Source organism: Streptomyces sp. 2114.4, assembly GCF_900187385.1.
Lineage (GTDB): Bacteria > Actinomycetota > Actinomycetes > Streptomycetales > Streptomycetaceae > Streptomyces > Streptomyces mooreae.
This window is the reverse complement of sequence record NZ_FYEY01000001.1, coordinates 575134-804738: the sequence shown is the minus strand read 5'-3', so window position 1 is coordinate 804738 and position 229605 is coordinate 575134. Positions and strand designations below refer to the sequence as shown.

Here is a 229605-nt window from a genome sequence, read left to right as displayed (position 1 = left end):
CATACCGCCCTCGGCGTGCGGCAGCAGGACCGCCCCGGTCGCCGCCTCGGCCAGCTCCCGGCCCTTCTCCGCGACGACCGTGAGGGCGTTGGCGGTCGTCGAGCCGGTCTCGGGCCCGGCCAGCAGCGCCGTGGTGATGGATGCCGCGCCGTCGATCCAGCGCCGGCGCTGCCGGGCGGCGGAGTGCAGCCGGGCATTGCTCAGGGCGATACCGGCCTCGGTGGCCAGTATCCGCACCAGGTGCAGATCCGCGTCGCTGAACTGCCCGCCGTCGCCCTTCCCCGCGACGGACAGCGTGCCGAACAGCTCCCCCTGCACTTGGACGGGCACCTCCAGAAAGCCTCCGGCGGGCGGCTCACCTTCGGGGGGTGCGCCGTGGGTGACCGGCTCGCCGGGCCCGTTGCCGTCCTCGTCGCGGAGGCTGACGGCGGCGTGGCGCGCACCCGTGAGGGAGGCGGCGGTCTCGGCGATGCGGCCCAGGGCGCGGCCCAGGTCGTGGTCGGAGCCGACGGCCGCCATCGCCTCCAGCAGCTGCGGAAGCCGGGAGACCGGCCCACCGGCGAGCTCGCGCAGGCTCTGCGCGGTGCGGTTGGGGAGATCTCCCGCGGGCTCCGGCGGCTTCAGGACACACCTCTCACTTTCCGGCGGTCCGGACAGTGTAATTCGCCCGAAAGAGTGCTATTGGGGGCTCTCGGGATGCGTGCCCGGGTGGGGTGCCGGGGAGGCGTCGGTGGGCCGGTCACCTGGGTGGCGGTGCAAGGGGTACCCGGGATCCGACAGCCCGCGCTGCCGGTCAGGCCCCGCGGCCCGGCTCGTGGCCATCTATCTTGGCCACGCCCGCCAGGGGCGACTTTGAGACAACCTGAAGCTCAGGCGCACGCCGGGACTTTGAGGGCGCGGCCCGCGGGTAAGCCGTAGACAACTACGTGCACAGCAGCAGAAACACAGGGACTCAGCCGACACACCGCCGCACCACCGACGACCCGGTAACGGGCCGAACCGCCCGGATCGCGCCGGGCGCCCCCCACACCTTCCGAACATCTCCGCCGCAGACGCGTGGCCATATCCCGCGCCTCGGCACGAAAGTGGGCCGGGCCGATGGAAACAGGTCAGTACTACCCGAGACTCGTGGGGCCCAGCAGCGCCCCGGGCGGCACGACCGTGCTGGAACTCCGCGGTGAGCTGGACATTCTCGCCGTGTCGGTGCTGTCCGACCGGCTGGACGAGATCACCGGTACGCAGGGCACCGACCTCGTGGTCGACGTCCGCGCGGTCACGTTCATCGACTGCGCCGGACTGTCCCTGCTGAGCCGCGCCCGCTACCGGACGCGGCAGCGCGGCGGCCGGCTGCGGCTGACGGGCGTCTTCGGCGGCGGGAGCGTCGCCCGGCTGCTGCGGATGACCGGGCTGACCGGCAGCTTCGAGATCCTGTCCGACGAGACCGGGGGCGACGACGGGGGCGGAGCCGCCGGAGCATCCGGATCGACCGCAGTCACGGATACGGCCGCGGTGACGGCCGCGGTCCCGGACACGGCCACGGATACGGCCGCGGTGACGGCCGCGGTCCCGGACACGGCCACGGACGCCGCGGGCACGGCCGTCGCCTGACCCGCGCCTCGCCGCCCGGCCCCCGGACGCCAGGCCGCCGCCCGGCCGTATGCCGCAGAGCGCCGACGGACCGCCCCCGCCCACGGCCCGGCGGCGCGGCACCGGGACTCAGGCCGGCAGGGCCGCCTCGATGGCGGTGACCAGTTCCTCGGCCTCCGGCTCGGTGCGCGGCCGGAAGCGGCCCGCAACCCGGCCCTGGGGATCGATCAGGAACTTCTCGAAGTTCCACTGGACGTCACCGGCCGCCCCTTCGGCGTCCTCGGCGCCGGTCAGCGCCGTGTACAGCGGGTGCCGGTCCGCGCCGTTGACGTCGGTCTTCTCGAACAGCGGAAAGCTCACGCCGTACGTCGCCGAGCAGAAGGTGGCGATCTCCTCGGCGGTGCCGGGCTCCTGGCCCGCGAACTGGTTGCTGGGGAAGCCCAGCACACTGAAGCCACGGTCGGCGTAGCGCTGCTGCAGCCGCTGCAGACCGGAATACTGCGGGGTCAGCCCGCACTTGGACGCCACATTCACCACCAGCAGGGCCTTGCCCCGGTAGTCGGCGAGCGAAGCGGGCTCACCGGTCAGGGTGCGCAGGGGGATGTCGTACAGGCTCACGGGCATGCTCCTCGTCACGGGGCCGCGGATAGGGACGGCCAGCATCCGTGCCAACCGCGCCGCCCGTCCCGATCTTCCCCGGATCGTCGACCGGCCAGGACACGACCGGCCGGATCGCCCCCGCGCGCCACTCCTTGAGCAGCTGGTCGAAGATCGGCGTCTCCCCCTCGGCCGGGCGGCGCGCCTGCGGGGCGGGGGCGGCAGCGCAGGCGGCGGCAGGGCAGGCGGCTGGTGGGGGAGGGAGATCCGCTGAAAGGGGTGCGAGGCGGGCTTCTTGGCGTCCATGCCCGGACTCAACCGGAAATCGGCCCCCGAGTTGCGGGACGCGGCCGGGGCGGTCCCGAGATGCCCCTGCGGTGGTGACGGGCAGAAGATACGTTCGCGCGTGACGGAGGGGCCGGTGGATGTTCCACCGGCCCCTCCGTCAGCGACAGTCTTGTCCGTCACCCCACCCGGCCGCCGCTGTGGGTACGGGGCGGGGGTGCGCCGGGCGGGTCAGCTCCGGCACAGCAGCGCGGCAAGGACCTCCCGCAGCGCCGCCTCGGGGTCGGCCACCCGCCCCTCGGCCCGCCACGCCACGAACCCGTCGGGGCGCACCAGCACCGCACCCTCGGGCGTCGTCCCGTGCTTCTCGGCCCAGTCGGCGCCGTCCTCGGGAGCCAGGTCGTCGTTCGGACCGGTGCCGATCAGGTAGCAGTCCAGCCCGAGGGAGAACTCCTCGTTGGCGCCCTTGACCGCGGTGCGCCACATCTCGCCGTCCGTCCCGGTCAGCAGGACGAAGGACTTCTCGTACAGATCGAGGGTCGAGCGCCGCTCGCCGCCGGCCCGCAGCCACATGTGCGGGGCGCGGGTGCCCGGTTCGCCCGTGAGCCGCATCTGGTCGGGTACCACCGGCAGCGTGGGGTCGGCGCCGACGACCGCGCCCTGCGGATAGCAGTACCCCAGGGCGACGGTGAGCACCCCGCGCTGCCGGCCGCCGGCCGCCCCGGGGGCCGGTGCGTACCCCGGGTGGCTGTGCTCGGCCGAGCGCGCCGAGGCGCGGGCGCTGGTCTCCCGCGCCACCGGCTGCCGCTCCGCCTCGTAGGTCGCCAGCAGCTCCGGGCCCGCCGCGCCGTTGAGCACGGCGGCGAGCTTCCAGGCCAGGTTGTGGGCGTCCTGGATGCCGGTGTTGGAGCCGAACGCGCCGGTGGGGGACATCTCGTGGGCCGAGTCGCCGGCGAGGAAGACCCGGCCGTCCGCGTACCGCTCGGCGACCCGCTCGGCGGCGTGCCACGGGGCCTTGCCGGTGATCTCAACTGCCATGCCCGGTACGCCTGTTGCCCGGCGGATGTGGTCGATGCACCGCTCGTCGGTGAAGTCCTCCAGGGTCTCGCCCGTGTCGGGGTGCCAGGGGGCGTGGAAGACCCAGTCCGCCTTGTTGTCGACCGGCAGCAGGGCGCCGTCGGCCTCGGGGTGGGTCAAGTAGCAGGCGATGAAGCGGCGGTCGCCGACGACCTCGGCGAGCTGCGGCGCGCGGAAGGTGATGCTCACGTTGTGGAACAGGTCGCCGGGCCCCGTCTGGCCGATGCCCAGCCGCTCGCGGACCGGACTGCGGGGCCCGTCGGCGGCGATCAGGTAGTCCGCGTGCACGGTGGACAGCTCACCGGTCTCCCGGTTTCTCAGCGTCGCCCGCACCCCCTGCGCGTCCTGTTCGAAGGAGCTCAGCTCGGTGGAGAACCGCAGGTCACCACCGTGCTCGCGGGCACAGCGCACCAGTACGGGCTCCAGGTCGTTCTGGCTGCACAGGCACCAGGCGGACGGGCTGATGCGGGCCAGCCCGCCGCCCGGGTCGATCTCCTTGAACAGCCACTCGTGGTCGTCGCCGGTGAGCGAACGGGCCTGCAGGATCCCGTGGTTGTCGGCCAGGACCGACGCGGCCTCGCGGATCCCCTGCTCCGCGCCGGCCACCCGGAACAGTTCCATGGTGCGGACGTTGTTGCCCCGTCCGCGCGGGTGGCGGGAGGTGTCCGCGTGCTTCTCGACCAGCAGATGTCTGATGCCCAGGCGTCCCAGGAACAGCGACGCGGACAGGCCGACCAGGGACCCGCCCACGACGAGTACCGGCACCCGGTCTTCGACGGTGGGATTCATTGCGTGCTCCAGCTCCAGGGACGCTTACGGCAGATGGAGCACGAATGCCCGGCTCAGAGCCTGTTCGATCACGGTTCACCTGCATGGCTCACAGATCTCGCGCCACCCGTGGGTCGCGGCGACGATCGAATCCGGGACGCCCCCCGCGACACGCGGCAGGCCGTCCCCACCATCCGGCTCAGTCACCCGGATCGACCGGAACTGACGACGCACCACTGGGGCCATCGGGCCCCGAAGGAGATGCGTAGACGATGACAACGCTGTCGGAACGAATATCCCAGTCGGCCTTCGACGGCTCCCGGCTGAGGGTCGTGCTGCTGCTGGACCTCCACGACGGAGCCCAGCAGGACTTCCTCGAAGCCTACGAGCACCTGCGCAACCAGGTCGCGTCCGTCCCCGGACACATCACCGACCAGCTGTGCCAGTCCATCGAGAACCCCTCCCAGTGGCTCATCACCAGTGAATGGGAGAGCGCACCGCCCTTCCTGGCCTGGGTCAACAGCGAGGAACACGTCAAGATGGTCCAGCCGCTGCACGGCTGTGTCCGTGACACCCGGTCGCTGCGCTTCAGCGTCCTGCGCGAGACCTCGAACGTCGCCCGTCTCGCGCCCGAGCCTCCCAAGGGCCGCCTGCAGGCCAACCCCCGCGTCGGCGACGGGGTGGTCCGGCACGCGCTGACCTTCACCGTGAAGCCGGGCAGCGAATCGATGGTCGCGGACATCCTCGCCGGGTACACCTCCCCGGAGGCCCGGGTCGACGACACCACCCGGCTGCGCCGCACCTCTCTCTTCATGCACGGCAACCGCGTCGTGCGCGCGGTCGAGGTGCAGGGCGACCTGGTCGCGGCGCTGCGGCACATCTCCCAGCAGCCCGAGGTCCGGGCCGTCGAGGAGGCCATCAATCCCTATCTGGAGCAGGACCGCGACCTCAGCGATCCGAACTCCGCCCGGGTGTTCTTCACCCGCGCAGCCCTGCCCGCGGTGCACCACGTCGCCTCGGGCGGACAGCAGCCCGACGGCATCAAGCGGCATGCGCTGTTCTACCCCGCCAAGGAAGGCTGCGGTATGACGCTGGCCCAGATGCTCGCCCGCCAGGACGAGCTGGCCGCGGACGATGCGACCTGCCCCATCGCCGGCAGCACCATCTTCCAGCGCGACGACGTGGTCGTCCGCCTCATCGATCTCCGGATCCCGATCGAGAGCGATCCCGTGCTGGCGCTCGGCGTGCGCGGCCCTCGGAAGACGGCCGTGCTGCGGCGTCTGCTCGACACCGAAGTGGCCGGCGGTCTGTCCAACGACCGGGAACTCGCACATTTCCTGGAGCGCGCCGACATGGCCCTCATCACGGACCGCCGGGCACCCGGCGCCTGAACGGGCCCGGCCGCAGCAGGTCTCTCCCCTCATTCACCCCGGCCCCAGCCCCTGGAGGAAGCAGCCATGACCACGTACCGCCCACGCATCGTGGACCTCAGCGAGACCCAGCCCAACCGCCGGCGCGGAGGTGATCTGCGCGCCATGCTGACACCCAGCGCGGTGGGCGCCACGAGCGGCTTCATGGGCATGGCACTCGTGCAGCCCGGCGAGCGCATCGGCGAGCACTACCACCCCTATTCCGAGGAGTTCGTGTACGTCGTCCAAGGCGCGCTCGAAGTGGACCTCGACGGGGAACCGCACCCGCTCCGCCCTGACCAGGGGCTGCTGATCCCCCCGTACATGCGGCACCGCTTCCGCAATGTCGGAGACGTGGAGGCCCGGATGGTCTTCCACCTCGGCCCGCTGGCCCCGCGCCCGGAGCTCGGCCACGTCGACACCGAGGGCACGGAAGAGAGCACACCGGCCGCACCACCGGAACGCACGGAGCCCGTGTCATGACCCGCCGTGTGGCGGTCACCGGCGTCGGGATCGTCGCTCCGGGCGGTGTGGGTGTGCCCGCCTTCTGGGACCTGCTGTCCGCAGGCCGCACGGCGACCCGTGGCATCACCCTCTTCGACCCGGAGGGGTTCCGCTCGCGTATCGCCGCCGAGTGCGACTTCGATCCCGCGGCCCACGGGCTGAGCGAGGAGGAGGTGGCCCGCTCCGACCGGTACGTCCAGTTCGCGATGGTCGCCGCGGACGAGGCGCTGCGCAGCGCCGGCCTGGACACGGAGAGAGAGGACCCCTGGCGTATCGGGGTGTCCCTGGGCACCGCGGTCGGCGGTACCACGCGCCTGGAGCACGACTATGTCGCCGTCAGCAACCACGGTGCACGGTGGGATGTCGACCACCGGCCGGCCGGCCGCTATCTGGAGCGGGCGTTCTCTCCCAGTTCGCTCGCCTCCGCAGTGGCGGAGCGGATCGGGGCCCACGGCCCGGTGCAGACCGTCTCGACGGGCTGCACCTCCGGTCTCGACGCCATCGGGTACGCCTTCCACTCGATCGAGGAGGGCCGGGTCGATGTGTGCATCGCCGGCGCGTCCGACTCACCGATCTCCCCGATCACCGTGGCCTGCTTCGACGCGATCAAGGCGACCTCCGCGAACAACGACGATCCCGCCCACGCCTCCAAGCCGTTCGACGCCCACCGCGACGGATTCGTGATGGGGGAGGGCGGCGCCGTCCTCGTCCTGGAGGAGCTGGAACACGCCCGCGCCCGCGGTGCGACGATCCACTGTGAGATCCGTGGCTACGCCACCTTCGGCAACGCGTACCACATGACCGGTCTCACCCAGGAAGGCCTGGAAATGGCCGAGGCGATCAACCGGGCCCTGGGCGACGCCCGGATCGACGCCACCCAGGTCGACTACGTCAACGCGCACGGTTCGGGCACCCAGCAGAACGACCGGCACGAGACGGCCGCGGTCAAGCGTTCGCTCGGCGCACACGCCCGCAACATCCCGATGAGTTCCATCAAATCCATGGTCGGCCACTCGCTCGGGGCCATCGGTGCGATCGAGATCGTGGCCTGCGTGCTGGCACTCACCCATCAAGTGGTGCCGCCCACGGCCAACTACGAGACTCCGGACCCGGAGTGCGATCTCGACTATGTGCCCAGGACCGCACGGGAGCTGCCGCTGCGTTCGGTGCTCTCGGTCGGCAGCGGCTTCGGTGGATTCCAGTCAGCGGTGGTACTGACCCGACAGGGTGGGAGGGCATCATGAGCTCCCCGAAAACACGTCGTTCCGTCGTCACCGGCATCGGTGTCATCGCCCCCAACGGGGTGAGCACCGAGACCTTCTGGAAGGCGACGGTCGAGGGCATCAGCGTCCTCGACCGCGTCACCCGTGAGGGGTGCGAGCATCTTCCGCTCAAGGTCGCCGGCGAGGTCCGCGGGTTCGATCCGGCGGATCTGATCGAGGAGCGCTACCTCGTCCAGACCGACCGGTTCACCCACTTCGCCATGGCGGCGGCCAACCTCGCGCTGGACGACGCCCGGCTCGGCCGTGCCGACTACAACGACTCACCGTTCGCGGTGGGCGTCGTCACGGCCGCCGGATCCGGAGGCGGCGAGTTCGGCCAGCGGGAACTGCAACGGCTCTGGGGCCAGGGCTCCCGCCACGTCGGCCCGTACCAGTCGATCGCCTGGTTCTACGCGGCGAGCACCGGACAGATCTCCATCCGCGGCGGCTTCAAGGGGCCCTGCGGAGTCGTGGCCAGCGACGAGGCGGGCGGTCTGGACGCCCTGGCGCACGCCGGCCGCACCATCCGGCGCGGCACCGATGCCGTCGTCGTGGGTGCCGCCGAGGCACCTCTGGCCCCCTACTCGGTCGTCTGCCAGCTCGGCTACGACGATCTGAGCAAGCTCGACGATCCGGCCCGCGCCTACCGCCCGTTCACCAGCGGTGCCTGCGGTTTCGTCCCCGCCGAGGGCGGCGCGATGCTGATCGTCGAGGAAGAGGCGGCGGCCGTGAGCCGTGGGGCGAGCGTCCGGGCCGTACTGGCCGGGCACGCCGCGACCTTCACCGGAGCCTCCCTGTGGGAGGAGTCCCGGGACGGGCTCGCGCATGCGATCCGTGGCGCACTGGCGGATGCGCGGTGCGCCCCGGAGGAGATCGATGTGGTGTTCGCGGACGCGCTCGGCGTCCCCGCGGCCGACCGGGCCGAGGCGCTGGCGATCGCGGACGCCCTGGGCCGGCACGCCTCGCAGGTCCCGGTGACCGCACCCAAGACCGGCACCGGGCGGGCGTACTGCGGCGCCCCCGTTCTGGACACCGCGGCCGCGGTGCTCTCCATGGAACAGGGCGTCGTGCCGCCCACCCCCAACGTCGTCGACGTCTGCCACGACCTTGACGTGGTGACCGGCCGGGCCCGTCCCGCCGAGTTGCGGACGGCGCTGGTGCTGAGCCGGGGGCTGATGGGCTCGAACGCGGCAATGGTGCTGCGGAAGGGCTCCCCGTCCCCCTCGTGAGAAGGAGAACCGCACATGAACGCTCAACTGACGCTCAATGAGCTCGCCGCGCTGATGAAGTCCGCCGCCGGGCTCACCGTCGACCCGAAGGAGCTGGCGAACCGGCAAGATGCGACGTTCAACGAGTTCGGCCTGGACTCGCTCGGCCTCCTCGGCATCGTCGGCGAGCTGGAGAACCGGCAGGGCCGGCCGATGCCGACCGACGCGGAGCGCTGCAAGACGCCGCGCGACTTCCTCGCCCTCGTCAACGCCGCGCAAACCGTCCCCACCGTCCAAGAGAACGTGTCTACGACAGGAGCCTGACATGTCCGGCCACACCGAGAACGACATCACCATCGCGGCGCCGCTCGACCTCGTCTGGGACATCACCAACGACATCGAGAACTGGCCGCAGCTGTTCAGCGAGTACGCCTCGGTCGAGGTGCTGTCCAGGGAGGGCGACAAGACCACCTTCCGGCTGACGATGCACCCGGACGACAACGGCACGGTCTGGAGCTGGGTATCCGAGCGCGTCATCGACCGACAAAACCGCACCGTGCGTGCCCGCCGCGTGGAGACCGGCCCGTTCGCGCACATGGACATCCACTGGAAGTACGCCGAGATCCCCGGCGGCACCTCCATGCACTGGACCCAGGACTTCGCGATGAAGCCCGACGCCCCGGTCGACGACAAGGGCATGACCGAGCTCATCAACCGCAACTCCCGGATCCAGATGGAGCTCATCCGCGACCGCATCGAGCAGCGGGACCGCGAGCTTCGGTCCACCACCGTCAGCTGACGGCCCGCCAGGCCGCGTGCGGACCGCCGCCCGGCGGCAATGAAGGGATCTTTCCGATGCATCACGCTCTGATCGTCGCTCGTATGGCGCCCGGTTCGGCTCCGGACATCGCCGAGGTCTTCCGGGCCTCCGACCGTACGGAACTGCCGCAGCTGGTCGGCGTCTCGCGACGGACCCTCTTCCAGTTCGGTGACGTGTATCTGCACCTCATCGAATCCGACCGGCCGCCCGGCCCCGAGATCGCCAAGGTGACGGAACACCCCGAGTTCCGCGCCGTCAGCGACAAGCTGTCCGCCTTCGTCAGCGCGTACGACCCCGAGACCTGGCGAAGCCCCAAGGACGCGATGGCCCAGCAGTTCTACAGCTGGCAGCGCGACGGCAGCGGCTGACGCGTACGCGGAGCCGAGGCGATCCCCCGGTTCCCGCGCCGTCCCGGATACGGGCAAGGCCGCCCGGTGAGGAGCGCTCTCCTCACCGGGCGGCCTGCCGTGCCGGGTCATGCTCATTCGGGGACGGTGCACTCGAACGCGTGCAGGTACGGATTGACCTCCCGGATCTCGCCGACCTTGAGGCCGGCCTCCGCCATCCGGCTGACCAGGCTCGCCTTGGTGTGCTTGGCGCCGCCGACGTTGAGCAGCAGCAGCAGGTCCATGGCGGTGGTGAACTTCATCGAGGGGCTGTCGTCCACGAGGTTCTCGATGATCACGACGCGGGCGCCGGGGCGGGCGGCCGCGACGACGTTGTGCAGCGTCCTGCGGGTGCTCTCGTCGTCCCACTCCAGGATGTTCTTGATGATGTAGACATCGGCCCGGACCGGAATGTCCTCGCGGCAGTCGCCGGGCACGACCCGCACCCGTGGGGCGAGCGGGCCGCCGTCGCGCAGCCGGGGGTCCGGGTTCGCCACCACGGTGGGCAGGTCGAGCAGGGTGCCTTCGAGAGCGGGGTACTTCTCCAGCAGGCTGGCGAGCACATGCCCCTGGCCGCCGCCGATGTCCGCCACCGACGACGCACCGCTGAGGTCGAGCAGGTCCGCGATGTCCTGCGCCGACTGCTTGCTGGACGTGGTCATCGCGCGGTTGAAGACCTCGGCCGAGTCCCTGGCGTCCTGGTGCAGGTACTCGAAGAAGCTCTTGCCGTACAGGTCGTCGAAGACGCTGCGGCCGGTGCGCACCGCGTCGTCGAGCCGCGGCCAGGCCGCCCAGGTCCACGGCTCGGTGCACCACAGCGAGATGTACCGCAGGCTGTTGGGGGTGTCCTCCCGCAGCAGCCGGGACATCTCGGTGTGGACGTACTTGCCGTCGTCGGTCTCCTCGAAGATCCCGTAGCACGACAGGGTGCGCAGCAGCCGGTCCAGCGGACGCGGCTCGGTCTTGACTGCGGCGGCCAGTTCCTCCGCGGTGCTGGGCCGGTCGCCCAGTGCGTCGGCGACGCGGAGTTGCGCCGCCGCCCGTACGGCCGCCGCACAGGCGGCGCCGAAGACGAGCTCCCTGAGCCGCATGGCCGGCTGGGGGGTGGGACTTACGGTGGTCATTGCGCCTCTATTCTCCGGTTGAAGAGGGCTGCGCCTCGTGCGCCTCGTGCCGTCGGCACAGACCGGGCGGCTGTGAGGTCCGGCAGATGTTGTCGATGAACCGGTTTCCCTTGCCCTTGGGGTCGCGGTCGGCGAGGTCCACCGGCTTGTTGTGCAGCACGAGGTTGTCGATGATGAGGTTGCGTTCGTTGGTCGCCTTCACGAAGCTGTGGAAGAGCACGATGCCGCCGGAGAGCGGGGATTTGCCGACGTTGTCGCGGACCAGATTCCGCCGCACCAGCGTCTTCTCGGCGCCGGTGAGGACGATGCCGGACCCCTGGAGGAACGGCAGGCGGGGGTTGGCGGGGCAGTACTTGTTGTTCTTGACGACGGTGTTGTTCCGGACCGCCAGGGCTCCCGCCCGGGGCCGGGACTCGTCGCCGACGACGAAGACGCCGGCGCAGTTCCTGGTGATGGTGTTGTGGGCGATCACCAGGTTTCTGACGCGGCGTACCGTGATGCCGACCCGGTTCCTCGCGAGGTAGTTCTCGGTGACCGCGGCCCCCCGGGTGTCGGTGGCCCCGCCCTCCTCCTTGACCGTGTTGGCCAGGAAGATCCCGGAGTCGCCGTTGCCGGTGACGACGTTGTCCCGGAACAGTCCGCGGACGGACTTCTCCTGGGCGATGCCCCACACGCCGTTGTTCCGTGCGTACACGTGGCGCACGGCCAGCCGGTCGGTGCCGGAGGCCCAGAGGCCGTTCTTCTTGAAGCCCTTGACGGTCAGCGAACGGATGCTGACATCCCGCAGCGGCCTGCCCGCCGCGCCGATGACGCAGATGCCGTTGCCGGCCTTCGCGCACATGTTCCCGGCCCGCTTGCCGGTCGGGCCGATCACCGTCTTGGGGCCCGCACCGACCAGGCGCAGCCGCGACTTGCGGATGACCACGCTCTCCCGGTAGAGGCCGGGCCGGATGATGACGGTGTCACCCGGCTTCGCTCTGTCCACCGCCCGTTGGATCGACTGACCGGGGTGGACGACGAGTCGTTCCGTTGCGTCGCTCGGCGATGCCGCGCCCAGTCCGCCGACCAGCATCGCGGCGACGCAGCCCATGTATTTCATCTGTCGTAGCGCCATGAAGCGAAGCTATGGGCGATCACTTCCGCTCGCCACATGTGGTGACCCGATGATGACGGTGCGTGCAGAGGCCAGCTTTCGACACGCCGTCAAGTCCGCTGCCGGGCGCCGCACCGGAGGGCCGATCAGGGCCGGTCAGCGGGTTTCCGGCAGTCCTCGTCGGCAGCGTCGAACGCCTCGGCCCCCGGCCGGCAGCCGGCCGGGGCATCCTCACCTGACCGGGTATCGGACGGGGCGTCGGGCCGGACGTCCGACGGGTCGTCAGCCGATCCGTCCGGCCATGCCTCGGTCAGGAAGGCCGCGAGGCTGGTCGGCAGAAACCATGGACGGACGCGGGAAAAGGTCACGGAAGACCAACGCGTCAGCCCCGCCCGACGACACCCGCTCAGGGCCGCCGGCGCGTTTGATCACCCCAACGGCCCCGGGAGGTGGCGCCGAACGGGGGGCGGCGGCCGCTGGGAGCCTGCCGGGGAGCACCGCGTCCGGGGCCGTCCGGGGCATCCCGGGCCTTGGGGGCCGCCGGCGTCAGCCCGCCCGCTCCGCCGCGCTGCGCTCCACACGGAACGTACGAGGCGGCGTCCGGAAGGGGCTGGCCTCGCGGACGGCGGCTTCCCGGACGTGCAGGCGGCGAGGGGGCCTGCCCGGGTGTGCGGTAACTTGCCTGGTAAGCAGGTGAGTTCGCCCGATCCGGGTCCGGCACCACGGTCCGGGCGGACGGCGGAACCTGCGGCCCGGCGCCGACGGGGACGGAGGGTGCCGGGGTGGCGTCGGCCGGGTGGAGCGGGCGGCGCCGGGGCGTTCGCGCCGTGCGTGGCCCCGGTTTGTCCGGTACACCCATTCAAGTTGCCCGACCCCGTCGTCTACAGTTGCAGAATTCCGCAATTCAACAGATGACGCGACGGCCGGTCGGCCTGAACGCGGAGGATATGCGTGGGCGGTTTCGCCGAACCGGTAGGGATACGGCTACGGATACGGGTGCGCGCGGCGCGGTCCGGGCCCGGTCCCGGGAGCGGGGTGCGGGCATGAACGGTGCCTGGGTTCCGCGCTGTCAGGCCAAGGCCGACTTCTTCCGGATGCTGGGTCATCCGGTCCGTATCCGGGTGCTGGAACTGCTCCAGAACGGGCCGATGCCGGTGCGGGGGCTGCTCTCCGCGCTCGAGGTGGAGCCGTCCGCGCTCTCCCAGCAACTCGCCGTGCTGCGCCGCTCGGGCCTGGTCACGGCCACCCGCAGCGGATCCACCGTCGTCTACGAACTGGCCGGAGGCGATGTCGCGGAGCTGCTGCGCGCCGCCCGCCGGGTCCTCACCGAGGTGCTTGCCGGGCAGCACGCGCTCCTCACCGAGCTGCGGCAGGCCGAGGCGGGCGCCCGGCCGGCGCCCGGCGGGGTGGGGGCGGTCTCGTGATCCGCCTCTTTCGGGACCTCCGGCCCCTTCGGACCCCGCACCCCGAGGACGATGGCCGCGCGGGCAAGGTCCGCCCGTTCACCAGCGGAAAAGGGTGAAGCGGATGTCCGGATCACCACGGCGTAAGGGACCGCCGCCCTGGCGGGCGGTCCGCTCCCGAACCTGCATACCCACGCCCCTCGGACCGGGGACCGTACGGCCCTGCCGGGGACGTCCCCCCGGACGGGGGCCGCTGCGCACCGCTCGCGGACACGGCCGGGCGTGCCCGGAGAGCGTCGCCCGCCACCGCCCCCCGCCGCGCTGCGGCGTCCGCCGGGCCCGTGCGACCGCGGTGCGCCCCGGAACGCAGCTGGCGCGGCTGCCCGGTGCGGTACTGCTCGCCCACCGGGCTCCACGGCGCAGCCCATGGCGGCAGGTGCTGCTCTCCATCGTCGTGACCCATCTGCTGCTGGTCTTCCTGGCACTGGTCATCTATCTGGGCCGGCACGCCGGGACGTGACGCGGAGGCCGGCGAGCACCGGGGTGCCGATGCCCACCGCGGACGCCTGGCCCGCTCCGGTCCGCCACAGCCACGCCACATCGCGTCCGAAGGACCACACGAGGAGCCCCAGCGCCACGGCCACCGCGCAGGCCGCCGAGGTCCGCGGCAGGATCCCCGTACCGGCCACGACCAGTACGACACCCTGCAGCGCCGCCACGGTCTTGCGGGCCATGCTGGGCGGCAGGTCACCGCGCAGCCACGGCAGCACCCAGGACGCCGCGACGAAGGCGTACCGCATGAGGCCGATGGCCAGTACCCAGGCGCCCAGCGGGATCGCGACATGGACGCAGAGCACCAGGATCAAGAACGCGTCGACCTCCATGTCGAAGCGCGCCCCCAGCGGCGTCGCCGTTCCGGTGCGCCGGGCCACCTGTCCGTCGACCGCGTCCAGGACCAGCGCCACGGCGGCGAACACGATCAGCACGGTGACCGGTGTGTGCCGGGCGAAGGAGTCCGCCACCAGCGCGGTCACCCCGCCGACGAGGATGGTGCGGGCCAGTGTGACGCGGTTGGCCGGCCCGAACGACGTGGTCCACGTCCGGCGCAGTGCGACGGTGAGCACGCCCCAGGTGGCCACGGCGAAGAGGCACCCCGTGAACCACCCCACGGTGCCCAGACCGTCCACCCGGCACAGGACTTCCAGAACCAGCAGTTGAACACCCATACCGGCCGTAATGTCCGGTCCGAACGGCCTTGTGTCGTAGAGCTCTTGTACGGCCACCCTGCCTCCCGGGATGTGTAGCGGAGTCGAAGGGCGCCGCGTAGGGTGACGGCGTCCTCATGATCCCCAGCATCGATGAACCATCGCCGTAGCGTCCAGGAGGATCCCGATGCCGCGTGCCGCTTGTGCTTTTTGGCTAAGCGCTCCAGGTCAGGGCGAGATCCGGACGGAAGCCCTTCCGGAGCCCGCCGCCGGTGAGGTCCTGGTGCGCTCGGTCTGCTCCGGAGTGAGCCGTGGAACGGAGACCCTGGTCTTCCGTGGCGGCGTGCCCGAGAGTCAGCACGCCGTGATGCGTGCGCCCTTCCAGGAAGGCGACTTCCCGGCACCGGTCAAGTACGGCTACCTCAATGTAGGCGTGGTCGAGGAGGGCCCGCACGACCTGCTGGGCCGCACGGTCTTCTGCCTGTATCCGCACCAGACGCACTTCGTCGTCCCGGCGAGCGCCGTCACCCCGGTACCGGACACCGTCCCCGCCGCACGGGCCGTGCTGGCGGGCACGGTGGAGACCGCGGTGAACGCCCTGTGGGACGCCGCGCCGCTGGTCGGCGACCGGATCGCGGTGGTCGGCGCGGGCATGGTGGGCTGCAGCGTCGCCGCGGTCCTGGCCCGCTTCCCCGGGGTCCGGGTGCAGTTGGTCGACGCCGACCCCGCGCGCGCCGCCACCGCCCGAGCACTGGGGGTGGACTTCGCGCCGCCCGCGGACGCCCGGGGCGACTGTGACCTGGTCGTACACGCCAGCGCCACCGAACAGGGGCTGGCCCGCTCGCTCGAACTGCTCGCGCCGGAAGGCACCGTGATCGAGCTGAGCTGGTACGGAGACCGGCAGGTCAGCCTGCCGCTGGGGGAGGCCTTCCACTCCCGCAGGCTGGTCGTCCGCAGCAGCCAGGTGGGCACGGTCTCCCCGGCCCGGCCCCGCCGTACCTTCGCCGACCGCCTCGCGGTCGCCCTCGACCTGCTCGCCGACCGCGCCTTCGATGCGCTGATCACCGGTGAGTCGGCCTTCGAGGACCTGCCGCGGGTGCTGCCCAAGCTCTCCTCCGGCGACCTCCCGGCGCTCTGCCACCGCATCCGGTACGGGCCGGCGGACGGCTGACAACCGCCGGGGCAGCGCCCGCAATTCGCTTTCCGACGACACCTCACTGAGACCGACATCACACCGGAGGAACGGCCTTGTTCAGCATCACCGTCCGCGATCACCTCATGGTCGCCCACAGCTTCCGTGGCGCGGTCTTCGGCCCCGCGCAGCGTCTGCACGGCGCGACCTTCATCGTGGACGCCACCTTCCGCCGCGCGGAGCTCGACGCCGACAACATCGTGGTCGACATCGGCCTGGCCACCCAGGAACTCGGCGCCGTGATCGGTGAGCTGAACTACCGCAACCTCGACGACGAGCCCGACTTCGCCGGCATCAACACCTCGACCGAGGCCCTGGCCAAGGTCATCGCGGACCGGCTCGCCGACCGCATCGAGGCGGGCAACTTCGGTGCGGGCGCCCGCGAACTGGCGGGGATATCGGTCACCCTGCACGAGTCGCACATCGCCTGGGCGACGTACGAGCGCACCCTGTGACCCCGACCGGCGCCACCGCAGCGGCGGAGCGTGTGGTGCATGCCGTCCTCCCCGGTGACGTCGACGATCCGGCGGTGCCCAGCGGCGGCAACACCTACGACCGCCGGGTGTGCCGCGACCTCCCGGCGGCGGGCTGGCAGGTGCGCCCGTACGCGGCGCCCGGCAGCTGGCCGCGGCCGGACGCCGCCGCTCGCGCGGGGCTCGTGCGGTACCTGGCGGCGCTGCCCGACGGTGCGGTGGTCCTCCTCGACGGCCTGGTCGCCTGTGGCGTCCCCGACATCCTGGAACCCGAGGCGGGACGGCTGCGGCTCGCCGTACTGGTCCATCTGCCGCTGGCCGACGAGACCGGACTCGACTCCGCCGTGGCGGCGGAGCTGGACGCCCTCGAACGCCGCACCCTGCACGCCGTGGGCGCCGTCGTGGCCACCAGCGAGTGGGCGGCCCGCAAGCTCGTCGCCCACCACGGGCTGTTGCCGGCCCGGGTCCGGGTCGCCAGGCCCGGAGCCGATGCCGCGCCCCTCGCGCCGGGCACCGACGACGGCACCGGGCTGCTGTGCGTCGCCGCGGTCACCCCGCGCAAGGGGCAGCACCTCCTGGTGGAGGCCCTTGCCACCGTCACCGAGCTGCCCTGGCGCTGCGCCTGCGTCGGAGGACTCGACCGGGACCCCGCTTACGTCGCCCAACTGCGGCGCCGGGTCACGGAGTCCGGCCTCGACGACCGGATCGCCCTCACCGGACCGCGGGCGGGCGCCGACCTGGAGGCCCGCTACGCCGCGGCCGACCTCCTGGTCCTCACCTCGTACGCGGAGACCTACGGCATGGTCGTCACCGAGGCGCTGGCCCGGGGGATTCCGGTGCTGGCGACGGAGGTTGACGGCGTACCGGAAGCGGTCGGGCGGGCGCCCGACGGCAGTGTGCCCGGTCTGCTCGTACCGGCCGGCCGGCCCGCGGCCGTTGCCGGGGCGCTGCGTGACTGGCTGGGCGATCCGCACCTGCGTGATCGGCTGAAGACCGCGGCACGCGGACGTCGTGCCATGCTGGAGGGGTGGGAGATGACGTCGCACAGTCTGGCCGGAGCGCTGGAAATGCTTCGGGACGAGATCCGGAGCATACGGTGAACGCGCCCGAGAGGCCCCGATTCGCCCCGCGGTGGCTGGAGTTGCGCGAGCGCGCCGATGCCGCCGCCCGCGCACCCGAGCTGCTGCAGCCACTGCTGCAGTGGATGTCCGGGCGGCCCGCGGCCGCCGGCTCCGGGAGCACCGGGGATCTGGTGATCCGCGATCTCGGCTGTGGCACCGGCTCGATGGGACGCTGGCTCGCCGTCCGGCTGCCCGGCCCTCAGCACTGGATCCTGCACGACCTCGACCCGCTGCTGCTCACGCACGCCGGTGCGCGGTTGCCGGTCACGGCTGCCGACGGCACGCCCGTTGACACCACGACCCGGCGCGGCGACCTGGCCGACCTCACCGCCGACGATCTCGCCGGCACCTCGCTGGTGACCGCCTCCGCGCTGCTCGACCTGCTCACCCGCGAGGAGGTGGAGGCGCTTGCCGAGGCCTGTATGGACGCGGGCTCCCCCGTGCTGCTGGCGCTCTCCGTCGCCGGACGGGTCGAGCTGACCCCCTCCGACCCGTTCGACGCCGAGATCACCGAGGCCTTCAACGACCATCAGCGGCGCACGGACCAGGGCCGCGCCCTGCTCGGGCCGGACGCGATCGCGGCGGCGGTCACGGCGTTCGAGCGACGCGGTGCGACCGTGCTGGTGCGGCCCAGCCCCTGGCGGCTGGGCTGCGCGGAATCCGCGCTGACCGCGGAGTGGCTGCGCGGCTGGGTCGGCGCGGCGCACGCCCAGCGGCCGGAGCTGGCCCCTGAGGCGGTGGCCTATCTGCGCCGGCGGCTGGAGGAGTGCGCGGCGGGGGACCTGTCCGTCGTGGTGCACCACACGGATCTGCTGGCGCTGCCCGGGCCCGCTGCTGCCGGGAGCGCGGGGTGAACCGCTCCCGCTGGGCGGCGTGGCTCAGGCTGCTCGCGGGACTGGGCATCCTGGTGGCACTGGTGTGGCATCTGGGCTCCGACGCCTTCCTGGACGGACTGCGCAGGATCGACGCCGCCACGCTGCTGGCCGCCCTCGCCATCGGCCTGCTCACCACGGTGTTCAGCGCCTGGCGGTGGTGCCTGGTGGCCCGCGGCCTCGGCCTGCGGCTGCCGCTGGGCGGCGCCGTCGCGGACTACTACCGGGCGCTGTTCCTGAACGCGGCGCTGCCCGGCGGCGTCCTGGGCGATGTGCACCGCGCCGTACGCCACGGCCGGCACTCCGGCGACCTCGGCCGGGGCGTGCGGGCGGTGGTCCTGGAACGCACCGCAGGCCAGGTCGTGCTGCTGGTCGCCGGGGCGGTGGTGCTGCTAGCCCGGCCCTCGCCCGTACTGGCGCCGGTCACCCGCTTCCTCACCTCACCCGCCGTCGCACTGACCGCGGCCGCGGGGGGCGTGTTGCTGGTGGCGGCCGCCGCTCTGCTGCGCCGGCGGCGGGGCGCCTCGCGGGCCGAACGCGCCCTGCGCACCGTGCTGACCGAAGCGCGTCAGGGCCTGCTCGCCCGCGGTGTCTGGCCCGGCGTCCTGCTCTCCTCCGCGGCGGTCCTGGCGGGCTACCTCGGGATGTTCGTGCTGGCCGCCCGGGTCGCGGGAGCCGACGCACCGACCGCCGAACTGGTGCCGCTCGTGGTGCTGGCGCTGCTCGCGATGGCGCTGCCGCTGAACGTCGGCGGCTGGGGCCCGCGGGAGGGCGCCGCCGCCTGGGCCTTCGGCGCCGCCGGTCTAGGCGCGGCGCAGGGGCTCACCACCGCCGTGATCTACGGTGTGCTCGCCTTCGTCGCGAGCCTGCCGGGCGCCGGGGTGCTGCTGGTCCGCCGGTCCGCCGGACGGCGCACCGAACGCCCGCAGTTCGAGTTCGAAGAGCGTGTCCTCACCGAGCAGGGCCCGTCGCAGCGGCGGGCGTAGCGCCTCCCGCATCACCGGGTTACCGGGAAACCGCAGACCGGGCACGCCGTCGCCGAGCAGAACCGGCGCGACGGTGACATACAGCCGGTGCAGTGCCCGCTCCCGCAGGAAACGCGACACGGTGACACCGCCCCCCTCGATCAGCACCCGGCCCAGGCCACGCCGCGCCAGCGCCGACAGCACGCGCCGCGGGGCGAAGGCGTCCGCGTCCGGCAGGACCAGCACCTCGACACCGGTGCCGCGGGGCACGGCGGTGACCTCAGGACCCACCACCCACAGCGTCGGCGCCGCGCCGTCGGTGAACACCCCGCTGTGCAGTGGCACCCGTCCCCGCGGATCGAGCACCACCCGCACCGGATTGTCCCCGGTACAGGCACGCACGGTCAGCCGCGGATCGTCCGCCACCGCGGTGCCGGCCCCGACCACCACCGCATCGGCCAGCGCGCGCAGCCGGTGCAGATGACAGCGGTCCTCCGGGCCGGTGACATAGTCGGCGTCGCCGGTACGGGTCGCGATGAAGCCGTCCAGGCTCTGCCCGAGCTGCGCGAACGCGACCCGGGGTCCGGCCAGGCACAGCGGCAGGTAGCGCGCGGCGAGTTCCACCGCTTCGGGCGTGGCGGGCCGGTCCCAGTGCGGCCCGCCGGCCCCGTCGGTCACCCATCCGGCGGCCCGCGCCGCTTGTGCGGTACGGACCGCCCGCAGCCGCTCCCAGGCGGCCGCCGTGTCGAGCACCTCAGTCATGGTCTTCCGTTCCTGCGCCGAACAGCGCGGCATATTCGTCGAATGCCTCGACCAGGCCGGCCAGCAATTCCCGTCCCTTGCGGGCGGAGGCCAGCGACGGGCGCCCGATGACCCCGGATTCGGTATACGCCGACATGCCGAGCGTGAGCAGGTGCTTCCGGTCATCGGCGACGCAATCCGCCGATTCATAGCCTTCCTTGACCAATTCGGGATGGGCATACAGCAGAATGGACGTCTCGGCCTCTCCGGCATGCATATCGGTGTGCCCGGAGGTCTGCACCCCGGCTCGGGTGCGCGCGGCGTCCCAGTCGGCCGATCCGGGGAAGAGCGCCATCCGCATGCCGCGCCCCGCGGATTCCTGAACGACATTGCGCAGCACGTAATTTCCACCGTGTCCGTTCACGAGAATCAACGTGCCGATACCGGACTTGCGGAGCGAATCAGCGATGTCCGTGACGATCGCATGCAGGGTGCGCGCCGAAATGCTCACCGTCCCCGGCCAGGCGGCGTGTTCGTGGGAACAGGACACCGTCAGCGGCGGCAGCAGCTGCACGGGACGGCCGGCGGCCACCTCCCGCGCGATGGTGCAGGCGATGACGGTATCGGTGGTCAACGGCAGGAAGTCACCGTGTTGTTCGAGGCTGCCGATGGGCAGCACGGCCATCGTCGGCCGCCGTGTCCGTACGTCCTGTGTGGTGTCCGCCGGCAACAGGCCGGGCGCCGGAGTCGGGTGTCCCGAAGCGGTCATCGTGTGCTGCGGCCTTTCGTCGCTGACTCACCGAGTCATGGTTCTCGCAGCATACTTGTTGTGTTCTGAGTGACTACCGGCGATCCATTCCCACCGCGGGTACGATCGCGCCATGATGGACGCCGACAACGATGCCCGCCCCGACCTCCGTGTCGCAATCGATGACGCCCTCGGTCGCAAACCCGCTGTGGAACAGGTGGTGACGGCCAGGCTGCCCACCACATATGGTGAATTCCTCGCCGTCGGCTATCTGGACCGCCGTACCGGGATCGAGCAAGTAGCTCTGGTTTACGGTGATGTCGAGGGAGAGACGGTGCTGACCCGGGTGCATTCGGAATGCCTCACCGGTGATGTCTTCTCCTCCAGCCACTGTGAATGCGGCGATCAATTGGACGCCGCGCTACGGGCGATCGTGGCGGAAGGGCGCGGCATTCTGGTCTATCTCCAGGGCCACGAGGGCCGGGGGATCGGCCTGTTGGCCAAGCTCCGGGCGATGAAGCTGCAGGAGGGCGGGCTGGACACGGTCGAGGCGAACATCGCGCTCGGGCTGCCGGTCGACGCCCGTGACTACGCCGTCGCCGCGGAGATGCTGCTGGACCTCGGCGTCCGGTCCGTGCGGCTGCTGTCGAACAATCCGCGCAAGCGCGAGGCGCTGCTGCGGCACGGCATCGCCGTCGCCGAACAGGTCCCGCTGCTGATGACGCCCCGTGCGGAGAACATCCGTTACCTCCGCGCCAAACGGGAGCGCCTGGACCACGATCTGCCGCATCTGGACGGCATCCCCGGCCTGTCCTGACGAGGCGGGACGCCCCGTGCGTGCGGCCACCTGAGGACACGCCCCGAACCACGGGGGCCGCACCACGGGGACCGCACCACGGGAAAGGGCCCGCGACGTCCGGCGTCGCGGGCCCTTCCTCGGTAGCGCCGGATCAGGAGACGGCGGGTGCCGCCTTGGCCGCGGTGGCCTGGGACCGGGTCGGCACGACCCGCTCCGCGAGGTGGCCGAAGACCAGCCCGAAGGCGGTCCACAGCACCAGTTGAATGGTGATCGCCGACAGCCGGAACTGCCAGAGCAGCGTGGCCGAGAAGTCGTGCGGCACCTCGTTGACGGCCGGCAGGAACGCATAGGCGAGGCCGATGGCGACCACGAAGGCGGCGCCGGCCGCGACCGCCGCGTACCAGTTGCCCAGCTTCGGAGCCAGCCGCCGGCCGAGGATCGTGGCGGCGACGGCCAGCAGGATGCCGAGCAGCATCATCAGGAAGTACAGGGCGGTGCGTTTGCCGATCGTGTCGGGGTCACCGACGGACGGCGGATTGGCCGGGTACTTCAGGAACGGGACGAGGTAGACGGCCAGCAGCGCCGCGCCGGAGAGCAGCGCGGCCGTGGCGCGGGCACCGAACCTGCCGATCCGCCCGAGGGCGAAGCAGAAGGCGAGTGCGGCGATGCCGCCCAGCGCCACGCCGTAGACCAGCACGCCGGTGGCCAGGCCCGCCGTGGACTGCACACCGCGGCTGACGACCTCCATCTCGTGTTCGTGGCTGTGTGCTTCCTCGAACGCGATGGCGGCGTCCACCTGCGGTTCGCCCAGCAGATAGGCGACGACGAGGGCCAGGGCACCGGCGGCCAGACCGGCAAGCATCCCGCGCACCAGGAGGTTTCTGATGGTGACGGAGTTCATGGATGCGCCGTCCGATCAGTGGCAGGGGAAGCCGAGGAGGTGGCGCCCGTCGTGGACCCACTCGTGGACCTCCGTGCCGGAGAGCAGTGAGGTGGCGCCCTGCTCCGCGCCGATGAAGTACAGCAGAACGAGCATCAGGACGCCGAAGAACAGCGCCCAGGGGGCAATGGCTTTGAGGGGGAGCGGGGCCGGGGTGACGGCGCCGGTGGCCGGGGGTGCGATGGTCTGGGCCATGGCGGAACCTCCTGTGCGGGGAACTCGCGTCCCTGTTCGTGGGAGTGCGTAACGACATGCCGGGTCTGGCTCGCCCGGTTCCGGCCCTGCTGGGCTGGAAAAAACCGGACATACAGTGGCGCGACCGCGCCGGGATCCCACCGGCTTCCGTCATGTCGTCGTCAATATCATCGGGAACGTACCGCGAACCCGACCCCGGGCCAAGACCGCGGAGGGGGCGGAGTGGTGCAGGGCGCGGCGCGTGGGCCGGGCAACTCCCTTGTGCGGGTACGGCGTTGCCGGTGCCGGTGAACAACGAAAGAAGAGGTCATGACAACTCGGGTGATGTTGGTCTCACCGGCCGCGGGCGACGCCCAGCGCGAGGTGCGCTTCGACGACGACGGCCCGCTGAGCGAGGCCGGGCTGCGCCGTGTCCGGGAGGCGGCCGGAGCGCTGCCGAATGCCGGCCGGACCGTTGTCTCGCCCTCCGCCCGGTGCCGGAGCACGGCCGCGGAACTCGGTCTTCCGGTCCGTCCCGCGCCGGAGCTGGCGGGCTGTGCGATGGGCACCTGGCGCGGCCGCACCCTGGCGGAGGTCGCCGACGCCGAACCGCTCGCGGTGTCCGCCTGGCTGTCGGACCCGGACTTCGCGGGGCACGGCGGGGAGTCGCTGCGGCAGCTCTGCGACCGGGTCGGGGCCTGGCTCACGCGGATGGCGCCGGCCGCGGGCCGGGTGCTGGCCGTGGTCGAGCCGGATGTCGTCCGCGCGGCGGTGGTCCGCGCGCTCGGGGTTCCCGTGGAGGCGTTCTGGCGGCTGGATGTGCCGCCGCTGACCGTGACCGAGCTGAGCGGCCGCGGCGGGCGCTGGAATCTGGGTCTGGGGCGGGCGCCGGACCGCAGGTGACGGCGATACGGCCATTGTCCGGCAAAATTCGCTTGCCACTTCATCTACACATAAAGGCGACATAAGCGCAGAATTAAAAGTGCGAGGCCCGATGCCACGCGGAACGGCCAGACCGCGAGTGAAGGAGGCGAGTCGCATGGCCGACGTCTCACACCACAGGGGAGATCTCGCAGGTCACCCCGATGCTTCTGAGATGCAGGCTCGGTACGAGCGGGTGCTCGGCGGGCGTGACGTGGTACTCGTCGACGGGCCGGTGTTGCTGGTCGGTCTGTACTGCGCCGTCTCGCCCTGGATCCTCCACTTCACCGCCGCACAGCCGGCGCTCGTGACGCACAACCTCATCCTCGGTATCGCGATCGCCCTCCTGGCAGTCGGCTTCACCGTCACCCCGGAGCGGATGTACGGCCTGAGCGGCGCGATGTGCGCGATCGGTGTATGGATGATCATCTCGCCCTGGATCGTGGGCAGCAGCCCGGACGCCGGTGTCATCTGGAACAACGTCGTCATCGGTGCCCTGACGTTCCTGCTGGGTGCCATGTGTGTCGCCGCGGCGTCGAAGAGCCGTCGCGGCACGTGACGCGCCCTCCCCGAGGGCAGGCGCCAGCCGTCGGCCGCAGGCCCCTCACGGGGGGGTGGGCCGGTCGGCGGCCGGCCGCTGCGCACCCCGCCGGGAAGCGATCTCTGCACACATGCGATAACCCGGCAAATTCGGTTAAATCGGTTGCATGGGTCCGCCGAATGTGGCCCGCCTCCCCGGAGGGAGCGTTCCGTGACCGCTGCGCCCGTGGATGACCACCAGGACTTCGCCGACGCCGACCGTGGCTTCATCGCCGCGCTCGACCCGCCCCAGGTCACCGCGGGCGACGGCACGGTGATCTGGGACGCCGAGGCCTACGGGTTCCTGGCCGGGAACTGCCCCGAGACCGCACACGAGAGCCTGTGGCGGCAGGGCCGGCTGGTGTGCCGGCAGGGCCTCTACGAGGTCACCGACGGCATCTACCAGGCCCGCGGCCTGGACCTGTCCAACATGACGCTGGTCGAGGGCGACCACGGTGTCGTCGTCATCGATCCGCTGGTCTCCGCCGAGACCGCCGCCGCGGCCCTGGAGCTCTACCGCAAATACCGCGGCGACCGGCCGGTCACCGGTCTGATCTACACCCACTCACACGGCGAGCACTTCGGCGGCGGACGGGGCGTCCTGCCGCACGACCACCACCCCGTCCCGGTCCTCGCGCCGGCCGGCTTCCTCCGGCACGCGGTCCGCGAGGACGCCTACGCGGGGACCGCCCTGACCCGCCGCTCCGTCTACATGTACGGAACACAGCTGCCCAAGGGCCCCGAGGGCCAGATCGGCTGCGGTCTGGGCACCGCCCGCTCCACCGGCACCATGACGTTCATCCCGCCGACCGTGGACATCACCCGCACCGGCCAGGAGGAGATCGTCGACGGCGTACGCATCGTCTTCCAGCTCACTCCGGACACCGAAGCACCCGCCGAGATGAACTTCTGCCTTCCGGCGCACGAGGCGCTGTGCCTGGCCGAGAACGCCACCCACACCCTGCACACCGTCCTGCCGCTGCGGGGCGGCGCCGTCCGTGACGCCCGGGCCTGGTCCCGCTACCTGGGCGAGGCGCTGGCCCTCTTCGGCGACGAGGCGGAGGTCGCCTTCGCCTCCCACCACTGGCCCACCTGGGGCAAGGACCGTGTCAAGACCCTGCTGGCCCACCAGCGTGACCTGTACGCCTATCTGCACGACCAGACGGTGCGGCTGCTCAACGAAGGGCTCACCGGCGCCGAGATCGCCGAGGAGCTACGGCTGCCGCCGGCCCTGGAGGAGGACTGGTCCCTGCACGGCTACTACGGAGCGATCGGCCACAACGTCAAGGCGATCTACCAGCGCTACCTGGGCTGGTTCGACGGCAACCCCGCCCACCTGTGGGAACACCCGCCGGCCGAGCAGTCCAGACGCTATGTCGAGACCATGGGCGGCGTCGAGGCCACGGTGGACGCGGGCAAACGGTACGCGGCCGACGGCGATCTGCGGTTCGCGGCCACGCTGCTCAACCACGCGGTCTTCGCGGCCCCCGACAACCTCCGCGCCCGGCGCGAACTGGCCCTGGTGTACGAACGGCTGGGCCACGGCTGCGAGAACGGCACCTGGCGGAACTCCTACCTCACCGGTGCCATGGAACTGCGCGGCACCCTGGCCGGGGCCCGCCCGGACACCGCCGACCCCGAGATCGCGCTGGCCCTGACCGTCGACCAGCTCCTCGACACGCTCGCCATCCGCATCGACGGCCCCCGGGCGTGGTCCACCGCGCTCACCCTCGACCTCTACCTCCCCGAAGAGGACCGGACCTGGCAGCTGACGCTCTCCCACGGAGCCCTCACCCACCTCAGCTCACCCGGCGCCCCCACACCGTCCGGCGGACGCACCCCGGACCTCACGCTCACCCTCACCAAGCCCCAGCTGCTCGACCTGCTCGCCGGCCGCGGTCCCGGCGACGCCGTACCCCACGGCGAGACCGGGGCGCTGGACCGGCTGCTGAGCCTGGTCCGTACGCCGGACCCCACCTTCCCGGTCGTCACGCCCTGACGAGGACCGCCGTCCGGCCGGCGGCCGTCAACCTCGTGCCCCCGACCGCCGCACGGGACTCCGGCCGGCGCCGCGACTGGGGCAAACTGGCCCGGTGGCGAGCAACATTCCCGAGGAGCCGACCAGTTTCATCGGCCGGCGAGCCGAACTGCGCCGGATCGACGACGAGTTGACGGAGCACCGGCTGATCACCCTGACCGGCCCCGGCGGTGTGGGCAAGACCCGGATCGCGATGCGGGCCGCGCGCGCGGCGGCGGCACGGTATCCCGACGGGGTCTGCTGGGCGGATCTGTGGCCCCTGCACGGCGCGGGACGGCTGGTGGCCAGCGTCTGCGATGCCGTCGGGCTGGCCGACCACACGGCGCGGACGCCGGTGGCGGTGCTGTGCGAAGGGCTCGCCCGCAAACGGCTGCTGCTGGTGCTGGACTCCTGCGAACACCTCGTCGACGCCTGCCGCGACCTGCTCGCGGACCTGCTGACCGCCGCCCCTGGGGTGACCGTGCTGGCCACCAGCCGGCAGCCGCTGGGCCTCGTCGGCGAAGGGACCACCGAGATCGGCCCGCTGCCCTGCACGGGCGACAACGACGCACTGGCCCTGTTCACCGCACGCGCCACCGCCGCGGCCCCCGGACTGCGGCTGACCGCACCCCCGCACGCGACGGCCGCCGCCGTCATCTGCCGCCGCCTCGAAGGCATCCCGCTGGCCCTGGAGCTGGCGGGCGCCCAGCTGGCGAGCAGCTCCGTCGAGCAGATCGCCGAGCGGCTCACCTCCCGTCTCGACACCCTCGACGGTCACGGACCGGTGCGGCTGCCACGACACCGGACGCTGCGCTGCGCCATCGGCTGGAGTCATGAACTGTGCGCACCGCTGGAACGGCTGCTGTGGGCCCGGCTGTCCGTCTTCCGTGGCACCTTCGACGAGGAGTCCGCGAGCGCCGTGTGCGCCGGCGGACCGCTCGCCGCCGCACAGGTGCGCACCACACTGGAGGCACTGGCCGCCAAGTCGGTGCTCACCCGCGAGGGCCCGCGCTACCGCATGCTCGACACGCTGCGCGAGTACGGCCGGATGTGGCTGGCCGAACTGGACGAGACGACGGCACTGGCGGACCGGCACGCCGCGCACTTCGCCTCCTTCGGCCGCCGCGCCGAACGCGGCTGGCTGGGCCCCGAACAAGTCGGCTGGTACGGCAGGGTCGCCGAGGCCCATGTCGACCTGTGCACCGCACTGGACCACCTGCTGGCCACCGACCCGGAACGGGCCCAGGACCTCAGCGCGTCGATCGGCTTCTTCTGGAGCTGCTGCGGCCACCTCCACGAGGCCCGGGACTATGTGGCCCGCGCCCTGGCCGCCCACCAGGGGCCGGGCCCGGCACGCACCCGGGCGCTGTGGGCGCTCGGCGTGGCAGTACTGCTGCAGGGCGATCTGACGCTCGCCGACGACCTGGGCCTTCAGTGCGCACGCGCGGCACGGGCGGGTGACGATGCGGAGGCGCAGCTCCAGGCGGGCTACCTCGCCGGTCTCACCCATCTGATGGCGGGCCGCCCGATGTCCGCGCACTCCGTCGTGGAACAGGCGCTCGGCCCCGCGCGGTGCACCCCCTTCGACTCTCCCGGACGGCTGCGCTGCCACCTCGTACAGCTCTTCGCGCTGACCGGCCTGGGCAGGCTCACCGAGGCCCGTGCCGCGGCGGGCGCACTGCGCCGCGGGTGTGTGCAGCGCGGCGAATACTGGACCCGCTCCTACATCGACTACCAGCTCTCGCTGATCTCGCTGTTCCAGGGCCGGCCGGAGGAATCGGCGGACCACGCCCGGTCGATGCTCGCGGCCAAAGCGGGCATCGGCGACAAGTTCGGTATCGCGCTCGGCCTGGACCTGCTCGCGGCCGCGGTGGCGGCCCAGGGCCACGGTGCGGCCGCCGCCCGTGTCTACGGCAGTGGCCAGGCCCTCTGGCGGACCGTCGGGCATCCGCAGCGCGGCACCCCCGAGCTGCGTGCGGTACGCGAGGAGTGCGAGCGGCGGGCCCGCGCGGCGATCGGCGACCAGGCGTACGCGGACCTCTTCCACCGGGCCAGCGAGGAGCGGCCCCAGGCCTCGCTCGCCCGGATCCTGGCGGGCGAGCTGTGACCGGCGGCCCGCACCCGCTTGCCTCAGGCGGAGGGATCGCCGGCCAGCGCGTACAGCAGCTCGTAGGCGGTGCTGATCATCCCGCAGGTGCGGCCGCGGCGGGTGGCGAGTGCGACCAGGCCGGTGTGCGACGCCGGGTGATAGCCCAGGAACGCCTGCTGGCCGAAGGTGGCCCCGACGTGGAAGAGCAACGGCCCCTGCGGGGCCGGATGCTGATACCACGTCAGGGTGTGGGTGTGGCGCTTGCGCCAGCCGCGGCGCAGCAGCGGCACCTGGACCTCGCGCAGGGGCCCGGCCAGCGGCGTGCCGTCCGGGGAGAGGTGCGCTTCGAGGTAGGTGAGCAGGTCGCCGGGGGTGGCACGGACCGACCCGGCGGCGACGAAGGCGCCCATGTCGGCGCTGCCCACCGGCGTCACCCCGTTCGTACGGTGGCCGACGGCGTCGGTGCCGGTGGTGCCGGGGCCCAGCGTGGTCTCCGTCAGCCCGAGGGGGCGCAGCACCCGCTCGGCGAGCAGGGCGGGGTAACCGGCGCCCGCGGCACCGGACATGGCCGGACCCAGCAGCGCCAGCCCGAAGTTGGAGTAGCGCCAGCGGGTGCCGGGACGGTGCCGCGGCCGGGTGCGGGCGAAGATGCGCAGCAGCCGCTCGGTGTCGTAGCGGGCGTAGCCGTTGGCGTACGGGTGCACCAGCGCGCCGACGATCAGGTCCGGGGGGATCCGGGGCAGCCCGGAGGTGTGGGTGGCCAGATGCCACAGGGTGATCCGGCGCGAGTGCGGGTGCGGCAGGGGCAGCTCGGGCAGGCGGTCCACGAGCCGGTCGGCCGGGGACAGCACGCCGTCCCCGGCCAGCGCCGCGAGCAGCAGCACGGTGAACGTCTTGGACAGCGACCCCAGTTCGTAGCGCAGCGCATGGCGGGGGTGGGCGGCGCCAGCGCCGAGCCGCCGGTCATCACGGTCCGGCGGCCGTGGCGGGTCACCGCCAGCACGACGTCCGGCGCGTCGATCTCGGTGACCGCGTCCGCGAGGCGGTCACCGAGCGCCGGTCCGGGGCCGGCGGGGGTCATCCGACGGCGGACAGGGCCCGGGAGGTGGCCATCGCCGAGGCGAACGCGGCCACCAGGGTGGGGTGATGGACCAGGTCGAAGACCCGCGCCGGGTCACCCTCCGGCATCCCGCGCTGGATGGGCATCGCGCCGCTGGGCGACTGGGCCGCCGCGTACCGCTCCCACAGGTCCGCTTCCAGGGTGGGCCGCGGCAGGCAGGCGTCGACGACCAGGAGTTCGCCGAGCAGATCCCAGTGTTCGAGGTCCGCCCAGTCCTCCGACCAGGCGGGCAGGTACCGCGCGAGGTAGTCGGCGAGGGCCGGCGGGATGCGCTCGGGCGCCTCGCCCCAGTTGGTGAGGTGGAAGACGGTGTGGGTGAGGTCGTAGGCGATGTGCAGCTGGACCGTCCACGGCTCGGGCAGCCGCCCCAGCCAGGTGCGGTCCACGGCCTGGTCGAAGTCGCTGCTGGGCGGCAGGCCGAGCTTGCGCTCCGCGTTGAGCACGCCGAGCCGCCGGTTGGGCATCATCTCCAGCGCCGTCCAGGTGGCGGTGCGCCGGCAGACCGCCAGCGCGGCCTCCAGCCCCGGGTGGCGGTGGCCGAGCTCGTGGAAGGTCGCATAGACCTCCAGCGGCACGGGGGACAGCGGCTCGTCGTGCTGCAGCCGGGCCAGCACATTGCCGCCGTCCAGCAGCTCCCGCCAGGCGAAGTCCAGCAGCTTCCCGGCCCGTTCCTTCTGCCGGGAGCCGGCCACGCCCTCCCGGAACAGCACCTGCATATTGAGCGCCAGCTCCCCGATGGGCTTGAGCCGTTCGACGACCGCACCGTTGCCGGCGAAGTCGTCAGGGGTCAGCCGGAAGTGCTCACGGTGATCGTCGAGCCAGGTCAGGGCCCGGTCGCCGACACCGTGCAGCAAGGCGGGGGATGCGGCCGTCACGGTCATGGGGTGCTCTCGCTTTCGCAGGAGGTCCGCCCGCCCGCCATCGCCGTATCCCCGGCCGGCGGCCCGGCCTCGGCCTCGTCGGAGGCGATACGGGCGAGGGTGGCGGCGAACGCGGTCACCAGGGTGGAGTGATAGCAGGCCGTGAACGCCCCGGCCCGGTCGGCGGCGGGCGGCGCGGCGCCGATCTCGGGCACGCTGCCGTCGGCCGCCCGGGCGCCGGCCAGCCGCTGCCAGGCCTGTGCGGGGTACGGGGCCTGCGGCAGACAGGCCGTCACGGCCAGCAACTCGCCGGCCAGGTCCCACAGCTGCTCCTCCAGCCAGTTCTCCAGCCAGGAGGGGAGCCACAGCCGCAGATAGCCGGCGAGCTCGGGGGAGAGCCGCTGCCGGTTGCGCCCCCAGTCGGTGAGGTGGAAGACGTCATGGGTCACGCCGTACGCCGCCTTGCGGTCCAGCGCCCAGGGCTCCGGCAGCCCGCCGAGGCCGGTCAGGGCCAGGACGGCGCCGAAGTCGGCGTGCTGGCGCAGCCCGATCCGCCGCTCCGCGTTGAGCACACCGAGCGTCCGGGTGTGATCCTCGCGGGCCACCCGCCAGCCCCGCAGCCGGGTCGTGAGGTCCACCAGCTTGTCGGCCTCGGCATGGCGCAGCCCGGCCTGGGCGAACACGCCGTACAGCTCGACCGGATAGGTGGCGAACGGCTCACCGCGGATCAGCTCGGCGAACAGCTCGCCGTCGCGGGTCTCGTTCCAGGCGAACGCGAACAGCCCGCGGGCGGTCTGCCGGATCTCGTCACACGGGTGCAGCACGCCGATCAGCTGGGTCAGTTCGGCCAGCTCACCCAGCGGTTTGAGGGTCAGGTTGGGGTCGGCGTCCGTGGTGACGTTCGGGGGCAGCCGGAAGTGGTCGCGTGCCGCGTCCAGCCACCCCAGGCTGCCGTGGACCAACCGGTCCAGCAGCCCGGGGTCGCCCCGGCCGCCGCTCACCAACCCCGCCCGTAGAAACGCTGGGCGGCGACGATGTGCAGCGTCACCCGGGGGTCGTCGCCACCCATGTGACGGACGAACGCCAGCCCGCTGTCGAGTCCCAGGGTATGCGGTACGTCGGGCAGCCGGGACAGCCAGCGGCCCAGACCGGCCGCCTGCAGCCAGTCCCGGCGGCGGACCGCCCGGACGAAACCACGGGCCAGATCGTCGGTGCGTGCCGCCAGCTGCTCGGCGAGACCGGGCGCCAGCCCGGGCAGCGCGAGCGCGGCGAGCTGTGACACGCGATGCGCAAGCTTCGGCCAAGGGTCGGCTTCGACCCAGCCGGCCGCGGCCTCGGGCGGCGGCGGCCAGTGCTGTGCGCCTGCGGACAGAAACGCGTGCGAGGCCTCGACCAGGCCCCGGTAGGTCCACACCGACACGTCCGAGGCATCCGTGCCCGGTGGATAGGCCGAGAGCGCCTGCCGGACGACCTCGGCGTCGTCCCCGCCGACGGGCGCCGCGGGATGCGCGGGATGGTCCATTGCGTACGGCGCGAGCGCATCGGCGCCGAGCACCCGGAGGGCGGCCGGAGCCAGCGCATCGCTCTGCCGCAGAACGGCCGACAACGCATAAGGGTCGCCCTCGCCCCGCAGGGCGAGGGCGACCCCGGTTGCGGCATCGGCGATCACAGCGCTCAGCGGGACTGCTCCCGGCGTCTGTTCAGCCAACGCTTTCCCCTCAGCCTCAGCGAACGTCGGTCTTGGGCCGGGGGGTGGGCGGCGAGATCAGAAGCAGCGCGGCCAGCAGCAGCGCCCCTCCGCACTCGCGGGTATCGCGGAAGACACCGTCGGCCTCGGCGGGTTCGAGCAGTCCCTCGACCTCGGCGGCCAGGGCGGCCGTCTCGACCGGCGCTGTGCGATCCGTAACCATGCGATCAACTCCTTCGACGAATGGGATCCCAGATTCACATCGGCATATTTGCGCCGCAAGGGGAAAAATCTGACAAACGGCCACTCTTCGGGTGATGTCGAATGCCTCGCGACCGGCCTCGTGATCCGCAACTGCCGTGTGATGCCTGGATGATGGCGTTTCTGCCGACGCGGCAGACGGGCGCAGGGGGCGGGGCTCCAAGGGTGCCGGGGGCCGCACCGATGGGGGATCGGACTGCTCTGTTCGGATGCACGGCGCGGAGCGGGTGCCCGCCGTGGCGCTGCCGGGAGCCGCGGTGGTGCCGGGGCGCCCGTGGACGGCGATGAGGACTTCGCTCAGGCCGGGTCCGGGGCGCGCAAGCTCAAGGGGGTGTGACCCGTTTGGCGGGCGTCGGTCCCCTTCAGTACGTGTGCGGAATGCGGCAGCCGCAAGCGTGTCACCAAGGTGACCGTCGACGAGGTGATCGCCCAGGTCGAGATCCAGTCCGGCCCGCACCGGCTGGTGTCAGTGGTGAGCCGGGAGGCCGTCGAGGAACTGGGGACCGAGGTGGGGGTGCGGGCCACGCTCGGGTGAAGTCCACCGATGTGCACCGCGATCGAGCGGGCGAGCGCAGTGGAGCGGTCCTTCCGCCGCCCGCCGCTCCACCGTCGGCCAAGGGGCCGAAGTCCCCCGCGCCGCAGGGGACTTCGGCGGGTCCGCGGTCAGACCGCGGCGAGCGCGACCTCGGTCGACTTGACCAGCGCTGTGACCTCGGCACCGGCGGCCAGGCCCAGATCCTCGGCCGCGTCCCTGGTGATCGCGGCGGTCAGCTCCCCGCCCGCGACGGCGACCTTGACGCCCGCCATCGCGCCGCCGGTGGCGACATGGGTGACGGTGCCGGGGATCCGGTTACGGATGCTCAGACCGTTCACCGTGCCGGTCGCGAGCGCGACCTCGGTGGACTTGATCAGTGTGAGCACCGTGGAGCCCTCCTCGATGCCCAGCTCCTTCACCGCCTCCAGGGTGATCGCCGCGGTCATCTGCTGGCCGCCGTCCAGACGCACCTTGACGGTTGCCATGACCTCGCCGGGGGTGACGGAGAGAACGGTGCCGGAAAGCTGGTTACGGATGCTCAGGCTCATGGATGCCTCACCGGGGGAGTGGAAAGCGAAAGGTGGAATGTCGCGTTTTCCCTGCTCTGACATCTGCACCCTAACCACACAACGCGCCGCAGTCCGGGCGTGCATGGCAGATGCCGGGCAAATACCCGCATGCGCCTGGCAAATGTCCGCATGCGCCTGGCGAAACAGCGGAACGCGCGGAGAATTACACATGTCGTCCGGAGCAGGCACGGGCCGGCGGGCCGCCTTCGTTCCTTCCTTCAGCCGGCCTGGCATCTGCCATAGAGCTTCCCCCAAGGGATTGTAAATGCCAGCCGGTACCGCATACCTTGTCGCACATGCAGTCCTACACGATCGGCCAGGCGGCGCGGCTGCTGGGCGTCAGCCCGGACACCACCCGCCGCTGGGCGGACGCCGGCAAGGTCGCGACCCATCGTGACGACAGCGGCCGCCGCCTCATCGAAGGCCGCGATCTGGCCGCCTTCTCCGTCGAGGTGGCGCAGACCGGCACCGGCGAGGACGACGCCTCGTACACCTCCGCGCGCAACGCCTTCCCGGGCATCGTGACCGCCGTCAAGCTCGGCGATGTCGCCGCCCAGGTCGAGATCCAGGCCGGTCCGCACCGCCTGGTGTCCCTGCTGACCCGGGAAGCGGTGGAGGAACTGGGCCTGGAGGTCGGCATGCAGGCCACCGCCCGCGTGAAGTCCACCAGCGTGCACATCGACCGCGCCTGACCCACCGCGGTAACCCAGCCGATCCGCAACCACCGTCCCCCACCGGCCGGCTGCGCACACCAGCGGCGTCGCCTGTCCCGGCGCGGCTTTTCCCATCCGCTCGGACGACACCCGTCGTCCCGCGTTCCAAGGAGTCCCGCCCCATGTCCCAGCTCTTCACCGGACGCCGCGCCGCCGCCGCGCTCGTGACCGCCGCCCTCCTCGTTCCGCTCTCCGCCTGCGGTGGCAACGACGGCAAGAAGGACGAGGGCGCCGAGAAGTCCGGCGGCAGCGCCGCCCCCAAGGCGGACCTCACGGTGCTCGCCGCCTCCTCGCTGACCGATGTCTTCAAGAAGGCCGGTGCGGTGTACGAGAAGGAACACCCCGGCACCAAGGTGCACTTCTCCTTCGCCGGCTCCCAGGAACTGGCCGCCCAGGTCAGGGAGGGCGCCCCCGCCGACGCCGTGGTCACCGCCGACACCAAGACCATGGACGGGCTCAAGGCCGATGTCGGCGCGCCCACCGTCATCGCCAAGAACCGCCTGGTCATCGTGACCGGCGAGGGCAACCCGAAGAAGGTCGACAACCTCAAGGCACTCGCCGACAGCAAGCTGAAGGTCGTCCTCGCAGCCTCCGAGGTGCCGGTCGGCCGCTACGGCAAGAAGGTGCTGGACGCCCAGAAGCTGAAGGTCAAGCCGGTCTCGCAGGAGCCCAACGTCCGCGCGGTGCTCAGCAAGGTGGAGCTCGGCGAGGCCGACGCCGGCCTCGTCTACAAGACCGACGCCGCCACCGCACCCAAGAAGGTCGACGCCGTCGACATCCCCGATGCGCAGAACGCCGTCGCCTCCTACCCGGCCGCGACGGTGAAGGCCTCTCAGCACGCGGCCGCCGCGGCCGCGTTCGTCAAGTGGCTGAGCACGCCCGAGGTGCAGAAGCTCCTGCAGCAGGCCGGCTTCCAGAAGCCGTGATCCGGAGCGGCGCGCACGGACCGCCGGACCGGGGAAGCGGCCCCGGCCCGTGCGCGCCGCCGTACCCCGGCCCGGCCCGTGCGCGCCGCCGTAACCGGCCCGGCCCGCCCCCAATCCCAGGACCTCGATGAGACGCCCCCGCACCCTCGCCCGGCCCCCGGCAGGCAGGCTCCGCGTGCCCGGCAGCCGTGCCCCGGTCGCGCTGGCCGTGCCCGCGCTGGTCGCCATCGCGTTCCTGCTGATGCCCCTGGCCGGCATCCTTGCCCGCACCACCTGGAGCGACCTCGGCACCCACCTGACCAGCCCGGACGTTCTCGAAGCGCTCCGGCTGTCGCTGCTGGTGTCATTCTGCGCGCTGGGGCTCGCCCTGCTGCTCGGGGTGCCCCTGGCCTGGCTGCTGGCCCGGGTGAGCTTCCGCGGCAAGGCGCTGGTCCGCTCGCTGGTGCTGCTGCCGATGGTGCTGCCGCCGACCGTCGGCGGTGTCGCCCTGCTCATGGGTTTCGGCCGCCGCGGACTCCTCGGCCCCTGGCTGGAGGACACCTTCGGCATCGTGCTGCCGTTCCACACCTCCGGCGCCGTGGTCGCCGCCACCTTCGTCGCGATGCCGTTCCTCGTCATCAGCCTGGAGGGCACGCTCGCCGGACTGCGCACCAGCTACGAGGAGACCGCGGCCTCCCTCGGCGCCTCACCCGTACGGGTCTTCCGTACCGTCACCCTCCCCATGGTCGCGCCCGGCCTCGCCGCCGGCGCCGCACTGACCTGGGCCCGCGCGCTCGGTGAATTCGGCGCCACGATCACCTTCGCGGGCAATCTGCCCGGCACCACCCAGACCCTGCCGCTCCAGGTCTACCTGCTGCTCCAGGGGTCCCCGGAGGCCGCCACCTCGGTCTCGCTGCTGCTGCTCGTCATCGCCATGGGCGTGCTGGTCGCGCTGCGCGGCCGCTGGACCGCCGCCGCCACCACCGCCCGCACCGCCCGCACCGTCCCCACCACCGATGACACCGGCCTCGCGGCGCCGCCCGTGCCCCGCGCCGAGGAGCCCGTAACGACGCCGGCGTCGCCCCCGGAGAACTGGCCGTTGCACGCCGAGGTCACCGGCTTCAACCAGCTGACCCTGGACGCCGAACCGGGCACCACCCTCGCCGTCGTCGGCCCCAACGGCGCCGGCAAGACCACCCTGTTGCGCGCCCTGCTCGGGCTCACCCCGCGTGCCCGCGCCACGCTGCGCCTCGGCGGCACCGACGTCACCACGCTGCCCCCGCACCGCCGCGGCGTCGCCTGGGTCCCGCAGGACGGCGCCCTCTTCCCGCACCTGACGGCCCTGAGCAACACCGCCTACGGGCTGCGCGCCCATGGCATCCCCCGCGCCGAGGCCCGCCGTACGGCACAGCGCTGGCTCGACCGGCTCGGCGTCGGCCCGCTCGCGCACCGCAAGCCCGCCCAGCTCTCCGGCGGACAGGCGCAACGCGTCGCCCTCGCCAGGGCGTTGGCCGCCCGGCCCCGTCTGCTGCTGCTCGACGAACCGCTCGCCGCGCTCGACCAGACCACCCGCGCCCATGTCCGGCACACCCTGCGCGGCCATCTCGCGGGCTTCGGCGGCGTCTGCCTGCTCGTCACCCATGACCCCGTCGAGGCGGTCTCGCTCGCCGACCGCGTCCTCGTCCTGGAGGACGGCCGCGCCCTCCAGGACGCCCCGCCCGCCGAGGTCACCCGGCATCCGCGCTCGCCCTGGGTCGCCCGGATGCTCGGCCGCAACGCCTGGCCGGGCACCGCCACCGGCGACGGCCTGGCGCTCACCGACGGCGGCCGCCTCGTCGCCGCCGACCCGCTCCCCGACGGCGCCCGGGCACTGGCGATCATCGCCCCCGAGGCCGTGTCCCTGCACCTCGACAAGCCCACGGGCAGTCCCCGCAACGTCTGGCCGGGCACCGTCCGGGAGATCACCTCGGCGGGCAGCCGCCTGCGGGTCCTCGTCACCTCGCACGAGGCGCCCGACCTGGTGGCCGAAATCACCCCCTCGGCCGCCCTCGAACTCGGCCTCGCGGACGGCGTGTCCGTGTGGACCAGCGTCAAGGCCACCGAGGTCTCCCTCGTGACGCTCTGAGTGTCACGAGGGACCCGGAATCAGTGCGCCGTGGCCGCCGGCTCCAGGACGAACACCGGGATCTGCCGGTCCGTCTTCTTCTGGTAGTCGGCGTAATCGGGGTACGCCTCGACCGCGCGGCCCCACCACAGGGCCTTCTCCTCGCCGGTGACCTCACGGGCCGTCATGTCCTGCCGCACCGGGCCGTCCTGCAGCTCCACCCGGGGGTCCGCGACGACGTTGTGGTACCAGACCGGGTGCCGCGGTGCGCCGCCCATGGAGGCCACCGCGGCATACGCCCCGTCGTGCTCCACCCGCATCAGCGGACTCTTGCGGATCTTTCCGCTCTTCGCGCCCCGGGTGGTCAGGACCACGACGGGCAGCCCATGGATCGTGGTGCCTTTCGTACCGCCGGAGCCTTCGTACTCCTCGACCTGATCACGCACCCACTGCTCCGGGCTCGGCTCGTACTCACCCTGAAGAGGCAAACCGTCCATCCCCTCGACGACAAGCGTGGCGCCGGCCGCGGTGTTCACCGCGGCCGGCCTGACCTTCGCTCAACAACCGTCACGAGGGAAATCTTCCCGGCCCGCCGCCCGGCCGCCGTACGGAGAGGTGACCGTACCGCCGGGCGGCCGGTCGTCAGGACACCAGCTCCACGGCCCGCCGGGTACGACGGTGCTGCTCGGCCCAGTTCGTCAGCGCGGCACCGCAGGCGTGGTCGAGATGCCGCAGCCCGCTCAGATCGAGCTCCACCCCCCGCTCGGCGGGCAGCGCGTCGAGCTGATCGAGGATCTTGGGCAGCCGCAGGAACGTGGCGTTGCCGACGGCGCGGACCCGCACCGGCTCGTCCTCGTCCTCGGGGGTGTCGACCTCGAGGTGCACATGGGAGGTCTCCCACGCCGTCTTCGCGACCGCCAGCAGCAGACCGATGAGGACACCCTCGAACATGTTGACCGTCACGATCGCGAGGGCCGTGACCAGGAGAACCACCGCCTCACCGCGGTGTTCGCGCCACAGCGGCCGCAGCTCGCGCAGCGGGATGAGCTTGCAGCCCGCATGGACCAGCACACCCGCCAGCGCGGCCACCGGCACCACGCCCAGCGCGGCCGGGAACGCCGCGGCGAACACCAGCAGCCAGACACCGTGCAGCACCCGCGAGGCCTTGGTCTTCGCGCCCGCCTGGACATTGGCCGCGCTGCGGACGATGACGGCGGTCATCGGCAGCGCACCGAGCAGCCCGCAGACGGTGTTGCCCGCGCCCTGGGCCATCAGCTCCTTGTCGTACTCGGTACGCGGCCCGTCGTGCAGCCGGTCGACCGCGGCGGCGCTGAACAGGGACTCGGCGGACGCGATCAGCGCGAAGGCGAGGACTGTGCCGAGCACCCCGATATCGGTGAGCCGGCCGAGGTCGGTGAGGCCGGGCGGCTGGATCGCGTCCAGCAGCCCGCTGACCTCGACGCGTGCGACGGGCAGATCCAGCGCCCACACGGCGGTGGTGGCGAGCGCCACCGCGGCCAGCGGTGCAGGCAGGATCCGCGCGGCGCGCCGCCAGCGCGGCCACAGCACCAGGACGGCGATGGTGCCGGCGCCGATGGCGAGCGCGGACAGGGCCGTGGCCGACCCCGCGGTGGCGGTGACCAGGCCGGGTATGCCGCCGATATTGGCGAGTCCGCTGCCCGGCGCCTTGGCGTCCGCGAGGGCGTAGAGCTGTCCGGCGATCAGGACCAGACCGATCCCGGCCAGCATGCCCTGGACCACGGCGACCGAGATCGCCCGGAACCAGCGCCCCAACTTCAGGGCGCCCATCGCCAGTTGCAGTACACCGGCCGCCAGTACCAGCGCGCCGAGCGCCCCGATGCCGTACTCCTTGACAGCTTCGAAGACCAGCACGGTCAGACCGGCGGCGGGACCGCTGACCTGAAGGCTGCTGCCCGGGAGCAGACCGGTGAGCAGCCCGCCGACCACGCCGGTGACGAGCCCCAGCTCGGCCGGTACCCCGGAGGCGACGGCCACTCCGACACACAGCGGGACGGCCACGAGGAAGACGACGAGGGAGGCGGTGAAGTCCGCCCGGAAGGAGGTGAAGCGCTTCATGAGGTACCCACCCGCCTTCACAGCGGGAGGAACAGGTCGGTGGACGGGTGATGCGCGGCCACCAGGCCGGTGTGCACTTCGTAGAACCACCCGTGCAGATTCACTTCGCCGGCGTCCAGCCGCTCCTGGACACAGGGGTAGCCGCGCAGCCGGTCGAGCTGTTCGCGCACATGGTGCTGGACCGCGGCGGCGACCGTCGGCTCCTCGTCGGCGGGCAGGTGGTCGGACAGCTGCTGCGCCAGCCAGTCCCGTACGGCGGGCGCACCGGTCAGGTCCTCACCGCGGGCCTTGGCGCCGACCGCGCCGCAGTGCGAATGACCGCACACCACGATGTCGGCGACGCCCAGGACGCGCATCGCGTACTCGATGGTGGCCGCTTCCGCGCAGGCCGCCATGTCCTCGCGGTAGGCGGGCACGGCGTTGCCGGCGGTCCGCAGTTCGAAGAGTTCACCGGGCCGCGCCCCGGTGATCAGGGCCGGGACGACCCGCGAGTCGGAACAGGTGATGAACAGGGCGAGGGGGGACTGTCCGGCCGCGAGCCGGCCGTAGGTCTCCTGTTCCTCCCGCCGGTCGGCGATACGGGCCGTCAGGCCCCGGGCATGCTGAATGAAGGTCTCCACGAGGAGGTCTCCTGCTGATGAGTGGTGCCACTGTGGGGTGGTGGCGGAACGGTGCATGGTGCGGGGGTGGGGCAGGCCACCACACCGCTCTCAGCAGCGGAAGACGCAGTGCAGGACGGTGAATCCGGCCCCGGTGGACGCGGCCTTGGTGGAGCTGCCGGCCGCCGGGGCACCGGAGGCCGTCGTGGCGACGGGAGCCTTGGCGCCCGCGCTGAACGGCGGTAGCGGCCGTCCGGTGTGCTGGGGAACGCCGATGGAGGTCCGGGCGGTGCGCCGGGGCTGGCCGCGCTCGGCCTCGCGCTTCGCCTTTTCCTCTTCGTTCTCATAGCCGGGCTTGACGGCCGACGTGCTCGCGGACTTCGCGGCGGGCGTGGCGGAGAACGCGGTCTTCGCCGCACCGGGCGCCGCCGCACCACCACCGAGCAGGAAGGCCGCGACCACCAGCAGGGCGGTCAGCGACATACGGCACAGGCGCAGCACGGGTATGCCCGCTATGCAGGCGTTCTTCCGCATCATCGCCCCCCGTGGTTCGTCCGCACGGTTCCACTCTGCCGTCACAGTGCAGCATCCAGGTTTCGGCCGTGATAACGAGAAATGACGCCAAGTTTCCAGAATCCCCCGGAGAACAGCCGGGAACATCCGTCCGGCGAAAAGGCGTTCATGCCTGTTCCGTTTCCGTAGGGGGAGCCGTGGGGGAGGTGACGGTGCGCGGCGGCCGGCCGGCCGTCCACGCAAGGACGGGTACGAGCGCCATCGCGAGGATGCCGCCGGCCAGTGCCAGCGTCGGGTAGCCGCCCAGCACGACGACCGGGCCCGAGAGCATCCCCCCGGTGGCACCCGCGAGGGCGATGCCGACGTCCACCAGCCCTTGTGCCGACGCACGACGGGCGGGCGGCAGCGCGTCGGTGACCAGGGCGGTGCCGCTGACCAGCCCGAAGTTCCAGCCGAGGCCGAGCAGGACCAGAGCCGTGGCGAGCGCGGACACGGAGTCGGGTGCCGCGGCGGCCACCACACCGGCGGCCAGCAGGACCGGACCGGACGCGCCGGCGATCCACCGCCGGCCGAACCGGTCGACCAGCAGGCCGGTGAGCGGGGAGGGCAGAAACATCGCTCCGACATGGAGGGCGATGACCCAGCCGGCCGCCTGCGTGCCGTGGCCGTGTGCCTGCATGTGGACCGGCGTCATCGTCATGACGGCGATCATCACGAGCTGGGTGAGGATCATGATCCCGGTGCCGGTGACCACCCCGCGCCTCTCCGGCCGGGCATCCGGCCCGCCCCCGGCCTCGTCCGCGGGGCTCTCGGCCGCCGTCCCGGTCTGCGCCGCGGCCAGCTGCTCGGCCAGCCGCAGCGGGTCGGGCCGCAGCAGAACGGCCAGGACCACCGCGGCCGCCCCGAACGCGGCGACGGCCAGCAGGAACGGCCCGGCGAGCCGGGGGATGCCCCAGGAGTGTGCGACCTGCCCCGTCACCGTCACCAGGTTGGGGCCGATCACCGCACCGAGCGTGGTGGCGAAGAGCACGGTGCTCACGGCCCGTCCACGCCGGGCGGACGAGGCCAGATCCGCACCCGCGTAACGTGCCATCAGATTTGTCGCGGTGCCCGCTCCGTAGACGAACAGCGACGCGAACAACAGCACCGCGTTGCCGAGGGCGGCCGCCACCACGACCCCGAGGCTGCCCAGTGCCCCGACGGCGTACCCGAGCGCGAGACCGGGACGCCGGCCGCGTCGCCGGCAGACCTGGCCGATGCCGACGGCGCCCAGCGCGGCACCGGCGGTGAACAGCGCACTGGGCACGCCCGCCAGGCCGGTCGAGCCGAGCAATTCCTCGGCGAGCAGCGCGCCCACGGTGATCCCCGCGGCGAGACCTGCACCGCTGAGGATCTGGGAGAAGACCAGGACAGCCAGAATCCGCCGCTGTTGCGGTACTTCGGCCTCGGCGGGGTCAGCGTGGCGAGCCCTCATGATTCCCTTCGGTTCGCGGCGGACGGGGCCGGTGCAGACAGGCTTGACGACGCTCTACGCCGTTGCCGTTGCCGACTCCACCGGTTCCAGCGCCGCGATGTCGGCGAGCGACAGCCCCATGTGCTCGTGGAGGAAGCGCACCATGGTCCAGTGCGGCAGCGCTCCCTCGTCGAACGGCCCGAATTCCCGGCAGTACAGCGGAATCCAGCGCAGCGCCTCTTCGAGGGCCTGCTCGCGGCCCGGCTCCTGCTGGTAGTCCTCGTAGGCGATGCTGCGGTGTTCGATGAAGAAGCGTCCCGGCAGCCGTTCCTCGCACAGCGCCCGGTATTCGCGGGTCTGCAGGATGAGGTAGTGCCAGATTTCGTCGATGTCCTGCTCGACGGGCAGGAAGAGACCGCCGAGCCGGTCATGGTGCCGGGAGACGAGATAGAGGTAGCGCAGGCATTCGGTGACCTGGCGCTCCACGAACTCCCGCGGGGCGGTGCTCTTGCCGTCGAAATGCGTCACCACTTCGGTGTACAGCGCCTCGCCGAGCAGGTCTGCGAGCGCGTCGGGGGATATCCGCGGCGGGGTGGTCATGCTTCTCCTGTCCGGGTGAGGAAGACGTCCGGGAGCGGCAGGGGTCGGGTGGGTCAGTGGCCGGTCGTGAGCCAGGCGTACTTTCCCGACTTTCCGATGGGGAGGTGCGGGCGGTGGTCGAGCCGGCAGCGTCGCCCGGTCAGTTCACCGATGGCTTCCTCCAGCGCCGCGGCCCGTTCGGGATCGACGGGTGTGCCGTCGAACGTCGTGTACACCAGCTGCGCCGTCCCCTCGCCGGTTAGCTGCAACCGGTACACGAAGACCTGTGGGGACGCCTCACCGATGCACCGGTCGAGGTCGCCCTGTGCGACCGGGCCGTGCGGAGTGTCGAGCAATTCCTTTTCACGCCCGCAGAATTGGGAGATCTTCTCCGGGTCCGGGGTTCCGTCCACGGTGCGCACACAGTCGCCCGAGCGGTACCGGACCAGCGGCATGAAGGGATTACGCACACTGGTGACGATGAGCTGGTGGATCGTGCTGCCCTCGGCGACCGGATGGAGTTCGACGCTCATTTTGTCGAGATGCGGCCGGTAGGTGCCGCGGCGGTCGCTGAAGTAGAGATACCCGAGCTCGGTGCTGCCGAACAGGTCGATGACCGGGCAGGCGAAGTGCTGGTGCAGAAAACGCCGCACGTTGACCGGGGTGTATTCGTAGGCGTGAATGATGCTGGCGGGCGGCGGGAAATCGTCCCACAGCCCCCATTCGGCGACCTTTCGCAGCAGATGCGCCAGGTGATATCCGGAGCAGTCGAGGTGGTACCAGCCGCGCGGATGCGCTCGCGCGGCGGCCCGGATTTCCCGCAGCATCCGCACCACGTCGTCGCGCTCCCACAGCGCCGGATCGAGCCGCAGATTGAGGTAGCAGGTACGCGCATCGAGCTGCCGGTCGGCGAGGGCGGGCACCGGGTCCGGCGGAGTACCGCGCCGTGCGGCATTGACCCGCGCCACATGCTCCGTGGCCAGCACCGTGGTCAGGGAGACCCGTCGGCAGCCCGATTCCCAGGTGTGGGCGATATCGGGGTGTTCGCTCCACAGCCGGTAGTAGGAGTGCAGCAGGAAATACGGGGGCCGGATGATCTGCATCCGGGCGTGGTGGGTGCCGGTGGAGAGGACGAATTCCGCCTCTCCGGACTCCAGGGCCGCGGCCAGTCGGGGGGTCATCCAGTTGTCGGGGAAGCCGCGCGCGATCTGCGGCTTGTCGAGCAGGGGGAAGTGGCCTTTCGCCAGCGACGCACGGTAGATCGGTATGTCGCGGATCTGCTCGATGACCTCGGCGGTCGGCTGACCATCCATGGATTCCTCGTCCTTGGTCGGGAGGGCGGTGTCCACACGGGAAGGCAGGGGGTTGGTGCCCGGAGCGGGCCGGTGGCAGGGAAGGCGCGGAACGGCCCGCTCCCGGTGCTCGCCGGTTGGCTCCGGGCACCTGAGGCGCGAGGGTCAGGAGATGCAGCCGGCCTTGGGTGCGGCACTGATGCAGCCCGCCTTCGGCGCCGCGCTGATGCAGCCGTTCTTCGCCGCCTGCTGTGCGGAGTTGGCGGCCAGCCAGCTCTGCCAGACGTGGTCCTGGGCCATCTTCTTGATGAGCTGCTCCATGGGAACCTCCGGTGAGAATGCGGAAGACGAACCGGGCATACGACGCTGACCTGCACCGATGCCGCACCACCGAAGGTAAAAGTATAACCAAGTGAATGTCAATTAACGGCAATGTCGCGGTCCGTGGAAGCGGGTGGAGTGCGCCAACTTTGGCGGGATTCCGTCCAGATGATCTATCGACGGAACTAGCTGACGGATCGTCAAGTCAGGTCCCGCGTGGACATTGGGCCGCACGGCGGCCGTCGATCGGGTGACCCCGGCGCGGCTCGGGTGGCGGACGGCCGCCCGTGGGGAACGATCACGATCAATCACCCGCTGACCGGTTCCAGCTCCAGGGGAGTCCGCTGTGCGCATTCTGCTCATCGCCGGCGCGTTCAACAGCCTGACACAGCGCGTCTACGCGGAACTCGGCGAGCGGGGGCACCATGTGGGCGTGGAGCTGGTGACGCGTGAGACTCCGCTCCTCGAGGCCGTACGCCGGCACGCCCCCGAGCTGATCGTGGCACCGATGCTCAAGACGGCCGTGCCCCGCGAGGTGTGGTCGGCGTACACCTGCCTGATCGTGCACCCCGGTCCCGTCGGCGACCGCGGCCCGTCATCGGTGGACTGGGCGGTGCACCTGGGCGCCGCCCGGTGGGGAGTCACGGTGCTGCAGGCCAATGACGAGATGGACGCCGGCGACATCTGGGCCGCGGCCGACTTCCCCGTACCCGAGGTGGGCAAGAGCGACCTGTACCGCAACGAGATCGCCGATGGCGCGGTCGAGGCGGTCCTGACGGCCGTGGCCCGTGTGGCCTCCGGGACCCACCGGCCACAGCCGCAGGCCGCCCTGCCCGACGCCGCGCAGCCCGGCCGCCCCCGGCCGCCCTTCCGCCAGGAGCTGCGCCGCATCGACTGGCGGTCCGACTCCACCGACACCGTCGTACGCGCGCTGCGCGCCGCCGATTCGCAGCCCGGTGTCCGCGATGAACTCCTCGGCGAGAGCTGGTACTTGCACGGTGGCCACCCCGAGGGCACCCTGACCGGCCGCCCCGGTGAACTGCTCGCCACCCGGGGCGGCGCGATCTGCCGGGCGACGGCCGACGGCGCGGTATGGATCCCGGAACTGCGGGCACCCCGCGCGCCGGGGCAGCCCCGCACCCCCAAGCTGCCCGCCACACTGGCGCTGGGCGACCGCCTCCCGCGGCTCCCGGAGCTCCCGGCCCCGCTCGGCCCCGGCGACGACCCCCGTACCTGGAGCGACATCCGCTACCGCGAGGACGGCCCGGCCGGCTTCCTGGAGTTCTCCTTTCCCGGTGGCGCGATGAGCACCGGCCACTGCCGGCGCCTGCTCGCCGCGTACCGCCACGCCTGCGCCCGGCCGACCTCCGTGCTGGTCCTCGGCGGCCGCCGGGACTTCTTCTCCAACGGCATCCATCTCCATGTCATCGAGGCCGCCGCCGACCCCGCCGAGGAGTCCTGGGCCAATATCAACGCCATGGACGACCTGGTGCACGCCGTCCTGACCACCACCGACCGGCTGGTGGTCGCCGCGCTCGGCGGCAATGCCGCGGCGGGCGGGGCGATGCTGGCCCTCGCCGCCGACGAGGTGTGGTGCCGGTCGGCCGTGCTGCTCAACCCCCACTACCGGCTGATGGGCCTCTACGGTTCGGAGTACTGGACCTATACGCTGCCCGGCCGGGCAGGCCCCGAGGTGGCCGGGCAGCTGATGGCCCGCGCCCTGCCGATGACCGCGGCGGCCGGCGCACGGCTCGGCCTGGTCGACCGGATCCTCGACTGCACCGCGCAGGATTTCGCCGCACGGACCGCCCGCCTCGCCGTCCGGCTGGCCTCGGCGCCCGCGACCCAGGCCCGTATCGCCGCGAAGAAGGCATCGCGGGAACGCGACGAGGCCGAGCGGCCGCTCGCCGCGTACCGGGAGGAGGAACTGGCCCGTATGCACCGCACCTTCTTCGACCCGGACGAGCCGTATCACGCCCTGCGCCGGGCCTTCGTACGCAAGGAACCCGCGTCCGGAGCCCCCGCGCACCTGAACACCTCACCGGCCGGGGCCTGACCGAGCCTCCCCGTCCCGGCGGGGAGGGACGGCCGGGACGGTGACCGATATCCCTCGGTCACCGGCCCGCTGCCTGCGTCCCCGGAGCAGTGGTGGCGGGCTGGTGGCGGTTGCGGCGGCGCGTCAGCCGCAGCCGTCGGCCCGTGCGCCCGGCAGGTACTTGTAGCCGATGCCGAAGACGGTGCTGATGGAGTCGCGCAGCCCCGGCCCCAGACGCCGGCGCAGACGGGCGATGTGGACATCGACGGTGCGGGTGCTGGACTGGCAGTTGGGCCAGACGGCGGCCATCAGCTGTTCCCGGGTGAAGGCGCGCCGGGGGTGCAGCACCAGATGGGCGAGCAGGTCGAACTCCAGCCGTGGCAGGTCGAGTTGGCGCCCTCTGATGAAGACCGTCCGGGCCGCGGTGTCGATGTGGACCGGGTCGGGACGGGTGCGGCCGGCCGGAGGGTCCTCGGGGTGGGGCGGTTCCTCGCCCGGCGGCGCAAGGATGATGTGGACCTCGTCGGACGGCAGCCGGTGCACCGATACGGGTTCCAGGTCGTGCAGGGTCAATTGCCACTTTCCGTCGGGTAGCCGGTCGACCGCCAGGGGTGGCTCTTCGCCGGGCCCGGCTGTGAGCGGCCGGACGACGTCGGCGTCCGGACGCAACGCAAGCGGGGTCGTCGAGGAGTTCATAAACATGATCTGGGCCCATTCCTCTTGCAAAGCAGGCGTGTACGGACAGACATGGCGGTGCTCGACGTTCAGGGATGCTGAGGTGCTACGCAGCGATCGCGAGGCGGTCCGGTGGTCGTGCGGGGCGGCGGCCAGACACTTGTGGTGCAGGTGCGCCCATCGGCGACGATCGCTCCGCTCGTACCGCAAGAACGCTCGCGCCCATGCCCGTACCCAGCCGTGACGTGCTGTGAAGCCACGGCCTCCGGTCCAGTCGAACGCTACATGTAATCGCGTGCTTCCGGAAAGTAGCGTCCGCTAATTCGGTTGCTCTTGAGCCGACTTCGTGTTGGGGCGGCGCCCGCCCGGACGGCGGGGCGGCCCGTGGCATCCGGGTGCCCGCTGTTCGGTCGCGCAAGCGCGTCAGGAGTTCATTGCATGTTGATGATCCGGGGCGCTCGTGGCGCGCGGTGCGGGCCCGGTGGCGGTCTGTGCGGTGGCGGCGCGGGTGGGGGCGGAGCGGGTCTCACCTCCAGGGGAGAGGAGTGTGTCCGCCGGGGCGGGTGCGTGGCCGTCGGTCCCGGCCGCCGCGCCACCTCTGCCGGCATGGCCAAAAGCCCTGCGTGAACTGGCTGAGAGTCAGGGGGTGCGCTCGACATCCGGGGGAGCGGCGGATACGGAGGGGTAGCCAGTGGTGATGTCCGGTTGTGAAGGTGCTGTGGGCATGTGAATATGCCAAATAAATGCACGGTGATGAACAGGAGTGCAAAACAAGGAGGTTCGGAAGGTTGGCCGAGAAGTTGTTTCCTTTTCAATCTCATCAAGACTAAAAGGTGCGGAACCAGATATTCCAGGCGGCTTGTTTTCGCCGGGAGTTGGGGTGAGTAAGGTGTGGCTCGCTGTCACTTAACCGGTGGCAGGGTCCGGCTGAATTCGGCGCAGCCGGAATGTGGTGTGGGGGATGACGCCTTCGTGACCGGGAGGGGACCATGGCGGCCGGCTCTTTCGAGGGGCAGTACGTGTGGAGTCCGGCGGCCAATGACCGGGCGCTGGCGGGCGCGTGTATGGATGTGCGGGCCGGACGGTACTTGAGTGCGCACGAAGTTCTGCGGGAAGCCCGCGAGGATTTCGAGGTGCGCGCCCACCGGTCCCTGGTGCTGGCGTCCGTGGCGGCCGACTCGGATCTGGCCGAGCGCTGGCTCGCCGAGGAGCCGGGACCGGAGGCGGCGCTGCTCTGGGCGCGGGTGGCGATGGTCCGTGCGCTGCGTATGGCCGACGCCGGTGACCGGCGGCAGGGCGCGCTGGCCCGGATAGCGCGGTCGGCGTGTGAGCGGGCCGCGAAGCTGCTGCCCGAGGACCCCACGCCCTGGGTGGCGCAACTGGCGCTGACGCGCCTCGACCGACCGCAGGACCCGGCGCCGCAGGGGCTGCTGACCGCTCCGGCCGGGCCCTGGTACCTCTTCGCCCACATCCTCCGGCTGGACTCCTGGCACCGCGAGGCGCACCACCGCTTCCTGTCCTTCTTCTTCACCCGTTACGGCGGTTCGTCCAGTGCGAGCTGGGACGTTGCCGCGTTCCTGAGCCAGCGGGCCCCCGCGGCCTCGCCGCTGCGGCTGCTGCCACTCGTGGCGCTGGTCGAGGACTACAACCCGTCCGAACTGCTCGCGGACCACACCTGGGAGCAGCCGCAGTGGATCTCGGCGGCCATGGGTGTCCACCGGAACTGGTTCCCGCAGGTGGCCGGTTACCGCTTCACGCCGGTGCTGGATCTGGCCTATCTGGCTCACGCGCTGTACATGGCGAAACGCGAATTCGAGGCGCGGGAAGTCTTTACGGCCATGGGGCCGTATGCCTCGCGCATGCCCTGGAGTGCATTCGGTGATCCCGAAGAGCAATTGTCCAGGGCCAGGCGCTCCTGCGGACTACCCGTACCCCATGCCGGATGATTCCTGAGGAGGCCCGAGCCCTACGGAATGCGGCACCGCAAAAGGGCCGTTCCTTCCGCTTCACCCGTCCGATCACAGCGAACCGGCCCATTCTCCCTCCGCCCCTTCCCCCCGATTCCCTCAGAAAGGTTGCGGTTGTGTCCGAGCGTACGTCCCCAACTCGCTCGAAAACCCCCCACGCGGCAGATCCCCTCACCCTCGACGATGACGCCACGCTCCACGCCATGGGCTATCCGCGGAAACTCACCCGCCGATTCCGCGCGTTCGACAATTTCGCCATTTCCTTCACCATCATCAACATCATCTCCGGGATCTTCTCCTCCTTCGGCTTCGGCATGAACGCCGGCGGCCCGCGGATCCTGATCCTCGGCTGGATCGGTGTGTCGGTCATGGTGCTGTTCGTCGGTGCCGCGATGGGCGAGATCGCCTCCGCCTACCCGACCAGCGGCGCGCTCTACTTCTCGGCCGGCAAGCTGGCCAAGCGGCATCAGGGTGCCTGGTCCTGGTACACGGGCTGGCTGAACTTCGTGGGCCAGGTCGGCGGCACCGCCGCCACCAACTTCGCCGCCGCCACCTTCATCCAGGCGTTCGTCTCCATGCAGTGGCCGTCCTACGAGCCGACACCCCAGCAGACGGTCGGTATCACCGCGGCCATCCTGCTCGTCCAGGCGCTGGCCAACACCTATACGGTGCGGCTGGTTGCCGTAGTGAACCGTATTTCCGTGTGGTGGCTGCTGATCGGCATGGTGGTGATCGTCGGTGCGCTGGCGCTGATCCCCGATCATCACCAACCTCCTTCGTTCGCCCTGCACTTCGTCAACAACACCGGCTTCACCCATGCGTTGTACGGCGGAATGCTGGGTCTGCTCGTCACCAGCTGGACCTTCACCGGGTTCGACGGCAGTTTCCACATGTCTGAAGAAACGGTGAAGGCCACCGTCAATGCTCCCCGGGGCATCATGCGGGCGATCAGTTACTCCGCGATCACCGGACTGATCCTCATGCTCGCCCTGGTGTACGCGATCCGTGACTACGGCCATGCCGCGAGTGCCGACGCGCCGCCGGTGCAGATTCTCGTCGATGCGCTCGGCCAAAGCACCGCCCAGTTCCTGTTGTTGATCGTTATCGGCGCCATGCTCTTCTGCGGTCTCGCCAACATGACCAGCAATACCCGGCAGATCTTTGCCTTCTCCCGGGACGGGGCGATGCCCGGCTCCCGTTGGTGGCATTCGGTGTCCGCGCGCACCCGTACGCCCGTGAAAGCCGTCTGGCTCGCCGCGGCCTGCCCCCTGGTGCTGGTGCTGCCCGGCTGGTGGTCCCACACCGCCTTCACCGCCGTGGTGAGCGTCAATGTCGTCGGCCTGTTCCTCGCCTACGCCGTCCCCATCTTCCTGCGGCTGCGGCTCGACGACTTCCAGGCCGGACCGTGGAACCTCGGCCGCTACGGCAAGCCCGTCGCCGCGGTCGCCGTGGCCTGGATCCTGATCAGCAATGTGCTGTTCATGCTGCCCCAGGCGTCCCCGATCACCCCTGCCTCGTTCAACTACGCGCCCATCGCCCTGGCGGTGGTCCTGGTCATCGCCACCGTCTGGTGGTTCGCCACCGCCCGGCGGCGCTTCCAGGGGCCGGTGAGCTACGGCCGCCCCGACGAGGTCGCCGCGATGGACCTGATCTAGGGCCTGGGGCGGCGACCCCACCCCTGGAACGTCAGGAAGCCCGCCGCCACCGGTCACCGGTGGCGGCGGGCTTTCGCGGAGGGCTCCCTCAGGGGGGGGCCTCAGAGCGTCCTCAGGGGCCGACCGTGCCGTCGATGGCCTCGCGGAGGAAGTCCGCATGGCCGTTGTGGCGGGCGTATTCATGGATCAGGTGCAGCATCACCAGGCGCAGGGAGACATGTTCGCCCCATCGGGGCTGGTAGCCCGTGACATCGAGCGATGCCGCCTCGCGCTCGATGCGGCGGGCGTGTGCCACCTCGGTCTGCCAGGCGTCGAAGGCCTCCTCGCGGGTGGCCGTGGTCGCGTCGTACGCCACCTGGTAGTCGCCCTCGGCCGACCAGACGAGCGGAATGTCCTCACCGGCGATCACCCGGCGGAACCAGGTGCGCTCCACCTCCGCCATGTGCCGCACCAGGCCGAGCAGGGAGAGCGTGGACGGCGGGCTCGACCGGCGCCGGAGGTCTTCGTCACAGAGGCCGTCGGTCTTCATGGCGAGCGTGGCGCGGTGGAAGTCGAGGTAGGACCGCAGGGTCTCCCGCTCGCCCGCGCGGACGGGCGGCGAGATGCGTTCGGTGGTCACGGTGAGGTTCCTTTCCGCGCCGAGTCCCCGGGGGCTCGGCGGGTGGGCGGGTCGGCAGGGCTGTGCGACCCCCAGGTGGCCGCCGTCGAGGGGATCTTCCCCAGCGCAGGGGGCCGCCGCAAGCGATTTGCCGGAAGGCGCGGTGCAGAGGGCCGCGGCACCGCTCGCGGGGCGGGCCCACCTCCGTGCCCGTCCCGCTCGGCCAGCCGTCAGCCGTCAGCCGCCGGCCGTGAGCCGTCAACCCTCAGCCGCAGCCCTCAGCCGTCACGGCAGATACCGCTCGATGGCGCCGGGCCCCTCCTCGGCCATCAGGCGCCTGGCCCATTCCAGGCTCGACGGGGTGGGTTCGCGCCCGGAGGCCTTCACCAGGTCCTCCGGGTCGTAGGGCCGCTCACTACCGGTGTACAGCTCGACCGGGCGCCGCTCGGCCGACGTGTCACTGCCATTGGTCGTCACAGGTCCTCCTCTGTCCGCGCCCGCCGAGTCGCCGGGACCTCGCTTGGTTCCATCATGGGACCGCCTCCGAACACCCGCACGCCATGCGCCCGGCCGATCCCTGCCGGACCTCCTCAGGCCCGTCCGCCGGCCGGGCGCGGGGCTCCGGGGTAGTCCGGCGGAAACGCCTGTTCCGTCCAGATCGTCTTGCCGTACGGCGTGTAGCGCGTGCCCCAGCGCTGCACCAGTTGCGCGACGATGAACAGCCCCCGCCCGCCCTCGTCGTCGCTGGCGCTGTGCCGCAGATGGGGAGAGGTGTGGCCGGTGTCCGACACCTCGGTCAGCAGGGTCCGGTCGCGCAGCAGCCGCAGGTGCAGCGGCCCGGACGCATGCCGTACGGCGTTGGTGACCAGCTCACTGACCACAAGTTCCGTCGCGTAGGACAGTTCCGCCAGGCCCCACTCCAGCAGCTGCCCGGTCGCCCGCTCGCGGGCCTTGCCCACCGCGGCCGGCTCGGCGGGCAGTTCCCAGGCCGCCACCTGCCGGGCGTCCAGCTCACGGGTGCGCACCAGCAGCAGGGCCGAGTCATCGACGGCAGGGCCGTCCGGCAGCAGCTCCGCCAGCGTGTGGATGCACAGCTCGTCCAGCGGCCGGCGGTGATCGCTCAGCACCCGGCCCAAGATGGCCAGCCCCTCGTCGACGTCCCGGTCGCGTCCCTCGACCAGCCCGTTGGTGAACAGCGCGATCAGACTGCCGACCGGCAGCTCGATCTCCAGGGATTCGAACGGCAGGCCCCCGAGGCCCAGCGGCGGACCGGCCGGCAGGTCCGGGAAGTACAGGCCGCCCTCCGCATCGACGACGGCCGGCGGCAGATGCCCGGCCCGCGCCATGGTGCACCGCCGCGACACCGGGTCGTAGACCGCGTAGAGGCAGGTCACGCCGGTGGCCACATCATCCGGACCGGCGTCCGTGCCGACCGTGGCGGCCTGCTCCTCCGCGGTCTGTCCCACCAGGTCGTCCAGCCGGCTCAGCAGCTCGTCGGGGGACAGGTCCAGCCGGGCCAGGGCGCGTACGGTCGTCCGCAGCCGCCCCATCGTCACCGCCGCCTGGAGGCCGTGGCCGACCACGTCCCCGACGACCAGGCCGACCCGGGTGCCCGACAGACCGATGACGTCGAACCAGTCGCCGCCGACTCCGGCCCGCTCGTCGCTCGGCAGGTAGCGGTAGGCGAGATCGACGGCGGACTGGGCCGGCAGATGCTGCGGCAGCAGATTGCGCTGCAGGGTCAGCGCGGCGGTGTGCTCCCGGGTGAAGCGGCGGGCGTTGTCCAGGCACACCGCCGTCCGGATGACCAGCTCGTCGGCGAGCTCGATCTCCCCTTTGTCGAAGACCGACGGGGCCGCCCGGAGGAAGGTGACCAGCCCCATCAGGGCGCCGCCGGCCCGCAGGGGCACGACCACGGTGCCCTCCTCGCGCACCGTGCCGCCGGAGGACAGGCTGCGGTACTGCAGCGAGCCGGGCGGGTACTCGATGCGGTGCGGGCCCTGCAGCGGACCGTCCGGTGTGGCATCGGCAGTGCGGGTGGCCACCCGCACCAGGGCCGGCAGGGTGCCGTCGACGGCTTCCGGCTCCCCGCCGTGCAGCACGGACCACATCAGGTCGACGATGACCGTCGAGGCGAAGGCCGGCACCGCCACCTTGGTGATCTCCCGTGCGGTGACGGTCATATCGAGCGTGGTGCCGATCCGGGCGCCGGCCTCCACCAGCAGGTTCAGCCGGCGCTGCGCCTGGTAGCGGCCGCTGATGTCGAAGGCGTCCTCGCACACCCCGAGCACCCGGCCCTGGGCGTCCTGCAGCCGGTAGTAGGAGCAGGACCAGACGTGATCGGACCCCGGGGCGGAGGGCTGCTGGCCGACGAAGTGCAGGTCGAGGACCGGTTCGCCGCTGTCGAGGACCTGCCGCATCACCGCGTCGAGGGTGCGTGGATACCCCTCGGTCACAAACTCGCCGTCCGGGTACAGCTCATTGGCCCTGGCGCCGAGGAACTCGTCCACCGGCAGCCCGATCTCCCGGGTGTACGCACCGTTCGCCCAGATCAGCCGCAGTTCGGTGTCATAGATGCCCAGGCCCACCGGAGACTGGGTGGCCAGACCGTGCAACATCGCCTGGCGGGACTCCCACATCCGGTGCTCGTCCAGCGCGGCCGCCACCAGGACACGGGCCGGCTGCGTACCGGCGGTCCCGGACACCTCGGCGACCCCGCGGACGTCGGCGAGCGGGCAGCTCGTGACGGCCATCCGCAGCATCCGGCCGTCACGGTGCCGCAGCGTGTGCGCCTGGCTGCCGCTCGGCGAGGCTTCGGTCGCGGGGGAGGCCGGTGCCGGACCGGCCGGTACCAGCGTCTCCACGGGGCGCCCGATGATCTCCTGCGGGGTGTACCCGAGGAGCCGCTGGGCCGCCGGGCTCCACCCGATGATGCGGTCCTGGGCGTCCAGCACCGCTGTGGCCGCCCTGGTGACGTCGAGGGGACCACGGAAATCGGCGCTCTCCGCCGCGTTCCATGCGTTCATGGCATCAACCCAGCCCGGTTCAGTATTTACAGCATCGAGCCTGATCAAGAGCGGCACAACTGCGCTGCCGCCGGGGGACGCGCCCTTGGTGCGGCCCCGCCCTGTCGCTGGCAGAGTGGGAAGGGGCGCTGAGCAACAGGAGGCAGATGTCATGTCGGCCCATGGCCCGGCCACTCCGGTACGTGGCGCTCCGTGCTGGGTCAGTCTGATGGCGCGCGACCTGGAATCCGCGCAGGATTTCTACTCCGCCGTCCTGGGCTGGCGGTTCCGCCCGGCCAGCCTCGGTGAGGAGTTCTCCGTCGCGGTGGCCGACGGACAGCCGGTCGCCGGCATCGGTGCCCTCGCCCAGAGCTTTCAGGTCGCCGTGGCCTGGACCTCCTACTTCGCGGTGGAGAACGCCGACGACACCGCGGACCGGATCCGCGAGCGCGGGGCGACCGTCGCCGTCGGACCGCTCAAGCTCGGTCCCGGACGCGCCGCCCTCGCCGCCGACCCCGACGGCGCCACCTTCGGCTTCTGGGAGGGCCAGACCCTGGCGTGGTCGGTCGGACGCGGCGCCGCACCCGCCCTGCTCGAACTGCGCACCCGGGACGGGTTCGCGGCCGCCATCTTCTACGCGGAGGTCTTCGGCTGGGCCTCCGGGGAGCCGGGCGGCTGCGATGTGACCTACGAACACGACCAGGTCCTCGTCCGGGACGGTCGGCACACCCTCGCCACCCTGCGGGGCGGTGCCGTGGAGTCCGCCCCGGACCCGCGGGTGCGCCCCCGCTGGCACGTCCACTTTCCGGTCCGCGAGATCGAGAAGGTGACGGCCGCCGCGGTGGCCGCCGGCGGAACCGTCACCCCCGTGACGCCGACCCCGGACGGCAAGGGCCAACAGGCCGTCATCCGTGACCCGGACGGCGGCCTTTTCACCGTCGTCTCTTACTGAGGCCTGAGGCCTGAGGCCGCGTCCTGGCCCGAGGCCTCTTCCGGTTTGTGGCTCCCACGCTCAACGGCCCCGCCCGCCTGCGCAGTTGCAGGGGACGGGGCCGAGGAACAGAGGGGATCCCGGGGACCAGGGGATCAAGGGGCGCAAGGGCCCAGAGGTCAGTTCAGACCGTCACCGCTACCGCCGGCTCCCAGGTCCTGGGCACCCGTACCGGGGTCCTGGGCACCGGCACCGGCGTCTCCCGCGCCCGCGCTTCCGGCATCCCCGGCTCCGGCGCTTCCGGCACCGGCGTCGCCGGCCCCGGCGCCACCCGCTGCCGCGTCGCTGCCACCGGCCGCCGCGTCACCGCCGCCTGCTGCCGCGTCACCGCCACCGGCCGCGGCACCGCCGCCACCTGCTGCTGCGCCGCCCGCTGCCGCGTCACCGCCACCCGCGCCGCCGCCCCCGGCGCCGATCTCGGCTCCCGTGGCCTTGAGCGCGTCGGTGACCGGCTGGAAGAAGGTCTCGCCGCCCGCGGTGCAGTCGCCGCTGCCGCCGGAGGTCAGCCCGACCGCCGAGTCGCCGGAGAACATCGAGCCGCCGCTGTCGCCGGGCTCCGCGCAGACATCGGTCTGTATGAGGCCGTTGACGATGTCGCCGTTGCCGTAGTTCACCGTCGCATCGAGGCCGGTGACCGTGCCGTCGTGCAGGCCGGTGGTGCTGCCCGAGCGCTGCACCTTCATCCCGACGGCGGCCTCCGCGGCCTTGGTGATCTTCTGAGTGGTGCCGTCCCCCTTGTCGACCGCGCTCTCCGGCTTGGCGCCCTTGTCGTCGTAGGTGACCAGCGCGAAGTCCGTCTTGGGGAACTTGGAGTCGGCCACCGTGCCCAGCGGCTGGCTGCCGCCCTGGTCGGCCGTCCAGGTCTTGGAGTCGTTGCCGCAGTGACCGGCCGTCAGGAACGCCGGTGCGCCCTTGACCGTGACATTGAAACCCAGCGAGCAGCGTGCGTTGCCGCCGAAGATGGCGCTGCCACCGACCGGCCCCGCGGCCTGCCCGCCGCCGGCCCCACCGTCGCCGCCGGCACCGCCCGCAGCCTGACCACCGCCGCCGCCTGACGCTCCCGCATTGCCGCCACCTGCCGCGCCGGCGTTCCCGCCGCCCGCCGCGCCGGCGTTCCCGGCACCGCCCGCCGCCTGCCCGTTGCCTGCCGCGCCCCCCGCTGCACTCCCCGCGTTCCCGCCGTCGTACCGCTTGAACTCGCCCTGAGACCGCTTGACGGTGACCATGCCCGCGCCCATGCCCTGCGTGGCCTTGTTGAGCGTGGCCATCTTTGCGCCGGTAACCGTTCTGTCGGCGAGCACCACGATCTTGTTGGTCTTCGGGTCGATCGACCACGCGGTGCCGGGCACCGAGGCGGAGTCCCGCAGGGTCTTCGCTCCGGCCTTCAGCGCGGTCATGCTGTTGTGCACGACCTTGGCGACGGCGCCCTTGGCCGTGACGCTCTTGGCGTCGTCCTCCGACAGCACGTTCATGACCAGGTGGCCGTTCGCGCTGTCCAGATACCAGCCGGCGCCCTTGTCCCCCAGGTCCGCCTTCAGGGACGCCGCCAGCTGCGTGGCCGAGTGGGCGCTGAGTGTCTTCGGGGCCGCCCGCTGGTCCGTGCTCGCGTTGGCGTTGGGGAGCAGGATCGCCGCGGCCGCGACGGCGGCCACACCGGCGGTGGCGATGGCGCCGGTCCGAAGGCGCTTGTTCACATGTCGGTGGCTCAATTCACTGACCTCCAGGGACGCACAGGAACGAGGCACACGGGCGACCGCGGTGCGTCGCGTCAGCACCCGTGTGTTGCTGCCACTCAGTCCTACGTAGCCCCGTGCATCCGGGTCTCACGGCCACTCAAGCTGTGATGAATTCCGACGCTTGCGGTGGCGAACGTTTACACTCCCGCACCGGCCGCGCGGCCCCCGGCACCCTCCCGGGCGAGCTGCCCGATCACCTCACCCGGACCACCGGCACCGCCCCCGAGCTGCGCATTCGCCGGTGCGGCCGGCTTCGCGCGGTGCGTGACCGCCCTCACGTCCGCGGCCGTGCACCCCGTTGTCCATGGGGCGTAAAGGGCAACTGTGACCGTGCTTAAGAAATCCTCGATGGACCGGGCGGCCGTCGTAGGGAAGATTTCCTGACGAAGATCGGGTGGCCGGGGACGGCACCCGGCAGGGTCACACTCAGGTACGGGAGCCGTTGCGGTGAAGGCACTGGTCAAGCAGAAAGCGGAGCCGGGTCTCTGGCTCATGGACGTGCCGGAGCCGGCCGTCGGCCCGGGGGATGTCCTGATCAAGGTGCTGCGCACCGGCATCTGCGGCACCGATCTGCACATCCGCGCCTGGGACGGCTGGGCCCAGCAGTCCATCGGCACCCCGCTGACGATCGGTCATGAATTCGTCGGTGAGGTGGTGGCGACCGGCCGCGATGTGGCCGAGGTCAAGACCGGCGATCTGGTGAGCGGCGAGGGCCACCTCGTCTGCGGCAAGTGCCGCAACTGTCTGGCCGGCCGCCGCCATCTGTGCCGCGCCACCGTCGGTCTCGGCGTCGGCCGGGACGGCGCGTTCGCCGAGTACGTGGCACTGCCCGCCACCAATGTGTGGGTGCACCGCGTCCCTGTCGACCTCGATATCGCCGCCGTCTTCGACCCCTTCGGCAACGCCGTGCACACCGCGCTGTCGTTCCCGCTGGTCGGCGAGGACGTACTGATCACCGGCGCCGGGCCGATCGGCATCATGGCCGCCGCCGTCGCCCGGCATGCCGGGGCCCGCAATGTCATGATCACGGACGTCAGCGAGGCGCGCCTGGCACTGGCCCGCAAGGTCGGGGTCAGCCTCGCCCTCAATGTCGCCGAGTCGACCATCGCCGACGGGCAGCGCGAACTCGGCCTGCGCGAGGGCTTCGACATCGGACTGGAGATGTCCGGCCGGCCCGAGGCGATGCAGGACATGATCGCCAACATGACGCACGGCGGCCGGATCGCCGTCCTCGGCCTGCCTGCCGAACAGTTCCCCGTGGACTGGTCCCGGATCGTCACTTCCATGATCACGATCAAGGGCATCTACGGCCGGGAGATGTTCGAGACCTGGTACGCGATGTCCGTACTGCTCGAAGGCGGTCTCGACCTCGCGCCGGTGATCACCGGCCGCTATGCGTACGAGGACTTCGACGCCGCCTTCGACGACGCCGCCAGCGGCCAGAGCGGCAAGATCATCCTCGACTGGACCACCTGAGCACTTCCCGGCCCGGCCTCCGTCCCCGGCGCGCCCCTTCGCACCGCGCGCCCGCTTCCCCCGACTCCTGGAGACACCCCTGATGTTCGACTCCGTACGCGATGAACTGCGCGGCACCCTCGACGAGATCCGCGCCGCCGGCCTGCACAAGCCCGAGCGGGTCATCGGCACCCCGCAGTCCGCCACCGTGGCGGTCACCGCGGGAGGCAACCCCGGAGAGGTACTGAACTTCTGCGCCAACAACTACCTCGGCCTCGCCGACCACCCCGAGGTCGTCGCGGCCGCCCACGAAGCGCTCGACCGCTGGGGCTACGGCCTCGCCTCGGTCCGCTTCATCTGCGGCACCCAGGAGGTCCACAAGGAGCTGGAACAGCGGATCTCCGGCTTCCTCGGCCAGGAGGACACCATCCTCTACTCCTCCTGCTTCGACGCCAACGGCGGTGTCTTCGAGACCCTGCTCGGCCCGGACGACGCGGTCATCTCCGACGCCCTCAACCACGCCTCCATCATCGACGGCATCCGCCTGTCCAAGGCCCGCCGCTTCCGCTACGCCAACCGCGACATGGCCGATCTGGAACGCCAGTTGAAGGAGGCCGGCAGCGACGGCCGTAAGCTCGTCGTCACCGACGGCGTGTTCTCCATGGACGGCTACGTGGCGCCGCTGCGCGAGATCTGCGACCTGGCCGACCGCTACGGCGCCATGGTGATGGTCGACGACTCGCACGCGGTCGGCTTCGTCGGCCCCGGCGGCCGCGGCACCCCCGAGCTCCATGACGTCATGGACCGGGTCGACATCATCACCGGCACCCTCGGCAAGGCCCTCGGCGGCGCCTCCGGCGGCTATGTCGCGGCCCGCGCCGAGATCGTCGCGCTGCTGCGCCAGCGCTCGCGCCCGTACCTCTTCTCCAACTCGCTCGCCCCGGTGATCGCCGCCGCCTCGCTGAAGGTGCTCGACCTGCTGGAGTCGGCCGGCGACCTGCGCGAGCAGCTGCACGCCAACACCGCGCTGTTCCGCTCGCGGATGACCGAGGAGGGCTTCGACGTCCTCCCGGGCGACCACGCCATCGCCCCCGTCATGATCGGCGACGCGGCCGAGGCGGCCCGGATGGCGGAGCTGCTGCTGGAGCGCGGCGTCTACGTCATCGGCTTCTCCTACCCGGTGGTCCCGCAGGGCCAGGCGCGGATCCGCGTACAGCTGTCCGCCGCCCACTCCACCGCGGACGTCCACCGCGCGGTCGACGCCTTCATCGACGCGCGGTCCGCGCTGGGCGCCTGACGCCCCGCACCGGCGGGGCCTGCGAAACTGGGAGCATGATCGAAGCACGACGGCTGCACATCCTCCGTGCGGTGGCCGACCACCGAACGGTCACCGCCGCGGCCGCCGCGCTCTACCTCACGCCCTCGGCGGTCTCCCAGCAGCTCGCCGCCCTGGAAGCGGAGACCGGCCACCGCCTGGTGGAACGCAGCGCCCGCGGCGTCCGGCTGACCGCCGCGGGCGACATCCTGCTCGCCCACGCCAACGCCGTCCTCGCCCAGCTGGAGCGCGCCGAGTCCGAGCTCGCCGCCTACGGCTCGGGCGAGGCCGGCACGGTCACCGTCGCGGCCTTCGCCACCGGCATCGGCCTGGTCGTCGCGCCCGCGCTCACCGCGCTCACCCGCACCGCGCCCGGCATCCGGGTCCGCGTCCAGGACGCCGAGGGCGACGCCAGCCTGCTGATGGTCCTGGACCGGCAGGTGGACGTGGCGGTCGCCGTCGAATACCGGGGCGCGCCCCGCGCCGACGACCCGCGGCTGACCCGGGTCCCGCTCTACGCCGAGCCGTTCGACGCCGTGCTGCCGCCCGGCCACCGCCTGGCCGGCCTGCCGCAGGTGGCTCTGGCCGATCTCGCCGAGGACCCCTGGATCGGCCCCTATCCCGGCAACCCCTGCCATGATGTGGTCGTCCTGGCCTGCGAATACGCCGGTTTCGAGCCCCGGCTGGAGCATTCCTCCGACGACTTCCGGGCCGTCGTCGCCCTCGCCTCGGCCGCCGCGGGGGTGGCCCTCGTCCCCCGCTCGGCCCTGCGCGACATGGACCTCACGGGCGTGGTGGTCCGCCCCGTCGACGACGTCGCCCCCACCCGCCGGGTCTTCGCCGCCGTACGCCGCGGCGCCGAGGAACACCCGTTGCTCCGCCCGGTGCTGGCCGCCCTCAAGGAGACGGCGGCGCCGCAGGGGTGAGGCCACCGCGCGGCCCGGTTCACCCGGATGGCCATGCCTCCGAGGACGCGCCCGGCATGCCGTGGCGGACCGGTCGTGACAGGCTCGGCACGGCGGCGGCGAGGGAGGCGAGGCGATGTCAGCCGACTCCACCGGCCCGGCGGGCGAGACTCCCGCCACCGTGTACCGGGATCCCTACGCACTGGTGCGCACCCGCGGCTATCTGAAGCTCCTGCTGGTGGCGGCGGTGGTCGGCTTCCCGGTCTGTGCCGTCGCGTTCGGCTTCCTCGCGCTGGTGCACGAGCTGGAACCACTGATCTACACGGACCTGCCGCGGGCGCTGGGCCTGGCCGGGACGCCCCTGTGGTGGCCGGTCCCGATGCTCGTGGTGGCCGGCCTGCTGGTCGGCCTGGCCATCCGTCACCTGCCGGGCAACGGCGGCCATGAGCCGGCCGACGGGCTGGCGCTCAGCGGTGCGCCCCCGCTCTCCGCGCTCCCCGGCATCGTGTTCGCGGCGCTGGCCTCCCTCAGCTTCGGTGCGGTGCTCGGCCCCGAGGCGCCGCTCATCGCGCTCGGCGGCGGACTGGCCGCGGGCGCCGCACGGCTGCTGGGCCGGGGCCTGAACGCCCAGAGCGTCGCCGCGGTGGGCGCCGCGGGCAGCTTCGCGGCGGTGAGCGCACTGCTCGGCTCCCCGCTGCTGGGCGCGTTCCTCCTGATGGAGGTGGCGGGGCTGGGCGGCCCGATGCTGGGGATGCTGCTGGTGCCCGGTCTGCTCGCGGCGGGGATCGGTGCGCTGGTCTTCACGGGTCTGGGGGACTGGACGGGGCTCGGTACGTACTCCCTCGCGCTGCACGACGTCCCCCCGGCCGCCCAGCCGACGGTGCCGGAGTTCGGCTGGGCCCTGGTCATCGGCGTGGCCGCGGCCTTCGTCGCGACCGGCGTACGGCGGCTCTCGCTGTTCCTGAAGGGGCGGGTGGTCCGCCACCGGGTACCGGCCACGATGGTGATGGGCCTGGTGGTGGGCGCCTTGGCGGTGGTGTTCGCCGCGGCCACCGGCAAGCCCGCCACCGAAATGCTCTATTCGGGCCAGTCGGCGCTCGGTTCGCTGTTCCGGGACAGCGCGGGCTACTCGGTGGCGGCGCTGCTGCTGCTCATCGTGTGCAAGGGCCTGGCGTACTGCGCCTCGCTGAGCGCCTTCCGCGGTGGGCCCATCTTTCCCGCGCTGTTCCTCGGCGCGGCCGGCGGCGTCGTGCTGGCCCACCTGCCCGGCCTCTCGCTCACCCCGGCCTTCGCGATGGGTGTGGGCGCCATGTGTGTGGCGATGCTCCGGCTGCCGATGACGTCGGTGCTGCTGGCCACCCTGCTGCTGGGGAAGAGCGGGCTCACGGTGATGCCGCTGGTGATCGTCGCCGTGGTCGTCGCCTATGTCGTGGTGCTGCGGCTCACTCCCGCCACCGGCGCTCCGGCCGGCGGGGCTCCCGCCGGTGACGCTCCCGCCGGCGGCGCTCCTGCCCCCGCGCCGCACACCGCCTGACGGCCCGCTCAGGCCGGCCCGGAGGCGCGTCGCGGCGTCCGGCCGGTCCGGGTCCAGGTGGCCAACTGGCGCTGCGTCCAGGTGTTGATGACCCGGTCGGCAGGTACGCCACACTCCTCGGCGCGGGCACAGCCGTAGATCTGCCAGTCCAGCTGGCCCGGTGCATGGGCGTCGCTGTCGATGGCGAAGAGCGTGCCCGCCGCGAGCGCCTGGCCAAGCAGCCGGCGCGGCGGATCGAAGCGGTCGGGACGGCAGTTGATCTCGACGGCCGTACGGTGCTCGGCGCAGGCCGCGAACACCTCGGCGGCGTCGAACTGCGACTCCGGGCGCAGCTTGCCGGTGATCTGCCGTCCGGTGCAGTGGCCGAGCACGTCCACCAGCGGGTTGCGGACCGCGGCCAGCATCCGCCGGGTCATCGGCGCCTTGTCCATCCGCAGCTTGGAGTGCACCGAGGCGACCACCACGTCCAACCGGTCCAGCAGCTCCGGCTCCTGGTCGAGGGTGCCGTCGTCGAGGATGTCGCACTCGATGCCGGTCAGCAGCCGGAACGGTGCCAGCCGCTGGTTGACCTCCGCCACCAGCGACAGCTGCCGGCGCAGCCGCTCGGCGGTCAGCCCGCGGGCCACGGTGAGCCTGGGGGAGTGGTCGGTCAGCACACACCAGGCGTGCCCGAGGTCGCGGGCGGCGCGGGCCATGGCCTCGACCGGGCTGCCGCCGTCCGACCAGTCCGAGTGCAGATGGCAGTCACCGCGCAGCGCCCGCCGGAGCCGCTGCCCCAGCTCGCCCTCGACCAGCGGTCCGCCCGCTTCCTCCTCCAGATGGGACAGGTAGACGGGTCGTACGCCGGCGAACGCTTCCTCGACCACCCGGGTGGTCTTCGGGCCCAGCCCCTTGACCTGCCCCAGCGAACCGTCCAGGGCGCGCCGCCGCGCCTCGTCGGGGGGCAGCGCGCCGACCACCGTCGCGGCCGTGCGGAACGCCTGGACGCGGTAACTCACCGCCCCCTGCCGCTCCAGCAGGAACGCGATCCGCTCCAGCGCCTCGACGGGGTCCACGGACGGCTCCTTCCCGGGGCGCCGGCCCCGCGGTGTCCTTTCACGGTGCCGTACGCGGCGGGCGGCTGCCACCGGGCTGTCGGTGGCGCCCCTCAAAATCGCCCATTACCGACCGTTCCGAAGGCGCGGCGTTATGCGGTTATGTCCGTTCTCCGGTCACTCGATCCGTTTCCAGGGAATGGGGCACGTATAGTTCTGATGATTCCGTTCCATGCGTGCAACTCACCCGATGCCGCCCATGAACTCCGGGCGAATCGGGCACATTTCATGCCTCTGCAACATTCGGAGCGGCCCGCCCGGGGCGTGCTCCGGAGTTTCGTGACCGTGCTGTGCTCAGGTGCCGTAAAAATTGGCGGCCTTCAAAAAATCTGCACACCGAAAGCGCAGTCGGCACACGGTCTCCGGTGGCCCATCCCCGTGCTGACCTGCGGATCAATAGTTTGGTGCGGGAATGTCCAGTTCGCCGAACGGTCGGTTACCGATGAGTTGAAAGTGAAACTGGAGAACCTGTGAAGAAGCTGCCACCAAGTCATGGATGCACGTGCACTTCCGGTAATTCAGTGGGGCGTTGGGGTCCGGATCAGCGGTTCTCCGATTAGCAGCGCAACGCGCCCGCGTGCTTTGATCCTTCGCACCGCGGGAGTCACACCATCGGTTCCCGATTTCGGGTACCCGACTGCCGCAGCCGCGGCCGGACCACCCCACCGGACGGTTCGGACGCAGCATTTTTCGAGATATTCATCGAAGGGAAACACCATGAACTCCATCCCCCAGGTTCAGACCCAGGAAATCTCCGACGCCGACCTGGACAACGTGTCCGGTGGCCTCCTCAACGGCGTGGTCGGCACCGCCACCAACACCGTTGACTCCATCGCCCCGGTCTCGGGCGCCGTGGGCACCGCCACCGGCCTGGTCGACGGCGCCACCGGCGTCAACGCCTCGGGCATCGCCAACACCGCCACGGGCCTGGTCTCCGGTCTCTGAGTCGCTTCTGTGCCGCTGAGCGGCACAGCCGGCTTTGAACGGTGACAACGGCAGGTCGGCGCCCCCTCCTTGCCGACATGCCGGGCCGCGTGCCCCGGATCCCTGGCTGTGCCCGGGACCGGGGCGCACGGCCGCCGCCACCCGTCTGACAGACCATTGCAGTTGAGGGAAGAGTGTCGTGCAGTTCCGCCAACAGGCCCTTTCCAAGCTGCAGTCGCCCGAGGAAATCGATCTTCCGGTGCGCTTCGCCCGCCCCCAGGGCTGGCTCGTGCTCACCGTCACGGTTCTGTTCGTGATCGCCGCGTCCGTATGGGCGGTGACCGGAACCGTGTCGTCCACCCTCGGCGCGCCCGGAATCCTCACCCACGGGCAGGGCAGCTACATCCTGCAGAGCCCCGTATCGGGCCAGGTCACCGCAGTGCTCGCCCAAGAGGGCAAGCGGGTGGCCGCCAACACCCCGGTGCTGAAGGTCCGCACCGCCCGGGGCACCACCGTCGTCCGCACGCTCGCCGCCGGCCGGCTGACCACGATGGTCGCCACGATCGGCTCCGTCGTCACCACCGGCGCCGATGTCGCCTCCGTGGAGCGCGTCGCCCATGCCCGCGACCCCCTGACGGCCACGCTGTACGTCCCGGCCCAGAGCGGCGCCTCCGTCCCCGTCGGCGCCTTGGTCGACCTCACCGTCCAGTCCGTGCCGAGCCAGCAGTACGGCGTCCTGCGCGGGCGGGTCAAGGCCGTCGGCAGGACCGCCCAGACCCGCCAGCGGATCGGCGCCTACCTGGGCAACAGCCAGCTCGGCGAGGAGTTCTCGCAGCACGGCCAGCCCCTCGCGGTCCTGGTACAGCTCGACGCCGCCCCGCACAACGCGTCCGGCTACGCCTGGTCGGCCTCCGGCGGCCCGCCGTACGCCCTCGACTCGATGACGCCCGTCACTGGCGCCGTCCACCTGGCCGCGCAGCACCCGATCGATTGGCTGCTGCCATGACCGCCGCCGAAGACTCCGCTGCCCCGCAGCAGCAGCAGCTGCCGCCTCCCGGCCGCCGCCGGCACCGTCCCGAGCCCGCGCCCGGCGCCCGGCGCTCCCGCCGTGCCGCGCCCGCCCCCAAGCCCCGGAAGACGAAGACCGTCCGCACCCCCACCGTCCTCCAGATGGAGGCCGTGGAGTGCGGCGCCGCCTCGCTGGCCATGGTGCTCGCCCACTTCGGGCGGCACGTACCGCTGGAGGAGCTGCGGATCGCCTGCGGCGTCTCCCGTGACGGCTCGCGCGCCAGCAATCTGCTCAAGGCCGCCCGCAGCTACGGCCTGCAGGCCAAGGGCATGCAGATGGAACCGTCCGCGCTCGCCGAGGTGCAGGCGCCGGCCATCCTGTTCTGGGAGTTCAACCACTACGTCGTCTACGACGGCACCAGCCGCCGCTTCGGCCGCCGGGGCGTCCGCATCAACGACCCCGACAAGGGCCGCCGCTTCGTGCCGACCGAGGACTTCGACACCAGCTTCACCGGTGTCGCCCTGGTCTTCGAGCCCGGCGAGGACTTCCGCAAGGGCGGCCGCAAGCCCGGCGTGCTCGGCGCCGTGCCCGCCCGGATGCGCGGCACCACCGGCACCCTGCTGGCCGCGCTGCTCGCCAGCCTGCTGCTGGTCGCGGTCGGCGCGGCGGTGCCCGCGCTGAGCCGTACGTACATCGACATGTTCCTGATCGGCAACCAGACCTCGCTGCTGGGGCCGCTCTTCGCGTCGATGGCCGCGATGGTCGCGCTGACCGCCGTCCTGACCGGCCTGCAACAGGCGAACCTGCTGCGCGGCCGCATCATCTCCTCCACCCTGACCAGCGCCCGCTTCCTGCGCCACCTGCTCAGACTCCCGGTCACCTTCTTCGCCCAGCGCAGCCCGGCCGACCTGGTCCAGCGGCTGCAGTCCAACGACGCGGTCGCCGAAACCCTGGCGCGCGACCTCGCCGCCGCGGGCGTGGACGGGATCGTAGTCATCCTCTACGCCTTCCTGCTGTGGACCTACGACCCCCAGCTGACGGTCATCGGCGTGGGCATCGCGCTGCTCAACGTGGTCGCCATGCGGATCGTGATCCGGCTGCGGGCCACCCACACCCAGAAGCTGCGCGCCGACACCGCCCGGCTGACCAACACCTCCTACACCGGCCTGCAGCTCATCGAGACGATGAAGGCCACCGGCGGGGAGAACGGCTACTTCCGCCGCTGGGCCGGCCAGCACGCCACCACGCTGGAGGTGCAGCAGCGCCTCGGGGTGCCGAGCGCCGCGCTGGCCGTCGTCGCGCCCACCCTGGCCACGCTCAACAGCGCCCTGATCCTGTGGATCGGCGGTCTGCGGGCCGTCGAGGGCCATATCTCCATCGGTCTGCTGGTCGCCTTCCAGGCGCTGGTGACCCGCTTCACCGCGCCCATCACCCGGCTCAACGGCGTCGCCGGCCGCATCCAGGACTTCGCCGCGGACGTGGCCCGCCTCAAGGACGTCGAGAGCTTCCCCGTCGACACCCTCTACTCGCGCCCCGAGCCGGACGCCGACACCCGCCGCCTCAAGGGCCATGTGACGCTGGAGGACATCACCTTCGGCTACAGCCCCCTGGACAAACCGCTGCTCACCGGCTTCTCGCTGGCCGTCGGCCCCGGCCGGCAGGTCGCCCTCGTCGGCGGCTCCGGCAGCGGCAAGTCCACCGTCTCCCGGCTGATCTCCGGCCTCTACAGCCCCTGGGAAGGCACCATCCGCATCGACGGACAGCGCCTGGAGGACCTGTCGCGCAGCGCGCTGGCCGCCTCCGTGTCCTTCGTCGACCAGGACATCTTCCTCTTCGAGGGCACGGTCAGGGACAACGTGGCGCTGTGGGACCCGTCCATCCCGGACGACGCGGTCATCACCGCCCTCCAGGACGCCGCGCTCTACGACGATGTGATCGCCCGTCGCCCCGACGGCATCCACAGTCGCGTCGAACAGGACGGCCGCAACTTCTCCGGCGGCCAGCGCCAGCGGCTGGAGATCGCCCGCGCACTGGTCCGGCGCCCCAGCATCCTGGTCCTCGACGAGGTCACCAGCGCCCTGGACGCGCAGACCGAGCAGACCATCATGGACAACCTGCGGCGGCGCGGCTGTGCCTGCGTCGTCATCGCCCACCGGCTGAGCACGGTCCGCGACAGCGACGAGATCGTGGTCCTCGACCACGGCGTGGTCGTCGAACGCGGCCGGCACGAGAACCTGGTCGCCGCCGGGGGCCCGTACGCCGAGCTGGTCAAGGAGCACTGACGTGTCATCCATGCCCCCGCCCGCGGTCGTGGGACCGGGCGCCACCGACGCGGTGACCCAGGCGCTGGGCGGCCTCGGCACGCCCGTCGACTGCACCGGTCTGCGCAGCGTTCCCTTGGAGGGCCCGCATGTGCTGTGGCTCGTCACCGGCGGATCGCTCGACCTCTTCGCGGTCGACGCCGTCGAGGAAGGGCACTGGCACTTCCTCGGCCGTCTCGAAGCGGGCACCCTCCTGCTCGGACCGGTCGCCGGCCCGCACCACACCCTGCTCGGCCGGCCCTCCCAGGACTGCCTGCTGCGCCGGATCGAGCTGCGCGAACTGCCCCGGTACGACTACGGGGAGTACGGCGACACCGGTTCCATCCCGCAGTACGGCACGCAGGACGGCTACGGCTACACCGCCCACGACGGCCAGGGCGAGGCGCTCTCCGCGCTGGAACACGCCTTCGCGCTGGGCACCGCCCGCAGCCTGGGCGTGCTGTTCGAGGCACCGCTCGACGGCCGGCCCGCCGATGAAGCGGTGGCCGACGACGACATCCTGTGGATGCCGGTCCCGCCCGGCAGTGTGCAGTACGGCGCCTCCTACAGCGCGGAGGCGGCCGGCGACCTGCTGGTGGATCCCGACCTGTGGCAGCAGATGGTCAATCAGCAATACCGGCTGCTGTCCGCCGTCGACCGCTGGATCGAGCAGCTGGAGCGCGCCCACGAGGACCGCACGGCAGCCGGCATCAAGGCGGGCGAGGCCGTCCGCGAGCGGGCCGACCAGGCGCTGATCGCGTCCATCGGCCGCCAGGACCGGTCCGGGCGGGGCAGCGCCGAGACCGGCCGGGCCGGTGACGACGCCACCTTCGCGGTCTGCCGCACGGTCGCCGAGGCGGCCGGGATCACGCTGACCGAGCCCCCGAAGGGCGGCGCCGCCAACGACCGCATCACCCCCGTCGAACGCATCGCGGTCAGCTCGCGGATCCGCACCCGCGCGGTCCGCCTCCAGGGCCGCTGGTGGCGGACCGACACCGGCCCCCTGGTGGGCCACCGCGCCAAGTCCGGGGCCCCCGTGGCGCTGCTGTGGCGCCGGGGCCGCTACGAGGCAGTCAACCCGGCCTCCGGACTGCGGATGCGCATCGACAAGGACAACGCCGACGCCTTCGAGCCGCGCGCCGTGATGTTCTACCGCCCGCTGCCGGAGCGGCCCATGAGCCTGTGGCGGCTGATGCTCTTCAGCCTGCGCGGCTCCCGGCTGGACCTGCGGAACCTGGCCCTCGCCGGGCTGGTGACGGTGGGTCTCGGCGCCCTCGTCCCCCTCGCGACCGGCAAGGTGCTCGGGGAGTACGTCCCGAGCGCCGACAAGAGCCTGATCGTCCAGGTCTCGCTGGCCGTCATCATCACCAGCGTCGTCTCGGCCGCCTTCATGCTGCTGCAGAACCTCACCGTGCTGCGGATGGAGGGCCGGATCGAGAGTGCGCTGCAGCCGGCCGTGTGGGACCGGCTGCTGCGGCTGCCGACGAAGTTCTTCACCGAACGCTCCACCGGAGAGCTGGCCAGCGCCGCGATGGGCATCAGCGCCATCCGGCGGGTGCTGTCCGGACTCGGCCCGATCGCCGTGCAGGCCACGACGGTCGGCGCGATGAACCTGGTGATGCTGCTCCTGTACAGCGTGCCGCTGGCGCTGGCGGCGCTCGCGATGCTGCTCGTCATCGGTGCCGTATTCCTCGCCATGGGCCTGTGGGAGCTGCGCTGGCAGCGCCGGCTGGTCACCCTCGGCAACAAGCTCAACAACCAGGCGTTCCAGACCCTGCGCGGTCTGCCCAAGCTGCGCGTCGCCGCGGCCGAGAGTTTCGCGTACGCGGCCTGGGCCCGGGAGTTCGCCCGCTCCCGCGAACTCCAGCAGAAGGCCGGCCGGATCAAGAACCTGACCACCGTCCTCAACGCCGTCTACCTGCCGCTCTGTTCGCTCACCATGTTCATGCTGCTGGCCGGCCCGGCCCGCGGCAGCATGTCGGCCGGCTCGTTCCTCACCTTCAACACCTCGGTGACCATGCTGCTGACCTCGGTCACCCAGATCACCGGCGCCTTCATCTCGGCCGCCGCCGCGATGCCGATGTTCGAGCAGATCAAGCCGGTCCTGGACGAGAAGCCCGAAGTGCGCGGCGCCAGCGCCCAGCCCGGCATCCTGGCCGGCGGCATCGAGGCCAAGAAGCTGTCCTTCCGCTACAGCGACGACGGCCCGCTGGTCCTCGACGATGTCTCGCTGCGGATCCGACCCGGCGAGTTCGTGGCCGTCGTCGGCCCCAGCGGCTGCGGCAAGTCGACCCTGCTCCGGCTGCTCATCGGCTTCGACAAGCCGACCTCGGGCCATGTGCTCTACGACGGGCAGGACCTGACCGCCCTGGACCAGGCGGCGGTGCGCCGCCAGTGCGGCGTCGTCCTGCAGAACGCCCAGCCCCTCACCGGCTCGATCCTGGACTGCATCTGCGGCGCCGAGTCCTTCACCCAGGAAGAGGCCTGGGCGGCCGCCGAGATGGCGGGTCTGGCCGAGGACATCAAGCGGATGCCGATGGGCCTGCACACCATGATCTCCGGCGGCGGCGCCATCTCCGGCGGCCAGCGCCAGCGGCTGATGATCGCCCAGGCGCTGGTCCGCCGCCCGCGGATCCTGTTCTTCGACGAGGCCACCAGCGCCCTGGACAACGAGACCCAGCGCATCGTCATCGACAGCACCCGCAAGCTGAGCGCCAGCCGTCTGGTGATCGCCCACCGGCTGTCCACGGTCATGGACGCCGACCGCGTGATCGTCATGGCGGACGGCCGGATCGTCGAGCAGGGTGCCCCGGCCGAGCTGCTTGCCGACACCGGCGGAGCACTGCACGACCTGGTGCGGCGCCAGCTGACCTGACGTGCCCCCGTGCGGTACCCGCCGCCGCTCCGCCCGGCCGAGCCTTCCCGGCATACCGGCAAAGCACCCCATATCGTGCAGGGAGCGAGCGGAGGATGCGATGGCCAGCAGCAGAGACCTGTTCCACGGGATGCCGCCCGACCGGCGCCGGCGGCTGACCGACATCGCCGTCGAGGTGTCGCTGCCGCGCGCCACCCGCCTCTTCGAGGAGGGCCGGCGGGCGGACCACTTCTGGATCATCCGCAGCGGCCAGGTGGTGCTCGATCAGCGGGTCCCCGGGCGCCGCGCCGCGGTCGTCGAAACGCTCGGCCGGGACGAACTGCTCGGCTGGTCCTGGCTGTTCCCGCCCTACCTGTGGCACCTCGGAGCCCAGACCGTGGGCCCGGTCGAGGCCGTGGAGTTCGACGCCAAGGTGGTCCGCGCCCTGTGCGAATCCGACCCCGTCCTCGGCCGGGCGGTGTACCGCTATGTCGCCGAAACGGTGGCCGACCGGCTGCACGGCACCCGGGTCCGGCTGCTGGACCTGTACGGGCCCCAGGGCAGCGGCCTGGACGCGTGAGCACCGGCTGTCCGGCGAGGCCTCTCCGGCAACCGCTGCCGGGTACGGCCCGGCGTGACGTATGGCCTCTTTCATTCCGAGGGGGCCTTTGCCCGGACCTCTGCCCGGTCCTGTGCCGGCAGGGCGCCACCGCCCGGGACCGCCTCCGATGCCCGGCCGACTACCTGTGCGGGGTGCGCCTGCCTTCGGCCACCGGGCGGCTTCGGCCACCGGGCGGTGGGGCCCGCCGGGGGCGGGCGACCGGCGGGCGCACCCCGTCCCTCACCCGGCCACGAAGTGGCTCGGCCGGCCGTGGCGGAACACCAGCCGGCCAAGCCGCTCGGCATCCGCCCGGTGCAGCAACTCCCGGCGTCCGTCGCGGTGTTCGAGCACACAGGAGTGCCAGGGCGTCATCCACACATCGGGCGCGTCGAGCAGCCGTATCCCGAACTTGGCCGAACCCCGCGGCTGCGGATGAATGGAGAGCCGGATGGCGCCCGGGTGGTGCTCGCCGATCAGCTCGCCCCAGGCGCGGCTGCGCTGCATCACGCCGTAGGCGCGGCGGCGGCAGTCGCGCTGCCACGCCGAACGGGTACCGGTGAACGAGACCGAGTCCTCGGCGAGGAAGCGGGTGATGCCCTGGTACAGGCGGCGCGTGGGTTCGTCGCTGCGTGTCAGGGACCGCAGGTCCTCCAGGGCCGGGGCGTAGCGGTCGTGGACCAGGGCCCGTTTGGCGTCGTGTGACAGCCGCCGCCCGTAGACCTGGCGCAGGTCGAAGACGTCCAGCCGGGTCAGGCCCTCGTCCTGGATCAGTGCGCGCAGGGCGTCGGCGTAGGCATCGATGTCCCGGTCCGGCACGTGGATGAGATCGCTGAAGACATGCCCGTCCGAGCAGATGACCACCCGCGCCCCGGGCGGGTGGACGGCCTCGATCCGGGCACACAGGGCGTCCAGGAAGCGCAGCGCCAGCCGTTCGCCCTCGTCGGGGAGGTGGCCGAGCACCTTGGCCGGATGGGGTGACTTGCAGGGGAAACCCGGAAGGGTGAAGACGAGGGGCGCGCCCGCCGCCACCGGACCGGCTAGCTGCCGCAGTTGGGCGGGGTAGGCATCGGGGGTGTCCATGTCCCCGTTCCCGTCTCCGTCCCCATCCCCGTGGCCGGAGTCCAGGGTGCGGCGGTAGGGCAGCAGCTCGGTGAGCACCGCCGCGCAGCCGGCCGGGTGGCCGGCGGGCACGCCGGGAAGCGGTCGGGCCGGGCTGGTCAGCACGCGGCATCCGGTCCGTTCGTGACCGGACAGGTGGCGTTCGGCCCAGCGGTGACCGGACGAGGCGCATCCGGTCCGTCCTTGACCGGACAGGCGGCCTGCGCGCCGTAAGTCACCGGCAGCCGGTCGACCCCGCGCGCCAGTACCGCCGGGATCCAGTCCAGCTCGCCGTCCGGGACGGCGAGCCGCAGCTCGGGCAGCCGTCTCAGCAGGGTGCCGAGGGCGATCTGGAGTTCGATACGGGCGAGTGTGGCGCCGGGGCAGAAGTGGCTGCCGTGGCCGAAGGCGAGATGCGGGTTGGGGGTGCGGTCGAAGTGCAGGGCGTTCGCGTCGGGAAACCGGCGACCGTCGCGGTTCGCCGCACACAGCGACACGATGACGGAGTCGCCCGCCGGAATCCGGGTCCCGTGCAGATCGGCGTCCTCCGCGAAGAACCGCCAGGTGGTCAGCTCGAAGGCGCTGTCATAACGGAGGAGTTCTTCGACGGCGCGCGGCAGCAGCTCCGGCCGGCCGGCCAGCTCCGCCAGGTGGGCGGGGTGGCGCAGCAGGGTCACCAGGGCGGTGGTGATCTGGTTCGTCACCGGTTCCTGCCCGGCGACCAGCAGCTGGAAAATCATCGAATCCAGCTCCTCCTGCCCGAGCCGGCCGTCGTCGCGGGCGGCCACCAGCTGGGAGAGCAGATCCTCGCCCTGCGCGGCGCGCTGGTGGGCGACGAGATCGGCGATGTACTGCTGCAGCGCGCGCAGCCGTGCCTCGTACGCCGGACGGCCCGGATCCGACGGGCCGACGGGCTGCACCACCTTGCCCCAGTCCCGGTCGAAGCGCTCCTCGAACTCCGGTGGGAGACCGATGACTTCGGCAAGCACCCGGAACGGGAAGCGCCCGGCGAACACCTCGACCAGATCGGCCTCGCCGGCGTCCGGGAGGCCGTCGAGCAGGGCATCGGCCATCTCCTGGAACCGGGGGCGGAGCCCTTCGACGCGCTGCGGAGCGAAGGCGTCGGTGATCAGCCGGCGCAGCGCGGTGTGCCGCGGCGGGTCCTGGTGGAGCAGATGCACCTGGAGCTGGGAGTGCTGGGGCTCGGGCATGATCGAGGCGCGGGCCCGCCAGGCCGCGTTGCCCCGTGAATGGTGTTTGCCCAGCCGGACGTCGGTCAGCGCCTGGTGGGCGGCTTCGTAGCCGGTGACGAGCCAGGCGCACACGCCGCTGGGGAAGCGCACGCGGTGGACCGGGCCGCGGGCACGCAGCTCGGCGTACAGGGGATAGGGATCGCGGGTGTAATCCGGCCCGTACAGCTCCACGGGGTCGAGGGGGCGGTGGGCGCGACGGGGTTGACGGGGCCGACCGGGTCGGGCGATGTGGACATGGGTGTCCTCCTCAGCAGGCGTCGGGTGATGACGAACCGCGCCTGCGCGGCGCGGCGTTGAGGAGGTCGTGCGCGGGGTACGCCGAGTTCCCGCCGGGCGCGGCGGATTTCGGCAGAGAGGCGGCCTGCCGAGGCCGAAGAACGCACCGTGCAAACCCAGTTAGTCGGGCCCGGACGCCGGTGAGTTCCGGCGCGGGAGCGGGATGAACCTCACCCCCCGACGAGCCCCCGATCCGCCGCTCGGCACCGTCTCCACCTGCCACCATGACGCGATGCCACGCTCTTCGGCCGACCGCAGTCGGCCCCCTCTCCGCCAGGCCGTCGCACGGTTGCTGCCCGCCCGGCCGGTCCTCGGTTTCCTCCTGCTGCTGGCGCTGCTCGGCACCCTGTCGTACGCGGCCGGTGCCGTCGTCGGTCCGGTGGCCCCGGATCTGCAGCCGGCCGGCGGCACCCGTACGGGAGGCACGCCCGCCGATGACGGGGACATGGGCGGGATGCACGGTATGGGCGGGATGCGGGGCACGGCCCCTCGCCCCGCGCCGGGGGGAGTAGCGCGATGATGCCGCAGCCTGCGCCCGGCCCTTCGTCGCCCCCCGACGCGGCATCGGCCCCGCCCCACACCACCACCCTCACCATCGGCGGGATGACCTGTGCCGCCTGTGTGGGCCGGGTCGAGCGGAAGCTCGGCCGGCTCGACGGCGTCGCCGCCTCGGTGAACCTCGCCACCGGCCGGGCCACGGTCAGCCACCCGGCGGCGGTGTCCGTCACCGACCTCGTCACCACCGTCGAGGCGGCCGGCTTCACCGCCCGGCTCCACGAGCCCGCCCCTGCACCGGACGCGGACGGCCCTCGGGCGTCCGACGTCCGTCCGGGCGAGTCGCCGTCGTCCGATGTCCGCCCGGACGGCGGGGACGACGGCGGCCGCGCCGAGCGGCACCGGCTGCTGCTGACCGCGGCGCTCTCGCTCCCCGTCCTGGTGCTGTCGATGGTGCCCGGCTGGCAGTTCCGAAACTGGCAGTGGCTGTGCTTCGTGCTCGCCGCGCCCGTCGCCGTGTGGGGCGCCGCCCCGTTCCACGCCCGTGCACTGCGCGGTCTGCGGCACGGTGCCGCCACCATGGACACCCTGGTCTCGCTGGGCGTCGCCGCCTCCTTCAGCTGGTCCGCTTATGCGCTGTTCCTCGGCGGGGCCGGTACGCCCGGAATGACGATGCCGTTCAGCCTGCTGCCCGCGGCCGGTGACGGGACCGCGCACCTCTACCTGGAAGCCGCCGTCGGCGTACCGCTGTTCGTGCTCGCCGGCCGGCGGATGGAGGCCAGGGCCCGGCGCGGTACCGGAGCCGCGTTGCGCGCGCTGGCCGAACTCGCCGCCAAGGACGTCGAGGTACGCACGGCCGATGACAGGGAGCTTCCCCCGGGCGGACAGCGCCGGGAGCGGGGCAGGCGCATCCCCGTGGACCGGCTGCGGGCCGGTGACCATTTCCTGGTCCGGCCCGGGGAACGGGTCGCCACCGACGGCACCGTCGTCGACGGCACCTCCGCCCTGGACCTGTCCCTGATCAGCGGGGAGAGCCGCCCCGTCGAGGTCGGTCCGGGCGCGGCGGTCGTCGGCGGCGCGGTCAACTCCGGCGGTCTGCTGGAGGTACGGGCCGACGCGGTGGGCGCCGGTACCCAACTCGCCCGGATCACCCGCCTCGTCGAGGACGCCCAGACCGGCAAGACCAAGGTCCAGCGGCTCGCCGACGCGGTGGCGGCCGTTTTCGTCCCCGCCGTCCTGACCGTTTCGGTCACCGTCCTGGGCTTCTGGCTCGGTGCCGGAGCCGACCCGCAGTCCGCGATCACCGCGGCGGTGGCCGTCCTCGTCGTCGCCTGCCCCTGTGCGCTGGGGCTGGCCACCCCGACCGCGCTGCTGGCCGCCACCGGCCGCGGTGCCCAGCTCGGGATCCTGGTCCGCGGCCCGGAGGCGCTGGAGCGACTGCGCCGCATCGACACCGTCGTCCTCGACAAGACCGGCACCCTCACCACGGGCCGGATGAGCGTCACGGCCCTCACCGGGCGCACCGGCGGCCTGGACGCCCCGGAGGCACTTCGGCTGGCCGCCATCGTCGAGCAGGGCTCCGAGCATCCGCTGGCCCGCGCGATCGGCGCGGCCGCCGACGCCCGGCTGCAGGGAGAACCGCTGCCGTCGGGACACCCGCCGTCGTCGGCACAGCCACTGCCCTCGGGACAACTACCGCCCTCGGGACAACCTCTGCCGCCGGTGAAGGACTTCGGTGCCACCCCCGGATACGGCGTCCACGGCACGGCCGACCGGCGCCGGGTGGAGGTCACCCGGCCCGGCGACCTCACCGGCCTGCCTGCTCCGCTGCCGGACGCGGTGCACTCCGCGGAGGCGGCCGGCCACACCGCCGTCCAGGTCACCGTCGACGGCACCCCGGAGGCCGTCATCGCGGTCGGCGACGCCCTCCGCCCCGACAGCTACCGCGCCGTCGACCATCTGCGCCGTCTGGGGCTGCGGCCGGTCCTGGCCACCGGCGACCGGGACGCCACCGCCCGAGCCGTGGCCGGCCATCTCGCCATCACCGAAATCCACGCCGGGGCCCGCCCCGAGGACAAGGCAGCTCTCGTCACCACCCTCAAGGAGCAGGGCGGCCGGGTCGCCGTCGTCGGCGACGGCGTCAACGACGCGGCGGCCCTCGCCCTCGCCGACCTCGGGATCGCGATGGGCAGTGGCACCGATGCGGCGATCGGTGCCGCGGATGTCACCCTCGTACGCGAGGACCTGCAGGCCATCCCCGACGCGGTACGCCTGGCCCGGCGCACCCTGGGCACCATCCGTGCCAATCTCGTCTGGGCCTTCGGCTACAACCTCGTCACCGTGCCGCTCGCGGCCGTCGGCCTGCTCAGTCCGATGCCGGCGGCCGCCGCCATGTCCGCCAGTTCACTGCTCGTCGTGGGCAACAGCCTCCGGCTGCGCGCCTGGCGGCCCGGCAGGCCGGCCCGCCGCCCCCACGGACGACGGCCCCAACCCCGTGCGGAGACCTCATGAAACGGCCGTCCCTCCCCTCCTTCGCTTCCCTCCCGCCCCTCTCGGCCGTCGCCGTGCCGCTGCTCACCTGTCTGGTGACCCTCGGCGCGCTCACCGCGTGGACCGCCGGCGGCAACGCGGGAAGGCCCGCGGAGCTGACGATCCCCGAGGGCCGGGTGCTGATCCCCTCGGGGGCCGAGGCGACCGCGGCGTTCTTCACCCTCCGCAACACCGGCGGCGCCGATGACGTCCTGACCGGCGTCACCGGCCCCACCGGCCATCGCGCGATGCTCAGCCGCACCGTCGACATCGGGCACAACGCCCGGAGCATGGCGATGGTCCGCGGCGCCACCGTCCCGGCGGGCGGCGCCCTGACCATGACGCCGACCACCCTGGACGTCATGGTCAGCCCGCCGCCACGACTCGCGCCCGGCGACCGGCTCACCTTCACGCTGCACTTCCGCCACAGCCCGCCACGGACGGTACGGGCCCGGGCGGTACGTCCCGGCAGCTGAACCGAACGGCGAGCCCTACGCCATGGGCCGCACGCCAGGGGCTGCCGCCACGGGGCCGACACGTCACGGGCCCCACACGTCACGGGGCTCATGGACCGGCCCTTCGCCCGTCCATGAGCCCCGTCGCTCAGCCGCGTGCTCCGCGCCCCGTGCGCGGTGTCAGGCCACGGCGTCCGCGTAAACCCGCGGCCCGTGGGCCCTCTCCGGGCGCTTCCCTTCCGGGCGCTCGCCTTCCAGGAGCTCCCCTTCCGGGCGCTCCGCATCCGTCAGCAACCCGACCAGCGTCTCCCGGGCGCGCGCCACCCGGGACCGTACGGTCCCCACGGGACAGCCCATCACCCCGGCCGCCGCCGCGTACGGCAGCCCCAGCAACTGCGTGAGCACAAACGCCTCCCGCCGCTGGGGCGCCAGCGCCGCCAGCAGCTCGGCCAGCGCGATGCCCTCGTCGAATCCCGGCACACCCCGCGGCTGCACCCGCTCCGCGGCCGTCTGCCAGTCGTCGGTCGCGGCCAGCCGGGGCCGCACCGCGACGGACCGGATGCGGTCCGCCACGACCCGCCGGGCAATGGTCAGCAGCCAGGTACGCGCCGACGACCGGCCCTCGAACCGCGGCAGGCTGCGCAGCGCCCGGACATAGGTGTCCTGCATCAGGTCGTCGGTCGCCTGCGGATCACCGCTCAGATGCGTCACATAGCGCCGGACATCGAGCTGGGTGGCCCGCACGAACTGCTCGACGGCCCTCTCGTCCCCGGTACGGGCGGCCAGTGCCCAGCCCGTCACCGCCTCGTCATCCCGCATGCCGCGACCGCCCCTCGCCGCACCGCCGTGCTTCGGGGAGGATGGACGCATGCTCTGCTCGCGCATCCGTACGGCACTCTCCGCCCGCCTCGACGGCGAGGAACTGCCTCCCGGGCTCACCCCCGGCCGGCTCGACGACCACCTGGCCGGCTGCCGGGACTGCCGACGGTGGGACGCACAGGCAGGGGCCCTGACGACCGGCCTCGACCGCGCCGCCACCCACCCGGCGGACGACCCGGCGGCTGCCGCGTCGCTGCTCGCCCGACTGCGTGCGGTCTCCGCGGGACCGGAGATCTCCGGCATGGCGGACCTCGGGAGGGGAGACGCTGGTACGGCGGGTACCGGGACGGCGGACACCGGCGGTACACCCGCCGGTTGACGCGGTGGCCGGCGGGCGCCCGCCTCCGTCGGCCGGCGCGCCGGGAAGGGACGCGGGCGGCAGTGCCACCGGCGTCCGGACAGGAATCATCATCTGGAGTCCTTCGCATGATCCGGTCGCCGCGCGCGGCGGGGACCGGTGAAGTCGGAGCCGGGACGTCGTCGGGGTGCGCTCGGCACCCGGCCGTCCGCCGGCTCTGGAGTTCGTCCGTGCTGTCAGCCGACAGCCGGCTCCTGCGGTGGGCCCCGCAACGACCTCGTATACGCCAGCAGCAACTGCCGCACCGCACGCCGCGGCTCCTGCCGGGCGGCGCGGACGGCGGGCCGCGGATCGGGCAGCAGGATCCGCAGGACGAGCACCAACGGCGCGAACAACCAGGCCGAAAGGCTCCGTACGAGCTGGAACGCCGCCCGCTCGCCACCCCACAGCCACCCCGCGCTGAGCAGGGCGACCAGCAGGTGGGCTGCCAGCATGCCGGTGGCACTGCCGTGCATCCCCGGCATCTGACCCGCGTGAGCCATGCCGCTCATGGCGTCCATGCCGCCGCTCATGGAGCCCATGTGGCCCATGTGCTCCGTGTGCCCCATGCCGGCCATGTCCCGCAGCCGGCTCGCGCGGTCCATCGAGGGCAGGGCCGCCATCTGCTGATGCATCAGCTGGATCAACCGGGCGCTGCCGTGCCCGGAGAGTCGCGTCCCGTCCGCCCCGCACAGCCAGGTCTCCGCCCACCGGCGCGCGAGTGAGCTCTCACCCCCACCGGAACGGGCGACCGCCTGGCCCAACGAGAAGGCACTGTGCAAGGCCGCCTGGGTGCCGACGGTCAGCAACGCCACGAGCAGCGGCCCGCGTTCCCGGCCCGCGCAGCACCAGGCACCGGCCGCGGTCCCCACCCCGGCGACGAGCAGCATCCACGCGGGTACCACGGCATCCGACATCACCATGTGCCCCAGCGCGGCGAGCAGCACACACACCACCGCGAACACCGCGGCGCGTAGCCCCCTGAGAACCTGCCCCGCATCCATGACAGGCCCATCGTCGCACCCCTGCCCCGCAGCCGAGCGAGAGGGGCCCCGACGTGCACCGCCCGCCGACCGAGGAATGCGTGTCCGTGTCCCCGGCAATCACGAAGGCCGGACGAGGCAGTCGGGGTAAACCTGGCAAAGCGCACCCCGCCCGAACAGACACGACAGGCACGACGGACACGTCTGTCCGCCACCCCCGTGCAGCCGATCGCCTCGGCGGACGTCGCCCGTGCCGTAGCCGACGTGGCCGTCGGCAGCCCCCTGCGCGGTATCCACAGCGTCGCCGGTGCCGACGTCTTCTCGCTGGACGAACTCGGCAGGCTCACCCTCGCCGCCCGTGGCGACCGGCGCACCGTCACCACGGACAACAGCGCCGGAATGTTCGCGGCCGTCCCCGGCGACGCCCTCCTCGCCAAGGGCGACGCCCATATCGCTCCCACCCGCTACCGGGACTGGGTCAGCGGCGGGGACCGGCTCTAGGTGCCATCCTGCCCCGGCAGTGGGCCGCTCCGGGATGCAGTGCACCCGCATCCCGGAGGAGCCCGGTCGCCGGCCCCAGGAGGTTGGCGGCACCTCCCTCTCCCTACGGCCGGGGCCCGATGACCCTTTCTCCGTCCCGTACGGTGATCGCGACGGCCGGACAGACATCGGCGGCGTCCAGCGCGCGTTCGTCCTCGTCGATCCGCTCCTTGAGCGGACGGGCGTGCTCGCCGTCCAGGGCGAAGAGGTCCGGCGCGATGGCGGCGCACGACCCCGAGGCCATGCACTGCCCGGGGTCGATCTCCAGCTTCCAGGTCATTCGTTCACCACCCCACCGGCATGACCCGCGGGCCGCGCACCAGCATTTCGCTCTTCCACACCACATCGCCCGCCAGCCGCAGTTCCGGGAAGCGGGTGATCAGGGCGATCAGCGCCTCCTGGAGTTCCAGCCGGGCCAGCGGCGCGCCCAGACAGTGATGGACCCCGTGACCGAACCCGAGGTGCTGGGTTCCGGCCCGCGAGATGTCCAGCGTCCCCGGTGAGTCGAAACGCAGGGCATCCCGGTTGGCCGCGCCCACCGCCACCAGGACCGGGGTGCCGGCCCGCACCAGCGTCCCGCCGACCTCGACGTCCTCCGTCGCGTAACGGGGCTGGCTCGCACCGCTGCCGAGCGGTACGAAACGCAGGAGTTCCTCCACGGCCTGGCCGATCAGCTCCGGCTTTTCGCGCAGCAGGGCGAGCTGGCCCGGGTGGTCCAGCAGCGCCAGCACGAAGTTGGGAATCTGAGTGGCGGTGGTCTCGTGCCCGGCTACCAGGATGCCGACGCAGAGGTCGACGAGTTCGAGTTCGGACAGCCGGTCGTTGACGTCCCGGGCGTCGATGAGCGCCGTCATCAGATCGTCCTGTGGCGCGCGCCGGTGCTGCTCGATCAACTGCCGCATGTAGGCGCGGAGTTCTTCTTGATTGGCGTCGAATTCCGCCGCGGTGAGGGAACTTGTCGACAGGGCGGCGTCACTCCAGACCCGGAACCGCGGCCGGTCCTCGGCCGGGACACCGAGCAGGCGGCAGATCACCGCGACGGGGATGGGCAGCGCGTAACGGTCCACCAGGTCGGCGGGCGGCCCGGCCGCCGCGAGCTCGTCGAGCAGGTCGTTCGCCAGTTGCTTGACCTGCGGCCTGAGCTTTTCGACCTGCCGGACGGTGAACGCCTTGGCCACCAGGGTGCGCAGCCGGGTGTGGTCGGGCGGGTCCATGCCCAGGATGCCGCTGTCGCGCTGCCCTTCGGACTGCCGGGGCTCGTCGTGCCGGACGGCCTCGGCGCGGCTGAAGCGCTGATCGCCGAGGACGAACCGGGCCTCGGCGTACCGGGTCACGAGCCAGGCCGGCTCGCCGTACGTCATCCGGACTTTCAGCAGCCCCGGACGGTTGCGGGCGTGCTCGTACTCCTCGGCAAGCTCAAGGCTCTCGGGGACATTGAAGGGGTAGGAGAGGGGTGCTGTGTCGGCTGTGGTCAAGGTGACCTCCCTTGTGTAAGCACCTGCTTACATAAGGTAGGACGCCCCCCTCGGGCCGGTCAACGATCGATTGTGGCCGTCATCCTGACGGGCCAACGGAGAGGAGCGTGGCGATGGCCAAGTCCCCGCAGCACGGCGCGGAGAGCGCATACCGCCGTAGCGCAGAGGGCACCCGGCTGCGGTTGCTCGATGCCGCGTCGGAGCTGTTCGCCGAGCGCGGCTACGAACGGGCGACAGTGCGCGACATCGCGTCCCGCGCCGGGGCCAATCAGGCCCTGCTGTTCCGTTACTTCGGCTCGAAGCGGGCCCTGTTCGGGGAAGTCATGGCACGTGGCGGCCATGAGCAGCTGCGCACCACCCCCGCCGAGCGGCTGTTCGAGGTCGCCCTGCGCGGCATGCTGGCCGGCGGCGGAAAGGAGGGCACCGACCGCTCGCTGGAGGTGTGCCTGCGCTCCATCGGCGGCAGCGACGAGATCGCGGAGGCGCTGCGGGGGCTGGGGGAGGAGTACGCGGCGGTGCTCGCCACGCTCTCCGATTCCGATACCGGGACCTTGCGGGGCGATCTGGCGCTGTCCTGGCTGCTGGGAATTGGCCTGATGCGTGTGGTGGTCGGCAAGGAGCCGCTGGCGAGCGCCGACCCCGACACGGTGTGCCGGCTCGTGGTGGGCGCCCTGGGCGGCCTGTTGGAGAGCCTGCCGCGGACCGACGGGGCGGTGGCCGGGGAGAGCGGCCGGATTCCGGAGTGAATCAGGAGGGCCGCGGCGTGGGCTGTTGGAGTGCGTGCCGCGTTCCGGTGCGTGCTGCGTTCCAGTGATGCTGCGGCGGGTCGCGGGTCGAAGGAAAGAACCACCCTTATTGTCACTTTTGCAGAGAATATTCTTTTTCTGCAGAGTCGAGTGAAGGTGGGAACATGCACCCTTCGATCCCTCGCGGCCTCGCCGTGGCCGGCCTGGCCGCGGCTGCCCTGGTGGTGCCGACGGCAGGCGTCGCCACCGCCGCAACCCCGGTCCCCAGCAGCTCACAGAGCGCCAAGTGCTTCTCGCGCCACTGCGACAGGGGCCACTACGGCGACCGGCACCACAACCGGCACCACAACCGCCACCACGGCCACGGTCGCGGCCAGGGCCGTTTCGGTCACGGTGGCCACGACGGCTACGACGACTACGGCCAGGTCGGCGCCCGTGACGACGGCTTCGGCCGTGACAGCGGCTATGAGCGCGACGGCTTCGGGCGTGACGGCAACGGGCGTGACGGATCGGGCGCGGGCAGGAACGGTCTGGGCAAGGACGGGCTGCTCGGCCTCGGCCTGCTCGGCCTCCTCTAGGAACCGCCGGCTGATCGAGCGGAGGGCCCGGGATCGTGATCCCGGGCCCTCCGCATGCCGTGTCACATGCCGTGTCACATGCCGTTTTCCGCCGGTCTCCGTGGCGTGAGCGGGCCTGAGGCGGCGGCGGGTGCGGCGGGTGTGCGACCCGGCGGGAGCGCCCGGTCAATGGGGAGGAATGTATTCCGCCCGGCAGCCCCGCCGCATTTCAGCGTTCAACGTTTTTGGATTTCGGTGAATCGTTGTCACCAGACGTGCGGAGTGGCAGGATTGCGCTGTCACATCGCGAATGGGGGATTTGCGACCAACGCGGACGGGGGAGGAACGACCCCTTCTGCGGAGAGCGCACCTGACCCGTGCGCCGGCCAACAAGCCCATGGGTAACTCGCCACTGCGAGTGCACTTGCTTTGTGCTGCCCATTTTCCATGGTTTGGATTCTGGTCCAGCGCGACGCACGGGTGCTGGACGTCGGGCCGGAATACCCCTACGCAAGGCATCTCAGGAACCTGTCTGAGAAGGGGGGAGTCTGTCTTATACTCAGCTTCGGGACGGTCGCGGGAGAAACGGCCCGTCAGGTCTCCGTGTCGATGGGGGGAGGCGTTCCCGGAAAGGTGCGCGGCGCCTTCCAGGCCGGTCACAGGAATCCGAAGACTTCATCATTCCGGACAGCCGCCGCCTCCCCTACTTCCCACAAAAAAACCGGACTCCCGGATCACTGCACTGCCCGCATTCCCGGGCGAGGTCCGCAACTCCTCTTCCGGGAAATGTCGTTGAACGACCCGGAGAGCCCCACAGACCTCGTTGCCGACCTCGAACAGGCCCGTGAAAAGGCCGCTAAGGACAACCGTTGAGTTCCAGGACGCCCACCCCCCACCCCGAGGCCGCACCGCCGGACTCCTCCTCGCAGACCGGCGCCACGGGACCGGAAGGTACCGACGCACCCACGGCCGCCGGGCCGGACCGCCGCCCCGGCTTCTTGCGTGACGTCTCACTGTCCGCCGTACTGGCAGGCTTCGTCGCCGTCGTCGTGTCGTACTCGGGCCCGCTCGTCATCGTGCTCGCGGCGGCCTCCGCCGGGCATCTCGACACGGCCCAGACCAGCTCCTGGGTATGGGCCATCTCCATCGGCAGCGGCCTGACCTGCATCGGGCTGAGCCTGCGCACCAAGATGCCGGTGATCACCGCATGGTCGACACCGGGCGCGGCCCTGCTGGTCACCAGCCTGGGGGCCTACTCCTACGCGGAAGCCATCGGGGCCTTCCTGATCACCGGCCTGGTGATCACCCTGGTCGGCCTGACCGGCGTGTTCGGGTGGCTGATGCGGCAGGTGCCCACCGCCGTCGTCTCCGCCATGCTCGCCGGCATCCTGTTCTCGTTCGGCACCGGCGTCTTCACCTCCCTCAAGACCGCACCCCTCATAGCCGGTTCCGTCCTGCTCGCCTATCTCCTGGCGAAGCGGTGGCTGCCCCGGTACGCCGTACTCGTCGCCCTGGCGGCGGGCGTCCTCGCCAGTGCGGCAAGCTCCCGGCTGGACATCCACCTGGACCGGATCGAGCTGGCCAAGCCGGTCCTGACGACCCCGGACTTCTCGCTCGCCTCCCTCATCGGCATCGCGGTGCCCATGATCCTGGCGACGCTCGCCTCGCAGAACGCACCGGGCATGGCGGTACTCACCGCGTCCGGCTACCGGCCCAAGGACCGCCTCCTGATCGGTTCGACGGGCCTGGTCTCCACACTGCTGGCCCCCTTCGGCTCGCACGCCATCAACCTCGCGGCGATCACGGCCGCGATCTGCACCGGCCCGGAGTCCCACCGCGACCCCCGGCGCCGCTACGTGGCCGGAGTCTCCTGCGGAGCGTTCTACCTCCTCATCGGGGCGTTCGGCTCGACGCTGGTGGTGCTCTTCGCGGGACTGCCCAAGGAACTGGTCGCGGCGGTCGCCGGAGTCGCGCTGCTCGGCGCCCTGGCCGGCGGCCTGACCGGCGCGGTGAAGGAGGAGAAGGACCGCGAGGCGGCCCTGATCACCTTCCTCGCCACCGCCTCCGGCGTCACCCTCTTCGGCATCGGCTCCGCCTTCTGGGGACTGCTCTTCGGGGTCATCGCCCATCTCGCCCTGACCCGGTGGCGCGGTACGTCCGAGAAGTCCGCGGCCTGACCCGAGCCGCCGTTCACCGACGTCCGACGTCCGGCGCCGCGCCGGCCGGACGCGGCAAGGCCGACGGGCACGGCAAGGCCGACGGGCACGGCAAGGCCGACGGGCACGGCAAGGCCGACGGGAGCCGACGGGCGCCGGACACCCTCCGTATCCGGCAGCCCGCGTCGCCCGGCAGGCCTGGCCCCATCCGCCGTACGGCAGACGGGATTACGGGAAGATCAGCCGGAGCCGGAGCCGGAGCCGGAACTGGAGCCGGAGCCGGAGCCGGAGCCGGAGCCGGAGCCGGAACCGGAACCGGGCCCGGCACCGTCCCGCTTCAGATTCGTCACCTTCTGCGGCAGCCGCCCCGCACCGTCGGCGAGCGGGGGAGCCGAGCCGGGCGCGGTGGTCCCGTTCTTCAGGCTGTCGAGAATGGCCAGCCCCTCGCCGACGATGCCGGAGGCGATCTCATTGATCCCGTCGGTGCCGTTGAGGACGGTGAGCCGGGAACCGGACAGGCCCTCGGCCGCCGCCTTGGCGAGGGCGGGAAGGTTCTCGATGGTGCGATTGGCGGCGATCAGCTCCTGGTTGCCGTCCCGCAGCGAGCCCGCGAGGGCCGTGTTCGCGTCGGCCCGGGCCTGGGCGACCGCCCGTTCGCTGTAGGCGCGGGCATCCGCCTCGAAGCGGACCTGGTCACGCTGCGCCTCCGCCAGGGTGCGCAGCCGGTAGGCCTCGGCGTCCGCCGGGCGGCGCACCTCGGCCTCCAGCCGCTGGGCGGCGAGCGAGGCCTGCCGCTGGGCCAGCGCGGTCTGCTCCTCGATGACCTCCTGCGAGGCCCTGGCCTGCGACAGCGGGCCCGCCTGGGCGGCGCGGGCATTGGACTGCTCGGTCTCGGCGAGGAAGCCGGCCCGCTTGATCGCGGTGTCCCGCTCGTACTCCGCCTTCAGGGCCGCCGCCTGCTGCTCCCGCTCGGTGGCTTCCTGGTCGGCCTTTGCCTGCGCGATGCGGGCCGCGCTGGCGACCGCCGCGGCGTGCGGGGCGGCGAGATTGGTGATGTAGCCGGAGGTGTCGGCGATCTCCTGGATCTGCAGGGCGTCGACGACGATGCCCAGCTTCTCCATCTCGGAATGGCTGCCGTCCTTGACCTCCTGAGCGACCCGGTCCCGTTCCCGGATGATCTGTTCGACGGTCAGCCCGCCGACGATCGAGCGCAGGTGACCGGCGAAGATCCGGCCCACCAGCTCTTCCATGGTGGCCTGCTCGTCCAGGAAGCGGCGCGCGGCGTTGGCGATCGACGTCTGGTCGTCACCGACCTTGAAGACGGCGACCGCCCTGACCCCGATCCGGATGCCCTGCTGGGTGACGCAGTCCTCGGAGATCTCCGCCTCCCGCAGCGACAGCGCCAGCACGCTCGCCTTCTGCTTGACGGGCATGACCCAGCAGCCGTGGCCCGTGACGATACGGAATTGGGCGTCCCCGGTCCGGCGCTTCGAGCCGGAGATCAACAGCGCCTCGTTCGGCGCAGGAACATGCCAGAACAACATCGGAAGGCTCCTGGTCCGTTGCGACCGGCCCCGGCCGGTGTGCGGGGGCGGCCACGGGAAGGGAGTACTCGGGCGGCCGGCCGCGCTCTTCGGGACGGCCCGGTCACCCGGGCAGCGGCGCGACGATCACCGACCGCGCCGAGGTGTGGTCCACCACGATGACCTGGGTATGACGGGCGATGGGCTCGCGGGACCAGGCGGCGAAGGCCTCGGTTCCGCCGCGTACGGGCAGCAGCACCTCGCCGGGGCCGTCGGCCGGGATGGATACGGTCACCCGCCCGATCACACCGATCGGGCTGAAGTCCGTGTCATCCGTTGCGCTCACCCGGGCTCCGTCGCTGGTCAAAGCCGCTGCCGGGGCAACATCCCGGCAGCGGGAAATCCTCGACAACTCAACGGTACTCCGGCCGGGGCGGCGCTCGCGGCCGCACTGCCGGAACCGACGGCGGACGCCTGATTCAGGCGTCGAGGCGGGCGGAACGGGCCGCGGGGACCTGCTTCCGCGACGGCAGCACATCGGGCGCGCGATGGGGCCGCAGCGCCGTGAGGGCGGTCTCGGTCTCCTCCATCAGCGCGCGGTAGGAGACCAGCCGCTGCCACTCCGGATCGGCAACCCCGGGCACGGTGGCGGCGCGGTCCGTCCACTGCTTCACCAGCCCTGCGTACACCGGTGTCTGCCGGAGGATGTCCGCGGTGATCCACCGCGGCATCTGCCCGGTGCGGGGGAGGGGGGTTCGTCCATGGCCTGCGACGGTGCCGCCTGCGACGGTGCCGGAAGAGGGGTCGCTCATGGCCGTAGAAACGATTCTTCCGCCCTGGGGTCACTGCGTATTTTTACCGCGGCCCGTACGTCTGGCGTGGAGGCAAGGGCGTATCTCTCTCGAATATCACCTTATGCAGTGATCTATAGCTGGGAAGCAGTCCAATCCGGGCGAGGAAACGTTGTCGCAGTCATGGAACCGAGGGAGTTGTGGGAGCGCCATGCCGTACTCGCACAGGCGTTTTGCAGCAGCGATGACGAGGTCCGCCGTACGCAGGGACTCCTCGACGAGGCCGAGGCCCGCCGCTCGCGGACCCTGGCCGCCTTCGCCGTGACCGTGGGCAGCGACGCGGTGGTGGCGGAGCTGCTCGGCCTGGACGAGCGCGAAGTGCGCCTGGCCCGCCGCACGGTGGGCAAGGAGGACGCCCGCGCGGTCGCCAAGAGCCTGCTCGCCCAGACCACACGCGAGCAGCCCGCCGCCCAGCAGACCGCCACGCCTCCCGCCGCGCCTCTCGCGACACCTCCCACGGCACAGTCCACGACGCCCCCCGCGGCGCAGCCCGTGGGCCCGGCAACGACACCGCCCGCTGCCGCCCCCCACGCTTCCCCTGCCCCCCAGCCCCACGAGCCGGCCTGGGCGCCGGCCCTGGACGCGGTCCTGATGAGCAGCTGGCACAGCGGAGTTGACCTCAGTGCCCTCGCCACCGAACTCGGGCTCGATGTCCGGCTCCTTGTGGCACGCGCACAACAGCTCGCCGCCGAGAGCCGTCCGGTGCAGACCCCGCCGCCGGACCGTTTGGGCCGGCACCGCCGGCTGGCCCACCTCCCGCCCGCCCAGCAGCACGAGAGCACTTCGTCGACCTGGCGCGAGCGACCACAGCAACCCCCACGCGAGCCCTACGAGCAGGAGCCCTGGAAACAACAGCCGTACCAGAACTACCGGGACCAGCAGGAGTACCAGGACTACCAGGAGTACCGGGTGTACGAGGAGCATCCACAGCAGCACCCGCAGCACGTACAGCAGCACCCGCAACACCTGCCGAACCACCAGCAACAGCTACAGCAGAACCAGCAAAACTCACCGCACCAGCACCACTCACCGCATCAGCAGTATCAACAGGCCTCCCATCCCACCTGGGACGCCAACGCCATCACCGCCGCCCAGCACGACTGGGATGGCATCCTCAGCCAGTGGGAAGCCACCACCTCCCCCACGCCGCCGCTCTCCGCCCCTGGCCAAGGGGGTGTGTGACGGGGCCGGCTTCCCCGGGGCCACGGCGTCCGGACGTCGATTAGAGTGGGCGCCGGGCCGTGACTGGCGCTTGGGTGGAGTACCACCGGGGAGCGGCTCGGCCACTCCTGGCCGGTGCCGCGCGCCTGGGCGATCCGACACGACGCTCAGGAGCACCGATGACCCCGACCGCCCGCCTCATGGACGGCAGCGCACTGGCCCGCCGTATCGTCGAACAGGCCGCGGAACGTGCGGCGGACCTCACCCGGCAGACCGGCACGCCCCCGTGTCTGGCCACCGTACTGGTGGGCGACGACCCCGCCTCGGTGACGTACGTCCGCATGAAGCGGGCCCGTTGCGAGAAGGCCGGGATCCGTTCCCGGCACGTCGCGCTCCCCGCCGCCACCACGACCGCCGAGCTGGTCGACACGATCACCGCACTGTCGAACGACCGCGATGTCCACGGCATCCTGCTCCAGCACCCGGCCGGGCCGCACATCGACGAGCGCGCCGCCTTCGAGGCCATCGCCCCCGAGAAGGACGTCGACGGCGTCACCTGCCACTCCTTCGCCGCGATGAGCTTCGGTCTGGACGGCTTCGCCTCCTGCACGCCCGGCGGCATCCTCCGCCTCCTGGATCACTACGACGTCGACCTGGCCGGCAAGCATGCCGTCGTGGTCGGGCGCAGTGCGATCCTCGGCAAGCCCGTCGGAATGCTGCTGCTCGCCCGCAACGCCACGGTCACCTATTGCCACTCCCGCACCACCGACCTCGCGTCGATCACCCAGGACGCCGACGTCCTGGTCGCCGCCGTGGGGCGGCCCCAATTCCTGCGCGGCGAACACCTCAAGCCCGGGGCCGTCGTGATCGACGCCGGCTCCAACCCCGGCAACGTCGGTGACGTGGACTTCGACTCGGCGCGTACCCGCGCCTCCCTGATCACCCCCGTCCCCGGCGGCGTCGGCCCGATGACCATCGCCACCCTGCTCACCCAGACCGTCGACGCGGCTGCCGTCCAGATGACGGCAAGTTGACCGACACCGTTTCGCTGCGCTTTGCCTAGGTCCGTTTTCGGCTTTCGCGTCGTTGCGCGTGCGCCTGGCGGCGGGCCGTGCCGCTGCGCGGGGCGGGGTCCGCTGCGCGGGGCTGTCGGGGTGCGGTGACGGGCCTGCGCGGGTGGGTGTCCGGACTGCTTCGCTTACGCTCCGCTGCGCTCCGCCTTTGCTCTTTCTTGGAGCCTTCGGAAGCAAAGCCCGGCACCCCACCCGCTCCGGCCCGTCCCCTCCCGTTGGGGGGTGGGAAGAAGGCCGGTGGGGGTGTACCTGAATGGTCCGGTGCACCTTGTCGGCACGAGGAAATCGGCTACCACCGTGGCCAGCCCCCTCTGACGTTCACTTACTCCCCCACGGGAGGGGACGGGCCGGAGGGGCAGGGGTGTGGGACGTAAAGCGAAGCAGTCCCACACCCCTGCCCCGGAGGGCCGTCACCGCACCCACAGCCCCGCGCAGCGGACCCCGCCCGCCGCAGGCGAACGGCGGGCGCACCGCGCAGCGGGCGAAAAACGGCGAGCAACCCCCACGGCGGGAAAGCCGAAAACGTGGGCAGCGGCCACGCCTCAAGCGTCACGGTGGGACAGCCGAAAACATTTCGCGGCGCAAGCGCATGAACGGACGCGGGCGGTTGAGGGCGAGCACCGCGGTCGTGCGTCCGTCGCGCTCGTAACAGGCGAGGAAGCTGCGGTCGTCGGGGGAGCCTTCGAGGATGCGCGGCGTGTCGGTGGGCAGCCGGCGGCCGGCGAACTGGAGGCGTACGCCGTACTGGTCGGACCAGAAGTACGGCAGGCTGTGGTGGGTGGCGACGGTGCTGCCGGCCAGCAGGTTCTGTGCGGCGACGGCGGCCTGCTCGGTGGCGCTGGTCCAATGCTCGGCGCGGACGCCGTTCACCCGGGCGACGTCGCCGACGGCCACGACGGCGGGCAGCGGGGTGACGCAGCCCGCGTCGCACAGCACCCCGTCGTCGAGCGGCAGGGGGGAGTCCGCGAGCCAGTCGGTGTTGGGACGTACCCCGATGCCGGTGACGACCACCTCGGCGGGGAGCAGCCGGCCGTCGCTCAGCTCGACCCCGGTGACGCGGTTTTCGGTGCCGCCGCTGTGCAGCCGGGCGACACCGGTGCGGGTGAGCAGGGTGACACCGTGGTCCGCGTGCAGGGCGGAGCAGATCTCGGCCATGGCGTGGCCGAGTTGGGGGACGAGGGGGAGTGGGGCGGCCTCGACCACGGTGACGTCATGGCCGAGGGCGGCGCAGGAGGAGGCGACCTCGGCGCCGATGAAGCCGCCGCCGATCACCACGACCCGGACCGGCGCCGAGGACAGATCCGCACGGAGCGCCTGGGCGTCGTCGAGGGTGCGCAGGGTGTGGGCTCCGGCGGGCATCGGGCCGGGCAGCAGGCGCGGGGTGGCGCCGGTGGCGAGGACCACCCCGTCGGTGGTCAGGGAGCGGCCGCCGTCGAGCAGCACCGTGCGCCCGCCGGTGTCGAGCCCGGTGGCCCGGGTGCCCAGCAGCCATTCGGCGTCCAGTTCGGCGATCTCCTCGGCGTCGGCCAGGGCCAGTTGGCCCTGGCCGGTGGTGGCGCCGGTGAGGAAGTCCTTGGACAGCGGGGGCCTGTCGTAGGGGCGGTGGCACTCGTCCCCGACGATCACCAGGCGGCCGTCGAACCCCTGGGAACGCAGGGCCCGCGCGGTGTACAGGCCCGCCAGCGAGGCCCCGATGACAGCGACCGACTTCATGCGGCGGTGCCCTCCTCGGCGGCGTGGTGGACGTAGATCATGCCGTCCTGGACGGTCACGGGATGGGTGCGCACGGCCCGGCGGGCGGGCAGGCAGGTCGCCGCTCCGGTGCGCAGGTCGAACGAGGCGGCGTGCAGCGGGCATTCGACCAGGCACCCTTCCAGCCAGCCGTCGGACAGCGAGGCGTCCTGGTGGGTGCAGGTGTCGTCGATGGCGTAGAGCTGCCCGTCGGTGTGGAAGACGGCGATCGGCGGTGCGGTGTCGATGCGTACGGACTCGCCGGTCGGCAGGTCGGCGAGAGGGCAGACAGGAATCACAGGACCCCCCTGTTACTTTTCGGTATCATCGAGTTTCGCGTTGCGCACGATGAAGCGCTATGCGCAACAGAATCCCGATGGTGGGCGGATGCGTCAAGCGCATCCCGAAATCGCCGAACGATGGCCGGAACAACGGAGTTCGCTCTTCCTGGCCGTGTGCGGGGGCGCGGCAAGTCCTTTGCCAAGAGTCGGGGTGTACCCCCTTGACGCTGCCGATCCGGCGTTCCCACTATGTCTCTCATCGCGCAACCAGTCGTGCACTGCGCAACACTGAGGGGTAGGGCATGCCACACGAAGTCCATGCCGTCGTCGCGGCGAAACAAGGCGCACCCGTCGAGCTGCAGACGATTCTGGTGCCGGACCCCGGTCCCGGAGAAGTGCTCGTCGCCGTACAGGCCTGCGGGGTCTGCCACACCGATCTGCACTACCGGGACGGTGCGATCAACGACGGGTTCCCCTTCCTGCTGGGCCATGAGGCGGCCGGTGTCATCGAGGCGGTCGGCCCCGGCGTGACCGCCCTCGCCCCCGGTGACTACGTGGTCCTCGCCTGGCGGGCGCCGTGTGGCACCTGCCGGTCCTGCCGCCGCGGACGGCCCTGGTACTGCTTCGACTCCGCCAACGCCACCCAGCGCATGACGCTGCGGGACGGCACCCCGCTGGCCCCCGCGCTCGGCATCGGGGCGTTCGCCGAGAAGACCCTGGTCGCCGCCGGACAGGCGGTCAAGGTCGACCCCCACGCCCGCCCCGAAGCCGCCGGTCTCATCGGCTGCGGGGTGATGGCCGGGTACGGCGCGGCCGTGCACACCGGCGCGGTGGGCAGCGGGGACACCGTCGCTGTCATCGGCTGCGGCGGGGTGGGCAACGCGGCGATCGCCGGGGCGTCGGCCGCCGGGGCGCGCCGGGTCATCGCGGTGGACATCGACGACCGGAAGCTGGACGGCGCGACCCGTTTCGGGGCCACCCATACCGTCAACTCCCGTGGCACGGACCCCATCGAGGCGGTGCGCGGCCTGACCGGCGGCCATGGCGCGGATGTGGTGATCGACACGGTCGGCCGCCCCGAGACCTACCGGCAGGGGTTCTTCATGCGCGACCTCGCCGGGACCCTGGTCCTGGTCGGTGTCCCCGACCAGGACATGCGGATCGAGCTGCCGCTGATCGATCTCTTCTCGCGCGGCGGCGCCCTGAAGTCCTCCTGGTACGGCGACTGCCTGCCCAGCCGCGACTTCCCCGTGCTCATCGACCGCTACCTCAGCGGACGGCTCGACCTCGACGGATTCGTCACCGAGACGATCGCCCTGGACGAGGTGGAGTCCGCGTTCGACAAGATGCGCGACGGCCGGGTACTGCGCTCCGTCGTGGTCATCTGACGGCGTACCGCCCGCCGCCGACCACCCCGACCAGCAGGAGGAGGGTCATGTCCCGCACGCCCGCACACCGTTCCCGTGTGGTTGTCATCGGTGCCGGCATCGTCGGCTGCTCGCTCGCCGACGAGCTGACCGCCCGCGGCTGGACCGAGGTCACCGTCCTCGACCAGGGCCCGCTGCCGGCCCCCGGCGGCTCCACCTCGCACGCCCCCGGCCTGGTCTTCCGGACCGGCCCGTCCAAGACCATGACCGAGTTCGCCGCCTACACCGTCAAGAAGTTCAGCTCCCTGGAGGTGGACGGGCTGCCCTGCTTCCACCCCGTCGGCGGCCTGGAGATCGCCACCACCGAGGCCCGCTGGGCCGATCTGCACCGCAAGGCCGGACTCGCCGCCTCCTGGGGCGTACACGGTGAACTGCTCTCCCCGCAGCAGTGCAAGCGGCTGTGGCCGATGCTCGACGAGACCGTGCTGTACGGCGGTTTCCACACCCCCGACGACGGACTGGCCCGCGCGGTGCTCGCCTGCCGCGCCCAGATCACCCGGGCCGAGAGCCGCGGTGCCCGCTTCCTGGAGCGGCACACCGTCACCGGCATCGAGCGGGAGGACGGCCGCGTCACCGGTGTCGTCACCGACCGCGGTACCTTCCCCGCCGACCACGTCGTCTCGGCCGCCGGGTTCTGGGGCCCGGTGATCGGCGCGATGGCCGGGGTGGACGTACCGCTGCTGCCGCTGGCCCACCAGTACGCCACCACCGAGCCGCTGCCCGAGCTCGACGGGGTGGGCGATCCCCGTAGCGAGGCGAGCAAGCCCATCCTGCGCTTCCAGGACCGCGACCTCTACTTCCGCGAGCACACCGACCGGATCGGCATCGGCTCCTACGCCCACCGCCCGATGCCGGTCGACCCCTTCACCGTCCCCGCCTTCGACAAAGCTCCCCTGATGCCGTCCTCGCTGCCCTTCACCGAGGACGACTTCGCCCCGAGCTGGCAGGACAGCATCCAACTGCTGCCCGCCCTGGGCGCCTCGCGGGTGGCCGAGGGCTTCAACGGCGTCTTCTCCTTCACCCCCGACGGCATGCCGGTCCTCGGCGAATCCCGTGAACTGCGCGGATTCTGGCTCGCCGAGGCGGTCTGGGTCACCCACTCGGCGGGCGTCGCCAAGGCCGTCGCCGAGTGGATGACGGACGGTCGGCCGGGAATCGACATTCACGAGTGCGACCTGTACCGCTTCGAGGACGCCCAGCGCTCGCCCGCCTACGTCGCCGACCGCGGCGCCCAGAGCTTCATCGAGGTCTACGACGTCATCCACCCGCTGCAGCCCATGGAGCAGCCGCGGCCGCTGCGCACCAGCCCCTTCTACCCACGGCAGCAGGAGCTCGGCGCGTACTTCCTGGAGGCCGGCGGCTGGGAGCGCCCGCACTGGTACGAGGCCAACGCCCCGCTCGCCGAGGGGCTGGACCTCCCCGAACGCGACGCCTGGTCCGCCCGCTACTGGTCGCCGATCGCCGCCGCCGAGGCCAGGGCCACCCGCGAGAAGGTCGCCCTGTACGACATGACCCCGCTGCGCAGGCTGGAGGTCACCGGGCCCGGCGCCCTCGCCTTCCTCCAGCGCATGACCAGCAACAACCTGGCGAAGAAGCCGGGCGCGGTGACCTACACCCTGCTCCTGGACGAGACCGGCGGCATCCGCTCCGACCTCACCGTCGCCCGGCTGGCCCCCGACCGTTTCCAGGTCGGCGCCAACAGCGCAGCCGACCTCGACTGGCTGCTGCGGCACGCCCCGGACGGGGGCCCCTCCCGCTCGAGCGAAGCCGAGAGTGGGGGAGTACGGGTCCGTGACATCACCTCCGGCACCTGCTGCATCGGCGTCTGGGGCCCGCTCGCCCGCGACCTGGTCCAGCCGCTCACCCGCGATGACTTCTCCCACGAGGCCTTCGGCTACTTCAGGGCCAAGCAGACCTACCTCGGCCATGTCCCGGTCACCGCGCTGCGTCTCAGCTATGTCGGCGAGCTCGGCTGGGAGCTGTACACCACCGCCGACCTGGGACTGCGGCTGTGGGACACGCTCTGGGAGGCCGGCCGGGAGCACGGGGTGATCGCCGCCGGGCGCAGCGCCTTCAACAGCCTCCGGCTGGAGAAGGGTTACCGCTCCTGGGGCCATGACATGACCACCGAGCACGACCCGTACGAGGCCGGTGTCGGCTTCGCCGTCCGCCCCGCCAAGGGCGACTTCCTCGGCCGGGACGCACTTCAGGGCCGCAGCGAGGAGACCGTGGCGCGCAAGCTCACGTGCCTCACCCTCGACGACCCCGAGGCCATCGTCCTCGGCAAGGAACCCGTCCATGTCGATGGCTCCCCGGCCGGCTATGTCACCTCCGCCGCCTACGGCTACACCCTCGGCCGGGGCATCGCCTACGCCTGGCTGCCGGCCGCCGCGGCAGCCCCCGGCACGCCCGTCCACATCGAATACTTCGGCGAGAAGATCCCGGCGACCGTTGCCCGGGAACCGCTCTTCGACCCGCAGATGGCACGCATCCGCAGGTAGAGGTAGTACCAGGGCCCGTCCATGACCCACCGGTGATCCGCTCGTCCCCCGTACGCAGAAGGAGCAACCGCATGGCTCCCACCTACGACGTCATCGTCCTCGGCCTCGGCGGCATGGGCAGCGCCGCCGCCCACCACCTCGCCGCCCGCGGCGCCCGGGTCCTGGGCCTGGAGAAGTTCGGCCCGGTGCACCACCGAGGCTCCAGCCACGGTGGTTCCCGTATCACCCGGCAGTCCTACTTCGAGGACCCCGCTTACGTACCGCTGCTGCTGCGCTCCTACGAGCTGTACGAGAAGCTGGAGCGCGAGACCGGCCGCGAGATCGCCACCCTCTGCGGCGGGGTGATGATCGGCCGCCCCGACAGCCGCACCGTCGCCGGCAGTCTGGCCTCCGCCCGCCAGTGGGACCTCCCGCACGAGATGCTCGGCCCCGAGGAGATCCGCCGCCGCTTCCCGACCCTCACCCCCGCCGAGGACGAGGTCGCGCTGTACGAGGCACGGGCGGGCCTGGTCCGGCCGGAGTTCACCGTCGCCGCGCAGCTCCAGCTGGCCGGCCGGGACGGTGCCGAGCTGCACTTCGAGGAACCCGTCACCCGCTGGGAGGAGCTGCCCGGCGGCTCGGGGGTCCGCGTCCACACCCCCGAAGACACCTACACCGCGGGCCAGTTGGTGATCTGCCCGGGAGCCTGGGCACCCCAGCTGCTCACCGATCTGGGCGTGCCGTTCACCATCGAACGGCAGGTCATGTACTGGTTCGCCCCCGATGGCGGTACCGCGCCCTTCGTCCCCGAGCGGCACCCGATCTACATCTGGGAGGACGACCGGGGCGTGCAGGTCTACGGCTTCCCGTCGATCGACGGCCCCGGCGGCGGCGCCAAGGTCGCGTTCTTCCGCAAAGGCACCGTCTGCACCCCGGAGACCATCGAACGCACGGTGCACGACCACGAGGTACGGGCCATGGCCGACCAGATGCGCCCCCGCATCCCCGCCCTCCCCGGCCGCTTCCTCAAGGCCGCCACCTGCATGTACTCCAACACTCCCGACGAGCACTTCGTGATCACCCGGCATCCCGCCCACCCGGAGACCGTGACCGTCGCCTGCGGATTCTCCGGACACGGCTTCAAGTTCGTCCCCGTGGTCGGCGAGATCGTCGCCGACCTCGCACTGACCGGGGCCACCGCGCACCCCATCGAGCTGTTCGACCCCCGCCGGCCCGCCGCCGCGGCCGCTTGAGGAGACCGCCATGACGACCACCCACACCGAGTCCGCCCCGGCCGCGGCCACTCCGCCCGCGGCCGATGCCTCCCCGAGCCTGATCGCCACCCTCGCCGGCCACTACTACACCGACCCCGGCATCTTCCGCCAGGAACAGGAGAAGATCTTCGAGCGGCTGTGGTTCTGCGCGGTCCGCAGCGCCGACCTGGGAAAGCCGGGCGCCTTCCGTACGGTCCGGATCGGCCGGGAGAGCGTGCTGATCACCCGTAACCGCGCCGGAGAGCTGCGCGCCTTCCTCAACATCTGCCGGCACCGCGGCGCGCAGCTGTGCACCGAGGAGTCCGGCGAGGTCCGCCGCAACCTCCAGTGCCCCTATCACGCCTGGACCTACGACCTCGACGGCCGTCTGGTGGCCGCCCCCAACCTGCAGAGGATGCCGGACATCGACCGCAGCGAACGCGGTCTGGTCACCGTCCCGCTGCGCGAATGGCTCGGCTACGCCTGGGTGTGCCTGGCCGACGAGCCGCCGTCCTTCGAGGACACCGTGGTCGGCGCGGCCGTCGAGCGGCTGGGCGACGCCGCCTGCCTCGACCGCTACCGCACCGAAGGGCTTGCCCTCGGCAAGCGCCTCACCTATGACGTGCGTGCCAACTGGAAGCTCATCATCGAGAACTTCATGGAGTGCTACCACTGCGGCACCATCCACCCCGAACTCACCGAAGTCCTCCCGGAGTTCGCCGACGGGTTCGCCGCCCAGTACTACGTCGGCCATGGCGCGGCCTTCTCCGAGGAGGCCACCGGATTCACCGTGGACGGCACCGAGGGCTTCGGCCGGCTGCCCGGTATCGACGACGCCCAGGACCGCCGCTACTACGCGATCACCGTCCGGCCGCAGGTGTTCGTCAACCTCGTCCCCGACCATGTCATCGTCCACCGGATGTTCCCGATGGCCCCCGACCGCACCGTCGTCACATGCGACTGGCTGTATCTGCCCGAGGTCGTCGACTCCGGTGCCGATCTCTCCAAGTCCGTCGAGCTCTTCCACCGGGTCAACTCCCAGGACTTCGACGCCTGCGAGCGCACCCAGCCCGCGATGAGCTCGCGCGCCTACCGTGCCGGCGGGGTGCTGGTGCCCAGCGAGCACCACATCGGCGCCTTCCACCACTGGGTCACCGACTGCCTGGGGGAGACGCGCGCCTGAGCTGTTCGGCCGGTCCGCCGGGGCCACCTGGACGACGACCGGCCGAGCGAGAGGTCACCGGCCCGGCCGCGCCAGGTGCGGGCCCGCCGGATGTCGCGGACCATCCCGGCGAACTCGTGGTAGTTGGCCTTCAGCGGGGGAGGCGGCCGACGCGCCCCCTCGGCCCGCGGCCCGCGCGGCGCGAACGCCGCGGCGATCACCACGACCGGAAGCTGGATGACGCACCCATGGTTGCGCAACCATGGGTGACTACCGCTGGTACGGTCCGACCACACGCTCTGTGTGACATAGTTCTGGCAAGGGAGCACGGGGCCGAGCCGGGGAGTGGTGGATGTCTGCCGAATGGCGACCTGTACGGCAGTCGCGCACACATGAGCTCGTCCTCGAACGCATCGAGGAGCGGGTGCTCGCGGGCGAGCTGAAGGCCGGGGACCGGTTGCCGCCCGAGCGCGAGCTGGCACCGGTACTCGGAGTCAGCCGGTCCGCGCTGCGCGAGGCGCTGCGGGTGCTGGAGACGATCGGGGTACTGGTCGCGCAGGCGGGCCGCGGGCCGGACGCGGGAGCCCGGATCGTACGGAACCCGGACGACGCGCTGGGCCGGCTGTTGCGTCTGCACTTCGCCCTGGGGAGCTACAGCCTGCAGGACGTGCTGGAGGCCCGGGTGGTGCTGGAGCGTTCCAGCTTCGAGGCGGCCGCGGAGCACGCTCCGGCACAGGACCTCGACGAGGCCGAAGCGCTCCTGACGCGGATGCAGGAGCCCGGGGTGGGGGTTGACGACTTCAACGACCTGGACACCCGGTTCCATGTCGCCATCGCCCGTAGCTCCGGCAATCAGCTCACCTCCACCCTCACCTCGGCCGTGCGGGAGTCGGTGCGTCCGCTGATCCTGCGGGCGCTGGAGACGGCGGAGGACTGGCCGGCCACGGCGGGTGCGCTGAACGCCGAGCACACCGAGCTGCTGCGCCTGGTGCGCGCGGGCAAGGGCGCGAAGGCCGCCGACCTGGTCGAGGCGCATATCCGCGGTTTCCACGGGACGTTGGTCGACGAGAAGCCCCAGGCCGACGGGGCGGACCAGGCGGGCGAGGCGGACGACGCGGACCGGGCGGACGAGGCGGGCGACGCGGCCGAGACGGCCAGGGAAGGCTGAGCCGGCAGGGCTGAGTCCCCAGGCCAGGGGACCGAATTCGCACCCGAGGGGGACAGGGCGGGCCACCCCGCCCCGCCCCCCGCCGGTCCCCCTACGGCACCATCCACGACAGCACCGGCAGCGACTGCAGCGCGACCAGGACGCACAGGACCGCCAGCATCGCGATGCTGTAGCCGACGACCTTGCGCAGCAGGATTCGCTCGGTGCCCGGTCGTTCCACCGCGGTCGCCGCGATGGTCAGGTTCTGCGGGCTGATGAGTTTGCCGACGACACCGCCGGTGGTGTTGGCGGCCACCAGCAGCGTCGGGTCGATGCCCGCGGCCTTCCCCGCGGTCTGCTGGAGCGTGGCGAACAACGCGTTCGACGAGGTGTCCGAGCCGGTGACGGCGGTGCCGAGCCAGCCGAGCACCGGGGAGAGCACGGCGAAGAAGCCACCGGTGGCGGCGAGCCAGGTGCCGATCGCGAGGGTCTGGCCCGACTGGTTCATCACGTAGCTCAGGGCCAGGACGGTGGCGACCGTGGCGATGGCGGTCCGCATGTTCCGCACGGTGCGCCCGGCGCAGGCCAGGCCTGTGCGCGCGGTCATCGGGAAGTTGTCGGAGTCCTTCGCGCGGCTGTAGATCAGCATCACGAGGAGACCGGAGAGGAGGAGCAGGGAGCCGGGATTGGCCAGGACCTCCAGCTTGTAGACCGCGCTGCCCGCGGGGGAACCGTCGGCGGCCAGGAGGTTCCCGTACAGGCCGGGCCAGTTGAGCTGGAGGGTGGCGGCGCCGAGCAGCCGCGGCATGTCCAGTCCGCCGATGCGGAGCTTGGCGAGGGCGAAGACCGCGATCACCAGGAGGTACGGCAGGACGGCGAGACCGGCGCGGCGGCCGGTCAGCGGTTCGGCCTCGACGCGGGAGCGCTGGTCGTCCGGCGTCGTGGGGGACCAGAAGCGCAGCATGACCACGGCGGCACCGAAACCGGCGAGCGCGGCGACGACATCGGTGAGCTCGTACGCGAAGTGGGACGAGCACCAGAACTGGGCGAGGGCGAACACCGATCCGGTGACCACGGCGATGGGCCACAGCTGGCGCAGCCCGCGGCGCCCGTCGACGAGGAAGAGCAGCAGCAGCGGGACGAAGAGGGCGAGCAGCGGGCTCTGACGGCCGATCACGCCGGCGAGGTCCCCGGCCGGTATGCCGGTCAGGGTGCCCGCGGTGGTGATGGGGATGGCCATGGCGCCGAAGGCGACGGGTGCGGTGTTGGCGACGAGGACGGTCACGGCCGAGGTGAGCCGCGGCAGCCCGAGCGCCATCAGCATCGCGGCGGTGATCGCGACGGGGGCACCGAACCCGGCGAGGGCTTCGAGGAGTCCGCCGAAGCAGAACGCGATGAGCATGGCCTGGATGCGCAGATCGCCGCGCCCGACGGAGTTGAAGGAGCGGCGCAGATCCTCGAAACGGTTGCTGACCACGGTGAGTTCGTAGAACCAGATGGCCGCGACCACGATCAGCATCACGGGGAAGAGGCCGAAGGCCAGACCCTGGGTGGCGGACAGGACGCCGAGGCGCAGGGGCATCCCGTAGCCGAGGACCGCGACCAGCAGCGCGGCCAGCAGGGCGCCGAGGGCGGAGTGCAGCGCGGGGCGCCGGGCCGCCATCAGCAGCACGAAGAAGGTCGCCAGGGGGACCAGGCCCAGTAGCGCGGTGGCGGTGAGGCTGTCCCCGACGGCGGCCACGTCAGGGGTGTAGGCCGCCAGGACGGCGGGCGGTGTGGTGGCCACGGAGTGCTCCTCATCGAGTCATCGAGTTCTGCGCGCCGTCCGGCCGGCCGAAGGTTCCGTGCCCGGCGGGAGCGGCGTGCCCGGTGGCTGAGAATCGGCCCTCAGTAGCCCACTGAAGATGTCCCATGTCAATAAGGTCGGACCAAACTGTGCCCTTACTTTTCTTCTTAGGTTCGAAGCGAGTATGGTCGGACCATAAGCGAGGGAGGTTCCATGCGCATCGCGCTCTTCGCCACCTGTCTGGGAGACACGCTCTTTCCGGAGGCGGTGAAATCCACCGCGGTCCTGCTGGCCCGTCTGGGGCACGACGTGGTGTTCCCGCCGCAGCAGACCTGCTGTGGCCAGATGCACGTCAACACCGGCTATCAGCGGGAGCCGGTGCCGCTGGTGCGGAACTTCGCCGAGCAGTTCGGCGACCCGTCGATCGAAGCGGTGGTGATGCCGTCCGGGTCGTGTGCGGGCTCGGTCCGCCATCAGCACGAGCTCGTCGCCGCACGGTACGGGGACGCCGCGCTGCGCGCGGGGGTCGCGGACGTGAAGACCAAGACGTACGAGCTGTCCGAATTCCTCGTCGACGTGCTCGACGCGACCGACGTCGGCGCGTACTTCCCCCACCGCGTGACCTACCACCCCACCTGCCACTCCCTGCGGCTGCTGCGGGTGGGCGAGAAGCCGCTGCGGCTGCTGCGCGCCGTCGAGGGCATCGACCTGGTGGAACTTCCCGAGGCCGACGCATGCTGCGGCTTCGGCGGCACCTTCGCGGTCAAGAACGCCGGCACGTCCTCCGCGATGCTGCGGGACAAGATGGACCACATCGCCGGCACCGGCGCCGAGGTGTGCACAGCGGGCGACTCGTCCTGTCTGATGCACATCGGCGGCGGTCTCTCACGCATCAAGTCCGGTACCCGGACACTGCACTTGGCGCAGATCCTCGCCGCCACCCGCACCGCGCCGCACGTCCTGACGGAGGCCGTCCGATGAGCACAACGACCGGTCCCTCGGCGCGCGGCACCTTCCTCGGTATGCCTGCCGTCCCCCCGCGCTCCCCGTACGGGACGGGCCATCTGCGGGGCGAACGCACCTTCCCCCGGGCCGCCCACGACGAGCTGGACAACGAGCAGTTGCGCCGCAACCTGGGCAAGGCCACCCACTCCATCCGCGCCAAGCGCCTGGACGTCACCGGTGAACTGCCCGACTGGGAGGCCCTGCGCGACGCCGGCTCGGCGATCAAGACCGACACCATGAACCGGCTGCCCGAGCTGCTGGAGCAGTTGGAGCGGAAGGTCACCGAGCACGGCGGCACCGTCCACTGGGCGCGCGACGGCATCGAGGCCAACGAGATCGTCACCCGGCTGGTCCGGCGGACCGGCAGCGACGAGGTCCTGAAGGTCAAGTCGATGGCCACCCAGGAGATCGGCCTCAACGAGCATCTGGAGAGCCAGGGCATCACCGCCCTGGAAACCGACCTGGCCGAGCTGATCGTGCAGCTCGCCGACGACCGTCCGTCCCACATCCTGGTCCCCGCGATCCACCGCAACCGCAACGAGATCCGGGAGATCTTCCTCCGCAAGATCCCCGGCGTCGACCCCGGGCTGGACGCCACCCCCGCCGAACTGGCCGCCGCGGCCCGCGCGTATCTGCGCGAGAAGTTCATGACCGCCACGGTGGCCGTCTCCGGCGCCAACTTCGGGATCGCCGAGACCGGCACCCTGTCGGTGGTCGAGTCCGAGGGCAACGGCCGGATGTGCCTGACCCTGCCCGAGACGCTGATCACCGTGATGGGCATCGAAAAGGTCCTGCCGCGCTTCCAGGACCTGGAGGTCTTCCTCCAGCTGCTGCCGCGCTCCTCCACCGGCGAGCGGATGAACCCGTACACCTCGCTGTGGACGGGCGTGACGCCGGGCGACGGCCCGCAGGACTTCCACCTCGTGCTGCTCGACAACGGGCGGACGGCGGCGCTCGCGGACACCATCGGGCGCGAGGCGCTGAACTGCATCCGCTGCTCGGCCTGCCTCAACGTCTGCCCGGTGTACGAGCGGACCGGCGGCCACGCCTACGGGTCGACCTATCCCGGCCCGATCGGCGCGGTGCTCACCCCGCAGCTCGCCGGTATGCACGCCGCCAAGGACGACCCCAACAGCTCGCTTCCGTACGCCTCCAGCCTGTGCGGAGCCTGTTTCGACGCCTGCCCGGTGAAGATCGACATACCGTCGCTGCTGGTCGAGCTGCGGCACCAGCACACCGAACAGTCGGGAACGACCGCGGAGAAGCTGGCGATGAAGGCCGCGGCCGGGGTCATGAAGCAGCCGAAGCTGTTCACGGCCGCACAGCGGGCGGCGGGGCTCGGGCGCGTGGTGGCGGGGCGGAACGGCACGTTCTCCCGTCTGCCGCCGCCGTTCCGGGGCTGGAGCGACAGCCGGGACACCCCGGCCCCGCCGAAGCAGTCCTTCCGCTCCTGGTTCGCCTCCGCCGACGGCGCGGCCGCGATGCGGGCGGCGGCGGAGGACGGCGCACGGCACAGCGACGACGATTCCCAGGAGGAACAGTGACCGCGACCGCACGGGAGACGGTGCTGCGACGCGTCCAGGACGCGCTGGCCCGCTCCGACCGGCCCGAGGTGACCGTCCCCCGCGCCTACCGCACCGGACGCGCCCTCCCCGACGGGGAACGGCTCGCCCTCTTCGTCGACCGGCTCGTCGACTACAAGGCACAGGTGCGCACCTGCACGGCCGGCACCACCGCGACGGTGATCGCCGAGGCGCTACGGGCACACGGCGCACAGACGGTCGGGGTCCCTCCGGGTCTCGATCCGGCCTGGGTGGCCGGGTGGGGCGGGGAGGTCCGCACCGATTCGCCCGACATTCCGGCGCCCCGGCTCGACGTGCTGGACGGGGTGGTGACGGCCTCCGCCGTCAGCTGCGCCGAGACCGGCACGATCTTCCTGGACGCCGCCGCGGCGGATCAGGGACGGCGCGCGTTGACCCTCGTCCCCGATCTGCATGTGTGCGTCGTCGACCTGTCGTCGGTGCGGACCGGTGTGCCGGAGGCGGTGGCATGCCTCCGGCCGGAGCACCCGACCACCCTGATCAGCGGCCCCTCGGCCACCTCCGACATCGAGCTGGAGCGGGTGGAGGGCGTGCACGGCCCGCGCGCCCTGGAGGTGGTGATCCGTACCGACGTATGAGCGGTGCGGGCTCCGGGGCCGGGCTCCGGCGGTGCGGGGCAGCGGCCGCGCCCGGGGAGCCGAGGGGACATATGGCGTTCCGTCAGGAACGGCGTGTACACGGCGCGTCGAGGCGGGCGCGCACCATGTAGCCTGCGCATACGTGTTGTATGCAATTTCCGGAGAAGCGGGGGAGAGCGGGCGATGCAGTCGGGGCGCGAGAAGGCCTACGCGTATCTCAAGGACAGCGTGCTGACCGACCCGGAGATGCAGGACCGGTTCCTGTCCGAGCAGGAGATCGCGGACCGGATCGGCGTCTCCCGCACTCCGATCCGCGAGGCCCTGCTGCTGCTCGCCGCCGAGGACCTGGTGCGGCTGGTGCCCAAGCGCGGCGCGCACATCGCCCCGCTGTCCGGCCGCGAGATCAGGGAGCTGATGGAGATGCGCGGCCTGATCGAGCGCTTCGCCGCGCAGCGAACGGCGGACGACGGGACCGCACCCGTCGACGAGATGGCGGACATCCTGGCCCACCAGGCCACCCTGCGGGGCGAGGCGACCACCAAGGAGTTCATCGACGCCGACCACCGCTTTCACGCCACTCTCGTCGCCGCCGTCGGCAACACGTTGATGAGCCGCCAGTACGACGCCCTGCGCGGCCGCCAGATCCGGGCCGGCGTCCTGGCCCTCTACCGCTCCCGCAATCGCCAGGACGAGGTGCTTGCCGAGCACCGGCGGATCCTCGACGCCTTGGTGTCCGGGGATGCCGTGGCCGCCTGTGCGGCCATCGACAGCCACATCAAGGCGACCCGGCGCATCCTCCTGGCCGCCTGACCCGGCGGCCGACAGACCTACAGCTTCCGGTTGTCCAGCACCGCCACGGCCCGTCGCACCCGCCTGGCCTCCTCGGGATCCACGTCCGCGATCAGCAGGTCGGGCGTGCTGCCCAGCTGGGCGCGGACGGTTCCGTCGGGGCCGACCAGCGCGGTGTGCCCGACGCCGTTCGGCGCCGCGGCGGGCGCCTCGGGGTCGACCTGCGGATCCGGGGCAGCCTGGTCCACGGCCGCCATCCAGACGGTCGCGTCCAGGGCGCGCGCCCGCACCAGCAGGTCCCACTGCGCCCGCTTGCCCGGCCCCGCGGCCCATGACGCGGGGCACAGCGACAGCGTCGCCCCGGCGTCCGCATGCGCCCGGAACAGCTCCGGGAACCGCAGGTCGTAGCACGTCGCCAGGCCCACCCGGACGTCGTCGACATCGATGGTGACCACCCGGTGGCCCGGGGCGACCGTGTCGGACTCCCGGAAGCCGAACGCGTCATACAGATGGATCTTGTCGTAGGACTCCTCGACCTCGGGGCCGGTGGCCAGCAGGGTGTTGGCCACCCGCCCGTCGGGCGCGGGGGTGAACATGCCCGCCACCACCGTCACCCCCGTCTCCCGGGCAACCGCCCGGACGCCCTCGGCCCACGGCCCGTCCAGCGGCTCGGCCACCGCCGCGAGCGGCGCCCCGAACCGCACCATGGCCGCCTCGGGCAGGACCACCAGCCGGGCCTCCTCGCGCGCCGCGCGACGGACCTGGTCCTGGACGTCCACGAGGTTTTCCTTCGGATCGGTCGATGCCGTCATCTGGCACAGCGCGATGCGCATACGGATCTCTCTTCTCTCGTGCGGGTCGGTCTCGTGCCGGTCGGTGTCGTCGGAACTCTGCGGAACCCGGTGCCGGGCGCCCGCCTCAGCGGCCGGGTGTCTCCCGGACCATCCTCCCCGGCGACCGCCCGGCGCCCTTCGCCGGGCGGGTGAACTCCTCGTCCTCATCGTGCGCCGGATCCCGGCCCAGCAGCACTCCCACGATGGTGACCACGGCGGTTCCGGCCAGGTACAGCGGCGGCGGCAGCCGGGGCACACCGCAGCCGCCGAAGACGGCGGGCCGGGCAGGCGCCCTCCCGGTGGGGGTGCCTGCCCGGCCCGTACGGGATCCGATCCCGCGGCTGCCGCGGGACGGCGAGGGCTCAGACGCCGGCCGCCTCCCGGCCCGTGCCGGCGATCTCCTCCGGGCGCAGCAGGGCGGCGAGCCGGTCGGCCGGGAGCAGTCCCTGCTCCAGGACCAGTTCGGCGACGCCGCGCCCGGTGGCGAGCGCTTCCTTGGCGATCGCGGTGGCCGCGGTGTAGCCGATGTGCGGGTTGAGCGCGGTGACCAGCCCGATGGAGTTCTCCACGCTTGCGCGCAGCGTCTCGGTGTTGGCGGTGATGCCCGCGACGCAGCGCTCGGCGAGGGTGCGGCAGGCGGCCCCCAGGTGGGTGATGCTCTCCGAGAGGGAGTGCAGGATCACCGGCTCGAAGGCGTTGAGCTGGAGCTGGCCCGCCTCGGCGGCCATGGTGATGGTGACGTCGTTGCCGATGACCTCGAAGGCGACCTGGTTGACGACCTCCGGGATCACCGGGTTGACCTTGCCCGGCATGATGCTCGAACCGGCCTGCACCGGCGGCAGGTTGATCTCCGCGAGGCCCGCCCGCGGTCCCGAGGAGAGCAGCCGCAGATCGTTGCAGCTCTTGGAGAGCTTGACGGCGACGCGCTTGAGGACACCCGACAGATGGACGAACGCCCCGCAGTCCTGGGTGGCCTCGACGAGGTTGGCCGCGGTGACCAGGGGCAGGCCGGTGAGGGCGGCCAGGTGCTCGCGGGCCGCTTCGGCGTAGCCCAGGGGGGCGTTGAGGCCGGTACCGATGGCCGTGGCGCCGAGGTTGATCTCGTGGATGAGCAGGACCGCCTCCGCCAGCCGGCTCTGGTCCTCCTCCAGCATCACCGCGTACGCCGAGAACTCCTGGCCCAGGGTCATCGGCACCGCGTCCTGGAGCTGGGTGCGCCCCATCTTGAGAACGTCGCGGAACTCCTCGGCCTTGGCGGCGAAGGCCTCGCGCAGCACGGTCATCGCGTCGAGCAGTTCCCGCACGGCGATGATCGTGGCGACATTGACGGCCGTCGGGTAGACGTCGTTCGTCGACTGGCTGAGGTTGACGTGCTCGTTGGGGTGCAGCCGGCGGTAGTCGCCCTTGTCGTGGCCCAGGAGCTCCAACGCCCGGTTGGCGATCACCTCGTTGGCGTTCATGTTCGTCGACGTACCGGCACCGCCCTGGATGACATCGACGACGAACTGGTCGTGCAGCTTCCCGCCGTCCCGGATCTCCCGGCAGGCGGCGGCGATCGCGTCGGCCCGCTCGGAATCGAGCAGCCCCAGATCCTCGTTGGCGCGGGCCGCGGCCTCCTTGACGGCGGCGAGCGCATCGATCAGGTGCGGGTAGGTGGCGATCGGCGTACCGGTGATGGGGAAGTTCTCCACGGCGCGCAGGGTGTGCACGCCCCAGTACGCGTCGGCGGGTATCTCGCGGTCGCCGAGCAGATCGTGTTCGCGGCGGTGACGGGCGGCAGTCATGGTGCAGGTGGTCCTTTGCGAGGGGGAGGGGGCCCAGGGGAGGGGCCCAGGGGAGGGAGGGGCCGGCGTCAGGCGCCGCGTGAGGTCAGTGCGTCCGTCGCCCGCAGCGTGCCGACCGGTGCGCCACCGCCGATGACGGGGGTGGAAGCGAAGGGGGCGAGGACGCCGGGGTCGATTCCGCAGTGCGCCAGGGCCGCCGCCGTCACCGGCATCCGGGCGCGGTCGGCGCCGTCGGCTATCTTCACGCCGACCGCCCGCCCGTCCGGCAGCGCCGCGATCTGCACCCCCTCGAAGCCGTCCTTGGCCAGCAGGCCCGGCACCGCCTCTACCAGGCGGGCCACGTCCCGGCCGCTGCCGGAGACCATCGTCGGGTGCTCGCGCATGGCGTGGGCGACCCTGCCCTCGCCGGTGCCGGGGGCGGCCGACGCCAGCCGGGCCGCGGCCCGGGCCAGACCGTGCAGGGACACGGCGAACAGCGGGGCGCCGCAGCCGTCGACGGTGACGTGGGCGATGCCCTGGCCGGTGAGGTCCGCCACGGTCGCGGCGAGCTCCTGCTGCAGCGGATGCCCCGGGTCGAGGTAGTCGTCCAGCCGCCAGCCCCGGGTGCGGGCGGTCAGCAGCATGGCCGCGTGCTTGCCCGAGCAGTTCTGCGCGAGCCGGGTGGGCCCGAGGCCACGGCCGATCCATTCGTCCCGTACGGCGGGGTCGTACGGCAGATCGGGGACATTGCGCAGCTGGTCCTCGGCCAGCCCGGCGACGGCGAGGATGCGCCGGGCGGTGGCCAGATGCGGTTCCTCGCCGGAGTGGCTGGCCGCGACCAGGGCCAGCGCCTCGTCGTCGAGCGGCGGCAGCCCCGCGCGCAGCAGGCCGACCGCCTGGAGCGGCTTGAGCGCCGAGCGCGGATAGAACGCGGCCTCGATGTCGCCCGCCTGGAATTCCACGCTCCCGTCGGCCGCCAGCACCACGACCGAGCCGTGGTGGACGCCCTCGACGAGTCCGCCGCGCACCACATGGGCGACGGGCACGTGGGCCGGTTCGCGGACCACGGGCGGCGCGCCCGCGGTGCGGTGCGGCGGCAGGGTGGTGCTGCTCTGACTCATGATCAGTTCTCGGTGCTTTCCGTGCTGTTGGAGCGGTTGGAGCTATTGGTGTTGCCGGTACTGCTTGTGCTGCCGGTACTGCCGGTACTGCCGGTGCTGCCGGTACTGCTTGTGCTGCTCGGGCCGCCGGGGCTGTCGGTGCCGGGGTCGTCCCCGGGGTGCGGGGTGGGTGCGGTGCTGCCGGGTCCGGCCACGCTGCCGGGTCCGGCCGTATCGCCGGTGCTGTCGGTGCCGCCGGTGGTCGCCGGCCCGCCGCTCTCGCCTGCCGCCGCGTCCCGGAGGGCGCCCACCCGGCCCCGTACCAGGAACCAGCCGCCGACCAGCAAGGCCACGATCGCGGGCAGGGCCAGCACGGTGGTGCGGCCGGCTCCGCCGTCGGCCCACATCAGCACCAGGACGAGGGCGAGGAAGGCCAGCGTCACGCTCTCGGTCCAGGGCGAGCCGGGGAGCCGGTAGCCGGGGCGGACGAGCATCCCGGCCCTGGCCTTCCGCCAGAAGAGCAGATGACAGATCATGATCATGGCCCAGGTGCTGAGGATGCCGATCGCCGCGAAGTTCAGCACGATCTCGAACGCCTCACTCGGCACGACGTAGTTGAGCCCCACGCCCAGGACGCAGATCCCCGACGTGAGCAGAATGCCGCCGTAGGGGACCTGGCTGCGGCTCATCACCCCGGTGAACCGCGGCGCGGAGCCGGACATCGCCATCGAGCGCAGAATGCGCCCGGTGGAGTAGAGGCCGGAGTTGAGGCTGGACATCGCGGCGGTGAGCACGACGAGGTTCATCACGCCGCCCGCGGCCGGTATCCCGACACGGGACAGCACGGTCACGAAGGGGCTCTCGGCGGCCGAGTACGAGGTCCAGGGCAGCAGCATCGCCAGCAGCACCACCGAGCCGACGTAGAACAGCGCCACCCGCCACATGATGGAGTTGATCGCCTTCGGCATGACCTTCGCCGGATCCGCGGTCTCGCCCGCCGTGACACCGACCAGCTCGACCGACGCGTAGGCGAACACCACACCCTGGATGACCAGCAGCATCGCCAGGGCCCCGGTCGGGAAGAGCCCGCCGTGGTCGGCGATCAGCGAGGGGCCGGGGGTGGTGCCGCCGACCGGGTGCCGGGTGACGAGCAGGAAGATGCCGATCAGCATGAAGACGACCAGCGCACCGACCTTGACGAGCGAGAACCAGAATTCCAGCTCACCGAAGAACTTCACGGAGATGAGGTTCACGGTCAGCACGACCGCGAGCGCGATCAGCGCGATCACCCACTGCGGGACGTGGGAGAACATGCCCCAGTAGTGCGTATAGGTCGCCACCGCCGTGATGTCGGCGATCCCGGTGGTCGCCCAGTTCAGGAAGTACATCCAGCCCGCGACGAACGCCCCCTTCTCACCGAGGAATTCGCGGGCGTACGACACGAACGCACCCGAGGACGGCCGGTGCAGCACCAGCTCACCCAGCGCACGCACCACCAGGAAGGCGAACAGGCCGCAGACCGCGTACGCCACCGCCAGCGACGGCCCGGCGCCGGCGAGCCGGCCGCCCGCGCCGAGGAAGAGCCCGGTGCCGATGGCCCCGCCGATCGCGATCATGTTGATGTGCCGGGACGTGAGGGACTTCTGGTACCCGGCGTCACCGGCGTCCATGTGCTCGCCGGACGACCGCTGCGCGCCGTCCTGCCCCACTGCTTGTCGTTGCTGCCGTTCCGCCTGCCGGAGGGATTGCTCGCTCACGCGTGATCCTCGTCTTCCGTGGAGGGGCCCGCACGGTGTGGTGGCCGCACGATGGTGGTCAGCGTCGTCTCGACGCGGGCGAGGTGGTGCGCCATGGCTTCCACCGCGTCGTGCTCACTGCTGTCGACAAGCGCCTCGACGATCGCCCGGTGCTCGCGGTTCGACTGCTCGCGCCGCCCGCCGAGCTCATTGAGGAAGGCCGACTGGCGGGCCAGCGCATCGCGGATCTCCTCGATGACCCGGCGGAAGACCGGATTGCGGGCCGCCTGCGCGACGGCGAGGTGGAAGAGGGAGTCCATCGCCACCCATGCGGTGGTGTCGGTCTCCTGCTCCATCCGCTCCAGCAGACGGTTCAGCTGGTCGAGGTCCTCCGGCGTACGGCGCAGCGCCGCGTAACCGGCCACCGGGATCTCGACATGCCGGCGCACTTCCAGGAGGTCGCTCGCCGCGTAGTCGCCGAAGGTGGGGTCCGCCACCGCGCCGTCGGAGACGACGAAGGTGCCCTTGCCGGTACGCGAGACGGTCAGCCCCATGGTCTGGAGCGCGCGCAGCGCCTCCCGGAGCACGGGTCTGCTCACTTCCAGCCGACGGCAGAGCTCCGCCTCCGAGGGGAGCTTGTCCCCGACCGCGTAGTCACCCCGCTCGATGGCGTCGCGCAGATGGTGCAGGACCGCTTCCATGGCGCTGATCCGACGGGGGGCCTCGCCAGCTGTCTGGCTGTCTGACAGGTTCACCCCGGGATCGTCAGGCCCGGCCGGGGGAGCTGTCAAGGGGTGGGACGCAGGGGGTCTCCCGGAGGCGGATCCCGCGCCTCTTCGTGACGAAGCCGCTACTGCCGGTGCGGGGCTTGCCGCTCCGGCCGCTCCGGCCGCTCCGGCTGCTCCGGCTGCTGCGGCCGTCCCGGCTGCCCGCTTCCGCGGAAGTCCAGCATGTAGAAGACCTTGTCGTAGCGGCGTCCGCCCATGGCGACGAAGTCGGGGAGACGGCCGTACTCACGAAAGCCGAGCGACCGGTAGAGGGCCAGCGCCCGGGTGTTATCGGCCCGCGCGTCCAGGGTGAGGACCTCGATCCCGGCCTCCCGGGCGTCCCCGACCAGCGCGGCGGTCAGCGACCGGCCCACACCCCGCCCGTGCGCCCCGTGCGCCACCGCAAGCTTCTCCAGGTCCGCGTGCTGCCGATTGGTCGGACGGGCATAGCGCAGCCAGTACCCCAGCCCGACCAGCCGGCGCCCGGCGTACGCCGCCCGCAGCGCGCCGTCCCCGGCCCGCGCGGCGCGCAGCACCCGCCCGACGAGCTCCGCCACCTCGTCCGCCGGGGGCGGATCGGTCCAGCCGAGCGGGGCACCGCCCCGGACCAGCTCCGCCAGGATCCGGTGCGCCGCCACGGCGAACCCGGCCGCCAGCTCCGGATCGCCGGACAGCTGCCCCGCGTCGAGAAGGTCAAGCTCGGGGCTGGTCCCACCAGGAGTCGCGGCATTCATGACAGGCAGCCTAAAGGCCGTCCCGTAAGTGACCTACGGTGGACGGCCAGTTGGGCCAGGGCGCGGGCGGGCGGCGCTGAGGTGCCTCCGTGAGGTCTACCGGGACGGCATCTCGAAGCGGAGCGAGGCGGTTCCCCGTGTGTCGTAGTAGGTGACGCTGCCGCCCTTCTGTGGCACGTCGAGGACGATATCTCCGGTCACCCCCTGGCCAGGATGGTATGTGGTGCCGACGTCCTGGGTGCCGGTTGATATCAGCGTCGACACCTCTTGCTCTGTCGTGGCCTTGTCCTTCCATTTCATGTTCCGGTACGGGGTGAAGGTGCCGTCCTGGTGGCCTGTATTCGTTACTTCGACGGTGATGATGGCGTAGGAGCCCTTGGGTTTTGCTTCGCCGATTTCCGATGGGGTGACGTACTTCGCGGCGTGGAAGGTGACAGACATCGTTGTGGCGTTGCCGGAATTGTCCCTCGCGGTGTAGGTGCGGGTTTTCCCGATGGAGAGGGCGGGAGGCTCGGTCGCTCCCTTGGGTGCGTCCGCGGATTTCTCCGGCCCGGCAGCGGTGGAAGACGCCGAAGGCTTTTTGGAGGCGTCGCCGGAAGCCGATGAGCAGCCGGCCACGGCTCCGGTGGCGGTCAGAGCGGCGATGAATAATGCAGCGCTTCGGCTGTACGGGCGCATGGTGTTCCCCTCCGGTACTTCAGCGGTCCCTGGCTTGTGAATGCGTGAACTGTACGGCACATCACGACGCTTGAGGCGGCCGAGTCGGATGCGTGGGGGCAGTTGCGCCCTTCCTTGCCTGATGGCCGGCCCCGGCAGCCGGTCAAAGGCCTGCCTGCGTCCGCCCCCAGTCGTTGGACGGTGAGTCAAGCGCGAAGACCGAGGCGCCGGCCGAGATGGCTGCGCAGGCGGGCGGAGGCTCCGCGCAGAGCGCCGAGTTGGCGTATCTCTTCCGTGGCGAGTTCGGTCCGTGCCGCCGGCGCGAGCACGGCGGCATAGGGGCGTTCGCCACCGGTTTCGGCCGTTCAGTGGCTGCTCGCCCAGCGGTAGCGGTGTTCGGGGCGGCCGGTGTCGCCGTATTTGAGGGTGAGGGTGATGTGGCCGCTGCGTTCGAGGTGTTTGAGGTAGCGCTGGGCCGTGGAGCGGCTGACGCCGGCGCGTTCGGCCACCTCGTGGGCGGACAGCGGGTGCCCGGCGGTGTCCAGGACCCGGCGGATCAGGTCGACGGTCGCCGCCGAGTGGCCTTTGGGGAGTTCGGTGTGCGGGGAGTCGGTGGTCCGGAAGGCGCCGAAGATCCGGTCCACCTGCTCCTGGCCCGCCTCGCCGCGTCCCCCCACCCCCTCCACGGTGCGGCGCAGCGCCGCATAGCCCTCAAGTTTGGCGCGCAGCCCGGAGAAGCCGAACGGTTTGACGAGGTATTGCAGCGCGCCGCAGCGCATCGCGTCCTGGACCGTGGTGACGTCACGGGCGGCGGTCACCATGATCACGTCGGTGCGGTGGCCGAGTTGGCGGAGCCGTCGCACCAGTGACAGGCCCGTTTCGTCGGGCAGGTAGTGGTCGAGCAGTACCAGATCGGCGGGGGTGCGCTCCAGGGAGGCCAGCGCCTGGGCGGCGGTGTGGGCACGGCCGGTGACCCGGAAGCCGGATACCTGGGACACATACGCGGCATTGATCTCGGCGACGTGGAAGTCATCGTCCACGACCAGGACATCGATCATCGTGATGCTCCGCTCGGCAGGGGTCTTCGCGCCGGCGGCTCCGTTCCCACACGGAGCCCAGTTCGCTCGCGGCGCCCTGTTCCCTTGCGATGCCCCGTTGCCTTGCGGTGCCCCATTCCGTCGCGGCGCTCCGGCCGTCGTGGCACTCCGGTCACCGTGGTACTCCTTTCGTCGTGATTCGCCCGCTTCACCGTGGCTCTCCCGCGGTGGTGAGCCGGCGCACGGGCGCGTCGTCGTGCCGGGCGAGTGCTTCGGGGAGGACGACGGTGAAGACCGCACCGCCGCCCGCGCGGGCGGTCACCCGGGCCATCCCGCCGTAGCGCTCGGCGAGCCGGCGCACCAGCGCGAGGCCGATGCCCCGGCCGCGGTGGAAAGCCACCGGGCGGGCGGACGGCGCGGTTCCGGGGGCGCGCGCGGCGGCCTTGGTGGACCAGCCCTCGGCGAAGATCCGCTCCCGTAGCTCCGGCGGCACCCCCGGCCCCGTGTCCGAGACCCGCAGCACGGCGGTGGTGTGCTCGGCCCGCAACTCCACCTCGACGAACGGCTCGTCGCGGCGGCGCTCCCCGGTGGCGTCCAGCGCATTGTCGATGAGGTTGCCCAGCACGGTCACCAGGTCGCGCGGGTCGACCACCGCATCGGGCAGCAGCGTCGTGGACGACACCCGCAGCGACACCCCGCGTTCGGCGGCGACGGCGGCCTTGCCGACGAGCAGTGCGGACAGCAGCGGGTCGTGCACCCGCTCCGCGATCTGTTCCGCGGAGGCCCGCTGGGCGCTGGCCACTTCGCTGACGAACTCCACCGCCCTTTCGTACCGGCCCAGCTCCAGCAGCCCGCGCAGGGTGTGCAGTTGATTGGCGTGTTCGTGATCCTGGGCCCGGAGCGCGTCCAGCAGCCCCTGGGTGCCGTCCAGTTCGCGGCCCAGCAGCTCCAGCTCGGTGCGGTCCCGCAGGGTCACCACCGCCCCGCCGTCCTGGGTCGGCATCCGGTTGGCGACCAGCACCCGCCCGCCGCTGACGGCCAGCAGATCCGTGCCGTCCACCCGCCCGGCCAGCACATCCGTCGTCCGCCCCGGCGGCAGCACCTCGTCCAGGGCCCGGCCCGCGGCCCGCGCGTCCAGGCCCAGCAGCCGCGCGGCCTCGTCGTTCACCAGCCGGATGCGGCCGCGCCGGTCGAAGGCGACGACGCCCTCCCGGATGCCGTGCAGCATCGCCTCCCGCTCGTCGAGCAGGGCGGAGATATCGGCGAACGCCACCCCGTGCGTACGACGCCGCAGCCTCCGGGAGAGCGCGACCGCGGCCAGCACCCCGACGGCCAGCGCCGCGCCCGCGTACCGCAGCAGCGCGGGGATGGTGCCGAACAGCCGCCCCCGGACACTGTCGTAGGCGATACCGACCGACACCGCGCCGACGATCCGGCCCCGGTCGTCGCGCAGCGGCACCTTGGCGCGGGCCGACCGCCCCAGCGTCCCGGTGTCGATCTGCCGCACCTGCCGCCCGGCGAGGGTCCGGCTCGGGTCCGTGGAGACATGCCGGCCGATCTCGTCGGTGTGGGTGTGCGACCAGCGCACCCCGTGGGTGTCCATCACGACGACGTACAGCGCCCCGGTCGCGGTACGGATCCGTTCCGCTTCGGCCTGCACCGGCCCGTGCGCCGCCGGTTCGGTGGTGACCAGCTCCCGGGCGAGGTCCGGTGCGGCGGCGGTGGTCTGGGCGATGGACAGCGCCCGGCGCATCGCCTGGTCGTCCAGCTCGGAGCTGAGCGGGGCGAGGAACAGGCCGGTGGCGAGCACCATGACACCGGTGGTCAGGGCGACTTGCGCGGTGAGCACCTGTGCAAAGACCCGTCGGGGCCAGCGGATCCGCATCGGGTCTCCCTTGTCTCCGCCCTCCGCACCCTTGCGGAACCGAATCGTCCTTTTTCGCTGCGCGATGCCTGCGTCTTTCACCTCGCGAGGGCCCGCACCTTTTACTTCGCGATCACCGCACCGTAAGCCGTGCGTGAGCGCCCGCACACCCCCTGGTGACGACTTAGCCGTTCTAGCGTGAGCAAAATGAGCACAACAGGGTTTGCGCGCAGAAAGGTCGCTTGCGCCCACAAGGCTGCCGCTGTGGCCCGGATCACTCCTAGCCTCCCGACCCATGAACAGCCACACGAGCCCCGCGATCGAACTGCGGGGTACGAGCAAGGCCTTCCGGACGCCCTCGGGGGCGCTGCACACGGCCGTCCGGGACCTGGATCTGGTCGTCGAACGCGGTGAGTTCGTCGCGGTCGTCGGCCCCACCGGGTGCGGTAAATCCACCACGCTGACCCTGGTCAGCGGCCTGGAAGAGCCCACGGAAGGCGACGTACTGGTCGCCGGGGAGCCGGTGCGCGGCATCGGGGACAAGATCGGGTTCGTCTTCCAGCAGGACGCGGTCTTCCCCTGGCGCACCGTGCTGTCGAATGTGATGGCCGGCCCCCGGTTCCGCGGCGTACCGAAGCCCGAGGCCAGAGAGCGGGCACGGGAATGGCTCGCCCGGGTCGGTCTTGCGGCGTTCGAGGACCGCTATCCGCACCAGCTCTCCGGTGGGCAGCGCAAACGAGTCGCCCTCGCCGCGACCTTCGTCAACGACCCCGAAATCCTGCTCATGGACGAGCCGTTCTCCGCCCTCGATGTGCAGACCCGGGCGCTGATGTCGGACGAACTGCTGGAGCTGTGGTCGGGGACCGGCGCCTCCGTCGTCTTCGTCACCCACGACCTGGAGGAATCCATCGCCCTCGCCGACAAGGTGGTCGTCATGACCGCGGGCCCGGCAACCGTCAAGGAGGTCTTCGCGATCGATCTGCCGCGCCCCCGCAAGGTCGAATCGGTCCGGCTGGAGCCGCGGTTCCTGGAGATCTACCGGGAGATCTGGTCCTCGCTCGGCGAAGAGGTCCGTATCACCCGCGAGAGGGGTGCCGCGGATGTCGCCTGAGACCGAGACCGCGCTTCCGGCCAAGCCCCGAGCGGGCCGTACGGACCGTTCACAGGCCAGGGCCCGGGCCGCGCGCCACCACAAGCTCCTGGTCCACGGCACCCGGGTGCTGCTGCTCGTCGCGCTGACCGGACTGTGGGAGTGGCTGGCCCGCGCCGCCGTCATCGACCCGTTCAACTTCTCCATGCCCTCCAGGATCTGGAACCAGATGAGCCAGTGGGCGCTGCACGGCACCCCGCAGGGCTCGCTGTGGGAGCAGATCTGGTACACGCTCTACGAAGCGCTCCTCGGCTGGGTGATCGGCGTCATCGGGGGTGTGGTGCTGGGGATCGCGCTCGGCCGCATCCGCTTCCTGGCGGATGTGCTCGGCCCGTACATCAAGGTGCTCAACGCACTGCCGCGCATCGTCCTGGCCCCCATCTTCCTCATCTGGTTCGGTCTGGGGCCGGCCTCCAAGGTCGCCTCCGCCGTGGTCCTCGTCTTCTTCCCGGTCTTCTTCAACGCCTTTCAGGGCGCCCGGGAGGTCGACCGCAACCTGGTCGCCAACTCCCGGATCCTGGGGGCGAGCAACCGCCAGGTCACCCTGCAGGTGGTGATCCCCTCCGCCACTTCATGGATCTTCACCAGCCTGCATGTCAGCTTCGGCTTCGCGCTGATCGGCGCGATCGTCGGCGAGTACATCGGGGCGACCAAGGGCCTGGGTCTGCTGGTCTCGGCGTCCCAGGGCACCTTCAACGCGGCCGGTGTTTACGCCGCGATGGTGATCCTCGCCGTCGTCGCCCTGCTCGCCGAGGGGCTGCTCGCCTTCCTCGAAAGGCGGCTCTTCCGCTGGAAGCCGGCCGACGCCGGCGACGGCCGCTGAGCCTCGCGCCCCTCGCAGCCCCCTTCCCTCCTTCTCCTTTCCACCTCACAAGGACGTGACCATGCCCACCGCACGGAAGATCTCGGCCGCCGTGGCCGCCACCGCCCTCGCCCTGACCACCCTCACCGCCTGCGGTGGCTCCCCGGCCGCCGGCTCCGATGACAAGAACGGCAAGATCAAGATCATGGTGGGCGGCCTGGACAAGGTCATCTATCTGCCCGCGAGACTCACCCAGCAACTCGGCTACTTCGAGGACGAAGGCGTCCACGTCACGCTGCTGACCGAACCGGCCGGTGTGCAGGCCACCACCTCGCTGGTCTCCGGCGACGTAGAGGGCGTCGTCGGCTTCTACGACCACACCCTCGATCTGCAGGTCAAGGGCAAGCAGGTGGAATCGGTGGTCCAGCTCGCGCACGCCCCCGGCGAGGTCGAGGTCGTCTCCGACAAGGCGGCCGGTGACCTCACCTCGGCCAAGGACTTCGCGGGCAAGAAGCTCGGCGTCACCGGCCTCGGCTCCTCCACCGACTTCCTGACCAAGTACCTCGCGGTGAAGAACGGGGTGCAGACCAACGAGTTCACCCCGGTGGCGGTCGGCGCCGGCCAGACCTTCATCTCAGCTCTGCGGCAGGGCTCGATCCAGGGCGGGATGACCACGGACCCCACGGTCGCGCAGATCCTGGACAAGAAGCTCGGCAAAATCCTCATCGACATGCGCACCCCCGAGGGCTCGAAGAAGGCGCTCGGCGGCGCCTACCCCTCGTCCAGCCTCTACATGAACACCGACTGGGTGAACAGCCACAAGGAGACCGTGCGGAAGCTGGCCCGCGCCTTCGTGAAGACCCTCAAGTGGATGTCCACGCACACCGCCGAACAGATCGCCGCGAAGATGCCGTCCGACTACGCGCAGGGCGGCAAGGAACTGTACGCCCGGTCGATCAAGGACACCCTGCCGATGTTCACCAAGGACGGGGTGATGCCGGCCGACGGCCCCGCGACCGTCGAACGCGTCCTGAAGGCCTTCAACCCCAACCTCAAGAACGCCACGGTGGACTTGAAGAAGACCTACACCACCGAATTCGTCAAATAGGCAGGGGCGGCCCGCCCACACGGTGCCGTACAAGGGGGAGCCCCCAACCCTCGGGTCGTACGGCTCGCGGCTCTGGCCCCTCAGCGGCGCTGCAGCACGATGTCGTCGTGTGAGGCGAGCCGTTTCCAGCGGTCCTCCGGGGTGCGTGCGACGGGCATCAGATCGGCGGCAGGAAGGGGGCCCAGGTTCAGCGAGGTGAGCTCGGCGACATCCGTCACCGGCACCTGGAACGTCCGGAAGGCGCCCAGCACCGGGGGCGCCCCGGGTGTTGCCCCGGCCAGGGCACGCTCGGCGTCCCAGATCAGGTCCGGGCTCTGGTCGAGTGCGTACGCCGTCGCCGCCAGCGAGCCGTCCCGGAGGAACGCCGCCACCTTCCAGAAGCGCAGCGGTACCTGGACGCCCCGGTACGGCGGGTCCGAGTCGTGCAGTACGGGTCCGGTGAGGACGGCCAGCCTGCGGCCGGGCCGGGCGGCGTGGTCGAGCAGATAGCCCGCCAGCCCCTCCCAGACCTGCCTGCTCCGATTGCACACATCCGCCTGCGGGGCGGCATTCGGGTAGTGAAAGGTGTCCGCATGCGCCTGGTGGGCCTCGGCGGCCTCGCCCCACACGGGATCGAGCCGGCCCACCAGATGCCCCTTGTCCAGGGAGTTGTTCCGGTAGACCTCCTCGCCGGTCTGCCGGTCCTTGTCCAGCCGCGGATCGAGCTGCCAGTCGCGCTCCGGCGGCACCTGCGGCGGCAGCCGCTCACCGTCGATGCAGACCGCGGTGGCCGCCGCCATCCGCCGGTCCGGTCGCAGCACCACGGTGAAGTGGGTGTAGGGCAGCACCACCGTCTCCACGGCGGGACCGGCGGGCACCGGCAGCGGTACCGGTACCCCGAGGAAGTGCTCGTCGTAGCCCGCACGGCCGGCCGTGGACGGCCCGGACACCGTCCGGGCCACGGCCCCGGCGGCCCGTGGGGGCTCGGAGGGAATCATGCGGTCACCGCTTCCCGGCCGCACCGACCGCTGACCGGTGCCCGCCGCGAAGCCACTCGAACAGCCGGACGCTCGGCGACGCCCCGCACGAGGCCTCAAGTGGGACGGCGAAGCCCTACGCGGAACGGCGCGGCCCGGCCGGTCCGGCCTCACTCGGAGGGGTAGATGTCTCCGCTGGCCATACCGCTTTCCTGCTCACTCTGGGACAGGAGCCTGCGGGCCTTCTCCTGGAGCCGCTTCCGCTCCTCCGGGTCGCCGGCGCGTTCCGCGGCCGCCTGCAGTTCCTGGGCCTTGTCGCGCATCTGCTGGATGCGTCCGTGGGATTCTCCTGTTGCGCTCATGATCTGTCCTTCACCGGTGTGGTGTATGGAGCTCCACCTACCAGCGAATCAGGCCCGGCGGGCCTCGGCACGTCGAAGCGTCACGTCTCGTGGTGGGGCGGATACGTCCGCCGTCACAGGGGCCGCCGGGGGCGGCGCGCCCGGGCGTACCGGCGTGTCTCCACCGGATGGCCTTCCTGAATGGCGGGGGCACACCGAAGGGACGTTGGCTGAGGCACAGCACTCTCAACGTCCGCCGAGTGTCAGCGCTCCTGGTGTTTGACGCTCCCCTCGTTCAGTGGAGTCCCTCCATGACATCCGAACCAGCACTCTGTGGGGGCGACGCCGAACTGTCATCGACAGGACCCGGCGAGCACTTTCCGCCCATGCCCCCTGAGCACAACTCGTCCCACACCCTTCTGTGGGAGGCAGTCACCCATCGGCCCTTGGAGGAAGTCGCCGCCCTGGTGGAACTGCTCAAGCGCAGCGGCGACGTTCCCAACCCCGGCGATGAAGCCCTGCGGATGGCGGTGGTTTCCCGGCCGGTGAGCGAGGTCGCCGCGCTCTTCGACATGCTGCGGGCCACCCCCCACACCGCGGAATCGAGCCAGGAAGCGCTGCGCGCGGTGGCCGTCGACCGGTCCGTCGAGGAGGTGGCGCAGCTGATCGAGCTGTTCGACCGTACGAAGGGCGGCAGCGACGGTCGCCACGGGGTGTCCGACCCTTTCCCGCCGGACCCCTTCCCGCCCGGCCCCGGTAGTCACGGCGGCCACGGCGAACCCGAGCCGACCGCGTCCCTGCACGTGCTCGACCCCGATGTCCGCCCCCTGGACCACAACGGTCAGCCGCTGTCCAGCGCGCAGCGTGAATCCGCGATGGGCCGGCCGCCCCAGCACCCCCCATGGTCCCGGCAGCCCGCCGACACCATGCGGCACGGCGCCCCGCCGTGGGCCTCGCCGGCCGAGGCGGCTCCGCAGCCGGGTTACGCGGTCCCCGGCGTGCTGCGGTCCGTACTGCGCTGGCCCGCGGCCGCGGCCCTGGCGCTGTGCGGTCTGAGCCATCTGCCGGTGCACTCGTCGCACCTGCACGGCGCCCAGGCGGCCGCCGGGCTCTCGATGGCCATCGCCGTCGTGTACCTGCTGCTGGCCGGCTGGCTGGCGATGCGTGACACCGCCCTGGTCTGGACGGTGAGCGCCGCCGCGGCCATGGTCATCATCGCCCTGCATGCGCTGTCCCGGGCCGGCGTGCTCTCTCCCCTGGGCAGCGGCCTGGGCGAGGCGGGCATGTGGCCCGAGCTGCTGGCCGTGGGGCTGGCGGTCGTCAGCGCCGCACTCGCGGGCGCGGCGCTGCTCTACCGCCCGCGCCGGGTGGGTCCGGCCTCCGCGCGCGCCTGACGGGCGACGGCGCAACGGCCGTCAACGGCCGCCAAGGGCGCGGGCCGAGACCCTGACCTGGGTCTCGGCCCGCGCCCTTGGCGGCCGTTGACGTGCGGGGCCGTCGGTGTGCGGGCCCGCCCTCCTCCGGCGCAGGCCGGCCGGCGGGCGTGAGCCCTGTTCGGCCCTCGGACCGATACCGGTTCAGTCCTGGGACGAATAGTGGCGCAGGACCCCCGCGGGCAGCACGAACCAGCAGATCACGAACCAGGCGACCAGCCCGGTGACGATCCAGGGGACGGCGGAGTTGTGCAGCGCGATGCGCAGGATCAGCAGCAGCGCGGAGGCGACCGTCGCCAGCAGGAGAACGATGCCCAGCAAGGCCAGGCGGGAGGCCCACAGGACCGTTTCCGGCTTCAGCCGGTGCCCGGTGACCAGCCGGTGAAAGGTCACCGTACCGATCAGTGCGCCGGTCGTGGCCGCCCCCAGCAGGACCGTCACCACGTAGATGATTTTGTCCGTCGGCTCCAGCGTGGCGAAGCGCGGGGTGAAGGCGACGGTGAGCAGGAACGCGAAGAGGATCTGCACACCGGTCTGGATGACCCGGACCTCCTGCAGAAGTTCGTTCCACCGCCGGTCGGCCCGCTCTTCCGGCGACTCATGGCGGCCCTGGGAGGTGTCACGCGGGCCCAGCGGTGCCATCCGGGCCCCCCTCCTGCTTCTCCTCGGTGCGGAACACCAGCTCGCTGTCCTTCACCTCCACACGCACCGCGCCGCCCTCCGACAGCGCGCCGTCCAGCAGCAGCCGCGAGAGCGTGTTGTCGACCTCGCGCTGGATGGTGCGCCGCAGCGGCCGCGCCCCGTATTCGGGCTGGTGGCCGCGGTGCGTGAGCCAGTCCACGGCACCGGGGGTGAACTCGATGGAGATGTCCTGGGCGCGCAGCCTGCGGGTGGTCCCGTCGAGCAACAGGCCGGTGATCTGCCGCAGCTGGTCGTCGGTGAGCCGCCGGAAGACGATGATCTCGTCGAGCCGGTTGAGGAATTCCGGGCGGAAGTGTTCGCGCAGGGAACCCAGCGCCCGCTCCCGCGCGCCGTCGCCCGCCTCCGCCCCCGTGACGTCCGGGCCGAAACCGAGCACCCCGCGGCCGCCGCTCAGCGCCTCGGAGCCGAGGTTGCTCGTCATCACGATGACGGTGTTCTTGAAGTCGACCCGGCGGCCCTGGGAGTCGGTCAGATGCCCGTCGTCGAGGACCTGGAGCAGGATGTTGAAGACATCGGGGTGCGCCTTTTCGACCTCGTCGAGCAGCAGCAGCGCATACGGGTGGTGGCGCACCGCCTCGGTCAGCTGGCCCGCGTCCTCGTGGCCGACGTATCCCGGGGGAGCACCGACCAGCCGGCTGACCGTGTGCCGCTCCTGATACTCGCTCATGTCCAGGCGCACCATCCGCTCCTCGCTGCCGAACAGCGCCTCGGCGAGCGCACGGGCCAGCTCGGTCTTGCCCACACCCGTCGGGCCGAGGAAGAGGAAGCTGCCGATCGGGCGGTCGGGGTCGGCGAGGCCGGCCCGGGACCGCAGGATCGCCTCGGAGACGGCCGTGACCGCGTCGTCCTGACCGATCACCCGGGTGTGCAGCCGTTCCTCCAGGCCGAGCAGCAGCTCCTTCTCCTCCTGGGTCAGACTGCTCACCGGCACACCGGTCTGCCGCGACACGATCTCGGCGATGTCCTCGGCGGTGACCTGCACGATCCGGCGGTCGGTCGGCGGCTCGCCCCGGCCGGCCTCGATCCGCGCGGTGAGGGCGGCGACCCGGTCACGCAGCTCGGTGGCCCGCTCGTACTGCTCGGCGGCGACCGCCTGGTCCTTGTCCCGCACCGCCTGCTCCCGCTCGCGTTCCAGATCGCGGACGTCGGTGGCCTTGGCTCCCGAGCGGAGCCGGACCCGTGCGCCCGCCTGGTCGAGCAGGTCGATCGCCTTGTCGGGCAGGAAGCGGTGGGCGATGTAGCGGTCCGAGAGTTCGACCGCGGCGAGCAGCGCCTCGTTCGTGTAGCGGACCTGGTGATGCGCTTCGTAGCGGTCCTGCAGCCCGCGCAGGATCTCCACCGTGTCGGCGACATCCGGCTCGGGCACGAGGATGGGCTGGAAGCGGCGGGCGAGCGCGGCGTCCTTCTCGATGTTGCGCCGGTACTCCTCCAGCGTGGTGGCGCCGATGACATGCATTTCGCCGCGGGCCAGGGCCGGCTTGAGCATATTGCTCGCTTCCAGGGAGCCGCCGTCCCCGCTGCCGCCGCCGGCGCCGACGACCGTGTGCAGTTCGTCGATGAAGACGATCAGCGAGTCCGGGTGCGCGCGGACCTCCTCGATGATGGCGTTCATCCGCTCCTCGAAGTCACCGCGGTAGCGGGTGCCGGCGAGCACGGACGTCAGGTCCAGGGCGACGACGCGCCGGCCCGACAGGTTCTCGGGGACGTCGCCGTCGGCGAGGCGCTGGGCCAGGCCCTCGACGATTGCCGTCTTGCCCACTCCCGCGTCACCGACCAGCACCGGGTTGTTCTTCCCCCGTCGCGACAGCACCTCGATGGTCTGCTCGATCTGGTCCTCGCGGCCGATGACCGGGTCGATCCGGCCCGCCCGGGCCAGGTCGGTGAGATCGCGGCTGAACTTGTCCAGGGTCGGGGTGTCGTGCTTCGGCGGGGTGCCGTGCTCGGGGGCCACGTGCGGGACCCCGTGGCCGCTCTGCGGCGCGGCCTGCGGATCGAAGTGGGCGAGGTTCAGAATGCGCCCCGCCGCCGAGTCCATGTTGGCCGCCAGCGCGTCCAGGACGTGCTCCGGGCCGATGTACGAGGCGCCGTTGTCCCGCGCCAGGTCGTGCGCGCCCAGCAGGGCCCGCTTGACCGCGGGGGTCACGGCGACGCTGGACTGCTTCGGCCCCGAACCGGCGCTGCTGTCGATCTCGGCTGCCAGCGCGTCGGGGTCCGTCCCCGCCTGTCGCAGCAGGGTGCGGGTCGGTTCGGCGGCGAGGGCGGCCCGCAGCAGGTGCTCGGTGCCGAGTTCCGGACTGCCGTGCTCGGCGGCGTAAGCGGCTGCGGAGGTCACCAGGTCCCGGGCGGGCCCGCTCATCATGCGCGCGATGTCCGCCTGCCGGGGCGCGGGCTGCCCCGGCTCACCGCTCGCGGACTGCGCGGCACCGAAGAAGCGGGCGAGGAAGTCACCGAACGAGTCCGGGCCGTAGCCCTCCGGACCCATGAATCCATTGCTCATGCGTGTCCGTTCCGCTGCCACGGCGGTACCGCGACATGCTGCCTTGTCGGGTTCCTTGTGCTGTTGCTGCGTGCTCCTGCCCGGCGGGTGCCCGCGAGCGGCGACGCCACACCACGCACATGGCTCCACTGCTTCAGGATCAGGTCCCGCCACCCCATCCGCACCCGGGCGGAACGGAGCCGGCTCCCGCGTCCGGCGGCGCTTGCCGCGCGGGCGCGGCCGTTGGGCCGTATGGCGCTTCCGGATGGCGCAGGGGCCCGGAACACACTTGGCTCGCAGTGTTCAGGGCGATGCACGGTGCTCGGAGGGACGCGCGGATGGCCGTGGAGAGTGTTCCGGCCGGTGACGGCGAGCAGCTGCTGCAGGAGTTCCTGACCGCCGTCCACACCGCGCCGCCCTCACGCTTCCTCGCCCTGGTCGACCGCTACGCCGCCCGGATCGGTCTGCGCCGGGTGGCCGTCTACCTCGTGGACCTCCAGCAGCGGCAGCTGACGCCCCTCTCCGGCGGGGAACCGCTCCTGGTGGACGAGTCGCTGGCCGGCTGGGCCTACCGCACGCTGGCGCTGCGCGTCGAGGAGAGCCCCGCCGGCTCCCTCATCGCCTGGCTGCCGCTGGTCAACGGTGCGGACCGGCTGGGCGTGGTGGGCATGCACGTCGACGCGCTGGACAGCGCCGTGCTGCGCCGCTGCCGCACCCTGGTGGCGGTCCTGTCCATGGCGATCACCTCCCAGCGCGGCATCAGCGACCACGTGGTGCGCAAGACCCGCACGGACACCATGACGCTGCCCGCCGAGCTGGTGCGCTCCCTGCTGCCCCCGCGGACCGTCGGCAGCGCACGGGCCGTGTCCACCGGCGTCCTGGAACCGGCCTACGGGCTGGGCGGAGACGCCTTCGACCATGCGCTGACCGAATCGACGCTGCATGCGGTGATCCTCGACGCGATGGGCCACAACCTCGCCTCGGGGCTGACCACGTCGATCGCGATGGCCGGCTGCCGCAGCGCGCGCCGGATGGGCGCCGCGCTGCCGGAACTCGTCAAGACCGTGGACGCGGTGCTCGCCGAGTGGCTGCCCGAGCAGTACTGCACCGGCATCGCCGCCCGGCTGGACCTGGCCAGCGGGGTGCTGACCTGGTGCAACTGCGGCCATCCGCCGCCCCTGCTGATCCGCGACCACCAGGTCCACAAGGCGCTGGAGCGCCCGAGCGAACCTCCGATGGGCATGCCTGCCGCGCTCGCCGACGCCCCGCGCACGGTCCACCGGGAGGCCCTGGAGCCCGGGGACCGGGTGCTGCTGTACACCGACGGTGTGACCGAGGCCCGCACGGCCGGTGGCGGCCGCTTCGGCCTGTCGGGGTTCACCGACTCCATCATCCGGGCCACCGCGGTCGGCGAGCTCGCCTCGGAAGCGCTCCGTCAGCTGATCCACGTCATTCTGGAGGGCCGGCACGGCGGGCTGCACGACGACGCCACGATCCTGCTCCTGGAGTGGCAGCCGCCCGGGACGCGGTGAGCCGGGCGGCCGGCGGCCGACGGCGCGGCGTCACATCTCCTGGCGGATCCGGTCCAGATCGGCGGTGAGCGCATCGAGCCAGATCACCGAATCGAGGAGCAGCGCGGCCGAGAGCGCGCGGGCCTCCCGGTCCGGGGAGTGGCGCGGGACGGCCGGGGCCACCGCCAGCAGCGCGCGGATGTCGAGCGGCCGGACGGCCACCGGGGGCACCTCGCCGTCCGCGTGCAGCTGCCGGGCGAGGGACCGGTAGTCGGCTGCCGTCCGGTCGGCCGCGCGGCGCAGCCAGGCGCGGACCTCCCGCGAGGCGATCCGCCCCGGCCTGCCGGGCAGCAGGCGTTCGCCGCGCCGCGCCTCCGCCCCGGCGACCAGCACCGACGGCCAGTCCGGCGGTCCGACGCTCTCGTCCCGCAGTTCGCAGTGGTACTGGGCCAGGCTCTCCTGCGCGAGAACGAGGGCACGGTTGATCTCGAGGCAGTCCGCGCTGCCGGAGTGGTCGACGACCCGTGCGGTGGTGTACCCGATGGCGTCGGCGATGGCCGAGCACAGTCCCGCCATGCTGCGGCGCACCTCGCGGCCCGCGCCCCGCGGCCAGGCCACCAGCCCGCAGCCCAGCCCGATGAGGCTGCCGACCACCACGTCCACCAGCCGGACCGGGGCCAGCTGCCAGGTGACGGGGGAGACCTGTGCGAACAGCGTGGCCACGACCAGCGTGAATCCGCCCTGCGCCCAGGCCAGCCCGCGCAGCGGCCCCGCGATGAACGCCACCAGCATCACCACCGGCAGCACGACCGCGTACACCATGTCCCGGTCGTGGACCAGCGCCAGCAGCCCCCCGGCCAGCACCGCGCCGACCAGCGTGCCGGCCAGCGCCTGGCGGACCGCGGACCAGGTCTCCAGGCTGGTGGTACGGGTGAGGGTGAGCGTGGCCAGCAGCACCCAGAAGCCGTGCTGCAGGTCGAGGAGCCCGGCGACGGCCCGCGCGGCGGCCAGGCCGAGCGCGAACCGGCAGGCGTTCTGGAAGATCACCGAGCGGGGGGTGAGGTGGGTGGTCAGCCGTTGCCACCACAGCTCGTGCAAGCGCGCCCGCGCATAGGAGAAGCCGTGCGCCGCGGGGCTTAGTCCGACGGACCGGTCGCCCAGCAGCAGCCGGGTGGCCAGCGCGAGGACGACGGTGCTGTCGGCGGCCTGCACCACCTGGGACCGGCGGCGCAGGTAGACCAGCCGGTCGTCGCCGCTCAGCCGCTCCAGGGTGTCCACGGCCCGGTGGGCCCGTGCGGGCGCCAGCTCGCTCTGCAGGACGGCGGCGGACGGCCCCTCGCCGGGCCGCAGTCGCTTGCCCCGCCGCAGTGCCTGCGCCGCCTCGCGCGCCGCGTCGCCGATGCTCTCCAGCAGCACCACGGTCTCCGTGTGGTAGACGTACCGCGGCCCGACCGAGGCGTGCAGGGCTTCCAGCCGGGCCAGCAGGGTGCGCACCGCCTCGGTGGCGTGTGCCATGGCCTTGTGGGCGAGGGTGGGGGAGGCGGGCAGATCGGCCGGCGGCACCCGGGACGGACGCAGCGCGTCCCCGGTCTCGTGCGCCCGGGTGAGCGCCTGTACGGGGAGCGTGCCGCCGTGATGGTCGGCCAGGCGCGCGGCGGCGTCCGCGGCGTCGGCCAGCAGCCGGCGGAACGGCGGGGTGTCCGGTTCGGGCACCAGAAAGCGCTGGGCCAGCGCGAGCAGGACCGCGCCCAGCAGGAAGCCGGACAGCCGCTGGCCGAGCGCGTCCGGGGCGTAGGGCGGGAAACACGGCAGGATGTAGAGCAGTTGCATCCCGGGGGCGGCCCCGGCGATCCGTGGTCCGGTGGTGCCCGCGTACGCCACCAGGAATCCGATGACGAGCATGCCGAGGACGGCGGACCAGGTCTGTACGGCGAGCAGCGTGCCCAGGGTGACGAGCGCCAGCCCGGCGGGGATCGCCGTGAGCACGGTCGTGGCGCGCTGGCGTCCGGACCCCGGGATCCGGGCGAGCACGCCCAGCGACACCACGGTGAACATGGCGTAGACGGACATCACGGTCAGCCCGAGGGCGTAGCGGCAGACGTAGAAGGCCACACATGAAGCCACCGTCACCCGGAGCGCGTTGCCGACCACGGAGCGGTGTGCGCGCAGGGCGTGTCGTCCGTGCTCCAGCAGGTAGCGCAGTCTGCGCCGCACCATCCCGGCGGGCCCGCCGTCCGACGGCCGCGGCCCGGACCGCGGGGAAGCTCCCGGTAGCCGGCTCACCTTTCCACTATTGGCCGGCGGCACGCGGTCCGCACCGCGCGGCCGGCCGCCGCGGGCGTACGGTCCGCGGCGGCCGCGCGCCGGGGCAGCCGGGGGGAGCCCTCGCGGTACCCGTCGGACCGGATGGGGAGAAGACGCCGGGCATGCCAGGTGGCCTGGGGGAAGCCCCCTTGCGGGGAGCACACGGGTGCCAAGAACGCGGGTGCGGGGGAGGGGAGTTGACGCAGTCCCGGGCGGGCAGGCGTGGACGCGGACCGTAGACTGCGGGACGTGACGGAGAAGAGGGCGGGCGCCGTGAGCGCCGGCGATGCGGAGCGACCTGCACTGCCGGCCACCGGTTGGGCGGTGCTGGGCCTGCTCTCCTTCGGTGAGGAACTGTCCGGCTACGACCTGAAGAAGCGGTCGGACCGGTCGCTGCACTTCTTCTACTGGAGCCCGTCCTTCAGCCAGATCTACGGCGAGCTGAAGCGCCTGGAGAAGGCCGGTTACGCCAGTTCCCGGCTGGTCGCCCAGGAGACCGGCAACCGCGACAAGCGGGTCTATGTGATCACCGACGAGGGGATGGCGGCGGTCCGCCACTGGGTGCGTGAGGCGCCGGTGGAACCTCCCGTCCTCAAGCACGGGGTGATGCTGCGGCTGTGGCTCGGCCACCTGCTGGAGGGCGACCGGATGCGTGAAGTGCTGGGCCGTCACCGGGAGTACGCGGAGACGATGCGCCGGCGCGCCGAGGCGGACGGGGCGGATACCCGCGCCGAAGAGGCCTGGTCCTCCCCCTCACTGGTGCTGAAGTGGTCGGAGCGGTACTACACCGCCGAGCGGGATCTGGCCGACGCCATGCTGGCCGACCTGGACGAGCGGGACCGCAGGCTCCCGTAGGGACGAACCCGCGGGACATGCGGCAGACCGGCGAGTGCAGGAGGGCGAAGCCCTTCGCGGCGTCGGTCAGCGGCCTCGCTCCGCCGCGTCAGCAGGCGGCCAGGACGCGCGCACGGCACTCGGCCGGGGTTCCCCACGCGTCCCGCAGCGGGCGGGCCTTGCGGATCCACAGCGAGAGGTCCAGTTCCGCGGTGTAACCGACGGCGCCGTGCAGTTGGAGTGCCGTACGCGCCGCGGCGTAGGCGGCCTCCCCCGCCGCGACCTTCGCCGCCGCCACCTCCCGGCCGGCCGACGGGGCACCCGCCGCCACCGCCAGGGCCGCCGCGTACACCAGCGGCTGCGCGAACTCCAGCCCGATCAGGGTGTCGGCCAGCCGGTGTTTGACCGCCTGGAACGAGCCGATGGGCCGGTGGAACTGGGTGCGCTGCTTGGCGTAGGACACCGTTTCCGCCAGCAGGGCCCGGCCGACGCCGAGGGACTGCGCGGCGGTGACGAGCCGTGCGACATCGACGGCGTGTGCGGCGGCCGCGGCCACCGCGGGGCCCGTCGCCAGCACGCCGCCGCCGAGCGGGCGGGCCGGCCGCCGGGCGGGATCGAGGGAGGCCTGCACGGGTCCGTGGGTGTCCGTACGGCGCACCGTGTCGCCCTCGATGACGAGGACGGCGTCGGCGGCATCCGCGTCCACGGCGTACGGGCCCCGGGCGCACAGGCTCACGACGGCATCGCCCGCGGCGATCCGCGGCAGCAGGTCCTTTGCCGCGCCGCCCTCGCCGAGACGTTCCAGGAACGCGGCCGCCGCCACCGTCTCCGCCAGCGGCCCCGGCACGGCGTGCCGCCCCAACTCCACGAAGGAAAGTGCCAGTTCGACCGGAAGCGGTCCCAGCCCGCCGTGCCGCTCCGTCACGGCCAGCGCGAACACGCCCGCGGCCGCGATCCGCGCCCACAGCTCACGGCCCTGTTTGTGCTCGCCGGCCGCCCAGGCCCGCGCCACGGCCGGGGTGCCACACGTCCCCAGCAGGGCGTCCAGCGTACGGGCGAACTCCCGCTGCTCGGCGGTCGCAAGGAAGCGCATCAGCGGCGTCCCTTCGGCAGACCGAGCAGCCGCTCGGCGATGATGTCGCGCTGGATCTCGTTGGTGCCGGCATAGATCGGCCCGGCCAGGGAGAAGGTGTACCCCTCGGCCCAACTCCCGTGCGCGGGCGCCTCGTCGGCGTCATCGGCGAGCATGCCGGACGGTCCGAGCAGATCCAGGGCGGTCTCGTGCAGGGCGATGTCGAGCTCGGACCAGAAGACCTTGTTCAGGCTCGACTCGGCGCCGATCGACTCGCCGGCGGCGAGCCGGGAGGCGTGGGCGTAGGTGAACAGCTGATACGCCCTGGCGCCGATCAGCGCGTCGGCGACCCGCTCGCCGAGCGCCGGGCCTGCCGTCTCCGGGGCCTCGCGCCACAGCGCGGCCAGCCGTCCGGCGGCCGCGGTGAAGCGGCCCGGACTGCGGAGCGTCAGGCCGCGTTCGTTGCCGGCGGTGCTCATGGCGACCTGCCATCCCCGGCCCTGCTCGCCGATGACGTCCGCGTCCGGCACGAAGACCTCATCGAGGAAGAGTTCGGCGAAGGCCGGCTTGCCGTCCAGCCGGCCGAGGGGGCGCACCGTCACGCCCGGCGCGTCCAGCGGGAACATCAGGTAGCTGAGCCCCTGGTGCGGGCGGGCGGCGTCCGGGTCGCTGCGGAACAGCCCGAAGGCGCGGTCGGCGAAGGCGGCCCGGGACGACCAGGTCTTCTGCCCGTTCAGCAGCCAGCCGCCGTCGGTCCGTACGGCGGTCGAGCGCAGCGACGCCAGGTCCGAGCCCGACTCCGGCTCCGACCAGGCCTGTGCCCAGATGACCTCGCCGCGTGCCATGGGGCGAAGGAGGCGGGCGCGTTGCTCGTCGGTGCCGTGCTCGAAGAGGGTGGGCGCGAGAAGGCTGATGCCGTTCTGGCCGACCCGCCCGGGGGCGCCCGCGGCGTAGTACTCCTCCTCGAAGAGCAGCCACTGCAGGAGCGAAGCGCCCCGGCCGCCGTACTCCTCGGGCCAGGAGACCACCGACCAGCGGTCCGCGGCGAGCCGGCGCTCCCACTCCCGGTGGGCGGCGAACCCCTCCGCGGTCTCCAGGGACGGCAGGGGAACGGCGGGCACCTGCGCGGTGAGCCAGGCGCGGGCCTCGGTCCGGAACGCCTCGTCAGCGGCGGTGAGGTCGAGGTCCATCAGGCCCCCGCCTCCCGGGCGACGGCCCCATGAGGCCCCCGCGGAACACCACTCGGGAGTGCGTCGTGGCGGGCAGCGGGCATCCGCCCTCCTTCCCTGGCAAGCCCTGACAAGCGCTTCCCTAACAAGTGTTTGGTAGATTAACGTACCGGCAGAGCGGCGTCGAGGCCCCGTCAGCGTCGGGAGCCCCGGCCCCGGAGTCCGCAGCAGGCTGCGGGAAGAGGAGGCTCACGGATGACACCGCCGCCCTATGTGCCCGGCCACCACCTGCTCGACGGCCGGACCGCCGTCATCACCGCGGCCGCCGGAGCCGGCATCGGCGGGGCCACCGCCCGCAGATTCCTGGAGGAAGGCGCCCGGGTGGTGCTCGGTGACGCCCATGCGCGCCGGCTGCGGGCCACCGCCGAGGCGCTGGCCGAGGAGTTCGGCTCCGGCCAGGTGGCGTCACTGCCCTGCGACGTCACCGACGAGGACCAGGTGGGCGCCCTGCTGGACACGGCCGAGGAGCGCCATGGCCGCCTCGACATCGTGGTCAACAACGCGGGGCTCGGCGGCACCGCCGACCTCGTCGAGATGACCGACACCCAGTGGGGCGCGGTCCTCGACGTGACGCTGAACGGCACCTTCCGCTGCACCCGGGCCGCCCTGCGCCGGATGAAGGCCGCCGGCCGCGGCGGCGTGATCGTCAACAATGCCTCGGTCGTCGGCTGGCGCGCCCAGCGCGGCCAGGCCCACTACGCCGCGGCCAAGGCCGGGGTGATGGCGCTGACCCGGTGCGCCGCCATGGAGGCCGCCGAGTACGGCGTACGGGTCAACGCGGTCTCGCCCAGCCTCGCGATGCACCCGCACCTGGCGAAGGTGACCACGCCCGAGCTGCTGGCGGAGCTCACCGAGCGGGAGGCGTTCGGCCGCTGGGCCGAACCCTGGGAGGTCGCCAATGTCATCGTCTTCCTGGCCGGCGACTACGCCTCGTACATGACCGGGGAAACGGTGTCGGTCAGCTCCCAGCATGCGTGAGGCGCGGTGGGCCGGGCGCCGTGCCATCCCGGGCGGACCGCCCGCCGGTACCCGTCGGCGACGGCCGGCACCACCTTGCGGATCCGGCCGCCACCGCCGCAGAATCCGAAGCGAGGAGACCCCATGCCCGAGGCCTATATCGTCGACGCGGTCCGTACCCCGGTGGGCAAGAAGGGCGGCGGTCTGTCGGCCGTCCACCCCGCCGACCTGGGCGCCCACGTCCTGACGGCGCTGATGGCGCGCAGCGGCGCGGACCCGGCCGCCGTCGAGGACGTCGTCTTCGGCTGCCTGGACACGGTGGGCCCCCAGGCCGGGGACATCGCCCGGACGTGCTGGCTGGCCGCCGGACTGCCCCAGGAGGTGCCCGGGGTCACCGTGGACCGCCAGTGCGGCTCCTCGCAGCAGGCCGTGCACTTCGCGGCGCAGGGCGTGCTCTCCGGCACCCAGGACCTGGTGGTCGCGGGCGGTGTGCAGAACATGTCGCAGATCCCGATCGCCTTCGCCAGCCGGCAGGCCGCCGCCCCGCTGGGGCTGACCGACGGCCCGTTCGCCGGCTCGGAGGGCTGGCGGACCCGCTACGGCGAGGCACCCGTCAACCAGTTCCACGGCGCCGAACTCATCGCCGACGAGTGGGGAATCTCCCGTGCGGACATGGAGGAGTTCGCGCTCCGCTCCCATCGCCGGGCCGTCCGCGCCATCGACGAGGGCCGCTTCGACCGGGAGATCGTCCCCTACGGGGGCCTCACCGCCGACGAAGGACCGCGCCGCCACACCTCGCCGGAGAAGATGGCCGCACTGGCGCCGGTCGTCGAGGGCGGCCGGCTGACCGCGGCGGTCTCCTCGCAGGTCTCCGACGGCGCGGCCGCCCTGCTGCTCGCCTCCGAACGGGCGGTGGCCGAGCACGGCCTCACCCCGCGCGCCCGCATCCACCACCTGTCGGTACGCGGTGAGGACCCGATACGGATGCTGTCCGCGCCGATCCCGGCGACGGCGTATGCGCTGCGGAAGACCGGGATGTCCCTCGGCGACATCGACCTGATCGAGATCAACGAGGCGTTCGCGCCCGTGGTACTGGCCTGGATCGAGGAGACCGGCGCCGACCCGGAGCGGGTCAATGTCAACGGCGGCGCCATCGCGCTGGGCCATCCGCTCGGCGCGACCGGCGTCCGGCTGATGACGACCCTGCTGCACGAACTGGAGCGCACCAAAGGCCGGTTCGGCCTGCAGACCATGTGCGAGGGCGGCGGCCAGGCCAACGTCACGATCATCGAACGTCTCTGACGCCCGGTCCGCCGGCTCCTGTACCGCCCTCCGTACGGGCGACGGGCCTGCCGCGCACCGCCGTGGCCCGGCCCCGGGGAAACCACCGTCCCCGGCCGGGCCACGGCGTTCCGCTCAGCGCGGCAGCGCGCCCAGCACCGCCCGCGCCTCGGCCATGATCCGGTCGACGAGCTCCGCGCAGGACGGCAGATCCTCGATCGCCCCGGCGACCTGACCGGACGCCATCACCCCCAGATCGGTACGGCCCTCGACCATCGAGGCCTTGAGCAGCATCGGGGTGTTCGCGGCCAGCAGGACCTGGCTCCAGGAGAGGTCCCGGCCGTGCTTCATCGCCAGGCCGTCACGGACCATCCGCGCCCAGCTCAGGCCGGACAGCTTCCGGAACGACGCGGCCCGCCGGACTGCTCCGAACAGCGCGGTGGCGCGCCCGGACCGCTCCAGCGCCTCGACCAGCTCACTGCGCAGCATCCGGTGCGGCAGACCGTCCACCTTGGTGGTGACGGTGATGTCCGAGGCGCCCGCCGCCAGATAGCGGTCCTGCACGGCCCGCGGCACGGTGCTGTCCGACGTCAGCAGGAAGCGGGTACCCATGGCGATACCGGCCGCGCCGTAGGCGAGCGCCGCGACCAGGCCCCGGCCGTCGAAGAAGCCGCCCGCGGCGATCACCGGGATACCGACCGCGTCCACGACCTGCGGAAGCAGCACACTCGTGGCGACCTTCCCGGTGTGGCCGCCGCCCTCCCCGCCCTGGACGATGACCGCGTCCGCGCCCCAGGCGGCAACCTTCTCGGCATGGCGGCGGGCGCCCACGGACGGGATGACGACGACCCCCGCGTCCTTCAGCCGGGCGATCAGCTCACGGGAGGGCGCCAGCGCGAACGAGGCGACCCGGACACCCTCCGCCACGATCAGGCGCACCCGCTCGTCCGCGTCCGCCGCGTCCGCGCGGAGGTTGACCCCGAAGGGCGCGTCCGTACGGGACGCCACCTCACGGATCGCCGCACGCAGCTGCTCGACGGTCATGGTGGCCGAGGCGAGAATCCCCAGGGCGCCCGCCTCCGCCGCGGCCGAGACCAGCCGGGGCCCCGCCACCCACCCCATGCCGGTCTGCACGACGGGGTGGCGCACCCCGACGAGCCGGGTCAGCGGCGTCTCGATCCGGGCGTCCGTCATGCCGCCGGCACCTCGCGCTCGCGCCGCCCCTCCGGGTCGAGGACGGTACGGATCAGCCGGAGTTCGGTGGCGGTGGGCTCCCGGGTGCAGGGCACGGCGTCGGGCAGCGCGAGCGGGAACCCGGTGGCTTCCCGCACCTCCTCGACCGTCACGCCGGGATGCACACTGGCCAGCCGCATCGCGCGGTCCGCGGTCTCGAAGTCGAAGACCCCGAGGTCGGAGACGACGCGCGGAATACGGTGGTAGCGGGTCGCGGACGGCCCGGCGGCGGCCGCGCTGTCGTACCCGACCCCGCAGATCATGTCGACCTTCTCGACGAAGACCCGCTTCGAGTGCTTCGGCACCCAGTAACTGACCGGATGGTTAAGGGTGTTGACCGGCGCGCCGCGGACCCCGAGGAGCTGGTGGGCGGGCTGCTCCCACGCGCCGATGCAGGAGATGTTCTGGTTGCCGAAGCGGTCGAGCTGGCTCGCGCCCATCATCACATGACGCCGGCCGCCGGTGACCATGGCGAGGTGCCGGCGGTAGGGCAGCCAGCCCTCGGCCGAGCCGTCCGGGCCGACGATCATGGCTTCGCCGTCGGTGAGGAGCAGATCGGGGGAGAAGGTGCGCCGGGCGAGCCGGGCGCCGATCGACGGGATCAGGCCCATCGGGCTGGCCAGCACCTCGCCGTTGCCGCGCCAGGCCTCGGCGCAGGCGATGACGCAGTACTCGGCGCGGGCCGTCGTCGTGGGGGTGGCGCTCACTGCTGCTCCTCGTGCCAGGATTCGACCGCGGACCGGTACGCCTTCTCGTCCCCGGACAGGAACCGCTCGGCGAACTCGGCCCAGGGCGTGGTGGCGTACAGCTTCTGGAAGGGCTCGTCACGTCCGTAGTCGGGGACGCAGGAGGTGAAGTGCGCGCCGTTCGGGGCCTCGACGACTCCGGTGACCGCATGGCGGGTGACCAGGAGGGTCTGCGGGGCGGCGGTGGCGAAGTCGTCCACCAGCCGTTCGCACGAGACATACGCACTGTCCGCGGCCTCGCAGAACAGATCGTCGAAGTACGGGTCGGGGCCCAGGTACTGGCCGTTTCCGAGCCGGTCGGCGCGGTGGAGATGGACCAGCGCCGCGTCCATGCGCAGGGCCGGCACCGCGACGAACGTCTCACCGTCCTCATAGGGTGAGGTGACGGTCTTCAGGCCGGGGTTGACGCGCATCACGTCCGAGCCGAGGCCGGACCGCACGGGCAGGAACGGCAGCCGGTTGGCGGCGGCCTGCAGGCCCCACATGAACATCGCCTCGTCGATCTCCCGCAGCTCGAACGCACCGCGCTGGCGGGCCGCGCGGAAGTGCGGTTCGAGGGGGATCGAGTCGAGGGTCGCGAACGCGGCGACCAGGGTGCGGATCCTGCCCGCGGCGGCGAGCAGGCCGACATCGGGACCGCCGTAGGAGATCACGGTCAGATCGGTGATGTCGGAGCGCAGCAGCGCCCGCACCAGCGCCATCGGCTTGCGGCGCGAACCCCAGCCGCCGATGCCGAGGGTCATCCCGCTGCGCAGCCGGGAGACGACGTCCTCGGGCGTCATGGTCTTGTCGGTCACGGTCAGCCTTCCTTCGTCGGGGTGGTGCCCGGCGCACCGAAGGTGTCGCGGACGCGGTCGGCGACACCGCTGAGGTTCGCCTCGAAGGTGAAGCCCTGCTCGAAGCGGTAGCTGCGCCCCACGTCGACGGGGTCGATGCCGTTGAGGGCGGCCTTGGCCAGACGGAGCAGAAAGCCGTCCTTCCGGGCGATCTCCCGGGCCAGGTCCCGTGCGGCGCCCGGCAGTTGCGCACGGGGGACGACCTGCCAGACGGAACCGTGCGCCTGCAGTTCGGCGGCGGTGACGGTGCGGGAGGTGTAGTAGAGCGCGCGCATCAGGTGCTGCGGTACCAGCCGGGCCAGATGGGTGGCCGCGCCGAGCGCGCCGCGGTCCAGCTCCGGGAGGCCGAAGGTGGCGTCGTCGCTGGCCACGATCGCGTCCGCGTTCCCGACGAGGCCGATGCCACCGCCCAGGCAGAAGCCGTGCACCGCCGCGACGACGGGCACCTCGCAGGCGTAGACCGCCGAAAACGCCTCGGCACAGCCGCGGTTGGCGCCGAGCAGGGCACCGTACCCGCCGGACGCGGTGTCCCGTTGCATCTCCTTGATGTCGACCCCCGCGTTGAAGCCGCGCCCGTGCGCGGTGAGGACGACGCAGCGCACGCCGGAGTCGCGGCCGGCCGCGCGCACGGCCTCGGCGAGGTCGTACCAGCCCTGTACGGGAAGGGCGTTGACCGGCGGGAAGTCCACGGTGACGACGGCGACACCCTGATCAGGCTTGGAGGTGGAGACACCCATGAGCAGATCAGCTACCTTTCCACCAAGCGTTTGTTAGGTAGCGAAGTTAGCAGCGGATGGTGCGCTGCGGGAGGGGTGCTCCGTGAGCCTGGCTCTCGATCTGTCCGGGCGGCTGGCCGTCGTGACCGGCGGCACCCGCGGCGTCGGCGCGGGTATCGCCCGCGCCTTCCTGCGGGCCGGTGCGGAGGTCGTCATCTGCGCGCGCAGGCCGCCGGACGCCCCCGTCGCCGCGGCCGGCCGCACCGCGCACTTCCGCCCCCTTGACCTGCGCGACCAGGCCGCCGTCCACGCCTTCTTCGCCCGGCTCGCGGACGACTACGGCCGGTTGGACTGCCTGGTCAACAACGCCGGCGGCACGCCGTACCGGCTGCTGGGGGAGGGGGCAGCCGAGCGGCACGCCCGGGTGGTCGCGCTCAACCTCCTCGCGCCGCTGACCGCCTCGCTCGCCGCCTACGAGGCGTTGCGGGGCGGGCCGGCCGGCGGTTCGGTCCTCATGATCGGCAGCGTCAGCGGCACCCGCCCCTCGCCCGGCACCGCCGCCTACGGCGCGGCCAAGGCGGGCCTGGACCACCTCGCCCGCTCCATGGCCGTCGAATGGGCCCCCGACGTACGGGTCAACACCCTCGTCCTCGGCATGGTGCGCACCGAACTCGCCGCCCTGCACTACGGCGACGAGGCGGGCATCGCGGCCGTCGGCGCCACCGTCCCGCTCGGCCGGCTCGCCGAACCCGCCGAGATCGGCGACACCTGCGTGTTCCTCGCCTCCGACCGGGCCGCCTACCTGACCGGGGCGAGCCTGCTCGTCCACGGCGGCGGAGAACGCCCCGCCTTCCTCGACGCCGCCACGGTCAACCACTCCGCGACGCCCCACGCCGCCACCGTGAACCACCCCACCGCGCCCGACGCCATGAAGGGCAACTGACATGACCGGCAAAGGAGTACGGACATGACCGGCACCGGAATCTGCACGGGACGCGTGGCCGCCGTCACCGGGGCGGGCCGTGGACTCGGCCGGGCCCACGCACTGGCCCTCGCCGCCGAAGGCGCCCGGGTCGTGGTGAACGACCTCGGGGTGGCCCCCGACGGGGCCGGCGCCTCGGCCGGACCGGCCCAGCAGGTCGCCGACGAGATCCGGGCCCGCGGCGGCCAAGCCGTCGCCCACACCGGCGACATCACCACCACCGACGGCGCCGCCTCGCTCGTCACCACCGCCCTGGAGGCCTTCGGCCGCCTCGACGCCCTCGTCAACAACGCCGGATTCCTGCGCGACCGGATGCTGGTCAACCTCGGTGAGGACGACTGGGACGCGGTCATCCGGGTCCACCTGAAGGGCCACTTCCTGCCCCTGCGGCACGCCGCGGCGCACTGGCGGGCGGAGGCCAAGGCCGGTCGCACCCCCGACGCCCGCATCGTCAACACCAGTTCGGGCGCCGGACTGCTCGGCAGCGTCGGCCAGGGCAACTACTCCGCCGCCAAGGCCGGCATCCTCGGCCTCACCCTCGTCGCCGCCGCCGAACTCGCCCCCTACGGCGTGCGGATCAACGCCCTCGCACCGGCGGCCCGCACCCGTATGACCGAGCGTGCCTTCGCCGCGAGGATGGCGGCGCCCGCCGAGGGGGAGTTCGACGCGATGGCCCCGGAGAATGTCTCCCCGCTGGTGGTCTGGCTGTCCTCCGCCGACAGCGCCGGGGTCACCGGCCGGGTCTTCGAGGCCGAGGCCGGCCGGATCACCGTGATGGAGGGCTGGCGCCCCGGCCCCACCGTGGACAGAAAGAGCCGCTGGACACCGGCCGAGGCGGGCGCGGCCGCGCGCGAACTGCTGGCCGTGGCCGAGGAACCACGGCCGGTGTACGGCGCGCGCTGACGCCTGACCACCGCGTACCAGCATCCCGGACGTCTCTTCTCTCCCGGTCGCCCGTCCCGTTCGTCAGCCTCCCGGCGGCGCCAGCCCCGCGAGTGCGGCGGCGCGGGAGAGCAGACCGACGAGCATGTCGAAGGTGAGCCGACCGGTGAACGTATTGCGCTGGCTGGGGTGGTAGCTGCCGAGCACCTGGAGTTCCCGCCGCCGCCCGGTGGCGGGCAGGGTCAGCTGTACGCCGTGACCGAACGCGGGGCGGGGCCGGGGGAGCGGCCACCCCGCGTCGCCCAGTACGGGCAGCAGCGCCTGCCAGCCGAATGCACCGAGCACCACGACCGTACGCAGGCCGGGGCTGAGGAGTTCGAGCTCCGCCGACAGCCACGGACGGCAGGTACGCCGCTCGGCGGGCGTGGGCCGGTTGTCCGGCGGAGCGCAGTGGACCGGCGCGGTGACCCGCACTCCGTACAGCTCCAGCCCGTCGCCCCGGTGCGTCGCGGTGGGCCGGGAAGCGAGACCCACCGCATGGAGGGCGGCGAACAGGAAGTCACCGGAGGCGTCCCCGGTGAACATCCGGCCGGTGCGATTGCCGCCGTGCGCGGCAGGAGCGAGCCCCACGATGGCCAACGCCGCGTCGGACGGCCCGAATCCCGGGACGGGCCGCGCCCAGTACTCCTGGTCCCGGAACGCCGCCCGCGGATGCGCCGCGACCTCCTCACGCCACTCCACCAGCCGGGGACAGGCCCGGCAGCGGACCAGCTGCGCGTCGAGCTCCGCGAGGTCGCCGCAGCGCCCGGCGTGATGGAGGGGGAAGGCCGCCTCGTCCCTGCCGGGCGGTGCCCCCGGCGCCCCGGTGTCGTTCATCCCTCCACGCTACGGGGAGACACCCCTAGTGGCGCATCGGGCAACGTACGCGCTGTCGTGACGCGCCGCCCGGTTGCCGTCCGGGCCGCCACCGGCCTGGACCGGGCCGGAACTCAACCCCACCGGACGCGTGGACAGCGTTCCCCATGGGGTTGTCCCCACCTCCACACGGGGGGCGCGCCGGATGGGCAACGGCCCCTGCGTACGGCCATCGTGTCGTATCCGGGCTTCCGCTCATCTGACAGCGAGGGACCGGTCATGCGGGATGCGGTGCCGGAACCGGCTGCCGAGCGGGCAATTCCCGGCGGCCCGGTGAAGGCCAACTGAAATCAGAAGACCAACGAACTTTCAGCTGAATGCCAGTTGAGAGATCGAAGGGGGTCCAGTGGACAGTCCCGGGGAGCGCGCTCTCGCGCGTCGTACGTTGCTGGCCGGCACGGCGGCAGCCGGTGCGGGAGCCATGTGGGGAGCTGCGGGCAGGGCCGTTGCCGACGGGCGGGGGCAGGCGAGGGGGCAAGGGGTGGTGGACGCCGAGGTGGCGCGGCTGGAGCAGGGGCTGATCGAGCTACGGGGGGACATCCACCGGCACCCCGAGGCGCCGGGTCAGGAGCAGCGTACCGCCGCTGTGGTGGCCCGGGAGCTGCGGGAAGCCGGGCTGACCGTCACCACCGGGGTGGGCGGCCACGGCGTCGTAGGCGTCCTGCGGGGGACGCGTCCGGGCCGGACCGTTGCGTACCGGGCGGACCTGGACGCGGTGCCGCCCAAGGACATCGTCGGGGGCGGCCAGGCGGTGGCCCACCTCTGCGGGCACGACATCCACACCGTTGTGGCGCTCGGTGTCGCCCAGGTCCTGGCGCGGCTGCGGCGGCACCTGGACGGAACGGTGGTGTTCCTCTTCCAGCCCGCCGAGGAGACCCTGTCGGGGGCCCGTGCGCTGATCGACTCGGGCGTGCTGGAGCGCACCTGCGTGGAGGAGATCCACGCCCTGCACTGCGGGCCGTTCCCCGTCGGCCGGTTCGCCGTGACCCCGGGGTTCGGGATGCCGGGCCAGGACACGGCGGAGGTGACCGTCTCCGGGCCGGACGCGCCCGATGCCGCGCGACGGCTGGCCGGCGAGATCGGTGCGCTCGCCACGGTGGCGCTGCCGCAGACCCCCGCGGACCTCGAGCGCATCGTCGCCGACGCCCAGCTGCCCGACGGGCCGTTGGCCCGGTTCGTGGCCCTGCGGGCACGGGCGGAGGAGGCCAAGGTGAGTGTGTCCTACCGCTGCTGGCCTCAGGAGTGGTACGTAGAGGTACGTGAGGACATCCGTCACCTGGCCGCGGTGTACGCGGGGGCCGGGGTGAGCTTCCCCGCCGAGCCGTTCCCTGCCATGGTCTGCCCGGAACACGACGCCCGCGTGCTCGCCCAGCACCTCCGGCACACCCTCGGCCGAGACGCGGTGACCGAGTTCCATGCCGCCTTTCCGCCCTTCAGCGGCGAGGACTTCGCCCTCTACCTGGACCGCCTCCCCGGCACGTTCACCTTCCTCGGTGTCCGTGCCCCCGGCGCACCCCTCACCACCAGCTACCCGCACTACCCCGACTTCGCCCCGGACGAGCGCGCCATCGGCATCGGCGTACGGGCCATGGCGGGCTGGATCGCGGAGCGGACCCGGAGCCGGTGACCACCGCCGTCGGCATTGCCCGTACCCCTCCGGCGCCCCGGGGCCGTCAGGGCTGATGGCGAAGCCATGAGGACGGCAGTCCGCCAAGTCCTCTTTCCGGAGCCTGTGTTGTGTGACATATTACTGAAGTGCCCACGAGACACAGACAGTCTTTGGATGCTCCGGATGTGGTCATCGTCGGGGCCGGAGTGGTCGGCGCCGCCTGTGCCTACTACGCCGGCCGGTCCGGCCTTGATGTCGCCGTCGTCGACCGCGGATCCGTCGCGGGCGGTACCACCGGCGCCGGCGAGGGGAATCTGCTCGTCTCCGACAAGGAGCCGGGACCCGAACTCGAACTCGCGCTGCTCTCCCTCCGGTTGTGGCGGGAACTCGCCGCCGAGCTGCCGCCGGAGATCGAGTACGAGGCGAAGGGCGGGTTGGTCGTCGCCTCCGACGAACCCGGCATGGCGGCGCTGCGCGCCTTCCGCGCGGCGCAGGGCAGGGCAGGTGTGCGGAGCGACTGCCTTGTTGCCGACCGGCTGCGGGACGCGGAACCGCATCTGGCGCCCGGCCTCGCCGGAGGCGTCCTCTACCCGCAGGACGCCCAGGTCCAGCCCGCCCTGGCCGCTGCATATCTGCTGCGTGCCTCCGGGGCGCGGCTGCACCTGGGCACGGAGGTCACGACCGTCCTGCGGGGGCCCGGCGGGACGGTACGGGGCGTCCGTACCCCGCGGGGCGACATCCTGGCCCCCGCGGTGGTGAACGCCACCGGCACCTGGGCCGGCCGGCTGGCCTCGCTCGCGGGGGTGCGGGTCCCCGTCCTGCCCCGCCGGGGATGTGTGCTGGTGACCGAGCCGCTGCCGCGTGTCGTACGCCGCAAGGTCTACGCCGCGGACTATGTCGCCGATGTGGCCAGCGGATCGGCGGCGCTGCAGACCTCCGCCGTCGTCGAGGGCACCCCGGCCGGACCGGTCCTGATCGGTGCCAGCCGGGAACGGATCGGCTTCGACCGCACGCTCTCGGTCGGGGTGCTGCGCCGGCTCGCCGCCCAAGCCGCAGCCCTGTTCCCCGTATTGGCAGGCGTCCGGGTGATGCGCACCTATCAGGGGTTCCGCCCCTACCTCCCCGACCACCTCCCGGCGATCGGCCCCGACCCGCGCCTGCCGGGCCTGCTGCACGCCTGCGGCCACGAGGGCGCGGGCATCGGACTCGCCCCGGCCACCGGCCGGCTGATCGCCCACGCGCTGACGGGGACGCCCGGTCCGCTGGACGCGCGGCCGTTCCGCCCGGACCGGTTCGGCGAAGGCGCGGGGGAGGAAGAGGCAGGGGAGGAAGGGGCGGGGGAGGTATGACGCTGCCCGCCCTGCCGGTGCCTTCGTCCGCCCGCCCGCACACCACCACCGAGAGGAGCTTGGGGATGACCCGTCGCCGCACCCCCGCCGATGTCGTACGGGCCGCGCCGGGACCGGCGTTCGAGATCCGGTTCGACGGGCGGCCGCTGCCCGCGCTGCCCGGTCAGAGCATCGCCGCCGCGCTCTGGGCGGCCGGTGTGCTCTCCTGGCGGACCACACGCCGCGACGGGCGGCCGCGCGGGGCCTTCTGCGGGATCGGCGCCTGCTTCGACTGTCTGGCCACCGTCAACGGCCAACCCAATCAGCGGGCCTGCCTGGTGCCCGCCCGGCCCGGGGACACGATCACCACCCAGGAGGGAGACGGGCATGCCGATCTCACCGTCTGACACCCACGACCTCGTGGTCATCGGCGCGGGGCCGGCCGGGCTCGCCGCCGCCGTCACCGCCGCCGGCTCCGGGCTGCGGGTGGCACTCGTCGACGCGGCCGCGCGGCCCGGCGGACAGTTCTACCGGCAGCCGGCTCCCGGGCTGGGCGCCGCCCGCCCCGAGGCACTGCACCACTCCTGGCGCGCCTTCGCGCGGCGCACCGCACGGCTGGACGCGCAAGTCGCCGCAGGCCGGGTGAGACACTTCGCGGCACACCACGTCTGGGCCGTCACCCGGGACCCGGCGCACTGGACCGTGCACGCGGTCACCGGGCCCGACGGCGGGCAGGGCCGGGCCGAGGTGCGGGCGCGGCACGTGCTCCTCGCCACCGGCGCGTACGAGCGTCAACTGCCCTTCCCCGGCTGGACGGTGCCCGGTGTCGTGGGGGCGGGAGGCGCGCAGGCCATGCTCAAGGCGGGGCTGGTGCTGCCGGGGCGGCGGATCGTGGTCGCCGGCAGCGGGCCGCTGCTGCTCGCCGTCGCGGGCTCGCTCGCCGCGGCCGGCGCCACCGTGCCGGTGGTCGCCGAGGCGAGCGGCTACGCGGGATACGCCCGCGCCCCGCGCACGCTTGCCGCCAACCCCCGCAAGCTCGCCGAAGGGGCCGGTCACGCGGTGACCCTGCTCCGTCACGGCGTACGCCTCCGCTCCCGCAGCGCGGTCACCGCCGTGCACGGCACCGACCGGGTCGAGGCCGTCACCCTGTCCCGGCTCGACCGGGACTGGCGGCCGCTGCCCGGAACCGGGCTGCGCATCCCCTGCGATGCGCTCGCCGTCGGACACGGGCTCGTACCGCAACTGGAGCCGGCCACGGCACTGGGCTGCGCCACCCGTCGTACTCCGGACGGCACCTGGGCGCTGGTGCTCGACGACCAGCAGCGGACGACGGTCGACGGCGTCTGGGCGGCCGGTGAGGCCGGGGGTGTCGGGGGTGCGGAACTTGCTTTTGTGGAGGGTGAGTTGGCGGCGTACAGCATTGCGGGCCGGGGTGTCCACGGCTCGCTGCGCCGTCGCCGGGACCGGTTGCGGAGGTTCGCCCGGACCATGGCCGCCGCGCATGCGCCGGGCCCCGGCTGGACCGGTTGGCTCCGTGCGGACACCGAGGTCTGCCGCTGCGAGGAGGTCACGGCCGGCCGGGTCCAGGACGCCGTATCCGGTCTCGGCGCCCGCGACACCCGTACCGTCAAACTGCTCACCCGGGCCGGAATGGGCTGGTGCCAGGGGCGGATGTGCGGCCCCGCGGTGGCCCGCCTCGCGGGTCAGGCCGGACCCGCGGCCGATCGCAGACCCCTCGCCTGTCCCGTGGTCCTGGGGGAACTCGCGGACGAGCAGGGTTAGTTCGATTCCGGGCGTCCTTGGCAAGCCTCTGGGGCGCTCAGTAAAATGTCACACCTCATAGAAGGAGACTTCCCATGGTCACCCGCACCCGCACCCGCACCCGTCCCTGGCACGGCATCATGGTTGCCACCACCCTCCCCTTCCGTGACGATCTCTCCGTCGACCACGACGCCTACGCCGACCAGGTGGCCCGGCTGCTCGCCGCCGGCTGCGACGGCGTCGTCCCCAACGGCTCCCTCGGCGAGTACCAGACGCTCACCGACGACGAGCGCGCCCGGGTCGTCCGCACCGCCGTGGCGGCCGCCGGTGACGGCGACCGGGTGATGCCCGGGGTCTCCGCCTACGGCAGTGCCGCCTCGCGCCGGTGGGCCGAGCAGGCCGCCGAGGCGGGCGCCGGATCCGTCCTGCTGCTGCCGCCCAACGGCTACCGCGCCGAACCGGCCGCGGTCCGTGCCCACTTCGCCGAGGTGGCCGCGGCCGGCCTGCCCGTCGTCGCCTACAACAACCCCTTCGACACCAAGGTCGACCTCACCCCCGGCCTCCTCGCCGACCTGTACGCCGACGGCAGCATCGTCGCCGTCAAGGAATTCAGCGGCGATGTCCGCAGGGCCTACGAGATCGCCGAAGTCGCCCCGGAACTGGACCTGTTGATCGGCGCCGACGACGTCCTGCTCGAACTCGCCCTCGCCGGTGCCGTCGGCTGGATCGCGGGCTTCCCCAACGCACTGCCCGAGGCGTGCGGCACCCTCTACCGTGCCGCGCTCGCCGGTGACCTCGACACCGCGCGGCCGCTCTACCGCGCCCTGCACCCGCTGTTGCGCTGGGACTCCCGGCCCGAGTTCGTGCAGGCGATCAAGCTCGCCATGGACCTCGCCGGACACCGCGGCGGCCCGACCCGCCCGCCACGCTCCCCGCTCACCACCGAGCACGCGGCCGCGCTCCGTGCCGCCACCGGAAAGCTCCTCGCCGACGGCCACCACTGAGAAGGGGCTCGCCATGCGCACCCGCCATGTCTTCCACGCCGTCGACTCCCACACCGAGGGCATGCCCACCCGCGTCATCACCGGCGGCATCGGCACCGTCCCCGGCGCCACCATGGCCGAGCGCCGGCTGCACTTCGCCGAGCACCGCGACGCCCTCCGCACGCTGTTGATGAACGAGCCGCGCGGCCATGCCGCCATGAGCGGTGCGATCCTCCAGCCGCCGACCCGGCCCGACGCCGACTACGGCGTCCTGTTCATCGAGGTCTCCGGCTACCTGCCCATGTGCGGGCACGGCACGATCGGGGTGGCCACCGTTCTCGTCGAGACCGGCATGGTGGAGGCCGTGGAACCCGTGACCACGGTGCGGCTCGACACCCCCGCCGGACTGGTCACCGCGGAGGTGCAGGTGCGGGACGGGGCGGCCACGGCCGTCACCCTCACCAATGTGCCCGCCTTCTGCGCCGGACTGGACCGCAAAATCGCCGTCCCGGGCTACGGCACGCTGAGCTATGACCTCGCTTTCGGTGGCAACTTCTACGCGATCCTGCCGCTGGACAGCGTCGGCCTGCCCTTCGACCGGGCCCGCAAGGACGACATCCTCGCCGCCGGACTCGCCCTCATGGAAGCCGTGAACGCCACCGACCGACCGGTCCATCCCGAGGACGAGCGGATCGGCGGCCTCAAGCACGTCTACTTCGCCGCGCCGGGGTCAAACGCCTCCCGCTCCCGGCACGCGATGGCCATCCACCCCGGATGGTTCGACCGCTCGCCGTGCGGTACGGGCACCTCCGCACGGATGGCGCAGCTGCACGCACGCGGCGAACTCCCGCTCCACCAGGACTTCGTCAACGAGTCGTTCATCGGAACGGAGTTCACCGGCCGCCTCGTCTCCACCACCACGGCCGGCCCGTTCCCGGCCGTCGTCCCCACCGTCACCGGCCGGGCCTGGGTGACCGGCACCGCGCAGTACTTCCTCGACCCGTCCGACCCGTTCCCCGCGGGGTTCGTGCTGTGACACACGGCCGTGAGGCCGACGGCCGCCCGCCACCAGGAAGTTCGCGCAACGTGACATTGTACGCTGGCACTCCGCGCCAATTCGGAGGACCACGATGGGTGAACTCAAGCACCGCAGCCTGATCACCGCGCAGGAGCGGCTTCGCGACCAGGTCGCCCATCAACTGCGCGCGGCCCTGATCGCGGGGGAGCTGTGCCCGGGGTCGGTCTACTCGGCCCCGGGCCTCGCCGCGGACTTCGGGGTCTCCGCCACCCCCGTGCGCGAGGCGATGCTCGACCTCGCCCGCGAGGGGCTGGTCGAGCCGGTACGCAACAAGGGCTTCCGGATCACCGAGGTGAGCGAGCGCGACCTCGACCAGTACACCGAGATCCGCGCCCTGATCGAGGTCCCGGTCGTCGGCCAGGTCACCCGTACCGCCGACCGGGCACAGCTGGAGGCCCTGCGCCCTGCCGCCCTGGAGATCGTCGCCGCCGCCCGCGCGCACGACCTCATCGGCTACCTGGAGGCCGACCGCCGCTTCCACCTCGAACTGCTCGGCCTCAGCGGCAACGACCGCCTGGTCGAGACCGTCGGGGACCTGCGCAAGCGCTCCCGGCTGTACGGCCTCACCCGCCTCGACGAGCGCAACCAACTGCTGCCCTCCGCCGAGGAGCACGTCGAACTGCTCGATGTGATGCTGACGGGCGACGCCGAGGCGGCCGAGGCCTGTATGGCCCGCCACCTCGGTCATGTCCGCTCGCTGTGGGCCCAGGGCCGCGAGGAACCGCTGGTGCCTCGACCGCAGCGGCCGCAGGCCGCCCGCCGGGGCTGACCGGACGACGGTCAGCCCGGTCAGCCCCGGTCGGCCCGCTCAGGCCCGCCCGGTGAGGAGCCCGTCCATCCACTCCTCCACCCCGTCGGCGGTGCGCGGCAGCGCCGACGACATCAGCCGGGCACCGTCCGACGTGATCACCAGATCGTCCTCGATCCGGACCCCGATACCGCGCAGCTCGCGTGGCAGGGTCTCGTCGTCGGGCTGGAGATACAGACCCGGCTCGACGGTCAGGACCTGCCCCTCCGCCAGGACGCCGTCCAGGTACTGCTCCGCGCGGGCCCGTGCGCAGTCGTGCACATCGAGGCCGAGCATATGGCCCGAACTGCACAGCGTGTAGCGCCGGTACAGGCCGCTGTCGGCGGCCAGCGCCTCCCGTGCCGGGATGCGCAGGACGCCCCAGTCGGCCAGCCCCTCGGCCAGGACACCCGTACAGGCCCGGTGGAAGTCCCGGAAGCTCGCGCCCGGCTTGAGAGCAGCGATGCCCGCCTCCTGCGCGGCGAGCACCAGCTCGTACACCCGGCGCTGGACGGGGGAGAAGCGTCCGGAGAGCGGCAGGGTGCGGGTGAGGTCGGCGGTGTACAGCGTGTCGGTCTCCACGCCCGCGTCCAGCAGCAGCAACTGGCCGGGGTCGAGCGGCCCGTCGTTGCGGGTCCAGTGGAGCACACAGGCATGGGCGCCGGCGGCGGCGATGGTCTCGTACCCGGTGCCGTTGCCCTCGGCGCGGGCGCGCAGCTGGAAGACCCCCTCGATCCAGCGTTCGCCGCGCGGGTGGCGCAGTGCGGCGGGCAGGGACCGTACGACATCCTCGAAGCCGGTGGTGGTGTGCCCGACGGCCTCCTGAAGCTGAGCCACCTCCCAGTCGTCCTTCACCAGCCGCAACTCGCTGAGCACGGAGGCGAGTTCGGCGTCGTGCGCGGCGTCCCGTCCGGGCCGGTGGGGTGCGAAGTCGTCCAGGTGCGCACACCGGAGGCCGGTGCGGCGTTCGGCCTCGGCGAGATCGGGGCGGCGGCCCACCCAGAACTCGCCGTAACGGCGGTCGCGGTAGAACGCGCCACCGCCGTCCCGCGGCGGCCTCGGCCGCAGGTACAGCACCGCCTCGCCGTCCGGTTCCAGCACCAGGACGTGCCCCGGCTGGTCCTCGCCCGTCAGCCCGGTCAGCCAGGCGTAGGCGCTGTGCGGGCGGAAGCGGTGATCGCAGTCGTGGGAGCGGACCTTCAACTCTCCTGCCGGAATGGTCAGTCGCTCGCCGGGGAAGCGGGCGGCGAGCCGGGCCCGGCGGCCGGCGAACCGGGCGAAGCCCGGGACGCGGGGCCCGTCGGGGGGCGGGGTGGCGGCCCACCGGCCGGTCATGAAGGCGGCGAGGGCGTCCGACACCGGCAAGTCATGGCTGCCGGTGTGGAGTTGGGGGGTGTGCGAGGTCAAAGTACACCTCCGGTAAAGAAAGCTACCTGAAGCCTTGTCAGTGCAATTTCACATTACTATGTTATGGGTCACACCTCGTGGAGTGAAGGCCACCGCCTCCATCCCCACACAACCCCCCACCCCCTCCCGGAGGTTCAGGTGTCCCCTTCGCGTCTGCCGCGCGGCGTCCTGCTGACCGCGACCCTCGCCACCACCCTCGTCCTGCCGGCCGTCCAGGCCGCCCAGGCGGCACCCCACCCGTCGGCCACCTCCTCGCAGCGGGCCCGGGCGGCGCAGCCCGGACACCGGCCCGCCGCCCCCACCGCCAACCCCTTCGACCACGCCCAACGCCTCGCCGCCGCCCCGAAGTCCGACGCCGGCCCGGCGCCGGCCCCCCGCGCCCTCGTCGAGAGAGGCCGCATACCGGGACCCCAGACCAAGCCCGCGGGCACGCCGCAGGGTCCGAGACCCGAGGTCGCCCCCTGCACCCTCGACGGCATCACCGGCCTGAACCCCGAACAGTTCGCGGACTTCCTCGCCGACCCGGCCGTCACGGCCGACGGCTGTCTGCGCACCCTCGTGTGGACCTGGGACCCCCGGCTCATCCCCGTCATGTCCGACGCCCACGTCCAGGCGGTGGCCCGTCGCATCACCGGTCTCGCCGCCTCCCATGACGGCAAGAACACCAGCCATCTGTACGAGATGTTCACGTACTTGCACGCGGTGGCCTACCAGGACTTCTCGCACGACGAGATCGACACCACCGACGCGCCCACCGTCGATGCCGTGCGCCGCGCCGTCGAGGCCTTCGGTACCGCGGCCCGCACCTTCGACGTCACCCGGGCCAACGCCGACACCCTGCGTGAAGCCCTGTACGCCGCCAGCGCCCCGGGCCTGCGGCAGCACCAACTCGACCTGATCCAGCGGGTCCTGGTCACTCTGGACGCGGCCCATCCCGCCACCCACAAGGACCCGGCCTGGGGCAACGCGGCCCTCGCCGCGCTCTCCGTCAACTACCTGGGCGTCTACCCCGGCAACAAGGACACCGCCTTCCAGTACGCGGCCGCCGCCGACCCCGCCTACCGCGCCGCCTTCAAGGCGTTCGCCGGATACACCCACCTCAAGGGGACGCCCAACGCCTGGGCCGTACGCGATGCGCTCGGGGAGTACGGCCGCTTCGGCCAGATCGGTTCCCTCAAGAAAGCCATCGTCACCGACCTCGGCGCCCTCCTCCCCACCACGGTGCGCAACTTCGGCGACGGCAGCGAACCCTGGGCCAAGGTCGCCGGGTGGCTCATCTTCTTCGACGCCTGCAAACCGTACGCGGTGTGCAAGGACGACATCGAAAAGCGGATCTTCCCGCGCACCTACTCCTACGACAACGGCGCCATCAAGGTCCGCACCGCCCTCGACCGCGCCGTCGTCGACCAGCTCTACTACGCGTCCAAGCAGGTCAGGGCCCAGTTCCACCGGGTGCTCGGCACCACCCAGCCGCTGGCGGGCGACCCCAACACCACGCTCACCATCGTCCTGTACGCCTCCCGCGCCGACTACGAGGTCTACCACCCGCTGCTCACCGGCATGGGCACCAACAACGGCGGCGTCTACATCGAGCAGGGCGCGACCTTCTACACCTACCAGCGGCGTGTCCCCCAGGACTCCAGCCTCACCCTCGAAGAGCTCTTCCGGCACGAGTACGTCCACTACCTCAACGGCCGCTTCGCCGTCCCCGGCTTCTTCGGCGAGGGCCCCTGGTACGAGGGCGACCGCACCACGGCCATGGACGAGGGCAGTGCCGAGTTCTTCGACGGCTCGACCCGTGACAACGGCATCGCCGTGCGCCGGTCACTCGTCCGCGACATCATCGCGGACACCGCGGACGGCAAGGCCCGTATGAGCATCAACGAGTTCCTGCACGCGACGTACGACCGCGACGGCTTCCGCTTCTACTCCTACGCCGGCACGTTCTTCGAGTTCCTGTGGCGCGACCACCCCGCGATGCTCCAGGAGATGTACCGGTATCTGCGGGCGGACGACCCGGCGGCCTTCGACTCCTGGCGCAACCGGATGGGAGCCGACGCGGGGCTGCAGCAGCAGTACGACGCCTTCCTCGACGCGCAGATCGCCATCGTCGACGACCTCTTCGTACCGAAGACGACGTTCACGCCCAACGGCTCCCTGAAGTTCGCCACCACCGCAGAGGTACAGAGCGCCTTCGCCGCCGCCACCGCCAACACGCCCGTCTGCAAGGACGACGGCGACCCGGGCATCGGCCGGTTCACCTGCACCGGCCGGATCACCGCCAATCTCGCCAACTCCGGCGACCCTGGCCAGGTCTTCAAGGACATGACCGAAACCGTCGACTACTTCATCCTCGACCGCACCAAGCCCGCCGCGAACAACTTCGCCGATATGAACTGCTCCTTCGGCCCCACCGAGATCTGGTCCACGGGCCGGGCCGGCACCTCGGACTTCCGCTGCGAGGGCCCGCTGCGGCGCTGAGCGCCCCGCCGTCCCCGGCGGCGGCACGGCCCGTCGTGCGACTGGCGGGCCGTGCCCGGCCGCTGAGCAGTGACCGGCGGACGGGCCGTGTTGGGCGGAGTCCTTCGGTCTCCGTCAGTCGCCGGGCAGATCGAGCCGGCGGGACGTACCGGGCGCCAGCGAGAACGAGCGGTCGCGCAGCCTGACCCGCATCGCGGGGTTCTCGGAGGCCGGAACCGTGATCCGTACCTGCTCGGCGCGGATGCGCAGATCGACGTCCCAGTGGCGCCGGAAGCGGATGCGGACCCCGAACTTCGAGAGCTCCGGCAGCGGCGCCGGATCGAGCCACAGCGCCTGGTCGCGGGTCTCCAGGCCGGTCATCCCGCGCTGCACGAAATCCAGGGTGCCGGCCATCGCCCCCAGGTGGATGCCCTCCGCGGTGGTGCCGCCCTGGACGTCCGCCACATCCCCGGCCAGCGCCTCCTCACAGAACGTCCACGCGTCGGGACGGTGGACGCGGGCCAGGACCCAGGCGTGGACCAGGGCGCTGAGGGTGGAGCCGTGGCTGGTGCGGTGGAGGTAGTAGTCGACGGTGGCGTGCCAGATGTCGTCGTCCAGGGGATGGCCGAGCCGGCGGAACACCGAAGCGAGCTCCGACGGTGAGAAGAGATAGCCCAGCATCAGCACATCGGCTTGTTTGGAGGCCTGGTAGCGGTTCACCGTGTCGCCCTCCGCCTCCAGGATCCGGTCCAGCCGGCGGATGTCACCGTAGCGCTGCCGGTATGCGTGCCAGTCCAGCTCGGCGAGGTCCCCGTATCCGGCGAACTGGCTGATCACCCCGCGGTGGTAGGGCACATGGAGCCGGTGGGCGATGTCCTCCCAGCGCTCGGGCTCCTCCGGACAGAGCTGGAGACGTTCGTACAGCTGCCGCTGATGGGCCTCGGGGAGCGTGCGGCAGAGGTCGAGGGCACGCATCAGCACCCAGGCCGCCGTGACATTGGTGTAGGCGTTGTCGTCCACTCCCGGTGCGGCGGCGTCCGGATAGCCGTCGTGGTACTCGTCGGGACCGACGACCCCGCGGATGCGGTACCGGCCCAGCGCGGCGTCCCAGACCGCACAGGCGGCCCAGAAGCGGGCGATCTGCAGCAGCATCTCCGCGCCCCTGGTGTGCAGGAACTCCGTGTCGCCGCTGGCCTCTCCGTACTGCCACACGTTGTAGGCGATCGCCGAGCCGACGTGGTGCTGGAGCCGGGAGTAGTCGGGCAGCCAGCGCCCCGAGCGCGGGTTGAGGTGGATCTGCTGGGTCTCCTCACGACCGTCGCCGGCGCTCTGCCACGGGTACATCGCGCCGGTGCGGCCCGCTTCCCGCGCGGCATGGCAGGCGGCGGGCAGCCGCCGGTAGCGGTAGTCGAGCAGCGCGCGGGAGACCTGCGGCAGGTGCAGATTCAAGAACGGCAGCACGAACAGCTCGTCCCAGAAGACATGTCCGCGGTACGCCTCGCCGTGCAGACCCCTCGCCGGCACTCCGGTATCCAGCTCGGCGGTGTGCGGCGAGAGGGTCTGCAGGAGGTGGAAGAGGTGCAGCCGCAGGATCCCGCCCGCCTCTCCGGGGACCTCCAGCTTGGCCTGCCGCCACAGGTTCTCCCAGGCGCGGCGGTGCGATGCCCGCAACTGCCGGAAGTGCGGGGCCAGGGCCACACAGTCCACGGCCGCATGCCGCGGGCTCTCGATCGCCGGGTCGCGGGAGGTGAACAGCGCCACGGTCTTCTCGACGACCGCGGAGGAGTCCGGGGGGAGGGGCAGGACCAGCGTGTGGGACGCACCCAGCGCGGTGAGCTGAGGCATGGGCGCCCCGCCCCGGCCGGAGGAGGTGCGGGTCCGGGCGGCCAGCGCGATACGGATGTCCGAGTCCAGGGTGCGGCAGCTCAGCCACACGGTGTCCGGCAGCTCGCTGCCGGTCTCCCACCCCGTCAGATGCTGGTCCGCCAGCTCGTGGTAGCGCGCGACGCCGGCGTTGCGCACCGCACCGTCGATCCCGGACTCCACCTCCACCGTGCCCGCCCAGCCATGGGACCGGAAGCAGGTGCGCAGCGCGGCCAGATGGGGTTCTCCCATGTGCACCAGGCGGCACTGCTCCACGGTCAGCCGCCGGCCGGCCTCGTCCTCGTAGACCGACCAGCGGGTCAGCGTGCCGTGCCGCAGGTCCAGGGTCTGCCGGTGCTCCGTCAGCTGCGGGTGGTCGGGGGAGAGCCAGGGGCCGGGAGCCGCGTCGGCGGGGCAGATCCGGTAGCGCAGCGGGAGCCAGTTGGGCAGGTTGACCATGTCCTCGTTCTCGACCGGGCGCCCCGCCACCAGCGAGGTGAGCCGGTTGTAGCAGCCGGCGGCGTAGGTGCCGGGGTAGTGCGCGGGCCCGGCCGGCACCTCGGACGCCGCGCCGCGGGTGGCGAAGTAGCCGTTGCCGAGGGCACAGAGCGTTTCGCGCAGCCGTTCCGTCTCCGGGTCGTACCCCTCGTACGACCAGGTCCAGGGGCGTGTCATCTGCCCGCCCCGGCTGCCGTACGACCAGGTCCAGGTGCTCGTCATCCCCCCTCCCCGGCCGTCAGCAGCTCGCCCGGGTCGGCCACGACCACATCGGCGCCACGGCGGCGCAGGGCGGTGGCACTGTATGGTCCTGCCGTCCGGTCCACGCCCACCACCAGGCCGAATCCGCCCCGGCGGCCGGCCTCGACACCGGCGAGGGCGTCCTCCACCACGGCGGTGTCCGCGGCCGGGACACCGAGCCGCCGGACCGCTTCGAGGAAGAGCGCGGGGTCCGGTTTGCCGGGCAGGTTCAGCCGGCGCGCCTCGTTGCCGTCCACCACGGCCCGGAAGAGCCCGAGCACGTCGGCAGCGGCCAGCAGCTCGGTGGCATGGCGGGACGCCGAGACGGCGGCGCACGGCACCCCGAGGTCCCACAGCACCCGCAGCAGGCGCACGGTGCCGGGCCAGGTGGCGACGGCCTCGGTCCGCAGGCGCGCGGTGAACAGCTCGTCCTTGCGGGCCGCGACGGCGGCGACGGTGTCCGTGCCCGGCGCGTCCTGTGGTGTGCCGGGCGGCAGATCGAGGCCGCGTGCGCGCAGGAAGGCGGCCGCCCCGTCCTGCCGGGACCGGCCGTCGACATAGCGCAGATAGTCGTCCACCGGGTCGAAGGGGCGTTGTCCGCCCGCGGCCGTCAGACACGCGTCGAAGGCGCCCTTCCAGGCCGCGGCATGCATCCGCGCGGAGTCGGTGATGACCCCGTCGGTGTCGAAGACCACGGCCCGCAGCGAATGCAGACAAGCGGCCAAAGGGACGCCGCTCATGGTGACGGTTCCGTTCGTCGGTGTGTCCCTTCCATGGCACCACGACTGCGGGCCATGGGCGCGCCGCGCTCCGTCACCCTCGGCCCGGTGGGCCCGGCGGCCCCGTTGCGCCCCGGCCGGACGACATCGGGACGGCCCGGCCGCCCCCCTGCGCGCACCCGACCACGGTGCGACGGTGGCAGTAGGCCCCTTCGCCGAGGTGACCGGAAGGAGTGGGGTGATGGAGCATCCGCTGACCGTCGGGACCGATGGATCGGATGCCGCGTTCCGGTCGCTGGACTGGGCGGTGGACGAGGCGGCACGCCACACCCTCCCGCTGCGGATCGTCCATGCCTCCCGGTGGGAGCGCTACGAGGGCACCTCGTCGGCGCCGGTCCCGGAACGCCCCGTCGAGCAGGTGCTCGCGGAGGACATCGTGGCGTCCGCCGCCGACCACGTCCGCCGCCGTCATGCCGACGTCAGGGTCTCGGCGGAGGTGCTGGCCGACGACGCGGTCACCGTCCTGCTGAACGAGGGCCTGCACGCCTCGGCGCTGGTCCTGGGGTCGCGGGGGCACGGGGAGATCGCCGGTCTGCTGCTCGGGTCGGTCAGCCTGACGGTGGCCGCCCGCGCCCGGTGCCCGGTGATCGTGGTCCGCGGTGACCCGGCCGGACTCGCGGGCACCCACGAGCGTGTCCTCCTCGGCGTCGCCGACCCGGCCGGTGAAATGGCGGCCGTCCGCTTCGCCTTCCGCGAGGCCGAGGCCCGCGGCTGCACGCTGGAGGCGGTCTGCGCCTGGCGCCGCCCGGCACCCGGGACGGCCGAGGAGTCCCCAGGGGAGGCCCATCGCTCCGACGAGGAGCAGGCCACGGCGCTGCTGGACGATGCCCTGGCCGAGGCGGCCGGCGCCCATCCGGCGGTGCGGGTGGAGCGCGCCGTGGTCGAGGGGCCGGCGCACAAGGTCCTGGTGCACCGCGCCGCCGCGGCCGATCTGCTGGTGGTCGGGGCGCAGTGCCGCCAGGGACACTTCGGTCTGCAGCCCGGCCGGGTGGCGCACACCGCTCTCTGCCATGCCGCCTGCCCCGTGGCGGTCGTGCCCCGGACCGCCTGAGCCGGCACCGGGGCCCGGCGCTACCTCGTCAGCCCGGCCGCATGATCCGGGACGTAGGTCTGCAGGTCCCGGGGCGGCCGCTGGTAGCCGGTGGCCGGCGGCCGTGGCGGCAGGGTCAGCTGTGGCGGGGTGACGGCGTGATAGGGCACCGTCGACAGCAGGTGGGCGATCATGTTCAGGCGGGCCCGGCGCTTGTCGTCGCTCTCGACGACGTACCACGGCGACTCCGCGATGTCCGTGTGCACGAACATCTCGTCCTTGGCCCGCGAATACTCCTCCCAGCGGGTCAGCGACTCCAGATCCATGGGGGAGAGCTTCCAGCGCCGGGTGGGGTCCTCCAGCCGGCGCCGGAACCGCCGCTCCTGCACCTCGTCGCTCACCGAGAACCAGTATTTGCGCAGCAGGATCCCGTCCTCCACCAGCATCCGCTCGAAGACCGGGCACTGCCGCAGAAACCGCTGGTGTTCGGCCGGGGTGCAAAAGCCCATGACCCGTTCGACACCGGCCCGGTTGTACCAACTGCGGTCGAACAGCACGATCTCGCCCGCCGCGGGAAGGTGCTCCGCATAGCGCTGGAAGTACCACTGCGTGCGCTCCCGCTCGGTGGGCCGCGGCAGCGCCACGATCCGTGCCACCCGGGGATTGAGGTACTGGGTGACCCGTTTGATGGTGCTTCCTTTGCCGGCCGCGTCACGCCCCTCGAAGACCACGACGAGCCGGGCACCCTCGGTGCGCACCCACTCCTGGAGCTTCACCAGCTCCGTCTGCAGCCGGTACAGCTCCGACTCGTACCGCGGCCGCGACAGCTTTCCGGCGCCGGTGCCGCCCTGCTTGTCCGCCATACGACGACGGTACGGAGAAAAGCCCCCGGCGTCTCAGGCGTGCGAGCCGAACGGGGCCAGGGCCTCGCGCTCGATCCGCCGCTGGACCTGCTCGGTCAGGTGGGCGAGCCGCTTCGAGACCTTCGCCCGAACGGCGTGCGGCGACCGGATGTACCGGGCGGTCGCGGGCAGCTCCGCGATATCGGCCGCGACCCGCCGCCGGGCGTCCTCGAGGCGGCCGCGCGGCGTCGTGCGCACGCCCCCGCGCATCAGCGTCTCCAGCAGCGGCGTACTGCCCGGGGGAACCGGCTCCTCGGCCAGGCCGATCACATCGTGGCACCCGGGCCGGCGGAAGACCTGTTTGCGGCCCGGTGCGGTCGCCTTCGCCGCCGACAGCTTCATCAGCGGGCGGCCGTCATAGGCGACGAGCTTGTACGCCGAATCCAGCGTGGGGGCGTCGGCGCTCACCCCGATCCGGGTGCCCACGGCAAAGACGTCGATCGGCGCTCCCGCCCGTGCCAGATCGTGCACCGCGAATTCGTCCAGCCCGCCGCTGGCGACGATGCGGACCTGCGGAAGTCCCGCGTTGTCCAGGATCGTGCGGGCGCGGAAGGACAGTTCGGCCAGGTCACCGCTGTCCAGCCGGATGGCCGACCCGTCACCGCGGCCCAGTGCGTTCAGTACCCTGGCCGCTGCCGCGACGCCGGATTCGGTGGCGTAGGTGTCCACCAGAAAAGTCACCGGTCCGGGGTGGCAAAGCGCGAACGCGGTGAACGCCGCCTCCTCGTCCCCGAACGCCTCGATGTACGAGTGCGCCATCGTGCCCACCGCCGTCAGATCCTCGGCGTGGGCCGCCGCCACATTGCTGGTACCGCTGAATCCGGTCATGGCACCCAGCCGGGCCACCTGGCAGGCGGCGGCCGTTCCCTGGGTGCGCCGCAGCGAGAAGTCCACGACGGAGCGCCCCCGTGCGGCGAGCACGCATCTGACGCACTTGGACGCGATGGTCGTCTGATGGGTGAGGTGGTTGAGCACATACGACTCCACGAGCTGCGCCTGCGGCAGCGGAGCGGTGATCTCCAGCAGCGGTTCACCCGCCAGGACGACCCGGCCCTCCGGCACGGCCCGGACCTCCCCGGTGAAGCGCATCCCCACCAGCGGAGCGAGCTCCCTCGCCGGCCGCCGCAGCGCCTCGGCGAACACCTCGGCATCGTCGTGTCCGACAGCGAAGCCGGAGAGGAAGTCGAGGACCGTCTCGGCCCCGGCGGCGATCAGGAACCCCCGCTCCGGCGGCAGGGCCCGCACGAAGCAGCTGAAGGTCGCCGGCTTGGTCATGCCCTCGTGGAGGTACGAGAGGGCCATGGTCACTTCGTACAGGTCGGTGAGCGTCGCATCCGACATGGCCGGCTCCTTCCCCAGAGCGCCGCGGCACCGGCCGGCCGGGGACGGCGCCCGCACCGGACTCACGCCATCGCGTCGGCCCAGCCGTACGCGGCGCGGTGCTCGTGCCGGGGCGGCGCGGCACCGACCCCTTCAAGATCAAGATCCGCCACGCGCTGCAGTTGCCCCGCGAGGTCCCTCATCGCGCGCCCGGCCGCGATCTCGTCCCCGATCTCCGGTACGTCCCGGTCCTCGGGGCTGCAGCGGGCCGTGCCGTGCCCGGTGAGGGTGGTGGTTCCGGTCCGGAGCACCACGCGTGCCTTGGTCGTCCCGTCCTCCTCGAAGAGGTAGAGACGGACGGGCCACTCGACTGTCGTTGCCATGGCTCACCTCTGCCTTCCACCGGGGCTGCGGCTACCGGGGACTGCCGCCTCCGGCCGCGGGCCGAGCCGTCCACGCCCTCGGCAGCCGGTCCCGCCGGTATGACCTCTCACCGTCATCATCCGCCTTCTGCCGCAGGGCGTCATGGCGCGGGCCACCGGCCGTCTCAGACCGTGGACGCCCGCCGCGGGTCACTCGTGCGGCACCACGGCCACCGGACACGGAGCGTGGTGGACGGCCGCCTGGACGACATGGCCGATCCGCGGTGCCGGCAGCCGGCGCCGGTGCCGCCGGCCGACGATCAGCAGCCGGGTGTCCGCGGCGCTGTGCAACAGGGCCGGCGCCGGACTCTCCATCACCACCCGCTCGTTCACCCGCAGGTCCGGGTACTTCTCCCGCCACGGATGCAGCGCCGCGGCCAGCTCCTGCCGCGCGTCGCGTGCCGCCTGCTCGGCGAGGACCGGTTCCACGCCGCCGCCCCGGTTGTAGACGTACGAGGGCAGGTGCCTGCCGTGCACGGCGCGCAGCGCGGCACCCCGGCGGGCGGCGGCGTCGAAGGCGAAGGCGAGCAGCGCCTCGCACGGCCCGTGCAGGCCCAGCCCCACCACCACCTCTCCGTCCTGCCCGGTCGCCGCGATGCCCGGCCGGGCGCGTACCAGCACCGTGGGGCACTCGGTGTGCGCCACCAGCTTCAGTCCGAGCTCACCGAGGGCGAAGCGGGACACCGGGCCCAGGTCCCGTGAGCCGAGGACCAGCAGATCCGACTCTCCCGCGGCCTTTTGCAGGGCGTCCAGAGGGTCCGCGGGCACCAGGACCGGGTCCACCGGAAGGTCAGGGAAGCGGGTGCGCACCGCGGCGACGGCTTCCTCCATCATCCGGTGGGGCCAGTAGTTCTGGTCCCCCTCCTCCAGCTCCTCCAGGGGACGGTCCACCGGCTCCGGCGCGAGCAGCACCCAGGCATGCAGCAGCCGCAGGCGCGCGTGGCGCAGCCGTGCTTCGTGTGCCGCCCACAGGATCGCGGACAGGGACTCGGGCGTACCGTCCACACCGGCGGTGATGACGTCGTTCATGGTCTCGCTCCGTTCCTGGCGCGCTCGGCGCATTCGCGCCCACACCTCCAGGGTGCTCGACCTCGCCCGCTCCGGCACGGGCCATTCGGCCCCCGCCCGGCACGCGCTCGCCCCCACCCGCCGCCGGTCAGCGCGGGCCGTGTCCGGTGCCCTCCTATCCGGTGCCGCCAAGCCCGGTGCCGTCCTGCCCCGTGCTGCCGTGTCCGGTGCCGGCGTGCGCGGGATGAGCCCCGGGACCGTCCGGCGGCGCGCCGCCCATCACGCGCAGCATGGCCCGGCCCCCGGTGCGCAGGAAGCGGTGGACCAGCGCGGCGGCGAGGAGGAGAAAGGCCAGGTTGAGCCAGGTGGTGTAGTTCCAGGAGACCCCGGACATCGGGATCGTCGCGTCGGCCTGGCGGGGGATCAGCCCCAGTCCGCCGAAGACGGCTTCCACCGCATAGCCCGCGACCACGACGGACGCATAGAACGTGGTCAGCAGGAACAGGGCCATCCTGGCCCCGTAGTACTTCCGGTAGATGTGCAGGATCGGCAGGATCAGCAGGTCGGCGAAGAGAAAGGCGACCACCCCGCCGAAACTGATCCCGCCCTTCCACAGGACCACCGCCAGCGGCACATTGCCGATGGAGCAGACGAACGAGGCGATCGCCACCAGCGGTCCGATCAGCGGCCCCCACACCTTCGCGGCCAGCGGGTGTCCGTCGAAGAAGAACGCGCGCCAGAAGCTGTCGGGGACCCAGGCGGCGATGGCCCCGGCGATCAGCAGGCCGAGCACCAGATCCTTGATGATCGCGGCCCACTCCATGACGAAGACGTGCGAGGTCGCGGTCCAGCCCTCGGCGGAGAACAGCCGCCGTGCGAAGGACCCCTCGCGGTGGACGGACATGTCCATCGCGGCATGTCCCTCCATGGAGCCGGCCAGCCCCCGTTCGGCCTGCGCACGGGCGCGCCGCAGCAGCGTGTCGCGCAGGAAGAGGCGGAACAGCACGGCCAGCACGACGATCATGACCGGTCCGCCGGTGAACTCGGCGAGAGTGAACTGCCAGCCCATCAACAGGGCCAGGATGACGCCGAGTTCGACCACCAGGTTCGTGGAGGCGATCTCGAACGCCATCGCGGCCGTGAAGTGCGCGCCTTTGCGGAACAGCGACCGGGCCAGCGCGACCGCGGCGTACGAGCAGGAGGAGGACGCCGCACCCAGCGCGGCGGCCAGCGTCAGGGTCCGGGGACGGTCGTCGCCGAGCAGACCGACCACGGTGGAGGTGCGCACCACGGCCTGGACGACCGCGGACAGCGCAAAGCCCAGGATCAGCGCCCAGGTGATCTCCCAGGTCATGGATCCGGCGATGGACAGTGCGTGCAGGATCGGATGCATCGGCTGAGGTGTTCCTTGGCCTGCCGCGGCGCAAACGCCCGCTCGCCCGGTGGCGTTCTTGGGCCCACGGCCCGGTCCACGGGCGCGTCAGACCCGCCCGTGCGCCTTCTGTGCCCGCCGCGACAGCGAGTCGATGACCACGGCGATCAGCAGCACCCCGCCCGTGATCATGAACTGCACGGCGGTCCGGATGCCCATGAGGGCCACCCCGGAGGCGATCGACTGGATGACCAGGACACCGAGCAGGGCGGACCAGGTCCGGCCCCGTCCGCCGAACAGGCTGGTGCCGCCGATGACCGCGGCGGCGATGGCGTCCATCAGCAGCAGGCCCGCCCCCGACGTCTGACTGGCCGAGGTGACGCGCGACGCCAGGAACAGACCGCCGATCGCGGCCATCGTGCCGGACACCATGAAGACCGAGATACGGACCAGGTCCACATTGAGGCCGGTGCGGCGGGCGGCCTCGACGCTGCCGCCGAGGGCGAAGATCATGCGTCCGTAGCGCGTGCGGCGCAGCACGCCGTCGAGGCCGACGAGCACGACGAGGAAGATCAGCAGTGCCAGCGGAAGCCCCAGGAACTGGTTGAGGACCACGGCCGCGGCCAGGGCGATCACCGCCAGCACTCCGGTGCGCAGCAGGATCTCGCTCAGCGGCCGGGCGGGCACCCCGGCGGCCCTGCGCCGCCGCACGTCACGGTACGACACCAGGAAGTAGCCGGCGGTGCCGAGCACCGCCAGGCCGTATGCCGCGGCCACATTGTTGAAGTAATAGCTGGTCAGCATCGCGAGCAGGCCCTTGTCGTCGATGTTGATCGTGCCGTTGGAGCCCAGGATGTAGAGCATCAGGCCGTTCCAGCCCAGCAGGCCCGCAAGGGTGACCACGAACGCCGGCACCCCGACCTTGGCGAAGAAGAACCCCTGAACGGCCCCGATCACCGTGCCCCCGAGCACCGCGACCAGCAACGCAAGCCCCTCCGGTACGCCACGGTTCACGGTCAGCACCGCGAAGGCGGCCGCCGCGAGGCCGCTCACCGACCCCACCGAGAGGTCGATCTCGCCGAGCAGCAGCACGAAGACCACACCGACCGCGATCATGCCGGTGCCGACGATGTCCACGGTCAGATTGGACAGGTTGCGCGGCGACAGGAAGTTCTCGTTCAGGCTCTCGAAGATGATCCACACCACGATCAGGCCGAGGGCCACCGGCACCGAGCCGAGCTCGCCGCTGTGGAACCTCCGCCGGAGCATGTCGAGGGGGTTCTGCGCCCCGAATTCGGGCGCGAGGCGGCGCCGGTCGGCAGGGGGCACCGCCCCGCCGGTGGTGTCCTGCCCGCCGGACGGCCGCTGCTTGCGCAGAGCCCAGGTCCTGCTCATGGCTGCACCTCCCACCCCGGTGTCCTGCGGCGGGTCACGGCGTTGTCCGTGGCCCCGGTGATCGAGGAGATGATCTGTTCGTGGGACGTGGTCGTCACGTCGAAGAAGCCGTTGTTGCGGCCGAGCCGCAGGACGGCGACCCAGTCCGCGACCGCCTTGATGTCCCCCATGTTGTGGCTGATGAGGAGCACCCCGAGCCCGCGTTCGCGGAGCTGGTCGACGAGGTCGAGGACCTGGGCGGTCTGTTCGATGCCCAGGGCCGCGGTGGGTTCGTCGAGGAGCACGAGCCGGGGCTCGCCGAGCAGTGAGCGGGAGATCGCGACGGTCTGGCGCTGGCCGCCGGAGAGCGAGGCGACCGGGAGGCGGACGTCGGGCATCCGGATGGCCAGCATGTCGAGCAGGTCCAGGGTGAGGCGCTCCATCTCCACCTCGTCCAGTACCCCGGCCCGGTGGATCTCGCGGCCCAGGAAGAGATTGCCGACCACATCGAGGTTGTCGCACAGCGCGAGGTCCTGGTAGACGGTGGCGATGCCCAGGTCCTGGGCCTCGTGGGGCCGGGTGATCTGGACGGGACGGCCGTCCCACTCGATCACGCCCGCATCGGCGGCGTCGACCCCGGCGACCACCCTGATCAGCGTGGACTTGCCGGCGCCGTTGTCGCCTACGAGCGCCACGACCTGGCCGGCGCGGACCTCCAGTTCGACATCCGCCAGGGCCTGCACGGCGCCGTACCGCTTGGAGATACCGCGCAGCGCCAGCAGGGGCGGCGCCGGTGTCGGTCGCCGGAGGGCCGGGCCGGGCTCCATGGGGACACCTGCCTTACCTGGTCAGTCCCGCCTTCTGGCAGGCGGATGCGAACTTGGGGGTGCAGATCTGCTCGATCGTGTACATGTGGTCCTTGACCACGGTGTCCTTGATGCGGTGCACGGTCACGGAGACCGGAGTGAGCAGCACCGCCGGAATGCCCCGGGTGGTGGGGCTGTTGACCGTGTGCGTCGTGATGTCGTCGAGCTTCTTGCCGCGGCCCAGGGCGACGGCCATGGCGGCGGCGGTGCCGGCCTCGGGCGTGAAGGGTTTGTAGACGGTCATGTACTGATCGCCGGTGACGATGCGCTGGATGGCGGCGAGTTCGGCGTCCTGGCCGGTGACGGGCGGCAACGGAGAGATCTTCGCGGCCTTCAGGGCGGAGATGATGCCGGCCGCCAGCCCGTCATTGGCGGAGTAGACACCGTCGATGTGCCCGGCGCCGAGGGCCGAGATGGCGGCGGACATATTGCTGTTGGCGTTCTCCGGCCGCCACCCGGCGGTCTCGTAGCTCTTCCCGATCTTCACCTTGCCCCGGAGCACGTCGAGCGCGCCCTGCTGGAACCAGGCGGAGTTGGGGTCCGTCGAATCGCCGTTCATCATGACGATCTGGGCGCCGCGCGCCTTGTCGCCGAGTGCCTGCAGAAGCGCCTCGCCCTGCAGTTCCCCGACCCTCTTGCCGTTGAAGGAGACATACGCCGAGACCGGCCCCTCCACGAGGCGGTCGTAGGCGACCACCGGGATCCCCGCCGCCCGCGCGCTCTCGACCGGCGAGCGCAGCGACTTGGAGTCGACGGCGTCCAGGATCAGCACCCGGACGCGCTTGGTGATCATCGCGTCCATCTGCTGCTGCTGGGTGGCCACATCGTGCTCCGCGCTGACGACCTCCACCGTGCATTCGGGGCAGAGCTGATGGATCTTCTTCTCGATCAGCGGCTTGTCGAAGTGGTAGAGGCGCGAGGTGTTGTCCGGCAGCAGCACACCGATCTTCAGGGCGCCGCCGGAGGCGGGCCCGCCGGGCTCGTGCACGCCGCCGGCCTTGCCGCAGGCGGCAGGACCGGCCAGCAGGCACAGCCCGGCCAGGACGGCGGCAACTCCCCGCAGACGAGCACGCACTTCAGGGAACCTCCTTCCCCTCCCGCCGGCCGTCCGCGCCGGCCGGCGCCCCCTCGGTGTCGAGCTGTTCGCCCGGCTGCAGGGTGATCTCGCTCCACACCTGCTTGCCGCCGCTCAGCGGCACCGAGCCCCAGGACGCCGACATCGCCTCGACCAGCAGCAGCCCGCGGCCGCCGGTCGACTCCCAGTCCACGCTCGCCGGCTTGACGGGCGCGCGGGGCGACGCATCGTTCACCGCGACCCGCAGCCGGTCCCCGGCCAGGGTCAGATCCAGCCGCACCTCCCCCTGCGTATGGGCAATGGCGTTGGTGACCAGCTCCGACACCACCAGCAGGGCCACGTCCAGCTCCTCGCTCACCTCCCAGGAGCGCAGGGTGCGGGCGGCGAAGCGGCGAGCGTGCATGACCGCGTCGGGGAGCCGCCACACCGTCCAGTGCACCCGGGTCGGGCGGACGCGCATCCCGTCGTAGCGCAGCACCAGCACCGCCACATCGTCGTCGCGCCGCTTCGCCTCGCCGAGCAGCCGGTCGGCGAGTTCCCCGGCATCGGCCGGGTCGGCCGTGGCAAGCAGCTCGCGCACCCGGCGGATGCCGTCGTCCAGGTGGAGCGTGGCCGATTCGGCCAGGCCGTCGGTGAGCAGGACGAGCACGGTGCCGGGGGCCAGGCCCACCTCGGTCAGCGGGAACTCCCCCTCGGCGGCCACCCCCAGCGGGGGACCGCCCTCGACCGACAACTCCTCGGTGCTGCCGTCGGGGTACCGCAGCAACGGCGGCAGATGCCCGGCCCGGACGAACCAGGCGATCCCCTCCTCCATGTCCAGGTCCACGTAACAGCAGGTCGCGAAGAGGTCGGTCTCCATGCCGAGGAGCAGCCGGTTGGCGTGGGAGACCACCACATCGGGCGGGTGCCCCTCGACCGCGTAGGCCCGTATAGCGGTGCGCATCTGGCCCATGATCGTGGCGGCGCCGGCGCTGTGGCCCTCCACATCACCGATGACGAGCGCGATCCGGCCGTCGGACAGTGGGATGACGTCGTACCAGTCGCCGCCCACTTCGAGGCCCATCGTGGCGGGCAGATAGCGGGCGACGGCCACCCCGCCGGGCAGCGACGGCAGTTTGCGGGGCAGCAGACTGCGCTGGAGCATCGTGGCCAGCTCATGCCCGGCGTCCAGCGCATGGGCGCGGACGAGGGCCTGTCCCACCAGACCCGCGGTCGCGGTCAGCAGGGACCGTTCCTCCGGCCCGAACGGGTGCTCCTCCTCCCAGCCGACCAGGCACACCCCGACGATCCGGCCGCCGGCCGGCAGCGGCAGGACGGCGAGACCGCCGGGCCCGATGCCTGCCAGGTCGGGTTCGAGAGCGGCCCCCGGAGGCCACAGGGCCACATGGCCGCCCCGGATCACGCTCTCCAGCGAGGGCATCGAGTGGCACGACGCATCGGGCCACTCGGATCTCCACTCCGACCGCCACACCGCGGGCCAGGCGTCGGGCTCCGGCGGATCGAGGACGGACACCACAAAACGGTCCGCCTCCAGCTCGGCCACCGCCACCCGGTCGGCCCCCAGCGGCGTCCGCAGGGTCGCGACCACCACCCGGCTGACGTCGCGGATGGTCGTGGCGCCGGCCAGCGCGGCGGACAGCCGCTGCACGATGGAGACCTCGTCCGCGCTGGGGCGCAGATAGGAGGCGTCGGCGACCACACCCAGCATGCGCTCCGGGGCGCCGGCCGCGTCGACCAGCACCCGGCAGCGCAGACTCAGCCAGCGGAGCTCGCCGTTGGGCCTTCGGATACGGATCGAGAGCTGCTGGGCGGGCGAGGGCAGCCCGCCCGGCTCCACCATCGACATCAGCGCGGGAATGTCATCCGGCGCGGTGCACTCCAACAGCGTCTCCACCCGCCGGTCGAACCGCTCCGGAGCGATCCCGAACAGCTCCAGGACCTGGCCGTCCGCGTCGATCCGCCCGGTGCTCAGCACCAGCGTGAAGGCGCCGCCCCGGAGGGTGTCCAGCCCCGGCCCCAGCAGCGACCGGCGCTCCGTGCGGGCCATCACCCGGGCCGCGACGGCCTCCAGCCCCGCGGACACCTGGTCGGCATGGAGTTCCAGCAGATGGCGGCGGTCGGCGTCGAAGGCATCCGGGGCCTTGTCCATGACGACCAGGCACCCCAGCCGTTTGGCGTCCCCGCCCAGCGGCAGCACGCCCAGGGAGACATCGGACGGCAGTGCCGCGGCGCCGTCCCAGGGCTGCGCACCGGGGCTGCCCGGCGGAGCGGTGACGCCGTGCGCGAGCTCGGCCGGGCTCAGCCACAGGGGGAGGCCGGTGCGGAAGGCTGCCGCGACCGGTGAGTTGCCGGACAGCGGGAAGCTCGCCGGCAGTCCGTAGGGGGCACCGGTGCCGCCGACCATCTCGGCCAGCTGAAGAGCGCCGCTCCCTTCGGCGGGCACATAGACGGCGGTCAGCTCAGCCCCGGTAGCCCCGAGGACCCGTGCGGTCACTTCCTGTACCGCCTCCGTATGCCGGAAGCCGTCGTCGTAAGCCACGGTCGCCGTATCCGCCCTCCGGAGCCGGAGCTTCCACCCCGCCACCGCTTCACCGGATATGTCGTCATTCACGGCCTCCTCTCCATGGTGCGGCACGCAGGGAGGGCGCAGCTAGTCGGAGCGGGGGGCACGGTGCGTGGCGTCAGGGATTCAGGGCGTCAGCACGGCGGCCCCCTGTACCCGGTCGGCGGCCAGGTCCGTGAGAGCCTGCGGGGCACGGCTCAGCGGGTAAGGGCTGACGGTGACCCGGATGCCGATCCTCGCCGCGGTCGCCAGGAACTCCCGGCCGTCCTGCCGGGTGTTGGCGGTCACGCTGCGCAGATTCCGCTCGTTGAACAGATGCCGCTGATAGTGGAGCGGAGGGATGTCGGTGAGGTGGATGCCGGCCACGGCGAGCGTGCCCGCACGGTCGAGTGCCGCCAGCGCCACCGGCACCAGATCGCCCACCGGCGCGAAGAGGATCGCCGAATCCAGCGGTTCGGGCGGGCGGTCGTAGGCCTCTCCGGCCGAGGACGCGCCCAGATCGAGGGCGAGTTCACGGGCCCGGGCGGACCGCGTCAGCACATGGACGGTCGCACCTTCGGCCAGGGCGACCTGGGCGGCCAGATGCGCCGAGGCGCCGAAACCGTAGATGCCGAGCCTGCCGCCGGAGGGCAGTGCGCTGCGGCGCAGCGCGCGGTACCCGATGATCCCGGCGCACAGCAGCGGTGCCAGGTGTGCGGCGTCCTCGCCGTCCGGGAGCGGATAGGCGAAGTCCGCGGGGACGAGAGCGGTATCGGCGAAACCGCCGTCCGCGTCCCAGCCGGTGTACCGGGAGGCCGGACAGAGGTTTTCGTGGCCCGCGCGGCAGTACCGGCAGACACCGCAGGTGCCGCGCAGCCAGGCGCCGCCGGCCCGGTCACCGGCACGGAACGCCGTCACCGCCTCCCCGGCGGCGATCACGCGGCCGACGATCTCATGGCCCGGGACGGTCAACGGGCGGTGCGGGGTCAGATCGCCCTCCGCCAGATGCAGATCCGTACGGCACACCCCGCAGGCCTCCATGCTGAGCAGCAGGTCCCCCGGGCCCGGTTCGGGGACCGGACGGCGCACGGCGGTCAGCGGCCCGGAGGCCATCGGGCCGGGACGCCGGACGGCCCAGCCGGACACCGTGTCCGGGCCTGCTGTGGGGGCCATGTCCCCAGAATGGCGCCCGCCGGAGAGACGGACAAACGGTGCGCCGCCGGGGCCCGCGGTCCGCGCAGTGCGGTGGCCCCGGGGCGGGTCCGGAAGCTGCCGGATCTGCGGGCCGCTCGGCCCAGAGGCAGCCCGGAGCCGGCCCGGAGGCAGGTGTGCGAAGTCCGCGTGTGCGATGAGATAGCCGGATCGAGTGGTTTTGTGGCCTCTTGCGGCGTATCGCGAGTGTCCCTCCCGCTTCCCGGGGATCCCCTCTCCGAAGAGAGGGTGGGAGAGGCGCATGCGCGACACCGTCGGCACCGGCCGCTGTGCGGCAACCGGTGGCTGGCGTGTGCTGATGTTCGTCGCGCTGCTGGCGTTACTGCACGCCGCACTCACCACCGGCTGCTCCCATGGACCGGCCTCCGATGCCCACGGCTGCCCTCCGCACGCCGGCGCCCCCGCCGTGCCGGGCCCGGCCGAGCGGACCTGCGTCACGGCCGGGCCGCTGCCGGCCTCCACCGGCGGCGGAAAGCACCCCGGCAGCGGTATCCGCCGCCTGTGCGACGCCTCGGCCTGTCATCTGCGCCATCAGGTCCCCACCGGGGCCGGCGGCAAGGCGCTCGGGGACTCTCCCGTCGCGCAGACCCTCACCGCGTCGAAGGACGCCTCTTCCGGGGCCGCCGTCACGGCCGCTGCCCCCGCATCGCCACCACGCGCGCTCGTCCTGCGCTGCTGAGCCGGCCCGACCGCATCACCCACCCCACCCCGTCACGGGGTCATGGGGCGATCGCGGTCTGCCGCCCTCCGTTCTCAGCACTTCCACCGCAGGAGATGTGGCATGCCCCTCGATGTCTATGCCGCTCTCGGCGCGCTCGTCCGCGCCGAGGCCCGACGCACCAAGCCGGTACCCGCGCCCACGCCCGCCGACCGTGCCGCGACACAACAGCCGGGCACCCCGGCGCCTCCGCCGGCCGAACCGCCCGCCGAGCCCTCGGCCGCACCGCCCACCGCACCGCCCGCCGAGCCCTCAGCCGAACCGTCCGCCGAACCGTCGGCTGAGGCGCCCGCCGAGGCGCCGGCCGCTGTCACCGTGGCCCCGCCCGCAGCCCGGAAGAGTCTGCTCCGCAGGATGGTGCAGCGGCTGATGGCGTTCTTCGGCCGGGGGCGGCGTGCCGGGTCAGGGGCGGCAGGGCCACGCCCGGTGCGCGGTCAGGGACCCGACCGTCCGGGCGCCGGCAGTCCTGAGCGTCACCGACGCCAGGACGGGGCGCGCCCCCCGGAACCGTCGTCGGGGTCACCGCTCGCGTAGCGGCCGTGGAAGTGCGCGTACCGCTCCAGCGGGTCGCCGTCCATGCTCCACGGCCAGACGGTCGCCACCCCTCCGGTGGCGCGCAGCGCGGTCCCCGCCTCGGTCGTCCGGCCGGCTTTGATCAGGGCGTAGGCCAGCAGGTTGAGGTCGGCCAGGGCCGTCGCGTGCCGGAGGAATCCCGGGCTCGGCCAGTAGTGCGCGGCCTGGTCGAGGACCCGGGCGGCATCGGGGCGCCGCCAGATCTCCCCGGCGCCCAGAGCCGTCATGCCGCCCTCGGCGACCGCTCGCTGGTGGCTGAGGACGAGAGAGGTGAGTTCCAGACCGGCGGCGGGGGCATCGGGCGGCATCAGGGAGCGGACACCGTCGAGCAGGTCCAGCACCAGGGCGCTGGAGCCGCACTCGTCCGGCGAGAGATAGCCCAGGGCCTGCAGATGCGCCTCGCGGTTCCAGGGATCGCGGGCCTTGATCTCGCGCCAGATCGCCGCCAGCTCCGTGGAGGGGCGCGCTTCCACGCGCAGAGTAGCCAGGTGCACCGTCCACGGGGTGGGGTCGGCGGGCTGCAGCTCGGCGGCGAGCCGGCAGGTCTCGCGGGTGGCGTGCAGGTCGACGGAGGAGCCCTGCTGCCGGGCGTGGAGCAGGTCCGACCAGGCGTGGAGCAGCAGCGCGCCATGGTCGTTCGGGCTGTGCTGGCGCCAGATGCCGGGCAGCGACCGGCCCGCGGAACCGGCGAGCACCCCCAGGCGGTGGGCCTTGCGGTCCCAGTCCTCGCCGGCGTCGTCGATCGCATCCGCCATCAGCGCCATGACGGCGGTGTCCAGCGAACCGCGGGACCAGCAGGTCTCGACGCGTCGCCGGACCCGCCCCAGCGTCACATCGTCGAGCTCGGGGACGAGGCGGGGAAGGCTGCCTTTGCGGCGTCTGAACGCGGGCATCTCTTTCGGCGGCCTTCCGGTTGTGGGCTCGTAGGCGGGAAGCGTGGCTAGCAGGCTAGTGGCATCGCTGTGCCGTACGGGCGGCGGGTGCGGGGCACACCGCCGACCGTACGGCACAGCGTTCGGTGGCCGTCCGGCCACCCTCGGCTAACGGGAGGTGACGGCCGCCTTCTCGGCGGTACGGGCGCCGAGCCGGTCGCGGACCAGGGAAACCCCGACCACGACCGCGGCGAGGAGCACCGACAGCAGCACCTGGATCCGGCCGCCGCCCTCGCTGTCATCGGTGAGCATGTAGACCAGCACGAAAGAGATCATCGCGATCGTCGCCCAGGTCAGGTACGGGAACAGCCACATCCGGACGACCAGCTTCTCGGGGTTCTCGCGCAGGATGATCCCGCGCATCCGCAGCTGCGAGAAGCAGATGACCAGCCAGACGAAGAGCGCGACCGCGCCCGAGGAGTTCAGCAGGAACTGGAAGACGGTGTCCGGCCACAGGTAGTTGAAGCCGACCGCGATGAAGCCGAAGAGGACGGAGGCGAGGATCGCGGCCTGCGGCACGCCCCGCGTGTTCGTCCGGGCGAAGGCCTTCGGGGCGTCGCCGCGCTGGCCGAGCGAGAAGGCCATCCGGGAGGCGGTGTAGAGGCCGGAGTTGAGACAGGAGAGCACGGCCGTCAGCACGATGACGTTCATGATCTGGCCGGCGTGCGGGATGCCGATCGAGTCGAGCGCCGCGACGTAGGAGCCCTTCTTGGCGATCGAGGGGTCGTTCCACGGCAGCAGGGAGACGACCACGAGGATCGAGCCGAGGTAGAAGATGCCGACCCGCCAGATCACGCTCTTGGTGGCCTTGGTGACCGCGCGCTCCGGGTCCTCGGACTCACCGGCGGCAAGGGTGACGATCTCGCTGCCCATGAAGGAGAAGACGACCATCAGGACGCCGGTGAGGATCGCGGTGGGCCCGTTCGGAAGGAATCCGCCGTGCGAGGTGAGGTTGCTGAAGCCGGTCGCCGCGTTGTCGGACCCGGGCAGCACGCCGAATATCGCCAGGCCGCCGAGGACGATGAAGGCCGCGATGGCGACGACCTTGATGCCGGCGAACCAGAACTCGAACTCACCGAAGGAGGCGACCGAGGCGAGGTTGGTGGCGGTGAGGACGACCATCACGATCAGCGCCCAGGCCCACTGCGGGACGGCCGGGACCCAGCTGGTGAGGATGGCCGCGCCGGCGGTCGCCTCCACGGCGAGCACCACGACCCAGAAGAACCAGTACAGCCAGCCGATGGAGAAGCCGGCCCAGCGGCCGAGCGCCCGGTCCGCGTAGGCGGAGAAGGAACCGGAGGTCGGGTTGGCGGCCGCCATCTCGCCGAGCATCCGCATCACGAACACGACCAGCGCGCCGACCAGGGCGTACGACAGCAGGATGCCGGGGCCGGCGGCGGCGATGCCGGAGGCGGAGCCCACGAAGAGACCGGCGCCGATGACTCCACCCACGGCGATCATGGACAGATGGCGGTTCTTGAGGCCCGACTGCAGGCCTGACTGCTGCGGGGCCTGCCCATGCCCCGGGGGAGTGGGCGGAGCGGCCACGGGGTTGGGGGGAGATGTAGTCATCTTCGACATCCATTGAGGGTTGGAGGGGTCATGCACGTGGTGACTGCTGGGATCGCCTCGGTGGCCGGACGCACGACAGGGCCGGGCGCCCTCAGGCGGCGATCGTGGCCCTGACGTAGTGCGAAGGCGCGACGAGCGGGCCGTGGCCTTCGGATGCCCTGCGCGGGTGGGGGAGCGCTGATCGCACCTCCGCGCTGGGGCTCCCTCCTTGTGGGAGGTGAGCCGCATCACGTCTGGATTGGGATTTGCGTAAGCGTATGTGGCGGTGCGCGGCGGCGTATTTGTGAGAGGGGACAAATTCCCTTGCGAGAGCTGTACGCCAGGCCAATGAAGATTGGCGGAAAAGGGGCTCGTGCTCCGGGGCTATGGGTGGTGAGCGGTCTTCGTCGGCCGCTCTCCTCGCCCCTGGCGCCGGGCGCCGCGACGCCCGCTGGTGCGGCCGGACAACGCCCCCGGCGAACCCTTGGCCAGCGGGACAGATGCCTCCGGCCGCGGGCGCCCTAGCGTGAGTTCGGCCCTTCCGACGGCCGACGAGCAAGGGGACTCCATGGCCACCCTTCCCTCCGCCCGACAGACCCGTACCGCCCCGCCGCACGCTGTGCCCGCCACCCCATCAGTGGCGGGCGACGGCGGCGGGGCGCGGGACGTAACGCCAGGTGAACCCCGCGGTGACGCTCCTGCGGGGGAGTCGCCGGAGCATCGGGCGGGACCGGAGCGTGTGAGGTCCGAGCCCGAAGGCGAGGCCGAAGCGCCCGGGACGAATCCGGCCACGGGGCCGGCGGGACAGGCCCCCGGGACCGTGGTGATCGGGGCGACGACCCTGGCGCGCCGGGTCTGCGCCTCCCTGGAGGAGAGCGGACACCCGGTCGACCACCTGGCCGCACCGGACGACCAGGACCTGCGACGGGCGCTCGCCGCCCGGCCGGCCGCGGTGGCCGTCCTCGTGGGCGACGACCTGTCCGCACTGCGCTATGCGCTCGCGGTGCGCCACGTCTGCGACACCGTCCGGATCGTGGTCACCGTCTTCGACCGCACCGTGGCGCAGCAGCTCCGGTTGCTGCTGCGCCACTGCGTGCCGGTCTCGCCCGCCGACCTCCTGGCGCCGACGCTGGCCGGACTGTGTGTGGACCCCGACGCGCTGGCCGTATGGGACGACGGGAACGGCGCGGTGGCGGTCCGGCGCCCCGGGGGCCACCTGGTGGAGACGGCGTGGCGGGCGAGCACGGGCGCCCGGCGGCGCGCGCTGCTCGGGCGGCTGCGGGGGCAGTTGCAGCCGCATGACGCGGACGCCCGCCTGCTGCTCATCGGGCTGCTGGGGATCGTCGCCGTACTGGCCGCGGACTGGATGTGGCTGGTCGCCGTGTTCCACCGGCCCGTCAGCACCGCCTTCCTGGAAGCCGCCCGGGTCGTTGCCGGAGTGGGACCTGCCGCGCCGCATCCCGGGCATCCCGTGTACGAGGTGGTCTCCGCCGTGGCGATGCTGGTGACGGTGGGATTCACCGCGCTGCTGACCGCGGGCATCGTCGACCGGCTGTTCGGCCCCCGGCTGGTCGGTGTCCTGGGGCCACGGGTGCTGCCCCGGGCCGGTCACGTCATCGTGGTGGGGCTGGGGCAGGTGGGGCTGCGGCTGTGCCAGACGCTGCGCCGGCTGGGGGTGCCCGTCATCGGTGTCGAGCGCGAGCCCACCGCCCCGAATCTGCGCCTCGCCCGGTCGATGGGGATACCCGTGGTGCTGGCGCACGGCGAGGACCGGGCGGTGCTGGCGCGGCTGGGGCTGGCGCGGGCACGGGCGCTCGCCGCCGTCGGCTCCCACGAACTGGACAACATCGCCGTCGCGGTCGCCGCCCACGGTGTGGCACCGGAGATCCGGGTGGTGCTGCGGGCCGGGGAGGACGACGCGATCGCGGAGACCCGCTCGCTGCTGCCCCTCGGGCTGACCCGCGACATCACCAGGACCAGCGCGGCCTTCGTGACCGCCCATCTCACGGCCTGCCCGTCCGGCGCCGCGCCCCGGCGCGTCGTGGCCGATGCCGACTGCGACTATGTCGACCTGCCGGGACGCGGCCTCGTCGGCCGGCCCGTCGCCGCCGGGGACGACTGCGGCCATGTCTCCGGCGAGGGCGAACAGGCCCCGGCCCGCAGCGTTTCCGGGCCGGCGTGAGGCGTGGCACCCCGGCCGCGCTCCGCCCGGTCGTGTCCTGAGGCCCCCGGTCCGATCGCGTTCCTGGTGTGCCCCCGCTCCCGCCCCTGAGGATGAGCCCGGCCCGGCCCTCCGGCGCTTCGGGCCGGCTCAGCCTTCCTCGACGGCGGATCCGGCCTCGGACGGCATGCTCAGTTCGGTCCAGATGATCTTGCCGGTGGGGGTGTAGCGGGTGCCCCAGCGCCGGGTGACCTGCGCGACGATGAACAGCCCGCGCCCGCCCTCGTCGGTGGTCCGGGCATGGCGCAGCCGCGGCGAGGTGCTGCTGGCATCGGAGACCTCGCAGATCAGGGTGTCCTGCCGGATCAGGCGCAGCGTGATCGGCCCGGTGCCGTGGCGGATGGCGTTGGTGACCAGTTCGCTGACGACCAGCTCCGTGGTGAACTGCAGCTCGTCCATGCCCCACTCGGACAGCTGCCGGCCGGCGAGAGCGCGGGCGCTGCCGACCACGGCCGGATCGGTGGGCAGATCCCAGGAGGCGACCTGGTGCGCGCCCAGGGCGCGGGTCCTGGCGAGCAGCAGCGCGGCGTCATCCGACGGCGGCCCGGTCATCAGCGCCTTGACCACATTTCCGCCGATGTCCTTCAGCGTCTGCCCGGGCACCGCGAGGGCGTTGCTCAGCCGGGACAGCCCGACACCGATGTCGCGGTCGCAGGTCTCGATCAGTCCGTTGGTGTAGAGCGCGATCAGACTGCCCTCGGCCAGCTCCAGTTCGACGGACTCGAAGGGCAGCGTCCCGAGGCCGAGCGGCGGTCCCGCGGGCAGATCGGGGCAGTCCACGGCGCCGTCGGGGCCGACGATCAACGGCGGCAGATGGCTGGCCCGCGCCATGCTGCACCGCCTGCTGACCGGGTCGTACACGGCGTACAGGCAGGTGGCCCCCATGAACGTCGAGGCCACGCTCGGGTTCCCGGCGTCCGCCGCCGGGTCGACGTCCGCCGCCGGGTCGGCGCCCTGCGTCTTCACCAGGCCGATGACCAGGTCGTCCAGCCGGGCCAGCAGTTCATCGGGCGGCAGATCCAGGTTGGCCAGGGTGCGTACGGCGGTACGCAGCCGCCCCATCGTGGCCGCCGCGTTGATGCCGTGCCCCACCACATCCCCCACGACCAGGGCGACCCGCGCCCCGGACAGCGGGATCACATCGAACCAGTCGCCGCCCACACCGCTCGGCGCGTCCGCGGGGAAGTACCAGGACGCCACCTCCAGGGCGGATCCGCCGGTCAGTTCGTGCGGCAGCAGGTTCTGCTGCATCACCCGGGCCGCGGCGCGCTCGCGGGTGAAGCGGCGCGCATTGTCGACACAGACCGCCGCCCTGGCCACCAGCTCCTCGGCGAGCCGGACGTCATCCGCCACGAAGGGCCCCAGACGGCGGGAGCGGAAGAACGTCGCCGCGCCCAGGGTGATGCCCCGGGCCTTGACCGGCGCCACCATCACCGAGCGGAAACCGAAGGCGCGGATCACATCGGCCCGGACCGGGTCCTCGGTGACCCAGGAGCTGGTGGCGAAGTCCAGTACCGGCTCCACGAGGGATTCGCCCTTGAGCAGACAGCGGGCGATGGGCGACGAGGGGGAACGCTGGACGGCTTCCCCCACGGCCAGCCCGGCCTCCGGGCAGCCCTCGTGCACCGACTGCTGGCCGGAACGGCGCATGGTGGGGGTGCTGTCGACCGGCCCGGGAACCGGCTCGGCGCCCCGCAGGACCGAATCCAGCAGGTCGACGGCGACGAAGTCGGCGAGCGCCGGCACGGCGACATCGGCCAGTTCCTGTGCGGTCCGGGCGACATCCAGCGTGCTGCCGATCCGCACGCTGGCGTCGTTCAGCAGCGCCAGGCGTTCCTGCGCCCGCCAGCGTTCGGTGACGTCGATGACCATGTACCACAGGCCGATGCGCCGGCCCTGGGGATCCTCCAGCCCGAAGAACGACGCCGAGTAGGCGCGCTCCTGGCTGGGGTCCGCGTACGTGGGACTGCGGAATTCGTAGTCCATCACCGGCGCCCCGGTCCCCAGCACTCGCCGCATCCGTTCCTCGAACGCCTCGGCCTCCAGCTTCGGCAAGACCTCCGCCACCCGTCTTCCCAGCCGCCGGTCGAGCGGGATCAGGCGCTCCAGTACCTCGTTGACCCAGACGTACCGCAGATCGGTGTCCAGCACCGCCATACCGACCGGTGCACGCGCCAGGAACGGTTCCAGCATCAGCTGGTTCACTCCGCCGCCCGGCATCCGCCACTCCTCCAGTGCGAGGACGGACCACCGTTCCTGGCCGGTGCGGTCGAGAAGCGGCGTGACCTGCACCGCCAGCTGCAGATCCCGGCCGTCCCGGTGACGGGCCGCGACCGAGCCGCCCCAGCCGTCCCCCGAGCGGCACCACCGGGCCACGGCGGCCACCCGCGCCTCGTCGCCGGGTATCGCCAGCAGCTCCGCCGCGGGACGGTGCAGGACCTCCTCGGCGGGATAGCCGAGCAGCCGCTCCGCCGCCCTGGTCCACGCGGCGACCCGCCCCTGTGCGTCCAGTTCGGCGGTGGCCGCCTTCGCCATGTCCCATGCGCGGCCCGACCCGCCCGGCACCGCATTCTCCGAGGTCATCATCGCCAGCCTGTCAGCTCAATGGAGCAATATCGCCCAGTTTAGGAGAATTGTGGACTAGCGGTGGTCCGTGTGATCCGGGGGACGGGTGAGCGCGGCCCGGCCGTCGTGCCTCGGGCGTGGTGCCCGGACGTGGTGCCCGGACGTGGTGGTCAGGCGTGGTGGTCAGGCGTGGTGGTCACGCGCGTGGTGGTCAGGCGCGTGGTGGTCCGGTGTCTGCTCGCCTGGCGTGCCCCGCCGTATCTGCCCGCGCTCAGGGAGCGGGCGGCAGTCGCAGCTGGAGCATCGCCAGCAGTCGCTGATCCGGGCGGCTGAGGTCGAGGCCGGTCAACTCCTCGGCACGGCGGATCCGGTAGCGCAGCGTGTTGGGGTGCACATGCAGCTCGGTGGCGGCGGCCCGTACGTCGCCGAAGGCGTTCAGGTAAGCGAGGACCGTCTCGGCCAACTGCCCCTGGCTCCGGCTGTCGTGGGTGACCAGGGCGGTCAGCCGGGGGTCGCGCATCTCAGGGTGCGCGGAGAGCAGCGTCAGCACCTCGCTGACCAGCACCTCGGCCTGGATGTCCGGCAGCGCGGCGACCGTGGTGGCGACCCCGGCGCTCACCATCGCGTCGAGGATCCGGTCCGCCTCCCGCCGCGATTCGGGAACCTCCCCGAGCCCCGGCACGATGCAGCCGATGGAACCGCGCAACGACATGCCCAGATGCCGGCCCGCGGCCTCGGTGATCGCCTGTCCCCAGCCGCGCAGAGTGCCGGTGTCGATGCTGCGCGGCAGCTGCGGCAGCAGTACGTAGATCCGCGCGTCGACCTGGGTGACCAGGGCGCTTCGGTGCCGGGCCGCGGTGTGCACCGAGATCAGGTTGCTGACCTCGGAGCGGGCCAGCTCCGGCGGGGTGGCCTCGGCGGTCCCGTACGAGAAGCCCAGGACGGCGGCCGGCCGGGCCGCGTCCAGGGCCAGGTGGTTCGCCAGCGGCTGGGGTCCGGTGCTGCCCTCCAGCAGTCCGGCCGCCAGTGTCCGGGTCAGCGTCAGGTCCGCGGAGAGCTCACGGCGGCGGCGTACGAGGTGGAGCGCGGCGACCCGGGCCGCACCCAGCAACGCCTGGTCCGAGTGCTCGGTCAGCGGCACCGAGCCCTCCTGTACCCAGATGGTGCCCAGCTGCCGCTCCCCGGACCGGATGGCCACCGCGAGCCGCCGGCGGATGCCCAGTTCGGGGTGGCTGTCGATACAGATCACCTCGTCGGAGGCGCGCAGCCGCTGGAAGACGCCCCACTTCCGCAGCCGCGCCAGATACGCCTCCGGACCCTGCCAGCCCAGGATGGACAGCCTCCGCAGGTCGTCGACCTCGTCGGAGTCGGTGGAGCGGGAGTAGGCCAGCACGCGGTTGGCGGTGTCCTCGATGCTGACGATGCCGCCGGTGAGGACGGCGGTGGTCTGGGCGAGCGAGAAGAGGTCGCCTTCCTCGGGCCCCTCGCCGGGGCGCCCCTGCGGCACACTCTCCAACGCCGCGCGGACCAGTGCGTCCACCTGCTCCCAGCGCGCCTCACTCCGGACGGACAGCAGCGCGATGCCTGCCTCGACGGCGGTCGCGCTGAGCGCCGCGGCCTGCCCGGGAGTGTCCAGCTTGACCGCGACGGCGGTGGCGCCGTCGCGCCCGCCGGCCCGCAGCGCGGGGAATGCGGCGCGGCCGCGGGCGCCTATGGCGAGCACCAGCTCGCCGGGGTGGGTGATCGGCGGATCCTCGGGGTCCAGCAGTGCGACGCTGCGGATTTCGACGTCCAGCCCGGCGGGCGCGGCCTGCAGCTCCACCAGGGGCTCACCCAGCGACATCAGCAGCTGACGCAGGCTGATCCCGGTCGGGGGTGACGACGCCGCCGAGGATGGTTCCATGGCCGGCGCCTCTGCTGGATCCGGGGGGCCTGGGCTCATGGGGCTGCTGGCCATCTTGCAGGCACTTCCGATCACGTCACATCAAGCATTCGGTCGGCCCCGAGGTGAGCCACCACCGCACGTATGAGCTACGCCAACAGTACTGATGCTATCCGCCGGGGCCGTGCGGGCCATCGGGGGCAGAGGGCGCAGAGGGGGCGGGGCAGTGCCGGTGCCCCGGCACTGCCCCGCCCCCCGGCCACTGCCCCGCCCCAGCCCCCCGGTCACCCTCACGCAGGTGTGCCAGGGGTCAGACCGTACGGCCCTGTGGAGCGCCGGGCGGGGGCGACGGCTCTTTCCTGAAGGCCCACGTCATCTTCGGCTCCATGACGAAGCGCAGGGCGCGCTGGACCGGTGGGGTGCACAGCAGCGTCACGATCACCCCGGCGAGGAGTGTGATGGCGAGGGCGCCCCATGGGGTGTGGATCCAGTCGGCGTCGTACCAGTCCCACCACCGGGAGGCCTTGGCCAGGAACCCGTGCAGCAGGTAGCCGTAGAGCGTGCCGGCGCCCAGTACGGTGCACCACCTCCGGCGGCCGGGCACCCAGGCCAGGAAGCAGGCCGTGAGGACCAAGGAGCAGCCGAACATGGCCAGTTGCATCAGGACGCCGCACCACCACGGCACCCCCAGATGCTGTGCGCTGTCGGTGTGGTAGAACCACGCGTCGTTCATGCGCGGCACGGCCCAGTAGGCGAAGGTCAGCGCGGCCACGAGCACGGGCACCGCGGCGACCCGTGCCGCCCGGCGGCGCACGAGCTGGAAGTGCTCCGGTTTCAGGCACATGCCCAGGACGAAGAACGGCAGGAATTGCAGGACCCGCTGCAGGTCCAGGCCGCTGCCGAGATCCGGGGAAACCGAGGCCGCCAGGGCGATCGCCAGGGCCAGCGGCACCGGCCACCGGACGATCCGCCACAGCGGGGCGGTGAGCCGCCAGAGGAACAGGGCGACCAGGAACCAGGTGAGGAACCACGGGTCCGTCAGGTCGACCGAGAAGTCCGGCAGGTCGCCGGCCCAGTACCGGAACGCCGCGTAGGCCGTCTGGAAGACGATGTACGGGACGGCGACGCCCGTGACCAGCCGCTGCAGCTGGTTCCGCCGCATTTCGAAACTACGGGAGAAGTACCCGGATATGACGGTGAATGCGGGCATGTGGAACGCATAGACGAAGATGTAGAGCGCGGCCGCGCTCCGGCTGCCGGCGTAGAGCGGTTCCCAGGCGTGGCCCAGAGCCACCAGCACGATCGCCAGGTATTTGGCGTTGTCGAAGAATGCGTCGCGGTGCTTTGCCGGGGGCGGCGCCGATTCGCCCTGGCTGCCGCCAGGGGCGCCGGCCGGAGGACGGGCGGGGGAGTGGCCGGGGCCGGCGGCGGTCCGCTCGGCGGAGGCCGGCTGATCATCGTCCTGCAGGGCGGAGGCGGGAGCGGCGGCGGAGTGGGAGAGAGGGGTCACGACACGGCCTCCCAGTGGTCGGTCGGCCGTCGGGCCCTTCTTGCCGTGGTGGTGGGGGCGATCACTGCGGCGATCGTGGCAAGCGGCATCCTGACTCCTCATATGTGCTGGTGCGGGACGGGTGGAGGACCCTACCGGCGCTGGGTGACGTGCCTGGTGTGAGCCGGCGGGACCCGGTGCCCCACAATGCTGTGGGGGCCTGCGCCTCCTGGGGCGCCCGCGGATCGGGAGGCGCACCCACGGATCGGGAGCTGCGCCTGTCCGGGAAGTGCGCTCTCCGGCCGGGAGGCGTCTCCGCAGACCGAGGGTGTGCCTGCGCCTGCGCCTCGGCCATGGGACGGTTCCCCCTCCTGGTCGTCTACAGTGTTGTAGACCATCTGGCACTCTAGACACCGGGGCGCGCGCGACGCATCCCGACCCAGCACGGGAGGGGCTGACGACATGGCGCGGTGCCCGGGTGTCCGTCCTTCTGTACGTCGCCGGTCATGGGCACCGTTCATCCGTACCGAATCCCGGCGGCCGTCCGCCACCCGGCCCCGTCACCCTGCCCGGCGCTCTCCCGCTCCCGGGCCGGGTCGCCCCGTCCCGCCGGCCCTGCCGGCACCGGCCCTGTTCGCACGTGCCCCGTTCGTACCGGCACAGTTCGCCGGCCGTCCCCACCGCCCCGTCCGCCCATCGGGCCGCTGCCGCGCCCGCCCGCCGCGCCCGCCCGCCGCGCCCTTCGCTTCGGCCGACGGCACGACCACCAGTACAGTCGCCTCACCGACCGGTGCGCCGCGGCATACGTGGATCCCGGTGACGCCGGAGGCATCCGCGGGACCCGCCCCGGCCGAGCCGAGAGCACCGACGAGGGTGCCGATGCCCCCTCGTCCCCGCCGCACGCCCGGCCGCAGGACCCCACGCCCACCGCACCACGGCGCACCCGCGCCGCACGTTCACCCCATCACCGGAAATGGATCCCATGAGCGCGATCAGCATCGGCCAAGCCGTCGTCCTCGGAGCCGTCGAGGGGGTGACGGAATTCCTTCCGGTCTCCTCCACCGGCCACCTCAAGATCGCTGAAGGTCTGATGGGCATCCCCGTCAACGACAAGACCGTCGTCGCCTTCTCCGCGGTCATCCAGGTCGGCGCGATCGCCGCGGCGCTCGTCTACTTCTTCAAGGACATCGTGCGCATCGTGGGTGCGTGGTTCCGCGGGCTGCGCAATCGCGAGGAGCGCTACCACCACGACTACAAGTTCGCCTGGTGGGTGATCTACGCCACCATCCCGATCGTGGTCGTCGGCCTGGCCGCCAAGCCCCTGATCGAGGGCCCGCTCGCCTCCCTGTGGGTGGTTGCCGGGTCGCTGATCATCGGCAGCGGGGTGATGTGGGCGGCGGACCAGATGGGCCGCCACAAGCGCGGTGAGGACGACACCTCGCTCAAGGACGCCATGTGGGTCGGCTGCTCCCAGATCCTCGCCCTCCTCTTCCCGGGCTTCTCCCGCTCCGGCGCGACGATGTCCACCGCCCTCATCCTCGACCTGGAGCGCGTCGCGGCCACCCGCCTCTCCTTCTTCCTGGGCATCCCGGCCCTCACCGGAGCCGGCATCTACGAGCTGAAGGACGCCATCGGAACCGGTGCCGCCGTTGCGCCCCTGGCCATCGGCACCGTCGTCTCCTTCGGCGTCGCCTACGCCTCCATCTCCTGGCTGCTGAAGTTCGTGGCCAAGCACTCCTTCAACTCCTTCGTGATCTACCGGATCCTCGTCGGCGCCCTCCTCTTCGGCCTGCTGGGCATGGGCGTCCTTTCCTGACGACCGCAGCGGGGCCCGCTGTGGGCCCGCGTGGGACCTGCCGCGGGGACCGTCCCGGCCGAGGTATCCCCAATCCGGTTGAACACTCCCGGGGCGCAGTCCGTACAAAGGGATGTGCCGCGGGATTTTCCCCGATTCCCGGCCCGGCCCGGCCTTCCTGTGGACCCGGGCCCCGCGGCCGCTCCGCCGGTGTTTCCCCTGGCACCGCGGAGCGGCCGCCGTTACCGCCGCGCGGGCCGGACCGGACGGGTCCGGCGACCGCGCCACCGTCACCGCCGATATGACGGCCCATCAGGTGTCGCCCGGCCTCCATGGCGCCCGGCATGGGGCGTGTGTCCAGGTCAACGGCCCGCTCGGTACGATTCCTGCCGCTGCCGGCCCGCACCGACCGAGGCCGGTCCATGCCGATGTCTTACGGGGGTTTGTTCCACATGTTCGGAATCGTCCGGCCCTGCACCCATCGCCTGTCGCAAGGACTCAAGGCGGAGTGGATGGCCCATCTGTGCGGTCTCTGTCTCGCGCTGCGCGGCGACCACGGGCAGTTCGCCCGGGTCGTCACGAACTACGACGGGCTGATCATCTCCGTGCTGACGGATGCGCAGTCCGGCCCCGCGCAGGCCCGCCGCCGTACCGCGGGGCCCTGTCCGCTGCGGGGTATGCGGACCGCATCGGTGGCGCAGGGAGAGGGCGCGCGCCTCGCGGCATCGGTGTCCCTCGTGCTCGCCTCGGCGAAGATACGCGACCATGTCGCCGACGGGAACGGAGCGTTGCGCCGCCGGCCGGTGGCCGCCGCCGCGCGCAAGGTCGCCGCGGGATGGGACCGGGCCGGGGCGCGCACCGGTGCCACCCTCGGCTTCGACACCGCCGTACTCGTCGACGCGGTCGACCGGCAGCTGGGCATCGAGGAGCTGGCCGGGCCCGGCACACCACTGACGTTCATCACCGAGCCGACCGAGACGGCGACCGCCGCGGCCTTCGCGCACACCGCGGTGCTCGCGGGCCGGCCGGGCAACGCGGCGCCGCTGGCCGAGGCCGGCCGGTTCTTCGGGCGGCTGGCTCATCTCCTCGACGCCGTGGAGGACCGTGCTTCGGACGCCGCCGAGGGCGCCTGGAACCCGCTCGCCGCCACGGGTGCCACCCTCGCCCAGGCCCGCCGGCTGTGTGATGACGCGCTGCACGGCATCCGTCTCGCCCTGCGCGACGTGGAGTTCGCCGACTCCGCGCTGGTGCATGTGCTGCTGGTCCACGAACTGCGCCGCTCGGTGGACCGCGCCTTCGGCACGGCTTCCTGCTCCCACCAGGGGCACGGAGCGCCGGGGCCCTACGACGGCCAGGGCCGGAACCCGTACCGAAACGGCGGGCCCTCCCCGTACGGGCAGCCTCCCCACTACGGCCAGGCACCGGCCGGCGGCAGCCCGTACGCTCACGGGCAGCAGCACCTGAATGGGCCTCAGAACCCGTACAGCGGCGGCCCGGTCGGGCCTGGCGGTCCGAGCGGCGGCCACGGCGGTCACGGTGGCGGCTCCGGCGGGGGCGAGGGCGGGATGCCGCACTTCCCGCAGCAGCCGAAGAAGCCCCGCGGCTTCTTCGCCGGCTGTGCGGTCGCCATCGGGCTCTGCTGCACCTGCAAGCTCTGCTGCGCGGAGGAGTACGAGGGACCGTGGTCGCGCAAGAAGCGCGAGGGGTGCTGCCAGGACTGCGATTGCTGTGACGACTGCAGCTGCTGCGACTGCTGCGATTGCTGTGACGGCTGCAGCTGCTGTGACTGCTGAATCGCTGACGTCCGGAAGCCGGCCGGGGGCGGCCACGGCACGTGCCATGGCCGCCCCCGGGCCGGTCAGGCGCCCGGCGGCACCCGCGACGGGCGTCCTGAGCCCGCAGTGAAGCGGTAGCCCGCGATGCCACCGAAGGCGGCGAGCAGCCCGCCCGCCGCGGTCCAGAGCCAGCGGTCGGACCACCCGCCGGACGACCACCCGCCGTCCGGTTCGCCCAGGGCGGCGGGCTTCCCGGGCGCGGCGCTCTCCTGGGCCTCGGGTGAGGCGGTGGAGGCGCCCGGTACCAGGGGAGCCGCGAGCGTGCCGTCCACGTCGTGGGCGCCGCCCTGGTCGGCGAGGGCGGCGTCGACCTCGGCGTGTACCGGCAGACCGAGGTCGTCCTTGGGCAGGTCCACCACCGTCAGGCGTACGTAGTAGCTGCCCGGCAGCGGATCGTTCGCCCACGGCTCTGCCCAGGCGCGGACCGTGCGCAGCGTGCAGGAGAGTTCGACGGAATCGGCATCCCGGGCCGCCGCCCTGGTCTGGGCGCCGTACTGGCACGCCTGACGGCGGCGCAGCCCGTCATAGACATCGAGCTGCCAGGTGGCCGTGCCGTGCCGGGCGCTCCGCGGGAGGGAGACCTTGGCCTTGACGGTGGCGCGCTGCCCCGCGTCCACGGGCAGCACCCAGTACAGGTAGTCGCCGGTGGACGCATCGGCCGTGGCCCGCTGGTCCGGTCTGATGGCGGTCGCCGTACGGAACGAGGTACCGGCCTCCGTCGGGGCCGGCGCCTCCCCGTCCGTGCTGGTGCTCGGACTGGGGGACGGGCTGTCGGCGAAGACCGTTCCCACCGTGCCGAAGAAGGCGGCGCCCGCCAGCACAGCGGTCGTCAGGGTGCGTAGGGTGCGCATCAGCGGGTCCTCCAGACGGTCACGCGCCAACGGGAGATCCAGCCCCACAACAGGCCGGCGATCAGGCCGGCGAGGGCCAGTGAGACCAGCAGCCACCAGCCGTGTCCGAGGCCGAAGAAGGCCGCGTCGGAGGCGTCATCGGGCCCGTCCACCAGGTCGACGGTCAGCTCGACGGGCAGGCCCGGGTCGGTCTTGACCGAGGCGGGTGCCGAGAAGGAGTTGCTGACCTGCAGACAGACGGTCTCCGCCGCGGATGTGTCGTCATCCGAGGAGGCGGACGGCGCCTTCGGGTAGCGCAGCCCGGAGGAGATCACATCCGTCCGGCCGTCGCCGGCCTCCGCACCGCGGACGATCTCCCTGCCGTGCACGGTCGAGGCCCGCAGCAGGACCCCGTAGTCGTTGTTGACCGCACGGTCGGCGCCGATGCTCACCGAGGCCCGCAATTCCTGGCCGGGCCGCACGTCCACCCGGTACCAGCGGTGCTCGGCGAACTTCTCACGGTCGGTGTAGAGACCGGGCTTGAGCTTCGGGGCACCGGCGCACTGCTGGGCCCCTTCGGTCGCCACCGGAGTGACCACCGGACGGGCCGCGCGGTCCACCAACTGGTGTACCCGGTCCCGGAGTTCCTTGGTGTGCTGTACCGAGGTGTAGGTTCCGCCGGTCGCCTCGGCGATGCAGCTCAGCTGGTTGCGGGTCTTGGCGTCCGGCAGCAGACCGAGGGTGTCGACGGTGAGGTGGATGCCCTTGGCGGCGATGTCCCGCGCCACCTGGCAGGGGTCGAGCGGGGCGCAGGTGTCCTCGCCGTCCGTGATGAGGACGATCCGGCGGGAGCCGTCGCCGCCCTTGAGGTCGTCGGCCGCGCCCAGCAGAGCCGGTCCGATGGGCGTCCAGCCGGTGGGGCTGAGCGTGGCCACCGCGGTCTTCGCCTCGGTCCGGTTCAGCGGCCCGACCGGGTAGAGCTGCCGGGTGTCTTTGCAGCCGACTTTCCGGTCCTCGCCGCGGTAGTTGGCGCCGAGGGTACGTATGCCGAGCTGGACCTCGTCCGGCACGGCATCCAGCACCTCGTTGAACGCCTGTTTCGCCGCGGCCATCCGGCTCTGGCCGTCGATGTCGCGCGCCCGCATCGAGCCGCTGACATCGAGCGTCAACTCGACTTTGGGGGAAGGCTTGGCGTCCGGTTCATCGGCGCCGGCGGGTGTGGGGGCGAGCGCGAGGGTCATCGCGGCCAGCAGGCCGCACACCCCGGCCGCCAGCCGTTTTCTTGTGATCATCGCCGGATCGTATGGAGAAAGTCCCCGCATTCCAAAAACGGCCCCTCACATGCGGTGCAGGGAAGGGGCGGTGGCGCAGCGGCCGGCCGCGCGGACCGGCGTCCGTGCTCCGTACGGCGGCGGGGGAGGGGCGTCGGGAGTCGCCGCCCGTGCCGTGGTCAGGCCAGTGCGACGGCCATCCGCCGTACGGCCTCGGTCAGCAGCTCGGGTGAGGTCGCCAGGTTGAGCCGGACGTGCCCCGCGCCGCCGGTGCCGAAGCCGGCACCGGGACTGAGCGCGACCCGGCCGCGGGCGAGGAAGACCGCGGCGGGATCGTCACCGAGGCCGAGCGGACGGCAGTCGAGCCAGGCGAGATAGGTCCCGGCGGCAGGGCGGTAGCGGACCGCGGGGAGCCGTTCGGCCAGCAGGCCGTCGAGCAGCCGGCGGTTGTCGTCGAGGCCGCGGAGCACCGCGTCGAGCCAGTCGCCGCCGTCCCGCAGGGCGGCCGTGTGGGCGATGATGCCGAGGTGGCTGGGGCCGTGGCTGACCTCCTCCGGGAGACGGGCCAGATCGTCGGCAGCGCCGGGTCCGGCGAGGGCGAGTGCGGCCTTGAGACCGGCGAGGTTCCATGCCTTGGACGCCGACATCAGCGACAGCCCCGACTCCGCCCCCGGCACGCTCAGGTAGGGCACGAACCCGGCGTCCGGGGCCACCACCGGGGCGTGGATCTCGTCGGCGACGACCCGTACGCCGTACCTGTCCGCGAGCGCCGCGACCGCGGACAGTTCCTCGGCGCCGTGCACGGTGCCGGTGGGATTGTGCGGGCTGCACAACAGGTACGCGGCGCGGCCCCCGTCCGCGACGGCGTGCCGGAAGGCTCCCTCCAGCGCCGTGAAATCGATCCGCAGGTCCGCTCCCAGCGGCGCTTCCACCACGCGCCGGTCCATATGCGTCACGAACTGGTAGAACGGCGGATAGACGGGGCAGTTGACGACCACCGGGTCTCCCGGCCCGGTGAGCAGCTTCAGCACTTCGACGATGCCCAGCATCACATCGGGCACGATCGCCGTACGGTCCACCACGAGCCCGTCCCAGCCCCACCGCGTCCGTGCGAAACCGGCCAGCGCCCGGGCGTACGCGGTGCCCGTCGGGTAGCCGGTGTCGCCGAGCGCGACCGCCTCCGTGATCGCCGCGGCGACCGGTTCGGCGAGCGGCACATCCATCTCCGCCACCCACAGCGGCAGCACATCGTCCGGGTAGGTACGCCACTTCATACTCGTACGCCGCCGCAGTGCGTCCAGGGAGAGCCGGCGCAGCGGGTTGGGGTCGTCGGGGGAGGTACGCGGCACGGGATCCATGGAGCCAAAATAGGCACGGTGCGCGGCGAAGGGCAGAGGGAGAACGGGCCTTTGTGGCCCCGGGGGCCGGTGGGGCCGGGCCCCGTCCGCGCCGGCCGGCCGGCGCCGGGCCGGGCCTCAGGTGGCGGTGAGCACCAGAGCGGCCTGGTCATCGGGGGTGGACCGGCCCGCGAAGGCGGTCACCGCGGCATGGACGGCCTCGATGAGACCGGCGGCACCGGACGCCGTGCCGGGGAGGGCGAGAAGGGCATCGGCCAGGCGGTGTTCGTCGAAGAACTCGCCGGTGGCGGAGCGGGCCTCGGTGATGCCGTCGGTGACCAGCACCAGGCTGTCGCCCGGCGCGAGGTCGAGCCGGCAGCAGGCGCCGTGGAATTCCGGGCTGATCCCCAGGAGCAGGCCCGACTGGACCACATGCTCGACGGTGCCGTCGGTGCGGCGCACGAGCGGCGGTACATGACCGGCCCGGATCAGCTCCAGTGCGAGGTGCGACGGGGTGTGCCGCAGTTCGCCGTAGACGAGGGAGACGAAGTGGTCCTCGTCGAGCGGGCTCCCGGTGAGCGCGTCGTTGATGGCGGCGACCACGTCCGCCGGATCGTGCAGCAGACGCGCGGCGGCGCGTGCGGTGTGGCGGACCATGCCGGTGGTGGTGGCGGCCAGTGCGCCGCGCCCGCAGACATCGCCGATCATGAACGCCCAGCGGTCGTCGGGGAGCGGGAAGACATCGTAGAAGTCGCCGCCGACCTCCGGCCCTTCGCCGGCGGGATGGTAGTACGCCGCCAGATCGGCACCGGGAATCCTGGGCAGCTCGGGAGGCAGCAGCCCGGCCTGCAGATCGCGGGCCAGCTGGACGCGGTCGCTGAACTGGTGGGCGTTGTCGGCACTGGAGGCGGCCCGGCGGGCCAGCTCCTCGGCGAGGGCGACGGCATGGCCGTCCAGCGGCCGGTCGGTGGCCAGGAGGGTCAGTACGCCGAAGGTGCGGCCGCGGGTCGCCAGCGGGACGCTGACGTAACCGGTGACGCCGGGCGGCCCGGGAGGGTCGCCGGGCGAGGCCGCCGGGCGACTGGTCTCCGTGGCGCCCGAGGCCAGGACGCGGGCCACCGCCCGGTCGACCTGTCCGGTGAGCACCGGGGAGGCGAGGAGGTCTTCCTCGGCCGGGGTGGCGGCGGCCACCGCGATCCGCCGGGTCCGGCCGTCCTCCAGCACATGGACGCTGCACAGCGGGGCCAGGGTCGGTACGGTCAGCCGGGCCAGGCGCTGCAGGCAGTCCGCGTAGTGCGGCTCGCGGGTGATGGCCGTGCTGGCGTCCAGCACGAAGGCCAGGTCCTCTCGGGCCTCCCGCTCCCGCTCCTGGGCGGCGCGTTCCGCCTCCAGGGCGTGGTGGCGCTCGATGGCCAGTGCGGCGATCCGGGCGAACGCGGCACTGAGGGCCAGGTCCGTCTCCTCGGGGGCCTTGGGGGCACGGTGGTACATCGCAAAGGTTCCCAGCAGCCGGTCGTCCGTCCCCAGGATCGGGGTGGACCAGCACGCCGCGAGCCCGGCCCGCTCCGCCAGCTCCCGATAGCCCTTCCACCGGTGATCGGTGGCGATATCGGTGACGGTCACCGGCACCCGCAGATACGCGGCCGTGCCGCACGAGCCCACGTCCGCACCGATGGCGATCCCGTCGATCGCCTCGTTGTAGAAGGCGGGCAGGCTCGGACCGGTGCCGTGCCGCAGCTGCCGGCCGTCGCGATCGGCCAGCAGCACCGAGACGATCAAGTCCGGCGACAGCTCCTCGATCGCCCGGGCCATACCGGTCAGAATGCTGCCCAGCGGGGCTTCGCGGGCGATCTGCTCCAGCAGGAGGCGCTGCTCGGACGCGAGGAGCTGGGCATGGTGGTGGACGGTGGTCTCCACCGCGATCACGATCACCCCGTCGACCTCGCCCACCGCGTCCCGGCGGGGCTCGTAGGTGAAGTCGAAGAAGCCCTCCCGCTCCTTCCCCGGCGCACCGAGCACCAGCCGCGCGCCACGGGCCCGGAACGTGGTGCCGGTGCGGTACACCGCATCGAGCCGGTCCAGCACGCCCTGCGGGCCCAGCTCCGGAATCACCTCGCCGATCGGTGCGCCGCTCTGCGTACGGCCGCCGCCGAACGCCTCGAAGAACGCCGGATTCGCCGCCTCCAGCAGATGGGAGGGGCCGCCCAGCGCAACGAAGATCACCGGAGCCTGAGCGAACAGGTCCTCATATTCCTCGGTCCGCCGGGACGGGGACCGGGGATGAGTGGTGACCGCGCCGAGGCGATCCGGCTGTAGGGACATGACAGGCCGCCCTCTCTCCCACCCATCGACCGCGGCGCCCGTCCACCTCCACTCTGGCACACCACTCCCAGGAATCCAGCCGCCGCCGAAGGGGTCACCGAGCGGATCCCCTCGGCGACACGCTGCACTCCTCGTCGTCCTCCTGTCGTCCTCCCTGTCGTGTCTCCTGCCGTGCCGTACGCCTCGGGCCCCGGTGCGTCCGTTCGGAGTACGCAGCGCCCTTCCCGAGAGAGGCTGCGCCCCCTTCGCCCCCACCTCTCCTAGTGTCCTGAGGGCCGGTCCGGCCTCGGCCGGTGGCCGCTCCCGCCTCCGCCGACGGGATGGAACCCAGTGATCGAACTCGCCCCGGACCAACTTCCCCCGCTCACCGGCTGGTTCCCGGCCGGCTCCCCCGGGGCGGCCGCGCTGCCCGAACACGTACGGGCCTTCGGCACCGGCCGCTGGTGGGCCGACCGGGCCACCGCTCCGCGCGCCCTGGCCGTGGCCTGCGCGGACCACGTCCTGCTCCGCGGCGACCCGGGCGCGCTGGCCCCCGATGCCCTCGCCGTCTTCGGCGCGCACTATGTGCAGGCCCCCGCCCGCTTCCTGCCCGCGCTGGGCATCGCCTTCGACCTGGTCGTGCCCTGGGAGCGAATGCTGTATCTGCACCGGGTGCCCGTACCGGTGCCGCGCGTCCCGGACAGGGTGACGGTGCGTCGGCTGACGGCGGAGGATGCCCCGGCGCTGGCCGCCCTCACCCCGGATGCGGCGTGGCTCCATGCGAGCTGGGGCGGCCCGGCGCCTCTCGCCGCTTCCGGGTTCGGCTGGGCCGCCTTCCGGGAGGGGGACGTCCTCGCCGTTGCCTGTACGTACTTCCAGGGCACCCGGTACGAAGACCTCGCCTGTTTCACCGCGCCCGGCCACCGCCGTCAGCGCCTGGCCCTGGCCTGTGTGGCCGCCCTGTGCCGGGACGTCGCCACCCGCGGCCACGTCCCGAGCTGGACCTGCTCCCGCGACCACCGTCCCAGCCGGCTCCTCGCCTGGACCGCGGGATTCCGTCTGGCGCGCGAGTACGTGCACCACCTCACCGGAAAGCCGTCCCGTCAGGGAGCCGCGCTTCCCGCCTGAACGCCCGCCCGCCGTCCCGGTCCCCGGGGACACGAACGCGCCACACCGCCGAACACCACGGCGACGACGCCCCGCCTCCGTACGCTGACGTGGCCGTCCCGTCAATGGCCGGCCCCCTTCGCGGTACGACAGGAGCACACGATGGCCGCCTCCGCCGGTTCTCCTCCCCGGGCCGCAGCACGGCATCGCCTGCGCGCATGGATGCTGGAGGGCCTGGCCGACATGGCCAAGCACCACCCCGGGCCGCACGCGGGTGCCCAGAGCGCCCACCGTGGACAGCGGTGGTGGCGGGTCATGTGCCTGACCGGAGTCGACTACTTCTCGACACTCGGCTATCAGCCGGGCATCGCCGCCCTGGCCGCGGGCGTGCTGTCGCCGGTCGCCACCCTCGTCCTGGTCCTGGTGACGCTGGCCGGCGCGCTGCCGGTGTACCGGCGGGTGGCCCGGGAGAGCCCGCACGGCCAGGGCTCGATCGCCATGCTGGAGCGGCTGCTGTCCTTCTGGAAGGGCAAGCTGTTCGTGCTGACCCTGCTGGGGTTCGCGGCCACCGACTTCCTGATCACCATCACCCTGTCGGCCGCCGACGCCGCCACCCACCTGGTGGAGAACCCGCACCTCACCAGCGCCCTGCAGAACGGCCGGCTGGTCATCACGCTGGTCCTGATCGCGCTGCTGGGCGCGGTGTTCCTCAAGGGCTTCCTGGAGGCCATCGGGGTGGCCCTCGTCCTCGTGGGCCTCTACCTGGGGCTCAATGTGGTGGTGGTCCTCGCCGGAGTCTGGCATGTGGCCACCGCGCCCCATGTCGTCACCGACTGGTCCCATGCCCTGACCACCGAGCACGGCAGCGCCCTGGCGATGGTCGGCGTGGCCCTGCTGGTCTTCCCGAAGCTGGCCCTGGGCCTGTCCGGGTTCGAGACCGGCGTGGCCGTCATGCCCCATATCGAGGGAGACCCCGACGACACCGAGGAGCGTCCCACCGGGCGCATCCGGGGCGCGAAGAAGCTGCTCACCACCGCCGCCGTGATCATGAGCGTCTTCCTCATCATCACCAGCTTCCTCACGACCCTGCTCATCCCCGAGCCGGCGTTCCGGCCCGGCGGGCCCGCCAACGGACGCGCCCTGGCCTACCTGGCCCACGAGTATCTGGGCTCCGCCTTCGGCACGGTCTACGACGTCTCCACCATCGCCATCCTCTGGTTCGCCGGCGCCTCGGCGATGGCCGGCCTGCTGAACCTCATGCCGCAATACCTGCCGCGCTACGGCATGGCCCCCCACTGGGCCCGCGCGGTGCGCCCGATGGTGCTGGTCTTCACCCTGGTCGCCTTCCTGGTGACCTGGATCTTCGACGCGGATGTGGACGCCCAGGGCGGCGCCTACGCCACCGGCGTCCTGGTCCTGATCAGCTCCGCCGCGATCGCGGTGACCATCACCGCACGGCGCGCCCGCGAGCGGGGCTGGACGATCGGCTTCGCGGTGATCTCCGTGGTGTTCCTCTACACCACCGTGGCGAATGTCGTCGAGCGCCCCGACGGAGTGAAGATCGGTGCCTGCTTCATCGCCGGGATCATCCTGCTGTCGTTCCTCTCCCGCCTCGCCCGCGCCTTCGAGCTGCGGGTGACCAGCGTCGTGCTCGACGAGACGGCCGAACGGTTCATCCACGACGCCGCCCACCGCAAGATCCGCTTCATCGCCAACGAGCCCGACCAGCGCGATCTGGCCGAATACCGCGACAAGCTCCAGCAGATCCGCACCGACAACGACCTCCCGGTCGACGACGACTTCATCTTCGTCGAGGTCACCGTCGGCGACCCGTCCGAGTTCGAGAGCGAACTACGGGTACGCGGCGAGGTCATGCACGGCCGCTTCCGGGTGCTCGCCCTCGAAAGCTCCACCATCTCCAACGCCCTGGCCGCGCTGCTGCTGCACGTACGCGACGCCACCGGAGCGCGGCCGCACATCTACTTCGAGTGGACCGAGGGCAACCCGTTCGCCCAGTTCCTCCGCTTCTTCCTCTTCGGACAGGGGGAAGTCGCTCCCGTCACCCGTGAAGTCCTGCGCGAGGCCGAACCCGACCGCGACCGGCGCCCCCGCGTCCACGTCGGCTGAACGAGCCCGGCCGGGGCGTGTGCGGGGGCGGTGGTCGCGGTGACTCAGACGCGGTCGGCGGCGATCAGCAGGTACTGGAAACTGCCGTTGCGGTAGGCGTTGAGGAAGGTCTCCTCGATGCCCGTGACCAGGTGGTCGGCCTTTCCGCGCAGTTCCCAGTACGGCAGCGCGGCCTCGGTCAGGTCCTGGACGTGCACGGGGACGAGCCGGTTGCGGGCCATGGCGCGGAAGTACGCCGAACGGGGGTGGATGTCACAGATGTAGTGGGCGTTGATGAGGGACACCTCGCGGGAGGCGCGTCCGTAGGCGTCGTTGTAGCAGCCGGTGATCGTGACATACCGTCCCCCGCGCCGCAGCAGCCGTGCGTGCTCCGCGAACAGCAGGTCCAGCTCGACGTACATGGTCGACTCGTTGTTCCAGGAAGCCGCGTACGCGCCGGAGGTGAAGCCGGTGTCGAGCATGTTGCGGTGGTGGTAGCGCACCTTGTCGTCGATGCCGCGCTTGCGGGCCTGCGCGTTGGCGAAGTCAGCCTGCTTGGCGGAGATCGTGGCCCCGTCGGCGTGGCAGCCGTAGCGCAGATGCGCCACCACGCTGCCGCCGCCGCGTCCGCACCCGGCGTCGAAGACCCGGTCGGTGGGGGAGAGGTCGCCGAGGCGGGAGGCGAGGAGCTCGGCCTGGGCGTGCTCCAGCCGGTGCAGTTCGCCGGTGACCCGCTCGCGGCGGAGGTCCGGGTCCTGCTCGTCCAGCACCGACCAGTCGGCGTTCCCGATGCCGTAGTGGTGGTGGTAGAGGTCATCGATCTTACCGAGTTCGAGGTTGACCGGGTTTTCCTCGGCGTTCCAGTAATCCGCGACGCGAGACTGGTACGTGGACTGGGTCGGCACCGGTGTACGGGCGGTGTCGGCGTGAGCGATGGTCAACGGTGACTCCTTGCGAGGTTGCGCGGGATCGGTCGGTCTACCAGTAGTGGGGCAGCTGGTAGCGGTCGGTGTTGGTGGCGTGCCACTCGTGGTTGCCGGAGACCCAGGCGGCCAGGCCCCGGAGATACCTTTCGAGGAGGGGCGAGAGGGCGGCCAGCGGGGCCGACTCCGTCTCGAACGCCTCCATGATCTGGTTGTGGATCTCGACGCTCTTCAGGTAAGCGGCCTTCAGACCGCGCTTGTCGTGGGCGGCCACCACTTGCGGCAGGTTCAGGTGGGTCGGGTCACTCGCCAACTCCTTGGTGAAGGAGTACAGGTCATTGACGATGGTCGTGGCGTTGCAGGCCAGCGCCGTGACCCGCTGGACCTCGGGACGGGCGTAGAGCGCTTCGGGCAGTTCGTAGCCGTCCACGGCGTCGACGAGGGACAGGCAGGGGCGGAAGTTGTTGAACTGCCGCATCACCAGGTACTCCCAGACCTGCGGTACGTGCCGGGTCTCCGCCCAGGAGGCCTCGGCGAGGTAGCCGAGGTGCAGCCGGGCGGCGTCATGGACGAACCGGTTCGTCTGGCTGGGGGTGGCGAGGGCGGCGTAGTCCTTCAGGGCCCAGTGGTACGAGCGCAGGGGCCCGTCGGCCTGTACGCCGTGGCGCCACTCCTCCTCCAGTGCGGGGGTGCCGTGGAAGGGATCGAGGGCCGACTGGGCGATGATCAGCCGGCCACCCAGGCCGCGGCGCGCGGCTCCGCGGCCTTCGTCCTCCTCGCAGTAGCAGCTGTCGACGATGTTCTCCGCCAGCAGCAACTCACCGGCGACGGTGAGGCGTTCGAGATCGGCCGCACCGGGATGCTGCAGGACGACGGCCCGGCCGACCTGGAACTGTGCGAAGTCCCCGGTCCACTGGGCGGGGAAGAGATCCAGCCGGCGGGCCCAGGCCTCCAGCCTGCGGTCGATCTCCTTGGCCTTGTCCGGGTCGGCGGGGGCGGCGGGCCGGTACCTCAGCCCGGGGACGGCCCCGCCGCGTCGGGCCCGCACGCTGCGGGCGAGGTTCGGCGGACCGGGCAACGAAAACCCGGCGGCGGTGTCGGGGGGCGTGCTCATGGTACGTACTCCACCTGGTCAGTCGCTGCTCCGGCCGATCTGGACGTTCTCCAGGACTCCGGCCGCGTCGGGCACGAGGATGGCCATCGAGTAGTAGGCGGTGACCAGGTATTTGATGATGGCGGCGTCGTCGACGCCCATGAAGCGGACGTTCAGACCGGGCTGGAACTCCTCGGGGATACCGGTCTGGTGCAGGCCGACGACCCCCTGGTCCGCCTCGCCGGTACGCAGCGCAATGATGCTGCTGGTGTTCGCGTCGCTGATCGGGATCTTGCCGCACGGGAAAATCGGGACGCCGCGCCAGGCGGGGACCTCGTGCCCGTCGACGTTCGCGGTGCCCGGCACCAGACCACGCTTGTTGCACTGCCGGAAGAAGGCGGCGATCGCCTTCGGATGGGCCAGGAACAGCCGCGTCTTGCGGCGCATGGACAACAGCTCGTCCATGTCGTCGGGGGTGGGCGGGCCGGTGTAGGTGCTGATGCGCTGGCCGTAATCGGCGTTGTGCAGCAGCCCGAACTCCCGGTTGTTGACCATCTCCCATTCCTGGCGCTCGCGGATCTCCTCGACGGTGAGCCGGAGTTGCTGCTGGGTCTGGTCCATGGGCTCGTTGTAGAGATCGGCCACCCGGCTGTGCACCCGGAGCACGGTCTGGGTCAGGGAGAGTTCGTACTCGCGCGGGGCGAGGTCGTAGTCGACGAAGCCGCCGGACAGCGTCGGCTCGCCGACGTGCCCCGCCGCCACCGGCACCTCCGCCTCCCCCCGGCGGTTCGCGGGACGCTGCTGCCGCTCCGCGAACGCCGCCAGGTGTGCGGCCAGCGACGGCACCCGGTCGGTGAAGTCCCGGATCACATCCCAGGGCAGCACCATCAGCACGCCGGCCGTCTCGGCCCGCACCGAACTCAGCCACAGCGGGTCGGGCCGCCCGATCGCCTCGTCCCCCATCTGGTCGCCGTCCGTGACGACGCCGATGACCTCCTCCTCGCCGTACTTGCCGGCCGTGTAGCGGGCGAACCGGCCGTGAACGACGAGATACGCCTCGGTGGCGGGCTGCCCTTCCTCGAAGAGCACCTGGCCGGCCCGTACTTCACGGACCCGGAAGCGGCCCGCGAGCTCGCTCAGCACCTCGACGTCGTCGTAACCACGCAGGGCGGGCAGCTCCGTGAGCGTCTGGGGGATCACCTTGATGTCGTCCGCGCCGTTCTGCTCGAACTGGACACGCCCCCGGCCGACACGGAGTTGCAGACGCCGGTTGACCCGGTAGGTGCCGCCCTTGACGTCCACCCACGGCAGCATCTTCAGCAGCCACCGCGAGGTGATGGCCTGCATCTGGGGCTCGGACTTGGTGGTGGTCGCCAGCTGGCGCGCGGCCCGGGTACTGAGACTGGTGAGCGCACTGTCTGCGGATGGTTCGAGAGCGGGCTCCTCGGCAGCGGAACCGGTGACACTGTCCGGTACGGACACATTCCCTCCCGGGACGTGAACAGAAGTGAGCAAAGCGGCCGGTGATGAACAAGGTGGCCGTGCGTCACCAAGCCAAACAGACCGGTGATCATCTCGGTACAGCGTGAAAGGGGGCGGTCTCGCATTCAGAAGGCACAATCCCCCAGCCCGAAGCGAACAGCGCCCACCCGTGCATCCGTACGCCCTCCGGCCACTGCATGATCCAGGAATATGTGCGTGGGGAGGGTTACCCGTATCGCGCATCGGCGGTGGTCTCGGGCGGCGATCCGACCGGAACGGCGTACCTAGGGTCGCGGACCGGAACGCCGTACCTGAGGTCGCGCAAGGACGCAATCGCCGCAGAGGGATCCCGAGGCGTTCGGAGCGGCACGGTAGATCAAGCAGCAACTCCGCCGCCGGAAGCGCCCGTTGGGGGCGTTCAGGGTGTGGGTGTCCTGGAGCTGCGGCCGGCTCAGGAACAGCAGGGCCGCTGTGCGTGCCGGGCGTGCCAGGGACGGTGCCGCGGACACCATGCCCGTGGCCGCGCCGTTCACGGCCGATGCCACATTGCCCCACAGGATGCGCGGAGAGACCGAGAAGGATGCTGCGGCGTCGACCAGTTCGCGGATCGGCCCGTCGAGCAGGTTCTCTACGGCGTCGGCGTCGGCGTCGGCGTCGGCGTCGGTGTCGGTGTCGGCGTCCGCGGAGGTGTCGGTGTCGACGTCGGTGTCGGCGTCGGTGTCGGCCGGGGTACGGATACGGGCATGGGCGCCGTCATGGGAGGACGGGCCGGAGCCGCAGCGGGCGCTACCGGCGGCGAGTGAAGCCACCGTCTCTCGAGGCAGCGACAGGGCGAACGCGCCGCCGAGGCCCGAGTGCCACCTCAGGTCGTCCAGGGTGGGCGGTGGTGAGGGCAGGCGCAGGCCGTGCAGGGCGGTCAGGCCGAGCATCGGTGAGAGGACCCGCGCCACCAGACCCAGATGTGCCACGGACGCGGCCACCCGCAGTTCGACTGCCTCGGCCGGTCTGCCGCTGCGGGCGGCAAGCGAGGCACGCACCGCGGTGACACGCTCCCGCAGGACGCCGCTGTCCTCTCGCGCCACCTCGCTCAACGGGCGCCAGGGGGAGGCGAGTTCCGACGTCGCGGGGTGCGTCTCGAAGGCGAAGAAGGGCCCGAGGGCCGCGACCTGTGCCTGCCGGGCGGCAGTGGGTTCCGTCATGGCTGTCTGTCCGGTTTTGAGGGGGCGGGGGAGGGCCGGGGGTGGGGCCGGTCGCGCAGAAGAGCGGGTCGTGCGGCACATGGCGCTGCCGGGGTCGGAGCGCCGCGGTGCTACCGGGGCAGCGCACAGCCCTTCACTTCCCCCGTTGGTAGAGGTCGGTCAGCAGCGCGACGGCAGCGTGGGTCGCCGGATGCGGGTCCTGTCGTCGCCAGATGAGGTGGACCGCGATGGGCGAGGCGTCGCGCAGCCGCCGGAAGACGATCCCGTCGCGCCGGTACTGGTTGACGGTGCTCTCGGGAGTGATGCCGACGCTGCGGCCGGTGGCGATCAGCGCGAGCCAGTCATCGATGTCCTGGGTGTACTCCACGACGGGACGCGCTGACGCGGGCCACAGGTCGGCCGTGGTGGTGCCGGTGCGCCGGTCGATGAGGAGGGTGCGTTCGCGGATGTCGGCCAGGGCGATGGAGCGGCGGGTGACCCAGGGGTCGTCGTCGGCCATGGCGCAGTAGCGGCGTTCCCGGCCGACGACGGCGCTGGCGAAGCGCGCGTCATCGAAGGCGGTACGCACCACGGCCAGGTCGCACAGGCCCTCCGCCAGGCCGCCGGTGGGAGAATTGGTGCGGACCAGATGCAGTTCGACGTCGGGGTAGCGGGCGGCCCAACGACGCTGGTACTCGGCGGTGTGCCGGCCCATGGCCGACCATGCGTGCCCGATACGCAGCCGGGTGTGGCCGGTGGTGGCTTCGCGAATGAGGTTGTCGGCCTCGGCGAGCACCTTGCGGGCGCGCGCCAGTACCTGGACGCCGGCGGTGGTGGGGATGACGTTCCTGCTGGTGCGGTGCAACAGCCGTACCCCCAGGGAGTCTTCGAGCGAACTGAGCGTGCGGGACACCGCCGCCTGGGAGATGCCGAGATCGATGGCGGCATCGGTGAAGCCGCCGGCGTCGACGATCGCCACCAGACAGCGCAGGTGTCGCAGTTCCATTGTCCAGATCCATAACCATGGCGCATCGATGAGTACGTGCATGCATTTTACGTATGGATCTGTCCGGCCGGATGCTCGGTGCATGGGAAAGAGCACTCAAGGCCCGTGGCACCCCGAGGCCGCTCGTGGGGGACCGGCGGCGCACCCGGGCCGTGCGGCGGGGGTGGCGCTGATGTTCGGCAGCGGGCTGTCCAACCAGATAGGTGCCGCGACCGGAGCGCTGGCGTTTCCGGTGATCGGGCCGGCGGGCGTGGTGGCGGTACGGCAGTGGGTGGCCGGACTCGTCCTGCTGGCGGTGGGGCGGCCGCGGCTGCGCGCGTTCACCTGGCGGCAGTGGTGGCCGGTGCTGTGCCTGGCGGCGGTGTTCGCCACGATGAACCTGTCCCTCTACACGGCGATCGACCGCATCGGTCTGGGCCTCGCGGTGACCCTGGAATTCCTCGGGCCGCTGGTCGTGGCGCTGGCCGCCTCCCGCCGCCTGGCGGACCTGCTGTGCGCCCTCGTCGCCGGGGCCGCGGTCGTCCTGCTGACCCGCCCGCAGCCGGCCACCGACTACGCGGGCATCGCGCTGGGCCTGCTCGCCGCCGTGTGCTGGGCGTCCTACATCCTGCTCAACCGGCTCGTCGGCGCCCGGCTGCCGGGCGCCGAAGGCTCGGCCGCGGCCGCCGGTGTCTCCGCCCTGCTGTACCTACCCGTCGGAATCGCCGTGCTCGCCGACCACCACCCCAGCGCGAGCGCCGTGGGGTACGCGGCCGTCGCGGGCCTCCTCTCCTCGGCCGTCCCGTTCCTCGCCGACCTGCTCGCACTGCGCCGGGTCCCCGCCCGCTTCTTCGGGGTCTTCATGAGCGTCAACCCCGTCCTTGCGGCACTCGTCGGCCTCGTCGTCCTGGACCAGACCCTGCAAGGAATCGACTGGCTGGCCATCGCGGCCATCGTGACGGCCAACACCGTCAGCATCCTGGCCGGCGGCTCGCGCACCACGGCAGCCCCGTCTGCCGGTCACGGTACGGCGGTTTCGGACGAGACGGTTGATCCTGCGGTGGTGGGTGCGTTCACGGGCGGGGCTGCCCCGGTCGCGGAGGGCACGCCCGCCGCGGTGGCCATCCCCGCGGCGGACTCCACCGGCACGGCGGGCTCCGTTCCCACGGCGGGCCCCGTCCCCACGGCAGGCTCCGCCCCCCACGGCGGTGCACGGCCGCCCGCCCGCGTCGATCCCGTGCCGTGAAGTCTGCTGAGCGGCGTACCGCGTAGGCGGCAGCGCGGACCGCGGTGTGCCGGCCCGGCAGCAGCGGAGCTTCCCCGCGCACCTTGCTCCACCAGGACAAATGTCCCAAAGAATGCGGGGCCGGTGTCTCTGCCGCCGGGGAGGGCCGGGAACTTAGCGTGCAGGCATGTCACAGACGATCAGAGATCACGCGGCGGAGTTCTCCGGCGTATCCAAGAGTTTTCTTGAGGTGAAGGCGGTCGACGGGCTGGAGCTGTCGGTCGGCCGGGGCAGGATCACCGCGCTGCTCGGCCCCAACGGGTCGGGGAAGTCCACGTTGATCGACATGCTGGTGGGCCTGCTGCGTCCGGACCGCGGGCGGGTCGAGGTGTTCGGCAAGGCACCCGATGCGGCCGTACGGGCCGGGCTGGTCGGGGCGATGCGGCAGGACGGAGCCTTCCCCGCCAGTGCCAAGGTCCGCGAGGTCCTGGAGCTGGCACGACGGCTCTATCCGCAGCCCGCGTTACTGAGTGAGCTGGCTGAAGTAGCCGATATCGAAGGCCTGTTGAGCCGACGCGTGGACAGGCTGTCGGGTGGTCAGCTGCAGCGGGTGCGATTCGCCTTCGCGGCCGCGGGCGCGCCCGGCCTGCTCGTGCTCGACGAGCCGACGGTCGCCATGGACGTCGAGGCCCGGGCCCGGTTCTGGGAAGGCATCAGGAGCTGGGCCGAGCGTGGCCGTAGCGTGCTGTTCTCCACCCACTACCTGGAGGAGGCCGACACCGCGGCCGATCGGATCGTCGTGATGAACCGCGGCAGGATCCTGGCCGAAGGAACCGGCGAGGAGATCAAGCGGACGGTGGGCAGACGCACGGTCAGCTTCCGTACGGAGGGCCCGCTGCCGGCCGGAGTGGAGTTACTGCCCGGCGTCTGCGGTGTGGAGCGGCAGCACGACAGGGTCCGGCTGTACACGACCGACTCCGACGCCACCATCCACGCCGTGCTGTCCGGCGACTTCGCGGCCCGGGACCTCGAACTGTCCGGGAGCAGCCTCGAAGAGGCCTTCCGCGCGCTCACCACCGGGGCCGCTCACCAGGCCGTACGGGAGGTGAAGCACGGATGCTGACGCGTCATTACCTCCTCTTCGAGCTGCGGCGGTTGCGCCGCGATCCGAAGTTCGTGGTGCTCACCGTGGCCATGCCGGCGCTGCTGTACCTGATGCTCTCCACGGTCGGCGGCGGCCCGGGCGCTCCGGGGGCCGGGTACGCCCCGGACGCCGTGGTCATGGCCGGTATGGCCTGCCACGGGGTGCTGATGGTGACCGTCACCAACGGGGTCAACATCGCACTCGACCGGAACATCGGCTGGGTCGCGCAGCTGCGTACCACCCCGCTGCGCGCGACGCAGATAGTCATCGGCAAGGGAGTCAGCGGCCTGCTGCTCTCTCTGCTCTCGCTGCTCGCCGTCTTCCTGATCGGCGGGTCGGCACACGGCATCCCACTGAGCGCTGCCCAGTGGCTGGAGGTCGGCGCGATCACCTGGCTGGGCAGCCTGCCCTTCGCCCTGCTGGGCGTGGCCCTGGGCTTCCTCGTCTCGCCCACCACCAGCGGTCCCGCCGTCATGGCCTGCGTCATCGGCATGTCCGCGCTGGGCGGGCTGTGGGTACCGGCACGGCTGTTCCCCGAATCCCTCCAACACGTATCCGAGGTGCTGCCCACCAACCACTGGGTCCACCTCAGCCAGGCTCTCCTGGAGGGCGGGGCATCTCCCCTGTCGGGACTGTCGGACCTCGCCGTGCTGGGGGGATGGACGGTGGGCTTCGCGCTGTTGGCCGGCTTCGCCTTCCGGCGGGAGGTGACGCGTTGAGCCGCGACAGGGGCGGGGCGGGGGCCGGGCACGGGCACTGTGCCGACGCTCACCGTGGACCGTGCGCCCACGAGAAGCCGGAGCAGAGGCGCTGCTCCGCCGCCCGCTGCCTGCCGTGGACGACCCGGCCGTGACAGTCCGGAGAATAGACTGAGAGTGCTGCAGGACGTGGTCCGAGCGCGGCGCAGCGGGAGGGGACTTCATGAGCCGGGGCTTCGGACCGGGTGCGAAGGACGTGGGCGGGACGGGGGAGCCCGCCTCCTCCCGGGGCGCCGTGGTCGGCACCACGGTCGGACTCATTCCGCTGTTCGGCCTGGTCCATTCGCTCTCCGCATCGGACCGTCCGCTCCTCACCGTCCTGGCGGCCGCCTGCGCCCTGGGACTCTTCGCGGCCTCCCAGGTGATCCTCGCCTGGGCCTACCACTCCGCCCGGCTCGGCCGGCGGTTCCGGCTCGCCTTGCTGGTTCCGCTCACGGCGCTGTCCGTGGCACTCCCGCTGTGGCTCGGCAAGGACTGGACCATCCTGCTGCCGTATCTGTCGGCGACCGGCGCGGTCGCCGTACCCGCCAGGCTGACCCTCCCCGCGCTCGCGGCCTCGGCAGCGCTGGCCGTTTTCGTGGCGGGCCGGACCGGAGCGGACCCCACCTCGCTCGTGGTGATGACCATTGCGGTCGGCCTGGCCATGACGACCTATCGCCGCATCCTCGACCTCAACGCCGAACTCCGGCGCACCCGGCGCGCACTGGCGCGGGCCGCGGTGACCGAGGAGCGGCTGCGCTTCTCCCGGGACATGCACGACACACTGGGCCACAGCCTCCTCCAGCTCACCCTGCGTGCGGAAGTGACACGGCGGCTCCACCGGGTGGGCGAGACGGATGTGGAGGCGGAGCTCCAGCAGATCGAGGACATGGGGCGTCAGTGCCTGGAGCAGGTGCGCGAGGCCGTCACCGGCTACCGGCGGCTCAGCCTGTCCGCGGTCATCGATCAGGCCCGGACGACACTGGCCGACGCCGGCGTCACGGTGACGGTGGACGCCACTGCCGGCCGACTGCCCGAAGCGGTGGAGACGGCGCTGAGCTGGGTCGCCCGCGAGGCCCTGACCAACGTCGCCCGGCACTCCCGGGCCGCCCACTGCAGCGTCGTACTCCGCAGCGAGGACGGCCGCGCCCTTCTGCGGGTGCTCGACGACGGCATAGGGCCCGCCCGGTCCCTCCGGCGCTCTCGTCCGGGGCCGGACGGCAACGGGCTGGCCGGGCTGGCCGAGCGGGTCGCCGCCCTCGACGGCCGGCTGCACACCGGTGCCGCTCCGGGCGGTGGCTTCCGGCTTCAGGCCGCCATCCCTCTCGCAGCGGCCGGGCATACCCCGGAGACGACGTGATCCGGGTGCTCCTCGCCGAGGAAGAGTGAATCCTTGGACAGTACGGCGTTGAGCGACCCCGAGACCGCGAGGTTTCAACGGCCTTGTTGGTGCCGTTGGTTGCGCTCCTTCCGGTGTTCGGCGCGGTCACGTTGGCGTCCTTCGAGGAGCGCGCGACGGTCCCGGCTGTTCTGGGGCCATGTGCTGCGCCAGAACATGAGTCCGCCGAAGATGACGGCTACAGCCAGTACCGCCCACCAAGGGGCGTTCTCCGGAAGTGTGAGCATGATGGTTGAGCCTTCCGACCTGCAGGGCCGGCGGGCTGTCTACGCAGCGAGTACGACGCTCCCCGGCGTGCTGCGGTGACGCACGCCCCGGTTGATGTTCACGGGGAGGGCGCGGTTCGGTCCTCGGTGGCGCGATCTGTGGTGTGGAATCGATCGGGACGGGCTTCCAGGCGGGTACGTCATCGGCGGCAGCACGGCCCAGGAGCCGCGAGAGAAGCGCGAGCAGGACCCGCGCGAGCATCTGAAGGAGTTGGGCACTCAATTCGGCGAGCGCAGCGAGGAACTCGCGGGCTGAGTCACGACGTTCGAGCGTGGTCTTGGCGTGGCGCAGACCCCAGGCAGCGCGCCAAAGGCGCTTGCTGTCCAAATGACCCTCGATACCCTTTGCCCCGACCTGAGCTGGTGGCACAAGAGGTCGGCGATCCGGACGCGCCGACCCGCGAAGGCGGGCAGTGGGCGGGACTTGCTCGGACCAGCCGGCCGGAGCTTCGTGCTGTCTACTCTTGCCGCATGACTGACGAGCCCGGCGAGCGTTCCTCAAGATGCGTAAGAGTCCTCCTCGCCGAGGACCAGGCCATGGTGCGCGGCGCCCTCGCGACCCTGCTCGGCCTGGAGCCTGACATCACGGTGGTCGGCCAGGTTGAGGACGGGCCGGGGGCCGTCTCCGCCGCGCACCGACTGCGGCCGGACCTGTGCCTGCTCGACATCGAGATGCCCGGGGGCAGCGGACTGGACGCCGCCGCGGCCCTGCACGCCGAACTGCCCCAAACGAAGATCCTGATCTTCACGGTCTTCGACCGGCCGGGCCATCTGCAGCGCGCGCTCGCGGCGGGGGCCAGCGGTTTCATCGGGAAGAACAGGCCGGTGGACGAGCTGGCGGTGGCGATCCGTCAGGTGATGTCCGGGGAGACGGTGATGGACCCCGCACTGGCCGCCGCGGCGCTGCGGGCCGGGCCCAACCCGCTCACCCGCCGCGAACAGGAGGTGCTGGCAACGGCGATCGACGGGGCGTCGATCCCCGCCATCGCGGCGCGGGTGCACCTCTCCGAGAAGACGGTGCGCAACTACCTCTCCTCGGCGATCCGGAAGACGGACACCGGCAACCGCTTCGAAGCGGCGCACACGGCACGCGAGCGCGGGTGGCTGTAGCGTCCTGGCGGAAGTGAGTGACCGATCCCCGCCGAGCCCAGGTGCGCGGCCGGGCCGCCGCACTGGGCTCGGGCGAGCGGGTCTGCGAAGCGGAAGGCCCGCTGCCCCGGCGTCACACACCGGGGCAGCGGACTTTCTTGGCTCTGTGTCGGCAGGACGAGCCCCCGCCGGGCGGAGAGCGTCAGCGGTTGAAGATGGGCATGATTTCCTTGCTGTCGTCGCACCACACCTCGTGGTACCCGTTCGCCTGTGCATACGGGAGTTCCGTGGCTTCGCACGCTGCCTTCGAGGGGTACTTCTCGCCACCGACGGGGACCCAGCCGTCGCCGGGGGCGGGGCGGCGGAGGCGGTGGTGGCGGTCAGGGGGATGGCGACGGCTGCGGCACCCACCGCGAGTCCGACACCGATTCGAGTACGCCACGACTTCATGGTGATCTCCTTGCTCATCCTTGACGCTCTGAGCTGGTCCGGCTCAGAGAGGTTCCGGGCTCATGTCCAGGGCGGTGCCGAGGTGGTCAGCCGATGGGGTTGACGAAGGTGCCCGGGTGGGTGGCGCTCCGCTGGTCGACGAGGGTGCCCCAGGGCCACTTCACGGTCAGCGAGGTGGTCTCGTTGGGCGGGGTGACGTCGGCGAAGGCGGGCTGGTAGAAGCCGGTCTCTTCCTTGGTCATGGCGAGGTTGAGCGTGAAGTCGGTGCTGTCCCCGGGCTGCAGGGTGATCGAGCTGAACTTCTTCGACGAGCGGGCCAGCGACCAGCGCTCGCCGCCGTTCTCGGACTTGAGGTCCACGCCGGGGAAGCCGCCGATCTTGCAGGCGCTGCTGCCCTTGTTGGTCAGGACGATGCTGGTGGTCGTCCCGCCGCTCGCGTTCGGGTCCGGGGCCGCGTCTTCGCCCGTGGCGAATGCCGCCGTCAGGCCGGAGGTGTGGCAGCGCTGGACGCCCGAGGCCGCCCCGCCGCCGCCCCCGGCGTGCGCGCCGCCCGACTTCTTGCCCGTACCGCCCGCCTTGGTGTCGGCCTTGGCACCGGAGCCCGCCTGGGCATCGGAGTCCTGCGCTCCGGCGGAGGAGCCCGCGCCGCTGGACTCGACGGCGGCCGCGCCCGCGTCCGTGCGGCCCGCGGGCTTCGCACCGGTGGCGTCCGCGCCGGAGCAGGCGGTCAGGGTGAGACCGGCGGCCGCGGTCAGGGCCGCGGCGGCAAGGCGCAGCGTGCGGCGGCGGGCGGTGGGCACAGTGGTGCTGGAGCTCATGACGGGTCCCCCCCCAGGACGGTCGGTGTCGTTGTCTCCTCGGTACGTCACCCACTCTGGTCGGGACCACTAGCGCAAGGCTGCCGCTCCGCTAACGTCCGGCTAGCAAGGGAGTGCGGAGTGGACGGACGTCAGGGGAGCCCGAAGGGCCAGGCCACCGGCGCCCGGTGGGAGAGTTGCGGGCCGCCGGCCGGCCAGGCGGGCGGCGTCCGACGGGGCGAGGACCAGGGGCCCGCACCACGGGCCGCCCCCACAACGACCGGAACGGTCAGGCTTCTCAGAAGTCTCACGAGCCCGCGGGCACGTCCCGGCGCAGGTGCGCCGCCCCGGTGGCCGCCGGACCCGTCCTCGGGAGGACGCCGGAAGGGCTTCCTCGCCACCGGCGGGCCCACTGCCACCGTGACCGGCCGACTCGTCCGTACCAGCCCCGGCCACCCGTGGCAGACGCACCTGGACCCGTCGGTCAGCGATCGAGGGAGAGCGCGTTCTTGGCTCGTTCCAAGGACTCCTCGGACGCCATACCGCCGGAATTCTCCGTGGCGAGTGCCTGGTTGAGCTCGACGAATGGACGCAGGCGCTCCTCGTATCGCGGAAAGGCGGTGCGGTGGTCGCCGTCTGCCCTGTCGAGTTCATCGGCCAGCACATAGGCACCTGCCAGGGCCAGACTGGTGCCCTGCCCGGACAAGGGCGACGGGCAGTAGCCCGCGTCACCGATCAGCACGGTCCGGCAATCCGACCAGCGGTCCATGTGGATCTGGGCCATCGCGTCGAAGTAGAACTCGGACGCGTCCCACATGGCCTCCAGGAGCCTCGGGGTGTCGCCTCCCAGGTGCGCCATCCGCTCGGCGAGGAGTGACTTCTGCCGCTCGGTGTCACGGTGGTCATGGCCGAGGGGCTCCGACAGGAAGCCGAGCGTGGCCCTGATCTCGGTGTTGTCGCGTACCGGGTAGACGCAGTAGCTGGCGGTGTCGTCCTGGAGCCACACCTGCCAGTTGTCGAGGTGCAAGAAGTTGTCCGTGCTGAAGACGGCCAGGTGCGGGCCGAGGTGGCGGATGAACTGACGCTCCTCGCCGAAGGCCAGCTGCCGTACCTTCGAATGGAGGCCGTCCGCCCCGACCACGAGGTCGAAGGTCCGGTGCCGACCGCTTTCGAAGCCGGCGTTGACGCCGTGCGGGCCCTGGTCGAGGGTGACCAGGGAGTCGTTGAAGACGTATTCGACGCCATCCAGGGTGTGCCGGTACAGGAGTTGAGTGAGGTCATCCCGCAACAGCTCGATGTCGTCACTGTCGAGCCGGCCGCTGCTGAACGTCATCTCGGTGGAGCGCCAGAGCTCGTGGCCGTCGCCGTCATGCATCGACATCCCCCGCATGCGGGTGCGTGCGTGCCGCGCCTCGGCCAAGAGGCCCATCCGGTCCAGGACGCCGAGCGCAACGCCGCGGACGTCGATCGCCTGGCCTCCCGGGCGTATGCCGGGAGCGCGTTCGACGACGGTCGGTGCGTAGCCACGGCGCCGCAGCCAGTAGGCGGTGGTAAGTCCGGCGACACTCGCGCCGGAGATGAGCACGGTCTTCACAGAAACCCCTTCGTACGGTGTACGCGACTGAATGTACGCCGTACGCGCAGGTGTGCCAAGTGTCCATTTGGTGCCCCTGTACTAGGTCAACAAGGCATTTGGCGTGGTCTTCCCTGCTAGTCTGTGTACTAGTACAGGGAGATATTGCGGAAAGAAATGAGGAGACAGGTGGCCGCACAACCCGTCCCGCCCTATCTGCGCGTCGCCGCCCAGATCCGGCGACGCATCACCGACGGTGAACTCGCTCCCGGCGACCGGGTTCCCTCGACGCGTCAGATCGCGAGGGAGTGGAATGTCGCACTGGCCACCGCCACGAAGGCGCTCACCGCACTGCGCCAAGAGGGGCTGGTACGGGCAAAGCCGCGCGTGGGCACCGTGGTGGCGGCTCCTCACCGGCGCCCCGTCGCCGCTCGCCCCCGTACCGCCCCGGACGGGGAGCGTGAGCTGACTCGTGAACGGATCGTGCGCACCGCCATCGAGATCGCCGACGCCGAAGGGTTGGCTGCGGTGTCCATGCGGAGCGTCGCGGCGCGACTGCACGCCGCCACCATGTCGCCGTACCGCCACGTGAACAGCAAGGACGACCTCGTGCTCCTCATGGCCGATGCCGTTCTCGGGGAGCTCTGCTTCCCCCCTGGAGCGCCCGCCCACTGGAGGGCCCGGCTGGAGTGGGGCGCCCGATCGCTCTGGACCCTGCACCGTGCACATCCCTGGCTGGCACAGATCGGTCCGCTGACCCGCCCGCTGATACTGCCCCATCTGATGGCCTATTCCGAATGGATGCTCAAGGCCCTCGACGGTCACGGCCTCGACCCGACGACCATGCTCAATCTGAACGCCCTCCTCTACAGCCATGTGCAGGGCATCGCGGTCCAGCTGGAACGAGAAGCGCAAGCCGCAAGCGTCACGGGCCTGTCGGAAGACCAGTGGCTGGACACCCAGGCCCCTGCCCTGGCGGCGATCACCGCGTCCGGCGACTATCCGACGTTCACCCGGGTCATCGAAGCCGTCGGAGAGAACGGCTACGACCTGGACCTCGATGAACTGTTCGAGATCGGCCTCGGCTCCATGCTCGAGGGCGTAGCCGCGCTCATCGAGGGAGGTTCCCGCCGGGCGGAGCGCTCGGGCACGCCTTGATCGCCTCGATGCCCGCCCTGAGCAGGCAACTGTCGACTTCCGCCCCAGCTACGGCGGCTTCGCCGGTCAGGAAGGTGCCAGGCGTCGTACGTGTACTGATCCACCCGTCCCCGGGGGCCCGGCGCCCAGCGTGGGCCGCCGCGACGGGAAACCGCCGCCGAACGGTTCTAACCTGGGGGAATGGGCAGTGACGTGCTCACGCTGTTTTTCTGCGGCGATGTCATGCTCGGCCGGGGCGTCGACCAGATCCTTCCGCACCCGGGGGACCCTGCGCTGCGGGAGGGCTACGTGCGGGATGCCCGGGTCTATGTCGAGCTGGCGGAGGCGGCGAACGGTCCCATCGACCGTCCGGTCGACTTCTCCTGGCCGTGGGGAGAGGCCCTGAGGGTGCTCGATGAGGCCGCGCCCGCCGCCCGGGTCCTCAACTTGGAAACCAGCATCACCCAGCGCGGCGACTTCGCCGGCGGCAAGGAGATCCACTACCGGATGAGCCCCGCGAACGTTCCGTGCCTCACCGCCGCCCGCCCCGACGTCTGCGTATTGGCCAACAACCACGTCCTGGACTTCGGCCACCAAGGGCTTGCGGACACCCTCGACGCTCTGGCGGGGGCGGGGCTGCGGACGGCCGGGGCGGGAGCGGACGCCGACGCGGCGGACCGGCCGGCCAGCGTCCCGCTCGAAGGCGGCCGCCGCCTCCTGGTCTTCTCCTTCGGAATGCCGTCCAGCGGCATCCCCCGGCCATGGGCCGCGGCCCCGGACCGCGCCGGGGTCGCCTTCGTGGCCAGGCCCTCGTCCGTCGCCGCGACCGCGATCACCGACCGGGTGCGACAGCGGAAGCGGCCGGGCGACATCGCCGTGGCGTCCGTCCACTGGGGCGCCAACTGGGGCTACCACGTGCCCCGTGACGAGGCCGCGTTCGCCCGTACCCTGATCGACGGCGGCGTGGATCTCGTCCACGGTCACTCCTCGCACCACCCCCGCGCCCTGGACGTGTACCGGGGGAAGCTGGTGATCCACGGGTGCGGCGACTTCATCGATGACTACGAGGGCATCACCGGCTACGAGCAGTACCGGGACGACCTGCGGCTGCTCTACCTCGTCTCGGTGGACCCGGACACCGGCGGACTCCACGACGTGCGGATCACCCCGCTGCAGGCCTGGCGCATGCGGCTGCGGCACGCCTCGCACCAGGACACCCGGTGGCTGCGTCAGCTGCTCGACCGGATCAGTTCCGGCTTCCACCCCTGCGTCGCCTCCGCCCCCGAGGGCACGCTCACGCTCCGTCCCGCACAGGGGAGCGGCCGTGGCTCCGCCGGCCGTCCTCGGCCATAGGCCCAGGGTGGCCGACGGAGCCGGACGGGCGCGGGGCGCGAGGTGGCGTGACGCGCAGGGGGCAGGGGCCGCTCAGGGCAGCAGCGTGTCGAGGAAGGTGTTCGAGAACACCCGTGCCGGGTCGTAGGAGTTGAGGATGTCCCGGGCGGTGCGCCAGTCCTCGAACGCGGCCGGCACGGTGCCGCCCAGTGTGGCGGGGTCCGTCCACGGCCCGCTGTCCGTATAGGCCCAGCCCTTGGACCACTCGGGACGTACGGACGCATACGAACCGGTGTAGGTCTGCCAGATCCACTGCTCCAGCTCGTGGAAGAAGGGCCCGGCGCCGGGCGTGCCGGGATAGGTGGCGAAGTCGAGCCACACCACGGTGTCCCACTCGGGATGGCCGGCGCGCGCCCGTGCCGGGGACAGAAGAGGACCGTCCAGGGGGTCCGTACCGGTGATGCGCAGTTCGATCGGACCGTTGACCGGGTAGGAACCGCGGTTTTGATGGGCGGTCAGCACGCTCTGGTAGCGGGCGTAGAAGTCCCCCACCACCCGCTGCACATTCGCCCGGGAGGTCAGCACCGCCCACCCCGCTTCGACGATCCGCAGCGTGGTCGGTTCGACGTAGAGCAGGCTGTTCTTCGACCAGCCCCAGACGTCCCAGGTACCGGTGACGATCAGCCCCGATCCGACGATGGACATGGCGAGCTTGGTGAAGGCAGGCGTCTTGTCGCCCCCGCCCGCGGCGATCTCCCCGAGCAGCCCCGACATCTCCTCGGTGACACGGTTGGCGAAGGTGTAGGCGTACGGGGCGTCGATCTGCTTGGCGAGCAGCGGCTTGCCCGGCGCCAGGCTCCACACCTTCAGCCACGGCACATCGGTGAACGGGAACCAGATCGCCTCGATGCGCCCGGTGCGGTCCAGGTAGGAGCCGAGGGTGCGGCCGCCCGTACCGGGCGGGCCGAAGACCGTGCCCACGTTCACATCGAACCAGTTCTGGCAGCGCAGCCGCGTGTTGGCCGCCGCGGTCATCGTCACCTCGGTGAGGAAGGCGCGGCCCAGATGGACGAGGAAGGCGCGGATGTCGGGGTCGGAGCGGGTGAAGGTCTTGAGCACATAGCGGCCCTCCGCCGCGCTCCACACCACAGCGGTGAGGGAGGTGACCAGGGAGCTCAGCGTGCCGAAGCCGGAGCCGGCGGGTGGCTGTTCGGTGGCGGTGGGCAGCCCCGTGCCGTGGCCGCCGATGGCGAGCACCCCGCCGATGGTGAGGTCGCCGGGCGCGGTGGTGGTGGCGAGGCCGAGCCCCGCCTCCTCCAGGCGGGCGAGGATGGTGTCGAGCGTCGCCCCCGTCTGCGCGGTGACGCTGCCCGGGCCGCCGCCGCGCACGCTGACCGCGGTGAGGTGGGAGGTGGTGTCGACGATGACCGTCCGGTTGGTGTCGGCCCCGGCGGGTACCACCAGCGGCGACCAGGTGTGGCCCTTGCCGCGGGCCCGTAGCCGGTAGCCGTGCTGATGCGCCCAGTTGGCGAGGGTGACCACGTCGTCGGGGGTGCGGGCGGAGGCCGTCCATACGCCCTCGACGACGATCTCCAGCGACCAGTTCCGGAAGGCCTGCTGGGAGAGCGGGATGTCCGCTGGAAAGTCGGGCGGAGGGGCGAGGGTGGTCGCGGCGCTGCCCATGGGGATGCGGTGAGCGGGCTGCAGCCCGGTTGCCGCGGCCAGTCCCGCGGCGGCGGCCCCGGTCAGCAGCCTGCGGCGGGTGAAGGAAGCTCTTCGAGCGCTGTCGTCGGACATGGCTGTCCCTCCGGCGCGCGGCGCGCCGGCCCCGCTGCACCGCGCACGGATCGTAGGGGTGAGACCGTACGAGCGCCCCGGTGCGGTGGGGATGTGCCGGAAGAGTAAGGTGACGGGCCATCAGTTGCAATGGTCGTCAGGCAATTGCAAAGGCCGTCAGGAAATACCGTTCCCCGGCGGGCCGAAGGGGATCGGCCCGCCGGGGAGGGATGTTGGGGGCGTGGGGCCCGGGTCTGCCGGCGGTGCCGGCTCCCCCGTTCTACCAGCGGTACCAGCGGCCGCGCCGGCCACCGGCGTCGGCCGACCGCATCAGGAACCCGAGCAGCCAGAACGCCAGCACGACCACGGCGACGATCCACAGTGCCTTCAACGCGAATCCCGCGCCGAAGAGAAGCAATGCGAGCAGCAGAACCAGAAGCAGCGGAACCATTTCCCTGCACCTCCGTTTCGGTAAGCCGCGAGAGCGCTGAGGGAGAAACCACGGGAACGAGAGGAAATCTGGTGCGCTCTGCGGCCCTTTCCTCCCGTCTTGCCGCTCACAGCGCGTGGAAACATGGCGTGATACGTGTGAGAGCAGGCGGACTCAGGGATTCGGTGATGTCGACGAAATCGTTCAGGCTACGCCGGGCGGCATCAGGTGACATCAGGCGGCGTCGTGAGGAGGCAGCAGAGACCCCAGGGGGCCGAGGTCGAGATTGAGGTCGGCCATCGTCAGGCCGTAGCGCGCACAGAGTTCCGTCATACGGTCCTGGAGAATCATGAGCGTCATCCCGACTTTCTCTTCCTGCTCCTCGCTCAGATCGCCTTGGTCGACACGGTGAAGTGCGGTGCGTTCCATGAGCTGCCGCAAGAGCTCCACGATGGTCAGCACCAATTTGATGAGGTCCCGTTCGACCGTCTCCGGGTCGGTCTTCAGCCGCTGGGCGATGCCGCTGTCCTGCCCCTGGCGGTGCTCCCCGGGCCCGGCCGGCACCAGGTCGAACGCCCGTGCCGCCGCCTGCGCCACCTCCGCGAAGGCGGGCTTCACGGGCGTGGCCGGATCAACCGGTTCATCCGTCATGGTGTACGTATCCCTCCGTCACATGGCAATTTCTCCTGGGGGCGGTGCGGGAGCCGAACTGATGGGCCTGGCAAGCGGGTTCATGGAGTCTTCATCTTGGAGTCTTCTTCGTAGGGTCTTCGGCGCCGCGGATCTTCACCACGGTGCCGGACTGTCGGGCGTGATCGAACGAATCACCGCTCGCAGGCTGACATGGACCAGATCCACATCGGCAATGGACAGCACCACATCTCCGGTAAGGACCGCACCGCCGTTCAGGAGACGGTCCAGGAGATCGATCAGAGCGATCTGCCGCCCGGCAAGAGATTCCTCCTCGGAGTGGTCCGTCACATGGGAGGAAGTCATGTGCGAGGCATCGGTGAATGCGGCTTCATGAAGGTCGGTTCCCTTCATGGATGTGCGCTTTCCGCGGGCGGTGTCGCGAAGGAGTACGGGGCCCACGGACCGGTGATCTCGACGCGTACGCCGGGGACGCCATCGGCCAGACCCTTCAAAGCCCGGTGGAATTCCCCGATGCGGTCCGTGGGGACCAGGTAGGCCTCGTTGGCGATGTTCTCGCCCGCACCGGCCGCCAGTTCACCCTGCTGCGGCCGGTGCGCGACCATGTCCCGAGCCATGTCGGCCACCCGGACCCGCACGTCGGCGGCGACGGCTCCCGCCGCGCGGTAGGCATCACGATGCGTGCGCTGCTGGGCCCGCCGCTGCTGCAAATACGCCCGGCCGGGGCTGACCGCGGACGCAGCGGGGGCCATGCTGTCGGGCGGCGCGGGAGCTTTGGCCGCGGCCGCTGCGCGTGCGTCCGCGTACACCTTCACCCCCACCTCTGCATGGCCTTCGAGGCGGGCGAGCAGCGCGTCGAACTCGGCGCCGCGCTCGTCCAGCATCGCCCGCACCCTGGCATCGTCCAGATACACCGTGGCCAGGCGCATGGGCAGCACCATGGTGCCGGCCCAGGCGGCCTCGACGACGGCGTGGTGTGTCCGCGCGATCCTCTCCAGCTGCGTCAGGTCCTCCAGCTGCGCCTTCATGCCCTCCGTGCTGAAGGCGTCGGCCGGGACGGAGGAGACGAGGGCGGTCAGGCGGCCGGCGGTGACCGTTCGCAGGGGGCCGTCCCGCAGTCCGGTCAGCCCAGGAGCCGAGACTTCGAGGGCGGTGCCGACGCGGCCGATGGCGTAGACGTACGACATCCGGGAGCGGTCGGATTCTTGCTGATCAGCGGGCCGGTCGGTGGGTTGATCGGCGGGCTGATCGGCAGGCCGATAAGCCGGCCGATCAGTGGGCCGCTCGTGAGGGAGTGGCGAGGCGGCGGTCTCCTCGGCTCCTTGCGTGGGGTGGTTCACTGCTCCTCCTTGCGGTCTGCCTGGTGCGCGCCGGGGACCTGGCCCCCGGAGGAGCCGACGGCCGCGCGCAGTTCGGCGAGTTCGGCGCGCAGTTGCTGGTTCTCCTCGGCCAGCGAGTCACCGGCGACGGCCGGCGGGCGCCCCTCGGGAACCTGCTGCGGTGCGCGGGCGCGGGACGACAGGGAGGGGTCGTGTTCCCACCAGTCGATGCCCATTTCCTTGGCCTTGTCGACGGAAGCGACCAGCAGCCGGAGCTTGATGGTCAGCAGCTCGATGTCGAGCAGGTTGATCTGGATGTCGCCCGCGATGACGACGCCCTTGTCGAGGACGCGCTCCAGGATGTCGGCCAGGTTGGCGGACGACCCCTGCCGGCCGTACGGGGACGGCCCGGAGGAAGGCCCCATACGGCCGGCCAGTGAATCGGACATGATCAGCCTCGTCTGTGCGGTCGCGGTCGTGGTCGCGGTCGGGACGGGTCAGCGGGCAACGGCGGCACGGCGGCCCCGGCGGGGTGCCGACGGCTCGTCCTCGTCGTACGGTTCCCGATCGTCCGCCGGGGCGTCGTCCTCGTGGAGGGGTTCCCCGCGGTGATCGTGCTCGTCTACGGGCTCTTCGAGGTCGTCTTCGTCGTCTTCGTCGCCGACTTCGCCTTCGGCTTCCTCCGCGAGACCGTCGGGGTCGTCCACGCCCTCCTCCTCGGCGTCCCAGGCGTCCTCCGGGTCTCCCTCGCCCTCGTCTTCCTCGTCCTCGTCTTCCTCGTCCTCTTCCTCGTCTTCGTCCTCAGCGTCGGCATCGGTCTCATCGGCCTCGTCGGACTCGTCGGCCTCGTCGTCTCCGGGCCGCACCTCGTCGGAGCCGCGTTCGGTGTCCTCCCGGTCCTCCTCCGCCGCGACGGCGTCATCGTGCTCGACCACGACCTCGCCGTCCTGGATCTCACCGCGCCAGCCGTCCGTGGCCTCGCCGCGCAGCATGATGAATTTGCGGTAGAGCTTGAGGTCCAGCCGGGCCCGGCGGCCCTGGGCGCGCCAGATATTGCCGGTCTTCTCGAACAGCCCCTTGGGAAAGTATTCGAGAACCAGCAGCACCCGGGTCAGGTTGTCGGTGAGGCGGTGGAACGTCACCACACCCTTGACCGTGCCCTTCGCGCCTTCGGTGGTCCAGCTGATCCGCTCGTCGGGCACCTGCTGGGTGACATTGGCCCGCCAACTGCGGGTCGACTTGGCGACCTTCACCTTCCAGTTGCTGCTGGTGTCATCGGCTTTGTCGACACTGACGACGCCCTTGGCGAAGGTGCTGAACTCCTGGAACTGCGTCCATTGGTCATACGCCTCGCGTACGGGAACACCCACATCGATGTCCTCGACGATCGTCACGCTCTTGGACTTGCCGCCACCGCCCTTGCGGCCCTTGCCGAACAGGCTCTTCACCTTGTCCTTGACGGTGTCCTTGAGGTGCGAGGCGCCCGCGGTCAGCGCTGCCTGCTGCGGCGGCTTGCCCTCGCCGAGAGCCTTGCCGCCCTTCGCCAGACCGCTCACCAGACCACCGGCGCCCTGGCCGGGTTCGGCGAGCTTGCCGACGCTCTCGCCCAGCTTGTGGCCGAGGCTGGTGACGGCGTGTTCCGCCCGTGCCTGGAGGTAGTGCTGCAGCTCCTCCTTGAGCTGGTCGGCCGCCGGGCTCTTGGTCACCTCGTCCTTGATCTTGCTGAAGGTCGACTCAGCCATTGCTGCCCCCACGGCCGGCAGCCGTGCGCGCCGCGCCGGAAGCCTTGTTCGAGGCCTTGTTACGGGCACCGGAGGCGGCCTTCCGCCCCGGGGCGGTGGAGGTGCGTCCGCGGGAGGATGCGGCCTTTGACGAAGTCTTGGCCGCGCCCGACGCCGAGCGCCGTGCCTTGGAGGAACGGTCGGTGGCGGTCGGCTTCCCGGCCGATGCCGATTTCGTGGCCGATGTGGTGGCCGTCTTCTTGGCCGACTTCGCGGCCGGCTTCCGTGCCTCGTCCCGCGGCTCGTCCCGCGGCTCGTCTTCGGGCTCCGGATCCGCCTCGTCCGCCGCGCGCCCGGTACCGTCCGCCCCGCCCTCGTTGAGGGCCAGGGTCCGCTCGTGCAGGGAGTCGGCTAGACCGTTCATCCGCTGGTTGAGCGCGGCGCCGGCGGCTGACTTCGTGGCGTCCACCAGTTCCTTGCGCACCTGGTCGTTGAGGGGACCGAGGACCGGCGAGTTGGCCACCAAGGCGCCCAGTTGGCGCGGGTCCAGATTCAGTTTTCTGCCGGCCAGGAACATGCCCAGGCCGATGGCCATCTTGGCTTTCTTCGTGCGCCCCAGCAGGTAGCCCCCTACGAGGGCCACACCTATCTTGGCGTTGCTCATCATCTCTCGTACACCTCGTTCTCCCCGTGATCAGGAGTCGGTACGTAGTCGTTGCTGGTTGGCCTCCAGCCACTCCAGCCGGTCCAAGAGCTCGTCCTCGCGGGAGTCGAACTCCTCGCTCGTGATGCTTCCGTCCAGCAACTGCTGCTCCAGCACGGCCAGTTCCTCCCGTACCGGCTCCGGGTCGTAGTACTCGCGCTCCGCGGTGAGCAGCACTTGGTCCAGGACCCAGACCGTGCCCCGCACCGGGGCGGCCGGCAGCGTCAGGATCTGCGTGATGAGGCCCATGACGGATCTCCGCCCGCCCGTCAGACGAAGCTGTACGGCGGCAGCGGGCCGTGCAGACTGAAGGCGTAGGCGTCTCCGCGCTGTCCGGCTTCCGTGTGGACCGCCTCGGAGAACGCCGCTGCCTTCTCCTGTTCGACGAGGAACGACACATTGAGGAAGTGGCGCTTCGTCGGTTCGACGTTCGCGGTGCGCACCGCAGCCGGAGCGAGCCGGGCCACGATGTCCGTACGGGCGCGGTCGTGGCGGGCCTCGACCTCCTGCGAAATCAGCTCGCCCAGGGCCACCTTGGCGTCGTAGGCGTCCGGATTCTGCCGGGTACGGTCGTTGAGCTGCTGCACCTCGGCGGACTCCCGCACTATCTCCCGCAGCAGGTCGTCCTCGTCGCGTGCGACCTTGAGGTGGTACTCGCGGCAGCCGTCGATCTCCTTGAGGCGCTGGGTGTAGGTGTCGCGGTGTTCCTCCAGGGCGGAGATCACCTGCGCGTCGTCGGGGCCGACCAGCCCGAAGCGCATCGGGAGGACGGCACCATCGGCAAGCAGCCGTTCCTGGACGCTCTGGTGGGCCGCCACATCGCGGCGCTTGGCCCGCAGCCCGTCCGGTGCGTCGCTGACCACCGCGCACAGATCCTTCGTCTTGACGGTGCGCAGCTGTGCCGCCGGGTCACCGACACCGGTGACGCCGGACAGCTGCAGGGGGTGCTCCGCGCCGGTGACGGCGTAGAGGTAGGTCGCCATGGTCAGTCCTCCCGACGGCGGGCCGTGCGACGGCTGGTGGAGCCGGTGGATTTACGCGCCGGACGCTCTTCCGCGGCCTCCTCCTCGGATCCCTCCTGGCCCTTGTGCAGGGACTCGGTGAATGCCTCAACGGCGCCGGTCAGTGCGCCCTTCGACTTTCCTTTGGCGCCGCTCTCGGTTGCCTCACCGACCAGGTCGGTGAGCTGGCTCGGTGCCTTGCGGCCCGATTCCAGGTCCAGACGGTTGCACGCCTCGGCAAAGCGCAGATACGTGTCCACGCTTGCGACGACGACGCGTACGTCAATCTTGAGAATTTCGATGCCGACGAGGGAGACCCGCACAAAGGCGTCAATCACAAGTCCCCGGTCGAGAATCAGCTCAAGGACGTCGTAGAGATTTCCCGAACCGCTGCCGCCGCTGCTGGTCGGTGCGTGGGATTGCTGAATGGCTGTCACGGTCGATCGTCCCTTCCAGTTGACTGGAGTGGGTCATGGGGCCGTCACGTCGTGGCCGGGCCGAGCGGTGGCCGCATCATCGGTCGATCTGGCCGCGCCCATAGCGGCGAGTGCGCTCGTATCCCAGGAGTTGGCCCTGTGCGTCGAGATGAACGCGGTAGGAAGCCATGACGCTCGCGGTGTCCGGAACCCTTTCGATCTCCACCACTTCCACATCCGCCGACCAGCCGTCATCGGTGGCCTTGAGCGCCGACACCGAGGCGGGCTCGCATTGCAGCATCTGGGCAAGTTGCCCCGCAGCGTGGCGCATTGCTGTGGGGGCGGCGATCCGGTCAGGTCCGCCGTGGTGTGCTTCTTCCTTGCGGTCCGTTTCCTTGCGGCCCGTTTCTTTGCGGTCCGTGTTTTCCTCGGTCGCCATGATCCCGCCTGTCGTGCGTCGTAGGGTTTTTGTCGAAGTACGGTGGATGTCTGTGGCGATGGAGGACCGCGTGCCCCCGTGACTCGCACATATGCGCAGCCGCCCACAGAGGGCGGAATTCCGTCCCGGCGAAGGCATGACCCGTCGGTCAACTCGTCGATCACTCCACGGACCCCGACGCGACCGGACCGGAACTTCCTGATGCCTGATCCGGTTCCTGGTGCCCGTTCCTGTCACCCGCTCTGGCCTGCGAGGGAAAAGGGGAGCGGGGCGGCTCACCACGTGAATTCCACGGTGCGGAACCGATGCGGAAGGAAAAGGGGCGCGGGTGCCCGGCACGGACCGTGCCACGGCATGACGGAAACCGGCCCTTCCGTCGTGGCGTCACGACGGAAGGGCCGGTGAGCGGGTCCGGTCCCGTCCCGTGGGCCGGTCCGGTGGTCCGGCCTGGTGGTCCGGCCCGGAGAGTGCTACGCCCCGGCGGGCGGCTTGCCGGCCACGGTCACCTGCGCGGGACGCAACAGGCGGTCGCCCACCCGGTAGCCCTGGCGGAGGACCGCGGTGCAGACGGACTCTTCCAGCCGGTCATCAGGGGTGTAGGTGACAGCCTCGTGGATCAGCGGGTCGAAGGGGGTGCCCGCCATACCGAAGGGCTGGAGGCCCAGCGCCCCCAGTTCGGTTTCCAGCGCCTCGGCGATGCGCTGGAAACCACCGGTCACCTCGCCCTGCTCCCCGGCCTCGGCAAGGGCGTCGAGCACGGGCAGCAGCCGGCTGAGCACATTGGCCACGGCGATCTCACCGACCGCCAGGCGGTCGCGGTGGACCCGCTTGCGGTAGTTGTCGTACTCGGCCTTCAGCCGCTGCAGATCGGCCGTACGCTCCTGGAGCTCGGCGCGCAGCGCCGCGTCCTGCGACGCCGGCCGCGCGGCGGCCCCGTCCTGGCGGGACGGCCGACCGGGGTCCCGGCGGTCCCCGGGCGGCCTGTCCGTGTCCTGAGCGGGCTGCTGCCCGGCCTGGGTGGTGCGGGGCGGGACCGGTCCGGGGGTTTCCTCCTGTCGGTGCCCCACGAGAGCCAGCGGCGGCTGAGGGAGGTCACGGACGTGGGTCGGACGGTTCATCGTGCGCTTCCCTCCTGCTTGTCGTCATCGACGATCTCCGCATCGACGACATCGTCCTGCTCGCCGGTGGCCGCGCCCGATCCGCCTGCCCCCTCGGAACCCTGCGCGGAGCCCTGGGCCTGAGCCTGCGACTGAGCCTCGGCGTACATGGCCTGGCCCAGCTTCTGGGAGGCGGTCGCGAGCTTTTCGGAGGCGGTACGCAGCTCCGCGGTGTGGTCACCGTCGGCGGACGCGTCGGCCTTCAGCTTCTCCTTCACCTCACCGATCGCGGTCTCGACCTCGGTCTTCACCTCGCCGGGGACCTTCTCCTCGTTGTCCTTGAGGAACTTCTCGGTCTGGTAGACCAGTTGCTCGGCCTGGTTGCGCGTCTCCGCGGTCTCCCGGCGGCGGCGGTCCTCCTCGGCGTGGTGCTCGGCGTCGCGGACCATCCGGTCGATGTCGTCCTTCGGCAGCGAGGAGCCGCCGGTGACGGTCATCTTCTGCTCCTTGCCGGTTCCCAGGTCCTTGGCCGTGACGTGCATGATGCCGTTGGCGTCGATGTCGAAGGAGACCTCGATCTGCGGGACCCCGCGGGGCGCCGGGGGCAGGCCGGTGAGCTGGAACATCCCGAGCTTCTTGTTGTACGCCGCGATCTCGCGTTCGCCCTGGTAGACCTGGATCTGCACCGACGGCTGGTTGTCCTCGGCCGTCGTGAAGATCTCGGACCGCTTGGTCGGGATCGTGGTGTTGCGTTCGAGGAGCTTGGTCATGATGCCGCCCTTGGTCTCGATGCCCAGGGACAGCGGGGTGACGTCCAGCAGGAGGACGTCCTTGACCTCACCCTTGAGGACACCGGCCTGCAGGGCGGCGCCGACGGCGACGACCTCGTCCGGGTTGACGCCCTTGTGCGGGTCCTTCCCGGTCAGCTCCTTGACCAGTTCGGTCACCGCGGGCATACGGGTCGAGCCGCCGACCAGGATCACATGATTGATGTCGGAGACCTTGATCCCGGCGTCCCGCACCGCATTGTGGAACGGGGTCTTGCAGCGTTCGAGGAGATCGGCGGTGAGCTGCTCGAACTGCGAGCGGGTGAGCTTTTCGTCCAGGTGCAGGGGCCCGTCGGCCGACGCGCTCAGATACGGCAGATTGATCGTGGTCTCGGTCGCCGCGGACAGCTCGATCTTGGCCTTCTCGGCGGCCTCCCGCAGTCGCTGGGTGGCCATCTTGTCCTGGGACAGGTCGATGCCGTAGGCGTTCTTGAACTGCTTGGTGAGGTGATCGACGATCCGCTGGTCCCAGTCGTCGCCGCCCAGGTGGGTGTCGCCGTTGGTGGCCTTCACCTCGACGACGCCGTCGCCGATGTCCAGGAGCGAGACGTCGAAGGTGCCGCCACCGAGGTCGAAGACCAGAATGGTCTGGTCGTTCTCCTTGTCGAGGCCGTAGGCCAGCGCCGCGGCGGTCGGCTCATTGACGATCCGCAGCACCTTCAGGCCCGCGATCTCGCCGGCCTCCTTGGTAGCGGTGCGCTGGGCGTCATTGAAATACGCCGGAACGGTGACCACCGCATCCGTCACGTCCTCGCCCAGGTATTCCTCGGCATCGCGCTTGAGCTTCTGCAGCACCCGCGCGGAGATCTCCTGCGCGGTGTACCGCTTGCCGTCGATGTCGCCGCTCTCCGGGAAACGCCACTGCGCCTCGCCCATGTGGCGCTTGACCGACCGCGCGGTGCGGTCGACATTGGTCACGGCCTGCCGCTTGGCGATCTCGCCCACCAGCACCTCGCCGCCCTTGGCGAACCCGACCACCGACGGGGTGGTCCGGGCCCCCTCGGCGTTGGTGATCACGATGGGCTCACCGGCTTCCAGCACGCTGACCACCGAGTTCGTCGTACCAAGGTCAATACCCACTGCACGTGCCATGGTCTTCTCCTCGTCTTGCGGCCGACTCCCGGAGCCGGCGACCGCCCGGCACCGGGGCCCGACGCCCGCAGGCCCCTGGCGGACGCCGGACCGGAACGCCCAGGTCGCCCAGCGGCTTCCCCGGCACGCCCTCTCACCTGCTGATATGGAGGCGGCCAGTACCTCGTCGTCCGTATGAATCGTGCATAAAACGCGTAGGCGTATATGTCAAGATATTCCTTTTCAAGGCATATACACGGTATGCGCGAATTACCGCCGTGCTCCCGCTGGCTGCCGCAGTCGGGTGGCGCTCGATCCGGTGACGGCGGTCGGCCGGGGCGTGCCAGACCGTCCGGAGAGGCCCGGCCGGACGGAGGGAAGGCGGTCATGACGGACACCGGCGGCGGACGGTGGAAATGGATCCGCGCTCCGCCCGGTGCGCCCGGCAGCTCACCTGCCGGGCGCACCGAGCGGTCGGGTCATGCCGCGGGCGCAGGGGCGGAGGACCAGGTGCCCAGGGCCATCTCGGCGGTGATACCGGGGCCGAAGCCGGCCAGCAGGCCGCGGTGGCCGTCGAGCGCCGACGCTTCGTCGAACATGCGCGCCAGGGCGTCGAGTACCACCGCGCTGGCGATGTTGCCGTATTCGGTCAGCGTCGCGCGGCTGAAGCGGAACGCCTCCGGAGGAACCTCGAGGAAGCGGCACAGGTCGTCCAGGATGCGCGGACCGCCCGCGTGGACGATGTAGAAGTCCAGGTCGCCCGCGTCCCATTGGTGCTGCTCGGCGACGGCGCGCAGGGCGGGGGCGAGCGGTTCCATGGTCCCGGGTACGCGCTTGTCCAACTGGAAGTGGAAGCCGGTGGACCGGACCGCGTAGGAGATCCAGTCCTCGGTGTTCGGGATCAGGTACGAGCTGTTGCGCTCCAGCCGGACCCCGGTGCCGCCGCTGCCGCGGACCACGGCGGAGGCGACCGCGTCACCGAAAAGCCCGTTCGACAGCAGCGACCCCACACCCAAATCCGTGGGCTGGTAGCACAGCGAGCAGAACTCACACGCGACGATGAGCACGTTGGCGTCGGGGTACGCCGTGCAGAAGTCATGCGCCCGGTTGACCGCCGCGCCCCCTGCCGCGCAGCCGAGTTGGGCTATCGGCATCTGCCGGGTCTCCGACCGGAAGCCCAGGGTGTTGATGAGCCAGGCGGTCAGGGACGGCATCATGAAGCCGGTGCAGGAGACGTAGACGATGAGGTCGATCTCCTGCGGCTCCAGCTCGGCCTGGTCGAGTGCCTTGCGGACCACGGCGGGCACGCGGGCCTTGGACTCCTCTTCGTAGACCGCGCTACGGGCATCGAGCCCCGGATGCTTGAGCACCTTGTCGATCGGCTGGATCAGATGCCGCTTGAGGACGCCGGTGTTCTCGATCAGCCGCAGGATCAGCCTCAGCTGCGTGTGGTCCTTGTGCAGCCGTTGCGCGAGTTCGAGGGTGTCGTCTTGGGTGATGACGTATTCAGGGACCGCGATTGCTGGTTTGCACAGAACCGCCATGAGATGCACTCCTTGCAGACTGTGGCCCCTCAGGGATTCCCTGCGCTGAATTCGAGTCGTTTTTATTTCGGCCGGTGGTATCCGTCGCGGTAACTCGCCCATTCAGAGCGGGCGAAGGAACCAGGTGCGGATCCGGCGGTTCGAAAAGGACGACCCCGGAAGGGAATCGGGCGGGCCAGCCGTCGAAGAATGAACTCTCCCCGTGCTGGTGGATTGATCTTTCCGAGTAGTAACCGTACGCCAGGCGGGTGGAATCTGCATTTTGCGGCCGTGGCCCACCGTTACCAAGTGACCGGCAGCTCCAGCGGATAGCGCCAGATCGAGGTGGTGTTCCAGCGGACTTCCCCGGCCGGCTTTGCCAGCCGGAGTTCCGGGAAGCGGTCCAGGAGGGTTTTGAGGGCGACCTCGAGCTCCGTGACCGCGAGCGGGGCACCCAGGCAGTGGTGTCCGCCCCAGCCGAACGTCATGTGGGCGGTGCGGCCCTCGCGTTCCAGGTCCAGTTCGTCGGGCCGGTCGAACTTCCGGCTGTCCCGGTTGGCCGTCAGATAGGAGACGTGCACGATGTCCCCGGCCCGGATCGTCACACCGCTCAACTCCACGTCCTCCGTGGCGACGCGGGGGATGCCGACGCCCTTGCGGAAGGGGATGAACCGCAGCATTTCGTCGAGCGCCTGCGGAAGCATCTCGGGACGGGAGCGCAGCATCGCGAGCTCCCTGGGCCGGGTGAGCAGCGTGTAGGCGAGGTTGCCGATCTCGTAGGTGGTGGTGTCCTGGCCGGTGATGAGCAGGACCATGGCCATCACGGTCAGTTCCTGGTCATTGAGGATCTCATCCCCGTCACGAGCCGTGGCCAGGGCGCTGATCAGGTCTTCTCCCGGGTGCTGACGCCGCTTCGCGGTCAGCGTCTCGAAGTAGGCCCGCATGTCGGCCTTGGCCCGGACGGCGCGCTCCCGGTTCTCGACGGTCACGTTCATCATGGTCCGGGCGTGTGCGCGCAGCTGCGCCTGGTCGCGCTCGGGGATGTCGAGGACCTCGCAGATCGTCGTCAGGGGCAGCGGGTTCGCCAGGCTCTCCATCAGGTCGGCGGGCGGACCCTGCGCGGCCATCCGCTCCAGCAGCTCGTCCACGACATGCTGGGTGCGGGCCCGCATGCGCTCCACATGACGCGGGGCGAACGCCTTGGAGACCAGGCTCCGCAAGCGGCTGCTGGCGGGCGGGTCCATCACGTTGATCGCCTCGTCCTGGACGATCGGCTCGGGCGTCATACGGGGAAAGTCCCGGCCGATGACGGCGCTCCGGCTGAAGCGCCGGTCGGTCGTCACCGTGCGTACGTCGTCGTACTTCGTGACCAGCCATGCCTCGCCCTCCCCGTGGGGCAGCCGGATGCGGGCGACCGGTTCTTCGGTCAGCAGGCGCTTGAGCGTCGGATCGAATTCCAGGCCCTCCGCATAGTCGAACGGGCAGTTCCAGACGTGAGGTCCGGGTTCCATGGTGAGCTCCCGACGTGAGAAGGGACGAGTGAATCCACCGGCTGCGGTCGTATCGGGCCGCCGGCCAGAAAGACGCCGATTCATCCCGGTCAGCGAAAATCGGAGATGCGGGGGCGGCTTTTCCATCCTGCGCGGGCAAGGCCTGAACGGAGGCCTTTGTCCTGCCGTTCCACAGTGACTTACGGGCAGTGGTGGGTGGTCGGTGTGGTGCGCCAATCGGGTGATCTCTGCGACTCTCGCCCGGCGGGGTCCGGTGCGTACCGGGGTGGAAGCCGGTCGCGGCCGGGCCGGAGTCGGTGAGGCGCACCTCCTCGCCGACTTGACAAAAGTTGTTGCCGGGTCGGCAAATGGAGCCATGGCGGACGATGACATTCCCGGTGTGCTCAACGCGGTCGGCCCGCGGCTACGGGCGCTGCGGCGGGAGCGCGGGGCCACCCTGGCGCAGCTGAGCGAGGTCACCGGCATCTCGCTCAGCACTCTTTCGCGTCTGGAGTCCGGGCAGCGCAAACCGACCCTCGAACTCCTGCTCCCGCTCGCCAAGGCCCACGGAGTGCAGCTGGACGAGCTGGTCGGGGCACCGGCCACCGGCGACCCCCGGGTCCATCCGCGCCCCTTCACCCGCAACGGACAGACCTTTGTGCCACTGACCCGTCACCTCGGCGGTCTGCACGCCTTCAAACACATCCTCCCCGCCAGGGAAACCACCGGCACACGGCCTGAACTGCGCACCCACGAGGGCTACGAGTGGCTTTACGTCCTCTCCGGCCGGCTGTGGCTGGCTCTCGGTGACCACGACCTCGTCCTCACCTCCGGCGAGGCCGCCGAATTCGACACCCACACCCCGCACGGCTTCGCCAACGCCGGGCCGCATCCCGTGGAATTCCTCAGCCTCTTCGGGGCACAGGGCGAGCGGATGCACGTCCGTGCCGCCCCTCACCCCGGCTCCGCCTGACCGACCTGGCCGGCCCGCCGAACTCGCGAACGGCAACGGTCCGATGAACCACCAGGAAAATCTTGGCGTCTCTTCCGGGGAAAGCGTGTTCGGGCGCATAGCGCTGTCTAGCATGTGCAGCGTTGTCGTCGGCCCTGGCGGAACGCTCCGGGCCGCGGCCCTTTCCCCGTCTGCGCCACGTCCGTCATCGCGTGGCGGGAACGACCCCCCGGGAGGCTCGGAGTGCCGCGGACCGCTCTAGGGAAGCTGCGGTCCCCTCGTGTCCGGTGGAGCGGGGGTGTGGTCCTGGCCGGCGGGCTGCTGGCGGCGCTGGTGCCGGTGCTGTCCGGTGACCCGGAGGGCACCACGCGGCAGGGGCAGGCCGCCGCGGCGGACGGGCTGCGGCACACCACTGTCGAGGTGTCGCCGGGCGGCTGCGGCCGGGGATGGGGCAACCCCCGCGCCGGCACCCAGGTCTTCGATCTGCACAACACCTCCGCCGCGGCGGCGGAGGTCTACCTCACGTCCCCGCGCAGCGGCGCCGTGTTCGGCGAGGTGGAGGGCATCGGCCCCGGAACCACGCGGCACCTGCGGGTCCGGCTGGGCCGGGGCTCGTACGCCTTCAGGTGCCTGCCGGACGACGCCGACGCGGTCACGGGCCCCACGGTCCGTATCGGCGGCGGCGGTCAGGCCGGGCCCGCGGCCGCCCCGGTCACCGAGCACGATCTGATCCCCCCGGCGCTCGACTATCAGAAGTGGGTCGCGGGCGGCCTGGACGATCTCGTCGGCCGGACCGGGACCCTGCGGGCCGCCCTCGCGCGCGGGGACCTGGCGGCAGCCCGGGACGCCTGGCTGCCCGCGCACCTCGCCTACGAACGGCTGGGCGCGGCATACGGGGCCTTCGGCGACGCGGACCAGCAGATCAACGGCACCAGCGCCGGTCTGCCGGACGGCGACCGCGACCCGGAATTCACCGGCTTCCACCGCCTCGAATACGGGCTGTGGCACGGGCAGTCCGCCGACTCCCTGCGCGCACCGGCCGCCGCCCTCGACGACGCGGTGCACAGGCTGCGGGACGACTGGGCGCAGGCACGGATGGAACCGGCGGACCTCGGCCTGCGGGCACACGAGATCCTGGAGAACACGCTGCAGTCCGAGCTGACCGGACGGACCGACTACGGCAGCGGCAGCACCCTCGCCACCGCCCGCGCCCACCTCGACGCAACCCGCGCCGTCCTCACCCGGCTGCGCCCCCTGCTGGTGACCCGGTACCCCGGACTGCCCTACGTGGAGCGCGAGTTGAGCCGGACACAGCGACTGCTCGACGGTCTCCGGGCGGACGGACGGTGGCCGGCACTGAGCCAGCTGGACCGCGCTCAGCGGGAGCGGATCGATGCGGTGTTCGGAGACCTGGTGGAACGGCTGGCGTCGGTGGCGACGCTGTGCGACGCACGGAGAACGGTGTGAAGGACATGAGCGGTGTCGGCCGACGGGGATTCCTCCGGGGAGCGGCGCTCGCCGGGGCCGGACTCGCGGCCGGTGGTGCCGCGTCCGCCGACGACGGCCCGCACCAGGCCGGTGCACCGGCCCTGATGACCGGCCCCGGGCCGGTCCCCTGGGCCGCACCACGGGTGCCCTTCCATGGCCCGCGTCAGGCCTCGGTGCTCGCACCGCCCCGCCGGGTCACGGCGTACACCGCGTTCGATGTGACCGCGCAGAACCGCCGGGAACTTGCCGAGCTGATGCGTACCGTCACCGCACGTGCCCGGTTCCTGACCAGCGGCGGGGTACCGGAGTCGGTGGGCATCACCGGTCCGCCCACCGACTCGGGCCTCCTGGGCGCCCAGGTCCCCGCGGGCGGGCTGTCGGTGACCCTCGCCGTGGGCGCTTCGCTGTTCGACGACCGGTTCGGGCTGCACGGGCGGGCACCGCGCCGGCTGACCGCCATGCCCGCCTTCCCCGACGACGACCTGCAGTCCGACTGGTGCCACGGCGACCTGAGCCTCCAACTGTGTGCGGACGACACGGACACCGTGCTGCACGCCCTGCGTGATATCGCCCGGCACACCCGGGGCGGCATGCAGGTGCGCTGGCGGCTGGACGGATTCACCAGCCCGCCCCGGCCGTCCGGGACGCCGCGCAACCTCATGGGTTTCAAGGACGGCACGGCCAACCCCGATGCCCGCGCCGCCCGGGAGATGGACCGCCTGGTGTGGGTCGGGGCACGGGACGGTGAGCCGGAGTGGGCGGTCGGCGGCAGCTACCAGGTGGTGCGGCTGATCCGCATGCTGGTGGAGTTCTGGGACCGGGTGTCGCTGACCGAGCAGGAGCGCATGTTCGGCCGCTCCCGGGAGACCGGGGCGCCGCTGGACGGCGACCGGGAACACGACAGCCCCGACTATCCCGGCGACCCCAAGGGCGAGGTGATCCCCCTGGACAGCCATATCCGGCTGGCCAATCCACGCACCCCCTCCAGCGCCGGTCAGCGGATCCTGCGCCGGGCCTACAACTACGACAGGGGCGTGGACAGCAACGGGAATCTCGATATGGGCCTGCTGTTCTGCTGCTACCAGCGCGACCTCGCCCGCCAGTTCGAGGCCGTACAACGAAGGCTGGCCGGTGAGCCGTTGACGGACTACATCTCGCCCTTCGGCGGCGGCTACTTCTTCGCGCTGCCGGGCGTGCGCGAGGAGAAGGACTGGTACGGCCGCGCCCTGCTGGCCTGAGGGGCGCACGCCGTGGGCCCCCGAAGGGTCAACACCCGGTCAAGGTTTGTCCTGGCATACCTGACTCACTGTTCACTCCAGCGTCATGATGGCTCTGCCGGACCGCCGTCCGCCCGGCAGAGCATCCCGCCGTACAGCATCAATACATCCCGGCCCGGAGGGTGAACCAGCATGGCCAGTAGGGGAAGACGAGCAGCGGTACGGCGTCTGGGGGCCCTCACGGGTGCCGCGGCCCTCACGGTCCTGGGCGCGGGTGCGCCCTCATGGGCCGCCGGGCCGCAGCACCCCGATTCCTCCCGTACGGCCACGCCCGTCAAGCACGTGGTCGTGCTCTTCGACGAGAACATCTCGTTCGACCACTACTTCGCGACCTATCCCGAGGCCGCCAACACCGACGGCACCAAGTTCACCGCCTCCCCGCACACGCCCCGGGACATCGACAACCTGCGCACCGCCGGGCTGCTGAAGCACAACCCCAACCAGTACGCGCCCAAGCGCCTGGCGCCACAGCAGGCCATGACCTGCGACCAGACCCATGACTACGGGCCCGAGCAGTACGCGTACAACGGCGGCAAGGCCGACAAGTTCGTCCAGAACACCGACTCCGGCAAGTGCTCCGGCGGTCTCTTCGGCGAGCCCGGCCTGGTGATGGACTACTACGACGGCAACACCGTCACCGGCCTGTGGAACTACGCCCAGCACTACTCCCTGGGCGACCGCTCCTTCAGTTCGGTCTACGGCCCCTCCACCCCGGGCGCCCTCAACCTGGTCTCCGGACAGACCCACGGCGTCACCTCCATGGACCCCGAATCCGGCACCGAAAACCCCCGGCAGACCGCCACCCCCGACGCGCACGCCGTGCAGTCACCCGACGCACAGGGCGTCGGCACGATGATCAACGACCCGGATCCGGCGTACGACGACTGCTCCAACAAGGACCACACCGGCAAGAACGCGGTCGCCGCCATGAAGGGGCGCAACATCGGCGACGTCCTCAACTCCCGGCACGTCAGCTGGGGCTGGTTCCAGGGCGGCTTCCGGCCCAGCACCGGCTGGGACGGCAAGGCGGGCCACTACGCCAAGTGCGGCGGGACCACGCACACCAACGTCGGGGGAGCGGCGGTCGTCGACTACAGCCCGCACCACTCGCCGTTCGAGTACTACAAGTCGACCGCCAACCCGCACCACCTGCCGCCGAAGAGCGTCGACGAGGTCGGCCACGCCGGACGGGCCAACCACAACTACGACCTGAGCGACTTCGACGCCGTCCTCAAGGCGGGCAAGCTGCCCGCCGTCAGCTTCCTCAAGGCCCCCGAGTACCAGGACGCGCACGCGGCCTACTCCGACCCGCTCGACGAACAGCACTTCCTCGTCGACCGGATCAACCGCATCCAGCAGTCGCCGCAGTGGAAGGACACCGCCATCGTCGTCGCCTATGACGACTCCGACGGCTGGTACGACCACGCCTTCGCCAAGCCGCGCAACGGCTCCAAGGACACCTCCACCGGCTCCAACGGCAAGGCCACCGACAGCCCCGCCTGCCAGGCGGGTCCCGCGGCCGCCGGCGGCTATGCGGACCGCTGCGGCCCCGGCACCCGGCAGCCGCTGCTGGTCATCTCCCCGTACAGCAAGGTCAACAAGATCGACCACACCCGGACCGAGCAGACCTCGATCATCAAGTTCATCGAGAACAACTGGCACACCGGCCGGATCGGTGATGCCTCCTTCGACGCCCGGGCCGGCTCACTGAACGGCATGTTCGACTTCCGGCACCCCAACAACAAGCAGGTGCTGCTCAACGCGGACGGCTCGGTCAAGTCGGTCGGCCCGATCCGGCACGTCGCACCGGTCGCCACGACCATCGACCCGGGCGCCTCGCTGCAGAACCTGGCCTCGGCCGGCGAACCGTCCGCCCTCCCCCTGCTCCCGGTGGGCGCCGGCGCGGCCGTGGTCGCGGCAGGCGTCACCGGCACCTTCCTGGTACGGCGCCGGCGCAAGGAGCACCACCGGGCCGCCTGATCCCTGCGGACGAGCCCCGGCGACGGGGCCACCCGCCCCTACGAGGACCTGCCTGCCCGACGCATCGGCTGGGGAGGACTCGTAGGGACGGAGGGTGACCTCGTGACTACGCATCTGCGCTCCTGGCTGAGATGCGGATGATCCGGTCGGCCCGCAGGCTGGACGTGGGGGAGTCTTCGGCGCGTGGGTCACAGCGGCATGAGCACGGCACATGGGCCGGAGGGCTGCAGGATGCGAGGGCTTTCCGCCCCTGCGCAGGCCGTTCGGCCACTGCGCGGGCCGCGGGACGGCGCCGCCCGTCGGCGACGCCAACCAAGGGAGCAGACATGACCAAGGACCGGAAGTCGCACCCGAGGACGGGTGAGGGCCCCAGTACGCACAAGGGCACCGAGCAACACGGCTGGTCGCCCGATGTTGACCAGACCGAGCAGCAGAAGAACGAGAGCGCGCACAGGTCGTTCCACCCCGAGCGCTATGCGCCCGGGAAGGACACCAGCAAGGAGACGTCCGGGCAGGAGAAGGTGCCGCCGGCCAGCGAAGTGAAGAGCGAGACACGCAGCGGCGAGAAGCACGCTGCCGAGACCGATGAGAAGGGCATGCGGGACATGGGGCCGAAGGGCCCTTCGCGCCGGCCCAGCGGCGGCCGGGACGCCGAAGCCCACACGGGGGTCGACCCGCAGAACCCTTGAGGGCCACGGCACCGTCCTCGACGTGTGCGGCAAGAACCCCTTCCGTGCCTACCGAGCGGGCCGGAACCCTGGGCAAGGGTTCCGGCCCGCGGCCCGTTCGCGGCGCGCCTCAGTTCGCCTGCCCCAGGGAGTGCCCTTCGCTCGCGGCGAGCACAAAGGGGTGGCCCGCGGGGTCCGAGTAGCGGCGGGCGTCGTAGGGCCCGCCGTTCTCGCGGGTCTGCAAGGGCCGTGCCCCCAGGCTGACCGCCTCGCGCTCCGCCTCGTCCATGTTGTCCTGCGGGACGAGGAAGTGCAGATGCGCCTGTTGTGAGT

Annotated in this window: 197 protein-coding genes, 6 pseudogenes and 2 riboswitches (2 of these 205 cut by a window edge); of the genes and pseudogenes, 93 read left to right on the top strand and 110 right to left on the bottom strand. The window is 71.8% G+C overall.

The window, feature by feature from the left end; all coding sequences use genetic code 11:
- Positions 1-519: the start of a GAF domain-containing protein gene (locus CFW40_RS03395; protein ID WP_306427421.1), read on the bottom strand. The gene continues 909 nt to the left of window position 1, outside the view; only the first 519 of its 1428 coding nucleotides appear in the window; its start codon is at positions 517-519; its stop codon lies off the left edge, out of view.
- Positions 520-1098: 579 nt separating this feature from the next.
- Here CFW40_RS03395 and CFW40_RS03390 point away from each other — a divergent pair.
- Positions 1099-1608, top strand: a complete 510-nt coding sequence (locus CFW40_RS03390; protein WP_256331614.1) for an STAS domain-containing protein — start codon at positions 1099-1101, stop codon at positions 1606-1608.
- Positions 1609-1716: 108 nt separating this feature from the next.
- On the opposite strand, the gene CFW40_RS03385 is transcribed toward CFW40_RS03390, so the two are convergent.
- Together CFW40_RS03385 and CFW40_RS03380 are read right to left on the bottom strand one after the other, a co-directional pair.
- On the bottom strand, positions 1717-2205 hold the full coding sequence (locus CFW40_RS03385; protein ID WP_088796359.1) for a glutathione peroxidase: 489 nt from the start codon (positions 2203-2205) through the stop codon (positions 1717-1719).
- Positions 2206-2700: 495 nt separating this feature from the next.
- Positions 2701-4335 (bottom strand): FAD-dependent monooxygenase, encoded by a 1635-nt coding sequence (locus tag CFW40_RS03380; protein WP_088796357.1) that lies wholly within the window; start codon positions 4333-4335, stop codon positions 2701-2703.
- A 251-nt stretch (positions 4336-4586) separates the two neighbouring features.
- Between CFW40_RS03380 and CFW40_RS03375 the strand changes: the two genes are divergently transcribed.
- The 7 genes from CFW40_RS03375 to CFW40_RS03345 all read left to right on the top strand — a co-directional run bounded on the left by CFW40_RS03375 (position 4587) and on the right by CFW40_RS03345 (position 9885).
- Complete coding sequence (locus CFW40_RS03375) at positions 4587-5705, top strand: SchA/CurD-like domain-containing protein (RefSeq protein WP_088796356.1); 1119 nt, start codon at positions 4587-4589, stop codon at positions 5703-5705.
- Between the two features lie 66 nt (positions 5706-5771).
- Positions 5772-6206, top strand: coding sequence for a cupin domain-containing protein (locus CFW40_RS03370; protein ID WP_088796354.1), 435 nt, complete (start codon positions 5772-5774; stop codon positions 6204-6206).
- Positions 6203-7471: a beta-ketoacyl synthase gene (locus CFW40_RS03365; RefSeq protein ID WP_088796353.1), complete on the top strand. Its 1269-nt coding sequence runs from the start codon at positions 6203-6205 to the stop codon at positions 7469-7471. Before CFW40_RS03370 ends, CFW40_RS03365 begins: the two co-directional genes overlap by 4 nt.
- Positions 7468-8718 carry a ketosynthase chain-length factor gene (locus tag CFW40_RS03360; RefSeq protein ID WP_088796350.1) on the top strand — a complete coding sequence of 417 codons (1251 nt, stop codon included), beginning with the start codon at positions 7468-7470 and terminating at the stop codon, positions 8716-8718. The genes CFW40_RS03365 and CFW40_RS03360 overlap by 4 nt, the downstream gene beginning before the upstream one ends.
- Before the next feature lie 15 nt (positions 8719-8733).
- Positions 8734-9021, top strand: coding sequence for an acyl carrier protein (locus CFW40_RS03355; protein ID WP_088796349.1), 288 nt, complete (start codon positions 8734-8736; stop codon positions 9019-9021).
- Position 9022: 1 nt separating this feature from the next.
- Positions 9023-9496 (top strand): SRPBCC family protein, encoded by a 474-nt coding sequence (locus CFW40_RS03350; RefSeq protein ID WP_088796346.1) that lies wholly within the window; start codon positions 9023-9025, stop codon positions 9494-9496.
- 56 nt (positions 9497-9552) lie between these two features.
- Complete coding sequence (locus CFW40_RS03345) at positions 9553-9885, top strand: TcmI family type II polyketide cyclase (protein WP_088796345.1); 333 nt, start codon at positions 9553-9555, stop codon at positions 9883-9885.
- A 113-nt stretch (positions 9886-9998) separates the two neighbouring features.
- On the opposite strand, the gene CFW40_RS03340 is transcribed toward CFW40_RS03345, so the two are convergent.
- Together CFW40_RS03340 and CFW40_RS03335 are read right to left on the bottom strand one after the other, a co-directional pair.
- Positions 9999-11027, bottom strand: a complete 1029-nt coding sequence (locus tag CFW40_RS03340; protein WP_088796343.1) for a methyltransferase — start codon at positions 11025-11027, stop codon at positions 9999-10001.
- Between the two features lie 7 nt (positions 11028-11034).
- Positions 11035-12141 (bottom strand): nitrous oxide reductase family maturation protein NosD, encoded by a 1107-nt coding sequence (locus CFW40_RS03335; RefSeq protein WP_088796340.1) that lies wholly within the window; start codon positions 12139-12141, stop codon positions 11035-11037.
- Positions 12142-13163: 1022 nt separating this feature from the next.
- Here CFW40_RS03335 and CFW40_RS03330 point away from each other — a divergent pair.
- Together CFW40_RS03330 and CFW40_RS37785 are read left to right on the top strand one after the other, a co-directional pair.
- Complete coding sequence (locus tag CFW40_RS03330) at positions 13164-13544, top strand: helix-turn-helix transcriptional regulator (RefSeq protein ID WP_088796338.1); 381 nt, start codon at positions 13164-13166, stop codon at positions 13542-13544.
- 331 nt (positions 13545-13875) lie between these two features.
- Positions 13876-14043: a hypothetical protein gene (locus CFW40_RS37785; RefSeq protein ID WP_256331615.1), complete on the top strand. Its 168-nt coding sequence runs from the start codon at positions 13876-13878 to the stop codon at positions 14041-14043.
- On the opposite strand, the gene CFW40_RS03320 is transcribed toward CFW40_RS37785, so the two are convergent.
- The gene (locus CFW40_RS03320) at positions 14012-14749 is read right to left on the bottom strand and encodes a CDP-alcohol phosphatidyltransferase family protein (protein WP_088796335.1); all 738 of its coding nucleotides are present in this window, start codon (positions 14747-14749) and stop codon (positions 14012-14014) included. The two genes, CFW40_RS37785 and CFW40_RS03320, sit on opposite strands and share 32 nt — an antisense overlap.
- A gap of 166 nt (positions 14750-14915) precedes the next feature.
- Here CFW40_RS03320 and CFW40_RS03315 point away from each other — a divergent pair, with 166 nt between their 5' ends.
- The 5 genes from CFW40_RS03315 to CFW40_RS03295 all read left to right on the top strand — a co-directional run bounded on the left by CFW40_RS03315 (position 14916) and on the right by CFW40_RS03295 (position 19372).
- Positions 14916-15899, top strand: coding sequence for a zinc-binding alcohol dehydrogenase (locus CFW40_RS03315; RefSeq protein ID WP_088796332.1), 984 nt, complete (start codon positions 14916-14918; stop codon positions 15897-15899).
- 77 nt (positions 15900-15976) lie between these two features.
- Positions 15977-16375 (top strand): 6-carboxytetrahydropterin synthase, encoded by a 399-nt coding sequence (locus CFW40_RS03310; protein WP_088796329.1) that lies wholly within the window; start codon positions 15977-15979, stop codon positions 16373-16375.
- On the top strand, positions 16372-17493 hold the full coding sequence (locus CFW40_RS03305; RefSeq protein WP_088796327.1) for a glycosyltransferase family 4 protein: 1122 nt from the start codon (positions 16372-16374) through the stop codon (positions 17491-17493). Before CFW40_RS03310 ends, CFW40_RS03305 begins: the two co-directional genes overlap by 4 nt.
- Complete coding sequence (locus CFW40_RS03300; RefSeq protein ID WP_088796326.1) at positions 17490-18368, top strand: class I SAM-dependent methyltransferase; 879 nt, start codon at positions 17490-17492, stop codon at positions 18366-18368. Before CFW40_RS03305 ends, CFW40_RS03300 begins: the two co-directional genes overlap by 4 nt.
- Positions 18365-19372 carry a lysylphosphatidylglycerol synthase domain-containing protein gene (locus CFW40_RS03295; protein WP_176956587.1) on the top strand — a complete coding sequence of 336 codons (1008 nt, stop codon included), beginning with the start codon at positions 18365-18367 and terminating at the stop codon, positions 19370-19372. Before CFW40_RS03300 ends, CFW40_RS03295 begins: the two co-directional genes overlap by 4 nt.
- Before the next feature lie 102 nt (positions 19373-19474).
- Here the strand turns inward: CFW40_RS03295 and CFW40_RS03290 are convergent.
- Positions 19475-20113 (bottom strand): annotated as a pseudogene (locus tag CFW40_RS03290) (RibD family protein); the annotation flags it as partial.
- Positions 20106-20861 (bottom strand): creatininase family protein, encoded by a 756-nt coding sequence (locus CFW40_RS03285; protein ID WP_088796322.1) that lies wholly within the window; start codon positions 20859-20861, stop codon positions 20106-20108. The gene CFW40_RS03285 and the pseudogene CFW40_RS03290, both read right to left, overlap by 8 nt.
- Positions 20862-21048: 187 nt before the next feature.
- Between CFW40_RS03285 and ribA the strand changes: the two genes are divergently transcribed.
- Positions 21049-21657 (top strand): GTP cyclohydrolase II, encoded by a 609-nt coding sequence (gene ribA / locus CFW40_RS03280; protein ID WP_176956713.1) that lies wholly within the window; start codon positions 21049-21051, stop codon positions 21655-21657.
- Positions 21658-21790: 133 nt separating this feature from the next.
- Here the strand turns inward: ribA and CFW40_RS03275 are convergent, their stop codons facing one another.
- Positions 21791-22540 (bottom strand): CbtA family protein, encoded by a 750-nt coding sequence (locus CFW40_RS03275; protein WP_088796320.1) that lies wholly within the window; start codon positions 22538-22540, stop codon positions 21791-21793.
- A 15-nt stretch (positions 22541-22555) separates the two neighbouring features.
- Positions 22556-22774 carry a CbtB-domain containing protein gene (locus CFW40_RS03270; protein WP_088796318.1) on the bottom strand — a complete coding sequence of 73 codons (219 nt, stop codon included), beginning with the start codon at positions 22772-22774 and terminating at the stop codon, positions 22556-22558.
- 43 nt (positions 22775-22817) lie between these two features.
- Positions 22818-22983, bottom strand: a riboswitch (cobalamin riboswitch).
- Between the two features lie 100 nt (positions 22984-23083).
- Between CFW40_RS03270 and CFW40_RS03265 the strand changes: the two genes are divergently transcribed.
- The 4 genes from CFW40_RS03265 to CFW40_RS03250 all read left to right on the top strand — a co-directional run bounded on the left by CFW40_RS03265 (position 23084) and on the right by CFW40_RS03250 (position 28377).
- Positions 23084-23656: a histidine phosphatase family protein gene (locus tag CFW40_RS03265; RefSeq protein WP_088796315.1), complete on the top strand. Its 573-nt coding sequence runs from the start codon at positions 23084-23086 to the stop codon at positions 23654-23656.
- A gap of 136 nt (positions 23657-23792) precedes the next feature.
- The gene (locus tag CFW40_RS03260) at positions 23793-24233 is read left to right on the top strand and encodes an SPW repeat protein (RefSeq protein ID WP_086719010.1); all 441 of its coding nucleotides are present in this window, start codon (positions 23793-23795) and stop codon (positions 24231-24233) included.
- A 192-nt stretch (positions 24234-24425) separates the two neighbouring features.
- Positions 24426-26252 (top strand): alkyl/aryl-sulfatase, encoded by a 1827-nt coding sequence (locus CFW40_RS03255; protein WP_088796314.1) that lies wholly within the window; start codon positions 24426-24428, stop codon positions 26250-26252.
- Between the two features lie 94 nt (positions 26253-26346).
- Positions 26347-28377 (top strand): NB-ARC domain-containing protein, encoded by a 2031-nt coding sequence (locus CFW40_RS03250; protein ID WP_088796312.1) that lies wholly within the window; start codon positions 26347-26349, stop codon positions 28375-28377.
- A gap of 23 nt (positions 28378-28400) precedes the next feature.
- On the opposite strand, the pseudogene CFW40_RS03245 reads toward CFW40_RS03250, so the two are convergent.
- The 5 genes and pseudogenes from CFW40_RS03245 to CFW40_RS03225 all read right to left on the bottom strand — a co-directional run bounded on the left by CFW40_RS03245 (position 28401) and on the right by CFW40_RS03225 (position 32249).
- A pseudogene (locus tag CFW40_RS03245) lies at positions 28401-29440 on the bottom strand (serine hydrolase domain-containing protein).
- Positions 29437-30360 carry a hypothetical protein gene (locus tag CFW40_RS03240; protein ID WP_088796310.1) on the bottom strand — a complete coding sequence of 308 codons (924 nt, stop codon included), beginning with the start codon at positions 30358-30360 and terminating at the stop codon, positions 29437-29439. Before CFW40_RS03240 ends, CFW40_RS03245 begins: the two are co-directional and overlap by 4 nt.
- Positions 30357-31340 (bottom strand): hypothetical protein, encoded by a 984-nt coding sequence (locus tag CFW40_RS03235; protein WP_088796307.1) that lies wholly within the window; start codon positions 31338-31340, stop codon positions 30357-30359. The genes CFW40_RS03240 and CFW40_RS03235 overlap by 4 nt, the downstream gene beginning before the upstream one ends.
- Positions 31337-32047, bottom strand: coding sequence for a hypothetical protein (locus CFW40_RS03230; RefSeq protein ID WP_256331616.1), 711 nt, complete (start codon positions 32045-32047; stop codon positions 31337-31339). The genes CFW40_RS03235 and CFW40_RS03230 overlap by 4 nt, the downstream gene beginning before the upstream one ends.
- Positions 32048-32063: 16 nt before the next feature.
- The gene (locus CFW40_RS03225) at positions 32064-32249 is read right to left on the bottom strand and encodes a hypothetical protein (RefSeq protein ID WP_018091704.1); all 186 of its coding nucleotides are present in this window, start codon (positions 32247-32249) and stop codon (positions 32064-32066) included.
- A gap of 435 nt (positions 32250-32684) precedes the next feature.
- On the opposite strand from CFW40_RS03225, the pseudogene CFW40_RS36950 reads away from it, so the two are divergent.
- Positions 32685-32854, top strand: a pseudogene (locus CFW40_RS36950) (TOBE domain-containing protein); the annotation flags it as partial.
- A 96-nt stretch (positions 32855-32950) separates the two neighbouring features.
- Here CFW40_RS36950 and CFW40_RS03215 read toward each other — a convergent pair.
- Positions 32951-33370 (bottom strand): molybdopterin-binding protein, encoded by a 420-nt coding sequence (locus CFW40_RS03215; protein ID WP_088796303.1) that lies wholly within the window; start codon positions 33368-33370, stop codon positions 32951-32953.
- A 317-nt stretch (positions 33371-33687) separates the two neighbouring features.
- On the opposite strand from CFW40_RS03215, the gene CFW40_RS03210 reads away from it, so the two are divergent.
- From CFW40_RS03210 to CFW40_RS03200, 3 genes are all read left to right on the top strand, one after another.
- Positions 33688-34083 carry a molybdopterin-binding protein gene (locus CFW40_RS03210; protein WP_088796302.1) on the top strand — a complete coding sequence of 132 codons (396 nt, stop codon included), beginning with the start codon at positions 33688-33690 and terminating at the stop codon, positions 34081-34083.
- Between the two features lie 143 nt (positions 34084-34226).
- Entirely contained in the window at positions 34227-35030 is an 804-nt protein-coding gene (modA, locus tag CFW40_RS03205; RefSeq protein WP_088796300.1) for a molybdate ABC transporter substrate-binding protein, read from the top strand.
- 127 nt (positions 35031-35157) lie between these two features.
- Complete coding sequence (locus CFW40_RS03200; protein ID WP_088796299.1) at positions 35158-37134, top strand: ABC transporter permease; 1977 nt, start codon at positions 35158-35160, stop codon at positions 37132-37134.
- 20 nt (positions 37135-37154) lie between these two features.
- Here CFW40_RS03200 and CFW40_RS03195 read toward each other — a convergent pair whose 3' ends face one another.
- The 8 genes from CFW40_RS03195 to CFW40_RS36945 form a co-directional block, all read right to left on the bottom strand.
- Positions 37155-37601 (bottom strand): nitroreductase family deazaflavin-dependent oxidoreductase, encoded by a 447-nt coding sequence (locus CFW40_RS03195; protein WP_088801879.1) that lies wholly within the window; start codon positions 37599-37601, stop codon positions 37155-37157.
- A 154-nt stretch (positions 37602-37755) separates the two neighbouring features.
- Positions 37756-39210, bottom strand: a complete 1455-nt coding sequence (locus CFW40_RS03190; protein ID WP_088796297.1) for a SulP family inorganic anion transporter — start codon at positions 39208-39210, stop codon at positions 37756-37758.
- Positions 39211-39227: 17 nt separating this feature from the next.
- Positions 39228-39830: a carbonic anhydrase gene (locus CFW40_RS03185; RefSeq protein WP_088796296.1), complete on the bottom strand. Its 603-nt coding sequence runs from the start codon at positions 39828-39830 to the stop codon at positions 39228-39230.
- Between the two features lie 90 nt (positions 39831-39920).
- On the bottom strand, positions 39921-40388 hold the full coding sequence (locus CFW40_RS03180) for a hypothetical protein (RefSeq protein ID WP_143034593.1): 468 nt from the start codon (positions 40386-40388) through the stop codon (positions 39921-39923).
- 100 nt (positions 40389-40488) lie between these two features.
- A complete protein-coding gene (locus CFW40_RS03175) occupies positions 40489-41796 on the bottom strand; it encodes an MFS transporter (protein WP_088796293.1) in 1308 nt (435 codons plus the stop codon).
- 54 nt (positions 41797-41850) lie between these two features.
- Complete coding sequence (locus CFW40_RS03170) at positions 41851-42375, bottom strand: hypothetical protein (protein WP_088796292.1); 525 nt, start codon at positions 42373-42375, stop codon at positions 41851-41853.
- A 53-nt stretch (positions 42376-42428) separates the two neighbouring features.
- Positions 42429-43667, bottom strand: coding sequence for a hypothetical protein (locus CFW40_RS03165; protein ID WP_088801878.1), 1239 nt, complete (start codon positions 43665-43667; stop codon positions 42429-42431).
- A gap of 144 nt (positions 43668-43811) precedes the next feature.
- Complete coding sequence (locus CFW40_RS36945; RefSeq protein WP_176956589.1) at positions 43812-43967, bottom strand: hypothetical protein; 156 nt, start codon at positions 43965-43967, stop codon at positions 43812-43814.
- Between the two features lie 346 nt (positions 43968-44313).
- Between CFW40_RS36945 and CFW40_RS03160 the strand changes: the two genes are divergently transcribed.
- The gene (locus CFW40_RS03160) at positions 44314-46023 is read left to right on the top strand and encodes an enoyl-CoA hydratase-related protein (RefSeq protein ID WP_088796290.1); all 1710 of its coding nucleotides are present in this window, start codon (positions 44314-44316) and stop codon (positions 46021-46023) included.
- 123 nt (positions 46024-46146) lie between these two features.
- On the opposite strand, the gene CFW40_RS03155 is transcribed toward CFW40_RS03160, so the two are convergent.
- Positions 46147-46698 carry a winged helix-turn-helix domain-containing protein gene (locus CFW40_RS03155; protein WP_088796288.1) on the bottom strand — a complete coding sequence of 184 codons (552 nt, stop codon included), beginning with the start codon at positions 46696-46698 and terminating at the stop codon, positions 46147-46149.
- 968 nt (positions 46699-47666) lie between these two features.
- Here CFW40_RS03155 and CFW40_RS03150 point away from each other — a divergent pair.
- Both CFW40_RS03150 and CFW40_RS03145 read left to right on the top strand, forming a co-directional pair.
- Positions 47667-48623, top strand: a complete 957-nt coding sequence (locus CFW40_RS03150; RefSeq protein ID WP_176956590.1) for a hypothetical protein — start codon at positions 47667-47669, stop codon at positions 48621-48623.
- A gap of 224 nt (positions 48624-48847) precedes the next feature.
- Entirely contained in the window at positions 48848-50299 is a 1452-nt protein-coding gene (locus tag CFW40_RS03145) for an amino acid permease (protein WP_088796286.1), read from the top strand.
- A 112-nt stretch (positions 50300-50411) separates the two neighbouring features.
- Here the strand turns inward: CFW40_RS03145 and CFW40_RS03140 are convergent, their stop codons facing one another.
- The 3 genes from CFW40_RS03140 to CFW40_RS03130 all read right to left on the bottom strand — a co-directional run bounded on the left by CFW40_RS03140 (position 50412) and on the right by CFW40_RS03130 (position 53923).
- On the bottom strand, positions 50412-50918 hold the full coding sequence (locus CFW40_RS03140; protein WP_088796285.1) for a DinB family protein: 507 nt from the start codon (positions 50916-50918) through the stop codon (positions 50412-50414).
- A gap of 264 nt (positions 50919-51182) precedes the next feature.
- The gene (locus tag CFW40_RS03135) at positions 51183-51374 is read right to left on the bottom strand and encodes a hypothetical protein (RefSeq protein WP_088796284.1); all 192 of its coding nucleotides are present in this window, start codon (positions 51372-51374) and stop codon (positions 51183-51185) included.
- A gap of 113 nt (positions 51375-51487) precedes the next feature.
- Positions 51488-53923, bottom strand: coding sequence for a SpoIIE family protein phosphatase (locus CFW40_RS03130; protein ID WP_088796283.1), 2436 nt, complete (start codon positions 53921-53923; stop codon positions 51488-51490).
- A 208-nt stretch (positions 53924-54131) separates the two neighbouring features.
- Here CFW40_RS03130 and CFW40_RS03125 point away from each other — a divergent pair, with 208 nt between their 5' ends.
- Positions 54132-54854 (top strand): VOC family protein, encoded by a 723-nt coding sequence (locus tag CFW40_RS03125; protein ID WP_256331617.1) that lies wholly within the window; start codon positions 54132-54134, stop codon positions 54852-54854.
- 158 nt (positions 54855-55012) lie between these two features.
- On the opposite strand, the gene CFW40_RS03120 is transcribed toward CFW40_RS03125, so the two are convergent.
- Positions 55013-56587 carry a S1 family peptidase gene (locus tag CFW40_RS03120; protein ID WP_176956591.1) on the bottom strand — a complete coding sequence of 525 codons (1575 nt, stop codon included), beginning with the start codon at positions 56585-56587 and terminating at the stop codon, positions 55013-55015.
- A gap of 489 nt (positions 56588-57076) precedes the next feature.
- Between CFW40_RS03120 and tdh the strand changes: the two genes are divergently transcribed.
- The 4 genes from tdh (at position 57077) to CFW40_RS03100 (ending at position 61838) form a co-directional block, all read left to right on the top strand.
- A complete protein-coding gene (gene tdh / locus CFW40_RS03115) occupies positions 57077-58105 on the top strand; it encodes an L-threonine 3-dehydrogenase (protein WP_088796281.1) in 1029 nt (342 codons plus the stop codon).
- Positions 58106-58187: 82 nt separating this feature from the next.
- Positions 58188-59381, top strand: a complete 1194-nt coding sequence (locus CFW40_RS03110) for a glycine C-acetyltransferase (protein ID WP_176956592.1) — start codon at positions 58188-58190, stop codon at positions 59379-59381.
- Positions 59382-59416: 35 nt separating this feature from the next.
- On the top strand, positions 59417-60325 hold the full coding sequence (locus CFW40_RS03105) for a LysR family transcriptional regulator (RefSeq protein WP_088796280.1): 909 nt from the start codon (positions 59417-59419) through the stop codon (positions 60323-60325).
- Between the two features lie 115 nt (positions 60326-60440).
- The gene (locus tag CFW40_RS03100) at positions 60441-61838 is read left to right on the top strand and encodes a chloride channel protein (protein ID WP_088796279.1); all 1398 of its coding nucleotides are present in this window, start codon (positions 60441-60443) and stop codon (positions 61836-61838) included.
- Between the two features lie 8 nt (positions 61839-61846).
- On the opposite strand, the gene CFW40_RS03095 is transcribed toward CFW40_RS03100, so the two are convergent.
- The gene (locus CFW40_RS03095; RefSeq protein WP_088796278.1) at positions 61847-62893 is read right to left on the bottom strand and encodes a PHP domain-containing protein; all 1047 of its coding nucleotides are present in this window, start codon (positions 62891-62893) and stop codon (positions 61847-61849) included.
- Positions 62894-63649: 756 nt separating this feature from the next.
- On the opposite strand from CFW40_RS03095, the gene CFW40_RS03090 reads away from it, so the two are divergent.
- The 5 genes from CFW40_RS03090 to CFW40_RS03070 all read left to right on the top strand — a co-directional run bounded on the left by CFW40_RS03090 (position 63650) and on the right by CFW40_RS03070 (position 70599).
- On the top strand, positions 63650-63877 hold the full coding sequence (locus CFW40_RS03090) for a type A2 lantipeptide (protein WP_088796277.1): 228 nt from the start codon (positions 63650-63652) through the stop codon (positions 63875-63877).
- A 178-nt stretch (positions 63878-64055) separates the two neighbouring features.
- Positions 64056-64862 (top strand): HlyD family efflux transporter periplasmic adaptor subunit, encoded by an 807-nt coding sequence (locus tag CFW40_RS03085; RefSeq protein ID WP_088796276.1) that lies wholly within the window; start codon positions 64056-64058, stop codon positions 64860-64862.
- Positions 64859-67147 (top strand): NHLP family bacteriocin export ABC transporter peptidase/permease/ATPase subunit, encoded by a 2289-nt coding sequence (locus CFW40_RS03080; RefSeq protein WP_088796275.1) that lies wholly within the window; start codon positions 64859-64861, stop codon positions 67145-67147. Before CFW40_RS03085 ends, CFW40_RS03080 begins: the two co-directional genes overlap by 4 nt.
- Positions 67148-67157: 10 nt before the next feature.
- Positions 67158-70040, top strand: coding sequence for an NHLP bacteriocin export ABC transporter permease/ATPase subunit (locus CFW40_RS03075; RefSeq protein ID WP_088801874.1), 2883 nt, complete (start codon positions 67158-67160; stop codon positions 70038-70040).
- A gap of 100 nt (positions 70041-70140) precedes the next feature.
- Positions 70141-70599 (top strand): cyclic nucleotide-binding domain-containing protein, encoded by a 459-nt coding sequence (locus tag CFW40_RS03070; protein WP_088796274.1) that lies wholly within the window; start codon positions 70141-70143, stop codon positions 70597-70599.
- A 261-nt stretch (positions 70600-70860) separates the two neighbouring features.
- Here the strand turns inward: CFW40_RS03070 and CFW40_RS03065 are convergent, their stop codons facing one another.
- Together CFW40_RS03065 and CFW40_RS03060 are read right to left on the bottom strand one after the other, a co-directional pair.
- Positions 70861-71841 (bottom strand): L-tyrosine/L-tryptophan isonitrile synthase family protein, encoded by a 981-nt coding sequence (locus CFW40_RS03065; protein WP_256331828.1) that lies wholly within the window; start codon positions 71839-71841, stop codon positions 70861-70863.
- Complete coding sequence (locus tag CFW40_RS03060; RefSeq protein WP_256992058.1) at positions 71838-73142, bottom strand: cytochrome P450; 1305 nt, start codon at positions 73140-73142, stop codon at positions 71838-71840. Before CFW40_RS03060 ends, CFW40_RS03065 begins: the two co-directional genes overlap by 4 nt.
- Before the next feature lie 337 nt (positions 73143-73479).
- Between CFW40_RS03060 and CFW40_RS03055 the strand changes: the two genes are divergently transcribed.
- The 3 genes from CFW40_RS03055 to CFW40_RS03045 are packed head-to-tail and all read left to right on the top strand — an operon-like array spanning position 73480 to position 76747.
- On the top strand, positions 73480-73767 hold the full coding sequence (locus tag CFW40_RS03055; protein ID WP_088801871.1) for a hypothetical protein: 288 nt from the start codon (positions 73480-73482) through the stop codon (positions 73765-73767).
- Positions 73767-76253: a cation-translocating P-type ATPase gene (locus CFW40_RS03050; RefSeq protein ID WP_088801870.1), complete on the top strand. Its 2487-nt coding sequence runs from the start codon at positions 73767-73769 to the stop codon at positions 76251-76253. The genes CFW40_RS03055 and CFW40_RS03050 overlap by 1 nt, the downstream gene beginning before the upstream one ends.
- Entirely contained in the window at positions 76250-76747 is a 498-nt protein-coding gene (locus CFW40_RS03045) for a copper chaperone PCu(A)C (protein ID WP_088796273.1), read from the top strand. Before CFW40_RS03050 ends, CFW40_RS03045 begins: the two co-directional genes overlap by 4 nt.
- 159 nt (positions 76748-76906) lie before the next feature.
- Here the strand turns inward: CFW40_RS03045 and CFW40_RS03040 are convergent, their stop codons facing one another.
- Positions 76907-77545 (bottom strand): sigma-70 family RNA polymerase sigma factor, encoded by a 639-nt coding sequence (locus CFW40_RS03040; RefSeq protein WP_256331618.1) that lies wholly within the window; start codon positions 77543-77545, stop codon positions 76907-76909.
- A gap of 49 nt (positions 77546-77594) precedes the next feature.
- Here CFW40_RS03040 and CFW40_RS03035 point away from each other — a divergent pair, with 49 nt between their 5' ends.
- On the top strand, positions 77595-77924 hold the full coding sequence (locus CFW40_RS03035; protein WP_088796272.1) for a zf-HC2 domain-containing protein: 330 nt from the start codon (positions 77595-77597) through the stop codon (positions 77922-77924).
- Positions 77925-78139: 215 nt separating this feature from the next.
- Here the strand turns inward: CFW40_RS03035 and CFW40_RS03030 are convergent, their stop codons facing one another.
- A complete protein-coding gene (locus tag CFW40_RS03030) occupies positions 78140-78946 on the bottom strand; it encodes a PE-PGRS family protein (RefSeq protein ID WP_088796271.1) in 807 nt (268 codons plus the stop codon).
- A 180-nt stretch (positions 78947-79126) separates the two neighbouring features.
- Here CFW40_RS03030 and CFW40_RS03025 point away from each other — a divergent pair.
- Positions 79127-79426 (top strand): annotated as a pseudogene (locus tag CFW40_RS03025) (LysR family transcriptional regulator); the annotation flags it as partial.
- A gap of 103 nt (positions 79427-79529) precedes the next feature.
- Here CFW40_RS03025 and CFW40_RS03020 read toward each other — a convergent pair.
- Entirely contained in the window at positions 79530-79745 is a 216-nt protein-coding gene (locus tag CFW40_RS03020) for a ferredoxin (RefSeq protein WP_088796270.1), read from the bottom strand.
- A gap of 4 nt (positions 79746-79749) precedes the next feature.
- The gene (locus CFW40_RS03015) at positions 79750-80940 is read right to left on the bottom strand and encodes a cytochrome P450 (protein ID WP_088796269.1); all 1191 of its coding nucleotides are present in this window, start codon (positions 80938-80940) and stop codon (positions 79750-79752) included.
- Between the two features lie 113 nt (positions 80941-81053).
- Here CFW40_RS03015 and CFW40_RS03010 point away from each other — a divergent pair, with 113 nt between their 5' ends.
- From CFW40_RS03010 to CFW40_RS03000, 3 genes are all read left to right on the top strand, one after another.
- The gene (locus CFW40_RS03010; protein WP_088796268.1) at positions 81054-81686 is read left to right on the top strand and encodes a TetR/AcrR family transcriptional regulator; all 633 of its coding nucleotides are present in this window, start codon (positions 81054-81056) and stop codon (positions 81684-81686) included.
- A gap of 164 nt (positions 81687-81850) precedes the next feature.
- Positions 81851-82264 carry a hypothetical protein gene (locus tag CFW40_RS03005; RefSeq protein WP_088796267.1) on the top strand — a complete coding sequence of 138 codons (414 nt, stop codon included), beginning with the start codon at positions 81851-81853 and terminating at the stop codon, positions 82262-82264.
- 848 nt (positions 82265-83112) lie between these two features.
- Positions 83113-84420 carry a benzoate/H(+) symporter BenE family transporter gene (locus CFW40_RS03000; RefSeq protein WP_088796266.1) on the top strand — a complete coding sequence of 436 codons (1308 nt, stop codon included), beginning with the start codon at positions 83113-83115 and terminating at the stop codon, positions 84418-84420.
- Positions 84421-84638: 218 nt separating this feature from the next.
- On the opposite strand, the gene CFW40_RS02995 is transcribed toward CFW40_RS03000, so the two are convergent.
- From CFW40_RS02995 to CFW40_RS02985, 3 genes are all read right to left on the bottom strand, one after another.
- Entirely contained in the window at positions 84639-85943 is a 1305-nt protein-coding gene (locus CFW40_RS02995) for a flotillin family protein (RefSeq protein WP_088796265.1), read from the bottom strand.
- A gap of 103 nt (positions 85944-86046) precedes the next feature.
- A complete protein-coding gene (locus CFW40_RS02990) occupies positions 86047-86268 on the bottom strand; it encodes a hypothetical protein (RefSeq protein WP_088796264.1) in 222 nt (73 codons plus the stop codon).
- Between the two features lie 133 nt (positions 86269-86401).
- The gene (locus tag CFW40_RS02985) at positions 86402-86734 is read right to left on the bottom strand and encodes a hypothetical protein (protein ID WP_088796263.1); all 333 of its coding nucleotides are present in this window, start codon (positions 86732-86734) and stop codon (positions 86402-86404) included.
- Positions 86735-86896: 162 nt separating this feature from the next.
- On the opposite strand from CFW40_RS02985, the gene CFW40_RS02980 reads away from it, so the two are divergent.
- The gene (locus CFW40_RS02980; RefSeq protein WP_088796262.1) at positions 86897-87955 is read left to right on the top strand and encodes a hypothetical protein; all 1059 of its coding nucleotides are present in this window, start codon (positions 86897-86899) and stop codon (positions 87953-87955) included.
- 49 nt (positions 87956-88004) lie between these two features.
- Positions 88005-88093: riboswitch (ZMP/ZTP riboswitch) on the top strand.
- A gap of 20 nt (positions 88094-88113) precedes the next feature.
- Positions 88114-88968, top strand: coding sequence for a bifunctional 5,10-methylenetetrahydrofolate dehydrogenase/5,10-methenyltetrahydrofolate cyclohydrolase (locus CFW40_RS02975; protein ID WP_088796261.1), 855 nt, complete (start codon positions 88114-88116; stop codon positions 88966-88968).
- A 588-nt stretch (positions 88969-89556) separates the two neighbouring features.
- On the opposite strand, the gene CFW40_RS02970 is transcribed toward CFW40_RS02975, so the two are convergent.
- Together CFW40_RS02970 and CFW40_RS02965 are read right to left on the bottom strand one after the other, a co-directional pair.
- Positions 89557-90720, bottom strand: coding sequence for an NAD(P)/FAD-dependent oxidoreductase (locus CFW40_RS02970; protein WP_088796260.1), 1164 nt, complete (start codon positions 90718-90720; stop codon positions 89557-89559).
- Positions 90717-91037, bottom strand: coding sequence for a bifunctional 3-phenylpropionate/cinnamic acid dioxygenase ferredoxin subunit (locus CFW40_RS02965; RefSeq protein ID WP_088796259.1), 321 nt, complete (start codon positions 91035-91037; stop codon positions 90717-90719). The genes CFW40_RS02970 and CFW40_RS02965 overlap by 4 nt, the downstream gene beginning before the upstream one ends.
- A 284-nt stretch (positions 91038-91321) precedes the next feature.
- Between CFW40_RS02965 and CFW40_RS02960 the strand changes: the two genes are divergently transcribed.
- The 5 genes from CFW40_RS02960 to CFW40_RS02940 all read left to right on the top strand — a co-directional run bounded on the left by CFW40_RS02960 (position 91322) and on the right by CFW40_RS02940 (position 98509).
- Positions 91322-92407 carry an S-(hydroxymethyl)mycothiol dehydrogenase gene (locus CFW40_RS02960; RefSeq protein ID WP_088796258.1) on the top strand — a complete coding sequence of 362 codons (1086 nt, stop codon included), beginning with the start codon at positions 91322-91324 and terminating at the stop codon, positions 92405-92407.
- A 47-nt stretch (positions 92408-92454) separates the two neighbouring features.
- Positions 92455-94947: an FAD-dependent oxidoreductase gene (locus CFW40_RS02955; protein ID WP_088796257.1), complete on the top strand. Its 2493-nt coding sequence runs from the start codon at positions 92455-92457 to the stop codon at positions 94945-94947.
- A gap of 71 nt (positions 94948-95018) precedes the next feature.
- Positions 95019-96179 carry an N-methyl-L-tryptophan oxidase gene (gene solA, locus CFW40_RS02950; protein ID WP_088796256.1) on the top strand — a complete coding sequence of 387 codons (1161 nt, stop codon included), beginning with the start codon at positions 95019-95021 and terminating at the stop codon, positions 96177-96179.
- A gap of 10 nt (positions 96180-96189) precedes the next feature.
- The gene (locus CFW40_RS02945) at positions 96190-97362 is read left to right on the top strand and encodes an aromatic ring-hydroxylating dioxygenase subunit alpha (protein ID WP_088796255.1); all 1173 of its coding nucleotides are present in this window, start codon (positions 96190-96192) and stop codon (positions 97360-97362) included.
- 331 nt (positions 97363-97693) lie between these two features.
- Complete coding sequence (locus CFW40_RS02940; RefSeq protein WP_088796254.1) at positions 97694-98509, top strand: FadR/GntR family transcriptional regulator; 816 nt, start codon at positions 97694-97696, stop codon at positions 98507-98509.
- Positions 98510-98600: 91 nt separating this feature from the next.
- On the opposite strand, the gene CFW40_RS02935 is transcribed toward CFW40_RS02940, so the two are convergent.
- Entirely contained in the window at positions 98601-100274 is a 1674-nt protein-coding gene (locus tag CFW40_RS02935; RefSeq protein WP_088796253.1) for an L-lactate permease, read from the bottom strand.
- Between the two features lie 213 nt (positions 100275-100487).
- Between CFW40_RS02935 and CFW40_RS02930 the strand changes: the two genes are divergently transcribed.
- From CFW40_RS02930 to CFW40_RS02915, 4 genes are all read left to right on the top strand, one after another.
- Positions 100488-101255, top strand: coding sequence for a (Fe-S)-binding protein (locus CFW40_RS02930; RefSeq protein WP_088796252.1), 768 nt, complete (start codon positions 100488-100490; stop codon positions 101253-101255).
- Positions 101252-102823, top strand: a complete 1572-nt coding sequence (locus CFW40_RS02925; RefSeq protein ID WP_088796251.1) for a lactate utilization protein B — start codon at positions 101252-101254, stop codon at positions 102821-102823. The genes CFW40_RS02930 and CFW40_RS02925 overlap by 4 nt, the downstream gene beginning before the upstream one ends.
- A complete protein-coding gene (locus CFW40_RS02920) occupies positions 102820-103458 on the top strand; it encodes an LUD domain-containing protein (RefSeq protein WP_088796250.1) in 639 nt (212 codons plus the stop codon). Before CFW40_RS02925 ends, CFW40_RS02920 begins: the two co-directional genes overlap by 4 nt.
- A 183-nt stretch (positions 103459-103641) precedes the next feature.
- A complete protein-coding gene (locus CFW40_RS02915) occupies positions 103642-104268 on the top strand; it encodes a GntR family transcriptional regulator (protein WP_088796249.1) in 627 nt (208 codons plus the stop codon).
- Positions 104269-104285: 17 nt separating this feature from the next.
- On the opposite strand, the gene CFW40_RS02910 is transcribed toward CFW40_RS02915, so the two are convergent.
- The 10 genes and pseudogenes from CFW40_RS02910 to CFW40_RS02870 all read right to left on the bottom strand — a co-directional run bounded on the left by CFW40_RS02910 (position 104286) and on the right by CFW40_RS02870 (position 114759).
- The gene (locus CFW40_RS02910; protein ID WP_088796248.1) at positions 104286-105080 is read right to left on the bottom strand and encodes a carbon-nitrogen hydrolase family protein; all 795 of its coding nucleotides are present in this window, start codon (positions 105078-105080) and stop codon (positions 104286-104288) included.
- Between the two features lie 85 nt (positions 105081-105165).
- The gene (locus tag CFW40_RS36940; protein ID WP_176956593.1) at positions 105166-105336 is read right to left on the bottom strand and encodes a hypothetical protein; all 171 of its coding nucleotides are present in this window, start codon (positions 105334-105336) and stop codon (positions 105166-105168) included.
- A gap of 106 nt (positions 105337-105442) precedes the next feature.
- Complete coding sequence (gene aspA / locus CFW40_RS02905; protein WP_088796247.1) at positions 105443-106864, bottom strand: aspartate ammonia-lyase; 1422 nt, start codon at positions 106862-106864, stop codon at positions 105443-105445.
- A gap of 68 nt (positions 106865-106932) precedes the next feature.
- Entirely contained in the window at positions 106933-107964 is a 1032-nt protein-coding gene (locus CFW40_RS02900; protein WP_088796246.1) for an asparaginase, read from the bottom strand.
- Between the two features lie 257 nt (positions 107965-108221).
- Positions 108222-109700: pseudogene (locus tag CFW40_RS02895) on the bottom strand (amino acid permease); the annotation flags it as partial.
- Positions 109697-110434: a FadR/GntR family transcriptional regulator gene (locus CFW40_RS02890; protein WP_088796245.1), complete on the bottom strand. Its 738-nt coding sequence runs from the start codon at positions 110432-110434 to the stop codon at positions 109697-109699. The pseudogene CFW40_RS02895 and the gene CFW40_RS02890, both read right to left, overlap by 4 nt.
- A gap of 95 nt (positions 110435-110529) precedes the next feature.
- On the bottom strand, positions 110530-111180 hold the full coding sequence (locus CFW40_RS02885) for a GNAT family N-acetyltransferase (protein ID WP_088796244.1): 651 nt from the start codon (positions 111178-111180) through the stop codon (positions 110530-110532).
- A gap of 96 nt (positions 111181-111276) precedes the next feature.
- Entirely contained in the window at positions 111277-111858 is a 582-nt protein-coding gene (locus CFW40_RS02880) for a DUF4352 domain-containing protein (RefSeq protein ID WP_088796243.1), read from the bottom strand.
- Between the two features lie 344 nt (positions 111859-112202).
- Entirely contained in the window at positions 112203-112895 is a 693-nt protein-coding gene (locus tag CFW40_RS02875; protein ID WP_088796242.1) for a response regulator, read from the bottom strand.
- 187 nt (positions 112896-113082) lie between these two features.
- A complete protein-coding gene (locus CFW40_RS02870) occupies positions 113083-114759 on the bottom strand; it encodes a sensor histidine kinase (RefSeq protein ID WP_088796241.1) in 1677 nt (558 codons plus the stop codon).
- A gap of 274 nt (positions 114760-115033) precedes the next feature.
- On the opposite strand from CFW40_RS02870, the gene CFW40_RS02865 reads away from it, so the two are divergent.
- The 3 genes from CFW40_RS02865 (at position 115034) to CFW40_RS02855 (ending at position 117798) form a co-directional block, all read left to right on the top strand.
- A complete protein-coding gene (locus CFW40_RS02865; protein ID WP_088796240.1) occupies positions 115034-115849 on the top strand; it encodes an ABC transporter ATP-binding protein in 816 nt (271 codons plus the stop codon).
- Positions 115839-116711: an ABC transporter permease gene (locus CFW40_RS02860; protein ID WP_088796239.1), complete on the top strand. Its 873-nt coding sequence runs from the start codon at positions 115839-115841 to the stop codon at positions 116709-116711. The genes CFW40_RS02865 and CFW40_RS02860 overlap by 11 nt, the downstream gene beginning before the upstream one ends.
- Before the next feature lie 61 nt (positions 116712-116772).
- Entirely contained in the window at positions 116773-117798 is a 1026-nt protein-coding gene (locus tag CFW40_RS02855) for an ABC transporter substrate-binding protein (protein ID WP_088796238.1), read from the top strand.
- Positions 117799-117878: 80 nt separating this feature from the next.
- Here CFW40_RS02855 and CFW40_RS02850 read toward each other — a convergent pair whose 3' ends face one another.
- Together CFW40_RS02850 and CFW40_RS02845 are read right to left on the bottom strand one after the other, a co-directional pair.
- Positions 117879-118775: a DNA/RNA non-specific endonuclease gene (locus tag CFW40_RS02850; RefSeq protein ID WP_088796237.1), complete on the bottom strand. Its 897-nt coding sequence runs from the start codon at positions 118773-118775 to the stop codon at positions 117879-117881.
- 149 nt (positions 118776-118924) lie between these two features.
- Complete coding sequence (locus tag CFW40_RS02845; protein WP_088796236.1) at positions 118925-119116, bottom strand: DUF6381 family protein; 192 nt, start codon at positions 119114-119116, stop codon at positions 118925-118927.
- Positions 119117-119481: 365 nt separating this feature from the next.
- Here CFW40_RS02845 and CFW40_RS02840 point away from each other — a divergent pair, with 365 nt between their 5' ends.
- Positions 119482-120489: a hypothetical protein gene (locus CFW40_RS02840; RefSeq protein WP_256331619.1), complete on the top strand. Its 1008-nt coding sequence runs from the start codon at positions 119482-119484 to the stop codon at positions 120487-120489.
- Between the two features lie 183 nt (positions 120490-120672).
- On the opposite strand, the gene CFW40_RS02835 is transcribed toward CFW40_RS02840, so the two are convergent.
- A complete protein-coding gene (locus CFW40_RS02835) occupies positions 120673-121170 on the bottom strand; it encodes a DUF6328 family protein (protein ID WP_088796235.1) in 498 nt (165 codons plus the stop codon).
- Positions 121148-123727, bottom strand: coding sequence for an ATP-dependent Clp protease ATP-binding subunit (locus tag CFW40_RS02830; RefSeq protein ID WP_088796234.1), 2580 nt, complete (start codon positions 123725-123727; stop codon positions 121148-121150). The genes CFW40_RS02835 and CFW40_RS02830 overlap by 23 nt, the downstream gene beginning before the upstream one ends.
- Positions 123728-124044: 317 nt before the next feature.
- Here CFW40_RS02830 and CFW40_RS02825 point away from each other — a divergent pair, with 317 nt between their 5' ends.
- Positions 124045-125238, top strand: coding sequence for a PP2C family protein-serine/threonine phosphatase (locus tag CFW40_RS02825; protein ID WP_088796233.1), 1194 nt, complete (start codon positions 124045-124047; stop codon positions 125236-125238).
- Positions 125239-125268: 30 nt separating this feature from the next.
- Here CFW40_RS02825 and CFW40_RS02820 read toward each other — a convergent pair whose 3' ends face one another.
- Positions 125269-127434, bottom strand: a complete 2166-nt coding sequence (locus CFW40_RS02820) for an FUSC family protein (protein WP_088796232.1) — start codon at positions 127432-127434, stop codon at positions 125269-125271.
- A gap of 336 nt (positions 127435-127770) precedes the next feature.
- On the opposite strand from CFW40_RS02820, the gene CFW40_RS02815 reads away from it, so the two are divergent.
- Entirely contained in the window at positions 127771-128376 is a 606-nt protein-coding gene (locus CFW40_RS02815) for a PadR family transcriptional regulator (RefSeq protein WP_256331620.1), read from the top strand.
- Positions 128377-128464: 88 nt separating this feature from the next.
- Here CFW40_RS02815 and CFW40_RS02810 read toward each other — a convergent pair whose 3' ends face one another.
- Both CFW40_RS02810 and CFW40_RS02805 read right to left on the bottom strand, forming a co-directional pair.
- Complete coding sequence (locus CFW40_RS02810) at positions 128465-129448, bottom strand: acyl-CoA dehydrogenase family protein (protein WP_088796230.1); 984 nt, start codon at positions 129446-129448, stop codon at positions 128465-128467.
- Entirely contained in the window at positions 129448-130617 is a 1170-nt protein-coding gene (locus CFW40_RS02805; protein WP_088796229.1) for an acyl-CoA dehydrogenase family protein, read from the bottom strand. Before CFW40_RS02805 ends, CFW40_RS02810 begins: the two co-directional genes overlap by 1 nt.
- 234 nt (positions 130618-130851) lie before the next feature.
- Between CFW40_RS02805 and CFW40_RS02800 the strand changes: the two genes are divergently transcribed.
- Positions 130852-131634 (top strand): SDR family oxidoreductase, encoded by a 783-nt coding sequence (locus tag CFW40_RS02800; protein WP_088796228.1) that lies wholly within the window; start codon positions 130852-130854, stop codon positions 131632-131634.
- Positions 131635-131757: 123 nt separating this feature from the next.
- The gene (locus tag CFW40_RS02795; protein WP_088796227.1) at positions 131758-132915 is read left to right on the top strand and encodes an acetyl-CoA C-acetyltransferase; all 1158 of its coding nucleotides are present in this window, start codon (positions 131758-131760) and stop codon (positions 132913-132915) included.
- Positions 132916-133029: 114 nt separating this feature from the next.
- Here CFW40_RS02795 and CFW40_RS02790 read toward each other — a convergent pair whose 3' ends face one another.
- The 4 genes from CFW40_RS02790 to CFW40_RS02775 are packed head-to-tail and all read right to left on the bottom strand — an operon-like array spanning position 133030 to position 136446.
- On the bottom strand, positions 133030-134088 hold the full coding sequence (locus tag CFW40_RS02790) for a nitronate monooxygenase family protein (RefSeq protein ID WP_088796226.1): 1059 nt from the start codon (positions 134086-134088) through the stop codon (positions 133030-133032).
- Complete coding sequence (locus tag CFW40_RS02785) at positions 134085-134834, bottom strand: CoA-transferase subunit beta (protein WP_088796225.1); 750 nt, start codon at positions 134832-134834, stop codon at positions 134085-134087. The genes CFW40_RS02790 and CFW40_RS02785 overlap by 4 nt, the downstream gene beginning before the upstream one ends.
- Positions 134831-135670, bottom strand: a complete 840-nt coding sequence (locus tag CFW40_RS02780) for a CoA transferase subunit A (protein ID WP_088796224.1) — start codon at positions 135668-135670, stop codon at positions 134831-134833. Before CFW40_RS02780 ends, CFW40_RS02785 begins: the two co-directional genes overlap by 4 nt.
- Before the next feature lie 2 nt (positions 135671-135672).
- Complete coding sequence (locus CFW40_RS02775) at positions 135673-136446, bottom strand: enoyl-CoA hydratase family protein (protein ID WP_088796223.1); 774 nt, start codon at positions 136444-136446, stop codon at positions 135673-135675.
- Positions 136447-136528: 82 nt separating this feature from the next.
- On the opposite strand from CFW40_RS02775, the gene CFW40_RS02770 reads away from it, so the two are divergent.
- Positions 136529-137368: an SDR family oxidoreductase gene (locus CFW40_RS02770; protein WP_088796222.1), complete on the top strand. Its 840-nt coding sequence runs from the start codon at positions 136529-136531 to the stop codon at positions 137366-137368.
- Positions 137369-137392: 24 nt separating this feature from the next.
- Entirely contained in the window at positions 137393-138310 is a 918-nt protein-coding gene (locus CFW40_RS02765) for an SDR family oxidoreductase (protein ID WP_088796221.1), read from the top strand.
- 63 nt (positions 138311-138373) lie between these two features.
- Here the strand turns inward: CFW40_RS02765 and CFW40_RS02760 are convergent, their stop codons facing one another.
- Positions 138374-139165, bottom strand: coding sequence for a uracil-DNA glycosylase (locus CFW40_RS02760; RefSeq protein ID WP_088796220.1), 792 nt, complete (start codon positions 139163-139165; stop codon positions 138374-138376).
- A gap of 460 nt (positions 139166-139625) precedes the next feature.
- Here CFW40_RS02760 and CFW40_RS02755 point away from each other — a divergent pair, with 460 nt between their 5' ends.
- From CFW40_RS02755 to CFW40_RS02725, 7 genes are all read left to right on the top strand, one after another.
- Entirely contained in the window at positions 139626-140831 is a 1206-nt protein-coding gene (locus CFW40_RS02755) for a M20 family metallopeptidase (protein ID WP_088796219.1), read from the top strand.
- 152 nt (positions 140832-140983) lie between these two features.
- Positions 140984-142162, top strand: coding sequence for an FAD-binding oxidoreductase (locus CFW40_RS02750; protein ID WP_088796218.1), 1179 nt, complete (start codon positions 140984-140986; stop codon positions 142160-142162).
- Positions 142163-142227: 65 nt separating this feature from the next.
- Positions 142228-142548, top strand: coding sequence for a (2Fe-2S)-binding protein (locus CFW40_RS02745; RefSeq protein WP_088801868.1), 321 nt, complete (start codon positions 142228-142230; stop codon positions 142546-142548).
- Positions 142529-143923: an NAD(P)/FAD-dependent oxidoreductase gene (locus CFW40_RS02740; RefSeq protein WP_088796217.1), complete on the top strand. Its 1395-nt coding sequence runs from the start codon at positions 142529-142531 to the stop codon at positions 143921-143923. The genes CFW40_RS02745 and CFW40_RS02740 overlap by 20 nt, the downstream gene beginning before the upstream one ends.
- Before the next feature lie 74 nt (positions 143924-143997).
- Entirely contained in the window at positions 143998-144906 is a 909-nt protein-coding gene (locus CFW40_RS02735; RefSeq protein WP_088796216.1) for a dihydrodipicolinate synthase family protein, read from the top strand.
- 13 nt (positions 144907-144919) lie between these two features.
- Complete coding sequence (locus CFW40_RS02730; protein ID WP_088796215.1) at positions 144920-145921, top strand: proline racemase family protein; 1002 nt, start codon at positions 144920-144922, stop codon at positions 145919-145921.
- A gap of 94 nt (positions 145922-146015) precedes the next feature.
- Entirely contained in the window at positions 146016-146732 is a 717-nt protein-coding gene (locus CFW40_RS02725) for a GntR family transcriptional regulator (RefSeq protein ID WP_088796214.1), read from the top strand.
- Between the two features lie 39 nt (positions 146733-146771).
- Here CFW40_RS02725 and CFW40_RS02720 read toward each other — a convergent pair whose 3' ends face one another.
- Positions 146772-148157 (bottom strand): aminopeptidase P family protein, encoded by a 1386-nt coding sequence (locus tag CFW40_RS02720; RefSeq protein ID WP_176956594.1) that lies wholly within the window; start codon positions 148155-148157, stop codon positions 146772-146774.
- Positions 148158-148295: 138 nt separating this feature from the next.
- Between CFW40_RS02720 and CFW40_RS02715 the strand changes: the two genes are divergently transcribed.
- Positions 148296-150638, top strand: a complete 2343-nt coding sequence (locus CFW40_RS02715) for a collagenase (protein ID WP_256331621.1) — start codon at positions 148296-148298, stop codon at positions 150636-150638.
- Positions 150639-150752: 114 nt separating this feature from the next.
- On the opposite strand, the gene CFW40_RS02710 is transcribed toward CFW40_RS02715, so the two are convergent.
- Positions 150753-153155 (bottom strand): glycoside hydrolase family 65 protein, encoded by a 2403-nt coding sequence (locus CFW40_RS02710; protein ID WP_088801866.1) that lies wholly within the window; start codon positions 153153-153155, stop codon positions 150753-150755.
- Between the two features lie 41 nt (positions 153156-153196).
- The gene (locus CFW40_RS02705) at positions 153197-153958 is read right to left on the bottom strand and encodes an HAD family phosphatase (RefSeq protein ID WP_088796212.1); all 762 of its coding nucleotides are present in this window, start codon (positions 153956-153958) and stop codon (positions 153197-153199) included.
- Positions 153959-154178: 220 nt separating this feature from the next.
- Here CFW40_RS02705 and CFW40_RS02700 point away from each other — a divergent pair, with 220 nt between their 5' ends.
- Complete coding sequence (locus tag CFW40_RS02700; RefSeq protein ID WP_088796211.1) at positions 154179-155048, top strand: universal stress protein; 870 nt, start codon at positions 154179-154181, stop codon at positions 155046-155048.
- A 20-nt stretch (positions 155049-155068) separates the two neighbouring features.
- On the opposite strand, the gene ppk2 is transcribed toward CFW40_RS02700, so the two are convergent.
- The 10 genes from ppk2 to CFW40_RS02650 form a co-directional block, all read right to left on the bottom strand.
- A complete protein-coding gene (gene ppk2, locus CFW40_RS02695) occupies positions 155069-155890 on the bottom strand; it encodes a polyphosphate kinase 2 (protein ID WP_088796210.1) in 822 nt (273 codons plus the stop codon).
- 33 nt (positions 155891-155923) lie between these two features.
- Entirely contained in the window at positions 155924-157270 is a 1347-nt protein-coding gene (locus CFW40_RS02690; protein ID WP_088796209.1) for a nicotinate phosphoribosyltransferase, read from the bottom strand.
- Positions 157271-157332: 62 nt separating this feature from the next.
- Entirely contained in the window at positions 157333-157632 is a 300-nt protein-coding gene (locus CFW40_RS02685) for a dsRBD fold-containing protein (RefSeq protein ID WP_088796208.1), read from the bottom strand.
- Positions 157633-157821: 189 nt separating this feature from the next.
- Positions 157822-158700 carry a universal stress protein gene (locus tag CFW40_RS02680; RefSeq protein WP_088796207.1) on the bottom strand — a complete coding sequence of 293 codons (879 nt, stop codon included), beginning with the start codon at positions 158698-158700 and terminating at the stop codon, positions 157822-157824.
- 154 nt (positions 158701-158854) lie between these two features.
- Positions 158855-160072: a permease gene (locus tag CFW40_RS02675; RefSeq protein WP_088796206.1), complete on the bottom strand. Its 1218-nt coding sequence runs from the start codon at positions 160070-160072 to the stop codon at positions 158855-158857.
- Between the two features lie 87 nt (positions 160073-160159).
- Complete coding sequence (locus tag CFW40_RS02670; RefSeq protein ID WP_088796205.1) at positions 160160-161446, bottom strand: sugar ABC transporter permease; 1287 nt, start codon at positions 161444-161446, stop codon at positions 160160-160162.
- Positions 161443-162252 (bottom strand): ATP-binding cassette domain-containing protein, encoded by an 810-nt coding sequence (locus tag CFW40_RS02665; RefSeq protein ID WP_088796204.1) that lies wholly within the window; start codon positions 162250-162252, stop codon positions 161443-161445. Before CFW40_RS02665 ends, CFW40_RS02670 begins: the two co-directional genes overlap by 4 nt.
- A 13-nt stretch (positions 162253-162265) precedes the next feature.
- Positions 162266-163366 (bottom strand): substrate-binding domain-containing protein, encoded by a 1101-nt coding sequence (locus CFW40_RS02660; protein ID WP_088796203.1) that lies wholly within the window; start codon positions 163364-163366, stop codon positions 162266-162268.
- A gap of 1 nt (position 163367) precedes the next feature.
- A complete protein-coding gene (locus CFW40_RS02655; protein WP_256331831.1) occupies positions 163368-165770 on the bottom strand; it encodes a SpoIIE family protein phosphatase in 2403 nt (800 codons plus the stop codon).
- Between the two features lie 285 nt (positions 165771-166055).
- Complete coding sequence (locus tag CFW40_RS02650) at positions 166056-167081, bottom strand: zinc-dependent alcohol dehydrogenase family protein (RefSeq protein WP_088796202.1); 1026 nt, start codon at positions 167079-167081, stop codon at positions 166056-166058.
- 280 nt (positions 167082-167361) lie between these two features.
- On the opposite strand from CFW40_RS02650, the gene CFW40_RS02645 reads away from it, so the two are divergent.
- The gene (locus tag CFW40_RS02645) at positions 167362-167799 is read left to right on the top strand and encodes a hypothetical protein (RefSeq protein WP_088796201.1); all 438 of its coding nucleotides are present in this window, start codon (positions 167362-167364) and stop codon (positions 167797-167799) included.
- A gap of 512 nt (positions 167800-168311) precedes the next feature.
- On the opposite strand, the gene CFW40_RS02640 is transcribed toward CFW40_RS02645, so the two are convergent.
- On the bottom strand, positions 168312-169304 hold the full coding sequence (locus CFW40_RS02640) for a hypothetical protein (RefSeq protein ID WP_088796200.1): 993 nt from the start codon (positions 169302-169304) through the stop codon (positions 168312-168314).
- 147 nt (positions 169305-169451) lie between these two features.
- Positions 169452-170924 carry an amino acid permease gene (locus CFW40_RS02635; RefSeq protein WP_371127309.1) on the bottom strand — a complete coding sequence of 491 codons (1473 nt, stop codon included), beginning with the start codon at positions 170922-170924 and terminating at the stop codon, positions 169452-169454.
- Between the two features lie 709 nt (positions 170925-171633).
- Here CFW40_RS02635 and CFW40_RS02630 point away from each other — a divergent pair.
- Positions 171634-173076, top strand: coding sequence for an NAD-binding protein (locus tag CFW40_RS02630; RefSeq protein WP_256331622.1), 1443 nt, complete (start codon positions 171634-171636; stop codon positions 173074-173076).
- Between the two features lie 129 nt (positions 173077-173205).
- Here CFW40_RS02630 and CFW40_RS02625 read toward each other — a convergent pair whose 3' ends face one another.
- From CFW40_RS02625 to CFW40_RS02615, 3 genes are all read right to left on the bottom strand, one after another.
- Complete coding sequence (locus CFW40_RS02625) at positions 173206-175701, bottom strand: SpoIIE family protein phosphatase (RefSeq protein ID WP_088796198.1); 2496 nt, start codon at positions 175699-175701, stop codon at positions 173206-173208.
- A 250-nt stretch (positions 175702-175951) separates the two neighbouring features.
- Positions 175952-177583, bottom strand: a complete 1632-nt coding sequence (locus CFW40_RS02620; RefSeq protein ID WP_256331623.1) for a helix-turn-helix domain-containing protein — start codon at positions 177581-177583, stop codon at positions 175952-175954.
- Positions 177584-177872: 289 nt separating this feature from the next.
- Complete coding sequence (locus CFW40_RS02615) at positions 177873-179072, bottom strand: acyltransferase family protein (RefSeq protein ID WP_256331625.1); 1200 nt, start codon at positions 179070-179072, stop codon at positions 177873-177875.
- 961 nt (positions 179073-180033) lie between these two features.
- Here CFW40_RS02615 and CFW40_RS02610 point away from each other — a divergent pair.
- Complete coding sequence (locus CFW40_RS02610) at positions 180034-180867, top strand: undecaprenyl-diphosphate phosphatase (RefSeq protein WP_088796197.1); 834 nt, start codon at positions 180034-180036, stop codon at positions 180865-180867.
- A gap of 431 nt (positions 180868-181298) precedes the next feature.
- Positions 181299-182639, top strand: coding sequence for a DUF5685 family protein (locus CFW40_RS02605; RefSeq protein WP_088796196.1), 1341 nt, complete (start codon positions 181299-181301; stop codon positions 182637-182639).
- A 65-nt stretch (positions 182640-182704) separates the two neighbouring features.
- Here the strand turns inward: CFW40_RS02605 and CFW40_RS02600 are convergent, their stop codons facing one another.
- From CFW40_RS02600 to CFW40_RS02585, 4 genes are all read right to left on the bottom strand, one after another.
- Entirely contained in the window at positions 182705-183532 is an 828-nt protein-coding gene (locus CFW40_RS02600; RefSeq protein WP_088801861.1) for a hypothetical protein, read from the bottom strand.
- Positions 183532-184803 (bottom strand): VWA domain-containing protein, encoded by a 1272-nt coding sequence (locus CFW40_RS02595; RefSeq protein ID WP_088796195.1) that lies wholly within the window; start codon positions 184801-184803, stop codon positions 183532-183534. Before CFW40_RS02595 ends, CFW40_RS02600 begins: the two co-directional genes overlap by 1 nt.
- Before the next feature lie 158 nt (positions 184804-184961).
- Positions 184962-186140, bottom strand: a complete 1179-nt coding sequence (locus CFW40_RS02590) for a MalY/PatB family protein (protein WP_088796194.1) — start codon at positions 186138-186140, stop codon at positions 184962-184964.
- A 117-nt stretch (positions 186141-186257) separates the two neighbouring features.
- On the bottom strand, positions 186258-188441 hold the full coding sequence (locus tag CFW40_RS02585; protein WP_088796193.1) for a GAF domain-containing SpoIIE family protein phosphatase: 2184 nt from the start codon (positions 188439-188441) through the stop codon (positions 186258-186260).
- Between the two features lie 330 nt (positions 188442-188771).
- Here CFW40_RS02585 and CFW40_RS02580 point away from each other — a divergent pair, with 330 nt between their 5' ends.
- A complete protein-coding gene (locus CFW40_RS02580) occupies positions 188772-189548 on the top strand; it encodes a GNAT family N-acetyltransferase (protein WP_088796192.1) in 777 nt (258 codons plus the stop codon).
- A gap of 141 nt (positions 189549-189689) precedes the next feature.
- Positions 189690-191654, top strand: coding sequence for an APC family permease (locus tag CFW40_RS02575; protein WP_088796191.1), 1965 nt, complete (start codon positions 189690-189692; stop codon positions 191652-191654).
- Between the two features lie 44 nt (positions 191655-191698).
- Here the strand turns inward: CFW40_RS02575 and CFW40_RS02570 are convergent, their stop codons facing one another.
- From CFW40_RS02570 to CFW40_RS02550, 5 genes are all read right to left on the bottom strand, one after another.
- Positions 191699-192574, bottom strand: a complete 876-nt coding sequence (locus tag CFW40_RS02570) for a geranyl diphosphate 2-C-methyltransferase (RefSeq protein ID WP_088796190.1) — start codon at positions 192572-192574, stop codon at positions 191699-191701.
- A gap of 37 nt (positions 192575-192611) precedes the next feature.
- Complete coding sequence (locus CFW40_RS02565) at positions 192612-193670, bottom strand: family 2 encapsulin nanocompartment cargo protein terpene cyclase (RefSeq protein ID WP_088796189.1); 1059 nt, start codon at positions 193668-193670, stop codon at positions 192612-192614.
- A gap of 18 nt (positions 193671-193688) precedes the next feature.
- On the bottom strand, positions 193689-195131 hold the full coding sequence (locus tag CFW40_RS02560) for a family 2B encapsulin nanocompartment shell protein (RefSeq protein ID WP_088796188.1): 1443 nt from the start codon (positions 195129-195131) through the stop codon (positions 193689-193691).
- A gap of 284 nt (positions 195132-195415) precedes the next feature.
- A complete protein-coding gene (locus CFW40_RS36935; protein ID WP_176956595.1) occupies positions 195416-196330 on the bottom strand; it encodes a (2Fe-2S)-binding protein in 915 nt (304 codons plus the stop codon).
- 133 nt (positions 196331-196463) lie between these two features.
- The gene (locus tag CFW40_RS02550) at positions 196464-197315 is read right to left on the bottom strand and encodes a LysR family transcriptional regulator (protein WP_088796186.1); all 852 of its coding nucleotides are present in this window, start codon (positions 197313-197315) and stop codon (positions 196464-196466) included.
- Between the two features lie 82 nt (positions 197316-197397).
- Here CFW40_RS02550 and CFW40_RS02545 point away from each other — a divergent pair.
- The 5 genes and pseudogenes from CFW40_RS02545 to CFW40_RS02520 all read left to right on the top strand — a co-directional run.
- Positions 197398-198273, top strand: a pseudogene (locus CFW40_RS02545) (DMT family transporter); the annotation flags it as partial.
- Positions 198274-198706: 433 nt separating this feature from the next.
- Positions 198707-199642, top strand: a complete 936-nt coding sequence (locus CFW40_RS02540) for an ABC transporter ATP-binding protein (protein WP_088796184.1) — start codon at positions 198707-198709, stop codon at positions 199640-199642.
- Positions 199636-200382 (top strand): ABC transporter permease, encoded by a 747-nt coding sequence (locus CFW40_RS02535; protein WP_088796183.1) that lies wholly within the window; start codon positions 199636-199638, stop codon positions 200380-200382. The genes CFW40_RS02540 and CFW40_RS02535 overlap by 7 nt, the downstream gene beginning before the upstream one ends.
- A gap of 202 nt (positions 200383-200584) precedes the next feature.
- Positions 200585-201760: a sensor histidine kinase gene (locus tag CFW40_RS02530; protein WP_088796182.1), complete on the top strand. Its 1176-nt coding sequence runs from the start codon at positions 200585-200587 to the stop codon at positions 201758-201760.
- A gap of 776 nt (positions 201761-202536) precedes the next feature.
- Positions 202537-203175: a response regulator transcription factor gene (locus tag CFW40_RS02520; protein ID WP_088796180.1), complete on the top strand. Its 639-nt coding sequence runs from the start codon at positions 202537-202539 to the stop codon at positions 203173-203175.
- Between the two features lie 515 nt (positions 203176-203690).
- Here the strand turns inward: CFW40_RS02520 and CFW40_RS02510 are convergent.
- Together CFW40_RS02510 and CFW40_RS02505 are read right to left on the bottom strand one after the other, a co-directional pair.
- On the bottom strand, positions 203691-204422 hold the full coding sequence (locus CFW40_RS02510) for a DUF4232 domain-containing protein (RefSeq protein ID WP_088796179.1): 732 nt from the start codon (positions 204420-204422) through the stop codon (positions 203691-203693).
- A 463-nt stretch (positions 204423-204885) separates the two neighbouring features.
- Positions 204886-205995: an FAD-dependent monooxygenase gene (locus CFW40_RS02505; protein WP_088796178.1), complete on the bottom strand. Its 1110-nt coding sequence runs from the start codon at positions 205993-205995 to the stop codon at positions 204886-204888.
- A 156-nt stretch (positions 205996-206151) separates the two neighbouring features.
- Between CFW40_RS02505 and CFW40_RS02500 the strand changes: the two genes are divergently transcribed.
- Together CFW40_RS02500 and CFW40_RS02495 are read left to right on the top strand one after the other, a co-directional pair.
- Positions 206152-207132, top strand: coding sequence for a GntR family transcriptional regulator (locus CFW40_RS02500; RefSeq protein WP_088796177.1), 981 nt, complete (start codon positions 206152-206154; stop codon positions 207130-207132).
- A gap of 180 nt (positions 207133-207312) precedes the next feature.
- Entirely contained in the window at positions 207313-208464 is a 1152-nt protein-coding gene (locus CFW40_RS02495; protein ID WP_088796176.1) for a CapA family protein, read from the top strand.
- Positions 208465-208536: 72 nt separating this feature from the next.
- Here the strand turns inward: CFW40_RS02495 and CFW40_RS02490 are convergent, their stop codons facing one another.
- The 16 genes from CFW40_RS02490 to CFW40_RS02415 form a co-directional block, all read right to left on the bottom strand.
- A complete protein-coding gene (locus tag CFW40_RS02490) occupies positions 208537-210240 on the bottom strand; it encodes a cholesterol oxidase substrate-binding domain-containing protein (protein ID WP_088796175.1) in 1704 nt (567 codons plus the stop codon).
- Positions 210241-210499: 259 nt separating this feature from the next.
- On the bottom strand, positions 210500-210670 hold the full coding sequence (locus tag CFW40_RS02485) for a hydrophobic protein (protein WP_088796174.1): 171 nt from the start codon (positions 210668-210670) through the stop codon (positions 210500-210502).
- Positions 210671-210883: 213 nt separating this feature from the next.
- The gene (locus tag CFW40_RS02480) at positions 210884-211300 is read right to left on the bottom strand and encodes a gas vesicle protein K (protein ID WP_088796173.1); all 417 of its coding nucleotides are present in this window, start codon (positions 211298-211300) and stop codon (positions 210884-210886) included.
- 135 nt (positions 211301-211435) lie between these two features.
- Complete coding sequence (locus tag CFW40_RS02475) at positions 211436-211645, bottom strand: gas vesicle protein (RefSeq protein ID WP_088801860.1); 210 nt, start codon at positions 211643-211645, stop codon at positions 211436-211438.
- A 44-nt stretch (positions 211646-211689) separates the two neighbouring features.
- Positions 211690-212487 carry a GvpL/GvpF family gas vesicle protein gene (locus CFW40_RS02470; RefSeq protein WP_088796172.1) on the bottom strand — a complete coding sequence of 266 codons (798 nt, stop codon included), beginning with the start codon at positions 212485-212487 and terminating at the stop codon, positions 211690-211692.
- Positions 212488-212636: 149 nt separating this feature from the next.
- Positions 212637-213068, bottom strand: a complete 432-nt coding sequence (locus CFW40_RS02465; RefSeq protein ID WP_088796171.1) for a gas vesicle protein — start codon at positions 213066-213068, stop codon at positions 212637-212639.
- Between the two features lie 48 nt (positions 213069-213116).
- A complete protein-coding gene (locus tag CFW40_RS02460) occupies positions 213117-214361 on the bottom strand; it encodes an SRPBCC family protein (RefSeq protein ID WP_088796170.1) in 1245 nt (414 codons plus the stop codon).
- Entirely contained in the window at positions 214354-215004 is a 651-nt protein-coding gene (locus tag CFW40_RS02455; protein WP_176956596.1) for a hypothetical protein, read from the bottom strand. The genes CFW40_RS02460 and CFW40_RS02455 overlap by 8 nt, the downstream gene beginning before the upstream one ends.
- 30 nt (positions 215005-215034) lie before the next feature.
- Positions 215035-215292 (bottom strand): gas vesicle protein GvpG, encoded by a 258-nt coding sequence (locus CFW40_RS02450; RefSeq protein ID WP_088796169.1) that lies wholly within the window; start codon positions 215290-215292, stop codon positions 215035-215037.
- Positions 215293-215312: 20 nt separating this feature from the next.
- The gene (locus CFW40_RS02445) at positions 215313-216026 is read right to left on the bottom strand and encodes a GvpL/GvpF family gas vesicle protein (RefSeq protein ID WP_088796168.1); all 714 of its coding nucleotides are present in this window, start codon (positions 216024-216026) and stop codon (positions 215313-215315) included.
- A 2-nt stretch (positions 216027-216028) separates the two neighbouring features.
- Entirely contained in the window at positions 216029-216481 is a 453-nt protein-coding gene (locus tag CFW40_RS02440) for a gas vesicle structural protein GvpA (protein ID WP_088796167.1), read from the bottom strand.
- Positions 216482-216557: 76 nt separating this feature from the next.
- Positions 216558-216899 (bottom strand): gas vesicle protein, encoded by a 342-nt coding sequence (locus tag CFW40_RS02435; protein WP_088796166.1) that lies wholly within the window; start codon positions 216897-216899, stop codon positions 216558-216560.
- 470 nt (positions 216900-217369) lie between these two features.
- Positions 217370-218017, bottom strand: coding sequence for a nucleotide exchange factor GrpE (gene grpE / locus CFW40_RS02430; protein WP_088796165.1), 648 nt, complete (start codon positions 218015-218017; stop codon positions 217370-217372).
- Entirely contained in the window at positions 218014-219915 is a 1902-nt protein-coding gene (gene dnaK, locus CFW40_RS02425) for a molecular chaperone DnaK (RefSeq protein WP_088796164.1), read from the bottom strand. The genes grpE and dnaK overlap by 4 nt, the downstream gene beginning before the upstream one ends.
- A gap of 458 nt (positions 219916-220373) precedes the next feature.
- On the bottom strand, positions 220374-221438 hold the full coding sequence (locus tag CFW40_RS02420; RefSeq protein ID WP_088796163.1) for a type III polyketide synthase: 1065 nt from the start codon (positions 221436-221438) through the stop codon (positions 220374-220376).
- Positions 221439-221719: 281 nt separating this feature from the next.
- Positions 221720-222928, bottom strand: a complete 1209-nt coding sequence (locus CFW40_RS02415) for a cytochrome P450 (protein ID WP_088796162.1) — start codon at positions 222926-222928, stop codon at positions 221720-221722.
- 355 nt (positions 222929-223283) lie between these two features.
- On the opposite strand from CFW40_RS02415, the gene CFW40_RS02410 reads away from it, so the two are divergent.
- From CFW40_RS02410 to CFW40_RS02390, 5 genes are all read left to right on the top strand, one after another.
- A complete protein-coding gene (locus CFW40_RS02410) occupies positions 223284-223880 on the top strand; it encodes a helix-turn-helix domain-containing protein (RefSeq protein ID WP_088796161.1) in 597 nt (198 codons plus the stop codon).
- A gap of 279 nt (positions 223881-224159) precedes the next feature.
- Positions 224160-225326: an EfeM/EfeO family lipoprotein gene (locus tag CFW40_RS02405; protein ID WP_256331627.1), complete on the top strand. Its 1167-nt coding sequence runs from the start codon at positions 224160-224162 to the stop codon at positions 225324-225326.
- 5 nt (positions 225327-225331) lie between these two features.
- On the top strand, positions 225332-226585 hold the full coding sequence (efeB, locus tag CFW40_RS02400; protein WP_088801859.1) for an iron uptake transporter deferrochelatase/peroxidase subunit: 1254 nt from the start codon (positions 225332-225334) through the stop codon (positions 226583-226585).
- Positions 226586-226756: 171 nt separating this feature from the next.
- Positions 226757-228604: a phospholipase C gene (locus CFW40_RS02395; protein ID WP_088796159.1), complete on the top strand. Its 1848-nt coding sequence runs from the start codon at positions 226757-226759 to the stop codon at positions 228602-228604.
- Positions 228605-228930: 326 nt separating this feature from the next.
- Complete coding sequence (locus tag CFW40_RS02390) at positions 228931-229293, top strand: hypothetical protein (protein WP_088796158.1); 363 nt, start codon at positions 228931-228933, stop codon at positions 229291-229293.
- A gap of 109 nt (positions 229294-229402) precedes the next feature.
- On the opposite strand, the gene CFW40_RS02385 is transcribed toward CFW40_RS02390, so the two are convergent.
- A protein-coding gene (locus tag CFW40_RS02385) for a VOC family protein (RefSeq protein ID WP_088796157.1) crosses the window boundary here: on the bottom strand, positions 229403-229605 show its 3' portion. Its footprint extends 202 nt past the window's final position; 203 of the gene's 405 nt are visible here — the last part of the coding sequence; its start codon lies off the right edge, out of view; its stop codon occupies positions 229403-229405.

Excerpts from the sequence above, each read along its gene's own strand:
- CFW40_RS03390 (WP_256331614.1), top strand. The coding sequence starts at position 1,099 with ATGGAAACAGGTCAGTACTACCCGAGACTCGTGGGGCCCAGCAGCGCC.
- CFW40_RS03380 (WP_088796357.1), bottom strand. The coding sequence starts at position 4,335 with ATGAATCCCACCGTCGAAGACCGGGTGCCGGTACTCGTCGTGGGCGGG.
- CFW40_RS03375 (WP_088796356.1), top strand. The coding sequence starts at position 4,587 with ATGACAACGCTGTCGGAACGAATATCCCAGTCGGCCTTCGACGGCTCC.
- CFW40_RS03370 (WP_088796354.1), top strand. The coding sequence starts at position 5,772 with ATGACCACGTACCGCCCACGCATCGTGGACCTCAGCGAGACCCAGCCC.
- CFW40_RS03365 (WP_088796353.1), top strand. The coding sequence starts at position 6,203 with ATGACCCGCCGTGTGGCGGTCACCGGCGTCGGGATCGTCGCTCCGGGC.
- CFW40_RS03360 (WP_088796350.1), top strand. The coding sequence starts at position 7,468 with ATGAGCTCCCCGAAAACACGTCGTTCCGTCGTCACCGGCATCGGTGTC.
- CFW40_RS03355 (WP_088796349.1), top strand. The coding sequence starts at position 8,734 with ATGAACGCTCAACTGACGCTCAATGAGCTCGCCGCGCTGATGAAGTCC.
- CFW40_RS03350 (WP_088796346.1), top strand. The coding sequence starts at position 9,023 with ATGTCCGGCCACACCGAGAACGACATCACCATCGCGGCGCCGCTCGAC.
- CFW40_RS03345 (WP_088796345.1), top strand. The coding sequence starts at position 9,553 with ATGCATCACGCTCTGATCGTCGCTCGTATGGCGCCCGGTTCGGCTCCG.
- CFW40_RS03340 (WP_088796343.1), bottom strand. The coding sequence starts at position 11,027 with ATGACCACCGTAAGTCCCACCCCCCAGCCGGCCATGCGGCTCAGGGAG.
- CFW40_RS03335 (WP_088796340.1), bottom strand. The coding sequence starts at position 12,141 with ATGGCGCTACGACAGATGAAATACATGGGCTGCGTCGCCGCGATGCTG.
- CFW40_RS03330 (WP_088796338.1), top strand. The coding sequence starts at position 13,164 with ATGAACGGTGCCTGGGTTCCGCGCTGTCAGGCCAAGGCCGACTTCTTC.
- CFW40_RS03320 (WP_088796335.1), bottom strand. The coding sequence starts at position 14,749 with ATGGGTGTTCAACTGCTGGTTCTGGAAGTCCTGTGCCGGGTGGACGGT.
- CFW40_RS03315 (WP_088796332.1), top strand. The coding sequence starts at position 14,916 with ATGCCGCGTGCCGCTTGTGCTTTTTGGCTAAGCGCTCCAGGTCAGGGC.
- CFW40_RS03285 (WP_088796322.1), bottom strand. The coding sequence starts at position 20,861 with ATGACCGCTTCGGGACACCCGACTCCGGCGCCCGGCCTGTTGCCGGCG.
- CFW40_RS03275 (WP_088796320.1), bottom strand. The coding sequence starts at position 22,540 with ATGAACTCCGTCACCATCAGAAACCTCCTGGTGCGCGGGATGCTTGCC.
- CFW40_RS03270 (WP_088796318.1), bottom strand. The coding sequence starts at position 22,774 with ATGGCCCAGACCATCGCACCCCCGGCCACCGGCGCCGTCACCCCGGCC.
- CFW40_RS03265 (WP_088796315.1), top strand. The coding sequence starts at position 23,084 with ATGACAACTCGGGTGATGTTGGTCTCACCGGCCGCGGGCGACGCCCAG.
- CFW40_RS03260 (WP_086719010.1), top strand. The coding sequence starts at position 23,793 with ATGGCCGACGTCTCACACCACAGGGGAGATCTCGCAGGTCACCCCGAT.
- CFW40_RS03240 (WP_088796310.1), bottom strand. The coding sequence starts at position 30,360 with ATGACCGTGACGGCCGCATCCCCCGCCTTGCTGCACGGTGTCGGCGAC.
- CFW40_RS03225 (WP_018091704.1), bottom strand. The coding sequence starts at position 32,249 with ATGGTTACGGATCGCACAGCGCCGGTCGAGACGGCCGCCCTGGCCGCC.
- CFW40_RS03215 (WP_088796303.1), bottom strand. The coding sequence starts at position 33,370 with ATGAGCCTGAGCATCCGTAACCAGCTTTCCGGCACCGTTCTCTCCGTC.
- CFW40_RS03210 (WP_088796302.1), top strand. The coding sequence starts at position 33,688 with ATGCAGTCCTACACGATCGGCCAGGCGGCGCGGCTGCTGGGCGTCAGC.
- modA (WP_088796300.1), top strand. The coding sequence starts at position 34,227 with ATGTCCCAGCTCTTCACCGGACGCCGCGCCGCCGCCGCGCTCGTGACC.
- CFW40_RS03200 (WP_088796299.1), top strand. The coding sequence starts at position 35,158 with ATGAGACGCCCCCGCACCCTCGCCCGGCCCCCGGCAGGCAGGCTCCGC.
- CFW40_RS03190 (WP_088796297.1), bottom strand. The coding sequence starts at position 39,210 with ATGAAGCGCTTCACCTCCTTCCGGGCGGACTTCACCGCCTCCCTCGTC.
- CFW40_RS03175 (WP_088796293.1), bottom strand. The coding sequence starts at position 41,796 with ATGAGGGCTCGCCACGCTGACCCCGCCGAGGCCGAAGTACCGCAACAG.
- CFW40_RS03170 (WP_088796292.1), bottom strand. The coding sequence starts at position 42,375 with ATGACCACCCCGCCGCGGATATCCCCCGACGCGCTCGCAGACCTGCTC.
- CFW40_RS03165 (WP_088801878.1), bottom strand. The coding sequence starts at position 43,667 with ATGGATGGTCAGCCGACCGCCGAGGTCATCGAGCAGATCCGCGACATA.
- CFW40_RS36945 (WP_176956589.1), bottom strand. The coding sequence starts at position 43,967 with ATGGAGCAGCTCATCAAGAAGATGGCCCAGGACCACGTCTGGCAGAGC.
- CFW40_RS03155 (WP_088796288.1), bottom strand. The coding sequence starts at position 46,698 with ATGAACTCCTCGACGACCCCGCTTGCGTTGCGTCCGGACGCCGACGTC.
- CFW40_RS03150 (WP_176956590.1), top strand. The coding sequence starts at position 47,667 with ATGGCGGCCGGCTCTTTCGAGGGGCAGTACGTGTGGAGTCCGGCGGCC.
- CFW40_RS03145 (WP_088796286.1), top strand. The coding sequence starts at position 48,848 with ATGGGCTATCCGCGGAAACTCACCCGCCGATTCCGCGCGTTCGACAAT.
- CFW40_RS03130 (WP_088796283.1), bottom strand. The coding sequence starts at position 53,923 with ATGAACGCATGGAACGCGGCGGAGAGCGCCGATTTCCGTGGTCCCCTC.
- CFW40_RS03125 (WP_256331617.1), top strand. The coding sequence starts at position 54,132 with ATGGCGCGCGACCTGGAATCCGCGCAGGATTTCTACTCCGCCGTCCTG.
- CFW40_RS03110 (WP_176956592.1), top strand. The coding sequence starts at position 58,188 with ATGTTCGACTCCGTACGCGATGAACTGCGCGGCACCCTCGACGAGATC.
- CFW40_RS03105 (WP_088796280.1), top strand. The coding sequence starts at position 59,417 with ATGATCGAAGCACGACGGCTGCACATCCTCCGTGCGGTGGCCGACCAC.
- CFW40_RS03100 (WP_088796279.1), top strand. The coding sequence starts at position 60,441 with ATGTCAGCCGACTCCACCGGCCCGGCGGGCGAGACTCCCGCCACCGTG.
- CFW40_RS03090 (WP_088796277.1), top strand. The coding sequence starts at position 63,650 with ATGAACTCCATCCCCCAGGTTCAGACCCAGGAAATCTCCGACGCCGAC.
- CFW40_RS03080 (WP_088796275.1), top strand. The coding sequence starts at position 64,859 with ATGACCGCCGCCGAAGACTCCGCTGCCCCGCAGCAGCAGCAGCTGCCG.
- CFW40_RS03075 (WP_088801874.1), top strand. The coding sequence starts at position 67,158 with ATGCCCCCGCCCGCGGTCGTGGGACCGGGCGCCACCGACGCGGTGACC.
- CFW40_RS03070 (WP_088796274.1), top strand. The coding sequence starts at position 70,141 with ATGGCCAGCAGCAGAGACCTGTTCCACGGGATGCCGCCCGACCGGCGC.
- CFW40_RS03055 (WP_088801871.1), top strand. The coding sequence starts at position 73,480 with ATGCCACGCTCTTCGGCCGACCGCAGTCGGCCCCCTCTCCGCCAGGCC.
- CFW40_RS03050 (WP_088801870.1), top strand. The coding sequence starts at position 73,767 with ATGCCGCAGCCTGCGCCCGGCCCTTCGTCGCCCCCCGACGCGGCATCG.
- CFW40_RS03045 (WP_088796273.1), top strand. The coding sequence starts at position 76,250 with ATGAAACGGCCGTCCCTCCCCTCCTTCGCTTCCCTCCCGCCCCTCTCG.
- CFW40_RS03040 (WP_256331618.1), bottom strand. The coding sequence starts at position 77,545 with ATGCGGGATGACGAGGCGGTGACGGGCTGGGCACTGGCCGCCCGTACC.
- CFW40_RS03035 (WP_088796272.1), top strand. The coding sequence starts at position 77,595 with ATGCTCTGCTCGCGCATCCGTACGGCACTCTCCGCCCGCCTCGACGGC.
- CFW40_RS03030 (WP_088796271.1), bottom strand. The coding sequence starts at position 78,946 with ATGGATGCGGGGCAGGTTCTCAGGGGGCTACGCGCCGCGGTGTTCGCG.
- CFW40_RS03020 (WP_088796270.1), bottom strand. The coding sequence starts at position 79,745 with ATGACCTGGAAGCTGGAGATCGACCCCGGGCAGTGCATGGCCTCGGGG.
- CFW40_RS03010 (WP_088796268.1), top strand. The coding sequence starts at position 81,054 with ATGGCCAAGTCCCCGCAGCACGGCGCGGAGAGCGCATACCGCCGTAGC.
- CFW40_RS03005 (WP_088796267.1), top strand. The coding sequence starts at position 81,851 with ATGCACCCTTCGATCCCTCGCGGCCTCGCCGTGGCCGGCCTGGCCGCG.
- CFW40_RS02995 (WP_088796265.1), bottom strand. The coding sequence starts at position 85,943 with ATGTTGTTCTGGCATGTTCCTGCGCCGAACGAGGCGCTGTTGATCTCC.
- CFW40_RS02985 (WP_088796263.1), bottom strand. The coding sequence starts at position 86,734 with ATGAGCGACCCCTCTTCCGGCACCGTCGCAGGCGGCACCGTCGCAGGC.
- CFW40_RS02980 (WP_088796262.1), top strand. The coding sequence starts at position 86,897 with ATGGAACCGAGGGAGTTGTGGGAGCGCCATGCCGTACTCGCACAGGCG.
- CFW40_RS02975 (WP_088796261.1), top strand. The coding sequence starts at position 88,114 with ATGACCCCGACCGCCCGCCTCATGGACGGCAGCGCACTGGCCCGCCGT.
- CFW40_RS02970 (WP_088796260.1), bottom strand. The coding sequence starts at position 90,720 with ATGAAGTCGGTCGCTGTCATCGGGGCCTCGCTGGCGGGCCTGTACACC.
- CFW40_RS02960 (WP_088796258.1), top strand. The coding sequence starts at position 91,322 with ATGCCACACGAAGTCCATGCCGTCGTCGCGGCGAAACAAGGCGCACCC.
- CFW40_RS02955 (WP_088796257.1), top strand. The coding sequence starts at position 92,455 with ATGTCCCGCACGCCCGCACACCGTTCCCGTGTGGTTGTCATCGGTGCC.
- solA (WP_088796256.1), top strand. The coding sequence starts at position 95,019 with ATGGCTCCCACCTACGACGTCATCGTCCTCGGCCTCGGCGGCATGGGC.
- CFW40_RS02945 (WP_088796255.1), top strand. The coding sequence starts at position 96,190 with ATGACGACCACCCACACCGAGTCCGCCCCGGCCGCGGCCACTCCGCCC.
- CFW40_RS02940 (WP_088796254.1), top strand. The coding sequence starts at position 97,694 with ATGTCTGCCGAATGGCGACCTGTACGGCAGTCGCGCACACATGAGCTC.
- CFW40_RS02930 (WP_088796252.1), top strand. The coding sequence starts at position 100,488 with ATGCGCATCGCGCTCTTCGCCACCTGTCTGGGAGACACGCTCTTTCCG.
- CFW40_RS02925 (WP_088796251.1), top strand. The coding sequence starts at position 101,252 with ATGAGCACAACGACCGGTCCCTCGGCGCGCGGCACCTTCCTCGGTATG.
- CFW40_RS02915 (WP_088796249.1), top strand. The coding sequence starts at position 103,642 with ATGCAGTCGGGGCGCGAGAAGGCCTACGCGTATCTCAAGGACAGCGTG.
- CFW40_RS02910 (WP_088796248.1), bottom strand. The coding sequence starts at position 105,080 with ATGCGCATCGCGCTGTGCCAGATGACGGCATCGACCGATCCGAAGGAA.
- aspA (WP_088796247.1), bottom strand. The coding sequence starts at position 106,864 with ATGACTGCCGCCCGTCACCGCCGCGAACACGATCTGCTCGGCGACCGC.
- CFW40_RS02900 (WP_088796246.1), bottom strand. The coding sequence starts at position 107,964 with ATGAGTCAGAGCAGCACCACCCTGCCGCCGCACCGCACCGCGGGCGCG.
- CFW40_RS02885 (WP_088796244.1), bottom strand. The coding sequence starts at position 111,180 with ATGAATGCCGCGACTCCTGGTGGGACCAGCCCCGAGCTTGACCTTCTC.
- CFW40_RS02880 (WP_088796243.1), bottom strand. The coding sequence starts at position 111,858 with ATGCGCCCGTACAGCCGAAGCGCTGCATTATTCATCGCCGCTCTGACC.
- CFW40_RS02875 (WP_088796242.1), bottom strand. The coding sequence starts at position 112,895 with ATGATCGATGTCCTGGTCGTGGACGATGACTTCCACGTCGCCGAGATC.
- CFW40_RS02870 (WP_088796241.1), bottom strand. The coding sequence starts at position 114,759 with ATGCGGATCCGCTGGCCCCGACGGGTCTTTGCACAGGTGCTCACCGCG.
- CFW40_RS02865 (WP_088796240.1), top strand. The coding sequence starts at position 115,034 with ATGAACAGCCACACGAGCCCCGCGATCGAACTGCGGGGTACGAGCAAG.
- CFW40_RS02860 (WP_088796239.1), top strand. The coding sequence starts at position 115,839 with ATGTCGCCTGAGACCGAGACCGCGCTTCCGGCCAAGCCCCGAGCGGGC.
- CFW40_RS02855 (WP_088796238.1), top strand. The coding sequence starts at position 116,773 with ATGCCCACCGCACGGAAGATCTCGGCCGCCGTGGCCGCCACCGCCCTC.
- CFW40_RS02850 (WP_088796237.1), bottom strand. The coding sequence starts at position 118,775 with ATGATTCCCTCCGAGCCCCCACGGGCCGCCGGGGCCGTGGCCCGGACG.
- CFW40_RS02845 (WP_088796236.1), bottom strand. The coding sequence starts at position 119,116 with ATGAGCGCAACAGGAGAATCCCACGGACGCATCCAGCAGATGCGCGAC.
- CFW40_RS02840 (WP_256331619.1), top strand. The coding sequence starts at position 119,482 with ATGCCCCCTGAGCACAACTCGTCCCACACCCTTCTGTGGGAGGCAGTC.
- CFW40_RS02835 (WP_088796235.1), bottom strand. The coding sequence starts at position 121,170 with ATGGCACCGCTGGGCCCGCGTGACACCTCCCAGGGCCGCCATGAGTCG.
- CFW40_RS02830 (WP_088796234.1), bottom strand. The coding sequence starts at position 123,727 with ATGAGCAATGGATTCATGGGTCCGGAGGGCTACGGCCCGGACTCGTTC.
- CFW40_RS02825 (WP_088796233.1), top strand. The coding sequence starts at position 124,045 with ATGGCCGTGGAGAGTGTTCCGGCCGGTGACGGCGAGCAGCTGCTGCAG.
- CFW40_RS02820 (WP_088796232.1), bottom strand. The coding sequence starts at position 127,434 with ATGGTGCGGCGCAGACTGCGCTACCTGCTGGAGCACGGACGACACGCC.
- CFW40_RS02810 (WP_088796230.1), bottom strand. The coding sequence starts at position 129,448 with ATGCGCTTCCTTGCGACCGCCGAGCAGCGGGAGTTCGCCCGTACGCTG.
- CFW40_RS02805 (WP_088796229.1), bottom strand. The coding sequence starts at position 130,617 with ATGGACCTCGACCTCACCGCCGCTGACGAGGCGTTCCGGACCGAGGCC.
- CFW40_RS02800 (WP_088796228.1), top strand. The coding sequence starts at position 130,852 with ATGACACCGCCGCCCTATGTGCCCGGCCACCACCTGCTCGACGGCCGG.
- CFW40_RS02795 (WP_088796227.1), top strand. The coding sequence starts at position 131,758 with ATGCCCGAGGCCTATATCGTCGACGCGGTCCGTACCCCGGTGGGCAAG.
- CFW40_RS02790 (WP_088796226.1), bottom strand. The coding sequence starts at position 134,088 with ATGACGGACGCCCGGATCGAGACGCCGCTGACCCGGCTCGTCGGGGTG.
- CFW40_RS02775 (WP_088796223.1), bottom strand. The coding sequence starts at position 136,446 with ATGGGTGTCTCCACCTCCAAGCCTGATCAGGGTGTCGCCGTCGTCACC.
- CFW40_RS02765 (WP_088796221.1), top strand. The coding sequence starts at position 137,393 with ATGACCGGCACCGGAATCTGCACGGGACGCGTGGCCGCCGTCACCGGG.
- CFW40_RS02760 (WP_088796220.1), bottom strand. The coding sequence starts at position 139,165 with ATGAACGACACCGGGGCGCCGGGGGCACCGCCCGGCAGGGACGAGGCG.
- CFW40_RS02755 (WP_088796219.1), top strand. The coding sequence starts at position 139,626 with ATGTGGGGAGCTGCGGGCAGGGCCGTTGCCGACGGGCGGGGGCAGGCG.
- CFW40_RS02745 (WP_088801868.1), top strand. The coding sequence starts at position 142,228 with ATGACCCGTCGCCGCACCCCCGCCGATGTCGTACGGGCCGCGCCGGGA.
- CFW40_RS02740 (WP_088796217.1), top strand. The coding sequence starts at position 142,529 with ATGCCGATCTCACCGTCTGACACCCACGACCTCGTGGTCATCGGCGCG.
- CFW40_RS02735 (WP_088796216.1), top strand. The coding sequence starts at position 143,998 with ATGGTCACCCGCACCCGCACCCGCACCCGTCCCTGGCACGGCATCATG.
- CFW40_RS02730 (WP_088796215.1), top strand. The coding sequence starts at position 144,920 with ATGCGCACCCGCCATGTCTTCCACGCCGTCGACTCCCACACCGAGGGC.
- CFW40_RS02725 (WP_088796214.1), top strand. The coding sequence starts at position 146,016 with ATGGGTGAACTCAAGCACCGCAGCCTGATCACCGCGCAGGAGCGGCTT.
- CFW40_RS02710 (WP_088801866.1), bottom strand. The coding sequence starts at position 153,155 with ATGACACGCCCCTGGACCTGGTCGTACGAGGGGTACGACCCGGAGACG.
- CFW40_RS02705 (WP_088796212.1), bottom strand. The coding sequence starts at position 153,958 with ATGAGCGGCGTCCCTTTGGCCGCTTGTCTGCATTCGCTGCGGGCCGTG.
- CFW40_RS02700 (WP_088796211.1), top strand. The coding sequence starts at position 154,179 with ATGGAGCATCCGCTGACCGTCGGGACCGATGGATCGGATGCCGCGTTC.
- ppk2 (WP_088796210.1), bottom strand. The coding sequence starts at position 155,890 with ATGGCGGACAAGCAGGGCGGCACCGGCGCCGGAAAGCTGTCGCGGCCG.
- CFW40_RS02690 (WP_088796209.1), bottom strand. The coding sequence starts at position 157,270 with ATGTCGGATGCGACGCTCACCGACCTGTACGAAGTGACCATGGCCCTC.
- CFW40_RS02685 (WP_088796208.1), bottom strand. The coding sequence starts at position 157,632 with ATGGCAACGACAGTCGAGTGGCCCGTCCGTCTCTACCTCTTCGAGGAG.
- CFW40_RS02680 (WP_088796207.1), bottom strand. The coding sequence starts at position 158,700 with ATGAACGACGTCATCACCGCCGGTGTGGACGGTACGCCCGAGTCCCTG.
- CFW40_RS02675 (WP_088796206.1), bottom strand. The coding sequence starts at position 160,072 with ATGCATCCGATCCTGCACGCACTGTCCATCGCCGGATCCATGACCTGG.
- CFW40_RS02670 (WP_088796205.1), bottom strand. The coding sequence starts at position 161,446 with ATGAGCAGGACCTGGGCTCTGCGCAAGCAGCGGCCGTCCGGCGGGCAG.
- CFW40_RS02665 (WP_088796204.1), bottom strand. The coding sequence starts at position 162,252 with ATGGAGCCCGGCCCGGCCCTCCGGCGACCGACACCGGCGCCGCCCCTG.
- CFW40_RS02655 (WP_256331831.1), bottom strand. The coding sequence starts at position 165,770 with ATGGTCGGCGGCACCGGTGCCCCCTACGGACTGCCGGCGAGCTTCCCG.
- CFW40_RS02650 (WP_088796202.1), bottom strand. The coding sequence starts at position 167,081 with ATGGCCCCCACAGCAGGCCCGGACACGGTGTCCGGCTGGGCCGTCCGG.
- CFW40_RS02645 (WP_088796201.1), top strand. The coding sequence starts at position 167,362 with ATGCGCGACACCGTCGGCACCGGCCGCTGTGCGGCAACCGGTGGCTGG.
- CFW40_RS02640 (WP_088796200.1), bottom strand. The coding sequence starts at position 169,304 with ATGCCCGCGTTCAGACGCCGCAAAGGCAGCCTTCCCCGCCTCGTCCCC.
- CFW40_RS02635 (WP_371127309.1), bottom strand. The coding sequence starts at position 170,924 with ATGTCGAAGATGACTACATCTCCCCCCAACCCCGTGGCCGCTCCGCCC.
- CFW40_RS02625 (WP_088796198.1), bottom strand. The coding sequence starts at position 175,701 with ATGATGACCTCGGAGAATGCGGTGCCGGGCGGGTCGGGCCGCGCATGG.
- CFW40_RS02620 (WP_256331623.1), bottom strand. The coding sequence starts at position 177,583 with ATGGAACCATCCTCGGCGGCGTCGTCACCCCCGACCGGGATCAGCCTG.
- CFW40_RS02610 (WP_088796197.1), top strand. The coding sequence starts at position 180,034 with ATGAGCGCGATCAGCATCGGCCAAGCCGTCGTCCTCGGAGCCGTCGAG.
- CFW40_RS02605 (WP_088796196.1), top strand. The coding sequence starts at position 181,299 with ATGTTCGGAATCGTCCGGCCCTGCACCCATCGCCTGTCGCAAGGACTC.
- CFW40_RS02600 (WP_088801861.1), bottom strand. The coding sequence starts at position 183,532 with ATGCGCACCCTACGCACCCTGACGACCGCTGTGCTGGCGGGCGCCGCC.
- CFW40_RS02595 (WP_088796195.1), bottom strand. The coding sequence starts at position 184,803 with ATGATCACAAGAAAACGGCTGGCGGCCGGGGTGTGCGGCCTGCTGGCC.
- CFW40_RS02590 (WP_088796194.1), bottom strand. The coding sequence starts at position 186,140 with ATGGATCCCGTGCCGCGTACCTCCCCCGACGACCCCAACCCGCTGCGC.
- CFW40_RS02585 (WP_088796193.1), bottom strand. The coding sequence starts at position 188,441 with ATGTCCCTACAGCCGGATCGCCTCGGCGCGGTCACCACTCATCCCCGG.
- CFW40_RS02575 (WP_088796191.1), top strand. The coding sequence starts at position 189,690 with ATGGCCGCCTCCGCCGGTTCTCCTCCCCGGGCCGCAGCACGGCATCGC.
- CFW40_RS02565 (WP_088796189.1), bottom strand. The coding sequence starts at position 193,670 with ATGAGCACGCCCCCCGACACCGCCGCCGGGTTTTCGTTGCCCGGTCCG.
- CFW40_RS36935 (WP_176956595.1), bottom strand. The coding sequence starts at position 196,330 with ATGACGGAACCCACTGCCGCCCGGCAGGCACAGGTCGCGGCCCTCGGG.
- CFW40_RS02550 (WP_088796186.1), bottom strand. The coding sequence starts at position 197,315 with ATGGAACTGCGACACCTGCGCTGTCTGGTGGCGATCGTCGACGCCGGC.
- CFW40_RS02540 (WP_088796184.1), top strand. The coding sequence starts at position 198,707 with ATGTCACAGACGATCAGAGATCACGCGGCGGAGTTCTCCGGCGTATCC.
- CFW40_RS02535 (WP_088796183.1), top strand. The coding sequence starts at position 199,636 with ATGCTGACGCGTCATTACCTCCTCTTCGAGCTGCGGCGGTTGCGCCGC.
- CFW40_RS02530 (WP_088796182.1), top strand. The coding sequence starts at position 200,585 with ATGAGCCGGGGCTTCGGACCGGGTGCGAAGGACGTGGGCGGGACGGGG.
- CFW40_RS02520 (WP_088796180.1), top strand. The coding sequence starts at position 202,537 with ATGACTGACGAGCCCGGCGAGCGTTCCTCAAGATGCGTAAGAGTCCTC.
- CFW40_RS02510 (WP_088796179.1), bottom strand. The coding sequence starts at position 204,422 with ATGAGCTCCAGCACCACTGTGCCCACCGCCCGCCGCCGCACGCTGCGC.
- CFW40_RS02500 (WP_088796177.1), top strand. The coding sequence starts at position 206,152 with ATGAGGAGACAGGTGGCCGCACAACCCGTCCCGCCCTATCTGCGCGTC.
- CFW40_RS02495 (WP_088796176.1), top strand. The coding sequence starts at position 207,313 with ATGGGCAGTGACGTGCTCACGCTGTTTTTCTGCGGCGATGTCATGCTC.
- CFW40_RS02490 (WP_088796175.1), bottom strand. The coding sequence starts at position 210,240 with ATGTCCGACGACAGCGCTCGAAGAGCTTCCTTCACCCGCCGCAGGCTG.
- CFW40_RS02485 (WP_088796174.1), bottom strand. The coding sequence starts at position 210,670 with ATGGTTCCGCTGCTTCTGGTTCTGCTGCTCGCATTGCTTCTCTTCGGC.
- CFW40_RS02480 (WP_088796173.1), bottom strand. The coding sequence starts at position 211,300 with ATGACGGATGAACCGGTTGATCCGGCCACGCCCGTGAAGCCCGCCTTC.
- CFW40_RS02475 (WP_088801860.1), bottom strand. The coding sequence starts at position 211,645 with ATGACTTCCTCCCATGTGACGGACCACTCCGAGGAGGAATCTCTTGCC.
- CFW40_RS02470 (WP_088796172.1), bottom strand. The coding sequence starts at position 212,487 with ATGTCGTACGTCTACGCCATCGGCCGCGTCGGCACCGCCCTCGAAGTC.
- CFW40_RS02465 (WP_088796171.1), bottom strand. The coding sequence starts at position 213,068 with ATGTCCGATTCACTGGCCGGCCGTATGGGGCCTTCCTCCGGGCCGTCC.
- CFW40_RS02460 (WP_088796170.1), bottom strand. The coding sequence starts at position 214,361 with ATGGCTGAGTCGACCTTCAGCAAGATCAAGGACGAGGTGACCAAGAGC.
- CFW40_RS02455 (WP_176956596.1), bottom strand. The coding sequence starts at position 215,004 with ATGAGCAACGCCAAGATAGGTGTGGCCCTCGTAGGGGGCTACCTGCTG.
- CFW40_RS02450 (WP_088796169.1), bottom strand. The coding sequence starts at position 215,292 with ATGGGCCTCATCACGCAGATCCTGACGCTGCCGGCCGCCCCGGTGCGG.
- CFW40_RS02445 (WP_088796168.1), bottom strand. The coding sequence starts at position 216,026 with ATGGCGACCTACCTCTACGCCGTCACCGGCGCGGAGCACCCCCTGCAG.
- CFW40_RS02435 (WP_088796166.1), bottom strand. The coding sequence starts at position 216,899 with ATGGCGACCGAGGAAAACACGGACCGCAAAGAAACGGGCCGCAAGGAA.
- grpE (WP_088796165.1), bottom strand. The coding sequence starts at position 218,017 with ATGAACCGTCCGACCCACGTCCGTGACCTCCCTCAGCCGCCGCTGGCT.
- dnaK (WP_088796164.1), bottom strand. The coding sequence starts at position 219,915 with ATGGCACGTGCAGTGGGTATTGACCTTGGTACGACGAACTCGGTGGTC.
- CFW40_RS02420 (WP_088796163.1), bottom strand. The coding sequence starts at position 221,438 with ATGGCGGTTCTGTGCAAACCAGCAATCGCGGTCCCTGAATACGTCATC.
- CFW40_RS02415 (WP_088796162.1), bottom strand. The coding sequence starts at position 222,928 with ATGGAACCCGGACCTCACGTCTGGAACTGCCCGTTCGACTATGCGGAG.
- CFW40_RS02410 (WP_088796161.1), top strand. The coding sequence starts at position 223,284 with ATGGCGGACGATGACATTCCCGGTGTGCTCAACGCGGTCGGCCCGCGG.
- efeB (WP_088801859.1), top strand. The coding sequence starts at position 225,332 with ATGAGCGGTGTCGGCCGACGGGGATTCCTCCGGGGAGCGGCGCTCGCC.
- CFW40_RS02395 (WP_088796159.1), top strand. The coding sequence starts at position 226,757 with ATGGCCAGTAGGGGAAGACGAGCAGCGGTACGGCGTCTGGGGGCCCTC.
- CFW40_RS02390 (WP_088796158.1), top strand. The coding sequence starts at position 228,931 with ATGACCAAGGACCGGAAGTCGCACCCGAGGACGGGTGAGGGCCCCAGT.